This window comes from Cellulosimicrobium cellulans (assembly GCF_016907755.1).
Classification (GTDB): Bacteria; Actinomycetota; Actinomycetes; order Actinomycetales; family Cellulomonadaceae; genus Cellulosimicrobium; species Cellulosimicrobium cellulans_D.
The window spans coordinates 2467685-2697649 of record NZ_JAFBCN010000001.1 but is presented as its reverse complement, the minus strand read 5'-3'; the positions used below and the strand labels follow the sequence as shown (position 1 = coordinate 2697649).

The following is a 229965-nucleotide window of genomic DNA, read 5'->3' as shown; positions in this document are numbered from 1 at the left end:
GTTCGTGCCGAGTGCGACGGGCTCGCGGCTCCACGACGCGCGGGCGAGCTCGGCGCGCAGCACCTCGTCGACGTTCACCTTGACCACGACCTCGCGGTCGAAGTCGTCGCCCGCGTCGAGGTCGAGGTACTGGTGGGTGGGCCGCGCGAAGCAGTTGTGGCTCACGACCCCGGAGGCGACGAAGTCCCGCGTCCCGGTGGTGATGTCGACGAGCTCGGTCTCCTCCCCCGGCCCGTCGAGCGCCTCGAGCGAGTCGACGCGCAGCGCCTCGTCGCCCGTGACGTCCCGGCCGTCGAGCGCGACCCGCCCGTCCGCGAGCGCGGCCGCCCCCGGACCGACGAGGACGTCGCCCAGCGCCAGGTGGGCGCGGCGACCGGCCCCGCCGACGACGTGACGCCAGCCCCGTTCGGTGAGGAACCGGTGGTCACCGCTCGCGACGAGGCGCGTGCCGTCCGCGAGGGTCACGCGGTACGCGCGCTTGCGGGTGGTCCAGCGGTCGAGCACGCGCGTGCGCACGTAGCGCCGGTAGGCGCCGCGCGGTGCGGTCCCCACGATCTCGTCGCCGACGCGCAGCTCGCCGATCGGCCGTTGCGTGCCGTCGGCGAGCAGCACGGGCGTCGACGGCGCGAGGCAGTAGGAGCAGGCGTGGCTGCAGCCGCGGTACGGGTTGACCGTCCAGCGGAACGGCATCCGCGACATCGCCGGGACCTTCGACAGCGCGCTCTTGGCCGTCACCTCGTGGAACGTGATCCCGGCGAACTCGGGCGTGCGCACGCTGCGCACGAGGCCCGCCCGCTCCAGCCCCGGGAGAGCGCCGTCGTCCGCGCCGAGCGCCTGTCCGTCCCACCTCACCCGCACATTCGAACAGGTGTTCGATTCGCCGTCAAGCCCTGAGGGCAGCCGCCCGCACGACGTCTACTCCGCGTCCGCGACGGCCCACGCCTTGAGCAGGGACAGGTTGGCGAGGGGCACGTGGTGCCCGATCCGGGGGTGGTCCAGCGCGACCCCGACGACGCCGGCCGCGCCGAAGGAGGCGAGGTAGTCGATCGCGGCCGGCACCGGGACCCCGAGGAGCGGTACGGCGTCGCCCTCTGCGGCGAGCCCGAGGGCCAGCGCGGCCTCCTTCGCGCGGTCGGCGCCGCTGTAGAGGCAGATCATCGGCCCCTGGGCGGCGGCCACCGCGTACGGGCGGGGCCGGTCCCCGGGGCCGCGCGCGATGAAGAACCAGGTGTCGAGCCGGGTCGCCTGACGCCAGAGGGCGATCTGCGCCGTCGTGTCTCCGGCGGGCGCCGACCGGACGGCCTCGGCGAGGCGGTCGAGCTCCGCGACCGCCGCGGGGTCGTCGTCCATGGTCATGCCGCCACGCTCTCACGCCCCGACGGCGCGTCCCGCTGGCTGAGACGCTGGGATTGTCCGGGTCGCGCCGAGGGCCTAGGGTCGGGCCGAACGCCCCCGGGGAGCGCACGAGCGCTGAGAGTGCAGGCCGGACACCCGTCCCTCCTGCAGACCCGTGGAACCTGATCTGGTTCGTACCAGCGAAGGGAGCAGGGCCGACGTCACCGTCCCCTGCGCGCTCGTGCCCGTGCGCTCGCGCCCGGCCGTCCGCGCGGGCCGGCGGTGGCGCGCCGTCGTGCACCCCTCGCCCCGGGGGCCCGACGGAGGGAACCCGCATGGCCGAGCCCCGCACCACCCCGCAGCAGGCGACTCCGAGCGCCGCCGTACCCACCGACCGGCCGCCCACCGGGTCGGCCGGCGTGTCGCCCGGCGTGTCGGTCGGCGGGGCGCCCGGTCCCGCGGTCCGCCCGACCGGGCGTCTCGCGCCGCGTCGCGGGCTGACGCTGCACGAGACGGTGCTGATCGCCGTCCTCGGCGTGGTCTTCGGGTTCGTGTACTGGGCGTTCGTCCAGCTCTGGGCCCCGCTCCAGCTCGCGATGGGCCCCCTCGCGGACCTCGCCGCGAACGTCCTCGCGGGCGCGTGGATCGTCGTCGGCCCCCTGGCCACGTACATCGTGCGCAAGCCGGGGGTCGGCATCCTCGCCGAGACCCTCGCCGCGCTCGTCGAGGTCGTCTTCCTCGCCTCCCCCGCGGGGCCGCTGCTGCTCGTCGTGGGCCTGGTCCAGGGCGTCGGTGCCGAGCTGCCGTTCGCGCTCACGAGGTACCGCCGGTTCGGCTGGTGGGTGTTCGTCGCGTCCGGCGTGAGCGCCGCGCTCGTCACGTTCGCCTTCAACGCCGTGCGCTTCGGCTGGCTCGGGCAGGACTACGCGATCCTCCGGCTCGGGGTCCAGGTCGTGTCGTGCGTCGTGCTGTGCGGCCTCGCGGCCCGCCTCCTCGGCGACGCGCTCGCCCGCACGGGCGCCCTCGACGCGTTCGCCATCGGCGCGGCCCGCCGTGGCTGAGCACGCTGTCACCCGCACGCCCGACGCCGTCGCCCCCGACGCGGTCGCAGCCGACGGCCTGACCGTGCGCCTCGGGCACCACGGCGCCCGGGTGCTCGACGGCGTCGACGTCACCGTCCCCGCCGGGACGAGCCTGCTGGTCCTCGGCCCGTCCGGGTGCGGGAAGTCGACCCTCCTGCGCGCGCTCGTCGGCGTCGTCCCGCACACGCTCCCGGGTACCGTCGCGGGCCGGCTGCGGGTGACCGGGCTCGACCCGCGCGAGGTGCCGCCGCCCGCGCTCGCCGCGCGCGTGGGCCTCGTCCAGCAGCGGCCCGGTGACCAGCTCTGCCTGGCGCGCGTGGACGAGGAGCTGCGGTTCGCGCTCGAGAACCGCGGCGCCGACCCCCGCACCATGGACGCCCGCGCGACCGCGGCGCTCACCGCCGTCGGCGCCGCGCACCTGCACGACCGCCCGACCCACGCGCTGTCGGGCGGGGAGGCGCAGCGCGTCGCGGTCGCCGCGGCGCTCGTCGCCGACCCGGAGCTCGTCGTCCTCGACGAGCCCACCGCGCTGCTGGACCCCGCCTCCGCCCACGACGTCGGGGCGCTCGTCACCGGTCTCGCGCGCCACCCCGGGCCCGACGACGGTCACGACGTGGCGCCACGGCACCGCTCGGTCGTGCTCGTCGAGCACCGCCTGGACGACCTGGGCGCGCTGCCGGACACGGTCCTGGTGCTCGGCCGCGAGGGTCGGGTCGTCGCGCACGGCCCCACCGACCGCGTCCTGCGCGCTCACGCGCGCGACCTCGCCGACCTGGGGTGCTGGCTGCCGCTCGCGGTCCGGCTCGAACAAGCCGGCGCCCCGGGGCCGATCGGCTCCCCCGAGACCGACGACTGGCTGGTCGACCTCGCGCGGTCGTCGCCCGCGCGCCCGGGGACCTCGGACCGGCCCCCGGCCGCGACCCCGGGCGGCGCAGCGCGCCCGGTCGCGCTCCGGGCCCGTGACCTCGCCGTCCACCGCGGCGGACTCCGCGCGGGGCGGTCCCGGCACGTCGGCACGGCCGTCGTGCGCGGCGTGGACCTCGACGTCCGCGCGGGCGAGGTGCTCGCCGTCGTCGGGCCCAACGGGGGCGGCAAGTCGACGCTCCTGCGCGGCCTGGCCGGGCTCGAGCGCACCACGGGCGACGTCGCGACCGCGACCGGCGAGCCGGTCGCGATGGTGTTCCAGGACCCCGAGCACCAGTTCGTGGCCCGCACGGTGCGCGAGGAGGTCGCCTGGTCGGCCCGGCTCGCGCGGCTCGCCGACGTCGACGCGCGCGTCGACCGGACGCTCGCCGCGTTCGGGCTCGAACATCTCGCCGACGCGAACCCGTACCGGCTCTCGGGCGGCGAGCAGCGGCGCCTGTCCCTGGCGACCGCGACCGTCCTCGACCCGCCGGTCCTCCTCGCCGACGAGCCCACCTTCGGGCTGGACCGGGCCCAGACCGCGACGGCCGCCCGCGTGCTGCGGGAGCGCGCCGACGCGGGCGGTGCGGTGGTCGTCGTCTTGCACGACCTGTCGCTCGTCGCGGCCGCCGCCGACCGGGTGGCCGTGGTCGTGGACGGCGCGCTCGTCACGGTCGCGGAGCCGTCAGCCGTCCTCGCCGACGACGCGCTGTGCGCGCTCGCTGGCCTGCGCCGGCCCCCGCTGCTCGACTGGTGGGCACGCGTCGGCCGCGGTCGCGGCGTCGACCCGGGCGTGCTCGTCCGCGCGCTCGACACCGCGTGCGACGCCGGGTACGAGGTCGAGGCCCGCAACGCCCCGGGCACCGGGCTCGTGGGCGCACCGACGCCCGCAGCGGCCGTCCCCGCGGAGGCGACCCCGTGACCGCACCCCGCCTGACGGTCCTCGAACGGTGGAACCCCACGGTCAAGCTCGCGACGGTGCTCGTCCTGTCGACGGCCGCGCTGCTCGTCACCGACCCGGTGACCCCGGCGACCGGCTGGGTGCTCACCGTCGCCGCGCTGCTGGTGCTCGGCCGGGTGCCCGGCCGCACGCTCGCGCTCGCGCACGTCCCGTTCGTGGTGTTCGCGACGAGCCTGCTCGTCGTCAACGTCGTCACCCGGCCCGGCGGCGACGCCGTCCCGCTCGGTCCGCTCACCGTCGGCGCGGACGGGCTGACGATCGGCGCGGCGCTCGCGGTGCGCACGCTGTTCGTGGGCGCGCTGTCCCTCGCGCTCGTCCTCACGACCGACCCCGTGCGCCTGATGACGAGCCTGCACCAGCACGCGCGCCTGCCCGCGACCTGGACGTTCGCCGTGCTCGCCGCGCACCGGCTCCTCGTCGAGCTCCCCGACGCGTGGCACACGATCCGCTGCGCCCAGGCCGTGCGCGACCCTCGGCGCCACCCCGGCCGGCTCCCCCGGTCGCCACGGTCGCTCGGCGCGGCCGCCTTCGCGCTCCTCGTCGGCGCGGTGCGCCGGTCGGAGCGCCTGACGGTCGCGCTCGAGTCGCGCGGGCTGGGCTCCGGCCCCCGGACGACCTCGCGGCCCGTCCCGCTCCGCGTGCCCGACGTCGTCGCGGCGGGCGCCGTCCTGGCCGTCGCCGGCGCGGTGGTCGCGGCGGGCGTCCTCGGGGGGTGGGTGACCGGGATCGGCGCGCTCACCGCCTGAGGCGACACCGCCGTCGGCGTTCCCGGGCGAACCCGCCCGGCCGACCAACCGACCGGCCGAGGCTCACGTCGGCTCGACGACCGTTCCCTCGCCCGGGACCCCGAGCGCGACCCCGCGGACGCCCGCGTCGAGCCCGTGCTCGCGGTACGTGCGGAACGCGAGCGGCACGCCCCGCGCGACGTACGCGTCGGGGCCGTCCATGGCCTGCACGTGCACGTGCGGCTGCGTCGAGTTCCCCGAGTTCCCGCACCGGCCCACCACGTCACCTGGTGTCACCCGGTGCCCCGGGCGCACCTCGACCGACCCGCGCCGCAGGTGGGCCAGGACCACGAACGCGCCCGGGACGTCGAGGGCGAGCACCACGTGGTTCCCCGCGAGCGCCGCGCCGCCGGCACGTGCCCGGGACGCCTGCGTGAACGCGTACCCGAGCAGCGCGAACGGCGAGCGCCGGGCCTCGTGGTCGGGCTCGCCGTCGTGCGCCGCGACGACCGTGCCCGCGCCGGGCGCGAGGACGGGCAGGCCGAAGCCGAGGAACCGTTCGGGCGGCTCGGTGCCGAGCGCGGTGCGCCAGTCGCGCACGTCCGCGGTACGGCGGCCGCGGACCGCGACGAAGTCGATCGCGTAGGTCGTGGCGAACAGGTGCGTCCCGTGGCTCGGCACGCGCCGCGCCGGGCTGTTCTGCACGAGCCACGTGCCCGCGAACGGCAGGGCGAGCTCGACCGCGTCCACCACGTCGTCGCGCCTCCCCCCGCCCCCACGCCGTCGGGTCGGTCCCGTCAGTCGCCCGCCGGCACGACGCGCGGGTGCAGGTCCTCGGCAGGCGGCGCCCACGTCGCGGCGTCGGCGTCCACCTGCTCGCCCGAGCGGATGTCCTTCACCTGGTCGGGCGAGCGCGTCCCGTCCTCCTCGACGCGCCCCGGGAACCAGACGAACGGGATCCCGCGCCGGTCGGCGTAGCGGATCTGCTTGCCGAACTTGGCGGCGGCCGGCGCGACCTCGACCGGGACGCCCCGCGACCGCAGCGCGGTCGCGACCGCGTCGGACGCACCGCGCGTCTCCTCGCTCGTCACCGCGACGACGACGGCGCTCGGCACGGAGCGCGTCGCCCGGACCAGGCCCGCCGAGAGCAGGCGCGAGACGAGGCGGGACACGCCGATCGACAGGCCGACCCCGGGGTAGGTGTTCGCGCCGTCGGACGCGAGCGTGTCGTACCGGCCGCCCGAGCAGATCGATCCGAGCTGCTCGTGCCCGACGAGCACGGTCTCGTAGACCGAGCCCGTGTAGTAGTCGAGCCCGCGCGCGATCTTGAGGTCGGCGACGACGACGCCCGGGGCGCGCACGCTCGCCGCCTCGACGAGCGCGCCGAGCTCGCCGAGCCCGGTCTCGAGCAGGTCGCTCACCACGCCGTGCTCGGCCGCGAGCGCCCGCACGCGGTCGACGACGCCCGTGTCGCTCCCGCTGATCGCCGCGAGCGCGAGGCACGCCCCGGCCTGCTCGGGCGTGACCCCGGCCTCGGAGACCAGCAGCGCGGCCACCTTCTCGGGGCCGATCTTGTCGAGCTTGTCGATCTGGCGCAGGACCTCGTCCACGGCGTCGATCCCGAGACCGCGGTAGAAGCCCTCGGCGACCCGGCGGTTGTTGACCAGGACGCGGACCTCGGGCACGCCGATGTCGCGCAGCGCGCCGAGCGCCTCCGCCATGACGAGCGGCAGCTCGACCTCGTAGTGGTACGGCAGCTCGCCCGCGCCGACGACGTCGATGTCGGCCTGGGTGAACTCGCGGAAGCGCCCGTCCTGGGGGCGCTCGCCGCGCCACACCTTCTGGATCTGGTAGCGCTTGAACGGGAAGGCGAGGTGCCCGGCGTTCTCCAGCACGTAGCGCGCGAAGGGGACCGTGAGGTCGAAGTGCAGGCCGAGCTGCTTGTCGCCCTTGTCCCGGCGGGCGTCGTCGGCGTCCCCGGTCTCCTCCTGCAGGCGCCGCAGGACGTAGACCTCCTTGGACGTCTCGCCCTTGCGCAGGAGCTGGTCGAGCGGCTCGACCGCGCGCGTCTCGATCCCGCCGAACCCGTGCAGCTCGAACACCCGACGCAGGGTGTCGAGGACGTGCTGCTCGACGATCCGACCGTCGGGGAGCCATTCGGGGAAACCGGAGAGGGGTGTGGGCCTGGCCATGGGTCAGATCTTCCCAGACGTCGGCACTGCCGACCGCACCGTCCCGGCCGCCGGACGGGCGCGGCCGAGGGACTCAGCCCGCGAGGAAGGGGTTGGTCGCGAGCTCGCGCGCGACCGTGGTCGCGGGGCCGTGCCCCGGCAGCACGTCCCACGCCGGGTCGAGGCGCCCGACGACGTCCCGCAGCGTGCGGGCCATCGTCGTGCCGTCGCCGCCCGGCAGGTCCGTGCGGCCGACCGACCCGGCGAAGAGCACGTCGCCGCTCAGCACGACCCCCGTGCCCGGCTCCCCCACGAGGTAGAGGGTCGACCCCTCGGTGTGCCCCGGGGCACCGACCGCGCGCAGCGCGAGGTCGCCCCAGCGGAGCGCCAGCTCCTCGCCCGCGGCGACGTCGAGCGTCTCCACGCGGGTCGGCTCGCGGTAGTCCTCCGGCCGGGCCCCGGCGTCCGCGAGCGCCGCGCCGAGCGGGCCGGAGACGAGCGAGCGAGCGCGCTGGTCCCTGCCGAGCGGGGCGTGCTCGAGGCTGCCGAACGGGTCCGCGAGCCGGTAGGCGTCGGCCGCGTGGAGGACGACGGGCACGTCGAACCGGTCCGCGAGCGCCGCCGCGTCCCACGTGTGGTCCACGTGGCCGTGCGTCGCGAGCACGGCGCGCGGGACGAGCCCCACGGACTCGACCAGGGCGACGACCGCGTCCGCCACCCCCGCGCCGGCGTCGACCACGACGCAGTCGCCGCCCGGGGCGCTCAGCACCGTGCAGTTGGTCCCGAAGACGGGCGCGACGACGACGCGCACCGTCACGGCGGGCTCGCCGGAGCCGTCGCCGGACACTGTGTCGGACGGAGCGTCGGGCGGGGTGTCGGACGGAGCGTCGGACGGGGGCGTCGGCGGGAGGCCGCGGGGTCGGTCCACGCGGCCGAGGGTAGCCCGCGACGCCTCGTGAGGTCTCCGACGACAGGGGCGCGCCGGGGCGAGGGCCGGAGCGGTCGATATCGGACCGTGACCTGCGCGCGGCAAATCCACCCGCCACCAGGGCGCTCGGTGCCTAGACTGTCCCCTACCGACCGCGGCCGCACCGGGGTCGACCGTGCGCGCCACGACGGCGCCGGACGAAGGAGCTGGGGTGTCGACGAAGAGTCGCGAGCGCGAGCAGGCGCGCCGTCGTGAGGAGAAGTGGGACCAGCACGTGGCCCAGCTCCGCGCGAGGCGCCAGCGGACCTGGTCGATCGTCGGCGTCGTCGCGGCGCTCGTGGTGATCGGCGTCGCCGTGTGGTGGGCGCTGTCGGCCACCCAGGCACCGGGCACCGACCCCGGTGGCGACGGCGACGAGACCGCTCCGGCGGCGTCCGGCGAGCACACGCTGCCCCCCGCCTCTGCTGCGGAGGGCCGCGACTGGACCTCGACGCTCACCACGAGCGCGGGCGACATCACCCTCACGCTCGACGGCGCCGACGCTCCGCAGGCCGTCGCGAGCTTCGTGTCTCTCGCCGAGTCCGGGTACTTCGACGGCACGTCGTGCCACCGCCTCACCACGTCGGGCATCTTCGTGCTCCAGTGCGGCGACCCGACCGGCACGGGAACCGGCGGCCCGGGCTACTCGTTCGGCCCCATCGAGAACCCCCCGTCCGACGACGTGTACCCCGCGGGGACCGTCGCCATGGCGCGCCAGGGCGGGAACGCCGAGTCGATGGGCTCCCAGTTCTTCCTCGTGTACGAGGACTCGACCATCCCGTCCGACGCGGCGGGTGGTTACACGGTGTTCGGCACCATCACGTCCGGCCTGGACGTCGTCCAGGCAGTCGCTGACGCGGGGACGCAGGACGGATCCGGCGACGGGTCCCCCGCCACCCCGGTCACCATCGAAGGAGTTGAGACCCAGTGAGCGATCCCGCCAAGGACCAGGCGAGCGCACCGGCACCGGAGCCCGCGGAGGCGAGCGAGACCGGACGGGTCGACGCGACAGACGTGGAGCCGACGGACGCCCCCGCCGACGCGGCCGCCGAGGCCGCCGACGCGACCGAGACCCCGGCCCCTGCTGACGAGCAGCCCACGGACGAGCCCGCTGCCGCGCAGCAGCCCGACGACCCGGCCGAGCAGGCGACGGACGAGACCGCGGCGGACACCGCGACGAGCGCGGAGGAGACCGCTCCGGGCGTCGCCGAGCCTGTCACCGACGTCGCGCCGGCCGAGCCGACCGACGCACCGACCGCCGAGGCGCAGGGCCCCGAGACGCCCCCGACCGACGACCCGGCACCCGCGGCCGACGCCGCCGCCGAGACCGAGCCCGTCGTCGAAGAGGCCGCCGCCGAGACCGAGCCCGTCGTCGAGGAGGCCGCCGCCGAGACCGAGGCCGCGGCGGCGCCGAAGCCCGCCGCTCCGCGACCGGGCCCCCGCCCCAAGCCCTCCGCCGTGCCCCACCCGCCGCGCAAGCCCGCTCCGGCGGCAGCGGGCTCCCCGGCCGCTCCGGCGTCCGTACCCGAGGTGCCGGCGGTCCCGGCGCTCGCCGACGACTCGGCCGCGGCGAAGGCAGCGGCCGAGTTCGGCCGCGTCGACGAGGACGGCACCGTCTACGTCCGCGAGAGCGCCGGCGAGCGTTCCGTCGGTCAGTTCCCCGGCGTCGACACCGAGGAGGCGCTCGCGCTGTACGTGCGGCGGTACCTCGACCTCCAGGCGAAGGTCGCGCTCTTCGAGGCGCGCCTGACGAGCACCGACCTGTCGGTCAAGGAGATCGACCAGACGATCACGCGCCTCACCGAGGAGACCGCCGAGCCGTCCGCCGTCGGCGACCTCGACGGCTTGCGCGCGCAGGTCGAGGCGCTGCGCGGTGCCGCGGCCGAGCGCCGCGGCCAGCTCGAGGCGGAGCGCGCCACCGCCAAGGCGGCCGCTCTCGAGGCTCGGACCGAGATCATCGAGGCGGCCGAGAAGATCGCTGCGACCGACCCGAGCCGCATGCAGTGGCGGCCCGCCGGCGAGGAGCTGCGCGGCCTGCTCGACCGCTGGAAGGAGGCGCAGCGCTCCGGCCCGCGTATCGACCGGACGAGCGAGGAGGCGCTCTGGAAGCGGTTCAGCCACGCGCGGACCGCGTTCGACCGCGAGCGTCGGCACTACTTCGCCGAGCTCGAGCAGCGCAACGCCTCCGCCAAGACGGCCAAGGAGAAGCTCGTCGCCGAGGCCGAGGCGCTGTCGTCCAGCACGGACTGGGGTCCGACCGCCGGCGCGTACCGCGACCTCATGGCGCGGTGGAAGGCCGCCGGCCGGGCGAGCCGCAAGGACGACGACGCGCTGTGGGCCCGGTTCCGCGCCGCGCAGGACACGTTCTTCCAGGCCCGCGACGCGGCCAACTCGGCGACCGACGCCGAGTACGCGGCCAACCTCGAGGTCAAGGAGGCGCTGCTCGCGGAGGCGGAGAAGCTCGTCCCGGTGAAGAACCTCGGCGCGGCGAAGGCGGCGCTGCGCGACCTCCAGGAGCGTTGGGAGGAGGCCGGCCGCGTGCCGCGCGGCGACCTGCAGCGCGTCGAGGGTCGCCTGCGCGCGGTCGAGAACGCCGTCCGCGACGCCGAGCAGGCGCAGTGGACGCGGACCAACCCCGAGACGCGGGCGCGCGCCGAGGGCGCCGCGGCGCAGCTCGAGTCCGCGATCGAGGGCCTCGAGGCGGACCTCGCGGCGGCGCAGAGCCGCGGGGACGCGCGTGCGGTCAAGGACCTCGAGACCGCGCTGACCGCGCGCCGTGCCTGGCTCGAGCAGGTCGTGCGCGCGGCGGAGGACTCGCGCGGCTGACGTCGTCCGTCAGCATCTGCTGCACCCGGAGGGGCCGGCACTCGTCCACAGGCGAGCGCCGGCCCCTTCCGCGTGCCGGGGCCGATGGTGCACGGTGTGCGCATGCTGCCTGCCACCCGTACCGTCAGACCCGCCGGCGGTCCCGCCGCCGGACTCGCCGAGACCCTGGCACGTCTCCTCACGCCTCGCGCCGTGGACGTGGGGCTCCTGGTCGTACCGGCCGACGTCGGTGGGCACGCCGCCTTCCAGGACCTCGTGCGGTCCGGGTCGCTCCGCCGCCTCTGGGCCGACGTCGCCGCGCCCGCGCGCGTGCCGGACACGCCGACGCTCCGCGCGCTCGCGGTCCGCGACCTCGTCCCGCAGGGGACCGTCCTCGGCGGGAGCGCCGCGGCGTGGGTGCTGTGCGGCTCGCCCGCACCGCGCGTGCTCGACGTCGTGTACCCGCCCGGTCGGCACCGTCCCGCACCGCTCGCGGGGCGCGCGCCGCGCCAGTCGCACGTGCTGCGCGACGACCGGGCCCTCGTCGCCGGTGTGGAGGTGACGTCGGTCGTGCGGACCGCCCTGGACGTCGCGACGCGGTGCGACCCGGACGAGGCGCTCGCGACCCTCCGCCGGCTGCGCGACGTGTGCGGGCTCGAGCCCCGGGTCGCCGCCCGGTCGCTCGAGCTGCGGCACCGGTGGGCCGAGCGGTCGCGGGCGCGACGCACCCTTGCGCTCCTGCTCGCCGGGGAGGACGACCCGGTCTAGGTTGGTCGGCATGGCCGCAGCCACGACACCTCCCGTGGAGCTCGACGTCCGTGGCCGGACCGTGCGCGTCACGAGCCCGGACCGCGTCGTCTTCCCCGCGCGCGGGGTGACCAAGCTCGACGTCGTGCAGTACTTCCTCAGCGTCGGTGACGGGATCCTCGGCGCCCTGGTCGACCGTCCGACCACGCTCGAACGCTGGCCCAAGGGCGTGTTCGAGGGAGCCCGGATGAGCACCCGCACCGACAACACCGGCGACGCGTTCTACCAGAAGCGCATCCCCAAGGGCGCGCCCGACTACGTGCGCACCGCGCGCATCGCCTTCCCGAGCGGGCGGACCGCCGACGAGGTGTGCCCGACCGAGCTCGCCGTCGTCGCGTGGGCCGCGAACCTCGGGACCCTGACGTTCCACCCGTGGCCCGTGCGGGGCGAGGACGTCGAGGCCGTGGACCAGCTCCGCATCGACCTCGACCCCCAGCCCGGGACCGACTTCGACGACGCCGTGCGCGTCGCGCCGCACCTGCGCGAGGTGCTCGACGAGCTCGGCCTCCCCGGGTACCCGAAGACGTCGGGCGGGCGCGGCATCCACGTCTTCGTGCCGATCGCGCCCGAGTGGGACTTCGTCGCGGCACGCCGCGCGACGATCGCGATCGGCCGCGAGCTCGAGCGCCGCCTCCCCGAGCAGGTCACCACCAAGTGGTGGAAGGAGGAGCGCGGCGCCAAGATCTTCGTCGACTACAACCAGATGGCGCGCGACCGCACCATCGCCTCGGCGTACTCGATCCGATCCAACCAGCGCGCCACCGTCTCGGCGCCGCTGCGCTGGGAGGAGCTCGGCGACGTCCACCCGGACGACTTCGACGTGCTGACCGTGCCGGCCCGGTTCGCCGAGGTCGGCGACCTGTTCGCGCCGCTGCGCGCCGACCGGGACGACCCGGGGGCCTCGCTCGAGGCCGCGCTGGAGCTGTCCCGGCGCGACGAGGCGGAGCACGGGCTCGGCGACCTCCCCTATCCCCCGGAGTACCCCAAGATGCCGGGCGAGCCCAAGCGCGTGCAGCCGAGCAAGGACCGCGACCGGCCGCGCGAGTAGCCGTCGGCGCGGGCGCGCGAGCGGCTAGGCCACGCCGGGCGCACCCGGGAGGATGCCCGTCAGGTCGTAGCGCACCGGCTCCTCGAGCTGGGCGTACGTGCACGACGACGGGTCCCGGTCGTCGCGCCAGCGCCGGAACTGCGCCGTGTGCCGGAACCGCGTGCCCTCCATGTGGTCGTACGCCACCTCGAGCACGCGCTCGACGCGCAGCGGTGTGAAGGAGAGGTCCTTGCCGGAGCTCCACCGCGACACGGCGCCCGGCATCCGCTCGCCCGCGGGGTTCTCCCAGCCGGACCAGGGGTGCGCATCGGCTTCCGGCGTGCCCGGCTCGACGACCAGCGGGGCGAGCTCGGCCACGAGCGCGGCCCGGCGCGCCGCCGGGAAGGACGCGGCGACACCCACGAACTGGAGCTGGCCGCCGTCGTCGTACAGTCCGAGCAGGAGCGACCCGAGCAGCGGCTTCGCGGGCGTCGACGTCTTGTGCAGCCGGTACCCCGCGAGCACGACGTCCGCCTCGCGCCCGTGCTTGATCTTGAGCATCGCGCGCTTGTTAGGCTGGTAGGTCCCGTCGAGCGGCTTCGCGACGACGCCGTCGAGCCCCGCACCCTCGAAGGTGTCGAACCACTCGCGCGCGACCGCGACGTCACGGGTACGGGGGGTGGCGTGCACGGCGGGGCCGTCGAAGCCGAGCGAGTCCAGCACCTCGTGACGGCGTGCCAGCGGCTCGCCCGTGAGGTCGTCGTCACCGAGCGCGAGCACGTCGAACACGACGAGCGCGGCGGGCGTCTGCTCGGCGAGCAGGCGCACGCGCGAGGCCGCGGGGTGGATGCGCTGCTGCAGCACCTCGAACTCGAGGCGCCCGTCCCGGGCGACGACGATCTCGCCGTCGACGACGCAGCGGGGCGGCAGGGCCTCGCGCACCGCCTCGACGACCTCCGGGAAGTAGCGCTCCATCGGGCGCGCGTTCCGGCTGTCGAGGCGCACCTCGTCGCCGTCGCGGTACACGATCGCGCGGAACCCGTCCCACTTGGGCTCGTAGACGTACCCACCCTCCACGGCGTCGGGCTCGGGCACGTCGGGCACGGACTTCGCGAGCATGGGTAGCACGGGAGGCATGACGGGCAGGTCCATGTGCCGATGCTGCCACCGGCCGCAGCGTGCGGCACGACGACACGTCCGGGTCGCGCCAGGCACGGCTGCTCGCGCGGCGCGAGCACGACGGGTCAGGCGGGGAGCTGCGTCGCCTCGGCGGCCTTCGTCCCCGTGATGCGGTAGACGTCGAACACGCCGTCGACCTTGCGGACCGCGCTGAGCACCTGCGCGAGGTGTGCCGGCTCCGCCATCTCGAAGACGAAGCGGGACATCGCGACGCGGTCGTTCGACGTCGACACGGTCGCGGAGAGGATGTTCACGTGGTTGTCCGACAGGACGCGCGTGACGTCGGAGAGCAGGCGCGCCCGGTCGAGCGCCTCGACCTGGATCTGGACGAGGAACATCGCGTTGCTGCCCGTGGTCCACGAGACGTCCACGATGCGCTCGGGCTGGTTGCGCAGCCCGACGACGTTCGCGCAGTCCGCGCGGTGCACGCTGACGCCCTGGCCGCGCGTGATGAAGCCGATGATCTCGTCGCCGGGGACAGGGGTGCAGCACTTGGCGAGCTTGACCCAGATGTCGTCGACGCCCTTGACCATGACGCCGGGGTCGCCTGTGCGCACGCGGCGCGCGGTGTGCCCGGGGCGCGCGGTCTCCGCGACGTCCTCGACCGTGCCCTCCTCGCCACCCATCGCCTGGACGAGCTTGGAGACGACGTTGGCCGCCGACACCTGGCCCTCGCCGATCGCGGCATACAGCGCCGTGACGTCGGCGAAGCGGAGCTCGTTGGCGAGCGCGACGAGCGACTCGTGCGAGAGCAGGCGCTGGATCGGCAGGTTCTGCTTGCGCATCGCCTTGGCGATCGCGTCCTTGCCGTGCTCGACGGCCTCCTCGCGACGCTCCTTGGAGAACCACTGCCGGATCTTGTTGCGCGCGCGGGGGCTCTTGACGAACGCGAGCCAGTCACGGCTGGGCCCCGCGTTCTCGGACTTCGAGGTGAGGACGTCGACCGAGTCGCCGTTCTCGAGCGTCGAGTCGAGCGGCACGAGACGCCCGTTGACGCGCGCGCCCATGGTCCGGTGGCCGACCTCGGTGTGCACCGCGTAGGCGAAGTCCACCGGGGTGGACCCCGCGGGCAACGCCATGACGTCGCCCTTGGGGGTGAAGACGTAGACCTCGGCGCCGCCGATCTCGAAGCGCAGCGAGTCGAGGAACTCCGCGGGGTCCGCCGTCTCGCGCTGCCAGTCGACGAGCTGGCGCAGCCACCGCATGTCGTTCGCCGCGGTGTCGTCCTTCGCGGTCTTCCCGCCCGACTTGGCGGTCTCCTTGTACTTCCAGTGCGCCGCGACGCCGTACTCCGCGCGCCGGTGCATCTCGTGCGTGCGGATCTGGATCTCGACCGGCTTGCCGCCGGGGCCGATGACCGTCGTGTGCAACGACTGGTACATGTTGAACTTCGGCATCGCGATGTAGTCCTTGAACCGCCCGGGCACGGGGTTCCACCGCGCGTGCAGTGCGCCGAGCGCCGCGTAGCAGTCCCGGACGCTGTCCACGAGGACGCGCGCACCGACGAGGTCGTAGATCTCCGCGAAGTCGTGCCCGCGCACGATCATCTTCTGGTAGATCGAGTAGTAGTGCTTGGGCCGCCCGGTCACGGTCGCCTTGATCTTCGCGCTGCGCAGGTCCGCCGTGACCTGCTCGCGCACGACCGCGAGGTACTCCTCGCGTGCGGGTGCCCGCTCGGCCACGAGGTGCACGATCTCGTCGTAGACCTTGGGGTACAGAGCCTGGAACGAGAGGTCCTCGAGCTCCCACTTGATCGTGTTCATGCCGAGGCGGTGCGCGAGCGGCGCGTAGATCTCGAGCGTCTCGCGCGCCTTGCGGCCCGCCGACGAGGACGAGACGTACTTCCAGGTGCGCGCGTTGTGCAGGCGGTCGGCGAGCTTGATGACGAGCACACGGATGTCGCGCGCCATGGCGACGACCATCTTGCGCACCGTCTCGGCCTGCGCGGCGTCGCCGTACGTCACCTTGTCGAGCTTGGTCACGCCGTCGACGAGCATGGCGATCTCCTCGCCGTATTCCTCGGTGAGCTGCGCGAGAGAGTAGTCGGTGTCCTCCACCGTGTCGTGCAGGAGCGCGGCGGCGAGGGTCGAACCGTCGAAGCCGAGCTCGGCGAGGATCGTCGCGACGGCGACGGGGTGCGTGATGTACGGGTCGCCGCTCTTGCGCAGCTGCCCCCGGTGCGCGCGCTCCGCGGTCTCGTAGGCACGCTCGATGACCGTGAGGTCGGTGCGGGGGTGGTTGGTGCGGACGGCCTGGAGGACGGGCTCGAGCGCGGGGCTGCCCGCGTTGGGCCGGGCACCGAAGCGGACGAGGCGCGACCGCACCCCGCGCCCGCCCGAACCGCCCGCGCCGGGAGCGGGCTGCGCGCCCGCCTTCTCCGGGGCGCGCGACGTCCTGGTGTTCTCGCTCATGCGCGCCTCCTTCCGCAGGGCGGCGATCGCCGACACGGTGTCGACGACCAGCCGAGACGACCGGAGTGGCAATCCTACGACTCGACGTGGACCAGCGTGGTCACGTCGCGGCCCGCGAGCCGCTCCCGGCCACCCAGTCCCTCGAGCTCCAGGAGGAACGCGAGGCCGACGACGACGCCTCCCCCGCGCTCGACGAGCTCGGCGCCCGCGGCCGCCGTGCCCCCGGTCGCGAGCACGTCGTCCACCACCAGAACACGCGCACCGGGCGGCAGTGTTCCCGACCGGAGCTCGATCGTGGCGGTGCCGTACTCGAGGTCGTACGTCACGGCGTCGGTGGGCGGCGGCAGCTTGCCGGCCTTGCGCAGCGGCACGAAGCCGACGCCCAGGTGCGTCGCGAGCGGGGCGCCGATCAGGAAGCCCCGCGCCTCCATGCCCGCGACGAGATCGATGCCGCCCGCCGCGCGCGCCACGTCCCCGAGCGCCTCGATGACGTGACCGAAGGCCGCGCCGTCGGCGAGGAGACCCGTGATGTCGCGGAACGTGATGCCGGGCCCCGGGTAGTCGGGCACGGCACGCACGAGCTCGAGCACGCGGGAGGACCGCTGCGCGCCGAGACCGGCGAGGCCGACGGCCCGCAGGCCGTCCACCTCGCCGGTCGGCGTGTGGTGCGGGTCCGTCATCGGGGACGACGGCGACGCGGCTGCGCCTTGTTGCCGAGGTGCTCACCCGGCTGGAGCTGACGGTGGCCCGACACGCCCGCCGCCGCGAGCACGGCGTCGTCGTCCGACTCCTCGCCGGCGTCCGCGAGCCGCTCGGCGCGCAGCGCCTCCACCTTGCGCGTGTGCGCAGCGATCGCCGGCTCCCGCGTGCGGAGCCAGACCTCGAGCGGCGTCGCGAGGAAGATCGACGACGCGGTGCCGACGGCGATACCGACGAAGAGCGACAGCGAGATGTCCCGCAGCGTGCCGGCGCCGAGGGCGAAGGCACCGATGAAGAGGATGCCCGCGACCGGGAGCAGCGCGACCACTCCGGTGTTGATCGACCGGACGAGCGTCTGGTTCACACCGAGGTTGGCCCGCTCGGCGTACGTGCTGCGGGTCTGGTCGAGGATGCCCGCCGTGTTCTCGCGGACCTTGTCGAACACCACGACCTTGTCGTACAGCGAGTAGCCCAGGATCGTGAGGAACCCGATGATGGTCGACGGCGTGACCTCCCAGCCCACCGCGGCGTAGACGCCCGCGGAGATGAGCAGGTCGGCGAGCAGCGCGATGATCGCGGCGAGCGACATGCGCCAGGCGCGGAAGTAGATCGCCATGAAGACCGCGACGAGGCCGATGAACACGACGACGCCCCACAGCGCGCGCGACGACACGTCGGCGCCCCAGGTCGGGCCGACGAACGCGCTCGCCACCTCGTTCACGTCGACGCCGTAGGCGTCCGCCAGGGCCTGCCGCACCGCGTTGACCTGGTCCTCGTCGGCGAGCTCCGCGGTCTGGACCCGCAGCGCGCTCTCGCCGACGCTCGACACGCGGGGCTCGGCGTCGGGCGCGATCGAGTGCACGGCGTCGACGGCCGGCTCCTGCGACTTGTCCGTGATGCTCGTGACCGTGAACTCCGAGCCACCGCGGAAGTCGAGACCCAGGTTGAGCCCCTGGACGGCGATCACGATGACGGAGAGCAGGCTGAGGATGCCCACGACGATGAACCAGCGCTTGCGCTGCTGGACGATCGGGTAGGACTTGCGCCCCGTGTAGAGGTCGTTGCCCCACTGGGCAAAGCTACGGGCGGCCATCAGCGGTTCTCCTCGTTCTCACCGTCGATGGCGGACGGCGCGGCGTCAGCCGGCCCGTCCGTCCCACCGGGTGCCGGTTCCTGTGCGGCGGCGGCGCGACGCTCCGCCGCGCGGCGCTCGGCGATCGTCAGTCGTCGCCCGTCCTCGGCGTGCGCCGGCGTCCGCGGCGCGGAGCCGGCGAGGACGAGCTCGTCCTCGCCCTTCGCACCTGCGGGCTCCTGCTCGGCCACGGGGGCGTCGCGGCGGTCGGCGGGCTGCCCCGGCCCGACCACCTTGCCGGCACCCACGTAGCGCGGGCCGCGCGTCTGCAGCCGGTCCGGCGAGAGGCCGGACCACTTGTGCCCGTCGCGGAAGAACGGGACTCGGGCGACGAGCTCCATCACCGGGTGCGTGAACCAGAAGACCACGGCGACGTCGATGATCGTCGTGAGACCGAGCGTGACGGCGAAGCCCTGGACGCCACCCACCGCGAGGAAGTACAGCACGACGGCGGAGATGAGGTTGACGGCCTTCGCGGCGAGGATCGTCCGGCGGGCACGCGCCCAGCCCTTGGACACGGCCTGCTGGAGCGTGCGTCCGTCGCGCAGCTCGTCGCGGATGCGTTCGAAGTACACGATGAACGAGTCCGCGGTGAAGCCGATGGCGACGATGAGGCCCGCGACGCCCGCGAGGGAGAGGCGGTAGCCGATCCCCCACGACATGAGCGCGATGGTCAGGTAGGTGACCACGCCCGCCACGATGAGCGACGCGATGGTGAGGAACCCGAGCATCCGGTACTGGAAGAGCGAGTAGATGAACACGAGCAGCAGACCGATGACGCCGGCGATGAGCCCCTTCTGGAGCTGCTCGCTCCCCAGGGTCGCCGAGATCTGCTCCTGGCTCTGCACCTCGAACGTCAGGGGAAGCGCGCCGAAGTTGAGCTGGTTGGCGAGCGTCGCGGCGGAGTCGCGCGTGAAGCTCCCGGAGATCTCGGCCTTGCCGTCGGGGATGACGGCCTGCGAGACCGGCGCGGAGATGACGAGCCCGTCGAGCACCATGGCGAACTGGTTCTGGGGGGCCGGCAGCGAGGTGAGGCGCGTGGTGACGTCGCGGAACTCCTTGGTGCCCTCGGAGTCGAACTCGAGGTTGACGACCCACTCGTTCGTGACGACGCCGTTCTGCCCGACGCGCAGGCCGGAGTTCGCGTTCGAGATGTCGGTGCCCTCGATCTCGACCGGACCGAGGATGTACTTGGCCGAGCCGTCGTCCGCGCACGAGACGAACGCCGCGTCGGTCGGGCCGCTGTCGCCGCCGACCTGGTTCTCCGGCAGGGTGCAGTCCAGCGCGTCGAACTCCGCCTGCAGCTCCGGCGTGATCTGCGCCAGGTCGCTGGGGTTCTCCGGGCGGGTCGTCTCCGTGTCGGTGCCCGTCGTCGCGTCGTCGGCGGGAGCGTCGGTCGCCGCGTCGGCCGCAGGGTCCGTGGCCCCGTCGGCAGCGGGATCCGTCGCGTCGTCGGTCGCAGGGTCCGCGGACTCGGTCGCGGGGTCCGCGCTCTCCTCCGTCGCGGCCTCGTCACCCGTCGCGTCCTCGGCGGGCGTCGCGGTCGGCATGCCGACCGTGAGGACCGGCCGGAACCGCATCTGCGCCGACGCGCTGACGAGGTCGATCGTCTCCTGGGACGGCTGACCCGGGATCCCGACGACGATCTTGTCGCGGCCCTGGCTCGTGATCTCCGTCTCGGAGACGCCCTGCGCGTCGATGCGCTGGCGGATGACGTTGATCGCCTGGTTGATCGTCTCGGGCGTGACCGCGGACGCGTCCTCCGTCACGGGCTGCAGGACGATCTGCGTCCCGCCCTCGAGGTCGAGCGCGAGCGCAGGGGCGAAGGAGGCACCGCCCGGGTTGTCCGCCGACCGACCGTCCACCTTGGTCCCCGCGAAGAGCGCGCCGAAGAGGACGACGCTCAGGAGCAGGAACAGGACGATCGTCCGGACGGGCCGGGAACGGCGCGTGCTGGAGTTGGCCAACTGTCTGTCTCTTCTCGTGCGGTCGGCCCGGGGGCCGACCAGGTCAGGCGCCGGTCGCACGGGGCGACCGGCGCACGGTCACTTGCTCTCGGTGCCCTCGTCGCGACGGTCACGGTCCTTGTCCGTGGCCTCGCCGGTCAGGCCGGACAGGTCGTCGGGGACGACGAGGTCGTCGACGTCCTCCTTGGACGCGGGCGACGCGCTGCCGTAGAGCGCGGCGTCGTCGGTGGCCTCGTCGGACTCCGACTCCTCCTCCTCGGGCTCGACCGGCGGGTCGACGAGCTTCGAGATGGCCGCCCGCAGCCACCGGGACTGGTTGCCCGGAGTCGACTCGATCGTGATGATGTCGGCGTCCTCGTCGACGTCGACGATCGTGCCGAACATGCCCGAGCCCGTCATCACCTCCTGCCCGGGGGCGAGCGTCGCCCGGAAGTTCTGGGCCTCGCGCTGCTGCTTGCGGGTGCGGCTGGTCATGAGGAACATCGCACCCGCCGCGAGGGCGAGGATGAGGATGAAGCTGATATCCATGACGGAGTCTCGTGTCCTGTTCTGTGCGGGATCTGCGCGCAGTCTAGGCGTGCGCGCACGGTTCACCAACGAGCCGTCTCGCCGCGGAGTTCCGCCCGCTCGGGTCCCGACCATTCTAGGACCACGTTCGGCGCGCCTGTGACCGCCGTCACGGGGCCCTCGTCGTCGCTCGCGACGGGTCTCGGGCAGGACTGCCGTCAGGCGTCGAACAGGGTGCCGCCCTCGCGCGGCGGGGTGAGTCCGAGGTGCGCCCACGCGGCCGGGGTCGCGACGCGCCCGCGCGGGGTCCGCCCGATCAGTCCCTCGCGCACCAGGTACGGCTCGGCGACCGTCTCGACCGTCTCCGCCTCCTCGCCGACCGTCACGGCGAGCGTCGTCAGCCCGACCGGCCCGCCGTTGAACCGCGTGCAGAGCGCCGTGAGGACCGCCCGGTCGAGGCGGTCGAGGCCGATGGGGTCCACCTCGTAGACCTCGAGCGCCGCCCGCGCGGCCGCGAGGTCCATGCTCCCGTCGCCGCGGACCTGCGCCCAGTCGCGCACGCGCCGCAGCAGGCGGTTGGCGATGCGGGGCGTGCCGCGCGAGCGGCCGGCGATCTCGCGCGCGGCGTCCGGGTCGAGCGCCACGCCGAGCAGCCCGGCGGACCGGGAGAGCACACGCTCCAGCTCGTCGCTCGAGTAGAAGTCGAGGTGCCCGGTGAAGCCGAACCGGTCGCGCAGCGGCGCGGGCAGCAGCCCCGCGCGCGTCGTGGCGCCGACCGCCGTGAACGGCGGCAGCGAGAGCGGGATGGCGCTCGCGCCCGCGCCCTTGCCCACGACGACGTCGACCCGGAAGTCCTCCATCGCCATGTAGAGGAGCTCCTCCGCGGGCCGCGCGAGGCGGTGGATCTCGTCGATGAAGAGCACCTCGCCCTCCTCGAGCGAGGAGAGGACGGCCGCCAGGTCGCCCGCGTGCTGGATCGCCGGGCCGGACGTCACGCGCAGCGACGTGCCGAGCTCGGCCGCGATGATCATGGCCAGCGTCGTCTTGCCCAGCCCGGGCGGACCGGACAGGAGCACGTGGTCCGGCGAGCTCCCGCGGGCGAGCGCGGCCTGGAGCACGAGCGAGAGCTGGTCGCGCACGACGGCCTGCCCGACGAACTCCTCGAGCCGGCGCGGGCGCAGCGCCGCCTCGGCGGCGCGCTCGAGGTCGTCGGCCCCCGCCGCGACGATCCGCTCGGACGAGAACGTCCCGTCCCCGCCGAAGCCGTCCACGCCCACCTGGTCGAAGTTCGCCACGGTCAGCCCCTCGGTCCGCCGAGGACGCGCAGCGCGGCGCGCAGCGCGCCGGCCACGTCGGGCGCCTCGACGACGTCGACACCGGCCTGGGCGAGCACGGTGGAGACCGCGTCGTCGGCGGCCTTGAGGTTCCAGCCGAGGCCCACGAGCGCCTCGACCACCTGGTCGCGGCGGTCGTCGACCCGGCGCGTCCCGTTCGCGGCGGCGGTCGTCTCCGCCCCGGGGGCGTCGGCACCGGTGGGCGGCCCGAGCTTGTCGCCCAGCTCGAGCGCGATCCGCTGCGCACCCTTGTTCCCGATGCCGGGGACGCGGACGAGGGCGGCGATGTCGCCACCTCCCACGGCGCGGCGCAGGGCGTCGGGCGTGTGCACCGCGAGCATCGCCAGCGCGAGTCGGGGCCCGACGCCGCTCACGGTCTGGACGGTCTCGAAGACGGTCCGCTCGTCGTCGTCGGCGAACCCGTAGAGGGTGAAGGAGTCCTCGCGGACCACGAGGCTCGTCGCGAGCCGGGCGTCCTCGCCGACGCGCAGGCCCGCGAGCGTGGCCGGCGTGGCGTGCACCAGGTACCCCACTCCCCCGACCTCGAGCACGGTGCGGTCGAGCTGGACGCTCGCCACGACTCCGCTCAGCGACGCGATCACCCAGGCTCCTCTCCCGGTCGGCAGCGCCGACCTGGTCCGATGGTCTGCCGGCCCGACGACCTCGCGCGGCGCCGAGGAGTGCGTCGAACACCCGTACGACCGCGGTCACTCTAGCAAGGTGCGCCCACGCCCCGACCGACCGACACGGGAGGCGTCAGCAGCCGTCAGCGCGGCGCCCGCCGTCCCTTCGCCGCGTGCTCCGCCGCGGCCCAGGCGCGCTGCGCCGGCGTCAGCTCGTGCCGCTCGCCGCCCTGGAGCGCACCCGACGGCCGCCACAGGTGGCAGATCGCGAGCGCGAGCGCGTCGGCGGCGTCCGCGGGCCTCGGCGGCTCCGCGAGCCCCAGGATGCTCGCGACCATGCGCTGGACCTGCTCCTTGCCCGCGCGCCCGCTCCCCGTCACCGCGGCCTTGACCTCCGACGGCGTGTGCAGCGCCACGGGGACGCCCCGCTTCGCCGCCCCGACCATCGCGAGACCCGCGGCCTGGGCCGTGCCCATCACGGTCCCGACGTTGTGCTGGGCGAACACGCGCTCGACCGCGACGACGTCCGGCACGTGCTCGTCGAACCACGCGTCGAGCCGCTCCGCGATCCGCAGGAGCCGCAGGTCCACGCTGAGGTCCGGGTCCGTCCGGATCACGCCGACGGCCACGAGCTCGGCCCGCCGCCCGCGCGCGGAGTCCACCACCCCGACACCGCACCGGGTCAGCCCAGGATCCACTCCGAGAACGCGCACCCCTCGACCCTTTCACGTGAACGGCACGGACCGGCCGTGCCACGCGGGCTGGCGACGGACCAGCCAGCGGTGGGGCCGGGAGGTCGGTGCGCGGTCGTGGCGGGCCTGGCGGGAGCGGCGCGAGGCACGAGCGCCGCGGATGGTAGACCGCGCACCGACCTCCCGGCCGCACCGCGACCCGACCATCGGGACGCGAGCTGCGCTGGATCAGTCGTCGTTCTCGAGCTCCGCCATGACCTCGTCCGACGCGTCGAAGTTCGCGTAGACGTTCTGCACGTCGTCGCTGTCCTCGAGCGCGTCGATGAGACGCAGGATCTTGCGCGCGCCCTCGGCGTCGACCTCGACCTCCATGGACGGGTGCCAGATCGAGTCGGCGGAGTCGTACTCGATCCCCGCCTCCTGGATCGCGCTGCGCACGGCCACGAGGTCGCTCGCCTCGGACAGCACCTCGATGACCTCGCCGGAGTCGGTGACCTCCTCGGCGCCCGCCTCGAGCGCGGCGAGCATGACGTCGTCCTCGGTCACGCCGTCCGCCTTCGGCACGACGACGAGGCCCTTGCGCGAGAAGAGGTAGGACACGGAGCCCGGGTCGGCGAGGTTGCCGCCGTTGCGGCTGAACGCGAGGCGGACCTCGGAGGCCGCCCGGTTCTTGTTGTCGGTGAGGCACTCGACCAGGACGGCGATGCCGTTGGGGCCGTAGCCCTCGTACATGATCGTCTGGTAGTCGACGGCGTCGGCGCCCGTGCCGGACCCGCGCTTGACGGCGCGGTCGATGTTGTCGTTGGGGACCGACGACTTCTTCGCCTTCTGGATGGCGTCGAACAGCGTCGGGTTGCCCGCGGGGTCACCGCCGCCCGTGCGCGCCGCGACCTCGATGTTCTTGATGAGCTTCGCGAAGAGCTTGCCGCGCTTGGCGTCGATGGCCGCCTTCTTGTGCTTGGTCGTGGCCCACTTGGAATGCCCTGACATGCGTTCCTACCCCTTCGCGATTCTGACGAACAGCTCGTGCACGCGCGCGTCCCCGGAGATCTCCGGGTGGAACGAGGTGGCGAGCAGCGATCCCTGCTGGACTGCGACGATCCTACCGGCGGCGGCCGCCGGGATGCCGGGCGCCTCGTGGTCGGGGATCCGGGCGAGGACCTTCACGCCCGGACCGACCTCCTCTACCCACGGCGCGCGGATGAACACGGCATGCACCGCGCCCTGCTCCGCGCGCGCCGTGGCTCCCCCGTCGCGAGCGCCGTCCCGCGGGGCCAGGCCCTCGAACGCGAGGTCGGTCTCGAACGAGTCGACCTGCCGGCCGAAGGCGTTGCGCCGGACCGTCACGTCGAGACCGCCGATGGTCCGCTGGTCGGCCGTGCCACCGAGGATGCGGTCGGCGAGCAGGATCATGCCGGCGCACGAGCCGTAGACCGGCAGGCCCCCGGCGATGCGGGCGCGCAGCGGCTCCGCGAGCTCGAAGATGCGCAGGAGCTTGTCGATCGTCGTCGACTCGCCCCCGGGGAGCACCAGCCCGTCGACCGCGGCGAGCTCCTCAGGGCGCCGCACGCCGACCGTGCGGGCACCCGCGGTCTCGAGCGCGGCGCGGTGCTCGCGCACGTCGCCCTGCAGCGCCAGGACTCCGATCGTGATCGTCACGAACGGGAATGATACGTCCGTCGGCGCCCGCGCCCCGCCACGGGACGGTTGCTAGCCTCGCCGTCGTGACCCTTCCGCCCGGCCCCGGACCCACACCGCCGTCCCCCGCCCGGCCGCCGTCCGGATACCCCGGCCCCTCGGCCTCGTACCCCGGCCTCCCGCCCCGTCCGCCGCAAAGCACGCGCGGCGCGACGGTCCTGATCGTGGTCGGTGCGGTCCTGCTCGTGGTCGCGCTCGTCGCGGGGGTCCTCGGCGTCACGACCTTCCTGCGGGCGCTGCCCACGGGCGTGGTCGACGGCGCGGGCGCGCCCGGCTCGGCCGCCCTCGGCTCCGGCGACGTCCCGGGCGAGGCCGAGATCGAGCTGTCGGGCGGGCAGCCGTACAGCGTCTGGGCGGTCGTCCCGATCGGCGCCGACGGCTTCGACGTCGAAGACGTCACGGTGACGTGCCCCGACGGCGACCTCACGGTGCGGCACCCCTCCGTCTCGGGGAGCTCCGGCTTCGGCTCGCACGAGGCGACGACCGTCGCCGAGGTCACCCCGCCGTCGACCCAGACCTGCACGGTGGCCGTCGCGCAGGGCGACGCCTCGCCCGGGGCGACCTTCGTCGTCACCGAGGGCTGGCAGTTCGGCGAGTTCTTCGCGACGGTCGGCGGCACCGTCCTGCTGTGGTTCGTCGCCATCGGTGGGGCGCTGGTGGGCCTGGGGCTCCTCGTCGGCGGGATCGTGTGGCGGGTCGTCGCGCGGCGACGCTAGGCGCCGCGCGGCCCGCGCGGGTCGTCCCGCGCCCGGCTCAGTCCTCGCGCGCGATCCCGAGGTGGTGCGTCACGCCGTCCCACCCGCCCAGCAACGGTGCGACGAGGTCGGCCAGGCCTTCGGGGAACACCTCGATCTCGACGCCGCGCAGGTCGTCGAGCGACCACCAGCGCATCTCGTCCACGACATCGTGCTCGACGTCGGTCCACCCGTCGCGGCTCAGCTCGTCACCACCGGTCGCGCCGGCCACGCGCGCGAGGTAGAGCACCTCGTCCTGGCGGCAGTGCTGGCGGTAGAAGTCGAAGATCGCGCTGCGCGTGTAGACCGGGCCGACGAGCGCGCCCGGGTCGAGCCGGATCCCGGTCTCCTCGCGGACCTCGCGCAGCGCGGCGTCGCGGTCGCTCTCGCCGGGGTCGACGCCCCCGCCGATCGTGAACCACCACGAGCGTTCGGGCTGGTCGACGTCGTGCCCACGGGCCAGGAGGATCCGGTCGGCGTCGTCGAGCAGCAGGACGCGCGCGCCCCGGCGGAAGTAGAGCCCGTCGTCGCCGAGGACCCAGTCGGGACCCAGGGACGACGGCGCTCCGGCGGCCTCGGCCACGACGGCTCAGCCGTCCGTCGCCGGCACGACGACGGACGGCTGGGCGGGGTGGCGTTCCGTCACCAGCCGCGCTCGGCGAACTGGATCGACCGCGCCGGCTCGTCGACGTTGATGCCGACCATCGCCTCGCCCAGGCCGCGCGAGACCTTCGCGATCACGTCGGGGTCGTCGTGGAACGTCGTCGCCTTGACGATCGCGGCGGCGCGCTGCTCCGGGTTGCCGGACTTGAAGATGCCGGAGCCGACGAACACGCCCTCGGCACCCAGCTGCATCATCATCGCGGCGTCGGCCGGCGTCGCGATGCCGCCCGCGGTGAACATCACGACGGGCAGCTTGCCCGTGGCGGCGACCTCCTTGACGAGCTCGTACGGCGCCTGGAGCTCCTTGGCCGCGACGAACAGCTCGTCCTCCGCGAGCGAGGTGAGGCGGCGGATCTCGGCGCGGATGGTGCGCATGTGCGTCGTCGCGTTGGAGACGTCGCCCGTGCCGGCCTCACCCTTCGAGCGGATCATCGCCGCGCCCTCGGTGATGCGGCGCAGCGCCTCGCCGAGGTTCGTCGCACCGCACACGAACGGGACGGTGAACTGCCACTTGTCGATGTGGTTGGCGTAGTCGGCGGGCGTGAGCACCTCGGACTCGTCGACGTAGTCCACACCGAGCGACTGGAGGACCTGCGCCTCGACGAAGTGGCCGATGCGGGCCTTCGCCATGACCGGGATCGAGACGGCCTCGATGATGCCGTCGATCATGTCGGGGTCGGACATGCGCGAGACGCCGCCCTGCGCGCGGATGTCCGCGGGGACGCGCTCGAGGGCCATGACCGCGACCGCGCCGGCGTCCTCGGCGATCTTCGCCTGCTCGGGCGTGACGACGTCCATGATGACGCCGCCCTTGAGCATCTCGGCCATCCCGCGCTTGACCTTGGCGGTGCCGACGGCGCCGGCGCCCTCCGCGGTCGCGGCGCCCGGGGCGCTCTCGGCAGGGACGTTCTGGTCGGCCACGTTGGTCACCGGTACCTCACACCTTCAGGTCAGGGGAACGTCGCGCGCACGCGCACGGACGCCGTCGAACAGGCTCGACGGCACATGCTCCCACGCGCTCTCATCCTATCGCCGGGGCGTCCACCCGACGGGGCAACGAACCCACCCACGGGACGTTCCGGCGGGCCGGGGGCGGGGTCAGTCCGGCGTGCCCGCCGACGCGGCGGGGCGCACGAGGACGTCGGGCGCGGCGTCGTCGAGCTCGACGGTCGCCGGCATGGGCGCGTGCCCGGCCAGGTGGAACAGCCGCACCCACCACTTGCGCCGCACGCGCTGCGCCTGGGCGACGGCCTCGTTGTGGAACCGCCGCGCGAGCTGCGCGCGGTACCAGGCGGCGGAGAGCGAGCCGAGCAGCTCGTCGCCGGCGGGGCCCGACCGGAGCTCCGCGACCTCGTCGGCGTCCTCGAGGGCCGAGCGCAGCGTGGCCGTGAGGTCGCTCTCGGCGAGGGCGCGGGACTCGGCCATGCCCCCGAGGAGGCGCCGTGGCCGTGTCCCCTCGTCGGCCCCCCCGCCGCCCCCCAGGCCGGGCACCTGGTCGGCGAGCCGACGGGTGTCGTCGTCGTCGTCCAGGACGGCGTGCGCGGCCTCGGCGACGAGCATCGAGCTGGCCGGGTCGAGCTCGCCCGACGCCGCCAGGTCGACCGCGGCCGACGCGCGGCGCACGAGCTGGGCGTCGAGCGCCAGCCGCGAGGCCATCACCTTGCGGTGCAGCCGGTCGAGCCGCGAGGCGGCGACCCACAGGACCCACGCCACCAGCGCAGCGACCACGAGGACGAGGACGGTGATCTCGGACCAGGTCATGAGCGACCCCCCTCGTCGTCGCGTGCGCGGCCCAGGAGTCGACCGCCCCGGCGCGAGCGCGGGTCCTCGTGGACCGGGATGACGGCCTCGGACGCCGCGAGCACCGTCTCGTAGACGGCGAGGACCTGGGCGGTCACCGCGGACCAGTCGAAGCGCCGGACGAACTCGCTCGCGCGGGCCCGGTAGGCGTCGCGGCGCGACGGGTCGGCGAGCACGTCGAGCACCGCCGCGGCGAGCGCCTCCGGGTCGCCCACCGAGAACAGCGCGCCCGCGGCGCCGTCGTCGAGCACGCGCCGGAACGCGCCGAGGTCGCTCGCGACGACGCACGCGCCGGCGCTCATCGCCTCGACGAGCACGATGCCGAAGCTCTCGCCCCCGGTCTGCGGTGCGATGTACAGGTCGACGGACGCGAGCATGCTCGCCTTGTCCTCGTCGCTCACGCCGCCGAGGAACTCGACCGACGCGGCGTGCTCCCCCAGCGCCTCGATCGCGGCCTCGCGGCCGTCGTCGCCCCGGCCCGCGACGAGGAACCGTGCGCCGGGGACCTTCGCGAGGATCGCCGGGATCGCGGCGGCGAGCACGGGCAGGCCCTTGCGCGGCTCGTCCAGGCGGCCGAGGAAGCCGATGGTCGGCGCGTCCGGCGTGCCCTGCCACGCGGGGTTCGCGGGCGCTGACTCGAACGCGTCGACGTACACCCCGTTGGGGATGACGACCGCGTCCCCGCCGAGGTGGTCGACGAGCGTGCGGCGCGCGTCCTCCGAGACGGCGATGCGCGCGTCGATCTTCTCCAGGCTCTGCCGGACGAGCGGGTACGCGACCTGGAGCGCGCGCGAGCGCACGATCGAGGTGTGGAACGTCCCGACGATCGGGCCCTGGGCGATCCACAGCGCGACCATGCTCAGCGACGGGTTCACGGGCTCGTGGATGTGGAGCACGTCGAACCGGCCCGCCTCGAGCCAGCGCCGGACCCGGCTCGCGCTCCGGGGACCGAACGTCACGCGCGCGACCGACCCGTTGTACCGGACCGGGACCGCGCCCCCGGCGGGCGTCACGTACTCCGGGACCGGTGTGTCGTCGTCGGCGGGGGCGAGCACGGAGACCTCGTGCCCCTGGGCCATGAGCGCCTCGGCGAGGTCGCGGACGTGGAACTGGACCCCGCCCGGGGCCTCGAAGGAGTAGGGGCACACGATCCCCACGCGCAGGCTCATGCGACCCGCTCCGTGTCCTGCTCGCCCGCGGCAGCCCGGGTCTGGGCGTAGCGCGCGGGGTCGAGGTCGTCGACGAACACCTTCTGGAGCATGTGCCAGTCCTCGGGATGCTCGTGGATCGCGACGCTCAGGGCGTCGACCCAGCCCTGGGTGGCCGCGGCGACGCGCTCGGCGCGCGGGACGTCCTGCGCGACCTCGACCTGCGGGAAGAAGCGGATGACCAGGCCCCACGGCGAACGGGCGGCCCGTCGGCGCGCACCGTGCAGGCGCTCGTAGTAGATGCCCGCGGGGACCAGCGGGGCGCCGGTCGTGACGGCGAGCGCCGCAGGCCCGGCGGCGACGCGCGCCCGGTGACCGAACAGGTCGACCTCCACGCCGCGGTGGGTGAGGTCGCGGTCGGCGAGCAGCGGGATGATCCGTCCGGGCCTGCTCGCACCGCGCACGAGGTCCCGGAAGACGTCCCCGTCGCCGAGGGCGAGGATCTCGAGGCCGAGCGAGGTGCGGAACGCGAGGAACTCCTCGAACAGCTCGTCGGGCTTCAGCCGTTCCGCGACGGTGAGCACGGGCGCGATGTTCGGCGTCGCGTACGCACCAGCGAGGTCCCAGTTCCCCTGGTGCGACAGCGCCAGCACCGGGCTCCGGTCACCGTCGAGGTGCCGCCCGACGTTGTCGAGCCCGACGACCCGCACCCGGGCCCGGATCCGCTCGGGGCTCCACGCGGGCAGGGTGAACGCCTCGCGGTAGTAGCGCATGTACGAGCGCATCCCGGCTCGCGACAGGCGACGCAGGGCCCGCGGCGCGAGCTCCGGGCGGACGCGCGCGAGATTGCGCTCGAGCTGGCGCACTCCCCCGCCGCGCAGGAGCCAGGTCACGTCGGCGATCACGGTGAACAGCCCGCGCAGGACCGGTTCGGGGACCTTGCGCGCGTTGCGCCAGGCGAACGTGAACGCCTTGCCGGCGTCGAGGGCCATCAGCGACCGTCCTCCTTCTCCTCGGGGCGCGCGGCCGCCAGCGCGAGGGCCTGACGGCGCACGGTGGCGACGCGCTGCACGACCGTGACCGCGCTCGCGAGCGCGAGCAGCCCCAGGACGACGACGAGCACGACGGGCGGGACGCCCAGGCCGACGATCCCGGCCGCGACGAGCGCGGCGACGAGCCGGTCGGCGCGCTCCGCGATCCCGACCTGCGCGGTCATGCCGACGCTCTCGGCCCGGGCGCGCGCGTAGGGCACGACGGCGCCGAGCGCGAGGCACGCGAGCGCGACGCCGGTCCCCCAGGCGGCGAGGTCGGGGGTCAGGCGCGGGTCGTCCGCCCGGACGAACCACAGCGTGAGGCCGACGAACACGGCCGCGTCCGCGAGGCGGTCGAGCGTCGAGTCGAGGAACGCGCCCCACGGGCCGGACCGGCCCGCGCGGCGAGCCATGACGCCGTCGAGCACGTCGGCGAAGGCGCAGACCATGACGACCATGACCCCGGCGAACAGGTGTCCCGTCGGGAAGAGCCACAGGGCGCCGACGACGACACCCAGGGTCCCGGCGACCGTCACCGCGTCCGGGCTCACGCCGAGACGGAGCAGGACCGCGGCGAGCGGCGTGAACAGCCGGGTCGTGAGCGTGCGCAGGCGTCCGAACATCAGGCGCCCTCCCCGTCCACGGGCCGACCCGCGAGATCCGGCCAGGCGGCGGCCAGGCGCGCCCGCGTGTCGCCGAGGAGCTCGGGCACGGCCTTGGTCTGCGCGACGATCGGCAGGAAGTTGGCGTCGCCCGCCCAGCGCGGCACCACGTGCTGGTGCAGGTGCGCGGCGATGCCGGCGCCGGCGACGGCGCCCTGGTTCATGCCGAGGTTGAACCCGTCCGGCGCCGACACCGCGCGCACGACCCGCATCGCGGTCTGCGTGAGGTGCGCGACCTCGACCGTCTCGGCCTCGGTGAGGTCCGTGTAGTCGGACACGTGGCGGTACGGCACGACCATGAGGTGGCCCGGGTTGTACGGATAGAGGTTGAGCACGACGTACGCGGTCTCGCCGCGCGCGACGATCAGGCCTTCCTCGTCCGACCGGTCCGGGATGCGGCAGAAGGGGCACTGCCCACGCGAGTCGTCGGCGGGCTTGTCCTGCCCGCCGATGTACACCATGCGGTGCGGGGTCCAGAGCCGGTCCAGGCCGTCGTCGAACCGCGGGTGGTCGCCCGGCAGCTCGACGGTCGCCCTGGGGCCGGGGTCGGGGGCGCCGCCCGGCGCGGCCGCGTCGGCCGCGCCGGGCGACCCCGTGCGCTCGTCGCTCACGCGCCGTCAGACCTGGACGCGGTCGCGGACGGCGGTGACGATGCGCTCGACCGCCTCGGCGACGGGCACGCCGTTGTCCTGACGGCCGTCGCGGTAGCGGAACGACACCGCGCCGGCCTCGGCGTCCTCGCCGCCCGCGATGAGGACGAACGGCACCTTGCGCGTGCTCGCGTTGCGGATCTTCTTGCCGAAGCGGTCGTCGGAGTAGTCGACCTCCGCGCGGATCCCCTGGGACTTGAGCTGCGCGACGACGTCGGCCACGTAGTCGTTGAACGGCTCGGCGACCGGCACGGCGACGACCTGGACGGGTGCGAGCCATGCCGGGAACGCGCCCGCGTAGTGCTCGACGAGGATGCCGAAGAACCGCTCGATGGAGCCGAACAGCGCGCGGTGGATCATGACCGGGCGCTGGCGCGTGCCGTCGGACGCCGTGTACTCGAGCTCGAAGAGCTCCGGCTCGAAGAAGTCGAGCTGGATGGTCGAGAGCTGCCAGGTGCGGCCGATCGCGTCCTTCGCCTGCACCGAGATCTTCGGCCCGTAGAACGCGGCGCCGCCCGGGTCGGCGACGAGCTCGAGGCCCGACTCCGTCGCGACCTGGCGCAGGATCTCCGTCGCCTCCTCCCACGTGGCGTCGTCCCCGACCGACTTCTCGGGGTCACGCGTCGACAGCTCGAGGTAGAAGTCCTCGAGGCCGTAGTCGCGCAGGAGGTCGAGCACGAAGGTGAGCGTCGAGGACAGCTCGTCCTTCATCTGCTCGCGCGTGCAATAGATGTGCGCGTCGTCCTGCGTGAAACCGCGCGCACGGGTGAGCCCGTGCACGACGCCCGACTTCTCGTACCGGTACACCGTCCCGAACTCGAACAGCCGCAGCGGCAGCTCGCGGTAGGACCGCCCGCGCGAGTTGAACACGAGGTTGTGCATCGGGCAGTTCATCGGCTTGAGGTAGTAGTCCTGCCCCGCGCGCTTGACGTTGCCCTCGTCGTCGAGCTCCTCGTCGAGGTGCATGGGCGGGTACATCCCGTCCGCGTACCAGTCGAGGTGGCGCGACGTCTGGAAGAGGTTCGCCTTGGTGATGTGCGGCGTGCTGACGAACGAGTAGCCCGCCTCCACGTGCCGCTTGCGGGAGTACTCCTCCATCTCCATGCGGATCGTCGCGCCGTTGGGGTGGAACACCGGCAGGCCCGAGCCGATCTCCTCCGGGAAGGAGAACAGGTCGAGCTCGTTGCCGAGGCGGCGGTGGTCGCGGCGCTCGGCCTCCGCGAGCCGGTCGAGGTACGCCTTGAGCTCGTCCTTCGTCGGCCACGCCGTGCCGTAGATGCGCTGGAGCTGGGGGTTCTTCTCGCTGCCGCGCCAGTAGGCCGCGGCAGAGCGCATGAGCTGGTACCCGTTGCCGATCAGGCGCGTGCTCGGCAGGTGCGGGCCACGGCACAGGTCCTTCCAGACCACGGTCTCGCTCTCCCGGCCCGCGCCGCGCACGTTGTCGTAGATCGTCAGCTCGCCGCCGCCGACCTCGACGCTCGCGCCCTCGGTGTCGTCGGCCGCGCCGCCCTTGAGCCCGATGAGCTCGAGCTTGTACGGCTCGTGGGCGAGCTCGGCGCGCGCCTCGTCCTCCGTCACGACCCGGCGGCGGAAGGTCTGGCCCTCCCGGACGATCCGGGACATCGCCTTGTCGAGGGCCTTGAGGTCCTCGGGGGTGAAGGGGGTCTCGACGTCGAAGTCGTAGTAGAAGCCGTCCGTGATGGGCGGGCCGATGCCCAGCTTCGCGTCGGGGTTCACCTGCTGGACCGCCTGGGCCAGCACGTGCGCCGCCGAGTGCCGCAGCACCGCGAGCCCGTCGGGCGAGTCGATGGTCACGCCCTCCACCACGTCGCCGTCGGCGACCGGGGTGTCCAGGTCCTTGAGGACGCCGTTGACGCGGATCACGACGACGTCGCGACGAGCGGCGAACAGGTCCGTGCCCGTCGTGCCCGTCGTCACCGTGGTCTCCTCCGCGTCGAGGGTGATGGTGAGGGGTGACGAGACGACGTCAGACACGTCCGTGCTCCGATCTGCTGGCGGGAGGCGCGCGGCGCGCGCCCGGTCGAGGTCCTGCGGCCGGCGGGCCCTGCCCGACAGCACGAAGGGCGCCGTCGTGGACGGCGCCCCTCGATCGTACCGACCCTCAGGTCAGTCGTTGGCCTCCTTGGCCTTCTCGGCCAGGGTGTCGACGTGCTGGTCGACCGAGTCGGGCGCGACGGACTTGATCTTCTCCGCGACGTCGTCGATCCGGTCGTCGGTGAGGAACTCCTTCGCCTTGCCGAGGAGGTCGTCGAGTCCCCCCTGGCCCTTCGGTGTCTGCTCGCTCATGTCGGCTCCCTCGAGGGTTGTCGGTGCGCGCGTCCCGCGCGAGGCGCCGGGCCGTTCCCGCGCCCGTCCGGAACGCTACCTGCGCCCACGGTGCCCCGCGACGGGAGCCGCGCCGTCGGGCGCCCGCGCCGCGCCGTGCCGCCACGTGCCGCGGCCTGTCACAATCGTCGCCATGGACGACGACGTGGCACCCGGCGAGCGGACGGCGCGGGTCTTCCGCCGACGGCTCAACGAGCTCTTCGCACGCGGGCGCGGCGGGCGGCCCGTGACCAACCGCGAGGCCGCCCAGTGGATGACGGAGCGCGGGTACTCGATCAACGAGGCCTACCTCAGCGCGCTGCGCGGTGGGCACCGGTCCTCGCCCAGCCTGCGCGTCGTCGAGGGCATCGCCGCGTTCTTCCACGTGAGCACGGGCAGCCTCGTCGACCCCGAGGAGAACCCCGACGACCGCCTCCGGGCCGCCCTCGCCGACGAGGGCGTCGAACAGTTCGCGCTGCGCGCCCAGGGCCTCTCTCCCGAGAACGTCCGGGCGATCATCGAGATCGTCGACCGCGTGCGGCGCCTGGAGCAGCTTCCACCCGTGCCGGACGACGACCGTGGATGACCTCCTGCGCTCCGCGGGCCTGGACCGCGCCCGCAGCGTCGAGGAGGCGTGCCGACTCGTCGCGGCGGTGCGCGGGCGGCCCTTGGACGTCGTCGAGGGCGACCTCGGTCCCGGTGTGACGGGGCTGTGGCTGGCCTTCCCCGAGCGCGACCTCGTCCTCGTCGACGCCCGGCAGACCCTGCCGGGCCCGCACCGCGACCACGTCGTCGCGCACGAGCTCGTCCACGTCCTCGACGCGGCCGCCACGGCGGGCGCCCCGCGCGTCGGCGCGTGCCGCGACGGGTACGAGGACCCCGACGAGCTGCGCGTCGAGCGCCTCGCGAGCGAGCTCATGATCTCGATCGCGTCCCACGGGAGCTCGGCGACCCGGCTCACGTCCCTGGAGCTGTACCGGTGAGCCACGCGCTCGGCCTCCTCGCCGTGGCGCTCTTCGCCACCACGGCGGCGTGGACCGGCCTGCGCGCACGCACGCGCGCCGACGCCACCCTCCCCGTCGGCCTGGGCTTCGTCGCGGTCGCCTCCGCGCTGCGGCTCCCGGTGGTGGCCGACGCGCTCAAGGAGCACGCGCCCGCCGGGACGCACGAGGTCGCCAAGCACGTCGCGCTCGTCACCGGCTGCCTCTTCGTCGGCGTGTGGGCGTACAGCGCCACCACCGGGCGGGCACCGCGCACCCGGCACGTGGCGCTCGCGGCCACCGCCGTCGGGGCCGCCCTGGTCGCGCTCGCCGCAGCGAGCGGGCCCTGGACGACCCACGACCTCGACGCGCAGGTCCACGACCGCCCCCTCATGTGGGGCTACTGGGCGCTCTACTACGGGACGTTCCTGACGGCGACCGCGACCTTCGCCGTCTCCTGCCTGCGCACCCGCTCGCGACGGCCGCTCCGGCTGCGCTGGGGCATGGACGTGGCCGGGGCGGGCGCCGTCGTCGCCGTCGTGTGGGCCGTCGTGAGCTTCGTGGCGATGGTGCAGCACGAGCCGGGCAGCACCGAGCCGTACCTGGTCCTCGGCCTGCGGACGCGGTACCTCGTGCTCGCGGCGACGATCCTGCTCACCACCGGGATCGTGGGCCAGCTCGGGTCCTCCGCCGCGTTCGCGCGCGAGCGCCGCCGCGACCTGGGCCACCTCCACACGTTCCTCCGCGCCGTGGTGGGCGACGGCGGCCTGCGCGGGTCGAGCGCCGCGGTGGACGAGTACCACCGGACCATCGAGATCTTCGACGGGCTCACCACGCTCGCCCTCCACTCGCGCCGCGACGACGTGGACCACGTGCGGATCGCCGTGCCCGGGAGCCCGCGCGAGGTGATCCTCGCGTACCAGCTCCAGGTCGCCGCGATCCGCAAGACCCGGGGCGACGCACCGAGCGTCGACCCCGACGACTGGTCCGGCCTCCTCGCCGACGACGACGCGCTGCGCCGGCTGGGCCGCGCGCTGCGCGACCGGACGAACCGGGAGGGGACGACCCGCGTCCTCGCGGGCGTCTGAGACGGGCCGCCGTGGCTCGACGCCAAGCTCCCCCTGCGCGCTTGGCCCCGCGCCGAGCCTCGGCCGGCGGGGCTCAACCTACAGACAGACGACCTACGGCGCAACATGCCTCTCAGTTGAAATCTCAACGTTTCCGGCACCGCGCGCGCGTTCGACGACGACGCCCGGGAGCGGATCGGTGAGGTAACCCTGGATCGTCGGCCCGACCGCCCCGACCACGGTCTCCGCGGGGGACCCCGCGAGCGGCTCGACCCGGAGCACGTACCGCGCGACGACCAGCCCCGCGAGCTGGCTCGCCATGAGCGCCCCCCGCCACGCGGCCCGGTGCGGGTCCGGCTCGCACCGCGCCACCGTCGGCCGCACGACCCTGGCCAGCACGAACTCGCGCAGCATCCGCGCCGCCCGCTCGGAGCTCGTCGCCGAGCGCAGGAGCGCGAGCGCGACCCGGCCGCGCGGCGAGTCCCAGGCGCGCAGGAGCGTGCGGACGACGTGCTCGCCCAGGCGCGTCACGTCGTCGGGCGCGCCGTCGAGCAGGAGCTCCTGCGGGTCGAAGGGCACGTCGACCGCGGCCTGGAAGAGCCTCTCCTTCGTCCCGAACCAGTGGTGGACCATCGCGGCGTCGACGCCCGCCCGGGCGGCGATGCCGCGGACGGTCGCGCGGTCGTAGCCGTGCTCCGCGAAGGCGTCCCGCGCGGCGGACAGGATGTCGGACCGCGTGTCGGACCTGCCCGGGCGCCGCCCTCGCCGCCCGGTCACGCCGCTCTCGCCCGGGTGGCGGCCGCACGGTCCACGAGGACCATGGTCTCCTCGAGCGTCGCGGGGACGACGCCGCACGTCGCGACGACGCCCGCCGCGGCGAGCGCGTCCCGGACCCTCCCCGGCGACGTCCCTGCGACGCGCGACGCGCGTCCGTCGAGCATGACGGGCAGTCCCGCGGCGTCGAGCGCCGCGAACGCCGCCTGCCAGTCCCGGGACCGCACGACGACCGCCTCGCGGCCGCCGACGACGTCGGCGACCGTGCCCGACGCCACGGACCGCCCGCGCGACAGGACGTGCAGGCGGTCGCACTGCTCGGCCTCCTGCAGGTAGTGCGTCGTCACCAGGACGCCGACGCCCGCGTCGGCCTGCTCGTGGATCGCGTCCCAGGCGCGGGCACGCGCGAGCGGGTCGACGCCGGACGTCGGCTCGTCGAGGACGAGGAGCCGCGGCGCGTGCAGGAGGGCGCAGTGGAACGCGAGCTGACGCCGACGCCCCAGCCCGATCTCCGCGACGGGCCGACGGCGGACGGCCGCGAGCGCCGGCGGGAGCTCGGGCACGTCCCGCACCCCGTACACCGCCGCGACGAACTCCACGTTCTCCTCGACGCTCAGGTCGCCGGACAGCCCGAGGCCCTGCGGGACGTAGCCGACCGACCGGCGGCCCGCACGGTCCGGCGGCGCGCCGAGGACCTCGACCCGACCGCCGTCGAGCCGGTCGAGGCCGAGGACCATCCGCAGGAGCGTCGTCTTGCCCGCCCCGTTCGCGCCGAGCAGCCCCACCACCTCGCCGGGGCGCACGACGAGGGAGACGTGGTCGACGGCCAGGACGTCCCCGAACCGTCGCTCGGCGCCCTCGACCCGCACGAGGGTCGCGTCCGCCGCGACCGCGCCGACCTCCCGCCGGGCCGCGTGCGCGGTCACCGCACCCGCCGCGCCGCTCCCGGCACGGTCCGTCCCGCCGGTGCCACGACCGAGCGTGAGGGCGACGACGGCGTCCTCCAGGTCGGGGTCCACGGCGTCCCCGGACGGCGAGGGACCGCCGTCGGGCCACCACGTGTGGAAGGTCGGCCCGCGGCGCCACGTCCGCCCGTCCCCGCCCGCGGGCGGGACGGGCGCGACCGTGATCCGGCCGGGGGCGGCGGCGCGCACGTCGTCGGGCGCCCCGGCGGCGAGGACCGTGCCCGCGTCGAGGACGACGACGTCGGCGGCCCGCTCGGCCTCGTCGAGGTAGGTCGTGGTGACCAGGACCGCCGCGCCGGAGGCCGCCGACTCCGCGACGAGCCGCCACAGCTCGACGCGGCTCACGGGGTCGACGCCGGTGCTCGGCTCGTCGAGGAGCAGGACCTCCGGCTCGTGCAGCATCGCGAGGCACACGCCGAGCTTCTGCCGCATCCCCCCGGAGAGCTGCGACCCGAGCCGGTCGCGCGCGCCGGCGAGCCCCGCGCGCTCGAGCAGCTCGTCCGCGCGACGTTCCCGGCGCCCCGCCGGCATGCGGTACGCGTCGCCGACGAGCTCGACGTTCTCCGCGACGGTGAGCGCCGGCCACACCCCGCTGGACGACGGCTGGTAGCCGACCCGCTCGCGGGGCGGGGCGTCCACGACACCGCCGGCGACCGGTACCTGACCGAGCAGCGCGCGCACGAGCGTCGTCTTGCCCGCCCCGTCGCCGCCCACGACCGAGGTGACCTGCCCGCGCGGGAGGTCGAGATCCACGCCCGCGAGTGCCTGGACCACGTGCCCGTGCCCGGCGCCGAAGGAGACGTCCAGTCCGCGCACGCCCCAGGTCACCGGGCCGCTCCGCTCGTCGCGGGGGCCTCGGCCGCGGGGGCGGCCGCACGGCGTCGGCGGTGCTCCCGCGCGGGCGAGAGCTCCCGCGAGAGCCGCAGGACGGCCAGCCCGAACACGACCACCGCCATCACCGCGAGCACGACGAGCGGCAGCCACAGCGCGGACCACGACGCCCCGCGGACCATCACGCCCTGCGAGACCTCGGTGAACCACGTCAGGGGCAGGAGGTACCCGATCCAGCGCACCCCCGCCGCCATGGCGTCGAGCGGGAAGATCATGCCCGAGAGCAGCACCTGCGGGAGCATCGTCATGAGCGCGACCTGCACCGCCTGCCCGGTCGTCTGCGACACGGTCGAGATGAGCGCGCCGATGCCGAGCACCACGAAGAGGAAGAGCGCGGCGCCCACCACGAACGGGGCCACCGGTCCCGCGAACGGCACGTCGAAGATCCACATGCCGAGCAGCGTCACGGCGACCATGTCCAGGCAGGCGAGCAGGAAGTAGGGCGTGATCTTGCCGAGGATCACCGCGGCCGGGCCGAGCGGCATCACCGCGAGCTGCTCGAACGTCCCCGCCTCGCGCTCCTTGACGAGCCCGATCGACGTGATGATCGTCCCGATGAACGTGAGGATGAGGCCGATCAGCGCCGGCACCATCACCCACGAGGTGTCGAGGTCGGGGTTGAAGAGGATCTCCGAGTCGACGGCGTCCCCGAGGGACGCGACGAGCACCTTCGCCGACTGCGCGGCGAACAGGTTGGACCCGTCGATGTAGACCGTCGGCCGGTCCTCCCCCGGCGCCGGCGCGACGACCGCGACGTCGCTGCGGTCGTCGCGCAGCGCCGCGCGGGCGTCGGCGTCCGTGCCCGCGGGGTCGACGCTCACGACGTCGAGCGCGTCCGCGGCGGCAGGGTTCGCCTCGATCGCGTCGACCGCCTGCTCGGCTCCCGGCCCCACGGCCGTGACGGTCAGCGTCTCGACCGTGAAGTTCGCCGCGAACCCGAAGACGACGAGCAGGAGCAGCGGCATCCCGACGAGCATCGCGACGGTGCGCCGGTCCCGGCGCAGCTCGCGGAACTCCTTGACGACCATCGCGCGCACGATGCCTCCCCGGTTCTGGCCGCGCCACAACATCGCGGACGAATTCATCACCTGTTGAAAGAGACGCTAGGCCGCGCCGGCCGAGGGGTCAAGGGTGTGCGGAGCGAGGGGCGGGTCACGGTTCAGCCAAGGAACACCTGCGCACAGACGAGAACGCCGGCGCCCTCGGTGGCGTCCTCGACGCACGCGACGCCGACGGAGGTCAGCGTCGGGTCCAGGAGGTTCGCCCGGTGTCCGTGGGACCCCATCCACGCGTCGACGACCGCGGCCGGCTCTGCGGAGGCGCGGCTCAGATTCTCCGCCGCCGTGCCGCCCGGGGGACGGCACGCCGCCACGACGTCGTCGAGCGGCGCGTGCTCGAGCGGGAAGCCGACCAGCGCCGAGGCACGCGACAGCGCGGCCCCGGTCGCGCAGTCGCTCGACTCCAACCGAGGCACCCCCTCCTCGTCACGGACCGCCTGCGTCTCCGCCAGCAGCCGGGCGGCGTACTCCTCCGGTCCGAGCCGCTGCGTCGCCGACGGGTCGACCGGCCCGTGCGTGACGGCGCCACCGTCTCCGTCGCCCGGCGCGCACGCCACGAGGAGGAGGCTCCCGAGCGTCGCCGACAGCGCCACGAGCCCGCGCCTCCAGGAGCCGGGCCCGGAGCCGACCTGCGCCGCCGCGACGCCGTTCACCGCCGGCCGAGCGCGCGGTACGTCCACCCCGCCTCGCGCCACGCTCCCGCGTCGAGCGCGTGGCGACCGTCGACGACGCGCGGGGCCGCCACGAGGCCGTGCAGCTTGCCCGGGTCCAGCTCCCGGTACTCCTGCCACTCCGTGAGGACGAGCACGGCGTCCACGCCGTCGACCGCCTCCTCGACGGTCTCGGCGAAGCCCAGCGAGGGGGCCTTGGCGCGCGCGTTGGCCAGCGCACGGGGGTCGGTCACCACCACGCGCGCGCTCCGGTGGTGCAACCGCTCCGCCACGTCGAGCGCCGGCGAGTCGCGGACGTCGTCGCTGTCGGGCTTGAACGCCGCACCCAGGACCGCGACGCGCGCGCCGGCCAGCGGGCGTCCGTCGAGCACGCCGACCGTGAGGTCGACCATGCGCTCGCGCCGGCGCAGGTTGATCGAGTCGACCTCGCGCAGGAAGCTCACGGCGGGGTCGGCGTGCAGCTCCTCGGCCCGCGCCATGAACGCACGGATGTCCTTCGGCAGGCAGCCGCCGCCGAACCCGAGCCCGGCGTTGAGGAAGCGCCGCCCGATCCGCTCGTCGAGGCCGATCGCGTCGGCGAGGAGCGTCACGTCTCCCCCGGCGACCTCGCACAGCTCCGCCATCGCGTTGATGAAGGAGATCTTCGTGGCGAGGAAGGAGTTCGCCGCGACCTTGACGAGCTCGGCCGTCGCCCGGTCGACCACGAGCCGCGGCGTGCCGTCGCCGAGGGCCACGGCGTAGACGGCGTCGAGCGCCTCCACGGCACGCGCGCCCGCCGCGTCGTCGGGCACGCCGTAGACGAGCCGGTCGGGTCGCAGCGTGTCCTGGACGGCGAAGCCCTCGCGCAGGAACTCGGGGTTCCAGACGAGCGTCGCGGTGGGACGGACGGCGGCGAGCTCGTCCGCGAGCCGCGCAGCGGTCCCCACGGGGACGGTCGACTTGCCCACCACGACCGCGTCCGCGGCGAGGTGCGGCACGAGCGCCCGGAAGGCCGCGTCGACGGACGACAGGTCGGCGGCGTACGAGTCGGCGCGCTGGGGCGTCCCGACGCACACGAAGTGGACCTCGGCGTCGGCCGCCGCGGCGGGGTCGGTCGTGAAGGTGAGCCGTCCGGAGGCCCTCGCCTCCGCGAGGAGCCCGTCGAGCCCCGGCTCGTAGAACGGCGCCCGCCCGTCACGCAGCGAGCCCACCTTCCGAGCGTCGACGTCCACCCCGACCACGTCGTGCCCCAGCGTCGCCATGCACGCCGCATGCACCGCTCCCAGGTAGCCGCAGCCGATCACCGAGATCCTCATGCCGTTCCCCCCTGCTCGTCGCCGCCGGTCACCCGGCGGCACGTCCGCGGCGCCGCGTGCGACCGGCGACCCGGGCAGCGCCGCCGTCCTCACTGCCGCTCGCTCGGCAGCACCACCTCGTCGAAGGTTCCCGCGCGGACAGGACGGCCGACCGAGACCGCCGTCTCGTCCGCGGCATCCCCATCCCCTCGTGCGGTGTCCGGTGCCGCACCGCCCGCCGCATCGTCGGACGGGCCGGCCCCGCTCGGCCCGCCGTCGCCGACCCGCGCCCACCCGCCCGGGCCGGTCGGCGAGGTGGTGCCCTGCGGCGCCGGCCGACGTGCGTGCCGCCGCGCCCCGCCGGCCCGACCCCGGGTCCCGCGCCGCGTCGTGCCCGGGGACGGGCTGGGCTCGTCCGCGGTGTACTCCCGGTAGGCGTACTCGTACGCGCCCGCTCCGGGACCCCTCACGGGCACACGGTTCACGACGATCCCCAGCGGGGCGACGCCCACGGTGCCCAGTGCCGACAGGGCCGTCTCCAGCTGGTTCCGGTGGACGGTGCCGGCACCGACCACGACGATCGCGCCGCCGACCCCCTTGGCGAGGACCGCCGCGTCGGTCACCGGAAGGAGCGGCGGCGAGTCGATCACGATCACGTCGTACTCGGCGCGAAGCCGGTCCAGGAGCTGCGCCATCGGCGCCGCACCGAGCAGCTCGCTCGGGTTCGGCGGGATCTGCCCGGAGGCGATGACGTCGAGGTTCCCGTTTCCCCAGGGCTGCACGGCGTCCTCGACGCTCACCTTCCCGATGAGGATCGTCGTGAGGCCGACCGAGCCCTCGACCCCGAGGTAGCGGGCGATCGACGGCCGCCGGAGGTCGGCGTCGACGAGGACGACACGCTGGCCCGCGTCCGCGAGCGTGATCGCGAGGTTGATGCTGGTGGTGGTCTTGCCCTCGCCGGGGAGCGCCGACGTCATGAGGTACGTGCGCGCGGCAGGGCCGAGCTCGAGGAACTGCAGGTTGGTGCGCAGCCGACGGAAGGCCTCCGCCCGGACGGCCTGGGGCGACTCCTGGACGATGAGCGGGTGCTCCGGCGCGTCCTCGTCGTACCCGACGACGCCCAGCACCGGGGCGGTCGTGACGTCCTCGACGTCCGACGTGGACCGGACGCGCGTGTCCAGGAGCTCCCGCACGACGGCCACCGCGACACCGAGCGCGAGACCGACGACCAGCCCCAGCGCCAGGTTCAGCCGGACGTTCGGCGACGCGGCGGAGGCCGGGACCGACGCCGCGCGGACCGTGCTGATCTGCACCGGCGAGTCCCCGCCCCCCGCGGGGGTCTCGAGCTCCCCGACGACCGCCGCGAGCGACCGCGCCGTCGCGTTCGCGATCTCGGCCGCGAGCTGCGGCGACTCGTCGGTCGCGGTGACGTTGATGAGCGCGGTGTCGAGCGGCGAGTCGGCCCGGACCCGCTGCGCGAGCGACGCGGCGCCGTCCGCGAGCCCCAGCTCCTCGATCACGGGGTCCAGGACGCGCGGGCTCGTCACGAGCTCGATGTACGACTTGACCTGGCGCACGGTGAAGTTCGACCCCTGCAGCAGGTCCGTCGTCGAGTCGGAGCCCTGCACGGACACGTACACCTGCGACCGCGCGGAGTACGTCGGCGTCGTGAGGAGCGAGTACGCGCCCGCGAGCGCCAGCCCGAGCGCCCCCGCGACCACGACCGTGACCCATCTCTTGCGCAGCAGGACGAGGTAGTCCCTGAGCTCCATCGTCGTCCCCCTCACCGGGCCGCTCCCCCTGAGCGTCGACCCGCGACCGCCTCAATCTCGCACAGGGCACCGTGCGTCGCGAGCCTGGACGCTTCCGCCCCACCGGGGGTCACCCGCGGACCCGCCCGGCCTGCTCGCGGTACCACGCCACCGTGCGCTCGATCCCCTCGCGCAGACCGGTCCTCGCCTCCCAGCCGCTCGCGCGCAGCCTGGACACGTCGAGCAGCTTCTGGGGCGTGCCGTCCGGCCTCGACGTGTCCCAGCGTGTCGCGCCGTCGTAACCGACGACGTCGGCGACCGTCTCGGCGAGCTCGCGGACCGTGACGTCCTGCCCGGTACCCACGTTGACCTGGACGGGGCCGTCGTAGTGCTCGAGGAGGTGCAGGCACGCGTCGGCCATGTCGTCGCTGTGCAGGAGCTCGCGCCGTGGCGACCCGGTCCCCCAGTTCGTCACCTCCCGGGCGCCGGACCGCACGGCCTCGTCGTAGCGCCGGACCAGCGCGGGCAGCACGTGCGACCCGGTCGGCGAGAAGTTGTCGCCGGGCCCGTAGAGGTTCGTCGGCATGGCCGAGATCCACGGCAGCCCGTACTGGCGGCGGACCGCCTGGACGTGCAGGATCCCGGTGATCTTCGCGATGGCGTAGGCGTCGTTGGTCGGCTCGAGGGGCCCGGTCAGCAACGCGTCCTCGACGATGGGCTGCGGCGCGAGCCGCGGGTAGATGCACGACGAGCCCAGGAACAGCAGGCGCTCGACCTCGGACGTCCGGGCCGCGTCGAGGACGTTGACCTGGATGCGCACGTTCTCGCTGAGGAAGTCGACGGGGTACGCGGCGTTCGCCATGATCCCGCCGACCTTCGCCGCGGCGAGGACGACGTAGCGCGGGCGGTGCGCACGGAAGAAGTCGTGCACCGCGTCACGGTCGGTGAGGTCGAGCTCGGCGGAGGTCCGGCCGACGAGCCGGGAGAACCCCGCCCGTTCCAGACGGCGCCAGATCGCCGAGCCCACCAGGCCGCGGTGGCCGGCGACGTAGAAGACGGCGTCCCGGTCGAGCGGCGCCGGCCGGTGGCGGACGAGGTCGCGCTCGTCGGGCGACGTCACGCCGCGTCCCACGTCGCGAGCGCGACCCGGTCGATCCACGGCGACCCGGCGTGGCCCAGTGCCTCGACGTCCGCGTCGACCATGATGCGCGCGAGCTCGCGCCCGTCGACCGTCGGCTTCCACCCGAGGTCGGCGTGCGCCCGGCTGGGGTCGCCGATGAGCGCGTCGACCTCCGTCGGGCGCAGGTAGCGCTCGTCGAACCGCACGTGTCGCTCCCAGTCGAGCCCTGCGTGGGCGAACGCCTCCTGGAGGAAGTCGCGCACCGACAGCCCGATCCCCGTGGCGAGCACGTAGTCGTCCGGCTGCTCGGCCTGCAGCATGCGCCACATGCCCTCGACGTACTCGGCCGCGTACCCCCAGTCGCGGACCGCGTCGAGGTTGCCCAGGTACAGGTGCTCCTGACGACCGGCCCGGATGGCGGCCACGGCGCGCGTGATCTTGCGGGTCACGAACGTCTCGCCGCGGCGCGGGCTCTCGTGGTTGAAGAGGATCCCGTTGACCGCGAACATGTCGTAGGCCTCGCGGTAGTTCTTCGTGATCCAGTACGCGTAGAGCTTGGCCGCCGCGTAGGGCGAGCGCGGGTGGAACGGCGTCGTCTCGCTCTGCGGCGGTGGCGTGGCCCCGTAGAGCTCGGACGACGACGCCTGGTAGTAGCGCGTCTCGACGCCCGCAAGGCGCACCGCCTCGAGCAGGCGGATCGCTCCCGTCCCCGTCGTGTCCGCGGTGTGCTCGGGCTCGTCGAACGAGACGCGCACGTGGGACTGCGCCGCGAGGTTGTAGACCTCGTCCGGACGGATCTGGGCGATGAGCGTCACCAGGCGCGCGCCGTCGGACAGGTCCGCGTAGTGCAGGAAGAGCCGCGCGTCCTCCTCGTGCGGGTCCTGGTAGAGATGGTCGATCCGTGCCGTGTTGAACGTCGAGGCGCGGCGGATGAGCCCGTGCACCTCGTACCCCTTGCGGAGCAGGAGCTCCGCGAGGTATGAGCCGTCCTGCCCGGTGATCCCCGAGATCAGTGCCTTCTTCATGCTTCCCCCTGAGTCGTGCAGCGGCGCTGCGGTCGGTGGCTACGTGCGCACGACGTCCGGGGCGCGCGCCGCGCCGTCGGGCGCCGACGGCGCAGCACCCGCGGTCGCGGCCGTCCCTGCTGTCGTGGTGGTGCCTGCGGTGGTGGTCCTGGCCCGGGTCCCCCGTGGACCGCGGGCGTGCCGCTCGAGGACGGCCGCGAACGCGTCGACCGCGGCGTCCTCCGTGAGCCTCGCGTCGCGGTAGCGGCGACCCGCCGCTCCCAGACGGTCGCGTCGACCCGGGTCGGCGGCGAGCGCCCGCACGGCGTCGAGGAGCGCCTGCGGGTCCTGCGGGTCCACGCGGACGCCGCCCCCGGACGCGCGCAGCTCGGCCGTCGTCGTCGAACGCTCGGACGACGCCGCGAGCACGGGGCGGGCCGCGTCGAAGTAGGACGTGAGCTTGCTCGGCACGGACATCTCGGCGAGCCCCGCGAGCTCGTTGACGAGCAGCACGTCGGAGGCCCCGAGCGCGGCACGGAACTCCGCGTCGGGCAGGGAGTCGACGAACTGCAGGCAGCGCACCCCGCTCCCGGCCGCCTCGAGCACTGCTCGACGGCTCCCGTCGCCCAGGAGCACGAACCGCACCCGCGCGTCCTGAGCGTCGGCCAGGCGCGCCGCCTCGACGACGTTCTCGAGCCCCTGCTTCACCCCCTGGTTGCCCGCGTGCAGCACGACCGTCTCGTCGTCGCGCCACCCCTGGGCGGCGCGTACCGCCGCGCGGTCCGGGAGCGCCGCTTCGTGCGCGAGGTGCGTCCAGTTGCGCACGACGCGCAGCCCCGCGGGGTCGACGCCGAGGGACTCGCCCAGATGGCGCGCGAAGCGCTCGTGGATCGCCACCACGGCGTCGGCCCGGCGCGCGACGAAGCGCTCGACGGCGCTCACGACGTGGGCCGCGCGGCCCGAGGCCGCCCCGGTCTCCTCGACACCGAGCGAGTAGAGGTCCTGGGTCCAGAGCACGACGCCCGGCGCGCCGGGTCGCGCGGTCCCGCGTGCACGCCCGGCGCGGAGCCGGAGCATCGCGACGGCCGCCGCGAAGAGCGACGGCGAGACGAGCAGCACGACGTCGGCGTCGGGCCAGCGCGTCGTCGCGGACCGCACCCCGAAGCTCAGCTCGGCGAGGAGGCGGCGCACGGAGCTGGGCGACCGGGGCACGTAGTGGCGCAGACGAAGAACCTCGACGCCGTCGACCCGTTCACGCCGTGACCACCCGCGATAGCCCTCGCGGACGCGCCACTCCGGGTAGTGCGGATAGGTCGTGAGAACGCTCACCCGCGCGCCGCGCGCGGCCAGGGCGCGGCTCAGCGCCGTCGTGTAGGGCGCATTTCCGGTAGGTTCAGGGGCATAGTTGGCGCCGATCACCAGGACGCGCATTCCCGAGGTGCTCACGCACGTACGATAACGACGTTCGGGCCGATTCGCTGGGGGGGCAGATGACATCGCAGGAAATACGCCGAGAAATCCGCGTGGTCCCGCTCGCGGACGCACCGGGGGAAAAGGCTGCCTGGGGGCGCCCGAGCGCGCTCGTGTACCTGTGGGGTGCCGCCGAGCTGCTGTTCGTGTCGAACCCCTGGCAGGTCAGCTCGCGCCTGCGCGTCGCGGTGCTGCGCGCCTTCGGCGCCGACATCGGCGACGGGGTCGTCTTCCGACCGCGAACACGCGTCCGCTTCCCATGGAAACTTCATGTCGAGGCAAACTGCTGGGTAGGCGAAGGGGTGTGGATCCACAACCAGGACCACGTCTGGATCGGGCACGACGCCGTGCTCTCGCAGGACACGTTCCTCACCACGGGGAGCCACCGGCACCGCACCGACATGGGGCTCGTGACGGCCCCCGTGCACGTCGGCGCCGGGGCATGGGTCACCGCACGGTGCGTCGTCCTCGGCGGGACGCGGATCGGGCGCTCGGCGCTCGTCACACCCGGGTCGGTCGTCCGCGGCGACGTGCCCGACGGCCGCGTCTGGGACGGCCGGTCGCTCTCGGACCGGACGCGGTTCTGAGATGGCCGCCCGCCGTCTGCGCGTCCTGCACGTCGCCACGCTCCTCACGCCGGACGGCGCGTACGGGGGCCCCGTCCGCGTCGCGACGAACCAGGTCCGGGCGCTGCGCGCTCGGGGTCACGACGCGCTCCTCGTCGCGGCGGCGACGGGCTTCGACGAGCTCCCCACGATGTGGGACGGTGTGCCGGTCGTGACGTTTCCCGCCGTGCGAGCCGCTCCGGGTGCGGGGTTCGCAGGGCTCGCCGCACCGTCGATGGTGCGGTGGATCCGGACCCGCGGAGCTCGTGCCGACGTCGCCCACGTCCATCTCGCCCGCGACCTCGTCACCCTGCCGGCCGCGCTCGCCTGGGGTCGGTCGGGCAAGCCCTTCGTCACGCAGACGCACGGCATGCTCATGCCGTCCTCGCACCCGCTCGCGGCGCCCCTCGACGCGGTCCTCACGCGTCGCGTCGTGGCGCGCGCGTCGACGAGCTTCGCCCTCACCCCCGTCGAGGAGGCCGGCCTCCGCACGCTCTTCGGCCCGCGGGTCAACGTCCAGCGGCTCGTCAACGGCGTGCCGGCCGGCGGGACGAGCGGGCCGCCGTCGCACGAGCACCACCCCGAGGTGCTGTTCCTCGCCCGCCTGCACCCCCGCAAGCGGCCCCTCGCGTTCCTCGACGCCACCGCGCGTCTCGCGCCACGGTTCCCCGAGGCCCGGTTCCGGCTCGTCGGGCCGGACGAGGGCGAGGGCGCCGCGGTGCGCGACCGGATCGCGGCGCTCCCGGCGGGCGTCCGCGCGCGGGTCGCCTGGGAGGGCGCGCTACCGCCCGAACGGACGACGGACCGGCTCGCACGCGCGTCGCTCTACGTCCTTCCCTCCGTCGACGAGCCGTTCCCCATGAGCGCGCTCGAGGCGATGGCGTGCGGGGTGCCGGTCGTCGTGACGCGCACGTGCGGGCTCGCGGCAGCGGTCGAGCGCGCCGGGGCGGGCGTGGTCGTGGGCGAGGACGTCGACGACCTCGCTGCGGCGGTGGCACGGTTCCTCGGCGACCCCCGTCAGGTCCGGGACGCGGGCCGCCGCGCGCGAGAGCTCGTCCGGAGGGACTACTCGATGGACGCGGTCGCGGACGCGCTGGAACGCGCCTACGCGCGCTGAGCCGCGGCGCCCCGGGCGGCTCGGGCTGCACCGACGCCCGCCCCCGACGCGACCGCGGCGGCGACGAGCGCGGCCGGCACCCAGAGGTAGCGGTTGTACAGGCTCGGCGCCGTCGCGCTGAACGCGAGCGCCGTGACCCCCACCGCGTACACACGGGCCTGGAGCGCCGTGCGGGGCACGGATCGCACGGCGCGCACCGCCGCGACCACGAGGCATCCCAGCAGGCCCGCTGCGAACACGACCCCGCCCTGGTAGAGCGCCGCGACCGGCAGGCTGTGCACACCCAGCGTGTCGACGACGAGGGAGGACCGGGCGTCGAGGCCGGCCCCGCTGATCGGGTCCTCCAGGAAGCCCCGCCACCCGAGGACGATCGTGTCCCACCGGGACGCCGAGGTGTTCAGCGACGCGTCGCCGCCCGAGAGCCCGAGCACCTGCTGGACCCGTTCCGCCGGCCGCAGCGCACCCTGCGTCTCGCCGAGCACGCCGCCCGCGAACCAGAGCGCCGCCCCGGCGACGACGGCCGCGACGGCGACCCGCCCGACCGGGATGCCACGCAGGAGCAGAAGGGCGGCGCTGCCCAGGACGGCCGCCAGCATGCCGCTCACGCTGCCGCTGAGCACGAGCCCGACGATGCCCGAGAGGGCCACGCCCACGAGCACGAGCCGCTGGAGCCTGCCCAGCCCGCGGGTCAGCCCGGACAGGCCGATGACGACCGCGAGCGACGCGATGGCTCCGGTGTCGCTCACGTGGCCGGTGAACCCCGTGTAGCGGCCCGCGGTCGTGACGACCCCTCCGGGGATCGCGCCCGGGCCGACCACGAACTGCACGAGGGCCCCCAGCGAGCACAGGGCCGCGCCGACACCGAACGCGAGGAGCCCACGTCGCAGCCGTCGCTCGTCGTCGAGGAGGACCGCGAGCTGCCACGGGAGCGCCAGCGCGACGTAGAGCACGCGGACGAGGCTGACGAGGCTCTCGGTCGGCGCGGGCGAGCCCGCCGTCGCGAGACAGCCACCGACCACCAGCAGCACCGCGGCGGGCAGCGCCCAGGCGCCGTACGGGTGCCGCGTCCGCGGACGACCCACGGCCGCGAGGCACAGCGCAAGGCTCGTCAGGAGGACGACGTCTCCCGCCGTGATGCCGCCGCCCACCCGCAGCACCATGAGCGACACGAGGACGAGACCGCCGTACAGGAGCGCCCGCGCGAGCGCCAGCACGGGGTCGCGCGACCCGCCGCGCCCCTCGTGGACGGCTGCGACGCCGCGGGGAGGTCTCGCCGACCCGCCGGTGCGCCGGCGCGCTGGGCGACCGGCGACCCGTCCCGCTCGCGGGACGGCGCCTGCCGGCTCCTCGGTCACCGCAGGATGGTCATGCACTCGTCATCACCTGCTCATCTCTCTCCACCGCCGCCTGGGTCACCCGCCAGTCCGCCGACGACGCCGGCCCGGCGGGCCGCGACGGGGCGTCGGGTGCGCGACGGACCGCCCCGTCCCGACCTCGAGCCGCGCAGGTGCACGTGCCCGACGCCGGGGAGGAGACGCGTCCCCCGCGCCCACTCCGTCCCTGCGGAGAAAGTGCGCTGCGCAATGACCGGGTCCGCACCGCATTCCCGTGTCACGGGGCCGCCGCGCGATAGGTCCGCGCTGCCGCGGGAAGGAAGAAGACGACATAGCCGACCCCCCCGAGGACAAATCCCAGCGCGAGGCTCAGGAATGGCCCCCCGGCCAGATATCCGGCGACAAAACCGCACCAGGTCACCGCGACCATGCCGACCCGCGCGCGCGTCACGACGGACTGCGCCTTGAAGATCCTCATGACCACGAGGTGCGGTCCCGCGAGCCCCCCGCAGGCCGCGAAGCAACCGACCGCCGCGAGCGCGACGACGAGCTCCCCCCGCTCGATGCCGGACGGGTGGACCGCACCTGTCGCAGCGACGAGCACGAGCACCGCACCGAGCGTGGTCGCCCCGCCCGCGGACAGCAGGCCGAGGCGCCGCGCGCGCCGGACGAGCGCGTCGTCGTCGGGCCGGTCCGTCTCGCCGACCGCGTCCGAGAGCAGGTTCAGCGCGACGGCCGCGAAGAGCACGTTCACGGGACCGTAGAGCGTCTGGCTCAGCCGGAACGCGCCGACGCTCGCGCTCACGGAGAGCGCACCGAGCACGAGGAGCGGCACCGTCGTGGCGAGCTGGGCGACGAGGAACTCCCACGCCTGGGAGCGAGCACGCGTCCCGTACACCGAGTACCGCGAGAAGCGGGGCACGCGGCGTGCCGCCAGCGCGAGCGGGACCGCCGCGACCGCGTAGCCCGCGCACCACACCGCGTAGAAGGCCACGAGCGGGTGCGCCGTGCCGGCGACGAGGAGGACGGCGGGCACGAGCAGGAGACGGATCCCGTCCGAGAGAGCGACGGCCCCGTTGCGTCCCTGGCCGATGCAGCGGAACCGCAGCCAGTCCTGGACGACCGGCGCGACGCTGAGGACCCCCAGCAGCGTCGCCCCGCCCGCGCCGAGCACGGTCACGGCGAGGTCCGCGACCGCGACGAGGATGGCGACCGTCCCCGCGGCGACGGCGACATAGCGGACCGGGACCACGGCGTGAGGGTCGGTCCTGCGCTCGATGAGCGCCGGCTGGAAGAGCCCGCTCCGCACCAGGCCGGTCCCGACGTTCAGCACGAGGAGGGCCAGGCTGAAGCTCGCGAACTCGCCCGGCTCCATGTGCCAGGCACCCAGGAGCACGACGGCCGCCCCCGCCGCACTGGCCGCGGCCTGAGAGAGGACGAGCGGCCGGGTCAGCGCCGCCGCCGGGACCGCGAGGGACCGCCGCAGCACGTCAGGAGGCGTCATGCGTCGAGCCTCACGACCCGGCTCCCCGCGAGCAGCGCGCCCACCCGGGGCGCCAGCGGGGCACCCCGCCTCCAGTACACGACCCCGATGCCCGAGTTGAGGATGGTCCGGCGCCAGCGCCAGGGCATGACGAACCGCCCGAGGCGGGCCGCGGAGTCGGATCGGCGGTCCGTGACGCTGAACCGCAGGTGCGTGGCCACGGGGTCCAGCCCGGCTCGGGCCGCCTCGTGCCACTGCCGCTCGTCGATGACGAGAACGAAGTCGGCCGCGCGGTCGGAGTCCGCGACGGCCCGCCCCGGTACGGCCAGCACGGCCGTCGCCTCCGGTCGTCCGCGCGTCATCGCTCGATCCCCCATCGGCGGCGCCAGGAGTCGACGGCGTCCCGCGGGACGTCGATGCGGACCACCTCGCCCGAGCGCAGGTCCTCCTGGTAGCGCCGGGCCGCATGGCGCGAGGGCGCCCGCAGGCCGACCGACCGCGCGATCTCCCGCGCACGGTTGTCGATCGACAGCACGAGGGTGGGCACGCCCCGCTGCATCGCCCGGATGCCGCCGTGGAGCCGGAGCCCTACGTACGCCGTCCCCGGTGCGTCGAGCGCGGCGTCGAAGTCCTCGAGGCGCGGGCCGAGCATCGTGCCCGTGCCGGCCCGGATCCCGTCGACGTACTCGCGGTCGCCGGGGCCCTGCGGCCAGAAGAGCACCTCGTCGAAGCGCTCGGCGAGCGCCTGCACGAGCCTCCGGTCGGCCAGCGGGTCCTGGCTGTAGTCGGTGAACGTCACCACGACGCGCCGCTCGTCAGACGGGAGCGTCTGCTTCTCCACGCCCCACAGCGTCGGGCAGCTCGTGTGCACCGCGGGAACCCGCGCGCGCCGCAGCCTTGCGAGCGAGTACTCGTCGCGCACGGCCCACGGCACGTCACCGGCCAGCGACCGCAGCCACGCCGCCGAGACCGGGTCGATCCCCGCGCGCTGGTACTGCCACCAGCCGACACCGAGGAACGTCAGCCTCCCCCGGCACAGGTCGACGTCGTCGACGGGCCAGTGCCACGCGCGACGGAAACGCATGTGGTCGGAGAGCAGGTTCGTGCCGCACACGACCACCGACCGGGCGTCGCGCAGTGCTGCCCGATGGGTCGCGTCGAGCCGACCGTGCATCGGCACGAGCTCGACGTCGGTGCCACGGTCGCGCAGGGGCGCGACGAGCTCCGCATCGACGGCCTCCGAGATGATCCGGTCGCCGACGTTCGTCGACGCCGCTCCCGGGTCCACCACGACGATCATCGGACCGCTCCTTCCTCGATGCTGCTCAGCCAGCCGCGGTACTCCGCACCCACCCGCTCCCAGGTCGCGGAGCCCTCCGTCCACTCCCGGGCGCGACGGCCGAGATCGCGGTTCCCGTCGACCTCCTCGAGCGGCCCCAGCAGACCGGAGGGGCGGGCGAAATCGGCGACGACGGCCGCGCCCGCGGACCGCAACGGCTCCGCCGCGTGGATCGTCGACGAGACGGCGGTCGGGACCCCGGCCGCGAGCATCTCGAGCATCGTGATGCTGCACGACTCCCAGCGCGAGGGGTGCAGGTAGGCGCGGCAGCCCGTGACGAGCAGCCACTTCTCCTCCCCGCGCGCGTTGCCGCGCAGCTCGACGGTCCCGTCGAGTCCGAGCTCGTGGACCAGCCGGGCGGTCCGCTCGCGTCCACCCCGGAAGTCGGGTCCCGCGAGCACGAGGCGTGGGCGCGGCGCCGGGAGCTCGGCCCAGCGGCGCAGGAGGTTGTCGATCCCCTTGTGGTCGGGGTCGTACCGGCCCATCCAGAGGAAGTAGTCGCCCGTCCCGACCCAGCGAGGGACCTCCTCGGGCGCGGGTGCGCCGTTGGGCAGCACGAGCGCCGGCGCGGTCCGGCCGCGCGCGACGTCGTCCACGAGGCGTCGCTCGGACGGGTAGAACACGTGCAGCCAGTCGACACGGCGCACGACGGACGCCTCGGCGGCCCGCCGGGTGCCGGCCACGTCACGCAGGCGCGACGTGATGCCCGGCTCGTACACGCCGTGAGGCATGAGCACCACGACCGCGCCGCGTGACCGGGCGCTCCGCGCCGCGACGACGTTGCTCACGACCCAGCCCTCGTGCAGGTAGACGACGTCGCCCGGCCGCACGTCGCGGGCCAGGCCCGTCGGTACCCAGCTCGTGCGTCCCCGCCCGAGGTGCGAGACGGTGCGCACGCTCCCGCGCAGGTCCTCCGGCACCTCGCGCGGTGCCGGGACGCTCGCGCACAGCACCACCGCCTCGTACCCCGCGCGACGCGCCTGGCGCACCCAGTTCTCGACGGAGTCGGTCACGCCGGAAGGATGGGCCAGGAACCGCGCGTAGTAGTGGACGACCCTCATGCCGCCTCCTTCACGACCGCGTGCACCGACCGCACGATCCGCTCGGCAGCCGCCTCCGTCGACGGCACCTCGCCCGCGGTCCCCGCCGGACGGTCCGTCGCGGCGAGGCGCAGCCACGCGTCGGCGAGGTCGGACGGCGTCCCCGGCACGGTGAAGAGGTCGGACCCCTCGGTGAGGTACTCGATCTCCGGAGCGTGCCGGCCGGCGTCGCTGGTCAGGACGGGCAACCCGAGCGCGAGGGCGTCGACCGCGACGAGCCCGACCCGCCCCGGGTTGAGCAGCAGCCGCGACACGGCGGCGGCGCGCGCGGTCCCCCGCGCGTCGACCTGACCCAGCACCACGACGCGGCCGGTCTCGGAGGCCAGGTCCTCGAAGACCCGCCGGGCGGGTCCGTCGCCTGCGACGAGGAGCCAGGCGTCCGGGTCCCGACCGAGGACCTCGCGCGCGGTCCCGACGACGAGGTCCGGCAGCTTGTGCTCGTTGAGCGCCCCCAGCAGGAGCGCGGCGCGTCCGTCCCCCGGCAGCCCGACGGCGTCGCGGTAGGCGGCCAGGTCCCGATCGTCGAGGGCGGCCCGCTCGCGCCGCAGCGTCCGCGTGTCGGTGCTGTTGCCGAACGACGTGACGCGGTCCGCCGGGACGCGTGCCGTCTCGAGGACGTGGCGGCGTCCTGCCTCGGTGTACGTCAGGACGTGCCGCGCGCGGCGGTTCAGCCAGGCCTCCCAGCGCCCCGCGAGCGTCACCTCGTCGGCGGTGTAGGAGGCGCCGTGGCCCCACGTCACGTAGGGTCGCCCGCGCAGCGCGGCTGCCAGCGCGTCGAGGTTGCCCGCCTGCATCTCCGTGACGAGCACCGCGTCGCGCCACCCCGCGGGGACCGCGCGACGGACCAGGTGACGCCCGCCGGGACCCACGCGCACCACGCGTACCGGAACCTCCGTGGCCCAGGGCGCCTCGACCATGTCGCCTCGGCCCCGGCGTCGCCGCATCTGCTCGGGATCGCCCCCGTAGAAGACGTGCGCGTCGACACCGTGCTCGCCGAGCCCCTCCACGACCAGGCCGAGCAGTCGTTCCCGGTAGGCCGGGACGTAGGGCTGGGTGATCGCGACCCTCGGTCTAGTACGCACCGTCACGCCCCACCACCGCTCGCAGCGTCCGCAGGAGGATCAGGAGGTCCCCCGTCACGGTCCAGTTCTCGACGTAGTACAGGTCCAGCCGCACGCTCTCCTCGAGCGTGAGGTTGTTGCGGCCCGATACCTGCCACAGCCCGGTGAGCCCCGGCTTGACGAGCAGCCGCCGTCCGATCTCGTCGTCGTACTGGTCGACCTCGAGCGAGACCTGCGGACGGGGTCCGACGAGGCTCATCGAGCCGCCGAGCACGTTGAAGAGCTGCGGGAGCTCGTCGATCGAGTAGCGGCGGATGAACGCACCGACCCGGGTGACCCGGGGATCCTGCTTGGGCTTGTAGAACACACCCACGTTGCCCGCGCCGAGGACGTCCTCGAGCCGCGACTCCGCGTCGACGACCATCGACCGGAACTTGAGGACGGTGAACGGCTCGCCGCGCAGCCCGACGCGCTCCTGCGCGAACAGGACCGGACCGCGGCTCGTGAGCCGCACCGCGAGCGCCGTCGCGAGGAGCGGGACGGAGAAGAGCACGAGGAGTCCGAGCGCACCGAGCACGTCGAACGCGCGCTTGAGCACGTGCTGCGGGCCCGAGTACCCCGGCGCCTCGACGTGCAGGAGCGGCAGCCCCGCCACGGGCCGGGTCCGGATGCGTGGTCCCGCGACGTCGGTCAGCGCGGGCGCGAGGACGAGGTCCGCACCCCACGGCTCGAGGTCCCACGCGAGCCGCTTGACGGTCCGTGGCGTCACGAGGTCCGACCCGGTGACCATCACCGTGTCGGCCCGAAGCGGCTCGACGAGGCGCGCGGTGTCCCCCACCTCGCCGACCACCGGCACGCCCGCCACCGTCTCGTGCGGCTCGACGGCGCCCCCCGGGACGCACGCACCCACGACCTGGTAGCCGCTGTCCGCCGCCTCGCGCAGCCTCTCCACGAGGTGGGCGGCTCCGTCGCGACCGCCGACGACGAGCGTCCGCGACCGGCAACGGCCGCGCCGGCGCAGGCGGACCAGCCGCCGCCGCACCGCCCACCGCCCCACCAGGAGGAGGACGAGGCCGACGGGCAGCGCGATGGCGACGTACCCCCGCGCCAGGTCGTACCGGACGAGGTAGGCCGCGATCGCCACCACGCCGAACACCGCGACGGTGGTGTTCACGACGCGCCCGTACTCGGGCGCTCCGGAGCCCAGGCTCCGGCTGTCGCGCGAGAACGCCGCCCGCAGCGCGCACCACCAGACCACGAGCAGACCGACCGAGATGGCGACGTACTGGGCGTCCAGCACGGTCCCGTCGATCCCGTCGAACCGCACGAGGTACGCCGTCGTGATCGCGGCGCCCACCGCGAGCGCGTCGACGGCGGCGACGCGGCGCGCGAGCCGCGGCTTCCAGCCCGGGCGCCGGTAGGCGCCGAGGGCGATCCGGACGAGCTGTCCGGTGTCGAAGGACGGCGTGGTGACCTGCCGTCCCGTCCGTTCGAGGTCGACGGCGTCGACCTCGTGATCCTTCTCCAGCGTCATGGTGCCCCCTGCGACGTCCGTGGACGCAGCCCCGACGGGTCCGCCGACGCGCGACCGCCCCGAGGGGCCTGCCGGACGCCGCCGTCGCCGACGGTCTGCCGAGCTCTCCGCCGCGGGTCCGGACGTCGTCGTCACGGCGGCGGCCGGTCGCCGGGCGACCGGTGTGCCTGCGATGCACCCGTCGTCGAAGGACGGGTGCCCGGATCAGGCCTTGGTCCCCGCCGAGCGGCGACGGCTGCGCGCGACCAGCACGGCCGTCGCGCCACCCGCGACGAGCAGGACGGCGCCGCCGAGGAGCAGCACGTCGTCGGACCCGGTCTCGGCGAGCCCGCCCGAGGTCCCGTCGCCGGAACCGTCGGCCGAGTCGGCCCCCGAGCCCGTGCCGTCGGCTCCCTCGGAGGCGGGGACGGAGACGATCTGCTGGCTCGACAGCACGGTCCCGTTCGCGTCGGTCGCCACCAGGGAGAAGGTCCCGGGCTCGGAGAGCGTCACGGCGAACGACGCGAAGCCGTCGACCGTGTCCTTGGTCAACGCCTTCGTCCCGGCGATCGAGATGGCGCCGTCCGGGACGTCGGGCGACGAGATCGTCAGCGTGATCGTCGGGTTCCCGGCCGGTCCGCCTACCGTGACGGTGAACGTCTCGCCGACCGCGGGCGTCGTGGTGGAGACGCCGACCTCGTACTCGTCCGCCTCGTAGGCGGACGCGACGGCCGGTGCCGCGGCGAGCGCCGCGGCGAGGAGCAGCGTGGTCGCTGCGCGTCGAAGCTTCATGTCAAAGGCCCCCTGCCTTCGTCGTCGGACGCGGGGGCCTCCGGTCGACCGACGTCATCGACACCGGTCGTCGCACGTGCCCCCGCCGTGCTCCCTCAGGAGAACACACCCGTGCCGCACCCGACAGCCGGGATGGCCGTCGTCTCATTCCTGGCACCAGGAGTTTTCCTCACGGAAACAGTGCCGCGCTGGTTCCTGCCGCTGACGACCTCGTACTCGTACGTGGCCGACTCCCCCGGCGCGAGCGCGACCGACCGTGCTCCGACGACGAGCCCGTCGTGCACCTGGGCGAAGAGCCCGGGCTCGCCCTCGCCCGTGGACGCCCCGCGGATCCCCCCACCCTGCGGTGCGTAGACGAGCAGGTTGGTCCGGATCGTGCCGTCCCCTCCGGCCCCGAGGACGTACTCGGGCAGCCCTGCCGCCTCGGCGCGCGTGAGCGTGGAGGCGAGCGTCACGTGCAGCGTGAAGGCCTGCGAGCCGTCGGGGCGGCACGTCACGTCGCCGACCGCCACGGTGGAGTCGAGGTAGTAGCCGGTCTTGGACGCGGTCGTCGCGTTGAGGTAGACCCCGACGACGGGAGACGTCGGGCCGCCCGCCGGGTCGGCGCGCCGGCCCACGAGCTCGCCGGAGAGGACCGTGCCGGTCAGGAGGTCCTGCTCCGCGGCCCGGGTGGACCACACGAGCAGACGACCGTCCCGGGCCGACCGGGCGAGCGCGTCGACGAGTGCTCCGGCGTCCCCCGCCCCGGCCGTCAGCGAGCCAAGCACCTGGCGGGCGACCAGGGCCAGCACGGCGTCCTGCTCCGCCGGGTCCGCGTGGTCGACGTAGACGCCGTTGAGCAGGTAGGCGGCTGCGTCCTCCGTCGTGAGCCGGAGCGTCCCGCCGTCCGGCGTCCCGACCTCGACCGGCCCGACCCCGCCGAGCACCCCCGCGAGGGCCACCGGGTCGACGGCCACGACGCCGTCGACCTCCTCACCCGTCTGCCGAAGCCAGGCCTCGCGCGCCACGCGTGCGGCGCGCGGGAAGTCGGGGGTGGACGTGACGTTGACCATGTACCTGCCGAGGTCGTCGCCGAACAGCGCGGCCTCGGAGCCGCTCAGGTCGACCACGCTCTCCGGGAAGGCGCCGAGCGCGCTGCCCGGACGGACCTCGACGAGCTCGACGGCGCCCGAGTCCGCCCGGAGGTGGAGCACCGAACCGGCGATCCCGCCGGTCGCGCGCGGCTCGGCATTGTTCTGGACGAGCACGAGGTAGTCCCGCGCACCCTCGGCACCGAGCATCGGGGGGACGAGCTGGACCGCTCGTGCGGCGGTCGCCGTCTGGGAGGCGACGCTGCCGAGCTGCTCGCGCAGGTCGTCCACGGCGGCGGCCAACGGGTTCACGAGGGTCGTCGTGTCGATGCCCGCGACGGTCTCGTACGACGCCGCGACGGCGCGGTCGGCGGCGACGACGTCGTCGCGCGCAGCGCTGAGCGGCCCCAGGTCGACAGCCCCGGCCGTCGGAGCGAGGGCCGACGGGGACGCGACGGCGACGGCGTCGGCGAGGCGCGGTAGGGCGTCCTGAGCGACCCGGTCGACGGCTCCGGTCACCGCCCCGAGGGCTCGCGCGTCGTCACCGACGAACGGCAGGGCACGGGCGACCGTCCAGTGCGGGCCGTGCGTCACGGACGCCGCGACGCGTGCGGACCGTCGGACGTCGTCGATCGCCGCCCCGGCGTCCCGGCCGGTCCGCATCTGCTCCTGCAGAGCGGGCAGGGTCGAGGCCAGGTCCTCGAGCGCGGCACGCGCGCGCAGGACGTCCGTGACCAGCCAGGCGGACCACGCCAGCGCCACGACGAGGGCGATCCCGCCGGCCACGGCGACGCGCCTGCGCAGCCGCGGAGAGGGCGCTCGGCGGGACGGTCGCCGCGACACGGGACGACCTCGTTCCGGCTCCGGTCGCGCGGAGGGCGCGACCAGCGTCGCAGCCCCGGACCACCGTGGACCCCACCCGTCGTGCACCATGCCGCCCCCTGCGACTCGCCCCCGGTGCGACGGCTCCGGTGCGGGCCGCCGCTCGCGCTACATTACCCAGACCCACGGTCGCAAGGAGGTCTGAAGCGTGCTCTCCGTCCTCGTCGTCTGCACCGGGAACATCTGCCGCTCGCCCGCGGCACAGCTCGTGCTCGGTGCCGCGCTGGACGACTCCGTGGTCGTGACGAGCGCCGGGACGGGCGCCGTGGTCGGCGCACCTGTCGCGCCGAGCATGGCCCGTCTCCTGTCGGATCGTGGTCTCGACCCGTCGGGCTTCGTCGCCCGCGCGCTCACCGAGGACCTGGTGCGGACCGGGGACCTCGTCCTCCCGATGACGCGACGGCACCGGGCCGCGGTGCTCGAGCTCGCGCCGTCCGCGCTCCGGCGGTCCTTCCTCTTCACGGAGCTCGCGTCGATCGCGGAACGGCTGGGCCCCAGGACGCCCGGGACCGACGACGCCGCGCGGCTCGCCGACGTCGTCGTCGCAGCGCCCCGCGCGCGTGCGAGCCTCGACATGGAGCGCGACGCGCCGGACGTCGAGGACCCCTACGGGCGGTCGGACGACGTCTACCGCCGCGTGCTCGACCTCATCGGGGCCGACGCGCAGCGCCTCGTCACCGCCCTGCGAGGGTGACCGGTCCACCTCCCTGCCCCCTGCACAAGGAGGGGGACCGGCTGCCGTCAGGGTCGCTGGAGCACCGTGACGACCACCACCACGACCGCCCCCCACAGAGCGAGGCCTCCGCCGCACCCGATGGCGAGGCCCTCGGCACCCGTCGCGCCACGGCGACGGGCACGTCCCGCGAGGACGATCGCGGTCGCTGCACCGAGAACGACCACTACCCAGCCGACCGTCACCCAGAGCATGCGGGCAGCCTGCACGGCACCCCGGCGGCTCGCAGGCTGGACATCTGTCCAGAACTGGCCGCTTCGTCCGGTATCGACGCTATCTCCGGCATGTGCGAGCGATTTGTCGCGAACATTCACCCGCCCCCGCCGACGGCGTCGCTCAGATGGCGAGACGACCTCGGCGCCTCAGGCGTCGGTCGAGCGTCCCGGGCGCTGCGCCGAACCGTCCGCCGGACCCGGCCCCGGGTCCGCGGAGAGGGCCCGCACGGCGGGCCCGATCCGGTAGCGGCGGTCCATGCCCTGAACGAGCCACCGGTGCGCGACGAGGGTCTGCGCGATCCGGAACGCCCCCGGCCGGCTCACGCCGAGACACGACGCCAGCTCGGCCAGGCGCATCGCCCCCGACTCGGCGACCAGCTCGACGGTGCGCACCGCGCGTGACACGGACGCGAGGACGTACGACCCCCTGCTCGACATGCCGAGAACCCTAGGAGCCTTCCCTGCCGCTCGCACCGCACGCCCCCGGCCCTCACGCCAGGCCCGCCAGGCGGTACAGCACCAGGCTGCCCGCGACCGCGACGTTGAGGCTCGCACCCCAGCCCGCCATCGGGATCTCGACGCACTCGTCGACGCGCGCGAGGACATCGTCCGGCACGCCGTGCCGCTCGTGCCCGAGCAGCAGCACCGTCGGCTCCCGTGAGGGACCGAGCCGCGGCAGCGGTGTCGCACCCTCGGCGAGCTCGACGGCGACGAGCCGCTTCCCGGCGGCCCGCTCGGCGTCGAGCCACGCCTCCTTCGAGGGCGCGACCCAGTGGAGGCAGGGACGGCGCCCCTTGAGGGTGTCGCCGACGGCGAGCGCCCGCCGGTAGTGCGGGGTGCTCGGCACGGCGAGGCACGCCCCCACGGCGTCGCACGTGCGCAGGAGGGTGCCGAGGTTGGCGTCGTACGCGACCCACAAGGGGGCGACGACCAGATGTCCCCAGCAGCCGTGCCGGGACGACCGACGGGCGCGACGCAGCTCGCGCGGCTTCGACCTGGCCTCGCTCATCGGCGCGGCGCGGGGGCTCCCCAGGAGTTGTCGTTCATCGTGAGGCGCCTTTCAGCGGCGGCGCCGGGCCATCGTCGGACGACGACGGTGCGTCGTCGTGCGGAGCGCCAGGCTATCGCGTCGGCCTGTCCACCGGCCGTCACGACGCATGTCCTCGACACGACAAAGGCCCGGAACCATGCGGTTCCGGGCCTCGATCTCGGGTGGGCGATACTGGGTTCGAACCAGTGACCTCTTCGGTGTGAACGAAGCGCGCTACCACTGCGCCAATCGCCCGAGTGCGAGGTCGATACTAGCCTGAAACGGACCGGATCGAAAAACCGGCCCGGATCAGGGGTCGAGACGCTCGCGACGACGCCGCTCGAAGAGCTCGCGCGCGGCGAGCGACAGCTCGCCGGCCGCGACCTCGACACCGTCGATCCAGGTCACGGGCTGGACGTTGCGGACCGAGCCGGTCAGCAGCAGAGCGGCCTCCCCCGCGGTCACCTCGTCGAGCACCGCGAACGGCAGCTCTCCGGGCCGGGCCTCGCGCACGGGAAGCCCGTCCTCCGCGGCCCACTCGAGCAGCAGCTCGCGCGTGATCCCGGCGAGGCAGCCCGACGCCAGGAGCGGCGTGACGAGCTCGCCGCCACGCTCGACGAACACGTTCGCCCCCGTGCCCTCGCAGAGGTCGCCCGCGGTGTTGGCGAGGAGCGCCTCGTCGCCGCCCTGCGCGACGGCGTCGGCAAGGGCGACGACGTTCTCGGCGTAGGACGTCGTCTTGAGCCCGGCGACGGCGGACCGCTCGTTGCGCGTCCACGGCGAGCGCACGGCTCGGCCGGCGGGGCTGATGGTCGCGGGTCCCGCGGCGACGACGACCGTCTGCGCGCCGGGCGTGCGGCCGGACCCGAGGGGGCCGACGCCGGCGGTCACGGTGATGCGCAGACGCCCGACGTCGCCCGCCCCTGCCCGCGTCCGCGTGTCCGCCTCCGCGAGGACGGCCGCGACGCCGTCGAGCACGCGCTGCTCGTCCGGCGCGTCGAGCCCGAGGCCGGCGGCGGACCGCGCGAGCCGGCGCAGGTGCCGGGTGAGGGCGAACGCCTGCCCGTCGAACACGGCGCACGTCTCGAACACGCCGTCCCCGACCGTCAGGCCGTGGTCCACGGCGCTCAGCGCCTTTTCGCCCGGACGGACCAGGCGCCCGTCGGCCCAGATCACGAGGTTCTCGGACGGACGGTCGGACGTCGGCGTCGTGGCGGCAGCGGGGCTCATGGCTCCAGTGTGCCGGAGGCGAGGCCGACGAGGCGCCGCGCCTTGAGCTCGGTCTCCTCCCACTCGCGCGCCGGGTCGCTCCCCCAGGTGATCCCGGCCCCGGTGCCGAACCGGAGCACGCCGTCGGCCCACCAGAAGGTCCGGATCCCGACGGCGAGCACCGCCTCGCCGCCGTCGACCCAGCCGATCGCGCCGCAGTACGGGCCGCGCGGGACGGGCTCAAGCGCGTCGATGATCCGGAGCGCGGACGACTTCGGGGCGCCGGACACGGACGCGGGCGGGAACGTCGCGTCGAGCAGCGCCGGCCACAGGCCCGCGCTGTCGCGCAACTCGGGACGCAGACGGCCGGTGACCGTGCTCACGAGGTGCACGAGGCCGGGGTGCGGCTCGACGGCGAGCAGGTCCGTGACCTCGACGGTCCCCGGGTCGCACACGCGCTGGAGGTCGTTGCGCACGAGGTCGGTGATCATGACGTTCTCCGCGCGGTCCTTGGGGGTGAGCCCGTCCGGGGTGGGTGCGGTGCCCTTGATGGGGCCGGAGGTGACCGCCCCGTCCACGACGTGGAGATAGAGCTCGGGCGACGCGCTCACGACCCACACCGGATCGACGCCGGAGCCGGCCGGGACGTGCAGGACGCCCCCGTACGGCGCCGGGTTCCCCCGGGCCAGCCGACGGCCGAGGGCAAGGGCGTCCGGCTCGCCCCCGTCCGGGCCGACGAGCGGGGCGGACAGCACGCGACAGACGTTGACCTGGTAGACCTCGCCCTCGAGGACCTCGTCGCGCACGTGGGCGACCGCCGCCTCGTACGCGGCCCGGTCCATCGAGCTCGTCCAGCCCGACGGCGCGGGTCCGCGCCACGCGTCCCCGCCCGCGTCGCTCCGGGCGAGCTCCGCCGGGTCGATGCGCTCGGCGAACCGCCACGCGCGCGCCCGCCCGCCGCGAGCGGGTGCGTCGAAGTCGGCCACGACGAACCAAGGCCCGTCGTCGGCGAGCCGCTCCGGGTCGCGCCACAGGTCGACGACCTCCACCACACCGGTGGCGGCGCGGTCCGCGAGGTGAGCGAGCCCCGGCCTCGACGACGTTCTCCCAGGTCCTGGCACGGGACCACGCTACCGACCGCGTGCGGACCAGCCGGCAGGGGTCCGGGACGCGCACGACGCGCGCGGGACGGCGCCGGTTGGACTCCGGGCGCGAACGTGGACTAATGTCTGGGACGCGCCGGAACGCCGGAGGGCAGCGGGAAGCGATTCCTCGACACCTTCCAGGGTCCGGCCGCGCGGATGTGGCTCAGTTGGTAGAGCATCACCTTGCCAAGGTGAGGGTCGCGGGTTCGAATCCCGTCATCCGCTCGGAGGCCCACTCTCCGTCCGCTCTCGCGGCGGCGGAGGGCAGGTCGCGGTGGAGTGGCCGAGAGGCGAGGCAGCGGCCTGCAAAGCCGTATACGTGGGTTCGAATCCCATCTCCACCTCGCAACAGCACCACCCTTTTGGGGCGATTGGCGCAGCGGTAGCGCGCTTCCCTGACACGGAAGAGGTCACTGGTTCGATCCCAGTATCGCCCACGAGCACCTGCGAGAGGCCGCCCCGGCTACGTCCGGAGCGGCCTCTCGCGTGCCGACCATCACCCGGACCGGATGCACGGTTCAGGTCGGAAGTCGGCTAGTATGTGCTTCGCGCCGGAACACCGGAGGGCTCGCAAGAGCTCTCGCAGGACCGGCCGCGCGGATGTGGCTCAGTTGGTAGAGCATCACCTTGCCAAGGTGAGGGTCGCGGGTTCGAGTCCCGTCATCCGCTCGGAGGCCCACTCTCTGGCCTGCTCCTCCGGGAGCGTGAGAGAGGACGCGTCTCAAGGTGGAGTGGCCGAGAGGCGAGGCAGCGGCCTGCAAAGCCGTATACGTGGGTTCGAATCCCATCTCCACCTCGCAGCAGTGCAGCACCCCGGGCGATTGGCGCAGCGGTAGCGCGCTTCCCTGACACGGAAGAGGTCACTGGTTCGATCCCAGTATCGCCCACCAGCACGAAGGCCGTCCCGGTTCCCCGGGGCGGCCTTCGTCGTCCACTACCCTCGGCCCATGCCCGACCTGCGCCCCGCCCACGACGTGCTGCCGCTCGGCACCGCGCCGCGTCCCACGACCTCCACCGAGCTCCTCGCCCGGCTGCGGCCCGTCCTGCTCGACCTGCTCGGGCCGACCGTCGAGGGTGCCGACCGGGCCCGGCTCGACGCCGACCTCGACGGGCCCGACGTCGCCCGGCTGGACGTCGACCTGACGGGGGTGCGCGTGCGCATCGGCGGCTCGGGTCAGGGCTCGGTCCACGGCACGGAGCACGGCACGGCGGACGCGCCCGAGACCCGGGACGTCGAGGACGTGCGCTCGCGCGAGGACGCCGTGCTGCGTCGGCTCCGCGTCGACGCGCACCCGCTCCTGGTGGAGGACGTGCCGGTGGACGTCGTCGCCGAGGCCGAGGGCCTGCGGTTCCGCTGGGTCGAGGACACCGCCGGCGCGCTGGGGATCGAGCCTGTCGAGCCGGACGACGCCGCTCCTCTCAGCGGCCACGTCCGCGTCGCCGCGCCGCGCGACGCCGTCGTCGAGACCGCCCGGCGCCTCGTGGCGACGGAGCTCCAGAACCTCGGCCTCACGCTGGCGTCGCTCGACGTCGAGCTCGCGGCGGGCGGACCCCGCAGCGTCACGCTCCGCGGGTTCGCCCGGGTGCGCAAGGGGATCCTCTCCGCGAGCGTGCGCGCGACGGCGACCGCCGAGGTCGACGCGCGCATGGTGCTCACCGTCCGGGACCTCGAGCTGTCGAGCCGCAACCCCGTCGTCGCAGCCCTGCTCCTGGCCGCGCGCGGCGAGCTGGCCAAGGCCGAGGGGCACCAGGTCGACCTCGTCTCCGACCTGCCTCCGGGCGTGCGTCTCGCGGACGTGCGCGTCGAGGTCGGAGAGACGCTCGCCGTCACGGCACGCTTCGCCTGACGGGGCGGGGCGCCCTTGTGGCGACCCGCGTGCGCACGTAGCGTCGAGGACATGTGCCGGAACATCACGACCCTGCGCGGCCTCGAGCCCCCCGCCACCGACGAGGAGATCGAGGCGGCAGCGCGCCAGTTCGTCCGGAAGGTCACGGGGATCCAGCGCACGAGCGCCGCGACCCAGGAGCCGTTCGAGCGGGCGGTCGACGAGGTCACGGCCATCGTCGCGCGGCTGCTCGACGAGCTGCCGGAGCGCCGCAACCCACCGACGACCGTCCCCCCGCTCCGCCGTGAGGAGGTCCGGGCGCGCATCGCCGCGCGCGAGGCGGCGGAGCGTGAGCACGAGCGGGCGCACGCCCTGGGGATCGCCCACACCCACTGAGACGGGTCCCCGGGTCCGCAGCGCCGCCGGGTGGTGCGTGCGTCGCGTGCGCGCCGCCCCGGCGACGCCGTCTAGGCTCGGGACCCGTGAGTGCCGCACCCGCCCCGAACCCGTCGCCGGACGCCATGCGCCCCGAACCCGTCAGCGCGAGCATGCGCCGCGCGAAGGCGGACGCGCGCTCCGCGCACGTGACGATCGGACAGGTCCGTGAGGACGGGACAGGTCGCGTGACGATCGACTGCTCGTGCGGCATGTCGCTCACGAACGGGCCGGACTGGACCGTCGACGAGCACATCCGCCTCCACCGCGCGGAGGCGCGCTACCTCGCGCTGAGCGCGGTGGCCCCCGCGGGGATGCCGCGCCTCATCCCGGTCGACGCCGACCGGCTGCCGCGCGTCGACTGAGTCAGAGCTCGTCGGGGTCGTCCCAGGACGTGCCCGACGACGCGCCGTCGATCGGCCGGCGCTCGTTCTCCGACAGCGACTGCGGGGCCTTGGTCGCGTCCCCTCCGGTCAGCACGTCGCCCACGGCCTCGCCCTCCTCCTCGCGGCGCGGGGACAGGCGTGCGGAGGCGACGTCCGACTCGTTGAGGTCGTCGCGGTGGTCTGCGTGGGTGCTCATGGCACGGGTCTACCAGGTCCGACGCCGCGATGCACGACCGTCCGCCCAGAGTCGCCTGCGCCCTCGCGTCACTGGTCGTTCGGGGCTGGTGGTGGTGAGGCGACCGCGTCGCCGAGCCGGACGGTCGACGCCGCTTGGCACACTATTTACTCGATGGTGTTCGTCGTCACCCGGGTCCGAGAGCCGTCTGCGACGACAGCGACCCGGGGTGCGTGGAATCCTCAGGGGCATGCAGACCTGGCCCGGCCACCCCTACCCGCTGGGTGCCACCTACGACGGGACGGGGACGAACTTCGCCCTGTTCTCCGAGGTCGCGGAGCGCGTGGAGCTGTGCCTCCTCGGCGACGACGGCACCGAGACACGCGTCGACCTCGAGGAGGTCGACGCGCACGTCTGGCACGTCTACCTGCCCGGCAAGGGGCCCGGCACGCGCTACGGCTACCGCGTGCACGGCCCGTACGACCCGGGGAACGGCCACCGCTGCAACCCGGCCAAGCTGCTCCTGGACCCGTACGCGAAGGCGATCGAGGGCCGGGTGGACGGCGACGAGTCCCTCTTCTCCTACCGGTTCGGCGACGGCGGCGAGGTCGCCCCGTCGGACGACGTCGCCGCCGGCGAGGAGCCCGAGGACGCCCCGCCGCCCGCTCCCCCGCTCAACGACGACGACTCCGCGGGGCACACGATGGTCTCGGTCGTCATCAACCCGTACTTCGACTGGGGGCACGACCGCCCGCCGAACCGGGACTACCACGACAGCGTGATCTACGAGGCGCACGTCAAGGGCATGACGATGCTCCACCCCGACGTGCCCGACGAGCTGCGCGGCACCTACGCGGGCATGGCCCACCCGGCCGTGATCGAGCACCTCGTGACGCTGGGCGTCACCGCGGTGGAGCTCATGCCGGTGCACCAGTTCGTCAACGACCCCACGCTCGTCGAGAAGGGGCTGTCGAACTACTGGGGCTACAACACCGTCGGGTTCTTCGCGCCCCACAACGGGTACGCGGCGTACGGCACGCGCGGGCAGCAGGTCATGGAGTTCAAGACCATGGTCAAGGCCCTGCACGAGGCGGGCATCGAGGTCATCCTCGACGTCGTCTACAACCACACCGCGGAGGGCAACCACCTCGGCCCGACGCTCAGCTTCCGCGGTATCGACAACAAGGCGTACTACCGGCTCGTGGACGGCGACGAGGCCCACTACTTCGACACCACGGGCACGGGCAACTCGCTGCTCATGCGCTCGCCGCACGTGCTCCAGCTCATCATGGACTCGCTGCGCTACTGGGTGACCGAGATGCACGTGGACGGGTTCCGCTTCGACCTCGCGGCGACCCTGGCCCGGCAGTTCCACGAGGTCGACCGCCTCTCGGCGTTCTTCGACATCGTGCAGCAGGACCCGGTGATCTCCCAGGTCAAGCTCATCGCCGAGCCGTGGGACCTCGGCGACGGCGGCTACCAGGTCGGCGGGTTCCCGCCGCTGTGGACGGAGTGGAACGGGCAGTACCGGGACACCGTGCGCGACTTCTGGCGCGGCGAGCCCTCGACCCTGCCCGAGCTCGCGAGCCGGCTCACGGGCTCGTCCGACCTCTACGAGCACAGCGGTCGCAAGCCCATCGCGTCGATCAACTTCGTCACGGCGCACGACGGCTTCACGCTGAACGACCTCGTCTCCTACGACGAGAAGCACAACGAGGCCAACGGCGAGGGCAACAACGACGGCGAGAGCCACAACCGGTCGTGGAACTGCGGGGTCGAGGGGCCGACGGACGACCCGGACGTGCGGGCGCTGCGGGCGCGCCAGCGCCGCAACTTCCTCGCCACGCTGCTGCTCTCCCAGGGCGTGCCGATGCTCGCGCACGGCGACGAGATCGCGCGCACGCAGGGCGGCAACAACAACGGCTACTGCCAGGACAACGCGATCACGTGGATGGACTGGGGCGGCGAGGAGGGCCTCGACGACGAGCGGGCCGCGCTCCTCGACTTCGCCCGCCGCGTCGTGTGGCTGCGCCGCGACCACCCCGTGCTGCACCGGCGGCGCTTCTTCCTCGGCCGCGGCGGCGCCGGGACGGCCGACGACGAGCTGCCGGACATCGAGTGGCTCGACATCACGGGGTCGCGCATGGACCAGCAGGACTGGGACCACGCGTACGCGCGCACCGTCATGGTGTTCCTCAACGGCGACGCGATCCCCGAGCAGGACCGGCGCGGCGAGCCGATCGTCGACGACTCGTTCCTCCTGCTGCTCAACGCCCACTCCGACGCGCTCGAGTTCACCGTGCCGCCCGCGATGTACGGGGAGGGGTGGGACGTCGTGCTGGACACCGACGGCACGGTGGACGTCGGCGACGCCCTGCGCCCGGGCGACACGGTCTCCGTGACGGGCCGCAGCGTCATCGTCCTGACCCGCCCGCCGCTGCGATGACGCCCGCCACCCCCGACCTCGGCGCGACCGGCGCGGACGGCACGCCGCCCCGCGTCCCCGTCTCGACGTACCGGCTGCAGCTCGGCCCCGACCTCACGTTCGACGAGGCCGCGCACCAGGTGCCGTACCTGGCCTCCCTCGGCGTCACGCACGTCTACCTCTCCCCCGTGCTCCAGGCCGCGCCCGGCTCGACGCACGGCTACGACGTCGTCGACCACACGCGCGTCAGCGCCGAGCTCGGCGGGCGCGAGGGCCTGGAGCGGCTCGCCGCGAGCGCGCGGGCGGCGGGCCTGGGCCTGGTGCTCGACGTCGTGCCGAACCACATGGCGGTCCCGACACCCGCGTGGCACAACCACGCGCTGTGGTCGGTGCTCGAGGACGGTGCCGACTCGCCGTACGCCCGGTGGTTCGACGTCGACTGGTCGGCGGGCGAGGGCGCCGTGCTCATGCCGGTCCTCGGCGCGCGCCTGGGCGACGTGCTCGCGGCGGGCGAGATCGCGCTCGACGACGTCGAGGTCCCCGGGTCGCCGGGGCCGCGGCGCGTGCTGCGGTACTACGACCACGTCTTCCCCGTGCGGGCGGGCACGGAGGACCTGCCGCTCACCGAGCTGGTGGAGCGCCAGCACTACCGCCTCGCGTACTGGCGCGTGGGCGACGAGGAGCTCAACTACCGGCGGTTCTTCGACGTCGGGTCGCTCGTCGCCGTCCGGGTCGAGGACGAGGAGGTGTTCGACGCGACGCACGCGCTCGTCCTCGACCTCGTCGCCGACGGCACGGTCGACGGTCTGCGCATCGACCATCCGGACGGCCTCGCCGACCCCGCGCAGTACCTCCAGCGCCTCGCCGACCGCACCAACGGCGCGTGGGTCGTCGTGGAGAAGATCCTCGCGGGCGAGGAGCAGGTCCCCCCGGACTGGGCGACGGTCGGGACGACGGGCTACGACGTCGCATGGCGGCTCCAGCAGCTCTTCGTCGACCCGGGCGGCAGGTCGGGGCTGGACGCGGTGATGACGCGCCTCACGGGCGCCGTCCCGGGCGGGCTGGGCGCGCTCGTCGACGAGGCGAAGCGCGAGGTCGTGGCGGGGCCGCTGTACGCGGAGCTGCACCGCCTGACCGACCTCGCGGCCGCCGTCTGCCACGACGACCCCCGCCTGCGCGACCACACGTGGCGCGGCCTGCACCAGTGCCTGCGCGAGCTGCTGGTCGCGTTCGACCGCTACCGGGCGTACGTCGCGCCGGGCACCCCGCCGCGGCACGAGGCGGTGCGCGCGGTCGAGGACGCTGCCGCGCGCGCCCGCGCCCGGCTCGACCCCCAGCGCACGGAGACGCTCGACGTCGTGGTCGACCTCGTGCTGGGCCGGGAGGTCGGGAGCGCGGGCCGGCGCCGCGAGGCGCGCCGCGACGAGCTCGTGGTGCGGTTCCAGCAGGTCTGCGGGGCGGTGACCGCGAAGGGCGTGGAGGACACCGCGTTCTACCGGTGGACCGAGCTCGTGAGCCTGTGCGAGGTCGGGGGCGAGCCGGACCGCTTCAGCCTCGGCGTGCACGACTGGCACGCGTTCGCGCAGCGGTTCGCCGCGCTCACGCCGCACGCCCTCACGGCGGGGTCGACGCACGACACCAAGCGCGGCGAGGACACGCGCGCGGCGCTCGGGGTGCTGTCCGAGGACGCGGCAGGGTGGTCGCGGCTCGTCGACGAGGTCAGGGCGGCGACCGCCCCCTACCGCGGGGTGCTCGTGGACGGCCTCGCGGAGAACCTGCTGTGGCAGACCGTCGCGGGGACGTGGCTGCCCGACGCAGGCGCCGGGGCCGGCCCGGCCGACGGCGCGCCCGACGGCCCGTCCGGCGCCGCGATCGCGCCCGACCGGCTCGTCGGCTACCTGCGCAAGGCGCTGCGCGAGGCCAAGGTCGCGACGTCCTGGACGAGCCCCGACGAGGCCTACGAGGAGGCCGTCGCGGACCTCGCGCGCCGCGCGCTCGCCGACCCGGCCGTGATCGACGCCTTCGCCCGGTGGTCCCGGGAGCACCACGAGGAGCTGCGCGCGGCGAGCCTCGGGACCACGCTCGTCCGGCTCACGGCACCCGGCGTCGCGGACGTGTACCAGGGCGCGGAGTCCTACGCGCCGACCCTCGTGGACCCCGACAACCGCCGCCCCGTGGACGTCGAGGCGCTGACCGAGCGGCTCGCACGGCTCGACGGCGGCGCGCCCCCGCGCACGCTCGCGGACGAGAAGCTGCTCGTCACGACCCGCGCGCTGCGGCTGCGCCGCACCCTCGCCGACGCGTTCGTGGGCGAGGGCGCCGGCTACGCCCCCGTCGCGTCGTCGACGCCGTGCGCGCTGGCGTTCGCGCGCACGACGCCCGGCGCCCCGGGCGTCGGCGCGGGCTCTGACACAGGTACCCGGACCGGCGCGGACCCGGTCGCGCGCGTCGTGACGGTCGCGACCCGGCTCGCCGGGACGGTCGACCGGCTCGGCGGGTGGCGAGACCACGTCGTCGCGCTCCCCGAGGGGACGGGCAGGTGGGTCGACGTGCTCACGGGGCGCGCGCACCCGGCGGGCACCGTGCGGGTCGCGGACCTCCTCGCCGACCTGCCCGTCGCCCTCCTCGCCGACGCGGGCGCCGCGGCGGCCGCGAGCGCCGCCGCGGCCGGGGGTGCGGCATGACGGCGCCGGAGGCACCGCCCCCGGCCCCGCGCGTCCCGGCGCCGCGCGCGACCCCGCTCCTCGCGGTGCCCGGCCCGCGCCCGGTCGTGTGGGCTCCGACGGCGCGCGGCGTCGAGCTGCTCCTGCCCGAGCCCGGCTCCGGGACGTTCGAGGGCGCGGAGCGCCTCCCCCTGCGGCTCGTCGGCGCGCACGTGCCCGGCTGGTGGGGCTACGACCACGAGCTGCCGTGGGGCACGGACTACGGCTTCGCGGTCGACGGCGGCCCGGGGCGCCCGGACCCGCGCAGCCCCTGGCAGCCGTACGGCGTGCACGGGCCGAGCCGCACGTTCGACGCGGCGTTCGCGTGGACCGACGGCGCGTGGGAGGGCCGGGACGTGCGCGGCGAGGTCCTCTACGAGCTGCACGTCGGCACGTTCACGCCGCAGGGCACGCTCGACGCCGCGGTCGACCGGCTCGACCACCTCGTCGACCTCGGCGTCGGCGCGGTCGAGCTCCTGCCGGTCGCGGCGTTCGGCGGCGTGCGCGGCTGGGGCTACGACGGCGTGCACCTGTACGCGGTGCACGAGCCGTACGGGGGGCCTCGCGCGCTGCAGCGGTTCGTGGACGCCGCGCACGCGCGCGGGCTCGCCGTCGTGCTCGACGTCGTCTACAACCATCTCGGCCCGTCGGGGAACTACCTGCCGGAGTTCGGCCCGTACTTCACCGACGCGCACACGACGCCCTGGGGCTCGGCGGTGAACCTCGACCGGCCGGGCAGCCGCGAGGTGCGCGAGTGGGTGATCGACAACGCCGAGCGGTGGTTCGCCGAGTTCCACGTCGACGCGCTGCGCCTCGACGCCGTGCACGCGCTCGTCGACGACTCCCCGACCCACCTGCTGGCCGAGCTCGCCCGACGGGTCGAGCGCGTCGAGCAGGTGCTCGGCCGGCCGCTCACCCTGGTCGCCGAGTCGGACGAGAACGACCCGGCCACGGTCACGGGCGTCGAGCAGGGCGGGCGCGGCATGCGCGCCCAGTGGGCCGACGACGTCCACCACGCCGTGCACGCGCTCCTCACGGGAGAGCGGCAGGGCTACTACGTCGACTTCGGCTCGGTCGCGGTGCTGCGCAAGGCGCTCACGGGCGCGTTCGTGCACGACGGCACCTACTCCACGTTCCGCGGCCGCACGTGGGGCCACCCCGTCCCGGCAGGGACCGACGGGCACGCGTTCGTCGTGAGCGCGCAGAACCACGACCAGGTCGGCAACCGCGCGTCCGGGGACCGGACGTCGGCCACGCTCGACGGCGGCGGGCTCGCCACGGCCGCGGCGCTCGTCCTGGTCTCGCCCTTCACCCCGCTGCTCTTCATGGGCGAGGAGTGGGGCGCGTCCACGCCGTGGCAGTTCTTCACCGACCACGCCGAGCCCGAGCTCGCCGAGGCGGTCCGGCGCGGGCGGGCCGCAGAGTTCGCCGACCACGGGTGGGGCGACGGCGCGCCCGTGCCCGACCCGCAGGACCCGGCGACCCGCGACGCGAGCGTCCTCGACTGGTCCGAGCGCGACCGCGGCGAGCACGCGCGCCTGCTCGCCTGGTACCGGGCGCTGGTGGCGCTGCGGTCGCGCCCGGACGTCCGCTCGGGCGACCTCTCGGTCGTGCGGGTGCACGGGCCCGGAGGCGTGGACGACGACGCGTCCGGGGAGAGGACGCAGACGGACGGGGCCGCGCTCGACGGGCCGGCATTCGTCGTGGACCGGCGCACCGTCGCCGTCGCCGTGAACCTCGGGCACGAGGCCCGGCGGCTCCGGCTCGCGCTCGGCGGCACGCCGCGCGTCCTCGCCGCGTGGGACCCGGCGACGAGCGTGCACCGGCGCCACGTCGACCTGCCCGCGCGTTCGGTCGCCGTCCTGTCCTGGGTGTGACTACGCTCACGCCCATGTCGACGACGAAGAAGGCGAAGAAGAAGCACGGCAAGGGCTCCGGGTCCGGTTCCGGCTCTGCGCTCGACCCCGACTGGGAGGTCGCCCCGACGGAGTCGTTGCGCGTGCCCGCCGGCCTCGACCTCGCGGCGTTCGACCGCGGGTCCACACCGGGGTTCGCCGGCGACAAGGCGGCCGGCCAGGCGCTCGTCGCGCGGCACGCGGACGAGCTCTCCGAGCTCCAGGAGCGCCTGTTCGCCGAGGGCCGCTCGGGTGGGTCGCGCTCGGTCCTGCTCGTGCTGCAGGGCATGGACACCGCAGGCAAGGGCGGCATCGTGCGGCACGTCGTCGGGCTCGTCGACCCGCAGGGCGTCGCGCACCGGTCGTTCGGCGTCCCGACGCCCGAGGAGCGCGAGCACGACTACCTGTGGCGGATCCGCAAGGCTCTCCCGGAGCCCGGCTACATCGGCGTCTTCGACCGCTCGCACTACGAGGACGTCCTGGTAGCGCGCGTCGACGGCCTCGTGCCGCCCGAGGTCTGGGAGGCCCGGTACGACGAGATCAACCGTTTCGAGGACGAGGTCGTCGCGTCGGGCACGACGATCGTCAAGGTCGCGCTGCTCGTGTCCTACGAGGAGCAGCGGGCCCGGCTCATGGAACGCCTCGAGCGCCCGGACAAGTTCTGGAAGTACAACCCGAACGACGTCGACTCGCGCCAGAAGTGGCCCGCGTACCAGGAGGCCTACCAGGCCGTCCTCGACCGGACGAGCACCGAGGCCGCGCCGTGGCACGTCGTCCCGGCCGACCGCAAGTGGTTCGCACGCCTCGCGGTGAGCGAGCTCCTGCTCGACGCGCTGCGCCGCCTCGACCTCGGCTGGCCCCCGGCCGACTTCGACATCGAGGTCGAGAAGAACCGCCTCGCGGCGACGTGACCCGGGCCGCAGGCCCGCAGATCGCGTTCCGACGCCTCGCCCGGGCCGACCTCCCGCTGCTCGCCGCGTGGCTCGCGCGACCGCACGTCGCGCGGTGGTGGCACCACGAGACGACGTCCGCGGCGGTCGAGCGCGACTTCGGGCCGTCGGTGCGTGGCGAGGAGCCGGGCGAGGATCTCGTGGTGCTCCTCGACGGGACACCGGTCGGGCTCGTGCAACGCTCGTTCCTGCGCGACTACCCGCAGTACCGCGACGAGCTCGTCGCCGCAGGGGTCGAGGTGCCCGACGGCACGGTGACGCTCGACTACCTCCTCGGCGACCCGGCGCGCACCAGGCGCGGGCTGGGCACCCTGCTCGTGGCCGAGGCCGTCCGCCGGACGTGGGCCGAGCTCCCCGGCGCGACGACGATCGTGGTGCCCGTCCCGGTCGGCAACACGGCCTCCCGGCGGGTGCTCGAGAAGGCCGGTCTCCGGCGCGTCGCAGACGCCGACCTCGAGCCCGACAACCCGGCCGACCCACCGCTCCACGCGGTCTACCGGGCCGAGCGACCGGCGTCGTGAACGGCCCGGCGGGGACCTGGCCCGATGGGGATCAGGTGCCGGCGCGCACGACCGCGCGGCCGTCCTCGGCGAGCGCGCCGAGGCGCGAGAGCGCGCGGTAGTACTTCTTGCGGTACCCGCCGCGCAGCATCTCGTCCGTGAACAGGCTCCGCTCCCCCGTGTAGTCGCCCGACCCGGCGAGCAGCACGGGCACGTCGCGGTCGTAGAGGCGGTCGACGAGGACGACGAGCCGCAGGGCGGCGGACTGCTCGGTCACGGTGTGCACGCCGGTGAGCGCGACGACCTCGACGCCGTCGAGCAGCGCGCGGTAGCGGCTGGGGTGCACGTGCGAGAGGTGCGCCAGCAGGTCGTCGAACGCGTCGAGCGTCGTGCCGGGGCGGCCCACGGCCGCGGCCCGCACCGCGTCCTCGGGCAGCGGGGCCGAGTCGGTGACGACCGCACGGTGGCGGTAGTCCTCGCCGTCGACGCGCAGCACCTCGAACCGGGCCGCGAGCGCCTGGATCTCGCGCAGGAAGTCCTCGGCCGCGAAGCGGCCCTCGCCGAGCGCCTCGGGCAGCGTGTTCGACGTCGCCGCGAGCGCGACGCCGCGGTCGGCGAGCTCGCGCAGGAGCCGGGACATGAGCACGGTGTCGCCCGGGTCGTCGAGCTCGAACTCGTCGATGCACACGAGCTTCTTCGTCGCGAGCGCGTCCACCGTCGCCTGGAAGCCGAGCGCGCCCACCAGGTTCGTGTACTCGACGAACGTGCCGTAGGCGCTCGCGTCGAGGCCCACGGCGTGCGCGAGGGAGGTCAGGAGGTGGGTCTTGCCGACGCCGAAGCCGCCGTCCATGTACACCGCGGGCGCGGTCTGCTTCCGAGCGCCGAAGAGCCCCTTGCGCGCGGGCTTCACGACGGCGGCCGCGACCTCCTCGAGCCGCGCGACGGTGCGCGCCTGGCTCGGGTACGCCGCGTTCGCGCGGTAGGTCGAGAAGCGGGCGTCGGCGAAGTGCCGCGGCGGCAGGAGGTCGGCCAGCAGGCGCGCGGGCGGGACGGACGGACGGACGTCGGCCAGGGCGCGCGTGCGTCCGGGCACGTCGGGAGCAGCGTCGGGGGCCGACGCGCGGGCGGTGCCGGGGAGGGCTGCCGGGGCCGAGGAGCCGCCGGCGACGGGCGCAGTCACGAGGATCCAGCCTACGCCCGCGGCTAACCTGGCCGCTGTGACCTCCACCACGGCACCCCCGCCCGAGTCCGCCGGCGGGCGCACGGACCTGCCCCCGCTCGACGTCCTGCTCCCCGCCGCGGAGCACCTGCCGCCCGACCCGCGGGAGGAACGCCTCGCGGCCCTCTACGCGTACGGCCCGTCCGCCCGCGGAGCGCACGTCGTGCGCGCCAACATGGTCGCGAGCGTCGACGGCGCGGCGTGGGGCCCGGACCACCGCTCGGGGTCGATCAACGACGACGCGGACTGGCGCGTCTTCCGCGTCCTGCGCGCGCTGGCCGACGTCGTCCTGGTCGGTGCGGGGACCGGCCGCGCGGAGGGGTACACCGCGCTCGACCGGCCGCGCGGTCTACGACACCTGCACGACGCGCCGCTCGAGCTCGCGATCGTCACCCGGACCGGCCGCGTCCCCGAGGCGCTCGCCCGCGGCGACCGCCCGCCCCTCGTGCTCACCGGGCCCGCCGGGGCGGCCACGGCCCGGGGCGACGTGCCCGCCGACCGGGTGCTCGTCGTCGGGCAGGACGCCGCGGGCGCGCCGCCCCAGCCGGGTGCCGCCGTCGATCTCGCGGTCGATCTCACGAGGGGACTTGCCGCGCTCGCCGACCGCGGCCTGGCCCGCGTGCTCACCGAGGGCGGACCGACGCTCCTGGGCGACCTGCTCGCGGCGGACCTGGTCGACGAGCTGTGCGTCACCACGACGCCGACCGTCGTCGGGCAGGGGCCCGGCCGGATCGTGGCCGGGGCGGCGCCGTCGGGCACGACCGCGCTCCCGCCCCGGGGCGCGCGCCTCGCCCACCTGCTGCACAGCCCCGAGGACCGTCCCGGCTCCCCCGCCGGTACGACCGCCGCGCGCTGGCTCCTGCCGATAGGCTGACCCGCGTGACCGACACGATCCTCGTCCTGACCGAAGACACGCTGAACCCGGCCGACGTGCAGCACATCCTGTCGCTGCACGAGGACGAGCAGCTCGCCTACCGGGTGCTCGTGCCCGCGGACACCGAGCGCAACGTGATCTCCGGGATCATCGACCACCTCAGCGTGGGCGAGCTCAAGGAGGCGTGGGACGAGGTCCTCGGTCGCGAGCCCTCGCCCGTCCAGGCCACGGCGACGGCGGGCGAGCAGCTCGAGCGCAGCGTCGCCGAGCTGCGCGCGGCGGGCCGCGAGGCCGACGGCTCGGTCGTCGACGACGACCCGCTGCCCGCGCTGCGCAAGGCCGTCGCCGCGGACGGCGTGCGCGAGATCGTCGTGGTGACCTACCCGCACGCGGTCGAGGACACGTTCCACACGGACTGGGCCTCCCGCGCGCGCGAGGAGCTCCACGTCCCCGTGCTGCACCTCTACTCGGGCACGAGCGAGCTGGGCTGACCCGGCGTCGGACCTCTCTGCCGAGGCAGTGGCCCGGTCCGTCGAGGGGGAGGCCCGGTCAGTCCTCGCGGACGCGGTGCCCCGCGCGGCGGATGGTCGCGCGCGCGAGCTGGTCGGTCGAGTCGAGGTAGAGCGGGTCGGCGAGCAGGTCGTGGTCGACGGCGACGACCGACAGCTCCGTGCAGCCCAGCACGATCACCTGGGCACCGCGCTCGACGAGCCGGCCGGCGACGGCGCGGAACGTCTCGATGTCGACCGACCGGCCGGCCTTGACCTGCTCGTAGATGATCTGCGAGACGAGGGCCTGGTCCGCCTCGTCCGGGACGAGCGCGTCGACGCCGTGGTGCGCGAACGCGTCCTGGTAGACGCCCGACGTGGCGGTCCCCGCCGTCGCGAGCAGCCCCACGGCGCGCAGGTCCGCGACCCGTGAGCGGGCCGCGTCGACCGTCGTGTCGATGATGGACACGAACGGGACGCTGATCGCGTCGAGCACCTGCTGGGTGAAGTAGTGCGCGGTGTTGCACGGCATGACGAGGAAGTCCGCCCCGAAGCGCTCGAGCCGCTGCGCGTCGCGCGCGAGCACCGGGCCCGGGTCCGCGTCCGAGCGGCCGAGGATGAACGCCGTGCGGTCGGGGATCGTGGCGTGGTTGAGCACGACGGCGTCCACGTGGTCCTGGTCGCGCTCCGCCTCCGTGAGCTCGACGAGGAGCTGGAGGAAGTACGCCGTGGCGAGCGGTCCGACACCTCCGAGCACTCCGACGAGGGGCTGGGCGTGGTCCTGGTCCGGTCGCGACGTCACCCGTGGATCCTACGGCGGCCCACGTCCCGGACACCCCCTCGGCCGCCGCGCCGACCCCGCCATGCTGTGCCCATGGCTCCGATGCTCGCCGGACCGGCGGTCGACCCGCGCACCTTCGCCTCGCCGCAGCCCGTGCTCGACACCGGCGACGGCCTGCGGCTGCGCCCGTGGACCGGTGACGACGCCCCCGCGCTGCGCGAGGTGTACGACGACCCGGCGGTGCGGCGGTGGCACGTCCGGTCGCTCACGACCGACGCCGAGGCGCGCGACGTCGCGCTCGGGTGGGCGGCGCGCTGGGGCGAGGGGGCCGGGGCCTCGTGGGCCGTCGTCGACCCGGAGGGCGCGCTCCGCGGGCGCCTCGCGCTGCGCGAGGTGTCGCTGCAGGACGGGAGCGCCGAGGTCGCCTACTGGACGGTGCCCGCGGCCCGCGGCCAGGGGGTCGCGCCGTGCGCGCTGCGCACCGCGACGCGATGGGCCTTCGGCGCCGGCTTCCACCGGCTGTGGCTCGAGCACTCGGTCGACAACGCACCGTCGTGCCGCGCGGCCGCCTCGGCGGGCTTCGACGCGGAAGGGGTCCGGCGCTCGGCCGTGCTGCACGCCGACGGGTGGCACGACATGCACACCCACGCCCGGATCGCCCCGGGCCCGTCGCTAGGGTGGCGGCCATGACCGTGCGCCACGTCCTGTTCGACGCCGACGGCGTGCTCCAGCACATCCCCGACGGCTGGTACGCGGCGGTCGCGCGCTACCTGGGCGACCGGGCGCATGACTTCGTCCGCGACACGTGGAGCGAGGACCTGCCCATGCTCGTGGGCGACGGCGACTACCTCCCCGTGCTCGCCGCGGGTCTGGAGCGCTACGGCGTGGCGGAGCCGGCGGAGGACGTCTACCGCGCAATCTGGTTCGACGCGCTCGAGGTCGTGGACGCGTCGTTCGACCTCGTGCGCGGGCTGCGGGCGAGCGGCTACGGCGTGCACCTCGGCACCAACCAGGAGAGCCGGCGCGTGCCGTTCATGCGCCAGACCCTCGGCTACGACGCCGAGTTCGACACGAGCTGGTACTCGTGCGAGCTCGGGCTCGCCAAGCCCGACCCGCGGTTCTTCGTCGAGGCGGCCCGACGCATCGGTGCGGAACCGGGCGAGGTGCTGTTCGTCGACGACACCGCACGCAACGTCGAGGGCGCGCGCGCCGCGGGCATGGTCGGGGTGCACTGGGACGTCTCGCGGGGCCACGACGAGCTCGTGCGCGTGCTGGCCGGGCACGGCGTCGCCGTCCGGGCAGGTCACGGCACCGCGGCTGAGGGCGTCACGAGCGACGGCAGCCCGGGCCTGGCCGTACCCGGCCCGTAGGATGGCGGACGCCCGCCGACCACACAGAGAAACGGACGACCCTCCGCGATGACGTACGGCAACGCCGAGTTCCTCCCCATCGTCCTGGGGACCAACCTCAACACCTACAACATCGCGAGGTCGTTGCACGAGGCGTACGGCGTCCGCACGCTGGCCCTGGGCCGCTTCCCGCTGCGGGAGACGGCGGACTCCCGCATCGTCGACGTGCGCACCTACCGCGACTTCGACGACCCGGAGCGCATCGTCGCGGTCCTGCGCGAGCTGGCCGAGGAGTTCCCGGGCCGGAAGCGCCTGCTCATCGCGAACATCGAGTTCTACACGAACGTCGTGATCGCGCACCGCGCCGAGCTCGAGGACCTCTACGTCATCCCGCTCGTCGGCCAGGAGCTGGCCGCGCGCCTCATGAACAAGACGGACTTCTACCGCACCTGCGCGGAGCTGGGCGTGCCGCACCCGGAGACGGTGATCGCGACGGCGGCGGACGTCGACGCCCCGGGCTTCGGCGAGAACCTGCCGTTCCCGTACCCGCTCATCCTCAAGCCGTCGGACACGGACACGTACCCGCGCCTGCGGTTCGAGGGCAAGAAGAAGGTCTACCTCGTGCAGGACGCGGCCGAGCTGCGCGACGTCGCGCGCCGCGTCTACGCCGCGGGGTACACGGACGACCTCATCGTCCAGGAGTACCTCGCGGGCGACGAGTCGGTCATGCGCGTGGTCAACACGTACTCCGACCGGCACGGCCGTCTGCGGTTCCTCTCCGCGGCGCAGATCGTGCTCGGCGAGTACGACCCGAAGCTCGTCGGGAACTACAACGCCGTCGTGACGATGAAGGACGACAAGCTCACCGAGTCGGTCCGGCACCTGCTCGACAGCCTCGGTTACGTCGGCGCCGCGAACCTCGACGTCATGTACGACCGCCGCACGGGCACGAGCAAGATCCTCGAGGTCAACCTGCGCCAGGGCGCCGCGAGCTTCTACACGATGGCGGCGGGCGGCAACCTCGCGCGCTGCTACGTCGAGGACCTCGTGCACGGGCGCGAGCTGCCGGAGCAGGTCACGTCGGAGGCTCGGCTGTGGGTCAACGTGCCCTACCCCGTCGTGCGCGCCCTCGTGCCCGTGTCGCTGCGCCACCGCGTGAAGAAGGCGCGCAAGCACGGGGTGTGGCACACGCTGCGCTACGCGCCCGACAGGAGCCTGCGCCGCCGGGTCGACGTGTGGCGCGTCGACCTGCGCCACACGCTCGACTACGTGAAGTTCGCGCGCTCGCGCCCGTCGGCATGACCCTCCCGCCGACCAGGCGGTCTCGGCGCGTCCCGCGTCACTGACGCGCGGCGATCGCCTGTTCGGCCGGCGGGGATCGCCTGGTCGAGGGTCTCAGGCGCCCAGTGCCGACCGCACGGCCTCGACGATGCGGCGCGCCGTCGCGACTCCCACCGTGGTCGGCAGGTTGACGACGCGCGCCACGAGGTCCTCGGTCGTCGCGAGCGCGGGGTCGCCGGGCGTGTACCCGTAGACCGTCGGGTCGTCCGGGCCGGGGAACAGCGCGGGCCGGTACCACTTGCCGACGTAGAACCCGGCGGCCGTCAGCTCGCGCACGAGCCGGTCGGCGGTCGGCGCGTCGGGCGCGAAGAAGGGGAACCGGACCAGCGGCGCGCGCTCGCCGATGCCCGCCGGCACCTCGACGACGCCGGACAGCCCGCGCACGTACTCCGCGACGGTGTCCGCGCGGCGCGCCTCGACGTCGCCGCTCGACCGCAGCGCGTCGACCATCCGGCCGGTGACCCACGACGACGGCCGCAGCGGCGGGTGCGCGAGGCCGCCCCGGTTCTCGACGGGGGCGATCGCCGGCTCGTACGCGCCGACGGCGGTGAGCGCGCCACGCACCGTCCCCGCCGCGCCGCCCGGGAGCCGGTTGAGCACGCGCACCTGCGTCCGGAAGCTGCGCGCGGCGAGGTCGAGCCGGGCCCCGACGACCGGCAGCACGTCGAGCGCGGACACGATCGCGGCGCGCAGCGCCGGGTCGAGCGCCGGGTTCACCCAGACGGCTCCCCCGAATCGCGTGGGGAGCATCTTCTCGACGCCGAACGAGTGGAACGACACGTCCGCGACGGGCGACCCGTCCGCGTCGCGCGCGAGGCGCGTCACGCAGTGCGCGCTGTCCTCGACGAGCAGCGCGCCGACGGAGCGCGCGGCGGCGCGCAGCCGGAGCGCGGTCGCGTCGTCGACGATGCCGAACGTGTTCTGCAGCACGACGGCGCGCGTGTCCGGCCCGACCGCGAGCCGGTCGGGGTCGATCGCGACGGTCGCCGGGGAGACCTCGGCGTAGACGGGCCGCAGACCGGCCACGAGGACGGGGTCGACGGCCGTCGAGCACGTGAACACCTGGGTGACCACGTCGCCCGCACCGCGCGCCGCGGCGAGCGCCCGGAACACGACCTCCATCCCGTAGCGGGCCTTGAAGACGAGGAACCAGTCGGCCGGGTCGGTGCCCGTCCGGTCGGCGAGCATCCTCGTCGCGGTCGCGTCCTGCGGGTGGCGGCTCATCGTTCTCCGTGTCGTCCGGCGTCAGAGGGGGTCAGACAGGTCGAGCCGACGCAGCGGCCCGCCGGGCCTAGCCTGCCACGTCACCCGACGGGCCTGGTCCGCGCGTGCGGCGTCGGGCCCGACCCGGGAGGGGCGGACACGCGACGGCGGCCGCCGCGCCGGAGCGCGACGACCGCCGTCGGTGCGTGCGGTGGCGAGCCGTCAGGCGTCGGACTCGGTCCGGTCGCCCGACCACTCGGTGTGGAACGTGCCCGCCTTGTCGACGCGGCGGTAGGTGTGCGCGCCGAAGAAGTCGCGCTGCGCCTGGATGAGCGCGGCGGGCAGGCGCTCGGCCCGGACGCCGTCGTAGTAGGCGAGCGACGACGAGAACGCGGGCGTGGGGACGCCGTTCAGCGCGGCCTGCGACACGACCCGACGCCACGCGGCGAGGCCGTTGCCCACCGCGCCGGTGAAGTACTCGTCCGCGAGGAGCAGCGGGAGCTGCGCGTCGCGCTCGTACGCCTCGGTGATGCGGTTGAGGAAGCGCGCGCGGATGATGCAGCCGCCGCGCCAGATGCGGGCCATCGCGCCGCGGTCGATGTCCCAGCCGTACTCGGCGGAGGCCGCCGCGATCTGGTCGAAGCCCTGCGAGTACGCGACGACCTTCGACGCGTAGAGCGCGAGGCGCACGTCCTCGACGAACGCGTCGCGGTCCTGCACGTCCCACGCGGCGGCGTCGGCGGGCAGCGCCGCTCGGCCTGCCTCGCGCTGCGGGACCGAGCCGGACAGCGCGCGGGCGAACGTCGCCTCGGCGATGCCGGTGATCGGCACGCCGAGGTCGAGGCCGTTCTGCACCGTCCAGCGGCCGGTGCCCTTCTGCTCGGCCTGGTCGAGCACGACGTCGACGAACGCCTTGCCGGTCTCCGCGTCCACGTGCTGGAGCACGTCCGCGGTGATCTCGATGAGGAACGACTCGAGGTCGCCCGTGTTCCACTGCGCGAAGATCTCGCCGATCTCCTGCGCCGACGCGCCGAGCCCCTGCTTGAGCAGGTCGTAGGCCTCGGCGATGAGCTGCATGTCGGCGTACTCGATGCCGTTGTGCACCATCTTGACGAAGTGGCCGGCGCCGTCGGGGCCGACGTAGGTGCAGCACGGCACGCCGTCGACCTTCGCCGAGATGTCCTCGAGGATCGGGCCGAGGCTCTGGTAGGACTCGCGCGTGCCGCCGGGCATGATCGACGGGCCGTTGAGCGCGCCCTCCTCGCCGCCCGAGACGCCGGTGCCGACGAAGTGCAGGCCCTGCGCCGCGAGCGCCTTCTCCCGGCGGATCGTGTCCGGGAAGTGCGCGTTGCCGGCGTCGACGACGATGTCGCCCTCCTCCAGCAGCGGCACGAGCTCGTCGATGACGGCGTCGGTGGCCGCGCCCGCCTTGACCATGATGACGACCTTGCGCGGGCGCTCGAGCGACGCGACGAAGTCGGCCATCGACTCGGACGGGACGAAGTCGCCCTCGCTGCCCGCCTCGGCGATCAGGGACTCGGTCTTGGCGTACGAGCGGTTGTGCACCGCGACCGTGTAGCCGTGCCGGGCGAAGTTGCGGGCCAGGTTGCGACCCATGACGGCGAGTCCGGTCACACCGATCTGTGCGCGTGCTGACATCTGCTTCCCTGCTCCTCGAGGGTCGGTCCCGGCGCACGACGGCTGCGCGCGGGGAGGGCGCGGAACCGTTCCGGCCGGGCGCGGGCGCGCGGCCGGGTGCACCGGTGATGGATACGCGGCCAGCCTAGTCCTCGTGCGCCGCACCGCTCCCGAGGGGCCACGATCCGGTCACCCGCAGCGTTCTTGACGAAGTCGGGATCACGATTCGATGACAGCCGCGCGGCGTGCGTCCGGTTCGTCCGGTCGGCTCGTAGTGTGCCGAGGGTGATCACCGCTCACGGGACCGACGCTCCCCCGGAGTTCCGTGCCGTCCTCGACGCTCTCGGCGCGCGGCGGCTACGACCCGAGGTGACGTTGCGCGAGGTCCCCGCCCCCCGCCGGATCGCGCCCTGGTCGGTCGCGCTCACCGGCGAGGTCGAGGCGCCGCGCGCCGAGGACCCCGACCTCGCGTCGGGGCGGTTCATCGTGCTCCACGACCCCGAGGGTCAGGAGGCCTGGCAGGGCAGCTTCCGCGTCGTGACGATGGTGCGCGCGACGCTCGAGCCGGAGATGGCGTCCGAGGAGATGCTCGCCGAGGTCGCGTGGACCTGGCTCGAGGACGCGCTCCACGACACGGGAGCGGCCGTGCGCGCGGAGGGCGGCACCGTGACGCGCGTGCTGTCGCAGAGCTTCGGCGCGCTCGCCGGGAAGGACAACGACGTCGAGCTGGAGATGCGCGCGTCATGGACCCCGGTGCCCGCGGGGAACGACGGCGCCGCGGACCTCGGTGACCATCTCGCGGCGTGGGCGCAGCTGCTGTGCACGGCCGCCGGGCTGCCTCCCCTGCCCGACGGCGTCACGCCCCTCGGTGCTCGACCCCCCGCCCGACGCAATACCGTGAACCCATGAGCTCGACCGCAGCACCCGCACCCCCGCCGCTCGACCCGACCCCCGCGACCGGCACGCAGCAGACCGTCGTCACGCCGCTCACCGAGCCGTCCGACGGGCTCGGCCGCGTCGTCGACACCCCCGCGGCCTTCGCCCGCGTCGTCGACGCGTTCGCCGCTGCGAGCGGCCCGGTCGCCGCCGACGCGGAGCGCGCGTCGGGCTACCGCTACGGCCAGCGCACCTACCTCGTCCAGGTCCGCCGCGAGGGCGCCGGGACGGCGCTCGTCGACCCCGTCGCCGTTCCCGACCTGTCGCCGCTGCGCGAGGCGGTCGGGGACGCGGAGTGGGTGCTGCACGCGGCGTCCCAGGACCTGCCGGGCCTCGCGGAGCACGGCGTGGTCCCGGCGAGCGTGTTCGACACCGAGCTCGCGGCCCGCCTGCTCGGCATGGAGCGCGTCGGCCTCGCGGCCGTCGTCGCGGACGTGCTCGGCCTCGGCCTCGCGAAGGAGCACTCGGCGGTCGACTGGTCGACCCGCCCGCTCCCGGACGACTGGCTGCGGTACGCCGCGCTCGACGTCGAGGTGCTCGTCCCGCTGCGCCGCGCCCTCGGCGAGCGGCTCGAGGACGCGGGCAAGGCCGGCTGGGCGGCGGAGGAGTTCGAGGCGGTGCGGACCGCAGGTCCGCCGCCGCCGCGCCCCGAGCCGTGGCGGCGCACGTCCGGCACGCACACGCTGCGCGACCCGCGTCGGCTGGCGGTCGTGCGGAGCCTGTGGGAGGCCCGCGACGCGACCGCTCGCGCGCGCGACATCGCGCCGGGCCGGGTGCTGCCCGACCGCGCGATCGTCGCCGCGGCGGAGGCGCTGCCACGCACCGCAGGTCAGCTCGTCGACCTGCCGCCGTTCGCGGGCAAGGGCACGCGCCGCCGGGCGGCGTACTGGCAGCGCGCCATCGACACCGCGCTCGCGCTGCCCGCGAACGCCCTCCCCACGACGCGCGGACCGCGCACCGACGCCCCGCCGCCGCCGCGCGCGTGGGCCGACCGCGACCCGGGCGCCGCGGCCCGCCTGGAGGCGGCGCGCGCCGTCGTGCAGGGGATCTCGGAGCGGCTCGCGGTCCCCGTGGAGAACGTGCTCCAGCCCGACGCGCTGCGGCGCCTGTGCTGGACGCCGCCGGACCCGCTGGACGCGGCGGGGATCTCCGCGTTCCTGCACGGGCGGGGCGCCCGCGACTGGCAGGTGGCGCTCGTCGCGCAGCCCCTCGCGGAGGCGTTCGGGAGCATCGCCGGAGCGTAGCGAGCGGGTAGGGTCGTCCGCGTGCACGACGCGAACCTGACGATCCGGACAGTCACCGACCGCGCCTCCTGGGACGCCCGGGTGAACGAGCTCGGCGGCCACCCCCTCCAGCTCTGGGGCTGGGGCGAGGTCAAGGCCACGGGGGCGTGGACCCCGCACCGCGTGGAGGCGGTGGACGCCGACGGCCGCGTCCGCGGCCTGGCGCAGGTGCTCGTGCGGTCGCTCCCGGCCCAGTTCAAGGCGCTGTGCCACGTGCCGCGCGGGCCCGTGATCGCGCCGGCGGGAGACGGCTGGGGTGCCGGCCCGGGCGTGGGCGACGACGCGACGCGCGACGCCGTGACCCGGGCGGTCGTCGCGTGGTGCAAGACGACGGTCGGCGGCGTGGGCGTCACGATCGAGCCCGACTGGCCGGTCGGGACGCACCTCGCGCTGCCCGACGCCCGTCCCGCGGCGAACCCGATCCTCTACCCGGTCACGCTGATCCTCGACCTGACGAAGTCCGAGGACGAGCTGACGAAGGCCATGGGCAAGTCGACGCGGTACGACATCCGCAAGGCCGCGCGCACCGGGCTCGAGGTGCGCCGCGTGACGGACGAGGCCGAGGTGCGCCAGGTGCTCGACGTCTACCACGAGACGGCCGAGCGCGCGGGCTTCGCGCTGCACGACGACGAGTACTACCTCGCGATCCACCGCGAGCTCGGCGAGCACTCGGTGCTCGTCGCCGCGTTCTCCGAGGGCGCCCCGGTGTCGTTCGTGTGGTGCGTGTCGTCCGCGACGACGTCGTTCGAGCTCTACGGCGGGATCAACGACGCGGGGCGCAAGCTGCGCGCCAACGCCCCCGTGAAGTGGCACGCCATCACGCTCGCCCAGGAGTCGGGCCTCGTGCGCTACGACATGAACGGGCTGCTCAACGACGGGATCAGCGAGTTCAAGCGCAGCTTCGCGCAGCACGACGACGAGCTGGTGCACAGCGTCGACGTGCCGTTCTCGATGTGGTACTCGGCGTGGAACAAGGGCCTGCCGACCGCGAAGAAGGTCGTGCGCAAGCTCCGCGGGAGCCGCTGACGCGGGCTCCCGACCACCCCGGACCCCGGAGAGACCCGGTATCGCGCGATGCGATACCGGGTCTCTTCATGTCGTAGCATCGGTCTCGTGCTTTCCCGATACCCGCGGTAGCGTGTATCGCACGTACGACCCCCGAGCGGTGCCGCTCCCGGACACCGCCGTCCCGACCATCTGCATCGGATGGAGATGCCATGACCGTGGCCAACGAGGCCCCCTCTCCCACCTCGGCACCCACCCAGGCGGCCAGCCAGCGCTCGCGTCGGCGCCCCGTGCGCGACGTCGTGTTCGTCGAGGGCGTGCGCAGCCCGTTCGGCAAGGCGCGCCCCGACGGGATCTACGCCGAGACCCGCGCGGACGACCTCGCCGTGAAGACGATCCGCGAGCTGCTGCGCCGCCGTCCCGAGCTGCCCGCGGAGCGCATCGACGAGCTCGCGCTCGCCGCGACGACGCAGACCGGCGACCAGGGCCTCACCCTCGGCCGCAGCGTCGCCGTCCTCGCGGGGCTGCCCAAGTCGGTGCCCGGCTTCGCGATCGACCGCATGTGCGCGGGCGCGATGACGGCGGTCACGACGACCGCGGCGAACGTCGCCGTGGGCGCGCAGGACGTCGTGGTGGCGGGCGGAGTCGAGCACATGGGGCACCACCCCATGGGCGAGGGGTCGGACCCGAACCCGCGGTTCGTCGCCGAGCGCCTCGTCGACTCCTCCGCGCTCGTCATGGGCGCCACGGCCGAGAACCTGCACGACCGGTACCCGCACCTCACCAAGGAGCGCGCCGACGCCTACGCCGTCGCGAGCCAGGCCAAGTACGCCAAGGCCCTCGCGAACGGCGACATCTCCCCCGACCTCGTGCCGGTCGCGACCCGGTCGACCGAGCTCGGGTGGGGCCTGGCCACGGCCGACGAGCTGCCCCGACCTGGCACGACGGTCGACTCGATCCGCGACCTCAAGACCCCGTTCCGCCCCGGCGGCAAGGTCACCGCGGGCAACGCCTCGCCGCTCACCGACGGCGCGACGGCGTGCCTGCTCGCCGCGGGCGACGTCGCCGACGAGCTGGGCCTGCCGGCGCGCATGCGCCTCGTCGCGTACGCGTACGCGGGCGTCGACCCCGAGGTCATGGGCATCGGGCCGGTCCCCGCGACCGAGCGCGCGCTCGCGTCCGCGGGCCTCACGATCGACGACATCGGCCTGTTCGAGATCAACGAGGCGTTCGCGGTCCAGGTGCTCGCGTTCCTCGACCACTTCGGCATCGCGGACGACGACGAGCGCGTCAACCAGTACGGCGGCGCCATCGCCATGGGCCACCCGCTCGCGTCGTCGGGCGTGCGCCTCATGACGCAGCTCGCGCGCCAGTTCGAGCAGCACCCCGAGGTGCGCTACGGCCTGACGACCATGTGCGTCGGCCTCGGCATGGGCGGCACCGTGATCTGGGAGAACCCGCACCACGCCGACTACTCCGGCCACACCTTCGAGACCGCGGAGAACTGACGATGAGCGCACCGACCGACACCCAGACCCCGGCTGCATCCCAGGACGCCTCGAAGGACGCCGCGCGCGCCGAGCGCGTGACGCACTCGCGCGTGCGCGACGTCGCGCTCCCCGGCGGGACGGGCACGCTCGCCCTCGTCACGCTCGACAACGGGCTCGACCACACCAAGCCGACGACGCTCGGCCCCGAGGGCCTCGCGGAGCTGCACGCGGCCCTCGAGGCGCTGCGGCGCCGGGCCGCGGACGGCGAGATCGTCGCCGTCGCGATCACCGGCAAGCCGTACTTCCTCGCCGCGGGCGCGGACCTCACGCAGGCCGCGGCCGTCCAGGTGCGCGACGACGCGCTGGCCCTCGGGCGCGCCGGGCACGCCGCATACACGCTGCTGCAGGACATGGGCGTGCCGACGTTCGCGTTCGTCAACGGCGTCGCGCTCGGCGGCGGCCTCGAGGTCGCGCTCAACTGCACGTACCGGACCGTCGCGTCCGACGCCGGCGCGCTCGCGCTGCCCGAGGTCGGCCTGGGCCTGGTCCCCGGCTGGGGCGGCGCCTACCTCGTGCCGCGCCTGCTCGGCGTCGAGAAGGCGATGGACGTCATCCTCGCCCGCCCGGCCGCGAACAAGCCGTTCAAGGCGAAGGAGGCGTACGAGATCGGGCTCGTCGATGCGCTCTTCGAGGCGCCCGACTTCCTCGAGTCGTCGCTGCGCTGGGCCGAGGCCGTGCTGCGCGGCGAGATCGTGGTCGAGCGCCGCGAGCTCGACCCGCAGCCCGTGTGGGACGCCGTCGTCGCCGGGACGCGTCAGCGCCTCGACGCCGTGGTCGCGGGCTCGCGCCCCGCCCCGTACCGCGCGCTCGACCTGGTCGCCGCCGCGCGCACCGCGTCGCGCGAGGAGGCGTTCGCCGCCGAGGACGAGGCCCTGGCCGACCTCATCATGAGCGACGAGATGCGCGCGAGCGTCTACGCGTTCCAGCTCGTCTCGAAGGGCAAGCGGCCCCAGGGCGCGCCCGACGCGAAGCTCGCCCGCCCCGTCACCCGCGTCGGGATCGTCGGCGCCGGGCTCATGGCCGCGCAGATCGCGCTCCTGTTCGCGCAGCGCCTCCAGGTGCCGGTCGTCATGCGCGACCTCGACCAGGAGCGCGTCGACAAGGGCCTCGGCTACGTCCGTTCGACGGTCGAGAAGCTCGTCGGCTCGGGTCGCATGTCCGCGGACACCGGCGCGCGCATCGTCGGCTCCGTGCACGGCACGACCGAGCTCGGCGACTTCGCGGGCTGCGACGTCGTCATCGAGGCGGTCACGGAGATCCTGGGGCTCAAGAAGAAGGTCTTCGCCGAGCTCGAGGGCGTCCTCTCGCCCGAGGCCGTGCTGCTCACCAACACGTCCGCGCTGTCCATCACGGAGATGGCGGCCGACCTGCAGCACCCCGAGCGCGTCGTCGGGATGCACTTCTTCAACCCCGTCGCCCAGATGCCGCTCGTCGAGATCATCCAGGCGGCGAAGACCGACGACGCCGCCCTCGCGACGGCGTTCGCCATGACGAAGAAGCTCCGCAAGACGGCGGTGCTCGTCGCCGACCGGCCCGGGTTCGTCGTCAACCGCCTGCTCATCCTGCTCATGGGCAAGATCGTCGAGGCGGTCGAGAACGGCACGTCGGTCGAGGTCGCGGACCGCGCCGTCGCGCCGCTCGGCCTGCCGATGCCGCCGTTCGCGCTCTTCGACCTCGTCGGCCCGGCCGTCGGCCTGCACGTCCTCACGTCGCTGCGGGAGGACCTGGGCGACCGGTTCCCTGCGTCCCCCGGCCTGCAGCGCATCGTGGACGAGCAGATCCCCGTCGTCCTCGACGCGCCGAAGGGCCTGCCCAAGCCCGTCGACCCGGCGATCCAGTGGGTCTTCGGCACGGGTGTGGCGGGCGGCGACGGGGCGCTGGACGAGGCCGGCGTCCTCGACTCCGTGCTCACAGCGCTCACGCAGGAGATCGGGCTCATGCTCGACGAGGGCGTGGTCGCGAGCCCGTCGCAGATCGACCTGTGCATGATCCTCGGCGCCGGGTGGGGCTTCCACCTCGGCGGCATCACGCCGTACCTCGACCGCACGGGCTACAGCGAGAAGGTCCTGGGCCGCCGCTTCCTGCCCGACGGCGTCGCGAACGTCCCGGCGGCGTCGCGCGCCTGAGCGACCGGGGTCGGACGCCGGGCCGCGAGCGCCCTCCCGTGGTCGTACGACGACCGCGCGGAGGTTCCGCTCGCGGCCCGATCCGCTGGCGCCACGCGCTCCGTAGCGTCGTGGCCATGACGAACCGCACCCCCGCCCAGCCCGCCACCGACCTCCCCCTGACCACGACGCCGCGCGGCACGACCGAGCGCCGGATGCTCGGCGCCCTCACGCTCGCCGCCGGCGCTGCCCTCCTGCTCTCCGCGTGCGGCAGCATCGGCGAGGCGGTCGCGGAGAACCGGGCCGGCCACACCAAGACCTATGAGTTCGTGACGGGCGAGGCCGGCAAGACCGAGGGCGTCCTGCCCGACTGGGTGCCCGACTCCGCCACCGACGTGCGCGAGGTGGTCCGCACGACGGGCGACGAGCGGATCCTCACGATGACGGCCGACCTCGGCGCCCTGCCCGAGAGCTGCACGCCCGTCTCGGCGGAGCACCCGCTGGAGCCTCGACCCGAGCGCGGCGAGCTGACCGCGGCGGACTTCCGCACGACGGCGACGCTCAGGGCGTCGTGGTGGGAGGAGGGCACGGAGCAGGGCGCCACCGCGATGTGCGGGAAGTGGTGGGTCGGCGCGCAGGACGGCAGGCTCTACGGGTTCGCGCCCGAGCTCAAGGTCGTCGAGGTCGAGGCGCAGCCGGACCCGGCCTGAGTCAGTCCTCCCAGCCCATGCGCAGGACCTCGAAGGCGACCGCGTGGGTGACACCCATGCGCTCGCCCGTGGGCGCGCTCATGGACGCGAGGAACGCGGCCGGGTCGAAGTCCGCCCAGCCGAGGCCGTCGAGGTAGGCGGCGTGCGCGCGCAGGGACGCGACCCCCGCGTCGAACGTCGCGCTCACGTCGACGCCGTGCGCGCCGTCGGGCGAGGCCGCGACCCAGACCTGGCGCACGCCACCCCAGGGCTCGACCCCGTCCGTCTCGACCTGCTCGCGGAACACCCACCGGTTCCCCGCGTCGCGCACGGCGTCCACGACGGCCCGTCCCGTCGCGATGTGGTCCGCCTGGTTGAGCATCCCGCCCGGGAACGTCTCGCGGTAGTTCCCGGTGATGACGACGTCGGGCCGGTGGCGCCGGATCGCGCCCGCGATCGCCCGCCGCAGCGGCAGGCCGTACTCGAGCACGCCGTCGGGCAGCCCGAGGAACTCGACCTCCTCGACGCCGACGATCCGCCCGGACTCGACCTGCTCCGCCTCGCGCACGCGCCGCGCCTCGTCGGGATCCATGCCGTCGATGCCGGCCTCGCCGCTCGTGACCATGCAGTACACGACCCGCTTGCCCTGCCCCGTCCATCGCGCGACCGCAGCGGCGGCGCCGAACTCCATGTCGTCGGGATGGGCGACGACCGCGAGCGCCGTGGACCAGTCCTCGGGCAGCGGGGTGAGCGGGGGAAGGGCGTCCGTCGCGGTCATGACGCCACGCTATGCCGTGCCGCACCAGCAAGCGCGCCGACCGGGTGCACGACGCCGCGTCAGCGCTCGACCGGTTCGTCCTCCCCGACGGCGTCGACGGCGGGCGCATCCTCGACGGACGTGACCGCCGGGTCGACGAACAGCCGGGCACGCTCGGCGTCGACCACCGCGCGCGCGAGCGACGCCTCGGACACGTCGACCGCGCCCGCGACCTCCTCGGCGAGCGCGCTGCGGCGCGCGTACGCGTCGAACAGCCGCGCCTTCGTCCCGAGCAGGCGCACGAGGTGCTCGTCGACGCTGTCGACCGTGAGCAGACGGTGCACCTGGACGGTCTCGACCTGACCCATGCGGTGGGCGCGGGCGACGGCCTGCGCCTCGGTCGTGGGCTTGGTCTGGGGCTCGCACAGGATCACGACGGAGGCGGCCTGGAGGTTGAGGCCCACTCCCCCGACGTCGATCTGGCTCACGAGCACGCGCGGTGCTGCGGCCGCGGTGAAGTCGTCGACGATCGTCTGGCGCGTCCGGGCGGGCACCGAGCCGGTCAGCGGAGCGAGCGCGAGGTCGCCGAGCGCGCGCACGACGACGTCGACCACGTCCCGGAAGTACGAGAACACCACGACCTTGCGCCCGTTCTCCTCCGCCTCGCGCGCGAGCTCCACGAGCCGGCGCAGCTTCGCCGAGTCCTCCGGGTGCTCGACCGCGAACGCCGCCCGCCGCATCGCCATGAACGACCCCGCCGCGACCGCCTCGCGGTACGCCGCGCCGTCGACCGCCCCGAGCCGCTCCCACTCGTCGACCTGCACGAGCTCGGGCAGCTCCTCGAGCACGTCCTCGGCGTTGCGCCGCAGATAGGCGGGCGCCACGGCGTGCCGGAACGCGTCGGGGCCCGCCGCGCCGTGCGCGGCGTCGAGACTCCCGGCGAGCTCGGGCTGGAGGTAGCCGAGCAGGGTGCGGAACTCGGCGACCCGGTTCTCCATCGGCGTCCCGGTGAGGAGCAGCACGTGCGGCGACCTGTCCGCGAGCGCCGCGACGGCAACCGAGCGCTTCGCGAGCGGGTTCTTCACGTAGTGCGCCTCGTCCACGACGAGCACGGCGGGGCCGACGGACCCGGCCGTCGCGAAGGCGTCGGTCCCGGCGCGACGCAGGCCCGCGAACGTCACGACCGCGACGCCGCCGGTCGCGCGCCACGCCTCGGCGGCCCCGTCGCGCTCCTCGCCGTGCACGGCGTGGACCGGGAGGTCCGCGTGCGCGCGCAGCTCGCGCACCCAGTTCTCCAGGACGCTCGCGGGGCACACGACGAGCGCGTGCGTCGCGCCGCGCGCGAGGAGGTGCGCGATGACGGCGATCGCCTGCACGGTCTTGCCGAGCCCCATCTCGTCGCCCAGGACGACGCGCCGCTGCGCGAGCGCGAAGCGCGCCCCGAACGCCTGGTACCCGCGCAGCGAGACCCGCAGCAGCGACTCGTCGAGCGCCTGCGTCTGGACGCGGTCGACCAGCTCGGCGGGCAGGTGGCCCGCCGCCGCGGCGACGTCGCGCCCGGTGGGGGCGACGCCGTCGAGCAGCGCGTAGTACGCCGCGGACCGGCGCCGGAAGTCCGCCCAGGCGTCGTAGGGGCGCGCGGGCTCCGCGAGGAGCGCGGTGACGCGGCGGGCCTCCTCGACCAGCCCCGTCTCCCGGGCCTGCTCTGCGACCCCGGCGAGCGTCGCCACCGCCGCAAACGCCCGACGACGCCGCTCGCCCCACGCGAGCAGGCGGCGCGGCCCGCTCGCGGCGACCCGTGCGTCGTGGTGCACGCGCTCGTGCGCCGCGAGCGCGGCGCGCGCCTGGTCGCCGTACCGGGCGAGGGCGGCGTCGGCCTGGTCGAGCGTGTGCAGCGCCTGGACGAGCGCGGTCGCGACCGGGTCCGTCGGTGTGAGGTCGATCCGGAAGCGCAGGCTCTCGCGCACCGCGCGCGCGACCTGCTCGGCGGCGGCGAGCAGGTGCGTCGCGGTCTGCGGCCCGACGTCGGGGAGCTTCTCCAGGCCGTCGCGCCCGAGCCGCGCGACCTCCCCGACCGTCCGCACGCCCGCGTCCGCGAGCGCCCCGAGCCGCAACCGCTCGCGCGTCACGTCGCGCAGCGACGCGACGTCCACCGTGTCGAGCCGGGCGACGACCTTCTCCTCACGGCTGTCGCCGAACGCACCGCGCACCTGCTCGCGCGCGGCACCGGGTGCAGCCGCGAACGCCGCGAGCAGCCCAGCGAGGGCGTCCCCCTCCGCGACGACCGCCCGGGCCGAAGCGGCGTCGGGTCGCACCGGGCGCGGCTCGGTCACGTGTGCCAGAGGGCGAGACTCTCGGCGACGTGCGCGACGTCCTGCGTCGAGCCGTCGGCGATCGACATCGTCAGTTCGTACACGTCGACGTGAGGAGCGCGCAGCACGACGCCGTTCATGCCGTAGAACACGACGACGGCGACCAGGCCGAGCCGCTTGTTGCCGTCGACGAGCGCGTGGTTCTGGACGACGGAGAGCATCAGCGCGGCCGCCTTCAGGTCGAGCGACGGATACGCCTCCTCGCCGAACATCGAGGCGCGCGGACGGTGCACGACCGAGTCGAGCGCTCCCCAGTCGCGGACGACCGGCTCTGCCCGGAGCAGCGCGCGCGCCGCCGCGAGCAGGTCGCCGACCTCGAGGTACTCGACGTCTCGCGACGCGGTCACGTCAGGCGAGCTTGTCGAGCACGGGACCGTACTCGCGGATCGCATCGGCGATCAGCCGGTCACGCAGTGCGTCGCGTTCAGCGCCGTACCGCCGCACGGCGTCGCGAACGATCTCGTTCTGGGATCGTCCCTCGCGCTCCGCGGCCGCCTCGAGAACCCGCTTCTCGTCCTCGGTGAAACGCACGACCATCTGCTTGCCGCTCATCCCCGCACCTCCCGTCGTGGTATCACCACAGTATCGCTCCCGGCAGCCTAGGTCCCGCCGTGGCGGGCACCGAGATCCGCCTCGGGGGCAGTCCCGTCGAGACGTGAGAAGTGGCCCCAGGAACACGTCGGTCCGGGGCCACTTCTCACGTCTCGGCGCGCGGTCGCCCGTCAGTAGGTCGTCAGGCCGTGGGCGCGGAACTGGTCGCGCACGCGCTCCGTGAGCTCCGGCGACGGCGCGGGCGTGTCGTCGAGTTCGTAGGTGCGCCCGAGGGCGTCCCACTTGTCGCGACCCATCTGGTGGAAGGGCAGCACCTCGACGCGCGTCACCGTGCCGGGGCGGATCGCGTTGAGCGACGCCGCGTACGCGGCGACCTTCTCGACGTTGTCGGGGTCGTCGGTGAGGCCCGGGACGAGGACGAAGCGCACCCAGACCTCGGGCGCGTGGCCGGTGAGGCCGCGCTCGGCGATCCGCCTCCCGAACCGCAGCGTCGGCTCGAGGTCGCGGCTCGTGACCTTCCGGTAGGTCTCCGGGTCGCCGGACTTCACGTCGAGCAGCACGAGGTCCGTGTCGTCGAGCATCGCGTCGGTCGCGTTCGCGCCGAGGAAGCCCGAGGTGTCGAGCGCCGTGTGCACGTCCATCGCCTTGGCCCCGCGCAGCACGCGGGCGGCGAACGCGGGCTGCATGAGCACCTCGCCGCCGGAGAGGGTGAGCCCGCCGTGCGTGGCCCGGAAGACCGGCAGGTAGCGCTTGACCCGGCCCAGGAGCTCGTCCGCCGTGACGGGCCGACCGTCCTTCATGGCGAACGTGTCGGGGTTGTGGCAGTACAGGCACCGCAGCGGGCAGCCGTTGAGGAACACCGTGAGCCGGGTCCCCGGGCCGTCCACGGCGGTGACGAGCTCCCAGGAGTGGACCGAGCCGAGCTCGCCCGCGCGCATCGCCGCGAGCTTGTCGGCCCGGTCCACGTCCGCGACCGTCAGCCCGTCCAGGCCCGCGCCCGCCCGGCGGGCGTGGCCCACGGGCGTGCCCGACGCCGCGGGCTCGGCCGCGGAGGTCAGGGCGCCCGGGACGTCGAGACGCGTGGCGTCGTCGGGCAGGGTGCCCCCGGCGACGCCGCACCCGCGCGACGGGCGGACGGCGGGGCCGGGAAGGGTGACGGTCATGGCTGGCTCCTCAGGGCTCGTCAGGGCTCGTCAGAGCGCGCCGTGGAAGGTGCGCGAGAGCACGTCGAGCTGCTGCTCGCGCGTGAGGCGGACGAAGTTCACCGCGTAGCCGGACACGCGGATCGTCAGCTGCGGGTAGTTCTCCGGGTGGTCCATGGCGTCCAGGAGCGTCTCGCGGTTCAGCACGTTGACGTTCATGTGGTAGCCCTCGGACCCGATGTAGGCGTCCAGGAGGCCGGCGAGGTTGGTGACCTGCTCCTCCTTGGTGCGCCCGAGGCCGCTCGGCACGACCGTGTTGGTCAGCGAGATGCCGTCCTGCGCCTCGTCGTACGGCAGCTTGGCCACCGAGAGCGCCGAGGCGAGCATGCCGTGCGTGTCGCGCCCGTTCATCGGGTTGGCGCCCGGGGCGAACGGCTCTCCGGCGCGGCGGCCGTCGGGCGTGTTGCCCGTCGCCTTGCCGTACACGACGTTCGACGTGATCGTCAGGACCGACTGGGTGGGCACCGCGTCGCGGTAGGTCGGGTGCGTGCGCACCTTCGCCATGAACCGCTCGACGAGGTCGACGGCGATCGCGTCGGCCCGGTCGTCGTCGTTGCCGTACGTGGGGTATTCGCCCTCGGTCACGTAGTCGACGACGAGGCCGCGCTCGTCGCGGACGACGGAGACCTTCGCGTGCTTGATCGCCGACAGCGAGTCCGCCGCGACGGACAGGCCCGCGATGCCGCACGCCATGGTCCGCAGCACGTCCTTGTCGTGCAGCGCCATCTCGATGCGCTCGTACGCGTACTTGTCGTGCGACCAGTGGATGCAGTTGAGCGCCTCGACGTACGTCTCGGCCAGCCAGTCCATCGTCGCGTCGAACTTCGCCATGACGTCGTCGAAGTCGAGCACGTCGCCCTCGACGGGCGCCGCCACGGGCGAGACCTGCTTGCCGGAGATCTCGTCGCGCCCACCGTTGATCGCGTAGAGCAGGGTCTTGGCGAGGTTCACGCGCGCACCGAAGAACTGCATCTGCTTGCCGACCCGCATCGGGGACACGCAGCACGCGATCGCCGCGTCGTCACCCCAGGCCGCCCGGATGAGCTCGTCTGACTCGTACTGCACGGCCGACGTGTCGATCGACACCTGCGCGCAGTAGTCCTTGAACCCCTGCGGCAGCTCGGGGCTCCAGAAGACCGTCATGTTCGGCTCGGGGGCCGGGCCGAGGTTGTAGAGCGTCTGGAGGAACCGGAACGAGTTCTTCGTGACGAGCGGGCGCCCGTCCTCGCCCATGCCGCCGATCGTCTCGGTGACCCACGTCGGGTCGCCGGAGAACAGGGCGTCGTACTCGGGCGTGCGCAGGAACCGGACGATGCGCAGCTTGATGACGAAGTCGTCGATGATCTCCTGCGCCTCGGACTCCGTGATGCGGCCGGCCTCGAGGTCGCGGTCGAGGAACACGTCGAGGAACGTCGACGTGCGACCGAGCGACATCGCGGCGCCGTTCTGCTCCTTCACCGCGGCGAGGTAGGCGAAGTAGAGCCACTGCACGGCCTCGCGGGCGGTGGTCGCCGGGCCCGAGATGTCGTAGCCGTACTCGGCGGCCATCTCCTTGAGCTCGCCGAGCGCGCGGATCTGCTCGGCGTGCTCCTCGCGCTCGCGCACGACCTTCTCGCTGAAGGGCTGCGTGTCGAGGCCGAGCTTGTCGAGCTTCTTCGCGGCGATCAGCGCGTCGACCCCGTAGAGCGCGACGCGGCGGTAGTCGCCGATGATCCGGCCGCGGCCGTAGGCGTCGGGCAGGCCCGTGATGATGTGCGAGCTGCGGGCCGCGCGCACGTTCGGCGGGTAGACGTCGAACACGCCCTGGTTGTGGGTCTTGCGGTACTCCGTGAAGACCTTCTTCAGGGTCTCGTCGACCTCGTAGCCGTACGTCTGCAGCGCGCCCTCGACCATGCGCCAGCCGCCGTTCGGCATGATCGCGCGCTTCAGCGGGGCGTCGGTCTGCAGGCCGACGATCACCTCGTGCGCCTTGTCGATGTAGCCGGGCGCGTGCGCCGTGATCCCCGCGGGCGTGTGGGGGTCGACGTCGTAGATCCCCATCTCGCGCTCCTCCGGGAACATCGCGGACAGCGTGTCCCAGATCCCCGTCGTGCGCTCCGTGGGCCCGGCGAGGAACGACGCGTCGCCCGTGTACGGGCGGTAGTTGCGCTGGATGAAGTCGCGCACGTCGACCGTGTCGCGCCACGGGCCGTCGGTGAAGCCCTCCCACGCGGGGACGTGCGCGGTGTCGTGCTGCGGGTCGACGCTGCCCTCCACCGCACGGCCGCCGCTCGTCGTGCCGGGTGCCTCGGAAACGCTGGTCATCTGGACCTCCCTCGTGCCTGGTGCGCGGGTCCGCGCACCGGCCGGGCCCGCCGGTCTCCCCGGGGGCCTCGGGTGGAGGCCCTCGGTGGAGGTCCGACGGGCTCCTTCGCCACCTCCAGGCTAGGTTCGCTCGGGGTCGCGCGGAGGGGTTTCGGGCCGTCCGAGGACCTAGGTCCCGAGCCGGGCGGGACCCCGCAGGAACCGCGAGATCTCGCGGTTCGCGCACCCTACGACCCTTGTCACGACCATCGCTTGTGATGACCTTCACAAGCCTCCGAGGTCGATGGCGACCACGGCAGCGCGCGCCCGTGACGCACGACACGGACGCACGTCACACGCCCGCCCGACGTGTTCGTGGCTTCCGTGTGAGACTGCCCGGGTGAAGCGCACCGTAGGGGTCGAGGAAGAGTTCCTGCTCGTCGGCGACGACGGCCACCCGGTCGCCCGGGCCGCGGAGGCCCTGGAGGCGTCGGGCACCGACGAGAAGGGCGGCGGGACCGGCTCGCTCGAGTCGGAGTTCATGGAGGAGCAGCTCGAGACCGCGACCCACCCGCGGCGCGAGCTCGACGACCTCGCGACGGAGATCCGCGCGGGCCGGCGGCGCGCCCAGGAGGCCGCGGACCACGTCGGCGCCCGGGTCGCCGCGCTCTCCACCTCGCCCCTGCCCTTCGAGGGCACCACCGTCTCCCGCCTGCGCTACCTGGAGGCCCGCGCCGCGTTCGGGCTCACGGCGCGCGAGCAGCTCACGAGCGGGTGTCACGTGCACGTCGCCGTCGCGGACGACACCGAGGGGGTCGCCGTCCTCGACCGCATCGGGCCGTGGCTCTCCACGCTCCTCGCGCTGAGCACCAACTCCCCGTTCTGGCAGGGCCAGGACAGCGCGTACGCGAGCTTCCGGTCCCAGGTCTGGTCCCGCTGGCCGACGTCGGGGCCCACCCGGGCGTTCGGCTCGCCCGAGGCGTACCGCGACGCGGTCGACACCCTCGTCGCGACCGGCACGATCCTCGACGAGAACATGGTCTACTTCGACGCCCGGCTGTCGTCGCGCTACCCGACGGTCGAGATCCGCGTCGCCGACGTGTGCCTCGACCCCGACACGGCGACGCTCCTCGCCGCCCTCAGCCGCGGACTCGTCGAGACGGCGGCGCGCGAGGTCGCAGACGGCGTCGCACCCCCGGAGCTCCGCCCCGAGATCCTGCGGACCGCGTCGTGGCGCGCCGGGCGCTCGGGCCTCGAGGAGGACCTGGTCTCGCCGCTCACGTGGCGCCCGGCCCCGGCGCACGACGTCGTCGGGCTGCTCGTCGCGCACGTGCGGGACGCGCTCGTCGACGCGGGCGACCTCGACGCCGTGACGGAGCTGCTCGGACGCCTCTGGTCGGGCGGGAACGGTGCGCAGCGCCAGCGCGCGTGGCACGCGGCGTCCGGCGGGGACCTGCGCGCCGTCGTCGAGCAGGCCGTGGAGGTCACGCACTCCTGACGCCCCGGCCGCCGGCGCGCCGCTGACAGGACGCGTTGCGCGCTACGGCGCGGTGAGGGCCGTCTCGCGGGCGCGGGCGACGACGTCGTGCACGGTCGGTCCCAGGACGTCCGGCCGCGGACCGTCCGCCCACGCGCGCCCGTGGGAGACCCAGCCGGTGCGAGTGCCGGCGGCCCGGCCCGCGGCGACGTCGGCGTGCGCCGCGTCCCCGACCATCCAGACCTCGGCACGGTCCACGTCGGTCGCGCCGACGCGCTCCAGCGCGATCTCGAGGAGCCGCGGGTCCGGCTTGTCGACGCCCTCCTCGCCGGACACGACGACGGCGTCGACGTGCGCCCCGACCCCGCAGCGGGCGAGCTTGCCGCGCTGCTGCGCGGACGTCCCGTTCGTCACCACGACGACCACGTCGCCGTCGGCGCGCAGCGCGTCGAGCAGGTCGAGCACGCCGTCGTACGCGCGGACGTGGTCGAGGATGCCGGCGCGGAAGCGGTCGACCGCGGCGGGCAGGTCCTCGTCCCAGCCGAGGCGGTCGACGATGACGCGTGCCACCTCCGTCTTCACCGCGAACCCGCCCTGGTCGGCGGCGACGATCGCGGCGAGGTCGGAGGCGTCACGCCCGGCGCGCGCGACGGCGTCGGCCGCCCAGGCGGCGAACGCGTCGTCGCGGCCGACGAGCGTGTTGTCGAGGTCGAGGAGCCAGATCACGCCTGGACCCTAGCCCGGGCGACCCGCGCGGCGCCGAGGCGTCCGCGCCCGGGGCACCCGGGACGGTCAGCCGCGGGCGAGCTCCGCGAGCGCGTCCAGCACGTCGCGCGCGACGTCGGCCGACGTGAGCCGGTACGCCGAGGCCACCTGGTCCCGGGTCGCGTGGTCGAGGAACTGCGCGGGCAACCCGAGGGCGTGCACCGGCGTGCGGACGCCGCCCTCGAGCGAGCGCTGCGCGAGGAGCGCGCCCACGCCGCCGTCGGCGACGCCGTCCTCGACGCTCACGACGAGGTCGTGCTCGCCCGCGAGCTTGACGAGCGCGCTCGGCATCGGCAGGACCCACGTCGGGGACGCGACGGTCACGTCGACGCCGTGGGCCGTGAGCGACTCCGCCGCGTCGAGCGCGACGCGTGCCATGGACCCGGGGCCGACGAGCAGGACCCGGGCGCGCGGCGCCGCGCCCTGCGGGACGGTCGTCGGCGCCTCGCCCGGCACGGCGAGCAGGTCCACGCCGTCCACGGCGTCGACGGCGGGCAACGGGTCCCCGAGCGCCCCCTTGGGGTAGCGCACGACCGTCGGTGCGTCGTCGACGTCCACGGCCTCGCGCAGCGCCGTCCGCAGCGTCTCCTCGTCGCGCGGCGCGGCGAGCCGCAGGCCGGGCACGATGCGCAGCATCGCCATGTCCCACATGCCGTTGTGGCTCGCGCCGTCGTCGCCCGTGATGCCGGCGCGGTCGAGCACGAACGTCACGCCGGCCTTGTGCAGGGCGACGTCCATGAGGACCTGGTCGAACGCGCGGTTGAGGAACGTCGCGTAGACGGCGACGACGGGGTGCAGGCCCGCGAACGCCATGCCCGCGGCGGAGGTGGCCGCGTGCTGCTCGGCGATCCCGACGTCGAACGTGCGCTCGGGGAACGCCTGCGCGAACGGCTTGAGCCCTACGGGCTCGAGCATCGCCGCGGTGATCGCGACGACGTCGGACCGGCGCCGCCCGATCTGCACGATCTCGTCCGCGAAGACGCTCGTCCAGCCGAAGCGCGACGGCGCGACCGGCAGACCGGTCTCGGGGTGGATCTTCCCGACGGCGTGGAAGCGGTCGGCGACGTCCTGCTCTGCGGGCGTGTACCCGCGACCCTTCTCGGTGATCGTGTGCACGATCACGGGCGCGCCGTACGCCTTGGCCCGGCGCAGCGCGTGCTCCATGGCCTCGACGTCGTGCCCGTCGACCGGGCCGACGTACTTGATGCCGAGGTCCTCGAACATCCCCTGCGGGGCGACGACGTCCTTGAGGCCCTTCTTCAGGCCGTGCAGCCACTCGTAGGCGAAACGACCCGGCGCGCCGGACCGGTTGAGCGTGCGCTTGCCCCACTGCAGGAAGCTCTCGTAGCCGTGCGTGGTGCGCAGCGTCGACAGGTGGTGCGCGAGCCCGCCGATGGTCGGCGAGTAGGAGCGGCCGTTGTCGTTGACGACGACGACGAGGCGCCGGTCCTGGCTCTCGGCGATGTTGTTCAGCGCCTCCCAGGCCATGCCGCCCGTGAGGGCGCCGTCGCCGATGACCGCGACGACGTGCCGGTCGGTGAGGCCGCGCACGACGTTCGCCTTCGCGATGCCGTCGCCCCAGGAGAGCGCGGTCGACGCGTGCGAGTTCTCGACGACGTCGTGGTCGGACTCGGCGCGCGACGGGTAGCCGGACAGGCCGCCCTGCTTGCGCAGCGCCGAGAAGTCCTGGCGACCCGTGAGGAGCTTGTGCACGTAGGACTGGTGGCCCGTGTCGAACACGAACGTGTCGGTCGGCGACGAGAACACGCGGTGCATCGCGATCGTGAGCTCGACGACCCCGAGGTTCGGACCGAGGTGCCCGCCGGTGCGCGAGACCGAGTCGACGAGGAACGCACGGATCTCGCCGGCGAGCTCCCGCGCCTGCTCGAGGGTCAGCCGTTGCACGTCCTCGGGCGAGGTGATCGTGCCAAGCAGGCTCATGCAGATGCTCCGTTCCGTTCCCGTGCGACCAGCCCGACAACTCTAGGCCGTCCGGGCAGGTGACCTGCGCAGCGGTGCGCGGGGCGACGGGACCTTCACGTCATTGACGCACACTCCGGCGCCGGACGCACGGACCACCCGGGCGTGGAAGGTCACTTCCGCCCTGCGGACATCGGAGGGGCGCGACCTCGTAGGATGGGGGCATGCGCTTCCTGCCCGGACAGACCCCTGCGACCGACCTCACGTACGGCGACGTCTTCCTCGTGCCGTCGCGTTCCGAGGTCGCCTCGCGCTTCGACGTCGACCTCTCCTCCGCGGACGGGACGGGGACCACGATCCCCGTCGTCGTCGCGAACATGACCGCCGTCGCGGGCCGCCGCATGGCGGAGACGGTCTCGCGCCGCGGCGGCGTCGCGATCATCCCGCAGGACGTGCCGACCGACGTCGTCGCCGACGTGGTCGCCGACGTGAAGTCCAAGGACCCCGTCATCGAGACGCCCGTGGTCGTCGGCCCGCACGACACGGTCCACACGGCTCTCACCCTCATCGGCAAGCGCTCGCACGGCGCCGCGGTGGTCGTGGACGACGGGCGGCCCGTGGGCGTGGTCACGGAGGCCGACTGCGCCGACGTCGACCGCTTCACCCAGGTCCACCAGGTCATGACGACCGACCCCCTGGTGCTCGACGCGTCCGTCCTCGACGGCGGCCGCTCCGGGCTCGAGGCGGCCTACGACCAGCTCCACACCGCGCGCCTCAAGGTCGCGCCCGTGACGCGCGACGGGGCCCTCGTCGGCGTCCTCACGCGCAAGGGCGCGCTGCGCTCGTCCGTCTACGCGCCCGCGCTCGACGCAGCGGGCCGCCTGCGTGTCGGCGCCGCGGTCGGGATCAACGGCGACGTCGCCGCCAAGGCCAAGGAGCTCCTGGCGGCCGGCGTCGACGTGCTCGTCGTCGACACGGCGCACGGCCACCAGGCCAAGATGCTCCAGGCGCTCGACGCCGTCCGCTCGGTCGGCCCCGACGTCCCCGTGGTCGCGGGCAACGTCGTGACCGCAGACGGTGTGCGCGACCTCGTCGCCGCGGGCGCCGACATCGTCAAGGTGGGCGTCGGCCCGGGCGCGATGTGCACGACCCGCATGATGACGGCCGTCGGGCGACCGCAGTTCTCCGCCGTCCTCGAGTGCGCCGCCGCGGCGCGCGAGCTCGGCAAGCACGTCTGGGCCGACGGCGGCGTGCGCCACCCCCGCGACGTCGCCCTCGCGCTCGCCGCGGGCGCCTCCCAGGTGATGATCGGCTCGTGGTTCGCGGGCACGTACGAGTCGCCCGGCGACCTGCACGACGACGGCACCGGCCGGCTCTACAAGGAGAGCTTCGGCATGGCGTCGGCGCGGGCCGTGGCCGCGCGCACCGCGGGCGGCTCGCCGTTCGACCGCGCGCGCAAGGCGCTCTACGAGGAGGGCATCAGCTCGGGGCGTATGTTCCTCGACCCGCAGCGCCCGGGCGTCGAGGACCTCCTCGACCAGATCACGTCGGGGCTGCGCAGCTCCGCGACCTACGCGGGCGCGTCGAGCCTCGCGGAGTTCGCCGACCGCGCCGTCGTCGGGATCCAGTCCGCCGCGGGCTACGAGGAGGGCCGCCCGCTCCCGGTGAGCTGGTGACCACGGACCCGGCGGCCCAGCGCGGGCCCGCGCGCGAGCAGCTCGCCGCGCTCGCGCGTGACGGCGGCGCCTGGCCCGAGCCGTGGCGGCACGCGGTCGGCTCCCTGCGCGACGACGCCCGCGGGGCCGCCGTGCTCCTGCTGTTCGGCGCGCTCGACCGTGTCCCCGCCGCGCACGCGGCCGCCTCGGTGCCGCGCGACCTCGACGTGCTCCTCCTCGCGCGTGCCGCGACGCTCGGCCACCACCCCGGCCAGGTCGCCTTCCCCGGAGGGCGGCTCGAGCCCGAGGACGGTGGGCCGGTCGGTGCCGCGCTGCGCGAGGCCGAGGAGGAGACGGGGCTCGAGCCCGACGGCGTCGACGTGCTCGGCACGCTCGGCGAGCTGCCCGTGCCGGTGAGCAACCACCTCGTGACGCCGGTCCTCGCGTGGTGGTCGCGCCCGACGCCCGTCCGCGCGGTCGACGCCGCCGAGTCCGCGCACGTCTTCCGCGTCCCCGTCGCCGACCTCCTCGATCCCGCACGACGTCGCACGGTGACGGTCCGGCGCGACCGCCGGGTGCACAAGAGCCCCGGGTTCCTCGTCGAGGCGGACGGGCGCGAGCACCTCGTCTGGGGGTTCACCGGGGGCATCCTCGACGCGCTCTTCGACCGGCTCGGCTGGACGGAGCCGTGGGACCGGACCCGGACGCTCGACGCCCCGCTCTGAGCCGTCCGCGTGCGTCAGGTGGAGGAGTCCTGCCCCGGCGAACCGGAGAGACGCCGGCCGAACTCGGGGTCCTCCGTGAGGGTCGCGTACGAGCGGCGCACGATCTCCTCGAGCACGCCGAGGTCGACGGCGTCGAGGTCCTTGACGTGGACACAGCCCTTGCCGACCGTGTGCGGTCCGAGGTGCTCCAGCAGTGCGGCGTGGACGTCGACCCCGTCCATGACGTACACGGTCGTCGCCGCCTTGCGCGGTGAGAATCCCGCCGCCGCCATGTCGCCCTCGCGACCGCTCGCGTACCGGTAGTGGTAGGTGCCGAACCCGACGATCGACGGCCCCCACATCCGGGCCGGCTCGCCCGTCACCCGCTCCATGATCGCCACGAGCCGCTCGGCGTCCCGTCGCCGGACCGCGTCCCCCACGCTCGCGACGAACTCGTGGACGTCCGCTTCGGTCGCCCGGGTCTTGTTCTCCACCACGGGACCAGTGTGGCGCCAACAGGAGCCCATGGCGACCCCCACCGGCATCGCGACGTCCGACCACCGCGTCGTCGCGGCTGCCGCCGTCAGTGTTGTGGCGGCAGGATGAACACCGTCTCGTACGAGTGGACCACGCCGTTCACATCACCCACGCTCGTGATCGTGTACGGGCTGAGGTTCAGCGCGTCGCCCTCGAAGAGCGGCGTCAGGTACGCCTCGTTCTTCGGGTCGACCGAGTGCACGCTTCCTCGGCGAACGGCGTTCAGCGCCTCGTAGGCGTAGGGGCCGAGGCAGAGTCGCTCGACGATCGCATCCCGATGGTCGCCGGCCGCCACCACGTACGACGCGAGAGTGCCGTCGGCCGCATAGCTCACCGTCCCGTTCGCGCCCTCTCTCGGCCCGAGGTCGACCATGTTCTCGTACATGCCGACGTCGAGCGGCATGCCGTTGAGGACGTCCCCGCTCGTGGGTCCGCACTCCGGCGTCGTCGCAGGAGCGGGCGCTGCGCTCGGCGTCGTGGCGGGAGTGGGCGCGGCGCTGGGCGTCGACCCGACGCTCGGCTGCGTCGAGACAGGAGCTTCGGCAACATCATCCGGCGCCGGTGCCGGTGCCGTGCAGCCGGTGAGCGCGGCGCCGGTGAGCATGGCGACGAGCGCTGCAGCGGCCGCGCCTGTACGTCTCAGCATCGGCGCAGGCTATCGAGCATCCTGCCGATCATGCCAGCGCCCCGCCCGGCTGGAGCCGGGCGGGGCGCTGTACGTGAACTGGTGAACTAGACGAGCGAGCGCAGCACGTACTGCAGGATGCCGCCGTTGCGGTAGTAGTCCGCCTCGCCCGGGGTGTCGATGCGCACGACCGCGTCGAACTCGACGCTCGTGCCGTCGCCCTTCGTCGCGGTGACCTTGACCGTCGACGGCGTGGAGCCGTCGTTCAGCGCCGTGATCCCGGCGATGTCGAACGTCTCGGTGCCGTCGAGGCCGAGCGACCCGGCGTTCTCGCCCGCCGGGAACTGCAGCGGCAGGACCCCCATGCCGATGAGGTTCGAGCGGTGGATGCGCTCGAAGCTCTCCGTGATGACCGCCTTGACGCCCAGGAGCGCCGTGCCCTTGGCCGCCCAGTCGCGCGACGAGCCGGAGCCGTACTCCTTGCCGCCCAGGATGACGAGCGGCGTGCCCTGCGCGGCGTAGTCCTGCGCGGCGTCGTAGATCGTGTCCTGCGCGTCCTTCACGAAGTTGAAGGTGTAGCCACCCTCGACGTTCTCGAGGAGCTGGTTGCGCAGGCGGATGTTCGCGAACGTGCCGCGGATCATGACCTCGTGGTTCCCGCGGCGCGAGCCGTAGGAGTTGAAGTCGCGACGCGCGACGCCGTGCTCGGCGAGATACTTCCCGGCCGGCGAGTCCACCTTGATGGCGCCCGCGGGGCTGATGTGGTCGGTCGTGACCGAGTCGCCCAGCTTCGCCAGGACGCGCGCACCGGAGATGTCCGCGACCGGGGACGGCTCCATGCCCATGCCCTCGAAGTACGGGGGCTTGCGCACGTAGGTCGACTCGGCGTCCCACGCGAACGTGTCGCCCTCGGGCGTCTCGAGCGCACGCCACCGGTCGTCGCCGGTGAAGACGTCCGCGTAGTCCTTGGTGAACATGTCGCGGTCGATCGACGCGTCGATGGTCGCCTGGACCTCGTCCGGCGTGGGCCAGATGTCGCGCAGGAAGATCGGGTGGCCCGCCTCGTCACGACCCAGCGGGTCGTGGTCGAAGTCGAACTCCATGGTACCGGCGAGCGCGTAGGCGATGACCAGCGGCGGCGACGCGAGGTAGTTCATCTTCACGTCGGGGTTGATGCGGCCCTCGAAGTTGCGGTTGCCGGACAGGACCGACACCACGGCGAGGTCGTGCTCGTTGACCGCCTCGGAGATCTTCTCGTCGAGCGGGCCCGAGTTGCCGATGCACGTCGCGCAGCCGTAGCCCACGAGGTGGAAGCCGAGCTTCTCGAGGTACGGCCACAGGCCGGCCTTCTCGTAGTAGTTCGTCACGACCTGGGAGCCCGGGGCCATCGAGGTCTTGACCCACGGCTTGGCCTCGAGGCCCTTCTCGACCGCCTTCTTCGCGAGGAGCGCGGCGGCGAGCATGACCGACGGGTTGGACGTGTTGGTGCAGCTCGTGATCGACGCGATCGCGACGGCGCCGTGGAACAGCTCGAACGACGCGCCGTCCGTGTCCGTCACGCTCACGGTCTTGCGGCCGTTGGGCGTGATCGCGGGCGAGTCGGACGCCGGGAACGACTCCTTCTCCGCCTCGTCGACGAGGTCGCGGACCTCGGGCGCGTAGGTGGGCAGGTCGCGCTCGAACGCCGACTTCGCGTTCGACAGCTCGATGCGGTCCTGCGGGCGCTTCGGCCCGGCGATCGACGGGACGACCGTCGAGAGGTCGAGCTCGAGGTACTCGGAGAACACCGGCTCGACGTAGCTGTCGGAGGCGGGGTCGAGCCACAGGCCCTGCTCCTTGGCGTACGCCTCGACGAGCGCGAGCTGCTCGTCGCTGCGGCCCGTGAGGCGCAGGTAGTCGATCGTCACGCCGTCGATCGGGAAGATCGCGGCCGTCGAGCCGAACTCGGGGCTCATGTTGCCGATCGTGGCGCGGTTCGCGAGCGGCACCTGGGCCACGCCCGCGCCGTAGAACTCGACGAACTTCCCGACGACGCCGTGCTGGCGCAGCATCTGGGTGATGGTGAGCACGACGTCGGTCGCGGTGACGCCCGCGGGGATCGAGCCGTTGAGCTTGAAGCCGACGACGCGAGGGATGAGCATCGACACGGGCTGGCCGAGCATGGCCGCCTCGGCCTCGATGCCGCCGACGCCCCAGCCGAGCACGCCGAGGCCGTTGACCATCGTCGTGTGCGAGTCGGTACCGACGCACGTGTCGGGGTACGCGCGCAGGGTGCCACCCACCTCGCGCGTCATGATCGTGCGCGCCAGGAACTCGATGTTGACCTGGTGCACGATGCCGGTGCCCGGGGGGACGACCTTGAAGTCGTCGAACGCCGTCTGGCCCCAGCGCAGGAACTGGTAGCGCTCGTGGTTGCGCTGGTACTCGAACTCGACGTTGCGCTCGAACGCGTCCGAGCGGCCCGCGACGTCGATCTGCACGGAGTGGTCGATGACCATCTCGGCCGGCGCGAGCGGGTTGATGCGGGACGGGTCGCCGCCGAGCTCCGCGACGGCCTCGCGCATGGTCGCGAGGTCGACGACGCAGGGCACGCCCGTGAAGTCCTGCATGATCACGCGCGCGGGCGTGAACTGGATCTCGGTGTCGGGCTGCGCGTCCGGGTCCCAGGACGCGAGCGCGCGCACGTGGTCGGCCGTGATGTTGGCACCGTCCTCCGTGCGCAGGAGGTTCTCGGCAAGGATCTTCAGGCTGTACGGGAGGCGCTCGACACCCTCGACGGCGGACAGGCGGAAGATCTCGTACGAGTTCTCACCGACCTCCAGCGTTCCCTTCGACCCGAACGTGTCGACGCTGCTCACTCGTAGCTCCTTCGTGGCGAGACGGTGGCACGGATGCCATGGTTCAGGGGGCTTCGCCCAGCCTACGCCGGGCTGGCGCGCCGCTCAGGCCGGGTCCGGAGGACCGCCCTGGCGGTGGTCGGCGGCTCGTCCACGACCCGCTGCGACCTGCACCGCGACCAGCATACCCCATATATCTTGACGTCAAGATATATGGCCGTCCGGACCGTCAGAGGTCGCAGTCGCACAGCAGGTTGAGCTCGACGACCTGCTCCCCCTCGGCGGGGCGCGCCCACGCCTCCGCCTCGGCGCGCGACGCGAAGGTCCGCCCGGCGAGCCGTCCGTTCGGCAGCAGGACGCCGACGCCGACGACGTCACGCACGTCGTCGGCCACGGGGAACGCCTGGTCCGCCGCCGTCACCGTCCCGCTCGCCGCGGTCCCGTCCCTCGTGGTCCCGCTCGTCGTGCTGGTGCTCGTCACGTCCTCACCGTCCCGCTCGTCCGACCGTCTCCCCCATCGTCCTCCCGGCACGCGCCGGGGCGCACCCGGGTTCGCGCAAGGCCGAGCGCGCCCGCGGGCGTCAACGCGTGAGGACGGCGACCGCCTCGACGTGGTGCGTCATCGGGAAGAGGTCGAACGCCCGCAGGGACGACAGCCCGTAGCCGTGACCCGCGAGGTAGGAGACGTCGCGCGCGAGCGCCGCGGGGTCGCACGCGACGTACACGACCCGGGACGGCTGCCGGGAGGCGATCGCCTCGACCACGGCGCGGCCGGCACCGACGCGGGGCGGGTCGAGCACGACGACGTCCGCACCGGTCGGGTCGGCGGCGAGCACCTGCTCGACGGGGCCGTGGTGCAGTTCCACCCGGTCGAGCCCGTGCGCGTTGCGGCGCGCGTCGCGCACGGCCCGCTCGTCGCCCTCCACCGCGACCACCGAGCCGGCCGCCCCGACGGCCGCCGCCAGGGGCGTGGTGAACAGCCCGGCACCGGAGTAGAGGTCGAGCACGCGCGCGCCGTCGACATCCCCCACGCCGTCGAGCACCGCGCGCGCCAGCGTGGCCGGCGCCTCGCGGTGCACCTGCCAGAACCCGCCCGCCGCGACCCGGTACTCGTGCTGCCGGTCGCCGAGCACGACGCGCTCGGTCACGCTGCGGCGCGCGTTGGGGCGCTGGTCGGGCGAGCCCGACCGCCACGGCTCGCCGTCCACGAGGAGGACCGGCGCCGAGCCGACGGGCGCGACGAGCTCGATCCGCGTGCCCGGCCGCCAGGTGCGCGTGAAGACCTTCTCGCGCACCGCGAGGTCTGCGACGTCCTCGGTGGCGAGCGGCATGCCGTCCAGCGCGACGACGTCGTGCGACCGGAAGCGGTGCATGCCCGCACGGCCCGTGCCGTCGGCGACGAGGTCCACGCGCGTCCGGTAGCCGAGCCCGCCGCGCTCGGCGTCGCCCGGCAGACCCTCGACCTCTACCTGAAGGTCAAGGTCGTCGAGGTCGACCTTCCCGAGCCGGCTGAGCTGCTCGGCCAGCACGTCCCGCTTCCAGCGACGCTGCGCGGCGAGCGCGACGTGCGCGAGCTCGCCGCCGCCGACGCCCCCGGGACCGGCCTCCGGCCACACGGACGGGACCCGGTCGGGCGACGCCTCGCGGATCTCGACGGCGTCCGCACGCCAGAACTTCGCGGCGTCCCCGCCCTCCGTGACACGGGCGCGCACCCGCTCCCCGGGCAGGGTGTGCCGCACGAAGACGACGCGCCCGTCGTACCGTGCGACGCAGTGGCCGCCGTGCGCGACCGGGCCGACCTCGAGCTCGACCTCGACCTCAGGTCGAGGGTCGACGCGGGCGGACTGACGGGTCGGGCGTCCGCCCTGGCGGCGGGTCGTGCGGCGCCCACCACGTGCGGCGCGACGGTCCGCGAAGGGGTCGGACGGTCGGTCGGAGGGCACGGCGGGACCACGCGAGGAGGACGGCATCCCTCTAGTATCCCGGACACGGCCCGGCCCACCCGCCGTGGGCGTGAGAAGGGCCTGGTTCCGACCCGGAACCAGGCCCTTCTCACGCCACGAGGACTGCCGATCAGTACCCCGTGAAGCGCTGGCGGAACCCCTCGCCCTCGAGGCCGGTCTGCCCCTCGGTCGAGGAGAGCTGCCACGGCACCGACGCCACGACGACGCCCGGCGTGAAGAGCAGGCGGCCCTTGAGCCGCAGCGCGCTCTGGTTGTGCAGGAGCTGCTCCCACCAGTGGCCCACGACGTACTCGGGGATGTAGACGACCACGAGGTCGCGCGGGGACTCGCGGCGGACCGAGCGCACGTACGACAGCACCGGGCGCGTGATCTCACGGAAGGGCGAGTCCAGGACGCGGAGCGGGACAGGGAGGTCGAGCGCCTCCCACTGCCGCATGAGGTCCTCGACGTCCTCGGAGTCCACGCCGACCGTGACGGCCTCCAGGACGGACGGGCGCGACGCGCGCGCGTACGCGAGCGCCCGCATCGTCGGCCGGTGGATCTTGGACACGAGGACGATCGCGTGCACGCGGCTGGGCAGGGCGCGGGCCGCGGCGGCCTCGTCGCCGAGCGCGAGCTCGTCGCGCACCCTGTCGTAGTGCTTGCGGATCGACTTCATGAGCACGAAGACGAGCGCCATCGCGAGGATCGCGATCCAGGCGCCGTGCGTGAACTTCGTGATGAGGACGATGACGAGCACCGTCCCGGTCATCGCCAGGCCCACCGCGTTGACCACGCGCGAGCGCCGCATGCGCGACCGCTCGCGGGGCTGGTGCTCGGTGCGCAACGCCCGCGTCCAGTGCCGCACCATGCCGAGCTGGGACAGCGTGAACGACACGAACACGCCCACGATGTAGAGCTGGATGAGGCGCGTGACCTCCGCGTCGAACGCCCAGATGAGCACGATCGCGGCCACGGCGAGCGTGACGATGCCGTTGGAGAACGCGAGCCGGTCGCCGCGCGTGTGGAGCTGGCGCGGCAGGTAGCCGTCCTTCGCGAGGATCGAGCCGAGGACCGGGAACCCGTTGAACGCGGTGTTCGCGGCGAGCACGAGGATGAGCCCCGTCACCGCTGACACCACGTAGAAGAGCACGGGCGCCCCGCTGAACACGGTCTCGGCGAGCTGCCCGATCACCGGGTGCTGCACGTAGTCCACGGGCAGCGGTTGCCCGTTCAGCGAGAGCTGCGTGTGCGGGTCCTCGGCGTAGTGCACTCCGGTCGCGCGCGCGAGGAAGAGGATCGACATCATCATCACGGCCGAGATGCCGCCCAGCAGGGCGAGCGTCGTGGCGGCGTTGCGCGACTTGGGCTTGCGGAACGCCGGGACGCCGTTGCTGATGGCCTCGACACCGGTGAGGGCGGCGCAGCCGGACGCGAACGCCCGCGCCACGAGGAAGGCGCCCGCGATGCCCATGAGTCCCTGGTCGAACCCGCTCTGCGCCGTGAGCTCGAACTCCGCGCTCTCCGCCGGGCCGAGGTTGCCGGTCACGTACTGGAAGAACCCGACGACCGCCGTCGTGCCGATGGCGAGCATGAAGAGGTAGACCGGGATCGCGAAGAACGTCCCCGACTCCTTGACCCCGCGCAGGTTGACGAGGGTGAGGACGACGACGAGCCCGATGGCGAACGCGGCCTCGTGGTCGCGCAGCGCCGGGATCGCGCTGGCCGCGTACTGCGCCCCCGAGGAGATCGAGACCGCGACCGTGAGCACGTAGTCGACCATGAGCGCCGACGCGACGCCGACGCCCGCCGACGGACCCAGGTTGACCGTGGCGACCTCGTAGTCGCCGCCGCCCGACGGGTAGGCGCGCACGTTCTGGCGGTACGACGCGACGACCGTCAGCAGCACGACCACGACCGCGAGGCCCACCCACGGCGAGATCATCGTCGCGCTGAGGCCCGCGAGAGCGAGCGTCAGGAGGATCTCGTCCGGGGCGTACGCGACCGACGACAGGGCGTCGGACGCGAACACGGGCAGGGCCACACGCTTGGGGAGCAGCGTGTGCCCCAGGTGCTCGCTGCGGACAGGCCGCCCGAGCAGCAGCCGCTTCGCGGCATCAGCGATCTCCGACACGAGGCCTCATGCTATGCCCGACGGCGCCCGGTCGCGCTGGTGCGCGCCCGGCGGCCCCGCGAGCGGTAGCGTTCGGTGCGTGCACTTCGTCATCATGGGATGCGGCCGCGTCGGCGCGACGCTCGCCCAGTCGCTCGAGTCGAGCGGCCACTCGGTCGCCGTCGTCGACCAGAACCCCGACGCGTTCCGGCGCCTCCCGGCCGAGTTCACCGGCAAGAAGGTGACCGGGGTCGGCTTCGACCGCGACACGCTCGTGCAGGCCGGCATCGAGGAGGCCTACGCGTTCGCCGCGGTCTCCGACGGCGACAACTCGAACATCCTGTCCGCGCGCGTCGTGCGGGAGACGTTCGGCGTCGAGAAGGTCGTGGCGCGGATCTACGACCCCCAGCGCGCGGAGATCTACCAGCGCCTCGGCATCCCCACGGTCGCGACCGTGCGCTGGACCGCCGACCAGGTGCTGCGCCGCATGCTCCCGTTCGGCGCGACCGACGAGTACCGCGACCCGTCGGGCCGCGTGCGTCTCGCGCAGGTCGACTTCCACCCCGACTGGGTCGGGCGCACCGTCCGCGCCATCGAGGACGCCACGGGCGCACGCGTGGCGTTCGTCAGCCGCTTCGGCGACGGTGTCCTCGTCACCGACCGCACCGTCCTGCAGGAGAACGACGTGCTCCACGTGCTCATGGACGACGAGCAGGCCGCCGTCGTCGAACGCAAGCTCACCCACGCGCCGAAGGTCGAGGCCGAGTGATGCGCGTCGTCATCGCGGGAGCGGGCTCGGTCGGCCGCTCGATCGCCCGCGAGCTCCTCAGCCACGACCACGAGGTCATGCTCATCGACAAGCAGCCGGCAGCCATGCGGGTCGCCCAGGTCGCGGAGGCGGACTGGCTGCTCGCCGACGCGTGCGAGCTCTCGACGCTCGCCGAGGCCAAGGTCGACGAGTGCGACGTCATCGTGGCGGCGACGGGCGACGACAAGGTGAACCTCGTCGTGTCGCTGCTCGCCAAGACCGAGTTCGGGGTGCCGCGCACGGTCGCGCGCGTGAACAACCCGAAGAACGAGTGGATGTTCGACGAGTCGTGGGGCGTGGACGTCGCCGTCTCGACGCCGCGCATCATGACCGCGATGGTCGAGGAGGCCGTCGCCGTCGGCGACCTCGTCCGCATCTTCACGTTCCACCAGTCCGGCGCGGACATCCTCGAGGTCACCCTGCCGCCGACCTCCCCGCTCGTCGGCCACCGCGTCGGCGAGGTGAGCTGGCCCGCGGACACGGTCCTCGCGGCGATCGTCCGCGGCACGCGCCCGATCGCGCCCAGCCAGGACGACACGCTCGAGGCCGGGGACGAGCTCCTGCTCGTCACGGGCGACGAGTCGGACGAGGGTGCTCTCGCCCGGCTCCTCGCCGGGACGCCCGAGGCGGAGCCGACCGCGTCGGACGCGCCCGTCGAGGCGCCCGAGGCGGGCGACGGCGTCCTCTGACGGGGCTCGTCCCGGCGTCCGCCCGGACTACGCCGTCGGCTGCGGCGCTGCCGCGCCGTGCGGGCGGCGGACCAGGATCCACGTGAGCCACAGGACGAGCGCCCACAGCGGGATGCCCATGACGAGGCGTGCGGTGCCCAGCCAGCCGACGTCGCCGTCGAGGTAGAGCGGGACCTGGACCGCGAGCCGGGCGGCGAACAGCCCGATCCAGAGCCACGTCGCGGCGGTGTACCGGCGCATCAGCGTGCGGTCGGACCGCCAGGTGCGCGCCCAGCGGGCGAACGCGCCGGGCGCGGCGGCGTCCGCGTCGCCAGGCGTCGCGGCCGCCGCGGGCTGCTCGGCCGAGGCGTCCGCGGCGTCGACCGCGTCCGGGTACGGGTCCGCCGTCGTCCCGGCCGACCCCGACGCGGCACCCGCGCCGAAGCCGCTGCGGAAGCCCTCGACCACGAGTCCGACGAGCGGCCAGCGGGCCAGGACCGAGACGAGGAGAGCGACGAGGTACGCGGCGTTGGTCCACAGGCCCCACGCGAAGTAGTCCTGCGCCTCGCCCGACCGCCACGCCCAGATCACGCCGATGCCGACGCCCAGGAGACCGCCGAACGCCTGGGTCACCGGAGTGCGCTGGATCAGCCGCGCCGCGACCGCGACGAGCGCCGCCGCGACCGAGGTCACGAGGGCCCACTGCAGGTTCGTCGTGGCCACGTAGACGACGACGAAGACGAGGCCCGGGGCGACCGACTCGACGAGCCCGCGCACTCCCCCGATGGCGTCCGCCACGGAGAAGTCCTGCCCGGCGAGCGCGCGGACCCCGCGGGCGCGACCGTCCTCGGGCGCGGCGACGTCGTCGACGACGGTCTCCGCGACCTCCGCGTCGTGCGCGAGACCCTCCGGGGCGTGCCCGGGACGCCCGTCCACGGGGCCGCCGCTCGCGTCGCTGCTGCTCGTCATCTCGTGGCGTCCTCGGTGGCTCGGGGTCGGTCGGTCACGGTCCGGGCGCGTGGCCCGGGTCGGCCGCTGCACGTCCGCAGGATCGTACGGCACCGCCGCGTGTCGGCGGGAGCGAGGTCACTCCCCCGGCTTGGCGAGGAGCTCGTAGCGCGGGTTGAAGATCGTGCGGCGCCCGTCGACGTCGCACACCAGGCCCTCGACGAGGGCGCGGCGACCGGGCTCGATCCCCGCGATGCGACGACGCCCGAGCCACACGAGGTCCACGACGCCGGAGCCGTCGAACAGCTCGACCTCGACCGTCGGGACGCCCTCGCGCGGACGCAGCACGACCGACCGCAGGACGCCGGAGATCTTGGCCCGACGCCGGTTGGGCAGCTCGGACACGGCACGGCAGCCCTTCTGCCGCGCCGCCTCGGAGCGCTCCTCGTCGGCGGCGAGCTCCTCCTGGGAGGCGAGGGCCGTGCGCCAGGCGTCCCGCAGGGTGGGGGCCATGTCAGCGGATCTCCGTGATCTCCGGCCCACGCGTCAGCGGGTCGAACGAGGGCGTCTCGGGCGCGCCGGCAGGTGCCGGGGCCGTCGCGGCCGGGCCCTTGCCCGGCAGGTGCAGGGTCAGGAGGTCGCGCGGCGGGCGCGGGCTCTGGTCGCGCACGACGACGATGTTGGCGAACACGGACTCCAGCAGCCGGGCCTCGGCCGGGTCGACCGCCGCCTTGCCCGTGAGGACGCCGCGGAGGAACCAGCGCGGGCCGTCGACCCCCACGAAGCGCGCGGGGCGCACGCCCGGGCGCCCGTCCGGCGTCTGCGCGGGGATGCGGGCGAGCAGCTCGCGACCGAACGGGCCGGGGAGGTCGTCGACCGTGCCGCCCTGCTTGGTCACCGACGCGGCGATCTCGCCGCGGATCTCGTCCCAGATGCCGTCCGTGCGGGGCGCGGCGAACGCCTGCACCTGCAGCCCGGAGCCCGCGACCGCGCACGCGACGCCCGTGATGCGCTGGGTCTTCTTGTCGACCTCCATGCGCAGCTCCATGCCGGGCACGCCGGGCAGCCACACCGCGCCCAGGTCGAGGCGGGGCCCGCGCTCGGGCACCTGGGAGGAGTCGTACGGGCCGCGGGCCGGCTTCGCGTCGGTCGCCTCGGCGACGGGAGCGCCGTCGTCGACCTGCTCGGACGTCGTGCCCGACGGCGCCGACGGCTCGGGCGACTCGGTCGGCTCGGACGACCTGGAGCGACGGAACAGACCCACGGAGGAACTCCTTCACCTGCCCGGCCCTCGGCCGGGACTCCTGACGGGGCGCTCGCCCCGCACTGCTTCCACACTAGCCCGCGCAGCGACGGTCGTGGTGCGACGTTCGCTGCGCGCCGACGGGCGCGCGGCTTCCGCCGCGGCCGCCCGCCCGCGACCGGTCAGGTCGCCGCGGCCCACCCGCCGCTCGACCCGAAACCGCCCTCGCCACGGTGCGACCCGGGCAGCCGCTCGGCCTGCACGAAGCGCGCCCGCTCGACCTTCTGCACGACGAGCTGCGCGACCCGGTCGCCGCGCCGCAGGACGACGGCCTCGCGCGCGTCGGTGTTGAGCAGCGTCACCTTGATCTCGCCGCGATAGCCGGCGTCGACGGTGCCCGGCGCGTTGACGACCGTGAGGCCGTGCTTCGCGGCGAGGCCCGAGCGCGGGTGCACGAACGCCGCGTAGCCGTCGGGCAGCGCGATCGAGACGCCCGTCGGGACGACGACGCGCTCCCCCGGCGCCAGCTCGACGTCGACGGTCGTCACGAGGTCCGCGCCCGCGTCGCCCGGGTGGGCGTACGACGGCAGGGGGACGTCGTCGAGGAGGGTGATGAGGACGTCGACGTCCCCGGTCTCGGGCTGGTGGTGGTTCGGCACCCGGCAGAGCCTAGTGGGCGCGGGCGGGCCCTGCGAGCACGTCGGGCGACGCCCCGACTGCTGGGATGATGGACCCATGACGGACCCCGCCGACCGCAGCACGCCCTCCTCGACCCCGGGAGCCGCCGGGGCACCCGGTCCCGAGGGCCTGGCGCCGTACCGTGAGCGGCTCGTCCCGGGCGTCGGCGGCTGGGCCGCGGCCGTCGGGTTCGCGCTGGTCCTCGGGATCGCGCTGTGGCCCGCGAGCCACGCGATCGCGCTCGGCGTGGGCACGCTCGCCGCGGTGGCGGGCGTCGCCGGTCTCTGGTGGACCTCGCCGGTCGTCGCCGTGGCGGACGGCGAGCTCCGGGCCGGGCGGGCGCACATCCCCGTGTCCCTGCTCGGCCAGGTCACGACCCTCGACGCGGAGGCGATGCGCGTGCAGCTCGGCCCGCGCCTCGACGCCCGCGCCTACGTGTGCCTGCGCGCGTGGGCCCGCACCGGCGTGCACGTCACGCTCGACGACCCGCAGGACCCGACGCCGTACTGGCTCGTCTCCACGCGGCACCCGCAGCGTCTCGCGGACGCGCTCCGGGCCGCTGCGCGCGCCTCCTGACGGCGCCGCGCGTCTGTACCCCACGGGCCGCCGCGCAGGAGCACCGCACGGCAGCCCGCGAACGACGAAGGCCGCCGCCCCGGGGAGGGGTCGGCGGCCTTCGGGCGTCGTGCAGGTCAGGCGGCGCACTCCGAGCAGATCTGCTGCCCGTTCTTCTCGTACGCGAGCTGGCTGCGGTGGTGCACGAGGAAGCAGCTCGAGCACGTGAACTCGTCGGCCTGACGAGGCAGGACCCGGACGGAGAGCTCCTCGCCGGACAGGTCGGCACCGGGCAGCTCGAAACCTTCCGCCGCCTCGGTCTCGTCCTCGTCAACGACGCCCGAGCTCTTGTCGGAGCGACGTGCCTGGAGCTCCTGGAGCGAGTCCTCGCTGAGCTCCTCTTCACTCTTGCGGGGGGCGTCGTAGTCTGTTGCCATCTGTGGGGTCACTCTCCGGAGTATTCGTCGATCGCGACAGTGCCCGTCCGGGACCACCGGCGATGGCCGGTCGTGCCGGGCGGCACGGGTGCGGGGCGCGGGGGGCACCCCGTGACGTGTCGTGCCCCGAGGTCGTCGAGGCGTTGCACGCTGAACAATGCACGGCGCACCGGAATTGTTCCCGGCGGGCCACCGGATTCTGCACCATTTCCGGGAGGGATGCACCCTGTGGCACCCCGCCCGACCGGTGTCGTTCGTCACGGGCGAACACAGGGTCGCCCGGACCGCGGTCACGGGAACGCTCCCAGGCCGCCCGGGTGCGGTCAGGAGTCGGTGTCGGCGTCCGCGTCCTCGAGGATCCGGACGAGCCGCGCGACCGCCTCGGGCGGCCCCGCGACGGTCATCTCGCGGTCGGCGGCGCGCCCGCGCAGGCCCGTCACGCGCGCCCCCGCCTCGTGCGCGACGAGGGCGCCCGCGGCCATGTCCCACGGGTTGAGGCCGCGCTCGTAGTAGAGGTCGAGCTCGCCCGAGGCGACGAGGCACAGGTCGATCGCGGCGGAGCCGAGGCGGCGGATGTCCCGGACCTCGGGCAGCACGTCGACCAGCACGCGCGCCTGCGCGCGGCGCCGCTCCGCGTCGTACCCGAAGCCCGTGCCCACGAGGCACTGCCCCAGGTCGGTCTCGGCGTTCACCCGGACGGGGCGGCCGTCCACCGTCGCCCCGGCCCCGAGTCCCGCCGTCCAGGTGCGCCCGTCGACGACGGAGTGCACCGCGCCGGCGAGGACGGTCCACTCGAGCGGGTCCGGCGGGCCCACGACCGCGGCGACGGACACCGCGTACGACGCGATCCCGTACAGGTAGTTGACCGTGCCGTCGACGGGGTCGATCACCCAGGTGATGCCGGACGTGCCGGACGACGCGCCCTCCTCCTCGCCGAGGATCGCGTCGTCCGGGCGGGCCGCCGCGATGCCGCGTCGCAGGAGCGCCTCGGAGTCGGCGTCCATGCGCGTCACGACGTCCGTGGCCGTCGACTTGGTGGCGGCCACCTCGACGCGGTCGGGGCGACCGGAGCGGACGAGGTCGCCGGCCTCGCGGGCGAGGCGCTCGGCAAGGTCGCGCAGGTCGGCCACGGTCACGTCGTCGGGCTGTCGGGGGTCGTCGATGAAGAGGCGCACGGCTCACATCCTGCCCGACCCGCGGCGTGCGGTGCGACCCTCCCACGGACCGGGGGCGGACCAGCCGAGGCGGAGGGAGAGGAGGCGGAAGCCGAACACGAGCGCGAGGACCGCCGCCTGGGACAGCAGCCCGAGCGCGCCGGCCTCCGCGAGCCCGGCGGTGAGCGCGGCGCCCGCGAGCGCCGGGATCGCGTAGAGCTGCTTGTCCTGGAACAGGAGCGGCGCCTCGTTGGTCAGCAGGTCGCGCAGGATCCCGCCACCCACGCCCGTGATGACGCCCGCGAAGATCGCCGCGAGCGGGCCGACCCCGTAGTCGAGGCCCTTCATGGTCCCGGAGAGCACGAAGAGCGCGAGCGCGCCCGCGTCGAGGACGATGATGCTGCGCCGGAGCCGCTCGAGCCGCGGGTGCCAGAAGAAGGTCACGACGCCCGCGAGCACCGCGACCGCGACGAGGCGCCAGTCGGAGATCCCGACCGGGGGGATCGCGCCGATCAGGACGTCGCGCAGCAGACCGCCGCCGAGCCCCGCGACCCAGGCGAGCACCAGGACGCCCACGAGGTCGAACCGCTTGCGCACGGCGGCGAGCCCGCCCGAGAGCGCCGCGAAGAACACGCCGCCGAGCTCGAGGGCGTCGCCGGGCACGAGGTCGAGGATCACACCCGGCATCATCCCAGCCGACCGCCCTCGGGGCGCGGACGAGCGCGCGCCGAGTCCGCGGCACACCGCGCGTGCTGCGCGGCTCGCGGGTGGGACGATGGCACCCTCGAGGGAGCGGTGACGCGGGCGTCGCGGTCCGCCGGCCCGGGAGACCGGGCTCGTGGCGGCACCGGGCGGCCCGAGCGGCATCGGGCGACCGGGACGGCATCGGGAGCGGCACCGCGAGCGCCACCGGGCGCGGCGACACGGGAGGGTCCATGGACGAGCTGGAGCTGGTGAGACTGCACGAGGACGGGGAGCACCTCGTCCTGCGCGCGACGGGCGGCACGCAGTTCACGCTGCCGATCACCGAGGCGCTGCGCGCGGCCGTGCGCCGCGACCGCCCGCACCTGGAGCACCTGCGCGCAGAGGGCGAGCGCAACCTCGCGCCGCGCGAGATCCAGGCCCGGCTGCGCGCCGGCGAGTCGGTCGAGACGGTCGCCGAGGCCGCCGGCCTCGGCGTCGAGCACGTGCGGCGCTTCGCGGGCCCCGTGGTCGCGGAGCAGGAGTACGTCGTCGACCGGGTCCGCGCCTCCCGCCAGGGGCACGACGAGGACTCGCCGACCGTCGGGGAGCTCGTCGCGCAGCGCCTCGCCGCGCGCGACGTCGAGCCCGACGCCGTGGAGTGGAGCGCCGCACGTCAGCCCGGGGCGTCGTGGGTCGTGACGGCCGCGTTCGAGGTCGGGACGGGCAGCCGGACGGCCCGGTGGACCTACGACGCGGGGACGCGGGCGCTGCACGCGCTCGACGACGAGGCCCGCTGGCTCTCGGGGACGGACGCCCCGCGCGACCCGACGCCCGGGGCCGTCGCGGTGTTCGACGTCGACGCGACGGCGCGCGGCGGCCGCGGGCTCCGTGCCGCACCGCCGGCCGCTCCCCCGGCCGACGACGGGACCGCCGAGCTGCTCGACGACCTGAGCCAGCGCCGGGGCGTACGCCCGCGCAAGGCACCGGCCGTGCCCGTCGAGGTCGACGGGCAGGAGCCGTTCGAGGGGTTCGGGCCGCAGGTGGGGGTCCGGCACGACCAGGACGCGTCGCAGGACGACTCTCCGGACGACGCGGCCGCGCCCGCCGGGGCGACCGTCGTCCACCTCCCGACCATCCGTCCGCTCGACGCGGTGCGCCTCCCGGACCCGCCGCCCGACGACGCCCGCGGCGAGACGGGCCCGGACCCCGAGGACGGCCCGGGCGGCCGTCCGCCGCACGAGGACCGCTCGGGCGGCGCCGGTTCCACGGACGCGGACGAGCCGCCGCGCGCCGCGCGGCCCCAGGCCGCGCGCGAGCCCCGCAAGGGGAAGAACCGCTCGCGCGCGAAGGTCCCGAGCTGGGACGAGATCGTGTTCGGGGCACGCCCGGAGTAGGCGCGACGCGCCGGTTCAGCACGCCGGTTCAGCACGCCGGCTCAGCTCGCCGGCTCAGCTCGCCGGCTCAGGACTCGGGCTCGGTGCCCGGCTCAGCGTGGCAGGTCGAGCGGCAGACCGTCGGCCGCGGCCTGGCGGCGCGCGACGGCGGTGGTCATGCGGCGCATGTGGTGGCGACGGCACAGCACCTCGTACCCGACCTCGCCCGAGCCCGCGTCGACGTCCCCGACGACGACCTGGTCACCCTCGACGACCATGCTCCCGTCGACCGTACGGGCGTTGTGGGTCGCGCGCCGGCCGCACCAGCACAGCGACTCGACCTGCAGCACCTCGACCCGGTCGGCGAGCTCGATGAGCCGGGCCGAGCCGGGAAAGAGCCGGGTGCGGAAGTCGGCCGTGATGCCGAACGCGAAGACGTCGATCTCCGTCTCGTCGACGAGCCGCGCGAGCTGCTCCACCTGCGCCGGGGAGTAGAACTGCGCCTCGTCGCAGACCAGGTAGTCCACCGGGTCCTGCTCGGCCGTGACGAGCGACCAGAAGTCGGTGTCGTCGCGCACCTCGCGCGCGACGACCTCGAGCCCGAGCCGGGACGAGAGCCGGTCGGACCCGGCCCGGTCGTTGCGGGAGAAGATGAGCCCCCGGCGGCCGCGCGCGGCGTGGTTGTGGTCGAGCTGCAGGGCGAGGGTGGACTTGCCGCAGTCCATGGTCCCGGAGAAGAAGACGAGCTCGGCCATCGGGCGTTCCTTCGCGAGGTCGGTCGGTGCGGGGTCGTGGGCGGGTCGCGTCGCGGTGGGAACCGCTGGGAGTCGCGGGCGTGGTCAGGTCCCGGCGACGAGCAGCGGGACGCGCATCTCGCGCTCGGTGAGCGAGCCGTGCACGCCGACGAGCGCGAGCGACGCCGGCGTCTGGGTGCGTGAGTCGACCACGGTGGCGCGGCCGCGCAGCGCGACGATCACGTCGCCGGCCGCCGCGACCGCCTCCGGCCGCGGGTCGGGGCCGAGGAGACCACGGGCGAGCACGTCCTCGCGCTCGAGGACGAGCGCGTCGTCGCCCAGGACGTCGCGCCAGCGCGCCGCGACGGCGGTCGTCTCCCCCGGCTCGGTGTAGACGTGCACCGCGCGCGGCTCGCCGCCGACGAGCGAGACGCCCCGGGCGAGCTCCGGGTCGGTGGCGACGTCGCGGCGCAGGCCCGGGTCGACGTCGACCATCCCGTGGTCCGCGGTGACGAGCACGAGGGTGCCCCTCGGGACCGACCGGGCGAGCCGGGCGAGCTCGCGGTCGAGGGCCTCGAGCTCGTCGCCCCACTGCCACGAGGTGCTGCCGTGGTGGTGACCCGCCTTGTCCACCTCGCCCCAGTACAGGTAGACGAGGCCCGGCCGCTTGAGGGCGCGCACGGCGGCGTCGACGCGCGCCCCGAGGCCCTCGGCGGCGGCGTACGACCCACCGCGCAGGGCCGCGACGGTCATGCCGGACCCGGCGAACCGCGCCGGACCCGTCGAGGTCGCCGCGACGCCCGCTCCTGCGACCCGCTCGAGCACGGGGGTCTCGCGCTGGAGCTCCGCGGGGGGCGGTGCGCCGTCCCACGACACCATGTTGGCGAGCCCGCCCGTCGCGGGGTTGCGCTGCGTGTACCCGAGCATGCCCGTGCGCCCGGGGGCGGTGCCGGTACCGAACGCGCCGATCGCGGCGGCCGTCGTGCTGGGGAAGGTCGAGGTGAGCGCCCGCGCGTCGGGCAGGAGCGAGCGGAGGAACGGCGCGTGCCCAGCACGCTCCGCGAGGTTGACGTGCCCCAGGCCGTCGACGAGGACGACGCACACGCGCTCGGCACGCGGAAGGTCGAGGGCCGCGCGCGCCGCCTCGCTCCCGATCCCCGTGGCGGTCGTGAACCGGACGCCGAGCGCGCCCGCGGCCCCCGGGAGCACGGCGGCGAGGCCGCCGAGCCCGAGGTCGGGCGCGAGGAGTCCAGCCGGGAGCGCCGGGGTGGCAGGGGCCTCGTCCGTGCGTGCCTCGCTCACCGGGCGCTGTGCCTCGCGGTGGCGCGCGAGAGGGCGCGCGCGAAGTCGACCGCGGCGCGCACGGCGTCACGGCCCTCCGCCTCGGCGCTCACGCGGACGACGACGTCGTCCGGCGTGATCTGGCCCGTGAGCCCGTGGTCGGCGTCGCAGCTCGGGTCCGCGCACCCGGCGGGCTCGAGGTCGACGCGCGAGACCGCGCCCCAGCCGAGGGCGAGCGTCACCTCGAGCGGCGCGGTGCCCGCGCGGTGCTCGTGCGGCTCGGCCACGACGTGCGTGAGCGAGACCGACCGCACCTCGGCCAGCGGCACCGACTCGGTCGTGGCGGCGGCGGACGCGGACGGGTTCTCGCTGTCGGCCGGGTGGTCGTCGACGTGCGCCGTGACGAGCCGCGTGGGGGTCAGGACGAGCACCGTGAGGTGCCGGCGCACCTCGGACGCGTCGAACGTCGTCTCCGGGAGCACGAGGTGCGAGACGATCTCCTCCCCCGCGACCGCGAGGTCGAGGACGTCCGCGACGAGCTCCGGGTAGTAGCCGGCGCGGTGGAGCTGGGTCGTCAGGTCGGTCCAGGGGTTCGAGGTTGCTGAGGGCACCCGCGCATTCTCCCATCCGGCGAGCGGCCGCGGCCACCCGCCCTCGGCGCCTGTGGACGGACGAGGCGGACCTCAGCCGGGCAGGGCGCGACGCAGCGCGTCGGCGCGCTGGGCGTCCGCGAGCGTGACGCGCGCGCTGAGGACCGCGGCCTCGTGCTCGGACACGACGACGGGGTACAGCTCGAGGCTGCGCACCTCGGGCAGGTCGTCCGCGAGCACGGACACCCGCGCCAGGACGTCCTCCAGCGCGGCCGTGGCCACGACGTGGGTGCCCATGTACCCGAAGAGCCGCGGAGCCGCCCGCACCGACCGCACCATGGCCGCGACGTCCACGTCGGTCAGCGGCGGCACCCCGTACGCGACGTCGCCCAGGAGGTCGACCGCGTCGCCCGCGAGGCCGAACGACACGACAGGGCCGAAGAGTTGGTCCTCGGTCGAGCGCACCACGCACGCGACACCCGCGTCGGCCATGGCCTGCACCTCGAACGGCTGGTCGGCGGCGCCGGGCAGCACGGCCGCGAGCGCCTCGCGCATCTGCGCGACGTCGGAGCGGAGCTCCATCTCGTCCGCGATGTCGAGGCGGACGCCGCCGAGGTCCGCGCGGTGGCGCAGCCCGGCCGCCGTGCTCTTGAGCGCCACGGGCCAGCCGACCTCGCGCGCCGCCTCGACCGCCTCGTCGGCGGTGCGGACCCGGCGTGCGGGCCACAGGCGCACGCCGTAGCACGCGAGGAGGTCGGCGGTCGTCGCGGGGTCGAGGTCGACGGCGTCCCGGCCCGCGAGCGCGCCCTCGACGAGGGCGCGCGCGCGGCCCGCGTCGACGCCCGCGGGGCGCACGGGCGTCCCGTGGTCCGCCTCGCGCCAGCGGGCGTAGCGCACGACGGCGCCGAGCGCGGCGACCGCGTCCTCGGGCGTGGAGTAGGCCGGGACCCGCAGCAGGGCGTCGGACGCTCCGCCGTCGGGCGCCGGGGCCGAGAGCTCGTCGGTGAGGCCGTGGAGCCCCAGCATGCTCGCGACGGTCGTGCGCCCCGTCCGGGCCGCCGCGAGCGCCACGGCGTGGGAGACGTCCTCGCGGCGAGGGTGCACCACGGGGACCTGGACCACCACGACCACGTCGCACGCGTCGGGCGCGTAGAGCGCGTCGACCGTGGCGGCGAGCTCGGCCGGCGACGCGTCCTCGGGCAGGAAGTCCGACCGTGCGACGACGAGGCCCGCCGACGACGACGCCTCCGCGACGAGCGCGGCGAGCGACGCCGAGCTGGCGAGGATGCCGACGCGGCGCCCACCCGGGAGCGGCTGGTGCGCGAGGAGCTGGGCGATGTCGATCATGTGGTGCGTGTTCTCGGCCCGGATCACGCCCGACTGGCGCAGCATCTCCTCGAGCGTGCGGCGGGGTGCGCGCGTCGAGCGCACGGCGTGGCCGGGCGGCACGACCTGGCCCGAGCGCCCGGCCGTGACGACCACGACCGGCTTGACCGACGCGAGTCGCCGCGCGATGCGCGAGAACTTGCGCGGGTTGCCGATCGACTCGAGGTACAGGCAGACCACCTGCGTCGCGGCGTCGTCCTGCCAGTACTGCATGAGGTCGTTGCCCGACACGTCGGCCCTGTGCCCCGCGGACAGGAACGACGACACGCCCAGCCCGCGCCGCGCCGTCGTCGCGAGCAGCGTGACGGCCATCGGCGCCGACTGGCTGAACAGCCCCACGGCGCCGGGCAGCGGCAGGTCCTCGGCGAGCGTCGCCGCGAGCGCGGGCCGCTCGCGGGTCTCGCCCGTGCGCAGCAGGCCGTAGCTCGCGGGCCCGACGACGCGCAGCCCCGCCGTGTGCGCGACGCGCAGGAGCTCGCGCTGGAGCGCGAGCCCGTCCGGCCCGGTCTCGGCGAACCCGGCGGACAGCACGACGACGCCGCGCACCTCGAGGCGCGCGAGCTGGCGGACCGCCTCGATGGCGTCCGGCGGCGGCAGGGCGACGACCGCGAGGTCCACCGGGCCGGGGACGTCGGCGAGGGTGGCGTGCACGCGGGACGACGTCCCGCCGTCGGGCACGTCCGCGCCACCGCCCACGACGTGGACGGTGACGCCCTGGCTGCGCACGAGCGCGGCCAGGGCGCGGTGCGCGAGGACGCGGTCGAGGGGCACGTCGTCGGGGTCCCGGCCGTCGAGCGGCAGCCCCGGTCCGACGAGCACGACGCTCGTCGCACCGAGCAGCCCCTGCATGCTCCGCGCCTCCGCGCGGTGCTCGCGGTCGGCCATGACGGCCCGCGACCGCTCCGTGGGGTCGAGGTCGACGCTCACCTGGACGAACCCGTCGTCCATCTGCTGGCGCACGTCGTACCCGGCCTCGCGGAAGACGGCGAGCATCTTGCCGTTCTGCGGCAGCACCTCGGCGGTGAAGCGCCGCACGCCGCGCTCGCGCGCCGCCGCGGCGACGTGCTCGAGCAGCACGGACCCCAGCCCCCGGCCCTGCGCCGAGTCGGCGATGTTGAAGGCGACCTCCGCCTCGCCCGTGCCCGTGCGGTCGAAGCGCGCGACGCCGATGATGTCCTCGCCGGCGTCGTCGGCCGTCTCCTCGGCGGCCGGGTCCGCGTCGTCCCGCGGGCGGACCGCGACGAGCGCGACGCGGTCGACGTGGTCGACGCGCGTGAACCGCTCCAGGTCGCGCTCCGAGAGCCGCTCCATGGGGGCGAAGAAGCGCAGGTAGGTCGAGCGCTCGGACTGGCCCACGTGGAACCGCTGCAGCGCGTCCGCGTCCTCGGGACGGATGGGCCGCACGTGCGTCGTCGTCCCGTCGCGCAGGACGACGTCCGCCTCCCACTCCACCGGGTACCGGTCCGGGCCCCGCCCGGCTGCGCCGCCGTCGCTCACGCCCCCAGGCTATGCGGTCCCCAGCGCGGTGCGCCTGCGCCACCCCGGCCCGACCGGGGAGGACAATGGTCCCTCGACAGACATCGCGACGCGGCGTGTCGGACGGTTGGCGTACCCTCGCGTGCGGCGCGCAACCGCAGCACGCCACCACCGGCGCACGCCGGCACAGATCCCGCGCCCTCGCGGCGCACCGAACGGCAGGAGCCCGCAGGCACATGGCGCGCAAGTCCTCGACCCCCTCGCTCGACCCGGCCGAGGTGAACGAGAAGATCGTCGACGTCGACGTCCAGGCGGAGATGGAGACGTCGTTCCTCGAGTACGCCTACTCCGTCATCTACTCCCGCGCCCTGCCCGACGCGCGCGACGGCCTCAAGCCCGTGCAGCGCCGCATCCTCTACATGATGGCCGACATGGGGCTGCGCCCCGACCGCGCGCACGTGAAGTCGGCGCGCGTCGTCGGCGAGGTCATGGGCAAGCTGCACCCGCACGGCGACGCGGCGATCTACGACGCGCTCGTGCGCCTCTCGCAGGACTTCTCCTTGCGGCTCCCGCTCGTCGACGGGCACGGCAACTTCGGCACGCTCGACGACGGCCCCGCCGCCTCCCGGTACACCGAGGCGCGCCTCGCTCCCCCGTCTCTCGCGATGACGGCCGGGCTCGACGAGGACGTCGTCGACTTCGTCCCGAACTACGACAACAAGCTCCAGCAGCCCGAGGTGCTGCCGGCAGCGATCCCGAACCTGCTCGTCAACGGGGCGTCGGGCATCGCGGTCGGCATGGCGACCAACATGGCGCCGCACAACCTCGTCGAGGTCGTCGCCGCGGCGCGCCACCTCGTCGCGCACCCCGACGCCGACCTCGACGCGCTCATGCGGTTCGTCCCGGGACCCGACCTGCCGACGGGCGGCAAGATCGTCGGGCTCGACGGCGTGCGCGACGCCTACCGCACCGGCCGCGGCACCTTCCGCACGCGTGCCACCGCGCGCGTGGAGAACCTCACCCCGCGCCGCAAGGGCATCGTCATCACCGAGCTGCCCTACCTCGTCGGCCCGGAGAAGGTGATCGAGAAGATCGCCGAGGGCGTCAAGACCAAGAAGATCCAGGGCATCACGGCCGCGACCGACCTCACGGACCGCGAGCACGGGCTGCGGATCGTCGTCGAGGTGAAGACGGGCTTCAACCCCGAGGCGGTGCTGGAGCAGCTCTACAAGTTCACGCCGCTCGAGGACTCGTTCGGCATGAACAACGTCGCGCTCGTCGACGGCCAGCCGCGCACGCTCGGCCTGCGCGAGATGCTCACGGTCTGGGTGAACCACCGGATCGACGTGGTCCGCCGACGCTCGGCCTACCGGCTGCGCAAGCGGTCCGAGCGCCTGCACCTCGTGGACGGCCTCCTCGTCGCGATCGTCGACATCGACGAGGTGATCCAGGTGATCCGCTCGTCCGACGACACCGCGACGGCCCGCGGACGCCTCCAGACCGTGTTCGACCTGTCCGAGCCGCAGGCGGAGTACATCCTCGAGCTCCAGCTGCGCCGCCTCACCAAGTTCTCCCGCATCGAGCTCGAGAAGGAGCAGGAGACGCTGCGCCGCGAGATCGAGGAGCTGCAGGAGATCCTCGGCAGCGACGCGCGCCTGCGCGCTGTGGTCTCGGGAGAGATGGCGGACGTCGCCAAGACGTACGGGACGCCGCGCCGCACGATCCTCCTGGAGTCCGCCGGCGCCGCGCCGACCACGACCGCGGCCGTGCCGCTCGAGGTCGCGGACACGCCCTGCTGGGCGCTGTTCTCCGCCACCGGTCTGCTCGCGCGCACGAGCGACGAGACGGAGCCCGCGCGCAGCGGGCCGCGCGCCGCCCACGACGTGCTGCGCGCCGTCGTGCGCACGACGGCGCGCGGCGAGGTCGGCCTCGTCACGAGCCGTGGGCGCATGGTCCGCGTGTCCGTGCTCGACCTGCCCGCGCTGCCGCCCACCGACAACGCGCCGAGCCTGTCCGGCGGCGTGCCGCTCGGCGAGGTCGTCGCGCTCGAGCCCGGCGAGGAGGCCGTGACGATCGCGTCGCTCGACGCCGACGCTCCCCCGCTCGCCCTCGGCACCGCGCAGGGCGTCGTCAAGCGCGTCACCCCCGGCGACGTGCCGAACAACCGCGACGACTGGGAGGTCATCGGCCTCAAGGACGGTGACACCGTCGTCGGCGCGGCGCCTGCGACCGACGCGGACGAGGTCGTGTTCGTCAGCTCCGACGCGTCGCTCCTGCACTTCGACGCGTCTGCGGTGCGGCCGCAGGGGCGCGCGGCCGGCGGCATGGCCGGCATCCGGCTCGCCGACGGCCACCGCGTCGCGTTCTTCGGCGTCGTCCCGGCCGACGTGCGCGACCTCGGGGTCGTCGTCACCGTCGCCGGGTCGTCGGGCGCCCTCGCGGGCACCCAGACCGGGGCCGGCAAGGTCACGCCGTACGAGCTCTACCCCGGCAAGGGCCGCGGCACCGGCGGCGTCCGTGCCCAGCGGTTCCTCAAGGGCGAGGACGCGCTGATCCTCGCGTGGGTGGGGCAGGGCCCCGCCCGGGCCACGGGCTCCGGCGGCCAGGCCGTCGACCTGCCCGAGGTCGACCAGCGCCGCGACGGGTCGGGCACGCCGCTCGCCTCGCCGGTCACGGCCGTCGGCTGAGGCACGAGCCGATGCGCCCACCGCCGTCGGACCGCGCCTCCCTCCGGCACGGACTCTCGGCGGCGGTGGACGTCCACTACCCGCCCGACGGCGGGGCGAACGCCGCGGTCGTCGTCGCCGCGGACCCGACGTTCCGGAACGTGCTGGAGACACGGACCGTCTGGGTACCCACCGTCGCGCCGTACGTGCCCGGACGGTTCTTCGAGCGCGAGCTCCCGCCGCTGCTCGCCGTACTCTCGCAGGTCGCTGCTCTCGACCTGCTGATCGTCGACGGCTACGTGACGCTCGACGCGGACGGAACTCCGGGCCTGGGGGCACACGTGGCGCGGTCGGGTGCTGCTCCGACGGTGATCGGTGTCGCGAAGACGCCGTTCCGGTCCGCGGCGCACGCCGTCGAGATCCTGCGCGGCGCGAGTGCCCGTCCGCTCCACGTCACCGCGACGGGGATCGACCTGGGCTCCGCGGCACGACTGGTCACGGACCTCCCCGGCGGCGGGCGCATCCCTGACCCGCTGCGGCTCGTCGACCGGATCGCGCGCTCCGCCCCTGCTCGCGCCTGAGGCCTTGTCAACCCTGCCGGCACCAAAGCAGCCCTCCGCGCACGCGCGAAGCAGCACCACCGTTCAGTGGAGGCAGAGGCCCGGAGTCTGCTCACGACGGCACTTGCCCGCGACCCGGTGACCATGGTCGACCTGCTCGGGACGGACGAGGGCGCCGACCTCGAGTTCGAGCCGCAGCGCGTCGGCCTGACGTCGCGCGACGTCGACCTGTGAGGTATCTCCTCGACACCAGCGTCGTGTCGTCGCTGCGCGTTCGAGGACGCCATCCCACCGTCGAGCGTTGGGCGTCCTCGATCCCGGTCCGCGACCAGTACGTCGCTGCACTGACGATCGCCGAGATCGAGCGCGGGATCGTTGCCAAGGAACGGGGGACGCCGCCGCTCAGGGCATGATCCTGCGCCGATGGTTCGAGGAGAACGTCCTCCCCGCCTTCGCAGAGCGCGTCGCGCCTTTCGATCTCGCCGCGGCACGGGTCCTCGCCACCTTCGGCGTGCCGGAGCACGCCCCTCTCGACGAGGCCGTCATCGCCGCAACCGCGCGGTCCTGCGAAGCCGTGGTCGCCACACGCAACGTCAAGCACTTCGGTCCGCTCGAGGTCGAGACCGTCAACCCGTGGGATCCGACGACCTGGCGCTGAAGCATGCCTGACATCCGGGCCTCGGCGAGACGCCTCTCGGGACCCTCGTCACCGATCCCGAACCAGGTACTGCCAGAACCCTGTTGGAGCGGGACTCCCAAGAGGCTGCGAGCCCGGTGTCGAATGGTGAGCGCACCAGTTTCCCACCGGTAACGGAGAGCTCCTTGAAGGCCACCGTCATCTACGGCGCGGGCGACGTCCGCGTCGAGACCCGTCCCGACCCGACGATCGTCGAGCCCACCGACGCGATCGTGCGCACGGTGCGCGCGTGCGTCTGCGGGTCCGACTGCACCCCTACCGTTCCATGCCGCACACCGACCAGGGCGTCCCGATCGGGCACGAGCTCCTCGGCGTCGTCGAGGAGACCGGGTCGGCCGTCACGACCGTCCGCGCGGGCGATCTCGTGATCGCGCCGTTCGCGTGGTCGGACAACACGTGCCCCGTGTGCCGCGACGGCTTCCAGACCGCGTGCCCGCACGGCGGCTTCTACGGCAACCCCGGCGACGTGGGCGGCCAGCAGGCCGAGCTCGCGCGCATCCCGCTCGCGGACGGCAGCCTGGTCGCCGTGCCGGACGTCGACGAGACGAGCCCGCTCCTCCCCTCGCTGGTCACCCTCTCGGACGTGTACCTCACCGGCTACCACGCGGCGCACAGGGCACGCGTCTCCGCGCGGACGACCGTCACCGTGATCGGCGACGGCGCCGTCGGGCTGTCCGCCGTGCTCGCCGCACGGCAGATGGGCGCCGAGCGCATCATCCTCATGGGCCGCCACACGTCGCGGACCGACCTGGGGCGCGAGTGGGGCGCGACCGACGTCGTCGCCGAGCGCGGTGCGGAGGGGATCCAGCGGGTCCTCGACCTCACGGACGGCCTGGGCAGCCACGTCGTGCTGGAGGCCGTCGGGCACATGCCCGCCTACGAGCAGTCCTACGGCGTCGTGCGCGCGGGGGGCGTGATCAGCCGCGTCGGTGTCCCGCAGTACGAGGACGCACCGGTCGGCTTCGGCTCGCTGTTCGGCCGCAACATCACGCTCACCGGCGGGCCCGCGCCCGTCCGCGCGTACCTCGAGGACGCGATCCCGCAGGTGCTCCGCGGCGAGATCGACCCCGGCCGGGTGTTCGACAAGACCGTCGCGATCGACGACATCGCCGAGGGCTACGCCGCGATGGACCGCCGCGAGTCCCTCAAGACGCTCGTCGCGTTCTGATCGGACGACGTCGGGCGACCGGCCGTCGTCCCGACGTACCGTGAAAGACGTGGAGGCCATGGACAACCGTTCCGAGGTGCGCGAGTTCCTCATGAGCCGCCGGGCCCGGGTGACCCCCGAGCAGGCCGGCATCGAGACGTTCGGCGGCCGTCGCCGCGTCGCGGGGCTGCGCCGCGACGAGGTCGCCCGGCTCGCCGGCATGAGCGTGGACTACTACACGCGGCTCGAGCGCGGGAACCTGCGGGGCGTGTCCGACGTCGTGCTCGAGTCGGTGGCGCGTGCCCTGCTCCTCGACACGGCCGAGCGTGAGCACCTGCTCGACCTCGCGCGCACCGCGAACCCTGTCGGCGCCCGCCCGCAGCGCGGCCACGGCGACACCCCGGTGCGCCCCGAGCTGCAGTACCTGCTCGACGCGATCACGACGGCGCCCGCGTTCATCCAGAACAACCGCATGGACCTCGTCGCAGCCAACGCGCTCGGGTACGCGATGTACGCGCCGATGGTCGCGGGCTTGGCTTGCCCGGCGAACTTCTCGCGGCACATCTTCCTCGACCCCGCGTCGCACGACTTCTACCCCGACTGGGACCGCGCGGCGTGGACGAACGTCACGATCCTGCGCCGCGAGGCCGGCCGCAGCCCGCACGACCGGCGCCTCCAGGCCCTCGTGGGCGAGCTCTCGACGCGGAGCGAGCGGTTCCGCGAGCTATGGGCGTCCCACGACGTGCGCCGCCACTACGCCGGGCAGAAGACCTTCCGCCACCCCGTCGTCGGGGACCTCGAGCTGCACTACCAGACGCTCGAGCTCCACGGCGACCCCGGGCTCGGCATGACCGTGTACACCGCGACCCCCGGCTCCCCGACCGAGGAGTCGCTGCGCCTGCTCGCGTCCTGGGCGGCCGCGGAGGCTCCGGCCACCGCGCCGTCGCGCACCGACTGAGAGGAACACGTGGACCTGGACGACCTGCTGGCCGAGCTCGACGCCGGGCGGACGATCCCCGGCGGCTCGCCGCTGCACGCCGTCATGCACCGCACGAGCCAGGAGGCGCTGCGCGTCGCCGGCGAGCTCAACGGTGCGTACCGCTCGCCCGAGCGCGTCCGCGAGCTCCTCGCGGACCTGACGGGCAGGCCCGTGCACGAGTCCGTGACCCTCTTCCCGCCGTTCACGGCCGACTTCGGCAAGAACATCGCCCTCGGCCGAGACGTCTTCATCAACTCCGGCTGCCGGTTCCAGGACCAGGGCGGCATCACCGTCGGGGACGGCTGCCTCATCGGGCACAACGCCGTCCTCACGACGCTCAACCACGACCTCGACCCGGCCCGGCGCGCCGACATGCACCCCGCGCCCGTGGTCCTCGGCCGCAACGTGTGGCTCGGCGCGAACGTGACCGTCCTCCCCGGGGTGACGATCGGGGACGACGCCGTCGTCGGGGCCGGCTCCGTCGTCACCCGGGACGTCCCGGCACGCACCGTCGTCGTCGGCACGCCCGCGCGCGTCGTCCGCTCGCTCGACGCCTGAGGGTCGGGTCAGCGGGAACCAGCGAGCGTCACGTCGACGCCCACGCGGCGCCGCCCTTCTCCTCGACGGGCACCGCTGCGGCGCGCTCCCGCCGGAGCACGCCGAGGACGAGGAGCAGCTGCCCGACGACGTAGGTGAGCATCACCCAGAAGCCGTGCGCGGGCAGGGCGTACCACGGCGCGAACGCGTCGAGGGCGATGAGCGCGTCCGACACGAGGAAGACCGCCCCGCCGACGGCCGCCAGGCGGTCCACGCCCGTCGCCGTCACGGCCATCAGCACGAGGCACGCGCCGTACACGACGACCGGGACGAGCAGCGACCCGGCACCGGGCGCGCACGCGACGACGAGTGCGACGAAGGCGACCAGGTACGGCGCGAGCGCGAGCGGACGACGGAGCACCGACCCGGCGCGGAAGGGCCAGAACGCGAGCGTGTACGTCACCTGGGCGCAGAGGAAGAACCCGACCATGACGAGGAACGCCGTGTCCCCGTCGGCGAGGTCGGGCGCCGTGTCACCGAGCCACGAGAAGCCCAGCGCGACGAGCGTGAACCGGACCAGCCGCGAGCGCCGACCCGAGCCACCGCCGTCGCGTCGTCGGGTCGCGAGCCACAGGCAGACCGCGAGGAAGGGCATGAGGAACCACTGCGACGTGTCGGCGAGCGTCGAGGCGCCGGCGAGCTGCGCGGTGAGGTGGACGAGGGTGAGCAGGGCGAGCGCGCCCCACGCGGCGAGCATGGGTGTCGGGACTCCTTCGGTCGTGCTGCCGGCACCGTTGCCGGGACGAGCGATTGTAGGCCCGGGAGTCCTCACCGCCGGGCGACGTCGTCGGGAGCCCCTGCGACGACCGACTCCATCGCCGCCCGGCAGCGGGCGAGGAGCTCGGCGATGTCGGCGGGAGCGGCGCCCCGGGGATGCTCGGCCGGGAGGATCGTCAGCCGGATCGGTGGTCGGGGGCGCCACCACGGCCGTCGGCCGTAGGTGAAGACCATCGGCACGACGGGCACGGCCAGCCGGCAGGCGTAGACGAACGCACCGCGCCGGAACGGGCGCAGGGTCGTGTCGTACATGACCAGCGCGCCCTCGGGGAAGAAGTGCACGCCCTGGCCGGCGTCGAGGGTCCGGCGCAGCCGCGCCTCGAACGCGGAGAGCTCGCCCGGCCCGCGGGGCAGCGGGACGGCGAGCAGGTGGCTGACCAGGACGCCCGCCACGGGCAGGTGGAAGTTCGAGGGCTGGGAGACGACGGCGGCGCGCCGGCCGCGGAGCTGCCCGGCGACCCACGGTCCGTCCAGGTAGTGCACGTGGTTGGCGACCGTGACGACTCCGCTGCGCTCGGCGGCGAGGTGCTCGCGCCCCGTGACCCGGAGCCCGTGGACGACGTACCCGTACCACCGCACGACGGCCATCGCGACGTCGAAGAAGACCGAGTCGAAACGGCTCCAGAGCCGCGGCGCCGCGGACCCGTGACCGCGGCGGTCAGCACTCATGCGAGCGCCCCGGCGCCCGGTGCTCGGCGTCGTCCCGGTCGACCGGCGCGGAGTCGACCGAGCCGCCTCCCTCGACGACCGCCAGGCGCAGCATGTCCTCGACCTGCGGGACGCACACGTCGAGCGCGTGCTCCCGGCCGACCGCGGCGTAGGCCGGACCCATGCGGGTCCTCTCCTCGTCGTGCTCGACCCAGTAGTCGATCGCGCGCGCGAGGTCTGCGGCGTCCCCGGCGCGGAAGAGGCTGCGCTCGTCGAGCGCGAACTGCCCGGTCGCCGACGCGCGGGAGTCGGAGATCACCGGGACGAGGCCGGTCGCGACGGCCTCGAGGCAGCCGAGGGCCTCGATCTCCGCGTCGGCGGCGTGCACGTACAGGTCGCTCATGGCCAGCACGTCCCGGAGCCCGTCCTGGGCGAGGAAGCCGATCCTCGGCGGGTGCGGCAGCGACGCGCCCTGCTGGGCGTACCGCTCGGCGAGCGGACCGCGGCCGGCGAGCACGACCTGGATACGGTCGGCGTGCCGGGACCGCCCGACGGCGTCGAGGAGCACGTCCTGCCGCTTCTCACGGGACAGCCGCCCCGTCATGGTGATGACGAACCGGCCGGCCAGGTCGGCGCTCTTCGGCAGCGTGCGCGGGACGAACCCCGGGTCGACGCCGTTGGACACCACGTGCAGGGCCGCCCGGTAGCCGTGGTCGCGCAGCTCCCCGGCGATGAACCGGCTGGGACAGTGGACGTGCCCGAACCGGTCGTAGAACGGACGGAACATCGCGTAAACGAGGTCGTTCAGCGGCGCGACCCGCCCCAGGCCGAGGCTGTACGTGACGTTCTCCGGCTGCACGTGGAACGCGGCCGTGGAGGGGACGCCGAGCGCGTCCGCGAGCCGCTTGGCGCGGGAGCCCAGCCAGAACGGCGACATGACGTGCGCGACGTCGGCCCAGCCCAGGGCGTCGCGCAGCACGTCGTCGTCAGGCTTGGCGAGCACCCAGCCCTGGCCCGCGATCACCCTGTTGAAGCCCGGGACGCCGAGGGGTTCCAGCCGGTAGCGCACGACGCCGTCCGCGCGGTTCTCGGGGTCGGCGTCACCCGGGCGGGCCGCACCTCGGCAGCACGCGACGCGCACCTCGTGGCCGCGCTCGCGCAGGGCGACGGCGAAGCGCCGGGCCGAGATCGTGGTCCCGTTGGTGGGATCCTCGAACTGGTCGATGACGAGCAGGACGCGCACCAGCGGCTCCCTTGCGACGCGCGGCGCGTGGTCCGCGCCTGCTGACGGGATGCCGTCAGGCTAGGGGATCGCCGGTTCCCCGGGCGGGACCGTCGGGCGCGTGTCGTGCCGCCGTGCCCTGCTCTCCGGGGCGATGCACAGCGCGCAGACCCGTCGGTCAGAGCGAGGGTGCGGACGCTCCGGGCGCGTCGGCGACCAGGACGCGACCGTCGCGCACCTCGGCCGCGAAGACCGCCAGCGACCTGCGGTCCTTGCCCCCGGCGTCGAGCACCTCGCCGGTGTCGACGTCCCACACCTGCTTGAGCATGGGGGTGGTGACCGTGTCGACGTCGCGCTCCGCGCCGTCGTCGCCGGTGACGCGGTGCGTGCCGACGAGGCCGCGCGACATGACGTTGGCGCCCGAGTACGGGTCCCGCTGCTGGACGGCGCGCACGGTGCCGTCGGCGAGCCGGAAGACGGCGACCTGGGTGTCGCCCAGGAGCGCGCCGGCCCCGCGCTCAGGGTCGAGGTCGTCGAGCGCGCAGATGTCGACGAACGTGCTCATCGGGCGTCCTCCAGCTCGGCACGGGCCGCGACGAGCGCGACGTCGCGCGCGGCGCGCGGGTCGGGGTAGGCGACGGCGTCGCCCTCGTCCGCGGGACGGACCTGGCCGCGCTCGGGGACGAACGCGAGGTCGCCGTCGACCGCCTCGGGCGCGTTGACGAACGGCGTGAACTTGCGCAGCTTGGCCGGGTCGGCGAGCGTCGCGCCCCACTCGTCCTCGTACTCCCGCACGTGCTCGGCCATCGCGGCCTCGAGCTCGTCGGCGATGCCGAGCGAGTCCTCGACGACGACGCGCCGCAGCTCGTCCAGCCCGCCCGCGCGCTCCGCGGCCCACGGCGCCGTGCGCTGCAGGCGGTCGGCCTCCTGGACGTAGAGCATGAGGAACCGGTCGACGTAGCGGACCAGGGTCTCGTCGTCGAGGTCCTCGGCGAGGAGCTGGGCGTGCGCGGGCTGCGCGCCGCCGTTGCCGCCCACGTAGAGGTTCCAGCCCTTGTGCGTCGCGATGATGCCGACGTCCTTGCCGCGCGCCTCGGCGCACTCGCGCGCGCAGCCGGAGACGCCGAACTTGATCTTGTGCGGCGAGCGGAGCCCGCGGTAGCGCAGCTCGAGCCGGACCGCCATCGCCGACGAGTCCTGCACGCCGAACCGGCACCAGGTGCGTCCGACGCAGGTCTTCACCGTGCGCAGCGACTTGCCGTAGGCGTGCCCGGACTCGAAGCCGACGGCCGTCAGGCGCCGCCAGATCTCCGGGAGCTGGTCGAGCCGCGCGCCGAACATCGCCAGCCGCTGACCGCCGGTCACGCGGACGTAGAGCCCGAAGTCGTCGGCGACCCTCGCGAACTCCAGGAGCTGGTCCGCGCGCACCTCTCCCCCGGGCATCCGCGGGATCACCGAGTACGTGCCGTTCTTCTGCAGGTTCGCCATGACGTGGTCGTTGGTGTCCTGCAGCGCGGCGTGCTCGCCCTCCAGGACGTGCCCGCGGCGCAACGTCGAGAGGATCGACGCGACCGTCGGGCGGCAGACGGCGCACCCGCGCCCCGTCCCGTGCGCCGCGACGACCTCGGAGAACGTCCGCAGCCCCTCCTCGCGGACGAGCCGGTACAGCGCCGCCCTGGACATCGCGAAGTGCTCGCACAGCGCGTCCGAGACCGTGACGCCCGCCCGGGAGAGCTCGGCGTTCAGCAGCTTGGTGAGCGCGGGCACGCACGACCCGCACACCGTGCCGGCCGTCGTGCACTCCTTGACCTGCCCGATCGTCCGGCAGCCGTGCTCGGTCACCGCCGAGCGGACCGTGCCCGCGTCCACGTTGTTGCACGAGCACACGACGGCCTCGTCGGGCAGCTCGGTGTCGGCCAGGCCCTCGCCGTCGGGCGCGATGACGGCGGCGGGGTCCGCGCCGAGCGGGCGGCCGAGCAGGGGCCGCAGCGCGGAGTAGAGCTCGATGTCGCCGACGAACACGCCGCCCAGCAGCGTCGTCGCGTCGTCCGAGAGCACCAGCTTGCGGTACCGGCGGTGGATCGGGTCGACGAACGACACCTCCAGCGCGCCCGCGCTCACCGCGTTGACGTCCCCGAACGACGCCGCCTCGACGCCCACGCCCTTGAGCTTCGTGCCGTCGTCGGCGCGGCGGTGCACGCGCTCGCCGCCCAGGAAGCGGTCGACGACGACGTCCGCCATGTCGTTCCCCGGTGCGACCAGGCCCGCGCACACGCCGTCGACCGACGCGCACTCGCCGATCGCCCACACGCCCGGGTCGGAGGTCTGGCAGGCCTCGCCGACGACGACGCCGCCGCGCTCGCCGATGGCCAGGCCCGCCTCGCGGGCCACGCGGTCGCGCGGGCGGATACCCACCGAGAAGACGACGACGTCCGTCGGCAGGGCGGACCCGTCGGTGAGCTCGACCGAGCCCACGGACCCGTCGCCCGCGGGCAGGAACCGGTGCGCGCCCGCGCCCGTACGCACCGTGACACCGAGGTCCTCGATCAGCAGGCGCAGCATCTCGCCGCCGCCCTGGTCGAGCTGGACGCTCATGAGCCGGTCGGCGAACTCGACGACCGTGGCCTCGGCACCCAGCCGCTGGAGCGCCGCCGCGGCCTCGAGACCCAGCACGCCACCGCCGACGACGACGCCGCGCACCGCCCGGCCCAGCGCCCGCTCGCGCAGCCGGACCCACTCGGCCAGCCGCTTGACGTCGTCCAGCGTGCGGTAGGTGAACAGGCCAGGCAGATCCGTGCCCTCGGCGCGCGGCGTCCACGCCCACGAGCCCGTCGCGAGCACCGCGCGGTCGTAGTGGACCTGGCGGCCCGATCGCGTCGTCACGACGCTCGCCGTGCGGTCGAGCGACGCGACCGCGTCCCCCGTGACGATGGTGACGCGGGGGTCGTCCCACGGGCCGCGGTCGAGGGTGAGCGCCTGCGCGTCGCGCGCGTCGAACCATTCCGACAGGTGCACGCGGTCGTACGGCTCGTGCGGCTCGTCGCCGATCACCGTGAGCGACCAGCAGCCCTCGGGGTCACGCGAGCGCAGGCCCGCGACCAGGCGGTGGGCCGTCATGCCGGCGCCGACGACGACGATCCGGTCGCCGTCCAGGGGACCGCCGACGGCGGGAGCGACCGCGTCCGACGGGGAGTGAGAGAGGGAGGCCACGGGGAGCACTTTCGAGAGGCGGGGGCTGCGTCGAGGTCCCGGTCCGGGTGCGACCGGTGCCCTGCTCCCGACCCTAGGGGAGGTGGTCTGACCACATCAGCCGTCTGGGACCAAGGTCCCCAGTACCCCCATCGAAGGCCATCACGTGCGCGCCCCGGTGCGGTGAGGACAGCACGACGCCGCGCCCCCGGGGCGGGGACGCGGCGTCAGGTGGTGGGCGCGTCGGACGTCGGCCACGGTGGCCGGACGACCGTGCGCGACCCGGTGCGTCAGGCGTTCGCGAGCTCGCGGTCGTCGTCCGTCACGGGCCGCTGGTCCTCGTAGCGGCGCACGACGCGGCTCACGGTCGACCGCGACGCCGAGACCTTCTGGGCGATCTCGCCCTGCTTCATGCCCTGGCGGGCGAGCTCGACGATGCGGCGGTCGCGCTCCGCGGTCGGGTCCTCGCCGAGGGAGGAGTCGTCCGCCTCCGTCGCCGCGGCCTGCGCGCCGTTCGTGCTGCCGACGAGGTCGAAGACCTCGACGCGCCGGGTGTGACCCGTCACGGCCGGGGGCTCCACGACCGGCGCCGCGCCGTCGTCCTCCGGGACCGGCTGGTCCCAGGGGAGCGGACGCCCGAACAGCTCCTTCACCCGCGCCTCGAGGTCGGGGAGCGCCTCGAACGCCGTCTCGGGCACGTACGGCTTCTCGTCGTTCGCCTCGCGCGCAGGCTCGACATCCGGCTCCACCTCCGGCTCGGCGTCCCGCTCGACGGCGGGCGCCTCGGCCGGTGCGACAGCGGCCGAGCTCTTCTGGCTCGGCTCGACCGCCGGAAGGTCGCGGGCCTGCTCGACGGGCGTCGGGGTCTCCGGGCGGGCCTCGGCGTCGCGCGCGGACTCCAGCGCGAGGGTCTCCTGGCGGTGCGTCTCGACGAGCGTCGCGGCCGGCGCGGCGGTCCGGTCCACGACGACCGCCGTCGCCTCGGTCGGCCCGGCGGCCTCGGCCGACCCGCGCGCGGTGCCGCGCTTCACCGAGCTCGCCCCGATGAGGTCGAGCCGGTTGCCGTGGCGCTCCGCCGCCTCCAGGCGGTCGACCCAGACCAGCATGCGGCGCTCGAAGTCCTCGACCGTCAGCAGCTTCAGCGCGGCGTCGCGGGCGGCACGCTGCCGCTCGTGCGCGGCGCGGACCTTGCGCAGGTCCCCGGACGAGCCAGCGCTGTCGGCGCGCGCGTCGCGCCACTGCTCCAGGGCGGAGACGTAGCCGTGGACGCGCAGCTCACGACGACGCTCCTCGAGCGTGTGGCCCGTCACCATGTGCCGCTCCCCCACGAGGGCGAGGTGCCACATGAGCGCGGCCACCAGCGGCGGCACGAACCGGAACACCACCATGTACGGGGTGCTCGCCGTCGGGACGGCGATCTCGTGCAGCGCCGCGAACAGGCCCGACGTGCCCGAGAGCACCCACGTGAGCGCGAGCAGGACCCCGTACGGGCGACCCTCCAGCGCCGCGTTGCGCGCCATGAGCGCCACCGCGACGAGGCTGATCTCGAGGAAGCCCGCCAGCCCGTACGCCTCGAGCGGCGACATGTGCGCCACCTCGAGACCGAACAGGACCATGCCGCTGTACGCCAGCGCGGTGGCGATGGTCGCCGCGATGACCACGGCGACCATCGGGAGGTGCCGGCCGCGGTAACGCACCTGCCGCGGGGAACCGCCCGCGCCGGTCTGGTCCTGCTGTGTCACGTCATCCTCCGAAAAGTGGTGTGGGCGCACATATCCCAACACTCAGGACAGTCCTCGTCAACGCACCGGAAGGATCGCAATCGGATCGTGAGCAGCGGCGGCCCGGAGCGGCACGTCCGCGGGCCGCGGCCCGCGGGTCGAACGGCCGGAGACAGCACGACGCCGCGCCCCCGAGGGGACGCGGCGTCGTGGACGGACGAGAGGGATCGTCAGACGTTGAACCCCAGCGCGCGGAGCTGCTCCTTGCCGTCGGTCGTGATCTTCTCCGGGCCCCACGGCGGCATCCAGACCCAGTTGACGCGGAAGCCGTCGACGAGGCCCTCGAGGGCCTGCGCGGACTGGTCCTCGATGACGTCGGTCAGCGGGCACGCCGCGGACGTGAGCGTCATGTCGATGACGGCGTGGTTGTTCTGGTCGATCTGGATGCCGTAGACGAGGCCGAGGTCGACGACGTTGATGCCGAGCTCGGGGTCGATGACGTCGCGCATCGCCTCTTCGACGTCGGCGACGTTCGGCGGGCTGGGCGTGACGCCCTCGGCGGGCGCGCCGGTCTCGGTGGTCATCGGTTCTCCTCCGTCGTTCCCCGCGCGGCGAGCGCCGCGTCGGAAGCTGCTGCGGTTGATGCGTCGCCCAGCGTGCTCAGGGCGCCCGAGGTGACGAGCGAGTCGCGCAGCGCGGCCCAGCCGAGCAGGGCGCACTTGATACGCGCAGGGTAGCGCGAGACGCCCGTGAACACGGTGGCGTCGCCGAGCTCGTCCTCCGCGGCCTCGTCGAGGCCATTGCCGCGCGAGCCCATGAGCTCGCGGAACACCTCGCCGAGGTGCTCGGCCTCGGTCACGGGCCGGCCGGACACGAGGTCGGTGAGCACGGACAGGGACGCCTGCGAGATGCTGCAGCCCTGCCCCTCCCAGCTCACGCGGTCGATGGTGTCGCCGGCGAGCTCGACGCGCAGCGTCACCTCGTCGCCGCACGTGGGGTTCACCTGGTGCGACTGGCCGCTCGCCGCGCCGTCCGCCACCTCGACCAGGCCCCGGCCGTGCGGGGTCTTGGCGTGGTCGAGGATGACCTGCTGGTACATCTGCTCGATCGAGCTCATCGGGTCCTCTCTCAGTCCACCGAGAAGAACGCGCGCACCCCGGCCAATGCTTCCCGGAACGCGTCGACGTCCTCGCGCGTGGTGTACACCGACGCGGACGCGCGCGCGGTCGCGGCGATCCCGAACCGGCGGTGCAGGGGCTGGGCGCAGTGGTGACCGACGCGCACGGCGATGCCGGCGTCGTCGAGCACCTGGCCGACGTCGTGCGCGTGCACGCCGTCCACGACGAACGACACGACGGCGAGGCGGTCCACCGGCTCGCGCGGGCCGATGATCCGCACGCCGGGGATCTCCCCGATGCGCAGCAGCTCGGCGGCCAGCTCGTGCTCGTGCGCCGCGACGCCGTCCATGCCGAGCTCGTGCAGGTACTTCGCGGCCGCGCCGAACCCGACGACCTGCGCGACAGCCTGCGTGCCCGCCTCGAACCGCTGCGGCGGCGCCATGTACGACGACTCGGTCATCGTGACGACCTCGATCATCGACCCGCCGGTCGTCACGGGCGGCAGCGCCTCGAGCAGCTCGCGCCGCCCGTACAGCACCCCCACGCCCGTGGGGCCGAGCATCTTGTGCGCCGAGAACGCGGCGAAGTCGACGCCGAGCGCGGGCAGGTCGACCGGCAGGTGCGGCACGGACTGGCACGCGTCGAGCACGGTGAGCGCACCGACCTCACGCGCCCGGGCCACGATCGGGTCGACGGGCGTGATCGCGCCCGTCACGTTCGACACGTGGGCGAACGCGACGATCTTGGTCCGCTCCGTGATGACGGCCGCCGCGTCCTCGACGCGCACGCGGCCGTCGTCGTCCACGTCGAACCAGCGCAGGACGGCGCCCGTGCGGGCCGCGAGCTCCTGCCACGGGACGATGTTCGCGTGGTGCTCCGCCTCGGTGATGACGATCTCGTCGCCGGGATCGATCGCGAAGCGGCGGGCCGCCTCTCCCCCGCGCCCGAGCGTCGCGTTCGAGATCCCGTACGCGACGAGGTTGATCGCGGACGTCGCGCCGGACGTCCAGACGATCTCGCCGGGGCGCGCCCCGACGAACGCCGCGACGTCCGCGCGGGCGTCCTCGAACGCCTCGGTCGCCTCCTCGGCGAGCTGGTGCGCGCCGCGGTGCACGGCCGCGTTGCGCTCCTCGTAGAAGTCGACCTCGGTGTCGAGGACGACCTGCGGCTTCTGCGACGTCGCCGCGGAGTCGAGGTAGACGAGCGGACGACCACCGCGCACGGTGCGCTCGAGCAGCGGGAAGTCCGCCCGCACGGCGGCGAGCTCGACGTCGGTCAGGCGCGTCGGCGGACCGGCGTGCTGCCCTGCGTGCCCTGCGGGGTGCGCGGTGGTCGTCATGGTCGTCTCCTCGAACGTGGTGCGACCGCTCAGGCCGAGGCGGCCGAGGCGGACTCGACCGAGCCCGTGAGGTAGCGGTCGTAGCCCTCCTCCTCCAGGCGGTCGGCGAGCTCGGAGCCGCCCTCCTCGGCGACCTTGCCGTCGACGAAGACGTGGACGAAGTCCGGCTTGATGTAGCGCAGGATGCGCGTGTAGTGCGTGATGAGCAGGATGCCCGCGTCGGTGTCGCCGTGGACGCGGTTCACGCCCTCGGAGACGATGCGCAGCGCGTCGACGTCGAGGCCCGAGTCGGTCTCGTCGAGGACGGCGAACTTCGGCTTGAGGAGCTCCATCTGGAGGATCTCGTGGCGCTTCTTCTCGCCACCGGAGAAGCCCTCGTTGACCGAGCGCTCGGCGAAGGAGTCGTCCATGCGCAGGCGCTCCATGGCGCCCTTGACGTCCTTGACCCAGTGGCGCAGCGCGGGGGCCTCGCCGTCGATCGCGGTCTTGGCGGTGCGCAGGAAGTTCGACACGGACACGCCGGGGACCTCGACCGGGTACTGCATGGCGAGGAACAGGCCCGCGCGGGCGCGCTCGTCGACGCTCATCGCGAGGACGTCCTCGCCGTCGAGCGTCACGGTGCCGCTGGTGACCTGGTACTTGGGGTGGCCGGCGATCGAGTAGGCGAGCGTGGACTTGCCCGAGCCGTTCGGGCCCATGATGGCGTGGACCTCGCCGCTGGCGATCGTCAGGTCGACGCCGCGCAGGATCGGCTTCGGCCCTTCCTTGGTCTCGACGCTGACGTGCAGGTCGCGGATCTCGAGAGTGGACATGTGGTTCTTCTCCAAGAGGTTCTGGTGAGCCGTGGGGCGCGCGCGGTGCGCCGGTTCAGGATGTGGGTCAGGTGGGAGCGACGACGCGGTCGACGTCGACGAGCACCTGCTCGCCGTCGACCGTCACCGGATACACGGGCACGGGGCGCATCGCGGGCAGCGCGGTCGGCATGCCGGTCCGCACGTCGAACTGCGAGCCGTGCAGCCAGCACTCGACGAAGCAGCCCTCGACCTCGCCGTCCGACAGGGACACCGCCCCGTGGGAGCAGATGTCCGAGATCGCGTGCCAGTCGCCGTCGCCGTCACGGATGACCGCGACCTCGACGACGCGCCCGTCCTCGGCCGGGAGCTCGACGCGGAGCGCCTCCTCCGGGCCGAGGTCGGACGTCGTGCAGGCGGGCTGTGCGGTCACGCGGTCGCCTCGGCGAGCTCGGCGCTCCCGTCGATGATCGACATGGACTTGCTCAGCTCGCGCTCGATCGCCTCGAGCAGGCGCTCCTCGACCGACGCGACGCCGATCTCCTGGATGAGCTCCGCGAAGAAGCCACGAACGACGAGGCGGCGCGCCTCGGCCTCCGGGATGCCGCGGGCCTGCAGGTAGAAGAGCTGCTCGTCGTCGAACCGGCCGGTCGCGGACGCGTGCCCCGCGCCCTCGATCTCGCCCGTCTCGATCTCGAGGTTCGGCACCGAGTCCGCGCGCCCGCCGTCCGTGAGGACGAGGTTGCGGTTGAGCTCGTAGGTGTCGGTGCCCTCGGCCTCGGCGCGGATGAGCACGTCGCCCACCCACACCGCGTGCGCCCCCTCGCCCTGCAGCGCGCCCTTGTACGTGACGCGCGACTTGCAGCGCGGCACGGCGTGGTCGACGAACAGGCGGTGCTCCTGGTGCTGGTCCGCGTCCGCGAAGTAGAGGCCGACCATCTCGACGTCGCCGCCCTCGGCCGTGAACTCCGCGTCCGGGGTGACGCGCACGACGTCGCCGCCGAGCGTCACGACCACGTGCTTGAGCCGCGCGTCGCGCCCGATGCGGGCGCGGTGCGAGGAGGCGTGCACGGCGCCGTCGGCCCAGTCCTGGACCGACACGACCGTGAGGTGCGCGCCGTCCTCGACGACGATCTCGACCGTCTCGTTGAGCGTCGCGGTCCCGACGTGGTCGAGCACGACGACGGCCTCCGAGTGCCGCTCGGCACGCACGAGGACGTGGCTCGCGGTCGGCGTGGAGCCGTGGCCCTCGACGCGCACGGACGTGACGTCCGAGGCGACGGCCTCCTTCGGCACCGTGACGACCGTCGACTGCTCGAACGCGTTCCACGCCGTCACGGCGGTGCGGTCGCCCGGCTTGCCGGCGGTGCCGAGCCGTGCGTCGTCGCGGCCCACGATCGAGACCTCGACCTCGGGGGCCTCGACGACCGTGACGCGCACGTCGCCGCCGCCGCTCTGCCCGACGAGCTTCTCGTCGAACAGCGGTGCGAGGCGCGCGACGGGCGAGAAGCGCCACTCCTCCTCGCGCCCGTGGGGCACGGGGATGTCGGCGAGGTCGAACGACGTGAGCCGCTCGGCGCGCGAGCCCTGGGGCACGACGCCGTGGGAGTGCGCCCCGTCGGCCTGCGCGCGCGAGTGGTCGGTGGTCAGACCGGCCTCTTCGGGAATGGTGGTGGTGGTCATATCAGCCGACGGACCCTTCCATCTGCAGCTCGATGAGGCGGTTGAGCTCGAGCGCGTACTCCATGGGCAGCTCGCGCGCGATGGGCTCGACGAACCCGCGCACGATCATGGCCATCGCCTCGGTCTCCTCCATGCCTCGGGACATGAGGTAGAACAGCTGGTCCTCGCTCACCCGCGAGACCGTCGCCTCGTGCCCCATGGACACGTCGTCCTCGCGGACGTCGACGTACGGGTAGGTGTCGGACCGGGAGACCTGGTCGACGAGCAGCGCGTCGCACAGCACGGTCGAGGCCGAGTGCGAGGCGCCCTCGAGGACCTGGACCAGGCCGCGGTAGGACGTGCGGCCACCGCCGCGCGCGACCGACTTCGACACGATGGACGACGACGTGTGCGGCGCCGCGTGGACCATCTTGGCCCCGGCGTCCTGGTGCTGGCCCTCGCCCGCGAACGCGATCGAGAGCGTCTCGCCGCGCGCGTGCTCGCCGAGCAGGTAGATCGCCGGGTACTTCATGGTGACCTTGGAGCCGATGTTGCCGTCGACCCACTCCATCGTCGCGCCCTCGGCCGCGGTCGCCCGCTTGGTCACGAGGTTGTACACGTTGTTCGACCAGTTCTGGATGGTCGTGTACCGCACGCGGGCGTTCTTCTTGACGATGATCTCGACGACCGCGGAGTGCAGCGAGTCGGACGAGTAGATCGGCGCGGTGCAGCCCTCGACGTAGTGCACGTACGAGCCCTCGTCCGCGATGATCAGCGTCCGCTCGAACTGGCCCATGTTCTCCGTGTTGATGCGGAAGTAGGCCTGCAGCGGGATCTCGACGTGCACGCCCGGCGGGACGTAGACGAACGACCCGCCCGACCACACGGCCGAGTTGAGCGCCGCGAACTTGTTGTCGCCCGACGGGATGACGGTGCCGAAGTACTCCTGGAAGAGCTCCGGGTGCTCGCGCAGCGCGGTGTCCGTGTCGAGGAAGATCACGCCCTGGCGCTCGAGCTCCTCGTTGATCTGGTGGTAGACCACCTCGGACTCGTACTGGGCCGCGACGCCCGCGACGAGGCGCTGCTTCTCCGCCTCGGGGATGCCGAGCTTGTCGTACGTCTCCTTGATGTCCTCGGGCAGGTCGTCCCACGAGGCGGCCTGCTTCTCCGTGGAGCGCACGAAGTACTTGATGTTGTCGAAGTCGATGCCCGTGAGGTCGGAGCCCCAGTTCGGCATGGGCTTCTTGTCGAAGAGGCGCAGGGCCTTGAGACGCGTCTTGAGCATCCACTCGGGCTCGTCCTTCAGCGCCGAGATGTTGCGCACGACGTCCTCGGACAGGCCGCGCTGCGCGGCCTCCCCGGCGGCGTCGCTGTCGTGCCAGCCGTATCCGTAGGCGCCGATCGAGGCGATGATCTCGTCGTCGGTCTGCTTCTCACCGGTCGGCTGGGCCGTGCCGGTGGCGTCCTGGGTGGGAGCGCTCATGGTCGTCCTTCCACTGTCCGTCGTGTGCGGGCGGGGGCAGTCGGTACAAGGGTTCTTTGCGGGGGAGGTCGTGCGTGCCTCGGGGCGGCGGTGCGCCCCTCGGGTCAGGTCTTGCCCGACGTCGGGCGACCGCGCGCCCGGACGGGGACGTTGGTCGTGCACGCGTGCGCGCCCGTGGCGAGCGTCGAGAGTCGCTGCACGTGCGAGCCGAGCAGCTTGGCGAAGACCTGCGCCTCCGCCTCGCAGAGCTGCGGGAACTCCTCCGCGACGTGCTGCACGGGGCAGTGACCCTGGCAGAGCTGCACCGCGGAGGTGCCGGGGACGGGGCGCACGCTCGCCGCGTAGCCGTCGTCCGCGAGCGCCGCCGCGAGCTGGGCGGCCCGGCCCTCGACGTCGTCCGCGTCGAGCCGGCCCTCGTAGCGGTCGGCGAGCTCGGCGAGCCGGTCCTGGGCGAAGCGCTCGACGGCGTCCGGTCCCGCGACGTCGCGCAGGTACCGCAGCGCCTGGGTCGCGAGGTCGGCGTAGGTGCCGCTCAGCTCGCCCTGCCCGGCCGACGTCGTGACGTACCGCCGCGCGGGGCGGCCGCGCATCCCGGTGTGCTGCCCGGCGTCGTGCACGGCGACGAGGTCGTCCTCCTCGAGGAGGGCGAGGTGGCGGCGGACGGCGGCGGGCGTGAGCCCGAGCGTCGCGGCGAGGTCGGCGGCGCTCACGGGGCCCGCGCTCGCGACGAGCTCGAGCACGCGCTCGCGCGTGCGGCGGTCGACGTCGGCGGGGGGCACAGCGGTCGGCGCTGCGGCCTGCCCGACCGCGGGGGTGGCAGCGCGCAGCGCGTCCGGTCGGACGGATCCTGCGGCCATGCTCACCTCCCGTGGTGCGTCCCGTGGGCGCGCGTGCGCGTGGCGCGGCCTGACACGGGGTGACAGATCTGGAACCGATATAGACAACATGGTTGTTCCCTAATTGCCCGAACGCAAGCAAGGCGACCCTCAGACCGCCCCCTGGGGCACCGGGATGTGGCGTACGCGACACCCGAGCGCTCCGGGCCGGGCGCGGATCCTGAGCGGCGGACCCGCCCCCTAGACTCGCCGGGTGCCCGCCCCCGCCGTGCTCGTGCACGACCTCGTCAAGCGCTACGACGGTCGTGCCGTCGTCGACGGCGTGTCCCTCACCGCCGAGCGCGGCGCGATCACCGCGGTGCTCGGCCCCAACGGCGCCGGCAAGACCACGACGGTCGAGTGCTGCGAGGGCCTGCGCTCCCCCGACGCCGGGCGTGTCGAGGTCCTCGGCCTCGACCCGTTGACCGACGCGCGCGACCTGCGCCCGCGCGTCGGCGTCATGCTCCAGGACGGCGGGCTCCCGACGGGGGTGCGCGCCCTGGAGATGCTGCGGCACGTCGCGTCGATGTACGCGCGGCCGCGCGACGTCGGCGAGCTCACCGAGCGCCTGGGGCTGGAGAGCTTCGCGCGCACGACCGTCCGGCGGCTGTCCGGCGGGCAGCGGCAGCGCCTCGCGCTCGCCGCGGCGATCGTCGGGCGTCCGGAGGTCGTCTTCCTCGACGAGCCGAGCGCGGGCATGGACCCGCAGAGCCGGCACGCCGTGTGGGAGCTCGTCCGCGAGCTGCGCGCGGAGGGCGTGGGGATCGTCCTCACGACCCACCTCATGGACGAGGCGGAGGACCTGGCCGACCACGTCTACGTCGTCGACCACGGCAAGGTCATCGCCGCGGGCGCGACGCGCGACCTGCTCGAGTCCGGCGCCGACGGCGAGGCGGACCGCACCGTCCGCTTCGAGGCCACGCCCGGGCTCGGGCTCGACGGGCTGAGCGACGCGCTCGCCGGAGCAGGTCTGCCCGACGGCGCGGCCGCCCCCGCGGCGTGGAGCGTCGCCGAGCCCCAGCCCGGCTCGTACACCCTCACCGGCCCTGCCGACCCCGCGACGCTCGTGGCGCTGACGACGTGGCTCGCCGCGCGCGGCGTCCTCGCCTCGCGCGTCACGGTGGGTCGCCGCACGCTCGAGGACGTGTTCCTCGACCTGACGGGACGGCACCTGCGATGAGCACGACCCCGCGGACGACGTCCGAGACCCGGAACCCGAGCCAGACCCCGAGCACGGAGCTCGCCGCGCCCGCGTGGCGCCGCGTCGTGGCCCAGACGGCGTTCGAGACGCGCATGATCCTGCGCAACGGCGAGCAACTCCTCGTCACGATCATCCTGCCGGTCATGCTCCTGCTCGGGCTGGTGCTCACGTCGTTCGTCGACCTCGACACGGGCGGCGCGACGCGCGTCGACTTCGTGACGCCCGGCGTCCTCGCGCTCGCCGTGATGTCGACGGCGTTCACGTCGCAGGCCATCGCGACGGCATTCGACCGGCGCAACGGCGTCCTGCGCCTCATGTCGACCACTCCCCTGGGCCGCGGCGGCCTCCTCGCGGGGAAGGTGCTCGGCGTCCTCGCCGTCGAGGTCGTGCAGGTCGTGGTCATCACGGCCGTCGCGCTCGCGCTCGGCTGGCAGCCCGACCCGGCGGGGATCCCCGCGGCCCTCCTTGCGGTGCTGCTCGGGACAGCCGCCTTCACCTCGCTCGCGATGCTGCTCGCGGGCACCCTGCGCGCCGAGGGCGTGCTCGCCGTCGCGAACCTCGTCCTCGTGCTGCTCACCGTCGGCGGCGGCGTCCTCGTCCCGGCGGACCAGCTCCCCGGTCCCCTCGAGCACGTCGCGCTCCTGCTGCCGTCGGGCGCCCTCGGCGAAGCGATGCGCGGCGCGCTGCTCGACGGCTCCGTGCCGCCGTTCTCCGTCGTCGTGCTGCTCGGCTGGACCGCCGCGCTCGGCTGGGGCGCGGGCAAGCTCTTCCGCTGGACCTGAGCCCCGGGCGCATCTCACACCCGCAGGATTCCGGGGCCGCCCGCGCGCCCCGATACCGTGGGGTCCGTGAGCACCCCGCCCCCTGCGCTCGACCCCGCTCCCGCCGACAGCCCCGTAGGCGCCGCCACCGGTGACGGCACCACCCGGCCCGACCGGCTCGCTCGCTGGCGCCGCTGGACGCGACCGGTGCTCGTCGCGAACCTCGTGGCGCAGATCGGCATCATCGTCACCGGCGGTGCCGTGCGGCTCACGGGCTCGGGGCTCGGGTGCTCGACCTGGCCGCAGTGCGAGCCCGGGCAGTTCGCGGCGAAGTTCCACCCCGAGACGACGTACCACCAGTTCGTCGAGTACGGGAACCGCACGCTCACCGGGGTGCTGAGCGTCATCGCGATCGCGGCCCTCGTGCTCGTGTGGACCGACCGCTCGCGCGTCCTGTCCTACCGGCTCCTCGGCGCCGTCCCGCTGCTCGGCGTCGCCGCGCAGGCGGTCATCGGCGGCGTGATCGTCCTGCTGCACCTGCACCCGGGGTGGGTGTCGCTGCACTTCGTCGTCTCGGCCGCGCTCGTGTCCGTCTCGCTGCTCCTCCTGCACCGGTCCGGCGAGGGCGACGGGCCGCCCGTCCTGACGGTCGCGGCACGCTCGCGCGCGCTCGCCTGGACGCTGTACGGGCTGACGGCGCTCGTTGTCGTCCTCGGCGTCGTCGTCACCGGCGCCGGCCCGCACAGCGGCGACGAGGAGGTCGGCTACCGCTTCGCCGTCGACCCCGCGCTCATGAGCAAGCTCCACGCGTGGGCCGTGTGGGTCTTCGTCGCCGTCCTCGTCGCCTACCTCGTGAGCGTCCGTCGCGGGCCGCAGCAGGTGCGCCGTGCGGCCTGGATCCTGCTCGCGATCACGCTGGGGCAGGGACTGATCGGGTACGTCCAGTACTTCACCGGCCTGCCCGCGCTCCTCGTCGGGCTGCACATGCTCGGCTCGGCGCTCCTCGTCGCCGGCTCGACGCGCGTCGTCCTGACGACCCGCACCCGCGCCTGAGCGGGCGGTGGCCCGGGCCTGAACGACCCGGGCTACCGCTGCGTCAGCTCCGGTGAGCTCCAGTCAGCACCAGAGCGCCGCGACGCGCTCCGCGAGCGCCGTGCCCCGCTCGTACCCGGCCTCGGCCGCCGCCGGGCGCAACGACAGGTCCATCGCCTGCGGCCCGAAGAGGTGGTCCGCGTCGGGGCCCGGGACGATCACCTCGACCTCGCTCCCCCGTGCGCGCAGCTCGTCGACCTGCACGGCGAGCTGGAGACCCCAGTCCAGCGGCGCCCGTGTCCTGCCTCCGAAGGGTGACAGCACCAGCACGCGCCGGTGCCCGGCCGCGAGGTCGGCGTTCTCGTTGCGGCGGTATCCCCCGTCGATGTACTGCGCCTCCCCGACCCGGTAGGCGAACCCGCTCGCGCAGCTCGCCGCGACGGCGTCGACGAGGCCGACCCCGCTGCGCCGGTCGAAGACGGCGGACTCACCGGTCCGCGCGTCGACGGCGGTGAGGTGGACGGCTCTCAGGGGCCAGGACGGGTTCGGCAGGCGCGCGGCGACGGTGGCCCGCCACCGGGACTGCACCGCCTCGTCCGACGACGAGGGCAGGGCGAGCGCCGCCTCCCCGAGCCTGCGGCGCATGTCGGCCGCGTCCTGGGCACCGGCGACGACCGCGGCCGTCCGCGCCATCTGGTCCGCCGCCTGCCGTGTGCGGTCCCCGCCCGCGTGCGGGCCGCCCGGCCCCGCCTGCGGGCGCGTGGGCGCGACGAGGGCGGCCGCGTACAGCTCCGCGGGCGTCGCTCCGGCGAGCTGCGCCGCCGTCGTCGCCCCCGCCGACGTCCCGACGGTCAGGTCGGCCGTCGAGGACACGTCGAGCCCGGCGTCGGCCAGCCCGGCGACGACGCCGATCAGCCACGCGTTGCCGGTAGACCCGCCGCCCCCGAGCACGAGGGCGCGCTCGCCCGACGTCGGGACCGGATCGGATGCCCGGAGATCAGGTACCGGGAGACCTGCTGCTGAGGTGCCCGGTGCAGAAGAAGGTGTGGTGGTGCGCATGGGAGTCGCCTCTCGCGATGGTGCGGCGAGCGCTCCCGACGACGACTACCGCCGTCGCGCGATCGTGGGCAGCGAGGGAGCGCCCGGTACGGACACAGCGTTCACGGGACTCACCTCCTCGGCTCGATTCACGATCGGCCCCGACGCTAGCACGCCGGCCCGCCCCGGAACACGGCCTTTGCCTCCGTCGGGAGGACGGTCGGGTCTCGGGCCCACATGGCACGAACCGCACCTGCCGAAAGAGAGCCGTGGTCGCACGGGGTAGGGCCGGGGTAGGCCGTGGTGGGCCGGGGTAGGGCCGTGTCTGCAGATGGAGAGCCGTGGTCTACCGAGGAAGAGCCCAGGCCGTGCCCAACAGGTCGGTCGCCCCGACAGTCGGGCCCACCCGTGGGCCAGCACGGCACAGGCGGGCCGACACCGCGGGCGGTCGCCCGAGGTGAGCAGAGACCAGGGCGAGACGACGCCGGTCGGGGTGGGTGGTGGTGCCGCGTCGTGGCGGGCCTGGCGGGAGCCGCGAGGAACGAGCGGCGGATGGTAGACGCGGCACCACCACCCACCCCGACCACCCAACCCGACCACACGCCGTCGGGCAGGGTGACCACGCCTCTACCTCGACCAACCACGGCTCTACTTCGGCAGGTGCGAGCGTGACAGCGGCGTGACAGCGGGTGGTGCTCCGCTGACAGCGCGGTGCGAGCGCGCACATCCAGCCTGGGTGGTGAACCCACCGACCAGGAGGACACATGACCACCCCCGCGATCGAGGCCCACGGCCTCGTGAAGGTCTTCGGCGAGAACCGCGCCGTCGACGGCGTGGACCTCACCGTGCGCACCGGCACCGTCTACGGGGTCCTCGGACCCAACGGCGCCGGGAAGACCACGACCATCAGCATGCTCGCGACGCTCCTGCGCCCGGACGCGGGCGAGGCCCGCGTGTTCGGGCACGACGTCGTCGCGCACCCGCACAAGGTGCGCCAGCTCATCGGCGTGACGGGCCAGTACGCGTCGGTCGACGAGACGCTCAGCGCGACGGAGAACCTCGTGATCTTCGCGCGGCTCCTCGGGCTGTCGCGCACGCAGGCCCGGCGCAAGGCGGTCGAGCTGCTCGAGGCGTTCGGCCTCACGGACGCGGCGTCCCGCCCGCTGAAGAACTTCTCGGGCGGCATGCGCCGCCGTCTGGACCTCGCCGCGAGCCTCATCGCGCAGCCGCCGCTCATCTTCCTCGACGAGCCGACGACGGGCCTGGACCCGCGCACGCGCGCTCAGATGTGGGCGACGATCCGCGACCTCGTCGCGAGCGGCTCCACGGTGCTGCTCACGACGCAGTACCTGGACGAGGCGGACCAGCTCGCGGACCGGATCGCGGTGATCGACCGCGGGCGCGTGGTGGCCGAGGGCACGGCGGACGACCTCAAGGACGCCGTCGGCGACCAGTCTCTGCAGCTCGCTCTGGTCCACGCCGCGGACGTGACGCCCGCGCTCGAGATCGTCGAGCGCTCGCTGGGCCTCGCCGCGACGGTCTCTCCCGAGGCGCGTCGGCTCACGGTGCCGGTCCCCGGTCCGGACGTCGTGACGGACCTCCTCGTGCGGCTGCGCGAGGCCCGCATCGAGGTCGGCTCGCTGAGCATGGACAAGCCGAGCCTCGACGAGGTGTTCCTCACCCTGACGGGGCACGGCGCCGAGGCGTCCGACCCGACGTCCGGCGACGGCACGACGGACGGCGCCGGGGGCTCGCGCTCCACGGACGACACCCCGGGCGCGCGCGACGACCGCGCGGCCGCGACGCGAGAGGCGGCACTGCGATGAGCGCTGCGACGACCACCACGACCACGACTCCCCCCACGACTCCCGGCCCGACCGACGCGGCGCCCGCGGCCCGGCCCCGTATCCAGGCGGGCGCCGACCGCGCGGTGTCCGACCGCACGTCGCTGCGCGCGACGGCCGACCACACGCTGACCATGGCGTACCGCGGTCTGCTGAAGATCAAGCGCACGCCCGAGCAGCTCTTCGACGTGACGCTGCAGCCGATCCTCTTCACGCTGATGTTCACGTACATCTTCGGCGGGGCCATCGCGGGCGACGTGACGAGCTACCTGCCGATCATCATCCCGGGCATCCTCGTGCAGACCGTCATCACGACGTCGGTCGTCACCGGCACGCAGCTGCGCGAGGACATGGACAAGGGCGTGTTCGACCGCTTCCGGTCGCTGCCCATCGCGCGCATCGCGCCGTTGTCGGGCGCGCTCCTCGCGGACACGGTCCGCTACCTCATCGCGACCACGCTCACGTTCGCGATGGGCTACCTCATGGGCTACCGGCCCGACGGCGGCCTCGGTGCGGTCGCGCTCGCAGGGCTGCTCGTCATCGTGTGCTCGTGGGCCGTGAGCTGGATCTTCGCGTTCTTCGGCGTCGTCGCCCGGACCGCGTCGAGCGTGCAGGGCATCTCGATGATCGTGCTCTTCCCGCTGACGTTCCTGTCGAACGCGTTCGTCCAGCCGGACACGATGCCGGGCTGGCTCCAGGGCTTCGTCAACGTCAACCCGGTGTCGCACCTCGTCACCGCGGTCCGGGAGCTGGCGAACACCGGGACGCTCGGCTCCGACGCCGCGATCTCGCTCGTCGGTGCGGCGGTCATCGTCGCGGTCTTCGCGCCGCTCACCGTGCGTGCGTACATGCGCAAGGCCTGACCGGGCGACCCGCCGTGGCTCCCGGCGCCTCAGGGTCGCACGGCGGAGGACGCGTCCTCAGCACGGGGTCGGCACCTCTCGGTGCCGGCCCCGTCGCCGTCCGTCAGGCGTCGTGCGAGCCGTCCCGGCCGGCGTCGCCCTCGGCCTCGTCGAGGAGTGCGAACCCCCGGCGTGCGAGGTCACCCCGCTCCAGGTCGCGGACCTCGGTCCGTGCCCGCTCCGCGACCGCCGCACCGGCGACGGCGGTCACCTGCGCCCACGCGTTCTCGTGCCGGAGAGAGGGCTGGTCCTGCCGCGAGCCCATCCGTTCCGCGAGCGCGACGAGCAGGGCACCCCGTTCGACGACGGCGTCCGAGGCGCCGCCAGGGGTGCCGCCCGCGCCCAGCACCGACCCGACCCCGAGCGCGAGGAACGACGTCCCGACGACCGGGTAGTCCACGAAGTGCGGGCGTGCCCGGTGCATGCCGAGCACGAGCGACCGCAGCTCGTCGGCGACCGTCGGGGTCAGCGCCGAGCCGGCGGTCGCGAGGCGCACGAGCCACGACGAGACGAGGAGCACGTACCACGGCGACCAGCGTGCCTCGTCGTCGAACGAGGCGGCGGCCTCGCCGTAGAGCGCGAGGGCCGCGTCGTCGTCGCCGTGCATCGCGGCGACCTCCGCCCGACCCATCGCGACGACGGACCGCACGTCGGGCGGGACGTCGGCGGTGCCGAACCCCGCGCCGCCCACCGTGCCGTCGAACGCCGCGAGCATCCGCTCGGCGCGCTCCGTCTCGCCGAGCGTCACCGCGGCCGACATCTCCACCCAGTCGAGCTGCTGCAGCGTCGCCGTCGCGCCGAGCGCCCGGAGATGGTCGCGCGCGGCCTCGGCCCAGCGCCCGACGTCCGCGGCGTCGCCCGCCTCGCTCGCGCACGAGGCGAGGAACATCGCCGTCGTGGCGCGCGCCGCGACGTCGCCCCGGGCGACCGCCCGCTCGTGCGCGAGCGCGCCCCACGAGCGCGCCTCGGCGAGGCGTCCCTCGTTCTCCGCCATCTGGGCCGTCGTGAACTCGGCCAGCATCGCGACGAACGCGTCGTCGTCGGCCCGCAGGCTCGCGAGCGTGGACTCCATCTCCTCGGCGCTGCGCACCGTGAGGAGCCGGGCGAACGCCCGGGTGCGCGGCCCGACGTCGGGACGGCGCAGGATCCGGCGCAGGCGCCCCAGCGCCCGGGCGGCGAGCTCGGGGCGCGCGAACGCCCCGGCGCCCGCGACGGCGGCGAGCGCGAGGGCCGCGGGCTGGACGTCCTCGGGCGGGACCTCCCAGCCGACGACCGAGTCGAGCACGACCTCGACGAGCCCGGCGGCCTGGTCCTCGATGCCGAGCAGGAGCCAGGACCCCATGAGCGCCGCGAACACCCGCACGACGACGTCGGGTCGGCCGTCCTGGACCGCCTCGCGGAGCGCGAAGAGGAGGTTCTCCTGCTCGCGCCGCAGGTCGGTCGCGGCGGCGGTCTGGTCGCCGCCGGCGAGCGCGTCCGCGCAGCGCGCCGCGAGCGCGGCGGCCCAGCGCTGCACGGCCTCGCGCGCCGCAGCCGTGGCACCCGCGTCCTGGAGCCGCAGGGCGCCGAACTCCCGGACCGTCTCGAGCATCCGGTAGCGCACGACCCCGTCGTCCTCGACGACCCGCAGGAGCGACTGGGCGACGAGACCGTCGAGCGCGTCCAAGGTTCCCCACGCGGGCGCACCCAGCACCGCTCCCGGGAGCGCGTCACCCGCCACGGCCTGCGCCGCCTCGGCCGAGAAGCCGTCCGGGAACACCGCCGCACGGCACAGCAGGTCCTGCTCGGTCTCCCCCAGCAGGTTCCAGCTCCACTCGATCACGGCCTCGAGCGTGCGATGCCGGTCGGGGGCGAGCCGGTCGCCCGAGCGCAGGAGCGCGAAGCGCTCGTCGAGGTGCCGTTCGACGTCCTCGACGCTCATCGTGCGCACGCGCGCCGCGGCGAGCTCGATCGCGAGCGGGAGACCGTCCAGGCGCTCGCACAGCTGGGCCACGACGGCGGGCGGGAGGCTCGCACCGGGTCGGACCGCGCGGGCGCGCTCGACGAAGAGGCGCACGGCGGGGCCGGTGCCGCCGTCCGCCCCCAGCGCGTCGAGGGGATACACGTGCTCGGCCGCGAGGCGCAGGGGCGACCGGCTCGTCGTGAGGACGGCCAGGTGCGGTGCCGCGCCGAGCAGGTCCGCGGTCCAGGCCGCCGCGCCGTCGAGGACGTGCTCGCAGTTGTCCAGGACGAGCAGGACGTCTCGCCCCCGTACGCGGTCGAGCACCTGCTCGCGCAGCTCCGGCGCGGCCAGGCGGTCCGCGAGCCGGCCGGTGCGTCCGGGCGGGGAGATCCCCAGGCCGTCCGCGAGCGCCACGACGACGTCCTCGTCCGACCGCACGCCGGCGAGCTCGACGACGACCACGAGGTCGACCGTCCCGGTCGCGGCCGCACGCCGTGCGACCTCCTGCGCGAGGCGCGTCTTGCCGAGCCCGCCCGGACCGAGGACCGTGACGAGCCGGGTCCGGGCGAGCGCGTCGCGCACGCGGTCGACGTCGTCGTCGCGACCGACGAGCGCGTCGGGCGCCGCGCGCACGCCGCGCACCTGCGTCGCGCGCCCACCGGTGGCCCTGCCCGTCGCGGGACGCGTACCTGCCCCGGAGGCCGCGGCGAGCGCGTCCGCCTCGCCGTCGCGTGCGGGCGAGCGTGCCGGGTCGCCCGCGCCGGGCGGGCGGTCGAGCAGGTCGGCGGCGAGCCGCTGCAGGTCCGGGGCCGGGTCCGTGCCGAGCTCGCGGACGAGCGCGTGGCGGACGCGCGCATACGCGGCGAGCGCCTCGCGCTCCCGGCCCGACGCCGCGAGAGCCGTCATGAGGTCGCGCGCGGCGTCCTCGTCGGTCTCGTCGCGGTCGAGCGCCGCGGTCGCGAGCGCGACGACCGTCTCCCGGTCCCCGGCGGCGGCCGCGGCAGACCGCAGCGCGACCGTGAGGCCGTCGTGCAGCCGCGTCGCCTCCACGCGCAGCGCCTGCCCGACGGGTCCGGGCACGTCGGCGCCCGGGTCCTCGTCGTGCCACAGCGCGAGCGCGCCGCGCAGGTCGGCGACGTTCCCCGTGCCGTCCTGGCTGCCCGCACCGGACCCACGGTGCGCGCCCGACCGTGCGTCGGCGAGCGCACTGCGGGCGCGGTCGAGGTCGCTCGGCACGCCGAGGGCGTAGCCGCCCGCTCGCGAGAGGACGGTCCCGGACGCGGTGTCCCGCCGGAGCCGCGACACGAGGCTCTGGAGCGCGGCGCGCGGGTCCTGCGGCGCGTCGAGACCCCACAGGTCCTCGACGAGCGTCGCCACGCCCAGCGTCCGGCCGCCCGCGAGCGCGAGCGCGACGACGAGCGCGGCCGCCCGCGACCCGCGCGGGGCGACGGGCGTGCCGTCGGATCCGGGGACCCGCACCGGGCCGAGGACGCGGACGAGCGCGTCCCCCGGCGGGGTCGGGGCGTCGGGTGCGGGCACGTCGACAGACCCTAGTCCTCGGCACCGACGGCACGGTCGGCACCGCCGGCGGAAGCCTCGGCAGCGGGCGGAAACGTCAACGGCGTCCACCCGAGCGGGAGCAGGCCGGGGACCTGCGCCCGGGCCCGGTCCGCCGCGTCCGACCACCCCTGGGCCGCGGGGACGCCCGGGTCGCCCACGGCGCCCCGCACGACCCGGAGCCCGACGTCCTCGATCCGCGCGTCGGGCGCGCTGCCACGACGCACCCCCGCGCGCACGCTCCAGGGCCGGTCCGCCCAGCCGCCGCCCCGCAGGCTCCGGTACTCGCCGTAGCGCGCCGTGTCGGCGTAGTCCCAGCACCACTCCCAGACGTTGCCGAGCGTGTCGTGGAGACCGAACGCGTTAGGGAGCCGTGTGGCGACGGCCCGGGGACCGTCGACGCCGTCGTCCGCGGTCCACGCGACGTCGCCGACCGGACCGTAGCGCGGGCCGCTCGTCCCGCCGCGGCAGGCGTGCTCCCACTCGGCCTCGGTCGGGAGCCGGTACCCCGCGGACCGCACGTCCCACCGCACGTCCCGGCCCTCGACCCGGTACGCGGGGTCCAGGCCCGCCACCCGGGACGCCGCGTTGCACCACAGCACCGCCTCGAACCACGTCACGCCGTGCACGGGGACGTCGTCGTCGACGGCCGGGCGGCGCCCGGGACGCGGGTGGATCGGGTCGGCGGCGAGGACGGACCGGTGCTGACCGACGGTCACCGCGGTGCGCGCGACGTGGAACGGCTCCAGGACGACGGAGCGTGACTCCCGGGTGCGCGCGTCGACGACGTCGAGCCGGCCGGCCGGGACGGGGACGAGGTCGGGAAGAGGAACACCCACGCCCCAGGACGCTACCCGAACCGGTGCGCAGAGCCCGGGAGCGCCGGTGGCGTCAGCCGCCGCGGCGCTCCGGCCACGGCGCGTCGGCCGGGCGCAGCGACGCCCAGCCGCCCGCGCGGGAGGCGGCGGCGGCGAGGATCCCGACGACGGCCGAGGGGTTGTGCAGCTCCCCCGCCAGGACGCCGCGCAGCGCCTCGTCGAGCGGCACCCACCGCAGCTCCATGTCGAGCTCCTCGGCCTCGCGCTCGAACCGCTCGTCGTCCGGGACGGGCGACAGGTCCCGCGCGAGGAAGACGCGCAGCGCCTCGTTCGAGCCGCCCGGCGTCGTGAAGTAGTCGACGAGGACGTCCCAGCGCGCGGCCTGCAGGTCGGACTCCTCGGCGAGCTCGCGGGCCGCGGCGAGCCGCCCGTCCTCCCCGACGACGTCGAGCAGGCCCGCCGGCACCTCCCACAGCTCGCGCCGCACGGGGTGGCGGTACTGCCGCAGCAGGAGGACGCGCTCCTGCTCGTCGAGGGCGACGATCGCGACCGCCCCGGGGTGGTCGAGGTACTCGCGCGTCACGCGGCCCCCGTCGCCCAGGTCGACGACGTCGGAGCGCAGGTCGAACACGCGACCCGCGTGCACGACCGTCGTCTCCACGACCGGGCGCGGGGCGAGCGCGTCGACCACGGGCGCCTGGCCCGACGTCCCGACCGACACCGCTCCCTGCTCGGCGGCCACTCAGTCGGCCTGGTTCTCGAGCGCGGCGCCGATGAGGCCGGTGAACAGCGGGTGCGAGCGCGTCGGGCGCGACTTGAACTCCGGGTGCGCCTGCGTGCTCACGTAGTAGGGGTGCACGTCCGCGGGGAGCTCGACGAACTCGACGAGCGAGGAGTCGGGCGACGTCCCGCTGATCACGAGCCCCGCCTCCTCGAGCTGCTTGCGGTAGGAGTTGTTCACCTCGTAGCGGTGGCGGTGACGCTCCGAGACGCGCTCCGACCCGTACGTCTTGGCGACGACCGAGCCCGGTGCCAGCGCGGCCTCGTACGACCCGAGACGCATCGTGCCACCCAGGTCTCCGTCGCCGCCGACGATCGCGAGCTGCTCCTCCATCGTCGCGATGACGGGGTGGGACGTGCCCGGGTCGAACTCGGTCGACGACGCGTCGTCGATCCCGAGCACGTTGCGCGCGTACTCGATGACCATCGACTGCAGGCCGAGGCAGATCCCGAGCGTCGGGACCTTGTTCTCGCGCGCCCAGCGCAGCGCGCCGAGCTTGCCCTCGATGCCGCGCACGCCGAACCCGCCCGGCACGAGGACGGCGTCGACGCCGTGCAGCGCGTCGTCTGCGCCGGCCGGGGTCTGGCACTCGTCGGACGCGACCCAGCGGATCGTGACCTTCGCGTCGTTCGCGAACCCGCCCGCGCGCAGCGCCTCGGTGACCGACAGGTACGCGTCCGGGAGGTCGATGTACTTGCCGACAAGTGCGACCTCGACCCGGTGGGCGGGCTGGTGCACGCGCTCGAGGAGCTGGCTCCAGCCGTCCCAGTCGACGTCGTGGAACGGCAGGCCGAGGCGGCGCACCACGTAGGCGTCGAGGCCCTCGGAGTGCAGCACGCGCGGGATGTCGTAGATGCTCGGCGCGTCGACCGCGTTGACGACGGCCTCGTTGTCGACGTCGCACATGAGCGCGATCTTGCGCTTGACCGGCTCGGGGACCACGCGGTCGGCGCGCAGCACGATCGCGTCGGGCTGGATGCCGATCGAGCGCAGCGCGGCGACCGAGTGCTGCGTCGGCTTCGTCTTGAGCTCGCCCGACGGGCCGATGTACGGCACGAGCGACACGTGGAGGAAGAACACGTCGTCGCGGCCGAGCTCGTGGCGCACCTGGCGTGCGGCCTCGAGGAAGGGCTGCGACTCGATGTCGCCGACCGTGCCGCCGATCTCGGTGATGATGACGTCGACGTCCTCACCGGCCTGGGCGCGCATGCGCGACTTGATCTCGTCGGTGATGTGCGGGATGACCTGGACCGTGTCGCCGAGGTACTCGCCGCGCCGCTCACGAGCGATGACCTGGGAGTAGACCTGGCCGGTCGTGACGTTCGCGGTGGCCTCGAGGTCGACGTCGAGGAAGCGCTCGTAGTGGCCGATGTCGAGGTCCGTCTCGGCACCGTCCTCGGTGACGAACACCTCGCCGTGCTGGAACGGGTTCATCGTCCCGGGGTCGACGTTGAGGTACGGGTCGAGCTTCTGCATGGTGACGCGCAGGCCGCGCGAGCGGAGCAGACGACCGAGGCTGGATGCCGTGAGGCCCTTGCCGAGCGAGGAGGCGACGCCGCCGGTGACGAAGACGTGCGCGGTGCGGTGCTCGGTGCGTGCGCCCGAGGCGTTGAGGCGGGAGGAGGGCCGGTTCAGGAGGTCTGCCACGGAACTCCATCCTAACAGCGTGCCCGACGACGGCACGCGGACCGGTGAGTGCGACGCACCACGTCTAGGTGGTCGGCTCGTCCTCCGCGGGCGCCCCACCGGACCGGCCACGGCGCAGCACGCCGAGCAGCGCAGCGCGGTCCCCCGCGAGCGACACCCCGACGACGACCGCCCCCGCCGCGAGCGCGGCGAGGATCCCGACCCCGACGGCGGGCAGCCAGCCCGCGTCGTCGGGCAGCAGCGCGCCCGAGACCGCCGAGCCCGCCAGCGCGCCGAGGGCCACGCCCACGGCGACGACCAGGAGCGTCCGCGGGACGCCGTGCGTCGCCCCGGGACCCGCGTGGCGGCGCGTCGCGAGGAGCAGGCCGGCGCCCGCGACCGACATGCCGACCGCGGTCGCCAGGCCGAGCTGGAACAGCACCCCGGCCTGGTCGCGCACGCCCGTCACGGCGGGCAGGAGGTACGCGGTCGCCGCCACGACGAGCCACCCTGCGGCGGTCACGACGACCGCGACGCGCTGGCGGTCGATCGTGTACAACGCGCGCGACAGGTGCAGGATCAGCGAGAAGCCGACGATGCCGACCGCCATGCCGGCGACCGCGCCCCCGAGGCCCGCGACCGATCCCTTGGCGATGTGCGCGAACACCGCCTCGACGGCCGCGGACGCCGCGATCAGAGCCGCGGCGCCCAGGCCGGCCACGACGATCAGCGTCCGCGTGGTCGTCGCGAGGAGGCGCCGGTAGGCGTCGTGGCGCGCGTGGGCGACGTGCTCGGCGAGCCGGGGGAACGCGCTCGTCGCGAGCGGGAACGCCAGCACGGCGTAGGGCAGCAGGTACACCTGCTGCGCGAACCAGTAGGTGGGGAAGGTCTGCTCCGGCCCGTACCGGTACGCGGCGCCCATGATGGCCAGCACGGAGACCTGCTGCGCGACGAGCGCCCCGATCCCCGCGAACGCCAGGTTGCGCGCGCGGACGGCCTCGCCGCCCGGGAACCGCAGCGTGGGGCGCAGCCGCACGCCCAACCGGTGCACGGGGAGGACGAGCGGCAGCGCGAGGACCGCGACGCCCGCCGTCGTGCCCCAGCCCAGCCAGGCGATGGCGTCGCCCGACAGCGCGGCGACGTCCGCCTGGTCACCGTCCGCGAGCCGCGCGAACACGAGGAAGACCACGATGACGGCGAGGCTCGACAGCAGCGGCGAGAACGCCTGCCAGAAGAAGCGCTTGTGCGCCTGCAGGACGCTCCCGAGCACCACCGCGAGACCGTAGAGCGGGACCTGGAGCGCGAAGACGCGCACGAAGGTCGCGGTGACGTCGACGAGCTCAGGGTGCTCGCTCATGAGGAGCCCGGCGATCGGCTGCGCGAGGAGGGCGAGGAGGCCCCCGAGCGGGACCAGCACGACGAGCGTCCAGCCGAGCAGCGCGGACGCGATGCGCGAGACCTCGGTGCCCGACCGGCGGACGATCGGCCCCGCGAGGAGCGGCACGACCGCCCCCGCGAGCGCGCCCCCGGCCGCGACCTCGAAGAGGACGTTCGGCAGGAGGTTTGCCGCCGTGTACGCCGAACCGACGCCCTCGGTGCCGACCGCGGCGGACTGCACGAGCGACCGCGCGAAGCCGACGAGCCGGCTCGCGATCGTCACGAGCGTGATCATCGCGGCGGCGCCCGCCAGGGTGCCCGTGGCGGCGCGCAGCCGCCCCGCCCGCGCGCTCACGCCGGGCGCCGGCCCCACGCGTCCACGCGCCGCAGCACGTCGTTGCCCTCGATGACCTTCGAGAAGCTCACCTTCTCGCTCGCGAGGGTCAGACCCACCACGCCCACGAGCGCGAGCCAGCGCACCGACCGGGGCGCCGCGAACGCGACCTGCGAGCCGAGCGCCGCCCCGAGCGCGTTCGCGCCGCAGTCGCCGAGCATGTCGCGCTCGCCCAGGTCACCGAGTGCCGCGGCGAGGGCAGCCCCGAGGACCGCGCCCGTCGTCGGGGCCGCGGAGGTGCCGATATGCGGCAGAGAGACCACCCCGGCGGCCTTCAGCGCGCGGCCCGGGCGCAGGTCCAGGAGGTTGAGCAGGTTGGCCGTGCCGGCCATGAGCGCGCCGTTCACGCCGACGTCCACGAGGTGGCCGAACGCCCCGCCCGTGCGCCGCGTCCCGATCGCCGCCGCGACGAGCGAGACGCCGCTGATCCCGAGGACCTTCAGCGCGCCCGTCGTCACCCGGCCCTCGGCGAGCGCGCCGAGGTGGCCGCGCAGTCCCTTCGTCCGGGTCGACGTGTCCTCCGCGAGGTCGTCGACGAGGCCGAACGCGCCCGCGCTCGCCGTGGCGAGGGCGACCGCGCCGCGCGTGCGGGCGTCGCCGCCCGCCGCGAGCGTCCCGGCGACGAGGCCGGCGGCGACCGCCGGGCCCTCGAGCAGGCTGATCGGCTCACCACGGTGGTTGGTCCGCGTCCAGCGCTCCGCGCCCCCCGGCGGACGCGACCCGGCCGAGCGACGCACCGCCGCGGTCACGACGGCGGCGACCCCCGCCGCGGCGAGGGTGCGCAGCGCGCGCGCCACGTCAGCCCTCCCCCGCGCCGGCGGTGGTCTGCTCGACGTCGGCGGTGCCGCCGTCCTCCGCGGTGTCGCCCGCCGCGGCGCCCTGGGCGCCCGTGTCGGACGACGTCGTGCGCGTCACCGGCGGGAGCTCGACGGCCGGCGGGAGGACCGCCGTCGCGCTCTCCTCGAACCCGAACTGCCCGACCTGGTCCGCGATCCGCGCGGCGAGGGCGAGCGGGACGTTGATCCGGCCGGGCTCCCCCTCGATCCCGCTCACGGTCGAGAGCGTCGCGGCGAGGTCCTCGTTCGCGCGGATGGTCGAGACGACGTCGCCGCTCACCGCCGTCGGGCCGGCGACGAGCGCCGCCTCGGCGACCTCCTGCGCGGCGACGGCCACCTGGACCTCGATGTCGACGACGTACGTGTCCGGCGCCGGCGCCTCCTCGCCCTCCGCAGCCGGGGCGGCCTGCTCGGGTGCCGGTCCGCCCAGCAGCAGGACGACGTCGGCCGGCAGGGTCTGCTCGGACACCACGTCCACGAGCGCGAAGCGCTCCAGGAGCGCCTCGAGCTCGATGGCCTCCGGGCTGCGCTCCTCGGAGCTCGCGGGCGTGGACCCGGTGAGCGCGAGCGCGAGCGCACGGGCGAGCCGCTGCTCGGGGGTCGCGTCCTGCGGGACCTCGCCGAGCTTCTCCCCGAGGCCCTCGGCCACGGTCTGCCGCGCGCTCTCCTCGTCCTGGTCGGTCCACGAGTCCGTCAGGCGGACGTGCCCGACGACCGACGCCCCCGCCGACTCGAGCTGCTCGGCGATCGCGTCGTCCCGCTCGTTGTCGGCCCCGTCGAGGTCGACGACGGCGACGCGACGGTCCTGGAGCGACCCCGCCACGAGCTGCGGCCCCGCCGCCTCGATGTACCGCGAGTCGTTGCCGAGCGTCACGTTCGCCTCGTCGAGCTGGTCGCGCAGCTCGTTGCGCTCGGTGCGCAGCTGCTCCACCTGCCCGGTGAGCTGGTCGCCGATGGCGCCCTGGAGCGGCCCGGCGCCGAGGATGATCCCGACGGCCAGGGCCAGGAAGACCGAGATCAACGAGACGATGTGGTACCTGAAGTCGATCACTGTGCGGTGGTGTCCTTCGGTTCGTGCTGCTGCGTGCTGGCAAGGTCAGGGTGCGCGGGAGCGCGGGTCGGACGCGGTCGCGAGCGACCCGCGCGGGCCGACGACGACGGCCCGGTCGGGGTCAGCCGCCGCCCGCGAAGAGCGACCCGATCCACGACCAGAGGTCGTCGAACCGGGCGCCCACGATCCCGAAGAACGTCTGGCCCGCCGCCGTCGACCACAGCGCCGCGACGACGGCGAGGAGCCCCGCGATCGACAGGAGCCAGAGCTGGAGGTTGGAGATCCGGTGCCGGTACAGGCGCGAGACGCCCTTCGCGTCGACGAGCTTGCCGCCGACGCGCAGCCGGGTGAGGAACGTGCTCGCCATGCCTGCACGGCCCTTGTCGAGGAACTCGACGAGGGTCGCGTGCGTCCCGACCGCGACGATGACCTCGGCGCCCTTGTCGTCGGCCAGGAGCATCGCGATGTCCTCGCTCGTGCCCGTCGCCGGGAACACGACCGGCTCGACGCCGAGCTCCTGGACGCGCTCCAGACCCGGCGCCTTCCCGTCGCGGTACGCGTGCACCACGACCTCGGCGCCGCTGCTCAGCGCGCGGTCGGACACCGAGTCCATGTCGCCCACGATCATGTCCGGCTTCCAGCCGGCGTCGAGGATCGCGTCCGCGCCGCCGTCCACACCGATGAGGACGGGCCGGTACTCCGTGATGTAGGGGCGCAGCGTCGCGAGGTCCTCGCGGTAGTGGTAGCCGCGCACCACGATGAGCACCTGCCGCCCGTCGATGGGCGTGCGGATGTCGGGGACGCCGACGCCGTCGAGCAGCAGGTCCCGCTCGCGCCGCAGGTAGTTCATCGTGTTCTCGGCGAACGACTCGATCTCGACCGAGAGGTTGGCGCGCGCCTCCTCGAGGCTGCGCGCGACGGTCTCCTCGCTCTGGAGGACGCCCTCGGCCACGAGGTCGTCGCCGAGGTAGACCTTGCCGCCGTCGAGCCGCAGCTCGCGGCCGTCGGGGACGGCCATGATCGCCGGGCCCAGGTCGTCGACCAGCACGATCCCGGCCTCGACGAGGACGTCGGGCCCGAGGTTCGGGTAGCGGCCCGAGACCGACTTCGCGGCGTTGAGGACGGCGGACGGCTTGGCCGCGACGAGGGCGTCGGCTGCGACGCGGTCGATGTCGACGTGGTCGATCACCGCGATGTCCCCCGGCTGGAGCCGCTTGGTGAGCGCCTTGGTGCGCGGGTCGACCTTGGCCGGGCCGAGCGTGCCGGACCCGGCCTCCGGCAGGGAGGCTTTGCGCAGAGTGAGTCTCATCGTGCCCTATCGTCCCACGACCGACGACTCCAGAAGCTCCACCGCGTGACGGCGGGCCGCGTCCGAGTCCTCCTGGCCGGAGAGCATCCGCGCGAGCTCGCGGACGCGCTCGTCCCCCGTGACCTCGCGCACACCGGTGACCGTGACCGCGGTCGCCGCGTCGCCGTCGTCGGACCCGTCCCCCGGACCGGTGTCCGACGACTTCGTCACCACGAGCTGGACGTCGGCGAACGCCGCGACCTGCGCGAGGTGCGTCACGACGACCACCTGCGCGCGCGTGGCGAGCGACGCCAGCCGGCGCCCGACCTCGACCGCCGCCTTGCCCCCGACGCCCGCGTCGACCTCGTCGAAGACGAACGTCGGGAGCACCTGCCCGGTGCCGTCGACCGCCGCCGTCGCGAGCGCCACCTCGATCGCCAGCATGACGCGGGAGAGCTCGCCGCCCGACGCGCCCTTGCCGAGCGGGCGAGTCGGCGCCCCGGCGTGGGCGACGAGCGAGAACGTCACCACGTCGACACCCCACGGGCCGGGCTCCTCGGCCCGAGCGACGTCGACCACGAGGCTCGCACCGCCCATGGCCAGCCCGCGCAGCTCGTCGGTCACCGCGGTCGCGAGCTCTGCCGCGGCACGCTCGCGCGAGGCCGTGATCGCGGTCCCGAGGCGGTCCAGCTCCGCGTCGAGCTCGTCGCGGCGCGCGGTGGCGGCGTGGAGCCGCTCGCCGCCGTCGTCCAGGTCCAGGAGCCGCAGCCCGGCGTCGCTCGCCCAGGCCAGCACGTCGTCGACCGTCTCGCCGTAGCTGCGCGTCAGCGTGCCGAGCTCGGCGAGGCGCGCGTGCGCGCTCTCGAGCCCGGCGGGGTCGGCCGCGAGGTCCTCGACGTAGCCCGAGATCTCCGTCGCGACGTCGGCCAGCACGTAGCCCACCTCCGCGAGCCGCTCCCCGAGCCGGGCGAGCACCGGGTCCGTGCCCGCGACCGCCTCGAGCGCGCGCCGCGCCCGGTCGACGGACACGACCGCGTTCTCCTGCGGCTCCGCCGCCTCGTCACCGGCCACGGCGTCGTGCGCGAGCTGGGCTGCGACCCGCAGCTCCTCGACGTTCCCCAGCCGCGCCACCAGGGCCGTCAGCTCGACGTCCTCGCCGAGCTGCGGGGCGACCCGCTCGACCTCCGCGAGCCCGAGGCGCAGCAGCTCGGCCTCCCGGGCCCGCTCGCCCGCCCGCGTCTCGATGTCGTCGATCTCCGCCTGCAGCGCCGACCGCTCGGTCCACGCGTCGCGGTACTGCGCCAGCAGCTCGGCGTGCGGTGGACCGGCGAACGCGTCCAGCGCGACCCGCTGCCGGCTCGCGGTCCGCAGCCGGAGCTGGTCGGACTGGCCGTGGACCGTCACGAGGTCGTCGGCGATCTCCGCGAGCACGCCCTGCGGGACGCTGCGCCCGCCGAGGTGCGCGCGAGAGCGGCCCTCCGCCGCGACCGTGCGCAGGATGACGACCGTGCCGTCGTCGTCCACCTGGCCCCCCGCGTCGTCGACCCGCTGCGCGACCGCGGGACGGTCGGTGACGCGCACACGACCTTCGACCACCGCGCTCGCCGCGCCCGGGCGCACCGTCGCCGGGTCCGCCTTGCCCCCCATGAGCAGGCCGAGACCGGTGAGCACCATGGTCTTGCCCGCGCCCGTCTCGCCCGTGATCACGGTCAGGCCCGCCCCGACCGGGACGCGGGCCGACCGGATGACGCCGAGGTTCTCGATCGCGATCTCCTCGAGCACGCTCACTCCTCCTCGTCCGTGGCGTCCTGGTCCTCCGGCACCCTGCCTGCGTCCGCGGCCGCCGCGGCGGCGCGCTCCGCCGTCGTCCCTGCCGTCGCGGCGACGCTCGCCGCGCGCTCGCGCCACCCGACCACAGGGAGCGAGAACTTGGACACCAGCCGGTCCGTGAACGGTGCCGTGCTGAGGCGCGCGAGGCGCAGGGGCGTGTCGGAGCGCCGCACCTCGACCCGCGAGCCGTTGGGCAGGTCGATGCGCCGCCGGCCGTCGCACGTGAGCACGCCCGACGACGCCGAGTCCGGCAGCACGTCCACCGTGATCGTCGAGCGGGGGCCCACGACGAGCGGTCGCGCGAAGAGCGCGTGGGCCGCGAGCGGCACGACGAGCACCGCGTCGACGTCCGGCCACATCACCGGCCCCCCCGCGGAGAACGCGTGCGCGGTCGAGCCGGTCGCGGTCGCCGTCACGACGCCGTCGCACCCGAACGACGACAGCGGGCGGCCGTCGACGCCGAGCACGACCTCGATCATGCGCTCGCGCTGCGCCTTCTCGACCGTCGCCTCGTTGAGCGCCCAGCCCACGAGCGGCTCGGGCTCGCCCGGGAGGAAGGCGCGCACCTCGACGATCGTGCGCTCCTCGACCGTGTAGTCGTACGCCGCGAGCCGCCCCACGGCCGCGCGCAGGTCCTCGCGCTCGCTCTCGGCGAGGAACCCCACGTGCCCGAGGTTCACGCCGAGCAGCGGCACCCCCGTCCCGTGCGTGAGCTCGGCGGCACGCAGGATCGTGCCGTCGCCGCCGAGGACCATGACGACCTCGGACTCCGCGACGCCCTCGCGCGCCCGCGTGCGCGCCATGTGGTCGCCGAACCTCTCCGCGAGGTCGTCGTCGTGCAGCGTCACGGTGAACCCGGCGCGCTCGAGCTCGGTCACCGCCTCGTGCAGCGCGACGACCGCCTCGGGGCGGCCGCCGTGGGTCACGATCAGCACGCGTCGCGTCACGGTGCTCCTCCAGTCAGGGGTCGGTCGGGCGTCGTGGCGTCGGGCGTCGTCCTCGGCCCGTCCGACGCCGCCGGGGCGACGAGGACGACGGGCGGCGGGCCGCCGTCGGGCACGGGCTGCCACGCCACCGCCGCGGCGGCGGCGTCCTCCAGCGCGGAGTCGTCGAGCACGGCGCCGTCGGCGCGGCCGGGGTCGCCGGCCCGCAGCCACCAGAAGTACTCGCGGTTCCCGCTCGGCCCGGGCAGCGGGCTCGGCACGACGGCGAGCGGGCGCAGCCCGACGACCGCCGCGTGCCGGGCGACCGCGGCGACGACCTCGGCGTGGAGCGCCGGGTCGCGCACGACCCCGCCGCTCCCGAGGCGTTCCCTGCCGACCTCGAACTGCGGCTTGACGAGCAGGAGCAGGTCGGAGCCCGGGCCCACCACCCCCGCGACGGCGGGAAGCACCATCGCGAGCGAGATGAAGGACAGGTCGCCGACGACGAGGTCGGGCACGGCCCCGACGTGCTCGGGAGCCAGGTCGCGGACGTTGAGCCCCTCGTGCACCTGGACCCGCGGGTCGGCGCGCAGGGCCGGCACGAGCTGGTCGTGCCCGACGTCCACCGCGACGACCTCGCGCGCACCCCGGCGCAGCAGGACATCGGTGAACCCCCCGGTCGACGCCCCGAGGTCGAGGCACCGCGCGCCGTCGACGGCGGGCGGCCGCGGCGGCGCGCCGGCGCGGTCGAGCGCGTCCAGCGCGTCGAGCACCCCGGCGAGCTTGAACGCGGCACGCGAGGCGTAGCCGGGGTCCGCCGGGTCCGGCGTCACCGCGAGCAGGTCCTCCGGCCCGACGGCGGTCGAGGGCTTGGTCACGACCGTCCCGCCGCGCGTCACCCGGCCCGCGGCCACGAGCTCGGCGGCCTGCCGGCGCGACCTCGCGAGCCCGCGCCGGACGAGCTCGCCGTCGAGGCGGGCACTCGTGCGATCGGCCACGCTCAGTCCTCCGTGCGCGCGAGCTCGGCGACCAGCGCGTCGTGCACGGCCTCCAGCACCCCCACGTGGTCGGCGGTGGAGAGCCCCTCCAGCCCGTCGAGCCGTCCGAGCGCGGCGTCGAGCGGGTTGCCGAGCACGTGGGCGACCGGGGACGGCGCGTCGCCGTCCCGGTCGTTCGCCGAACGCTCCGGTCCTCCGCCGGGAGGCGGGCCGGGAACCGGACGCAGCGGGCGGTCCGTCATGTCCTGCCTCCTGTCTGGTGGGCTGCGCGCACGTCGCCCGGCCGCGGCCGGGCATCCCGGACCACGCTACCGGTTGCGTCCCACGGACGGGCACGACCGGCGGACCGCGCGACACGGCGCGTCGTGCCGCCCGACGGTCGGCCTCAGTGGGTCCCGACGGGCAGCTCGGGGACCGTCGCAGGGTCCACGGGGCGCCCCGCGTCGGCCGAGGCCCACGCCGCGGCGGCCGCCGCCCGGACGGTGTCCACCGTCGCGGTGCCCCGCACGTCCAGGCGCAGCGCGCCGTCGTCGACCTGGGCCGCGCTGTCTCCGCAGGACCACCAGCCAGCGTCCGTGCGCACGGGCACCGGGTGGGGCTCGAGGAGGCTGCGCAGGTCGGCGCCCACGTAGTGCGGGCGCAGGTGCGGCTCCGCGAGGATCGTGTCCCGCGCCGTACTCACGCCCGTGAGGACGTGCAGGCCGGGATAGCCGCCTGCGCGGGCGCCGGCGAGGTCGGTGTCGAGCCGGTCCCCGACGACGAGCGGCGCCTCGGCGCCCGCACGCTCGATCGCGAGCCGGTACATGGTGGGCGACGGCTTGCCGGCGCTGTCGGGCTCGACGCCCGTCGCGGCGCGCACCGCGCCGACCAGGGACCCGTTGCCCGGAGCGAAACCCCGCGCGGTCGGCAGCGACAGGTCGAGGTTGCTCGCGACGTGCCACGCGCCCCGCTGGACGGCGTAGGCGGCCTCGGCGAGCTGGGCCCACCCGAGCTCCGGCGCGAAGCCCTGCGCCACGGCGTCCGGCTCCTCGTCGGCGCTCTCCACGAGGACGAAGCCGGCGTCGTGGACGGCCGTCACGAGTCCCGGCCCGCCGACCACGAGGATCCGCGCTCCCGGCTCGAGGCGGGTCCGCAGCAGCGCGGCGGCCGCCTGCGCGGCGGTCATGACCTCGTCCGCCGAGGTGGGGATGTCGAGACCCGTGAGCTGCTCGGCCACCGACCCGGGCTCACGGGACGCGTTGTTCGTGACGAACACGAGGCGCATGCCGCGGGCGCGGGCCGTCGTCAGGCCCTCCGACGCGTGCTCGATCGGCTCGTGGCCGCGGTACGCGACACCGTCCAGGTCGACGAGCGCGAGGTCGTACCGGTCGGCCAGCGCGACGTCGCTCCCGAGCAGCCCGACGTTCACCGGTCGGCCTCGTCCGACGGTGCGGTGTCCCCCGTCGTGTCCTGCACCTCGTCCGTCCCGTCGCCCTGCGAGCCCCCGGCCACGGTCTCGTCGGACTGCTCGTCCGTCTCCTGGCCCTCGGCAGGCTCGCCGGCATCCGTGGGTCCGGACGCCTCGGGACGCTCCTCCTCGGACTGCTCGGACTCCTCGACGTCGTCCGTGAGGTCGTAGACCACGACGTCGTCGTCCTCGCCCAGAGCCGCGGCGAGCAGGTTCGAGTCGATTCCCGCGAGGATCTCCGCCGCCTCCTCGGTCCGGCCCGCGAGCTCGAGCACCGACGCGCGCGCCTGCAGGACGCGCGCCCCGAGCTCGCCGCGGGTCCCGATCGCGGGCACCTGCTCGAGCGCCGCGAGAGCCGCGTCGAGCTCGCCGAGGTCGACGCGGGCGCCGCTCACGACGATCGCAAGCTCCGTGCGGCCGACGTCGTCCAGGGTCGCGGCCTCCTCCGACGCCGCGAGAGCGAGCGCGCGCTCCGGGCGCCCGAGCCCCCGCTCGCAGTCGGCCATGATCGGGAGGTGCTCCGACGATCCGTTGAGGCGCCGCACGGTGCGCAGCTCACGGAGCGCCTCGGCGTACCGACCGGTCGCATAGGCCGTCAGACCGGCGGCCTCACGTGCCACGTCGACCCGGCCCGCACGACGCACGGCCGCCTGCGCGTGCTCGTAGGCGAGCTCCGGGTCGGAGTCGATGAGACGCCCGGCCATCACGAGATGACGCCCGACGACCTCGGCGGTCTCCTTGCTCAGGGTCCGCAGCCGGCCGCGCGCCGCGCGGTCGAGCTGAGAGATCTGCACCTCGTCGGGGATCGCCGGACCCGCCGGGTGGCGCGGCTCGGGACGGCGGTCGAAGCCCTCCCGGTCGCGGCCGGCCCCGGCGCGCGGTGCGTGCCCGCGGCGGTCACCGCCACGGCGGTCGTCGCGCGGACCCGAGCCGTCACGACGGCGGTCGGCCGAGTCCCGGTCGTACCGCCCGCGGCTTCCTTCGCCGGTGCGCGCGGGCCGCTGGTACCCGTCGCCGCGCGACCCCGACGTGCCACGCCCGTCGCGCGCGGATGTCCGGTCGTCACGGCGCCCGGCACGATCGCTGCTTCCCTGCCCGTACCCGCGGCCCGTGGAGCCCGAGCTCGCACCGCCCTGGTTCCACGGTCGCCGCTCGTCCTGGCGTCCGCCGTCACGACGGTCCCCCTCGCGACGGTCACGATCCTGCCGGTCACCGGAGCGCCGGTCACGATCCGGGCCCCCGTACCCGCGGTCGGGGCGGCTCCCCTCCGCGCGCCCTCGCGAGCCGTCGGGCCGTCCGCGATAGCCGCCGTCCTGGCGTCCCCGCGAGTCGCCCGAGCCGCGGCGGGCATCGTCTCCGCCACTCCGACGGCGGTCGCGGTCACCGGAGGTCGGGCCGTCGCCGGCTCGCCCCCGACCCGTTCCGCGAGCGTCACCGGAAGAACCTTGGCGCCCGTCACGGTCGCGTCGACCACCACGGTCGTCGCCCGACGACGGGCGGTCCGACTCGGGGTCGTGGGAGGTGTCGTTCACCGGGGTTGCCTCTCGTTCTGGAGTTTGCGCAGGCCATCTTCCCACGTCGGCTCCGACGTGACACGTGACGGAGCGACCTGAGGAGTCCTGCGGCGCGACGGTCGCTCGTGGCCGGCCTCGGACGAGAGCGACCGGTGCAACGGCCTGGAAATGCCGAAGGCCCACCCCGTGTGGGGTGGGCCTTCGGTGAAGGGTTGTCCGGCGGCGTCCTACTCTCCCACCCCGTCTCCAGGGCAGTACCATCGGCGCTGAAGGGCTTAGCTTCCGGGTTCGGTATGGGACCGGGCGTTTCCCCTTCGCTGTGACCGCCGTAACTCTGTGAACCTCCTCAACACTGGGCACCCCGGAAGGGGGTGTGGTGTTGGTGGTTCGGGAACCGCACAGTGGACGCGTAGCAAAGTGTGTTGGTGTTGAAGTTGTCGGCTGATTAGTACCGGTCAGCTGCACGGGTCTTTCGTCCCCGCTTCCACGTCCGGCCTATCGACCCAGTGTTCTGCTGGGTGCCTCTCACCCCGTAGGGTATGGAAACCTCATCTTGAAGCAGGCTTCCCGCTTAGATGCTTTCAGCGGTTATCCCTTCCGAACGTAGCCAACCAGCGGTGCTCCTGGCGGAACAACTGGCACACCAGAGGTTCGTCCGTCCCGGTCCTCTCGTACTAGGGACAGCCCTTCTCAAGTTTCCTGCGCGCGCAGCGGATAGGGACCGAACTGTCTCACGACGTTCTAAACCCAGCTCGCGTACCGCTTTAATGGGCGAACAGCCCAACCCTTGGGACCTACTCCAGCCCCAGGATGCGACGAGCCGACATCGAGGTGCCAAACCATGCCGTCGATATGGACTCTTGGGCAAGATCAGCCTGTTATCCCCGGGGTACCTTTTATCCGTTGAGCGACGGCGCTTCCACAAGCCACCGCCGGATCACTAGTTCCGACTTTCGTCCCTGCTCGACCTGTCAGTCTCACAGTCAAGCTCCCTTGTGCACTTGCACTCGACACCTGATTGCCAACCAGGCTGAGGGAACCTTTGAGCGCCTCCGTTACATTTTAGGAGGCAACCGCCCCAGTTAAACTACCCACCAGGCACTGTCCCTGGTCCGGATCACGGACCGAGGTTAGACATCCGAAGCGGCCAGAGTGGTATTTCAACGTTGACTCCACCCGCACTGGCGTACGGGCTTCACAGTCTCCCACCTATCCTACACAAGCCGCACCGAACATCAATACCAAGCTATAGTAAAGGTCCCGGGGTCTTTCCGTCCTGCTGCGCGTAACGAGCATCTTTACTCGTAGTGCAATTTCGCCGAGTTCGCGGTTGAGACAGCGGAGAAGTCGTTACGCCATTCGTGCAGGTCGGAACTTACCCGACAAGGAATTTCGCTACCTTAGGATGGTTATAGTTACCACCGCCGTTTACTGGGGCTTAAATTCTGAGCTTCACCCGAGGGTTGACCCGTCCTCTTAACCTTCCAGCACCGGGCAGGCGTCAGTCCGTATACATCGTCTTGCGACTTCGCACGGACCTGTGTTTTTAGTAAACAGTCGCTTCTCCCTGGTCTCTGCGGCCGTCCACGCTCCCACCGCGAGGGTGTTCACGCTTCGGGCCCCCCTTCTCCCGAAGTTACGGGGGCATTTTGCCGAGTTCCTTAACCACGATTCTCTCGATCGCCTTAGTATTCTCTACCTGACCACCTGAGTCGGTTTGGGGTACGGGCGGCTAGAACCTCGCGCCGAGGCTTTTCTTGGCAGCATAGGATCACCCAGTTCGCGCTTGTGCGCTCACCGTCAGCTCTCAGCCTGTATGCCTGGCGGATTTGCCTACCAGACGGCCTACAGCCTTGGACGTGGTCTACCATCGCCACGCCGGGCTACCTTCCTGCGTCACCCCTGTTAATACGCTTACCTACTACCGGTTTGGGTCCCGCGCGCCCCTGTCCGGTGGCCCCGAAGGGCCGGTGGACAGGTTTGGGCGGTCAGCATCACCGGGCTCGGTATGGGCGGTTCTTCGCCGGTAGGAGAATATCAACTCCTTGTCCATCGACTACGCCTGTCGGCCTCGCCTTAGGTCCCGACTTACCCAGGGCGGATTAACCTGGCCCTGGAACCCTTGGTCATTCGGCGGACGGGTTTCTCACCCGTCTTTCGCTACTCATGCCTGCATTCTCACTCGTGTGGGCTCCACCACTGGGTTCCCCCGCGGCTTCACTGCCCACACGACGCTCCCCTACCCACCTGCGCCTCTGGACCACGAAGGCCTGAGTTGAGCGCAGATGCCACGGCTTCGGCGGTGTACTTGAGCCCCGCTACATTGTCGGCGCGGAATCACTTGACCAGTGAGCTATTACGCACTCTTTCAAGGGTGGCTGCTTCTAAGCCAACCTCCTGGTTGTCTGTGCAACTCCACATCCTTTCCCACTTAGCACACGCTTAGGGGCCTTAGCCGGTGGTCTGGGCTGTTTCCCTCTCGACTACGGAGCTTATCCCCCGCAGTCTCACTGCCACGCTTCCACTTACCGGCATTCGGAGTTTGGCTGACGTCAGTAACCTTGTAGGGCCCATCGGCCATCCAGTAGCTCTACCTCCGGCAAGAAACACGTGACGCTGCACCTAAATGCATTTCGGGGAGAACCAGCTATCACGAAGTTTGATTGGCCTTTCACCCCTAACCACAGGTCATCCCCCAGGTTTTCAACCCTGGTGGGTTCGGTCCTCCACGCGGTCTTACCCGCGCTTCAACCTGCCCATGGCTAGATCACTTCGCTTCGGGTCTAGACCCAGCGACTATGGGCGCCCTATTCGGACTCGCTTTCGCTACGGCTTCCCCACACGGGTTAACCTCGCCACTGAGCACTAACTCGCAGGCTCATTCTTCAAAAGGCACGCTGTCACCCCAGCCAAGGAGGCTCCAACGGATTGTAGGCACACGGTTTCAGGTACTATTTCACTCCCCTCCCGGGGTACTTTTCACCTTTCCCTCACGGTACTGGTCCGCTATCGGTCACTAGGTAGTATTTAGGCTTAGCAAGTGGTCTTGCCAGATTCACACGAGATTTCTCGGGCCCCGTGCTACTTGGGATCCCCTTCGGGAGGCCGCACCATTTCGTCTACCGGACTCGCACCGTCTATGGTCCGCCTTTCAATGCGGTTCGACTATGACACGACTTTCTGACTCCCCGGCGGACTGTCAGATCCACCAGAAGGGTCCCACAACCCCGAACACGCAACGCCTGACAGCTTGAACACGCGCCCGGTTTGGCCTCATCCGCTTTCGCTCGCCACTACTCACGGAATATCTCTTCCTGTCGGTACTGAGATGTTTCACTTCCCGACGTTCCCTCCACACACCCTATATATTCAGGTGCGGGTCACACGACATGACTCGTGCGGGGTTCCCCCATTCGGAAACCCTCGGATCACAGCTCGTTTGCCAGCTCCCCGAGGCTTATCGCAGGCTACAACGTCCTTCTTCGGCTCCTAGTGCCAAGGCATCCACCCTGTGCCCTTAAAAACTTCAACAAAAACAACAAAACTGCAGAGAACCAAGAACCACACCCACGCAACCCCGAAAGGCGCAGCGAGTGTGTCTTGATCTTTACAAAGATGCTCGCGTCCACTGTGCAGTTCTCAAACAACCAACGACCCCGACCCCCACCCGACCCGCCTACCACCCTGGCCCCTCCACAGAGGAACAAGACTGGCGGTTCGTGGCCCGAGGACCGGCCCGTACCAGGCACCCCACCAACCGGTGGCCGGTGACCTGAGGACCCAACAGTGTGCTCGACAAGCCCCCCACCCCTCACCAGCGATGTTCCACCACCACCACACCCGACCCCGACCACCCCGAAGGGACGACCAGAGCCTGGCGGGCCGGCGGGTACTGACACCAGCGAAGACCAGGACGCTCTTTCGTCAATGTTCCACCCATGAGCAACCACCCACCACACGTACGGCGATGGCGTGGCACCTGAACCACCCACCCACCAGCGAAGCCGGCCAGGCGAGGGTTGGTAGCTCCTTAGAAAGGAGGTGATCCAGCCGCACCTTCCGGTACGGCTACCTTGTTACGACTTAGTCCCAATCGCCAGTCCCACCTTCGACCACTCCCCCCGCGAACGGTTGGGCCATGGGCTTCGGGTGTTACCGACTTTCGTGACTTGACGGGCGGTGTGTACAAGGCCCGGGAACGTATTCACCGCAGCGTTGCTGATCTGCGATTACTAGCGACTCCGACTTCATGGGGTCGAGTTGCAGACCCCAATCCGAACTGAGACCGGCTTTTTGGGATTCGCTCCACCTTACGGTATCGCAGCCCTTTGTACCGGCCATTGTAGCATGCGTGAAGCCCAAGACATAAGGGGCATGATGATTTGACGTCATCCCCACCTTCCTCCGAGTTGACCCCGGCAGTCTCCCATGAGTCCCCGGCATAACCCGCTGGCAACATGGGACGAGGGTTGCGCTCGTTGCGGGACTTAACCCAACATCTCACGACACGAGCTGACGACAACCATGCACCACCTGTGCACGAGTGTCCAAAGAGACCACCATCTCTGGTGGCTTCCCGTGCATGTCAAGCCTTGGTAAGGTTCTTCGCGTTGCATCGAATTAATCCGCATGCTCCGCCGCTTGTGCGGGCCCCCGTCAATTCCTTTGAGTTTTAGCCTTGCGGCCGTACTCCCCAGGCGGGGCACTTAATGCGTTTGCTGCGGCACGGAACTCGTGGAATGAGCCCCACACCTAGTGCCCAACGTTTACGGCATGGACTACCAGGGTATCTAATCCTGTTCGCTCCCCATGCTTTCGCTCCTCAGCGTCAGTTGCGGCCCAGAGACCTGCCTTCGCCATCGGTGTTCCTCCTGATATCTGCGCATTCCACCGCTACACCAGGAATTCCAGTCTCCCCTACCGCACTCTAGTCTGCCCGTACCCGATGCAAGCTCGAGGTTGAGCCTCGAGTTTTCACACCAGACGCGACAAACCGCCTACGAGCTCTTTACGCCCAATAATTCCGGACAACGCTTGCGCCCTACGTATTACCGCGGCTGCTGGCACGTAGTTAGCCGGCGCTTCTTCTGCAGGTACCGTCACTTGCGCTTCTTCCCTGCTGAAAGAGGTTTACAACCCGAAGGCCTTCATCCCTCACGCGGCGTCGCTGCATCAGGCTTGCGCCCATTGTGCAATATTCCCCACTGCTGCCTCCCGTAGGAGTCTGGGCCGTGTCTCAGTCCCAGTGTGGCCGGTCGCCCTCTCAGGCCGGCTACCCGTCGTCGCCTTGGTAGGCCATCACCCCACCAACAAGCTGATAGGCCGCGAGCCCATCCCTGACCGAAAAACTTTCCAACCACCCCCATGCGAAGGCGGCTCATATCCGGTATTAGCCCCGGTTTCCCGGAGTTATCCCGAAGTCAAGGGCAGGTTACTCACGTGTTACTCACCCGTTCGCCACTAATCCACCCAGCAAGCTGGGCTTCATCGTTCGACTTGCATGTGTTAAGCACGCCGCCAGCGTTCGTCCTGAGCCAGGATCAAACTCTCCGTAAATGAACAACGCCCACCACCAAGCACAGCCCGGTGATGAACAATCCATACGAAGCGAACCCCAACAGGGTTCACAAAACTGGCATCAACACGAAAGATGACATCATCTTCCGAAATCAACCAAAGGAATCCCAGACACAACCAACCACCCCACCCGACGGGCAGGAACGATCAGCCATGCCACAGGGACAAAAAATTGGCATTGACTAACAAGCACACTGTTGAGTTCTCAAACAACCGACACACACCAACTCAGCACCACCCGACCGGGCAGAACCTCGCTTGGGGCAACTTCTCTAATCTACCAGAGCCTCGGCGTCTTCTCCAACTCGGTGATCCGAGCGAAAGAAGCCGGTGAACCAGCAGCCTCGATCATGTCACGGCGCGCGAGGCGCCGTGTCCTTCTCGAGGGGGACCGCCCGGGGGACCAGCCACCGTCTCGTACGATCGAGAACCGGTGTCCGTTCCTCCCTGCCGGGCGAACGTCGAGAACACTACACGCGCTCCGTCCGGGTGCCAAATCCGTGCGCCCCGCCCTCCCGATGCCCGGTCGGCGGCATCGTTCGACCTCCCCGTTCGGCGCGAGATGAGCGGCCTCGCGACCCTCGCCCAGCGACGAGGCGTCGAAGGGGCCGGACCGCTCGACGCGGTCCGGCCCCCCCCTTCCTCGCAGCTGGGTGGCGGCTCAGCCGGTGGCGCCGTCCGCGACGGCGACTCCGAGCGTCTTCTTCCCCCGGCGCAGGAGGGCGAACTGCCCGTGCAGCAGGTCCCCCGCTGCGAGGACGGCGTCCTCGCTCGTCACCTTGACGTTGTTGACGTACGCCCCGCCCTCGGCCACCGCGCGACGAGCGGCAGCCTTCGACGCGACGAGGCCCGACGCCGCGAACAGGTCGACGACCGCGTCGCCCACCTGCGCCGTCGTGCGCGGGAGCTCGGCGACCGCCGCGCCCAGGGTTCCCGCGTCCAGGCCGGCGAGCTCGCCCCGGCCGAAGAGCGCCTGGCTCGCGGCGATCACGGACGCCGTCGCCTCCGCCCCGTGCACGAGGGTCGTGACGTCCGAGGCGAGCGCGCGCTGCGCCTCGCGCGCCCCGGGGCGCTCGCGCACCGCGGCCTCGAGCTCGGCGATCTCCTCCCGCGTGCGGAACGTGAAGATCTTCAGCCAGCCCACCACGTCCTCGTCCGCGGCGTTGAGCCAGTACTGGTAGAAGGCGTACGGGCTCATCATGTCGGGTGCGAGCCAGACCGCCCCGCCCTCCGTCTTGCCGAACTTGGTGCCGTCGGCCTTGGTGATGAGCGGCGTCGTGAGCACGTGCACGGCCGCGCCCTCGGTCTTGCGGATGAGCTCGACGCCCGACAGCAGGTTGCCCCACTGGTCGTTGCCCCCCGTCTGGAGGGACACGCCGTGCCGGCGGAACAGCTCGAGGAAGTCGATCCCCTGGAGGATCTGGTAGCTGAACTCGGTGAAGCTGATGCCCTCTTCGGAGCGCAGTCGGCGCGCGACCGTGTCCTTCGCGAGCATCGTGCCGAGCCGGTAGTGCTTGCCGACGTCTCGCAGGAAGTCGATCGCCGACAGCTCGGAGATCCAGTCGAGGTTGTTCACGAGCCGGGCGGGGTTGTCGCCCTCGAAGTCGAGGAACCGGGACACCTGCGACTTCAGGCGCTCGGTCCACTCCGCGACGGTCTCCTTGGTGTTGAGCACCCGCTCGCCCGACTGGCGCGGGTCACCGATCATGCCCGTCGCCCCGCCCACGAGCGCCACGGCGTGGTGGCCCGCGAGCTGGAGGTGACGCAGCACGACGAGCTGCACGAGGTGACCGTGGTGCAGGCTCGGCGCTGTCGGGTCGAAACCGCAGTAATACGTGATCGGGCCCTCGGCCAGCGCGGCGCGCAGCGCGGCCTCGTCGGTGGACTGCGCCACCAGGCCCCGCCATTGCAGCTCGTCGAGAACGTCGCTCACTTCTACTCCTTCGTCGAGTGCCCGATCCGGGCACGTGCTCCGCCGCCCGTGCGGGAGGCGGGTCCTAGTCTGCCGTGCCGCGCGGCCACCGTCGGCCACCGCCCACGGGACGGCCGGCGCGTCAGGCACACGGTCGCGGCCGCACACCACCGCCCGGCGGCGTGACTCATCGCGCCCGGGCGCTCACACGGCGGTAGGCCGAGACCGTCGGGTCTCCCGTGAGCCACGAGCGCCACGGGTACAGGTCTCCGTCTCCCCCGTCGCCCGAGACGCCGACGCGCGGGCCTGTCGCGATCGCCGGGCGCAGCGTCGTGGCGGTCCCACGGTGCAGCACGAGCTCGCCCTCGGGGTCCGTCAGCTCGGCACCGTACTGGCGCAGGTCGAGGTCGAGCGCGACCGCGAGGCGCGCGGGACCCCGCGCGATCTGGCGGTCGGAGTCGCACCTGCCGGCGGCGAACCGGCGCGACCGCGCGAGGTCGACGCCGTCGGTCACCTCGCCCGCGCGCAGCAGGACGGCGGACGCGCGGCCCAGCGGCCCGCAGACGACGTTGACGCAGTGGTGCAGGCCGAGGTGCCGGTACACGTACAGCCGCCCGGGCTCGCCGAACATCGCGCGGTTGCGCTCCGTCCGCCCGCGGAAGGCGTGCGACCCCGGGTCGCGCTCGCCGTCGTACGCCTCGACCTCGGTGATCCGCAGGGTGACGTCGCCGTCGTCGCCGCGTCGGGTGAGGAACGACCCGAGCAGGTCGCGGGCGACCTCCTGGACGTCGCGCGCGTACCAGCCCCGGGCAGGGACGTCCCACGGTCCGACGGTACGGGAGCCACCGCTCCCCGTCGTCTGCGTCACGGCGTCCGTCGACATCGCACCACCTTCCGTCGTGGGCAATCTACGCCTCGTCGCCCACACGAGGGCTCCGCCGCGGCGGGCGCGGGCCCACGTACCAGGCCAGCACGACGACCAGGGCGAGGCTCACCCAGGTGGCGGGAACCCAGCAGCCGGGCGCGACGCTCCGCAGCCGGTCCGGGACCGCGGCCCCGGACCAGGCGACGACCAGCGCGATCACCCACCAGCTCCCCGCGGTCGCCGCCAGGACCGTGCCGAGGAGCGCGAGCGGTGCCCCGCGCGAGCCCTGCCTCGATCTCGGCACGCCGACGGCGCGTCCGCCGTGCGCCGACGAGCGTCGCGATCGCGGGCGGCACCAGGACGCCCAGGGTGATCCACCAGACGTGGTCGGTCGGGACGTCCCACACCCACCAGGTTCCCCCGGCGTCGAACCGGCTCGGCAGCAGGAACAGGGTCGAGAGGGTCGTCGTGCGGGCGGTCGCGGCGAGGACGACGGCGGTCGCCGTGCCCACGACGGCGAACGCCGACACCCCGATCGCGAGACCGTCCGTCGTCCGGACGGCGCGGGCCCAGGCGGACCGGGCGGCCTCGACCTGCGCGTCCGACGCGTCCTCCCGGCCGGCGCTCATCGGCGCCCTGCGCGCACGACGGTCCCCCACCCGTCGAGCACGACGTCCGCGCGCTCGCGCGACGCGTTGCGCGCGTAGTGCGCGCGCTCGTCGGCCATCCAGGCGAGCCAGTGTCCGCGCTGGTCCTCGCCGTCCCGGTCGAGCCCGCGCCGCAGCCGCACGTCGTCCGGGGCCTCGACCCATACGCGCAGCGCCGCGACGTCGTCCGCCTCCCGCCGGCCCGCCCCGCACCCCTCGACGACCAGGTACGGCGCGGGGGCGACGTCGTGCCACTCGGCGAAGCGGTCGAGCGCCCAGTCGAACCGGCGGTACCGCCCCGCGCGACCCGCGGCGAGGGGCGCGAGCACCCACTCCGCCAGGCGGCCCCACGCCGGTTCGAGCCCCCGCCAGCCCTCGTACAGGTCGTCCATGTGGAGCACCTGCGCGGGCAGGGCCTCGCCGAGCTGGGCGGCGAGCGTCGTCTTGCCCGAGCCCGCCGGCCCGTCGACCACCACGAGCCGGGTGCCCGACGACGTCGCGCCGCCTCCTGCCGGCCCGTCGCCCGGGCGGGTCGACGGGCCGGTCGACGGGCCGAGGCGCGGGACGGCGTCGCGCACGCGACGCACGAGGTCCGCGAGGACGTCGTGCTCGACGCTCACGCGCCCACCCCCGACGCGGGCAACCGTCAGTCCTGGGCCCAGAAGCGGTACTCGGCCGAGCGCTCCTTCGCGGCCTCGAGCTGCTCGGCGACCCGGACGGGGGCCGTCCCGCCCACGGCGTCGCGCGACGCGAGCGAGCCCTCGACGCTCAGCACGTCGTGCACCCCGGGCGTGAGGTGCTCGGAGATGCCCGCGAGGTCGTCGTCGGACAGGTCCCAGAGCTCGATGCCCCGCTCCTCGCACGCGCGCACGCACGCGCCCGCGACCTCGTGCGCGACGCGGAACGGCACGCCCTCGCGCACGAGCCACTCGGCGACGTCCGTCGCGAGCGAGAAGCCCTGCGGCGCGAGCGAGGCCATGCGCTCGGTGTCGAACGTCAGCGTCGCGACCATGCCGGCGAACGCGGGCAGGAGCACCTCGAGCGTGTCGACCTGGTCGAACACGGGCTCCTTGTCCTCCTGCAGGTCGCGGTTGTACGCGAGCGGCAGGCCCTTGAGCGTCGCGAGCAGGCCCGACAGGTCGCCGATGAGGCGGCCCGCCTTGCCGCGCGCGAGCTCGGCGACGTCGGGGTTCTTCTTCTGCGGCATGATGCTCGACCCCGTGGAGTACGAGTCGTGCAGGCGCACGAAGCCGAACTCCTTGGTCGCCCAGAGGATGACCTCCTCCGCGAGGCGCGAGAGGTCGACGCCCAGCATCGCGGCGACGAACGCGAACTCCGCGACGACGTCGCGCGACGCCGTGCCGTCGATCGAGTTCTCGACCGGGCCGTCGAACCCGAGCTCGGCGGCGACGGCCGCCGGGTCGAGGCCCAGCGACGAGCCCGCGAGCGCCCCCGACCCGTACGGCGAGCGCGCGGCGCGCACGTCCCAGTCGATGAAGCGGTCGACGTCGCGCAGCAGCGGCCACGCGTGCGCGAGCAGGTGGTGGGCGAGCAGGACGGGCTGCGCGTGCTGGAGGTGCGTGCGGCCGGGCATCGCCGCACCCGGGTGCGCGGCGGCCTGCTCGATCAGCGCGTCGACGACGTCGAGCACCAGCCTCGCGATGGTGCGCGCCTCGTCGCGCAGGTACATGCGCGTGAGCGTCGCGATCTGGTCGTTGCGCGACCGGCCCGCGCGCAGCTTGCCGCCGAGCTCGGGACCAGCACGCTCGATGAGCCCGCGCTCGAGAGCGGTGTGCACGTCCTCGTCGTCGTCGGCCGCGACGAACGCGCCCGACGCGACGTCCTCGCGCAGGCGCTCGAGCGCCGCGAGCATGCCGTCGAGCTCGTCGTCGTCGAGGAGCCGGGCCGCGTGCAGGACCTTCGCGTGGGCCTTCGAGCCCGCGACGTCCTGACCCGCGAGGCGCCAGTCGAAGTGCGTCGACTTGCTCAGCGCGGCGAGCGCGTCGGCGGGCCCGCCGGCGAAGCGACCGCCCCACAGGCTCACGCGCCCTCCCCCGTCGGTGGCCTCCGCCACCGCGCCGTCCTCGACGGGCGTGGTGGTCTCCGGTCCCTGCTGGTCGTGCGTGCTCACAGTGCTCCTGCCCCGAGGTCCACACCGTTGCCGAACTTCTCGTCGCGCGCGGCGGCGAGCTTCGCGGTGAGACCGTAGATCTCGATGAATCCCTTGGCCTGCGACTGGTCGAACGAGTCGCCCTCGTCGTAGGTCGCCAGGTTGAAGTCGTACAGGCTCGCCTCCGAGCGGCGGCCCGTGACGGTCGCGCGACCGCCGTGCAGCACGAGGCGCACGTCGCCGGAGACGTACCGCTGGGTGTCGTCGATGAACACGTCGAGCGAGCGCTTGAGCGGGCTGAACCACATGCCGTCGTAGACGAGCTCGGTCCAGCGCTGCTCGACGCCGCGCTTGAAGCGGGCCTGCTCGCGCTCCAGGGTGACGTTCTCGAGCTCCTGGTGCGCGGCGATGAGCGCGATGGCGCCCGGGGCCTCGTAGACCTCGCGGGACTTGATGCCGACGAGGCGGTCCTCGACGATGTCGATGCGGCCGACGCCCTGCGCGCCCGCGCGGCGGTTCATCTCCTGGATCGCCTGGAGCGGCGTGACCGCGACGCCGTCGAGCGCGATCGGGATGCCCTGCTCGAACGTGACGACGACCTCGTCCGCGACGGGCGGGAACGTCGGGTCGTCGGTGTAGTTGTAGACGTCCTTGGTCGGGGCGTTCCAGATGTCCTCGAGGAAGCCGGTCTCGACCGCGCGGCCCCACACGTTCTGGTCGATCGAGAACGGGTTGTGCTTGGTCGTCGCGATGGGCAGGGAGTGCTTCTCCGCGTACTCGATGGCCTTCTCGCGCGTCAGCGCGAGGTCGCGCACGGGCGCGATCGTCTTGAGCTCGGGCGCGAGCGACGTCGTCGCGACCTCGAAGCGCACCTGGTCGTTGCCCTTGCCGGTGCAGCCGTGCGCGACCGTCGTCGCGCCGAACTGGCGCGCGGCACGCACGAGGTGCTTGACGATGACGGGGCGCGAGATCGCCGAGACGAGCGGGTAGCGGTCGAGGTAGAGCCCGTTCGCGCGCAGCGCGGGCATGCAGTACTCGGCCGCGAACTCGTCGCGCGCGTCGGCGACGTACGCCTCGACGGCGCCGCAGTCCAGGGCGCGCTGCCGGATGACCTCGAGGTCCTCCCCGCCCTGGCCGACGTCGACCGCGACGGCGACGACCTCGGCGCCCGTGGCCTCGGCGATCCAGCCGATGGCCACCGACGTGTCCAGGCCGCCCGAGTAGGCGAGCACGACGCGTTCAGTCATGACGGTCTCTTTCTGTGACGTGCGGGTGGGGTCTGTGGTCCAGTGTCGCAGGACGGCCCGGTCGCGCCGGTCGAGCGGAGGGCGGTCCGACGCCGGTCAGTCAGGCGTGCCCGGGAGGGTCCCGCCCAGGGGTCCGGACAGCTCGAGGAAGCGCCGCGCGAGGTCGGCGCCGCCGTCGGGGTCGCGCGCGATGACGAGGATCGTGTCGTCGCCCGCGATGCAGCCGAGCACGTGCGGCAGCACGGAGTGGTCGATCGCGGACGCGAGGTAGTTCGCCGCGCCGGGCGGGGTGCGCAGCACGACGAGGTTCGCCGACGCCTCGGCCGAGACGAGCATCTCCGAGCACAGGCGCGCGAGCCGGGCCGCGAGGTACTCGGGCGACTCCGCGGTCTGCACGCTGCGGTCCCCGCCCTCCCCCGGCACGGCGTACACGAGCGCGCCCGAGGCGCCGCGCACCTTCTCGGCGCGCAGCTCGATGAGGTCGCGCGACAGCGTCGCCTGCGTCACCGACAGCCCCTCCTGTTCGAGCTCGCGCGCGAGCTCGGCCTGCGAGTGGATCTCGGTGCGGCGCACGATCTCGGCGATGCGCGCGTGGCGCGCCGTCTTCGTGGTCGCCGTGCGGGCCTCGGTCACGACCGCTCCAGGAGGAACGTGAGCAGCGCCTTCTGCGCGTGCAGCCGGTTCTCCGCCTCGTCCCACACCGCCGAGCGGGGGCCGTCGATCACCTCGGCGGTGATCTCCTTGCCCCGGTAGGCGGGCAGGCAGTGCAGGACGATCGCGTCGTCCTTCGCGTGCGCGAGGAGCTCGTCGTTCACCTGGTAGGGAACGAACGGGAGCGCGCGCTGCTCCGCCTGGGCCTCGTCCCCCATCGACACCCACGTGTCGGTCGCGACGACGTCCGCCCCCGCGACGGCCTCGACCGGGTCGGACGTGACGAGGACCGACCCCCCGGTCTCGGCGGCGATCCGCTCCGCGTCGGCGACGAACACAGGGTGGGGCGGGTACCCGTCCGGCGTCCCGATCCGCACGTGCAGGCCCGCGGTCGCGCCACCGAGCAGGTAGGAGTGGGCCATGTTGTTGGCCCCGTCACCGACGTACGCGAGCGTCTGGCCCGCGAGCGCGCCCGTGCCGCCGCGGAGCTGGGCGATCGTCAGCAGGTCCGCGAGGATCTGGCACGGGTGGAAGTCGTCGGTCAGGGCGTTGACGACCGGCACGCGGCTGATCGCCGCCATCTCCTCGAGCCGGTCCTGGCCGAACGTGCGCCACACGATCGCGGACGCCTGCCGGTCGAGCACGCGCGTCACGTCCGCGACGGACTCGCGCACGCCGACCTGGGCGAGTCGGCCGTCCACGACGACCGGGAAGCCGCCGAGCTCGGCGATGCCCGTCGCGAAGGAGAGCTGCGTGCGCAGCGTCGGCTTGTCGAACAGCACGGCCACGCCCTGCGGGCCGGCGAGCGGCTGGCGGAACGTGCGGTCGTCGCGGAACGCGAGGCCGATCTCGAGGACCTGACGCTGCTCGGCGGGCGTCAGGTCGTCGTCGCGCAGGAAGTGCCGGGGGGCCATCAGGAGCTCCTCGTCGTGGGGGCGGTCGTGGAGGCGGGGCCCGCGGTGCCGGGTGCGGAGGGGCCGGTCGCCGCGGCGGCCGGGTCCTCGGGGACGGCGACCGCCGCGAAGAACGCGACGACGTCGCGTGCTTGGTCGGGCGTGAGGATCAGGGGCGGCGCGAGGCGGATCGCGTCGGGCGCGACGGCGTTCACGACGAACCCGGCGTCGAGAGCCGCGCGCGCGACGTCGGCCGCGACGGGCCGGGTGAGCTGGACGGCGAGCAGGAGACCACGACCGCGCACCCCGGCGACGAGCGGGTTGCCCGCCGCGGCGATCCCGTCGCGCAGGAGCGCGCCGACGGTCCGGACGTTCTCGAGCAGACCGTCGCGCTCGATGACGCCGAGCGTCGCGAGCGCCGCCGCGGCCGCGACGGGGTTGCCGCCGAACGTCGTGCCGTGCTGACCGCGCCCGAGCAGCGTCGCAGCCCGCTCGCCGTACGCGACCACCGCGCCGACGGGGAAGCCGCCGCCGAGGCCCTTGGCGAGCGTGACGACGTCGGGCACGACGCCGCCGCCCACCTCGGGCTGCTGGTAGGCGAACCACGAGCCGGTGCGCCCGACGCCGGTCTGCACCTCGTCGAGCACGAGCAGCGCGCCGTGGCGCGCCGTGAGCTCGCGCGCGGCGACGAGGTAGCCCGGCGAGAGCGAGCGCACGCCCGCCTCGCCCTGCACCGGCTCGACGACGAGCGCGGCGACCTCGCCGCGGGCCGCCACCGCCGCGGGCGAGAAGGCCTCCTCGAGCGCGGCGACGTCGTCGAACGCGACGAACTCGACGCCGCCCGGGAGCGGCTCGAACGGCTCGCGGTACGCGGCCTTCGACGTCAGCGCGAGCGCGCCCATCGTCCGCCCGTGGAAGCCGCCCTGGAGCGCGAGGACCCGCGTCCTGCCCGTCCGGCGCGTCATCTTGAACGCCGCCTCGTTCGCCTCGGTGCCCGAGTTCGTGAAGAACACGCGCGACCCCTCGGGAGCCTCCGCGAGCGCGAGCAGGCGCTCGGCGAGCGCGATCTGCGTCGGGGTGCCGAAGAAGTTCGAGACGTGCCCGAGCGTGCCGAGCTGGGCGGAGACCGCGGCCGTGAGCGTCGGGTGGGCGTGGCCGAGCGCGTTGACCGCGATGCCCGCGAGCAGGTCGAGGTAGCGCTTGCCGTCGGCGTCCCACACGTACGCGCCCTCGCCGCGCACGAGCACGCGCTGCGGCGGGCCGAACGTGTCCATGACGGCGTGCGCGTACCGGTCGGTCCACTGCGCGACGGAGCCGTCGGCCGGGGCCGTCACGGTGGTCGTCGGTGCGGGCGCGGGCGCGCCCGTCGGGTGGTCGAGGGCGTTCACGCGGCTCCTCCGGCGGTCGTGGCGGGCTCGGGCGCCGGCGCGCCCGCGGGGTCGGGGACGACCATCGTCCCGTTGCCCTGGGTGGTGAAGACCTCGAGCAGCGTCGAGTGCGGCACGCGGCCGTCGATGACCGTCGCCGCGGGGACGCCGCCCTCGACAGCGCGCAGGCACGCCTCCATCTTGGGGACCATGCCCGCGGACAGCGACGGCAGGAGCGCCGCGAGCTCGGAGCGCGTGATCTGCGCGACGAGCGAGTCCGTGTCTGGCCAGGACGTGTATAGACCCTCGACGTCGGTCAGGACGACGAGCTTCTTCGCGCCGAGCGCGACCGCGAGCGCCGCGGCCGCGGTGTCGGCGTTGACGTTGAGCACCTGGGTCGGGTCCTCGAGGTCGGGCGCGATCGTCGAGACGACGGGGATGCGGCCGGCGTCGAGCAGGTCCTGGACCGCGGACGGGTGCACCTCGACGACGTCGCCGACGAGCCCGACGTCGACCGGCTCGCCGTCCACGGTCGCGTGCCGGCGCTGGGCCCGGAGCAGGCCGCCGTCCTCGCCCGAGAGACCGACGGCGTACGGGCCGTGCGCGTTGATGAGGCCGACGAGCTCGCGCGACACCTGGCCCGTGAGGACCATGCGCACGACGTCCATCGCCTCGGGCGTCGTGACGCGCAGGCCGCCGCGGAACTCGGACTCGATGCCGAGGCGGTCGAGCATCGCGGAGATCTGCGGGCCCCCGCCGTGCACGACGACCGGGTGCAGCCCGACGCGGCGCAGGAACACCATGTCCTCGGCGAACGCGGCCTTGAGCGTGTCGTCGACCATGGCGTTGCCGCCGTACTTGACGACGACGAGCGCGCCGGCGAACTCCTCGAGCCACGGCAGGGCCTCGACGAGCACCTCGGCCTTCTGCTCGGGGCGCAGGTCGGTGCGCGTGTCGAACGCGGCGTCGTCCGGGTGGGGCGTGGGCGTGGTCGGGTCGCTCATGAGGAGTACGCGCTGTTCTCGTGGACGTAGTCGTGCGTGAGGTCGTTGGTCCAGACGGTCGCGCTCGCGGAGCCGGCGTGCAGGTCGATCTCGACGCGCACCTCGCGCTCGGCGGCGAGGTCGACGAGCTCGCGGGGCTCGCCCACTCCCCCGGCCCGGCACACCTGGACGTCGTTGACCGTCACGTCGAGCAGGAGCGCGTCGAACGGCGCGACCTCCTCGGGGACCGTCCCGACGGCCGACACGATGCGCCCCCAGTTCGGGTCGTTGCCGAAGATCGCGGCCTTGAACAGGTTGGACCGCGTGACGGCGCGCGCGACCGCGACGGCGGCGTCCTCGCTCGACGCGCCCACCACGGTGACGGCGACGTCGTGGCTCGCGCCCTCGGCGTCGGCCACGAGCTGGCGCGCGAGCGACGCGCTCGCCTCGGTCACGGCGTCCGTGAGCTCGTCGAGCGTCACCTCGACCCCGGACGCGCCGGAGGCCAGGAGGATCACGGTGTCGTTCGTCGACATGCAGCCGTCGGAGTCGACACGGTCGAACGTCGTGCGCGTGGCGGCGCGCAGCGCGGCGTCGGCCGACGCGGCGTCGACGACGGCGTCCGTCGTGAGCACGCACAGCATGGTCGCGAGGCCCGGTGCGAGCATGCCCGCACCCTTCGCCATGCCCCCGACGGACCACGTCGCCGCGCCGTCCGGCGCGGTGGCGTCGGCGACCTCGCGGACCACGGAGACGGTCTTGGGCACGGTGTCCGTCGTCATGATCGCCAGCGCGGCGTCACCGCCGCCGTCGATGCCCGCCGCCGGGTCCGCGAGCGCCGCCGCGGCGGCGTCGACGCCCGCGAGGAGCGTGTCCATGGGGAGCCGCACCCCGATGAGTCCCGTGGAGCACACCAGCACGTCGCCGGCGGACGTGGCGAGCACGTCGGCGACGTGCTCCGCCGTGCGGTGCGCGTCGGCGAAGCCCTCCGGCCCCGTGCACGCGTTGGCGCCGCCCGAGTTGAGCACGACAGCCGTCGCGCGCCCGTCGCTCACGGCCTGCCGCGTCCAGGCGACCGGCGCGGCGAACACGCGGTTCGTCGTGAGGACGGCCGCGGCGACGTCGAGCGGCCCGTCGTTGACGACGAGCGCGACGTCGTGGGCGCCCGTGGACTTGAGCCCGGCGGCGACGCCGGCGGCCCGGAAGCCCTGCGGGGTGGTGACGGTCACGGGGCGACCCCCTCGGTCGTGAGGCCCGCCGTCTGCGGCAGGCCGAGCGCGATGTTCATGGACTGCACCGCGGCGCCCGCGGTGCCCTTGACGAGGTTGTCGATCGCCGTGACGGCGACGACGCGGCCCGCCGCGTGGTCGACCGCGACCTGGACGAGCGCCGTGTTGGCGCCGAGCGTCATCGCCGTCGTCGGCCACTGCCCCGCGGGCAGCACCCGGACGAACGGCTCGCCGACGTACGCGTCCTCCCAGGCCCAGCGCACGCGCGCGTCGAGCTCGGCAGGGTCGAGGCGCGCGGCGTCGTCGGACAGGCGCGCCGTGACCGTGGCGAGGATCCCGCGCGACATCGGCACGAGGGTGGGCGTGAACGAGATGCTCACGGCCGGGGCCCCCGCGGCCAGCAGGTTCTGCGCGATCTCCGGGATGTGCCGGTGCGACCCGCCGACGGCGTACGGCTGGGCCGACCCGATCGCCTCGGAGGCGAGCAGGTGCGGCTTGAGCGACTTGCCCGCGCCCGAGTAGCCGTTGGCGAGCACCGCGACGAGGTCACGGCCCTCGACGAGCCCCGACGCGACACCCGGTTGGATGCCCAGCGTGACCGCCGTGACGTTGCACCCCGGCACCGCGACGCGGCGCACGCCGGCGAGCCGCTCGCGCTGCTTCGTCTCGCTCGCGCCTGCCCCGGCGTCGCTCGTGAGCAGCAGCTCCGGCAGCCCGTACGGCCAGGTGCCCGCGTGCTCGGAGCCGTAGAACGCCACCCAGTCCGCCGCGGACTCCAGCCGGTGGTCGGCGCCCAGGTCCAGCACGAGCACGTCGTCCGGGAGCTGCGCCGCGATCTCGCCCGACGCGCCGTGCGGCAGCGCGAGGACGACGACGTCGTGCCCCACGAGGTGCTCGACGCTCGTCGGCAGCAGCACGCGGTCGGCGAGGGATCGCAGGTGCGGCTGGTGCTCACCGAGGAGCGACCCCGCGTTGCTGTGCGCCGTGACGGCGCCGATCTCCACCTCCGGGTGCCCGGCGAGCAGGCGGAGCGTCTCCCCACCGGCGTAACCGGACGCACCCGCGACCGCGACTCTGATCGTCATATGCATCACTATACATAGTTATGCAACGCGCGGGCCTATGGCCCCACCCACGGTACGCGTGGTCGGGCTCCGCGGTGGGGTCGGGTCTCCTGCCCGCCGGGTCGGGTCCGCGGTGGGGTCGGACCGTGTGCTTGGACTGGCGCACCGTCACCCTGGTCTGTCGGGCGGGGGTTCGAGGAGTGCGCCTCTGACGTCCTGCGCACACGGTCCGACCCCACCGCTCGTCCTGGCCGTCACCGCACGACCCGCAGCCCCGGTCCGGCGGTCACGCCCGGTCCGGGCGTAGGGACCGTCCTACCGCCCGCGTGGCGGGTGATCCCCGGCCGAGATGCGAGAAGTGGACCCTCGGAACCTCGTCCTCGGGGCCATTTCTCGCGTCTCGTCACCAGGTGTACGGCTCGAACGAGGGCCGCGGACCCGACGAGCTCAGGACGTCGCCGCGCAGACGGCGCGGACGCTCGCGCCGAGGACGGAGGTGTCGCGACCCACGGTCCAGCGCGGGGCGCCGTCGGGGCCGCGGTGCTCGAGGTAGGTGATCGCGGTCGCGTCGCTGCCGGTGCCGACGGACTGCTGGGCGAGCGAGAGGATCTTGACCGGACGGCCGAGTCGGGTCAGCGCGTCGACGAGGGCGTCGACCACGCCGGCCCCCGTCCCGGAGATGCCGATGCGCTCGCCGTCGACCGTGCCCTGGAGGTCGAGGCGCTCGGTCCCGTCGCCGGCGCGGCGGCTCGTCCAGGAGACCGGCTCGACGACGCCGGGCCGGGCATAGGCCGCGTCGAACAGCGTGAGGAGCGCGTCGGGCGTCACCTCGGCGCCGGTGGCGTCGGCGTGCGCCTGGACGCGGCGCGCGAGGTCGACCTGGAGGCCGCGAGGCAGGTCGAGGCCGTGCACGGAGTGCAGCACGTACGCGACGCCGCCCTTGCCGGACTGGCTGTTCACGCGGACGAGGGCCTCGTACGACCGCCCGAGGTCGGCGGGGTCGACCGGCAGGTAGGGCACGCGCCACGGCGCCGCCGCCGGGTCGAGGCCCGACGCCGCGGCGTCGGCCCGGTGGCGTTCCATGCCCTTGCGGATCGCGTCCTGGTGCGTGCCGGAGTAGGCGGTGTGGACCAGCTCGCCCACATAGGGGTGGCGCGGGTGCACGTCGATCCGGTTGCACGCGACGACGACGTCGCGGATCCCGTCGAGGTCGGAGAAGTCGACCATCGGGTCGACGCCCTGCGCGTGCAGGTTGAGGCCGAGGGTCACGAGGTCGACGTTCCCGGTGCGCTCGCCGTTGCCGAAGAGGCAACCCTCGACGCGCTGCGCCCCGGCGAGGACGGCGAGCTCGGCGCACGCGACGCCGGTCCCGCGGTCGTTGTGCGGGTGCACGGAGAGGATCACGGATTCGCGCCGCGCGAGGTGGCGGTCCATGTACTCGATCTGGTCGGCGTAGACGTTGGGCGTCGCGACCTCGACCGTGGCGGGCAGGTTGAGGATCACGGGGCGTTCGGGCGTCGCGTCCCACAGCGTCGTCATGCGGTCGCACACGTCGAGCACGTAGTCGGGCTCGGTGAGGTTGAACACCTCGGGCGAGAACTCGAAGCGGACGCGCGGGTCGTCGCCGGCGTGGCGCAGCACGTCGGTCCCGGCGTCCGTGACGAGACGCGCGAGGTCCTCGCGGTCGCGGCCGAGGACGACGTCGCGCCAGACGGGCGCGGTCGCGGTGTACACGTGGACGACGACGGGGTTGCGCAGCCCACGCACGGCCTCGAACGTGCGCGCGATGAGGTCCGACCGCGCCGCCGTGAACACGACGACCGTGACGTGCTCGGGCGCGAGGTCGGTCTCGGCGAGCAGGCGCACGAAGTCGAAGTCGGTCTGCGACGCCGACGGGTAGCCCACCTCGATCTCGGTGTAGCCCATGGCGACGAGCAGCTCGAAGAAGCGGCGCTTGCGCGCTGGGTCCATCGGCTCCGCGAGCGCCTGGTTGCCGTCGCGCAGGTCGACCGGGACCCACAGCGGGGCCTGGGTGAGGCGGCGCGAGGGCCAGCGGCGGTCGGGGAGCTCCGGCACGTCGACCCGGGCGTGGACGTCGGCATACCGGAACGAGGGCATGCGCGAGGGGCGCTGGCGGTTCCAGGCGGGTGCGGACGTGGCCGCGCCTCCGTCGGCCGGGAGGCCGGTCGTGGGATCGGACGAGCTCTCGGTCGAGGCGTCGGGAGTGCATGCAGCGGTGGCGGGAGCGGTCATGGTCTGTCCTTCGGGTCGCGCCCCGCGAGGGCGGGACGGGGGGCGACCGGCGCGACGGTTCCCCACGGCGGGGAGCCGGTCCGGTCAGACCCCGCCGTGGCGCCGAAGGAGGAGCGCCGTCCAGGACATGCCGGGTACGCTAGCGCGCGACAAGTCCTCAGACAACCTGAGAGGTTTCCCATGACCGCGCTGCACCGCCGCCCCCTGGCGGACCAGGCGGCCGAGCTCCTGCTCGACCGCGTGCGCTCCGGCGTCTGGCCCCTCGACCACCGGCTGCCCGGCGAGCAGACGCTCGCGACCGAGCTCGGCGTCGGGCGCTCGACCGTCCGCGAGGCGATCCGCCAGCTCGCGGGGCGCGGCGTGCTCGACAGCCGGCAGGGGTCGGGCGTGTACGTCGTGTCGACCGACACCGCGGACGACTGGGACGAGGTGCTGCGCCGCGGGGAGATCGTCGACGTGCTGGAGGTGCGCGCCGCGCTCGAGGCGGAGGCCGCAGGCCTCGCCGCCACACGCCGCACCCCCGCCGACCTCCGGGCGATGACGACGGCGCTCGCGCGTCGCGGGCAGGTCCCGGCGACGTCGTCGGCCGCCGAGTACGTGGACGCGGACCTCGTCTTCCACCGGGCCGTCGTCGACGCCGCGCACAACGCGGTGCTCGGCGAGCTGTTCGCGACCTTCGTCCCGCGCCTGCGTCGCGCGATGGTCGCGATGGTCGACCTCGACCGCGCGGGCGAGGCGCACCGGCACGACCAGGACGCGCACGAGGCGATCCTCGACGCGGTGCGCGACCGTGACGCCGTCCGCGCGTCCGCGGCGGCGCGCGAGCACCTCGCCGCCGTCCACGCGAAGGTCGCCGGGCGCGACCCCGGCGCGACGGGCGGCGAGCGGTGAGCGCCGAGGTCCTGTCCCTGCGCGGCGTCGACCTGGTGCGGGAGGGGCGGGCGATCCTCGACGGCGTCGACCTCGTCGTCCGGGCGGGCGAGCACTGGGCGCTGCTCGGACCGAACGGGGCGGGCAAGAGCACGATCCTCGGGCTCTGCGGGGCGCGCCGCCACCCGACCCGGGGCACGGTCCACGTGCTCGGCGAGCGCCTGGGCCGCGTGGACATCCAGACGTTGCACCGCCGCATCGGCCACGTCGACCCGCGTCACGACCTGCGCTCGCCGCTGACCGTGCTCGAGGTGACCCTGACCGGCCTCACGGGGACCGTCGACTGGCGCCCGCGCTGGCAGCCGACCCCGGACGAGGTCGGCCTCGCTCGGGGCCTCGTCGCCGACCTCGGTCTTGCCCACCGCGCGCACGACCCCTGGCCGACGCTCTCCCAGGGCGAGCGCGGGCGAGCGCTCGTGGCACGCGCCCTCCTGCCCGATCCCGCCCTCCTGCTGCTCGACGAACCGTCCACCGGGCTCGACGTCGCCGCGCGCGAGCAGCTCCTCGAGACGCTCGACGCCGTGCGCGCGACCCGGCCGCGCGTCGCCTCGGTGCTGGTGACGCACCACCTCGAGGAGCTGCCGACCACGACGAGCCACGCGCTCCTGCTCGCGCACGGCCGCGTCGTCGTCGTCGGAGCCGCGGAGGACGTGCTCGTCACGGAGAACGTCACGCGCTGCTTCGACCACCCGGTGCACGTCGAGCGCCGGTTCGGGCGCTGGCACGCGACGGCCGGGCACACCCGCCCGCCCCGGCTGCTCGGCGACGATCCCGGCGGCGCCGCGGCGGTGCCGTCCACCGTCGTGGTCGGGGGGACCGGGGGCGCCGCCCGACCCTAGGCTGGGGCCATGCACGCGATCGTGGCCCGCGAGGCGGGCGGCCCCGACGTCCTGGAGTACACCGAGCTGCCCGACCCCTCGCCGGGTCCCGGGCAGCTCCTCGTCCGGTCCGCCGTGGCGGGCGTGAACTTCATCGACACGTACAAGCGCTCCGGCGTGTACGCGATGGAGTACCCGCACGTCGTGGGCAGCGAGGGGGCGGGCGTCGTCGCCGGGCTGGGCGGGGGCGTCGAAAGCTTCGCCGTCGGCGACCGCGTCGTGTGGACCGAGGCGCCGGGGTCGTACGCGGACCTCGTCGTCGTGGACGCGGCACAGGCGTTGCACGTCCCCGACGCCGTGTCGCTCGAGGACGCGACCGCCGTCGCGCTCCAGGGCCTCACCGCGCACTACCTGTGCACGTCGTCGTACCCGGTCCGCCCGGGCGACCGCGTGCTCGTGCACGCGGGCGCGGGCGGTGTCGGGCTGCTCCTGACCCAGATGCTCGTGGCGCGGGGCGCGCACGTCGTCTCGACGGTGTCGACGCCCGAGAAGGCGGAGCTGTCCCGCGGCGCGGGTGCCGAGCACGCGATCCAGTACACGGCGTTCGCGGACCTCACCGCCGAGCTGCCCGAGGTCGTGCGCGGGCTCACGGGCGGCGAGGGCGTCGCGGCGGTGTACGACTCGGTGGGCAAGGACACCTTCGACGCGTCGCTCGCGTCGCTGCGCCGCCGGGGCACGCTCGTGCTCTACGGCGGCTCCTCCGGCCAGGTCCCGCCGTTCGACCCGCAGCGGCTCAACGCGGGCGGGTCGCTCTTCCTCACGCGCCCCAAGCTCGCCGACCACACGGCGACGCGCGCCGAGCTCGTCGAGCGCGCGACGGAGGTGCTCGGTGCGGTCGCGGGCGGCACGCTGCACGTGCGCGTCGGTGCCACGTTCCCGCTCGCCGACGCCGCCGACGCCCACCGGGCTCTGGAGGGCCGCGCGACCACGGGCAAGGTCCTGCTCGTCCCCGACGCAGCGGCGCAGGCCACGGGCTCGGGCACCGCGTGAGCTGGGACTGGGTGCCCGCGCGGCCGGGCGAGGAGGACGGGTCCGACGGCGGCCCCTCCCCCGCCCTGCGCCGCGCCGTGACCGTCCTCGCCGTCCTGCTCACCGCGGCGTTCGCCGTGTACTGGGTGACCGTCGGGCTGCGCCAGCAGGCGGACGCGTGCGTCGCCGACCGTCCCGCGGGCGTCGCGGCGCAGGACGTCGTGACGACCTGGCGCTGGTGGCCGCCCGGCTACGAGTGCGGCTACGCGACGGCCGTGGAGGACGTGGCGCGCGCCTGACCCGACGCGCCGGAGGCCCTCACGCGGGCAGAGGATCAGCGCGGCAGGACGGGCGACGCGGCGTGCAGGTGGTCGACCGGGCCCCGGCCCGTCCCGACCCTCAGCGCGGCGCCCGACCGCAGGGCGCCCGTGAGCCACACCTTCGCGTCGCGCGCGGCCTCCTCCCAGCCCTCGCGCTGCGGGCGCAGGGCCGCGAGCGCCGCGGAGAGCGAGCAACCCGTGCCGTGGGTGTGCGGGGTGTCGACGCGTGGCGCGTCGAACGTGGTGACCGCGGGTGACGCGCCGGGGACCGCGGCCGGCGCGACGAGCGCGTCCGGCGACGTCTCCCCGGTGAGATGGCCGCCCTTGAGCAGCACGACGGCACCGCTCGTCGCCGCGTACGACGCGGCCTGGGCCAGCGCGTCGTCCCAGGTCGTCGCGACGTCGTGACCCGCGAGGACGGCCAGCTCGGGCAGGTTGGGGGTGACGACGTCGGCCCGGGCCGCGAGGTCGCGCACCGCCTGCTCCGCGCCCGCGTCGAGCAGCCGGTGGCCCGACGTGGCGACCATGACGGGGTCGAGGACGACCCAGGCCCGTGGGAGCCCGGCGTCGGTCCGCGCGGCCGCGAGCGCGTCGAGCCAGGCTCCGATCTCGCGGGCGTTGGCCTCGTCGGCCACCATGCCGATCTTCACGGCGTCGATCTCGACGTCGTCGGACACGGCGTCGAGCTGCTCGCGCAGGAACGCCGGGCCGGGGACGTGCACGGACCGCACGCCGTGCGTGTTCTGCGCGACGAGCGCCGTCGTGACGGCCATGCCATACGCGCCGTGCGCGGCGAAGGACTTGAGGTCCGCCTGGATGCCCGCGCCCCCGGTCGGGTCGGTCCCGGCGATCGACAGGACGCGCGGCCGCGAGGGCCTCGGGCCGGGGACGCCGTCCGCACCAGGCGTGCGGCCGGCCGCGGGCAGAGGGGTGCTGTCGTGCCGGGGTGCGGGGTCGTGCGGGGGCAGGGCGAGCGTCATCGCCGGACATCCCTTCGCTGGTACGAGCCAGAGCAGGTTCGACGGGTCTCATCTCAGCCCCGTGTCGGGGCACCCCGTGTCGCTCGCCATGCTACGTCCCGCGCTCCGGACGACCTCCCCCGGTCTCATGGGGACCGGCGGGCGCGACGCACCGCGTCAGGCCTGGTGGATCGCCTCCCCCGCGATCTCGAGGCCGATCTTCTTGCCGACGAGGAACCCGCCGGTCTCGAGCAGCACGTTCCAGACGAGGCCGAAGCTCTCGCGGTCGATCTCGGCCGCTGCGTGGAAACCGAAGATGTCACGACCGTAGGGGTCGCGGCGCGCGCCCCCGTACTGCATCGACAGCACGGTCCGGTGCGTGACGCCTCGGACGGTGAGCAGCCCCTCGACGAGGAACCGCCCGGCCTGCGCCGTCCGGGGCTGCACCCGCTCCGGCGCGAGCTCGGCACGCTCGGGCGAGCGGTTCCGCAGCCGCGCCCACGCGAGGATCTGGTCCTGCTGCTCGCCCTGCCACGTGACCGACGTGCTGCGGAACTCGATCGTCGGGTAGGCGTCGACGTCGAGGAAGTCGGGGCTGCGCAGGTGCGCGTCGCGCTCCTCGTGGTGCGTCGTGAGGCTCGCGGTCTCGATGGTCGCGGAAACGGCGGACGCGAGCGGGTCCTCGCCGACCAGGATCGTCGCGCGCGCCCGGGTGAACTCGCCCCGGACGGGCGACACCATCATGTGCATCCCGGTGAAACCGATGCGCTTGTGCGCCTCGTCCAGGGCGTAGGTCCCGGCCTCGGGAACGGTGAGGCCGTTCCACTGCCGGACAGGGCGTGCCGTCGTCATCCGTCGCTCCCAGGCGTCGTCGAGCCGCGACGTCGGTGTCCGCCCGGTACTTGGTCAGGTGTCCAGGACAGCATCCCCGATGAGTACGTGAAGTTTCAACCAGATGCCGGGTGATCTCCCCCCGCGCGCTGCCCGCGGCCCGTCGGAGGCGTCGCCCACGGACGCACGAGCGCCGCCCGACCGGAGAGGTCGGGCGGCGCTGGGTGCTGGGAGCCCGGCGGGTCCGCGACGCGACGGGTGGTCACGTCCGGCGCCGACGGGACGTCACCGGGCCGGGAGCTCTCCCGGCATCGGGTCGTCCGCACCCCAGCGCGTGACGCGCAGGCGCCGCGCGTCGGGGCCGGGCAGGGCGTGCCCACGGCCCAGGGCATCCTCGGCCGCGGCGCGCAACGACTCCGGGGAGTCGTGCGTCACGCGCACGAACGCGCCGGAGAACGCGTCGAGCTCGCCGCGCGCGATCGCGACGACCATCTCGACCGTGCGCTCCACCGGGGTCCACTCGGTGCGGCCCTCGTGCATGACCATCGACGCCGTCATGTCGGTCTGCACGACCCCCGGCGAGACCTCGAAGGTGCGCAGCCCGCGCGCGAACCCGGACCGGTGCAGGTTCGCGCCGAGCCGCAGGAGCGCCGTCTTGCTGGCGTTGTACGCGCTCGCACCGTCCATGTCGTGCGAGCCCGCGCCGCTGTTGAGGTCGACGACCCGGCCACCCCCGCGCGCGAGCATCCCCGGGACGACGGCGCGCGCGAGGAGGAACGGTCCGCGCACGTTGGTCTCGACGATCGCCCACCACTCGTCGGGGTCCGCCTCCCAGAGCGGTACCTCGGCGTCCACGCGACCCGCGTTGTTGACGAGCAGGTCGACGCTCCCGAGGGCGTCCTGCGCGTCCCCGACCGCCGCCGCGACCGCCGCGGCGTCCGTGACGTCCGCCGTGACCACGACCGCGCGCCCCGCACCGCTGTCGGTCAGGGCGCCGATCTCGTCCGCCACGCCCGCGAGCCGGTCGGCGTCGCGCGCGAGGAGCGCGACGTCGAGACCGGCCGCGGCGAGGCCGACCGCGATCGCGCGGCCGATGCCGCGCGACGCACCGGTGACGAGCGCCGTCCGGGCGGGCGCGACGGTGCCCGCCGCGCCCACCAGGCCCGTCTCGCCCGCGCTCACGCCCGCAGCTCCGCGCCCACGCGCTCGCGCGCAGCCGTCACGGCACCCTCGCGGACGCGCGCGACGTCGTCCGCCGTCAGCGTGCGGTCCGCGGCGCGCAGTCGCAGCGAGAACGCCAGCGACTTGCGCCCGGCGCCGACCTGCTCGCCGGTGAAGACGTCGAACAGCGCGACGTCCTCGACCAGGTCCCCGGCACCGTCGACGATCGCGTCGCGCAGCGCCTGCGCGGTCACGCCGGCGTCCACCACGAACGCGAGGTCCTCCTTGGCGGCCGGGAAGCCCGAGACGGGCGTCGCCTGCACGGGCTCGTCCGACGAGGCGGCGACGAGCGCGGACAGGTCGACCTCGAACGCCACCGTGCGCGCGGGCAGGCCGAGGTTCTCGAGCACCTTGGGGTGCAGCTCGCCCGCGTACCCGACCACGGTCCCGTCCGCGAGCTCCAGGCGCGCGCAGCGGCCCGGGTGGAACGGGGCGCGCGCCGTGTCGGCCACGACGGACACGTCGGCGCCCACGTGGAGGCCGGCACGTTCCACCACGAGGCGGGCCGCCGCGAGCGCGTCGGTCCAGTCCGCGGCACGGCCCGCTCCCCACCAGCCGGCGCGCACGCGGCGGCCGACGAGGACGCCCGCGACGTGACGCGGCTGCGCCGGGAGCGACGCGTCGATCGCGGCGAGCTCGTCGTCGGACGGCCGGACACCGCCCGGCAGCGCGGGCGCCGCGGGCGCTCCCGCCCGCGGGTGCGTCACGAGGCCCACCTCGAACAGCGCGACGTCGCCCAGCCCGCGCCCGACGTTGCGGCGCGCCGTCTCGAGCAGCGTGCTCAGGAGGTCCGTGCGCATCAGCGGCCGGTCGTCGGCGAGCGGGTTGAGCAGGCGCAGCGCCCGACGGCGCTCGTCGTCCGCGGGCAGGCGCAGCGCGTCCAGCTCCGCGTCCCCGACGAACGGGTAGCTCAGCGTCTCGACGAACCCGTCCTCCGCGAGCGCCCGGGCGACCGACCGGCGCACGCGCTGCTCGCGCGTGAGCCCGCGACCACCGGGAGCGGCGGGCAGCAGGGACGGGATCTCGTCGTAGCCGACGAGACGCGCGACCTCCTCCACGAGCTCGGCGGGCTCCGTGAGGTCGGGCCGCCACGACGGCGGCGTCACCACGAGCACACCCGTGGCGTCCACGTCGTCCGCCTCGACCGTGCACCCGATCGCGCCGAGCGTCCCGACGACCTGCTCCAGCGTGTAGGGCACCCCGACGAGGCGCGCGGCCTCGCCCACGGGGAGCCGGATCGCGGTGGGCGCGGCGACGCGGTCGAGGTCGCTCACGGCCGGGTCCGCGGTCCCGCCGCCGAGCTCGACGAGGAGGTCGACCACGCGCTGCGCCGCGACCGCGGGCAGCAGCGGGTCGACGCCGCGCTCGAACCGCTTCGCCGCCTCGCTCGACAGCTTGTGGCGGCGCGACGTGCGCGCGACCGTCACCGGGTCGAAGTGCGCGGCCTCGACGAGCACGGCCGTCGTCGTCGGGCCGACCTCCGAGGAGGCACCGCCCATGACGCCCGCGAGCCCGAGCACGCGCGACGCGCGCGCACCCTCGGGGCTGTCCGTGATGAGCAGGTCCTCGGGGTCGAGCGCCCGGTCCACGTCGTCGAGGGTCACCAGACGCTCGCCCGGCGCGGCGCGGCGCACGACGATCGGCGCCGCGACCTGCTCGAGGTCGTACGCGTGCAGCGGCTGGCCCAGGTCGAGCATGACGTAGTTCGTCACGTCGACCGCGAGCGAGATCGGCCGCATGCCCGACGCCGTGAGCCGGCGCTGCATCCACGCGGGGGTCTGCGCCGCGGGGTCGATCCCCCGCACGACGCGCGTGACGAACCGGTCGCACCCGACGACGCCGTGGACCGGCGCCGCGTCGTCCACCTCGACGGGGAAGCCGTCGGGCGTCGCGGCGGGCGGCGGGGTCGGCAGCGAGCCCGGCAGGCCGGGGTCGGTGAAGCGCGCGCCCGTCGAGTGCGAGAACTCGCGCGCGACGCCGCGGTAGGAGAACGCGTACCCGCGGTCGGGCGTCACGTTGATCTCGAGGACCTCGTCACCGAGCCCGAGCAGCGCGACGGCGTCCTGGCCCGGGGCCAGGTCCTCCACCGCGTACCCGAGCCGCGGCAGCACGATGATGCCGTCGTGGTCCTCGCCGAGCCCGAGCTCGCGCTGCGAGCAGATCATGCCGTCGGACACGTGCCCGTACGTCTTGCGGCTCGCGATGGCGAACGGCCCGGGCAGGACGGAGCCCGGCAGCGCGACGACGACGAGGTCGCCCGGCGCGAAGTTGTGCGCGCCGCACACGATGCCGCGCGCGCCGGCCGGCACGTCGGCGGGGTCGACGCCCTTGATCTCGGCGACGTTGTGCTCCGGGCCGACGTCGACCAGGCACCAGTTGATCGTCTTGCCGTTCTTCTGCGGCTCGGGCGTCATCTCCAGGACGCGCCCGACGACGAGGGGACCCGTCACGGCAGCACCGTGGATCGCCTCCTCCTCCAGGCCGACACGGACGAGGTCGGCGGCGAGCCGCTCGGCGGTGAGCCCCTCGGGCAGCTCGACGTGGTCGCCCAGCCAGTCGATGGCGACGTAGGGCATCAGATCTCCGTTCCGAACTGGGCGGAGAAGCGCACGTCGCCCTCCACCATGTCGTGCATGTCCGCGATCCCGTGGCGCAGCATGAGCGTGCGCTCGATGCCCATGCCGAACGCGAAGCCCGAGTACACGTCGGGGTCGACCCCGACGGACCGCAGCACGTTCGGGTTGACCATGCCGCAGCCGCCCCACTCGATCCAGCCGGGCCCGCCCTTCTTCTGCGGGAACCACAGGTCCATCTCGGCGCTCGGCTCGGTGAACGGGAAGTAGCTCGGGCGCAGGCGCGTGCGCGCCTCGGGGCCGAACATGGCGCGCGCGAACGCGTCGAGCGTCCCCAGCAGGTTCGCCATGGTCAGGCCCTCGTCGATCGCCAGACCCTCGACCTGGTGGAAGACGGGCGTGTGCGTGGCGTCGAGCGCGTCGGTGCGGAACGTCTTGCCCGGGCACGCGACGTACAGCGGCACGCCGCGCTCCAGGAGCGAACGCGCCTGCACGGGTGACGTGTGCGTGCGCAGCACGAGGTTCGACGGCGCCGCAGCACCCTCGGGGCCGCCCGTTCCGGCCACGTAGAACGTGTCCTGCATCTGCCGCGCCGGGTGGTCGACGCCGAAGTTCAGCGCGTCGAAGTTGAACCACTCGGCCTCGACCTCGGGCCCCTCGGCGATCTCCCAGCCGAGTCCGACGAAGAAGTCGGCCACGCGCTCCTGGAGCGTCTCCAGCGGGTGCCGCGCGCCCGAGGGCACGCGGTCGACCGGGAGCGTGACGTCCACGGCCTCCTCGACGAGCACGCGCTCGTCGCGCTCGGCCTCGAGCTCGGCCTGGCGCGCGGCCAGCGCCTGGTTCACGCGGCCGCGCAGCGGGCCGAGGAGCTTGCCCGCGGTCTTCTTGTCCGCCGGCGCGAGCGAGCCGATCTGGCGGTTCGCGAGCGCGAGCGCGCTGCGGTCGCCCGTGTGCTCGGTGCGCACGAGCTTCAGCGCGTCGAGGTCGCCGGCCCCGGCGATCGCGGCGAGGGCGGCGTCGAGCGCGCGCTGGAGCGCGTCGGCGTCGAGCGGGGAGAGAGCGGTCGGGGTGTCCGGGCCGCCGTCCCCCGTGACGGGGGTGACGACGTCGGCGTCAGGGCTGGACATGCGTGCCTTCCTGGCGAGGGCGGGACTGCGGGAGCGGGCGACGGCCCGGGCAGGTATCTGCTCAGGGGTCGTCCCGCGGGGCGCGGCGCACGGGGCGCGCGCGTGCGCGCGCTCGTGCGCGCGTCGCCGTCATTCTAGGGCGCCCGTCCGGCCCCGGTCCGTCCCGCCGCAGGCGGGAGGGGTGCACGCGTCAGTCGCGCGGGCCCGTGACGGGCCCGGGAAATCGACGACCACCGTGCTTGCTCATGACAGCCATGATGGCACAGGCGCTCGCGCACCGGTCGTGCGCTCAGACGTCGCCGGAGAGCGGCAGTGCCTCGAACGTGCGGTAGACGCGACGGCCGGACGCGTCCCCCGGCAGGTCGCCGGACGCGGACTCGACGAGGTGGAGCTCGCTCGCGGTCCAGTCGGGCCCCGCGTAGACGGAGAGCGCCGCGGCGGGCCCGGCGAGCGGGTCGCCTGCCGTGCGCGCGTCTGCGTGGCCCCCAGGGGCGCGACCCCCGGGGCGCGCACGACGGCGGGCCTGGCGGGCACCTGCGGCCGCGCGCGCCACGGTCAGGTGGGCACGCTGCCGCGGACGCCGGTCGACGCGGACGCCGGCGTCCCCGGCCGCCTCCGCGACGGCCGCGCTGAGGTCGCGGAGCGCGTCCGCGTCGGCGCCCCCGACGCCGACCCACAGCACCCGCCGGTCGAAGACGCCCGCACCGCGCAGCCGCAGGGACAGCGGCGCGGCCTCGCCCGCGACCGGGCCGAGCGCGGCCGCGAGGTCGGGGACCGACCCGTCCGGCACGTCCCCGAAGAACGAGACCGTGACGTGCCACAGCTCGGGCGGGGTCCACCGCACGAGCGGGGCGCCGTCCGGGCGACGCGACTCCTGGGCGCTCGCGCCCGACAGCGCGAGCGCGAGATGGTCGAGCGCCGCGGCGCTCGGGTAGAGCGCGGCGAACAGGCTCACGCGTGCTCGTCCGAGGCCGCCGGGCGCCGGGCGGGCCGGTGCGCCCGGCTCGAGGCGTAGAGGCACACCGTCGCAGCCGTCGCGAGGTTCAGGGACTCCGCCCGACCGCGGATCGGTACGCGCACGACGGCGTCGGCCAGCGCCCGGTCCTCCGCAGGCAGGCCCCAGGCCTCGTTCCCGAAGACCCAGGCCGTGGGCGCGGCGAGGTCGACGCGGCGTGTCGTGCCGGCGCCGGTCCCTGCGTCCGAGGTGCCCGCCACGTCGAGCAGGTCGTCCAGGTCCAGGTCCCCCGCGCCGTCGGCCGCCAGGACCGTGAGCCCGGCGCCCCGCAGCGCAGCCAGGGCGTCCGCCAGGCTCACGCCCGTCACCACGGGCACGTGGAACAGCGATCCGGCCGTCGACCGCACGACCTTGGGGTTGTGCACGTCCACGCTCTCGCCCGCGAGCACGACCGCGTCCGCGCCCGCCGCGTCGGCGGCCCGGATCACCGTCCCCGCGTTCCCGGGGTCGCGGACCGTCGCGAGCACCGCGACGAGGGCGGGCCGCTCCCTCCCGGGGGTCGCCAGCATGCTGACGACGTCCGAGAGCGTCCGCTCCTGCGTGCGGACGACGGCGAGCACGCCCTGCGCGTCGGCGCTCATCGCGGTCAGCACCTCGGCGGTCGCGACATGGACGTGCAACCCCGCCGCGCGGGCGTCCCCGACGATCTCCGGATACCGCTCGCCTGCCGTCGGCGTCACGTAGACGTCACGCACCCGGTCGGGCGCGAGCCGCACGGCCTCGCGCACGCCCTGGGGGCCCTCCACGAGGAGCTGTCCGTGCCGCGAACGCGCCGGACGCCCGGCCAGCGCACGGACCGCCTTGACCCGGTCGCTGCGAGGGTTCGTCAGCGTGAGGTCGAGCGGACCGGGCGCCGACCGGGCGTCCGGGGCCGACGTGCGGCCAGGTGAGGTGCCGGTCAGGCTGCGGCCTTCGGCGCGTTGACGTCCTCGGGGAGCGCGTCCTTCGCGACCTGGACCAGCGCGTTGAACGCGGCCACGTCGTTGACCGCGAGCTCGGCGAGCAGGCGACGGTCGACCTCGACACCCGCGGCCTTGAGGCCCTGGATGAGGCGGTTGTACGTCAGGCCCTGCGCGCGCGACGCCGCGTTGATGCGCTGGATCCACAGCTTGCGGAAGTCGCCCTTGCGCGCCTTGCGGTCACGGTAGGAGTAGACGAGGGAGTGGGTGACCTGCTCCTTCGCCTTGCGGTAGAGGCGCGAGCGCTGGCCGCGGTAGCCGCTGGCGCGCTCGAGGGTCGTACGGCGCTTCTTCTGGGCGTTGACCGCCCGCTTCACGCGTGCCACGTGATGCTCCTTGCAGTTCGGGGCTCAGGGGTGAGCCGGTCGGTGGCGGGTCCCGCCACCTGCCGGGTCACTTGCCGAGCAGCTTCTTGATGGTCTTGACGTCGGCGGGCGAGACCACCTGGTCCTGGGCGAGGCGGCGCTTGCGCTTGGTGGCCTTGTGCTCGAGCAGGTGTCGAGCGTTGGCCTGCTCGCGCATGACCTTGCCGGTACCCGTGATGCGGAAGCGCTTCTTGGCACCCGAGTGCGTCTTGTTCTTCGGCATGACTGCCGTCTCTCCTTGTGTCCGGTCAGCCGCCTCGCGGCGGCCGACGTGTTCGGGTCCTGGCCGGTGGGCCCGGACCCCGAGCAGGGTCGGTCTGTGCTGCCGGCCGTCAGCCGGCCTTGCCTCGCGGTGCCGGCTTGGGCGCCGGGCGCGGGGCGCTCGGCTTGGGCGCGGCAGGCTTGGGGGCCGCCGGCTTGGCGCCGGTGGCCGGCGCGGACGGAGCCGCCGGTGCCGGACGGGGCGCGGCGGGCTTCGAGTCCGCGGCCGGTCGGGCAGCAGCGGGACGCGGTGCCGTGGCCGGACGCGGCGCGGGTGCCGATCGCGGAGCAGCAGGAGCCTTCGGCGCGGCCGCCGCCCTGGGGGCGGGAGCGGCCTTCGGGGCGGGGGCGGCCTTCGGCGCGGGCGCCTCCTCCACCGGAGCCTCGACGGACTCGACGTCCTCGGCCGGAGCCGGAGCAGCCTCGACCGCAGGGGCCTCGGTGGTCTCGGAGACCTCGGGAACGTCGAGTTCCTCGACCTCGGTCTCGTCGCCGGTCCGCGCCGCGGCGCGCTGGGCGGACTTCGTCAGGCGGGGCTCGGCCTCCTGCGCCCGCTTGCGCTGCTCGCTCTTGGCGTCGGCCTTCTTCTTCACCGGGCCGAGCACCATGGTCATGTTGCGGCCGTCCTGCTTCGGCATGGACTCCACGAAGCCGAGCTCCGCGACGTCCTCCGCGAGGCGCTGGAGGAGACGCACGCCCATCTCCGGGCGGGACTGCTCGCGGCCACGGAACATGATCATGACCTTGACCTTGTCGCCGGCGGCGAGGAAGCGCTCGACGTGGCCCTTCTTGGTGCCGTAGTCGTGCGGGTCGATCTTCAGGCGGAAGCGGATCTCCTTGAGGACCGTGTTCGCCTGGTTGCGCCGCGCCTCACGCGCCTTCATGTCGGACTCGTACTTGAACTTGCCGAAGTCCATGAGCTTGGCGACGGGGGGCCGGGCGTCCGGGGCGACCTCGACGAGGTCGAGGTCCGCGTCCTGGGCAAGGCTCAGGGCAACCTCGGTGCGGACGACGCCGACCTGCTCCCCGCCGGGACCGATGAGTCGGACCTCGGGGACGCGGATCCGATCGTTGATGCGAGGCTCGCTGATGTGATGCTCCTAGGAAGTCGTCGGTAGACCGCCCGGGACGAAGAAGGCCTCCGTCCCTGAGCGCAGGGCGGAGGCCATCAGGTCGGGCCGTCGCACGGGGCGACGACCACGTCGGAGCGGCTCCCGAGGGAGCCGTCCCGGACCAGGACCCGGCCTCTGTCGCGACGTTCGTCGACGGTCGAGACCCGGGTGGGATGAGATCCACTTGCGCACTCGCGCACCACCCGTCGCCCGGAAGCGGACGAGGAGACGCGCACGAGTCGGTCAGCCATCAAGAATAGCAGACGCGAGCAGGGCCTCCGTCCCCGGCGGGAGCCAGAGTCCGGATCTCCTCCATCATTGGAACTCTTCCAGTTTACGTGGTTAGAGTGGTGCCATGACGACAGGAGCGACGCCCGCCGCGGGGACGACCCTCGAGGACGGGCCACGGCGCGCCCGCCACGAGGGCGAGCTGCGCGAGCACGGCCTGCGCGTCACCGCGGCCCGCCTCGCCGTGCTCGACGCGGTCGAGGTGCACCAGCACGCCGACGCCGACGACGTGCTGCGGGCGGCCCGCGCGTCGCTCGGCTCCGTCTCGGTCCAGGCGGTCTACGACGTCCTGCACACGCTCACCGACAAGGGCCTGGTCCGCCGGATCGAGCCCGCGGGCCACCCGGCGCGCTACGAGCGCCGCCTCGGCGACAACCACCACCACGTCGTGTGCCGGGGCTGCGGCGCCGTCGCCGACGTGGACTGCACGGTCGGCCACGCGCCCTGCCTGACCCCCAGCAGCACGTCGGGGTTCCAGATCGACACCGCCGAGGTGACGTTCTGGGGCCTCTGCCCCGACTGCGCGGACTGACCACCCCCGACCCGCTCTCGGGCCTCGCGCACCCGGAGAGCGCCCGTTTTCTCACGAAGATCCTGGTATGAGAACGCCACACGGGCCGCGACCGCGGCCCACGGAAGGAGACCCATGACCGCCCCCTTCACCACCACGAACGCCGGCGCGCCCGTCGCCTCGGACGCCCACGCCCAGACCGTCGGCGCCGACGGGCCGATCGTCCTGCACGACCACTACCTCGTCGAGAAGCTCGCCCAGTTCAACCGGGAGCGCGTGCCCGAGCGCGTCGTGCACGCCAAGGGTGGCGGGGCGTTCGGCACGTTCACCGTGACGAACGACGTGAGCGCCTTCACGCGCGCGGCCCTCTTCCAGCCCGGCACGACGACCGAGATGCTCGCGCGCTTCTCCTCCGTCGCCGGCGAGCAGGGCTCCCCCGACACGTGGCGCGACCCGCGCGGCTTCGCGCTGAAGTTCTACACGACCGAGGGCAACTACGACCTCGTCGGCAACAACACGCCCGTGTTCTTCCTGCGCGACGGCATCAAGTTCCCCGACTTCATCCGTTCGCAGAAGCGCCTGCCCGGCTCGAACCTGCGCGACAACGACATGCAGTGGGACTTCTGGAGCCTGTCCCCCGAGTCGGCGCACCAGGTGACCTGGCTCATGGGCGACCGCGGCCTGCCGTCGAGCTGGCGCCACATGGACGGGTTCGGCTCGCACACGTACCAGTGGATCAACGCGGCCGGCGAGCGGTTCTGGGTCAAGTACCACTTCAAGACCGCGCAGGGCATCGACAACCTCTCGGCCGACGAGGCGTCGCAGCTCGCCGGGTCGGACTCCGACCACCACATCCGCGACCTGTACGACCACATCGACGCGGGCGACTTCCCGCGCTGGACGCTCTCGGTCCAGGTCATGCCGTACGAGGACGCGAAGACCTACCGGTTCAACCCGTTCGACCTGACCAAGGTGTGGCCGCACGCGGACTACCCGCTGGTGGAGGTGGGCGTGATGGAGCTCAACCGCAACCCGGAGAACTACTTCGCCCAGATCGAGCAGGCGACGTTCGCACCGAGCAACTTCGTCCCCGGCATCGCGACGAGCCCGGACAAGATGCTGCTCGCGCGCATCTTCTCCTACGCCGACGCGCACCGGTACCGCGTGGGCACGAACCACGCCCAGCTCCCCGTGAACGCTCCCCACGCGGCGGCCGAGGGCGGGCACTCGTACGCGAAGGACGGCGCGATGCGCTACTCCTTCTCCTCCGCGACCACGCCCGTCTACGCGCCCAACAGCCAGGGCGGCGCGCACGCCGACCCGGCGCGCGCCGCCGAGTCGGCGGGATGGGAGGCCGACGGCGAGCTCACGCGCTCCGCCGCGACGCTGCACCCGGAGGACGACGACTTCGGGCAGGCGGGCACGCTCTACCGCGAGGTGTTCGACGACGCGGCGCGCGACCGCTTCCTCGCGACGATCACGGGGCACGTCGGCGCCGTCCGCAGCGACGACATCCGCGAGCGCGCGATCGCGTACTGGACGAACGTCGACGCGGCCCTCGGGGGCGCGCTGCGCGTCGCGCTCGCCGCCACCGGCGCGCCCGTCGAGGGCGGCCAGCCCGGCACCGCGGCGGAGCCGGTCCGCGCCTGACCCCGTCGTGGCCGCCCTGCGGGGCGGTCGCACCAACGCCGGCCGTCGCCCCTCGCCAGGGGGCGGCGGCCGACGTCGTCCCCAGGAGCGGCCGGCGCCGGCCGCGCTCCCGCGCCCGGGGGCCTCCTCCCCCGCCGTCGGATGGAAAGATGGTCGCCATGAGTACCGAGAACGCCGCCGTGCCCGACCCTGCCACCGACGCGGTGCGCGACATCGCCGACGTCGCCGCCGTGGAGGTCATCACGTCCGCGGCCGTCCACCTCATGAGCGCCGCGGCCGTCAAGTGCGGGCTCGCCGAGGACGCGCAGGAGCAGGGCCACCTCGACCTCGACGAGGCGCGCAAGCTCATCAACGCGCTCGCCGCGCTCGTCACGGCGAGCGCTCCCGACATCGGCAACCAGCACGCCCGCTCGCTCCGCGACGGGCTGCGCTCGCTCCAGCTCGCGTTCCGCGAGGCGTCGGTCTACCCCGACGCCCCGGGCGAGGGCCCGGGCGAGAAGTACACGGGCGCCGTGAGTTGAGCACTCCCCCGGTGCCGCCGCCGCACGGGACGTCCCACCTGCCGCCGCAGGGTCCGCCACCGTCGGCGGCCCGGCCGGAGAGCGTCCCGCGGGGAACGACGCCGCCCCCCGTCCCGGGCGCACCGTCGTCGGCCGGTGGGCTGCCTTCGTTCACCCCGGCCTCCGCGGCCCCCCGCGGCACGGCCCCCGGCACGTCGCCTGTCGTCGGCGCGGGCACGGTCCCGGCGGCCACCGTCCCCCGGGGAGTCGGCGCACCGGGACCGGACGGAGCGCCGCCCGCCGCCGGGGAGGCGTCGGCGCCGCCGCGCCGCCGCCGCGCCGTGGTGGCGATCGTGGTGCTGTCCCTCCTCCTCGCGGCCGCGCTCGGGGTGGGCGCCTACCTGTGGGTCACCACGACGCGGTGGCAGGAGTCGAGCGCGGACTGGGAGGGCGAGGCTCGCGGCCTCGGCGAGGACGTCGCCCGGCTCCAGACCGAGCTCGACGGTGCGAACGCGGAGCTCGAGTCCGCGCGCACTCAGCTCACCGCCGCGCAGGACCGCATCAGCGACCTCGCCAACGAGAAGGCGCAGCTCGGCGACGAGAACGAGGCGTCCCAGCAGTACCTCGACTACCAGAGCCGGGTCTCCGAGGCGGCGGGCAAGGTCGCCGCCGCGCTCGGTCAGTGCACGACGGCGCAGACCCAGCTCATCGGCTACCTCAACAACCGGGACGCGTACGACCCCGCGGACCTGGAGCGCTTCGCCGACCAGGTGGACCTGCTGTGCCAGGAGGCCACGGACGCGAACGCGCAGCTCCAGCAGGAGCTCGCGGGATGACGCGCCGCAGCACCGCGCCGGCCGCAGCGACCGTCGCCAGGGCCGCCGTCGGGCGCGTCGTCGGGCGCGTCGTCGGGTCGCTCGTCTCGGTCTTCCTGCTCGCCGGCTCGCTCGCGGCGTGCGGCGTGCTGCCCGAGCTCCCCGAGCCCGTGCCGGACACGGTCGTGCCGTCGCTCGTCGCCCCCGACGACCCCGCGGGGTCCGAGAACCTCTCGGCGGACGGCTTCGACGCCGTCCGCCGCATGGCCGTGCGCATCCGCAACGTGCGCTGCGACGGGCTCTCGACCGGCTCGGGGTTCGCCGTCGACTCCCGGACGCTCATCACCAACAAGCACGTGGTCGACTCGTCGCGCTCGCTGCAGCTCCTCACCTACGACGGCCGCGACATCGCCGCGCAGACCGCGAGCGTGGCCGGTCTCGCGGACCTCGCGATCGTCCGGACGTCGGAGGACCTCCCGTCGGCCCCGACCCTCGCGGCGGCCGACCCGGCGCCGGGCGACCCGGTGACGGTCGTGGGCTACCCCGAGGGCGGCCGGCTCACGGTGACCCAGGGCTCCGTGATCGGGACGACGACGGACCCCTTGCACGAGAACCTCGGGGAGGTGCTCGTCACGGACGCCCCGGTCGAGCCCGGGAGCTCCGGCTCCGCCGCGCTCAACGACGCCGGCGAGGTGATCGGCGTCGTCTACGCGAAGACGTCGACCGACAAGTCGCTGCTCGTCCCGGTGAGCACGCTCCAGACGATGCTCGGCGACGAGTCGGCGTTCACGGCCCTCCCGGAGTGCGACGCCTGACCACTCCTGCAGGGAGCCCGTCGGGACGGTGCGGCGGCCCGGCACGACCCGCCGCACCGCACCCCGCGCGCACCCGGGACCGCAGGTCTACCCTTCCTGCCATGAGCACACACGCGAGCTCGGACACGTCCCCGGTCGACCCGGCGCACATCACCCACGCAGCACGCGACACGCTCACCGTGCGTCGCGTCTTCGGAGAGTCCTACGAGCGCGACGGCACGCTCGTCATCCCCGTCGCCACCGTCTGGGGCGGCACCGGCTCGGGCTGGGGCTCCGGCGCGGGAGAGCTGTCCGGCAAGGGGGCTGCCGACTGGCGTCGCCGCATCGGGGCCGCGCCCGCGGAGAGCGAGGAGGCCGCGACACCGAGCACGGGCGCGTCGTCCGACCCCGGGTCCGGCAACGCCGGCGGCGAGGCGGGCGGCGAGGGCTCGGGAGGCGGGGGCGGCTTCGGGGTCCGTGTCGTCGCCAAGGGCGTCTACGTCGTCGACGACGCGGGCGTGCGCTGGCAGCCCGCGCTCGACCTCAACCGCGTGATCCTCGGCGGGCAGGCTCTCGGCGCCGTCGTCGCGTTCTCGGCCGCGCTCGCGTGGGGCCTGAGCCGCCTGCGTCGTCGCTGACCCGCGGGGGTCAGTCCGCCCGGCCGACCCGCAGCTCGAGGCCGTCCACGCGCTCGGACACGACGGCGTCGTTCGCGAGCGCGCCGTTGACCTGCCCGAGCACGGCGTCGAGGCCCGCCCGGTCCAGCCCGGCGTCGATGCGCAGCACGACGGCGACCTCCGCGCGCCGCCCCGGCTCCGCCCACGCCCGCGCGACGTGCGGGATGCCGGCGAGCGCAGCCTGGACCGCGGCCAGCACCTCGGGGTCCACCGCGTCGTCGACGACCGCCGGCGACCACTCCTTGCCCTGGGCGAGCGCCCACACGGCCGGGCGCGGCACGAGCGCGGTCACGGGGCCGCCCGGGTCGAGGACGAGCAGCGACCAGTCCTCGCTCACGGCGGACAGCGCCGCGCGGCGCGCGTCCACGGGGACGGGCCGCGCGCTCGCGCGCCACGCCGCCATCGCCGCGACGGAGGTGAACACCGGGAGCGCGCGGCGCCCGTCCGGCGCCTCGATCGCGACGACGCCGGCCGAGGCCTCCTTGTCGACGGTGTGCCCGTGCTCTCCCTCGCCCGCGCTCTCGAGCTCGGCCAGGATCGGGACGAGGACGCGCGTCTCGCCGAGCCGCGCGACGACCTCGGCCAGCGGGGCCGAGCCCGCGGCATAGGCGGCGAGCAGCGCGGACAGCGCCGGGTCGGCCGACCCGTCGTCGCCCGCGAAGCCGGAGGACGGCGGCAGCGCCTTCCCCGCGGGGTCCGGGCCCGTCGTCACGGCCGGCCCGCGACGTCGAGCGCCTGGGGCAGCGTGAACGCACCCGCGTAGAGGGCCTTGCCCACGATCGCGCCCTCGACGCCCGCGGGGACGAGCGCGCGCAGCGCCTCGAGGTCGGCGAGGCTGGAGATGCCGCCCGACGCGACGACCGGCGCCTCCGTGCGCGCCGCGACGTCGCGCAGGAGGTCGATGTTCGGCCCGCGCAGCGTGCCGTCCTTGGTCACGTCCGTGACGACGTAGCGCGCGCACCCGGCGGCCTCGAGGCGGTCGAGGACCTCCCACAGGTCGCCGCCCTCCTGGGTCCACCCGCGCGCGGCGAGCGTGGTGCCGCGCACGTCGAGGCCGACGGCGATCGCGTCACCGTGCTCCGCGATGACCTTCGCCGTCCACTCGGGGTTCTCGAGCGCCGCGGTGCCGAGGTTGACGCGGCGCGCGCCCGTGGCGAGCGCACGCTCGAGCGACGCGTCATCGCGGATCCCGCCGGAGAGCTCGACCTGGACGTCGAGGCGCGCGACGACGTCGGCGAGCAGCTCCGCGTTGGAGCCGCGGCCGAATGCGGCGTCGAGGTCCACGAGGTGGATCCACTCCGCACCGCCCGACTGCCAGTCGAGCGCGGCGGCGAGCGGGTCGCCGTACGAGGTCTCGGAGCCGGCCTCGCCCTGGACGAGGCGGACGGCCTGGCCGTCGGCGACGTCGACGGCGGGGAGCAGCACGAGGCGGTCGGTCACGGGGTTCTCCATCGGTGTCGGTGGCGCGTCGCTGTCGCGCCGGGTGGTGCGCGCGGGGCGATGTGCACCGGGCGCGCGGTCGGTCAGAGCGAGCGGACCCAGTTCTCGAGCAGGGTCGCGCCCGCGTCGCCGGACTTCTCGGGGTGGAACTGCGTGGCGGACAGCGGCCCGTTCTCCACGGCGGCGACGAACCGCCCCCCGTGGTCGGACCACGTGACGAGCGGGCGCCGGACCGGCGAGTCCGCAGGCAGGTCCTGTCCCGTCGTGAAGGACCGGGCGGCGTAGGAGTGGACGAAGTAGAAGCGCTCGTCCTCGACCCCGCGGAACAGCACGCTGCCCGTGGGCACGTCGACCGTGTCCCAGCCCATGTGGGGCACGACCTCGGCCTCGAGCCGGTCGACGAGACCGGCCCACTCCCCCAGCCCGTCGGTCAGGGTGCCGTGCTCGTCGCCCTGGTCGAACATGACCTGCATGCCCACGCAGATGCCCAGCACGGGCCGCCCGCCGGCGAGCCGCCGTCCGACGATCTCGTCGCCGCGGACGCCGCGCAGGCCCGCCATGACCGCGGCGAACGCGCCGACGCCGGGGACGACGAGCCCGTCGGCGTCCTGCGCCGCGCCCCGGTCCGCGGTGAGCTCGACGTCCGCGCCGACGCGCTCGAGCGCGCGCACGGCCGAACGGACGTTGCCGAACCCGTAGTCGAGCACGACGACGGACGGGCGCCGCCCGCCCGACGTCCCGCCGGGTCCTGCCTCGCTCATGCGCCGTCCTTCCGGGCCCGGCGCGCGGCGGACGTGAGCAGCCGCATCGCCTTCCAGCGCGAGATGGACGAGCTCGCGACGACCCCGTCCAGGTCGGCGAGCGCCGTCGTGCCGGTGAGCAGGTCCTCGAGCGCCTCGGGCGCGCCGCCGAGCACGAGGCCCGGGGCGAGCTGGTCGCCCGCCGCGCCGTCGGCCCAGCGCGTCATGCTGAGCTGCTCGCCGCTGCGCACGACGAGCACGAGCGGCACGCCCTTGACCAGGGTGGTCAGCGCGGCGGCGGCGCGCGCGGGCGCGTCGCCGGCCGTGTCACGCAGCACCGCGACGGCGCCCACGTCGGTCGGCACGACGTCGGCCTCGACCTGCGCGAGCGAGCACGCCGCGGCGAGCGGCTCGGCCCCGGCGATCTGCGTGATGAGCGCGACGAGGTCCGGCCGCGCGGGTCCCGTCAGGGACGAGAGGTCGTCCGGGATCTCGATGCCGTCCAGCGCGTCGTCGTCGTGCGTGCTCACAGGGCTCCCTTCGTGGACGGGACGCCCTCGACGCGCGGGTCCGGCGCGACCGCGGCGCGCAGCGCGCGCGCGAGCGCCTTGAACTGCGCCTCGACGATGTGGTGCGGGTCCCGGCCCGCGAGGACGCGCACGTGGATGCAGATCCCCGCGTGGTGCGCGATCGACTCCAGCACGTGCCGCGTGAGCGACCCCGTGAAGTGCCCGCCGATGAGGTGGTACTCCTGTCCCTCGGGCTCGCCCGAGTGCACCAGGTACGGGCGCCCGGACACGTCCACGACGGCGAGCGCGAGCGCCTCGTCGAGGGGCACGGTCGCGTCGCCGAAGCGGCCGATGCCGACCTTGTCGCCCAGCGCGACGCGCAGCGCCTCGCCGATCGTGATCGCCACGTCCTCGACGGTGTGGTGCGCGTCGATGTGCGTGTCGCCCGTCGCGACGACCTTGAGGTCGATGAGCGAGTGCTTGCCCAGCGCCGTGAGCATGTGGTCGTAGAACGGGACGGTCGTCGAGATCTCCGTCCGTCCCGTGCCGTCGAGGTCGAGCTCGACGAGCACGCTCGACTCGGACGTCGCGCGCTCGATGCGCGCGGTGCGCTTCACAGTCCTGCCACCTCCACGAGGGCCTGTCGGAAGGCCCGCATCTCCTCGCCGGTGCCGATCGACACCCGCAGCCAGCCGTCGGGACCAGTCTCCCGGATGAGCACGCCCCGCTCCAACAGGCCCGCCCAGACCGCGTGCCGGTCGTCGAACGTGCCGAACAGGACGAAGTTCGCGTCGGACTCCGCGACCGCGAGCGCGCGCCCGTCCGGGTGCCGGAGCGAGCGCAGCCACGCGACGGTCTCGTCACGGCGCTCGCGCAGCGCCGAGACCTGCGCGAGCAGCTCCGCCGAGTGCGAGAGGGCCGCGCGGGCGACCGCCTGGGTCACGGCCGACAGGTGGTACGGGAGCCGGACGACCCGGAGCGCGTCGACGAGCTCGCGCGACGCCGCGAGGTAGCCCACCCGGGCGCCCGCGAGCGCGAACGCCTTGGACATCGTGCGCGTCACGGCGAGGTTCGGGTACCGGTCGAGCAGCTCGAGCGCCGAGGGCGTGCCGGCACGGCGGAACTCCCCGTACGCCTCGTCCACGACGACGACCGCAGGTGCCTCGCGCCCGTCGGCGAGCGGGACGCGGACCGCGAGCGCCGCCTCGCACACCGCCTCGACGGTCGCGGCAGGCAGCGCCGTCCCGGTCGGGTTGTTGGGGCTCGCGACCAGGACGACCGAGGGCTGCTCGCGCGCGATCACGTCGCGCACGTGCTCCGGGTCGAGCGTGAAGTCCTCGGCCCGCCGTCCCACGACCCACGCCGTGTGGGTGTCGCGCGCGTACTCCGGGTACATCGAGTACGTGGGCGCGAACGACACCGCGGTGCGGCCCGGGCCGCCGAACGCCTGCAGCACGTGGAGCATGATCTCGTTCGACCCGTTGGCCGCCCAGAGCTGCTCGGCGCCCAGCACGACGCCGGACTCCGTGCCCAGGTACGCCGCGAGGTCGGCCCGCAGCCCGAGGAAGTCGCGGTCGGGGTAGCGGTTGAGGCCGGCGGCGGCGTCGCGCACGGCCTGGGCGATCGTCGCGACGACGGCCTCGCTCGGCGCGTGCGGGTTCTCGTTGACGTTGAGCAGGACCGGGACGTCGAGCTGGGGCGCGCCGTACGGCTCGACGCCGGCGAGCTCGGGGCGCAGCGGGAGCAGGGGCCGTCCCGCGACGGAGGGTGGGGTCACCCGGACAGTCTACGAACCGTGCGCGCACCGACGTCCGTGACGTCCGGCACGCGGGCAGCGGCGCCTCACGCCACCACCCGGACCGTGCGGGGCCGGCCGCCGCTCAGGCCGAGGTGACCTCGCCGCCGTCGACCGTCACGGGCACCTCGGGCAGGGGCGACGGCGCGGGGCCGCCCAGCACCGCGCCGGTCGCCAGGTCGTACCGAGACGCGTGGCACGGGCAGAGGAGCTCGCCGTCCCCGGGCGCGACCGTGCACCCCTGATGGGTGCAGATGGCGCTGAAGGCCGCGAACGTGCCCTCCTCGGGCTGCGTGACGAGCAGCGGGGCGCCGTCGACGGTGACCGCGAGCGCCCCGCCGACCGGGACGTCGTCGGCGCTCGCGAGCGCCTGTCCCGGCTCGACGACGGCCTCGCCGCCCCCGGAACCGCCGGCGCCGCTCGTGCCTCCGTCCGTCGTCCCCGACGGCTCGCCACCGCACGCGGCGAGCAGGGCGAGCGCGGCACCCGCTCCCGACCCGGCCAGGACGACGCGCCGCGTGGCTCCGAGCGGGCCGCGCGGGACGGGTTCGGACCGCAGGGTGTCCTCGGCGGGGACCGCGGGGTGCGGTGCGTCCATGTCCGGCCTCCTTGCGCGGTGCGTGGACGGACGAGCCCGTCGACCCGTCCTGGTCGCCCGGCGCGCGAGACGCCGCCGTCGGCGGTTCCATTGAAGCACCGGGGTGCAGGAGCCCGCGCCCCGACCGCGCGAGCGGAGGAGACGACGATGTCCAAGACCACGGGGCCGCCGACCCCGCCCCTCCGGGAAGGACGTGCGCTGGGCGCATGGGTCCTGCGTGGCCTGACCGCCGCCGGACTGCTGCTCTCCGCCGACGTCCACCTCGTGCTTTTCGTCGAGGGCTACCGCGACATCGACGTCGTCGGCCCGCTCTTCGCGCTCAACGCCGTCGCGGGGCTCGTCCTCGGCCTTCTCGTCCTCGTGTGGCGGCACTGGCTCCCGCTCCTCGGCGCGGTCGGCTTCGGGGCGCTGACCCTCGCCGCGTTCTACCTCTCGGCGACCGTGGGCTTCTTCGGCGTGAACGAGACCGTGGGCGGGACGCAGCAGGTGCTCGCCGCGGTGAGCGAGTGGGTCGTCGTGGTCGCCGGGACGCTCGCCCTCGTGGTGGAGAGGCGAAGGTCGCGAGCCGCAGGGTCGTGAGTCGTCCAGACCGCCCCCTCGCCGCGACGACGGGTGCCCGCACGCGTAGCGTCGAGGACGAGGCGGGACCGCCGGCACGGTCCGGCCGCCACTCTCCCCGAGGATCCGAGGTGATCGTCATGCCCACCATGCGTGCCGCCGTCGTCCACTCCTTCACGGACCCCCTCAGCGTCGACGAGGTCGAGGTCCCGTCGCCCGGGCCCCACGAGGCGCTCGTCCGGGTCGACTACACCGGCGTCTGCCACACGGACCTGCACGCCGCGCACGGCGACTGGCCGGTCAAGCCCGCTCCCCCGTTCGTGCCCGGCCACGAGGGGGTCGGGACCGTCGTCGCCGTCGGCGACCAGGTGACCCGCGTCCGGGTCGGCGACACGGTCGGGAACGCGTGGCTGTGGAGCGCGTGCGGCGAGTGCGAGTACTGCGAGACGGGCTGGGAGACCCTGTGCCCCAACCAGAAGAACGGCGGCTACTCGGTCGACGGCTCGTTCGGCCAGTACATGCTCGTCGACTCGCGCTACTGCCCGGTGGTGCCCGACGGTGTCGACCTCTCCGCCGTCGGCCCGATCCTGTGCGCCGGCGTCACCGTCTACAAGGGGCTCAAGGTCACGGACACCCAGCCCGGCGAGTGGGTGCTGATCTCCGGCATCGGCGGCCTCGGGCACATCGCGGTCCAGTACGCGGTCGCGATGGGCCGCCGGGTCGCCGCGGTGGACGTGGACGACGAGAAGCTCGCGCTCGCGCGCAAGCACGGCGCGGAGGTCACGGTCAACGCGGCCACGTCGCCCGACGCCGCGGCCGAGATCCAGGAGCAGACGGGCGGCGGCGTCCACGGCGCCCTCGTGACCGCCGTCAACGCGCACGCCTTCCCCCAGGCGGTCGGCGCGCTGCGCCGCGGGGGCACGGTCTCGCTCGTCGGCCTCCCGCCGGAGAAGTTCCCGCTCGACATCTTCACGACCGTGCTCTTCGGGCTGACCGTGCGCGGGTCGATCGTCGGGACGCGCAAGGACATGGCGGAGGCGCTCGACTTCTTCGCGCGCGGGAAGATCAGCCCGACGTACACGGTGCGACCGCTCGACGACATCAACGCGATCTTCTCCGAGATGGAGGAGGGCAGGATCGACGGTCGTGTCGTGATGGACATGCGCTCCTGAGCGTCCACGCGGTCCGTCACGGCGGCTCGCGAACCCGTGCCGGGTTCGCGAGCCGCAGCCTGTGCACGACGACCCGAGCGTCGGCGGGTGCGCCTACGATCGTGCGGGTGAGCCCCACCGACCCGTACGCCGACCTGCCCTTCGACCCGGCCGACGCACCGCCGCTCGACGAGCCCGCCGACCCGTACGGCGACCCGTGGGCGGGGGACGCGCCGTCGGGGCCCGCGCCGTCGGTGCCCGCGCCGGACGCGGCACCGGAGCCGCGCGAGGAGGCGGGCGACGGCGCCGTACCGACCCCCGTGCCCGACGGCGGGGAGGCGGCCAAGCGGGCCAAGCTCGCCATGCTGCGCGGCCTGCTCGACGGGCAGTCGCTGCGCGAGGACGCCGAGACGGCGCTGCGCGCGCTCGTGGGGCGCGACGACGCCGCGCTGCGCGAGGACCAGTGGCGCGCGATCGAGGCGCTCGTGGCGTTCCGGCGGCGTGCGCTCGTCGTGCAGCGCACCGGGTGGGGCAAGTCGGCCGTGTACTTCGTGGCCACGCGCCTGCTGCGCGACCGCGGCGCCGGGCCCACCGTCATCGTCTCCCCGCTCCTGGCGCTCATGCGCGACCAGATCTCGGCCGCGGCCCGGGCCGGCATCAAGGCCGTGACCATCAACTCCGCGAACGTCACCGAGTGGGACGACGTGCACCGGGCGATCGCGGCCGGCGAGGTCGACGTGCTGCTGTGCTCGCCGGAGCGGCTCAACAACCCCGGCTTCCGTGACGAGGTGCTCCCGCGGCTCGCGGCCGACGCCGGACTCGTCGTCATCGACGAGGCGCACTGCATCTCGGACTGGGGCCACGACTTCCGTCCCGACTACCGGCGCATCCGCACGCTCCTCGCCGACCTGCCGCCGGGCATCCCCGTGCTCGCGACGACCGCGACCGCGAACGCACGCGTGACCGCGGACGTCGCGGAGCAGCTCGGCGTCACCGCGGCGCACGCGTCCGGTGCTGTCCCCGGAGCCGGCGAGGCGGGCCACGAGGACGTGCTCGTCCTGCGCGGCGGGCTGGACCGCGAGTCCCTGCACCTCGCCGTCCTGCGCCTGCCCGACCAGCCGACGCGCGTGGCGTGGCTCGTCGAGGCGCTCCAGGACGTCGACGGGTCGGGCATCGTCTACTGCCTCACCGTCTCCGCCGCCGAGCAGGTCGCGAGCCAGCTCCGCGCGGCGGGGCTCGCCGTCGCCTCGTACACGGGTCAGACCGACCCGGCCGAGCGCGAGCGGCTGGAGGAGGACCTCAAGGAGAACCGGGTCAAGGCGCTCGTCGCCACCTCGGCGCTCGGGATGGGGTTCGACAAGCCCGACCTCGCGTTCGTCGTGCACCTCGGCGCGCCGAGCTCGCCCATCGCCTACTACCAGCAGGTCGGGCGCGCGGGCCGTGGCGTGGACTCCGCGGTCGTCGTGCTGCTGCCCGGCGAGGAGGACCGGCGCATCTGGGAGTGGTTCGCCTCGACCGCGTTCCCGCCGCAGGCCCAGGTCCGCACGACGCTCGACGCGCTGAGCACGGGCGGGACCCAGTCGGTCGCGCAGCTCGAGACGCAGGTCGACCTCAAGCGCTCGCGCCTCGAGGGCATGCTCAAGGTGCTCGACGTCGACGGCGCGGTCCGGCGCGTCAAGGGCGGTTGGGAGGCCACGGGGCGGCCGTGGTCGTACGACGCGGAGCGGTACGAGCGCGTCGACGCGACCCGCACCGCCGAGCAGCAGGCGATGCTCGACTACGAGGCGACGGACGGGTGCCGCATGGCGTTCCTGCGCGCCGCGCTCGACGACCCGGAGCTCGAGGACGGGTGGCGCTGCGGGCGCTGCGACACGTGCGGCGGCGTGACGCTGCCCGCGCTGCCCGACGCCGAGGCCGTCGCCGCCGCGCGCGCCGACATGGACCGGCCCGGGGTCGAGGTCGTCGCGCGCCGCCAGTGGCCGAGCGGCATGGACCGCCTGGGGCTCGACCTGCGCGGTCGTCTCGGCGCCGACGAGCTCGCGGAGACCGGGCGCGCCGTCGCGCGGCTCGACGGGCTCGGCTGGTCAGCCCCGCTGCGCGAGCTCTTCGCCCCCGCGACGCCCGACGGCGATACGCCCGTTGCGCTCCGGCGCGCGGCAGCACGGGTGCTCGACGAGTGGCCGGAGCTGTACGAGGCCGCCCCGCAGACCGAGCCCGCGACGGACGCCGGCGAGGACGGCGCCGCGAGCGCGCCGGAGCGTCGGCTCCTCGTCGACGGCGTCGTCGCGGTGCGTTCCGCGACCCGCCCGCGCCTCACCTTCCACCTCGCGAACGGGCTCGCGAGCTACCTCGGCAAGCCCCTCATCGGCGCCGTCGGTCCCGTCCCGGGGCGCGAGGAGCCGGGTCGGCACGACGTGAACTCCGCGACGCGCCTCGCGGGCGTCGCCGGCCGCCTTCAGCTCGAGCTCTCGGACGGCGCACGGGCCGGGTTGGCCGGGCGACGCGTGCTCCTCGTCGACGACTACACGGAGTCGGGGTGGACGCTCACGGTCGCGGCGCGCCTGCTGCGGCAGGCGGGCGCGGCAGCGGTGCACCCGTTCGTCCTCGGCGTGCGCTGAGGCGGCGAGAGCGCGTCACCACCGCAGGCGGAGCTCCGTGTAGGTCGTGTCGACGAAGCCCAGCGTGCGGTACAGCGACTCGCCGTCGGCCGTGGCGTGGAGGGAGACCGAGTCGGCGCCGCTCGCACGTGCCCAGTCGAGGGCCGCGTCGACGCACGCGCGCGCGAAGCCCTGCCCCCGCGCGCCGGGCACCGTGCAGACGTTCGACAGGTGCGCCGTCGTGCCGTGCGGGTTCCGCGCGGACGGCACCGACCGGTGCAGCTCGACGAGCGCGCACGCCTCGACCTGGCCCGGTCCGTCGACGACGAAGGCCACGACGTCGTCCGAGGCGAGCATCCGGGCGAACCACTCCCTGGCCCGGTGCTGCCAGACCCCGTCCTCGGCGTCCGCCTCCCCCATCGCACGCATCAGGTGGACGCGCAGGGCGACGAGGTCGTCGGCGTCGCGCGGGACCGCGCGCCGCACCGGCGCGCGGTCCTCGCGCTCGACCGTCACAGGAACCGCGCCCGCACCGCCTCGCCGTGCGCGGGGAGGTCCTCGTCGTTCGCGACGGCGACGATCCGGTCCGCCAGCTCCTCGAGGGCTTCGCGGTCGTACTCGATGACCTGGACCGCCTTGACGTAGCTGTGCACCCCGAGGCCGCTCGAGAAGTGCGCGCAGCCGCCGGTCGGGAGCACGTGGTTCGAGCCGGCCATGTAGTCGCCGAGCGAGACGGGCGACCACGGGCCGACGAAGATCGCGCCCGCGCTCGTGACGCGCTCGGCCACCGCTGCCGCGCCGTCGGCCTGGATCTCGAGATGCTCCGCGCCGTAGGCGTCGACCACCTGGAGACCGTGCTCGAGGTCGTCCACGAGCACGATCGCGGACTGCGGACCGGCGAGGGACTGCGCGACGCGCGCGGCGTGCTTCGTGGCCGTCACGAGGTCCGCGAGGCGGGCCTCGACCGCGGCGGCGAGCTCGACGGACGGCGTGACGAGGACGGCCGCCGCGAGCGGGTCGTGCTCGGCCTGGCTGATGAGGTCGGCCGCCACGTGCCCCGGGTCGGCGGTACCGTCCGCGAGGATCGCGATCTCCGTGGGCCCGGCCTCGGCGTCGATCCCGACGACGCCCCGGACGAGCCGCTTCGCGGCAGCGACGTAGACGTTCCCCGGTCCGGTCACGACGTCGACCGGCTCGCACAGCACGTCCCTGTCCTGCGGCTCGCTGCCCGCGGCGCCGTAGGCGAACATCGCGACCGCCTGCGCGCCGCCCACCGCGTAGACCTCGTCGACGCCGAGCAGCGCGCACGCCGCGAGGATCGTCGGGTGCGGGAGGCCGTCGTTCTCCTTCTGCGGCGGCGACGCGACCGCGAGGCTGCGGACGCCCGCCTCCTGCGCGGCGACGACGTTCATCACCACGGACGACGGGTAGACCGCGAGGCCGCCGGGCGCGTAGAGCCCGACGCGGCGCACGGGCACCCAGCGCTGGCGGACCTGCGCACCGGGCGCGATCTCGACCGTGAAGTCCTGCGGGCGCTGCGCGGCGTGCACGAGCCGCACCCGACGGATCGCCTCTTCCAGGCCCGCCCGGACGTCCGGGTCGAGACTCGCCAAGGCGTCGGCGAGGGCGTCCGCCGGGACGCGCAGGTGCTCGGGGCGCACGCCGTCGAACCGCTCGGCGTACTCCCGCAGGGCGTCCGCGCCACGTGCCCGGACCGCCTCGATGATCGGGGCGACCCGATGCGCCGCGTCCTCGACGCCGAGCTCTGCGCGCGGCAGGGTCTCGACGAGCTCGCGGGCGGACAGGGAACGTCCTCGAAGATCGATGCGGGTGATCATGGGTCGAGTCTAGGAGCCCGCGCGACCCCGCGACGAGGCGTTTCGCCCACCGGTCGCACCGCGCGGGTCGCGGCACGCCGCGTCGCGCCCACCCGGCGCGGGCGGGGAGAATGGGTGGCATGAACGCGCCTCACGACGCCCGCCCCGTCGAGATCTCGGACGACGTCATCCGCCTCGGGCAGTTCCTCAAGCTCGCCGGCCTCGCCGAGTCCGGGGCCGAGGCACGCGAGCTCGTCACGGAGGGCGAGGTACGCGTCAACGGCGAGGTCGACACGCGCCGCGGCCGCCAGCTGCACCGTGGCGACGTCGTCTCCGTGGACCACCCCCAGGGCTCCGAGAGCGTGACCGTCGCCTGAGCGACGGCGCCCGGCACGCGGACACACGCTCGGGAGCCCGGTCGGAGCGGGCAGGCTCTCGCCCATGACCGTCCGACACGTCCTCCTCGACGCCGACGGCGTGCTCCAGCACGTCCCGGGCGGCTGGTACGCCGCCATGGAGCCCTACGTCGGTAGCCAGGCCCGTGAGTTCCTGCACGACACCTGGCGCCGCGAGCTGCCGTACCTGACCGGGGAGGGCGGAGACTACCTCCCCTTCCTCGCCGACGCGCTGGCCTTGTACGGGGTCGACGAGCCCGCCGACGTCGTGTACCGCGACGTGTGGCACCGGATCGAGGTCGTGGACGAGTCCGTCGCCCTGGTCGAGGCCCTGCGCAGTGCCGGGTACGGCGTCCACCTGGGGACGAACCAGGAGCGTGAGCGTGGGGAGCACATGCGCGACGCGCTCGGGTACGACGCGCTCTTCGACGTGAGCTGCTACTCGTACGCGCTGGGGGTGGCCAAGCCGGACCTCGGGTTCTTCGTCGGGGCGGCACGACGGATCGGGGCCGCGCCGGCCGAGATCCTGTTCGTCGACGACACGCCCGCCAACGTCGAGGCGGCCCGAGCCGCCGGGATGCCGGCGATCCGGTGGTGCCTCGACGACGGCCACGCGGTGCTCCACGAGGCGCTGGCGAACCAGGGCGTCCGGCTCGACGCCTGAGCCGCGCAGGTCAGGCCATGTAGGTCGACGCCATGACCTTGTCCGGGGTGAGACGGAGGACGACGCGCTCGGGGTTGTGGTCGAGCGGGCGGTACCGGCGGGCGTAGCGCGCGACGGCGTCCGCGACCTCGTCCTCGTCCTCGACGACCTCGATCGTGCCCTCGAGAGTGATCCACCGGCCTCCCTCGACCTGGCACACCGCGGCTCTCGGCGCGTTGCCGTCCGCCCCCGGGAGGCGCGCGTTGCGGGCCTTGACCGAGGCGCGGTTCGTCGTGATACGCAGCACGCCCGCGTCCGCGTCCCACGTGAAGGCGACGGGGACGACGTGCGGTGTGCCGTCGGCGCGCAGCGTGGTGAGGGTCGCCAGGTGGCGTTCGGTGACGAAGACGAGCTGTTCCGGGTTGAGGCGCATCACGGCGTCGAGCCTACGGGTTCCGGCACCGGACGCCGCGGGCGCCCGTGCCCCGGACGCCCCGTCCACGCCTCACGCGTCAGGTACCAGGTGTCAGGCGTCAGGTGTCGAACCCGAAGGTCATGATCGGCGGCACGGCGCCGGCAAGGAGTGCCCGCAGGACGTGCAGCTCGTGCGGGACGACGGGGTCCGGCAGGTCGTCGAGGCCGAACCACCGCAGGTCGGCCGCCTTGTCCCGCTCCAGGAGAGCGGCCTCGCCGACCCACTCCGTGGCCGTGAAGAAGAAGTCGACACGTTGCTCGAGCGCCGGGCCGCCGGGCTCGCCGCGGTGCAGCACGGTGAGGGGCTGAAGAGCGGCGGGTCGGATCGCCACGCCGAGCTCCTCGCGTGCCTCGCGCACCGCCGCCGCCACGACCGACTCCCCGGGCTCGACGTGCCCGGCCGCCGCCGCGGCCCAGAACCCGTCCCGGTAGCCGGTGCCCTGCCGGAGCTGCAGCAGCACCTGGTCGCCGCGGCGCAGCAGCACGTACGCCGCGGGCACGACCCGGAACCGGTGCGACGCCGAGCCGTCGTCCCACGACGCCCGAGCGGCGCCGACGACGGCCTCCTCCGTCATCCGCGTCAGCCGACCAGGCAGGACGGCCCGAGCAGCGCCTTGAGGTCGCCGAACAGCGCCGGCGACTTCTCGACGCGCAGCCCGTCGCCGGCACGCACGACCGTGGTCTTCCCGGGCTCGAGCACCTGGACGTGGACCTCGGCCGAGCCGGGGTGCGTCGCGAGCACCTCGCGCAGACGCACGATGATCGGCTCCACGCAGCGCGTGTGGGACACCTTCACGGCGAGCGGCGACTCCGCCCCCACGGTGATGTCGGGCAGCGACACCTCCATGGCCTGGAGCTGCATCGTGTCGTCGCGACGGCGCACGCGCCCCCGCAGCACAACCACCTGGTCCTCGGCGAGGATCGTGGAGTAGGCGAGGTACGTCTCGCCGAAGAACATGACCTCCACGGCACCCTCGAGGTCCTCGATGGTCACCGCCGCCCACGGGTTGCCGTTCTTGCTCATCTTGCGCTGCAGCGACGTGACCAGGCCCGCGATCACCACCGTCGACCCGTCCGGCCGGCCCTCGTCGGCGAGCAGGTTCGCGATGCCGGTGTCCGCGGCCCGCGTGAGCACGTGCTCCAGGCCCGAGAGCGGGTGGTCGGACACGTAGAGACCGAGCATCTCGCGCTCGAACGCGAGCCGCTGCTTCTTGTCCCAGTCCGGGAGGTCGGGCACGTCGACCGAGAACGACATGCCGTCCTCGGCGTCCCCACCGAAGTCGGCGAACAGGTCGAACTGTCCCTCGGCCTCCTTGCGCTTGACGCTGATCACCGAGTCGACCGCCTGCTCGTGCACGACGAGCAGCGCGCGCCGCGGGTGACCGAGCGAGTCGAACGCGCCCGCCTTGATGAGCGACTCGATGGTGCGCTTGTTGCAGACGACGGCCGGCACCTTGTCGAGGAAGTCGGTGAACGACGTGAAGGCGCCCTTCTCCTCGCGCGTGCGGATGATCGCGTCGACGACGTTGGCGCCGACGTTGCGCACCCCCGTGAGCCCGAAGCGGATGTCGTTGCCCACGGCCGTGAACTTCGCCGCCGAGTCGTTCACGTCGGGCGGCAGCACCGTGATGTGCATGCGCCGGCACTCGTTGAGGTACAGGGCGAGCTTGTCCTTGTCGTCCCGCACGCTCTGCAGGAGCGCCGCCATGTACTCGGTCGGGTAGTTCGCCTTGAGGAACGCCGTCCAGTACGCGACGAGGCCGTAGCCCGCCGAGTGCGCCTTGTTGAACGCGTAGCCCGCGAACGGGACGAGCGTGTCCCACACGGCCTGGATCGCGCCGTCGGAGTACCCGCGCTCGCGGCAGCCCGCCTGGAAGGGCACGAACTCCTTGTCGAGGATCTCCTTCTTCTTCTTGCCCATCGCGCGCCGCAGCAGGTCGGCCTGGCCGAGCGAGTACCCGGCGAGGATCTGCGCGGCACGCTGCACCTGCTCCTGGTAGACGATGAGCCCGTAGGTCTCGTCCAGGATCTCCGCGAGCGGCTGCTCGAGCTCCGGGTGGATCGGCTCGATCTTCTGCAGGCCGTTCTTGCGCAGCGCGTAGTTCGTGTGCGAGTTCATGCCCATGGGGCCCGGGCGGTACAGCGCGATGACGGCCGAGAGGTCGTCGAACTTGTCCGGCTTCATCTGGCGCAGCAGCGCGCGCATCGGCCCGCCGTCGAGCTGGAACACACCCAGCGTGTCGCCGCGCGCGAGCAGGTCGTAGGACGCCCTGTCGTCGAGCGTCAGCGACTCGATCTCGATCGGGTCCTTGCCGTTCATCTCGATGTTCTCGAGCGCGTCGTCGAGGATCGTCAGGTTGCGCAGCCCGAGGAAGTCCATCTTGATGAGCCCGAGGCCCTCGGACGTCGGGTAGTCGAACTGGGTGATGACCGCCCCGTCCTGGGGGCGGCGCATGATCGGGATGATGTCGATGAGCGGGTCGCTCGACATGATGACGCCCGCGGCGTGCACGCCCCACTGACGCTTCAGGCCCTCGATGCCGCGCGCGAGCTCGACGACGCGCTGCGCCTCGGGGTCCGTGTCGTGGAGCTGGCGGAACTCCGCGGCCTCGGGATAGCGGTCGTGCTTCGGGTCGAAGATCCCGGACAGCGGGATGTCCTTGCCCATGACGGCCGGGGGCATCGCCTTGGTGAGCTTTTCCCCCATGGCGAAGGGGAAGCCCAGCAGGCGCGCCGAGTCCTTCAGGGCCTGCTTCGCCTTGATCGTGCCGTAGGTGACGATCTGGGCGACGCGGTCGTCGCCGTACTTCTCCGTGACGTACCGGATGACCTCCCCGCGCCGACGCTCGTCGAAGTCGACGTCGACGTCGGGCATCGACACGCGCTCGGGGTTGAGGAACCGCTCGAAGATCAGGCCGTGCTCGAGCGGGTCGAGCTCGGTGATGCCCATCAGGTAGGACGCCATCGATCCGGCGGCCGAGCCACGGCCCGGCCCGACGCGGATCCCCTGCTCCTTGGCCCAGTTGATGAAGTCGGCGACCACGAGGAAGTACCCCGGGAAGCCCATCTGGATGATGACCTCGGTCTCGTACTGCGCCTGCTTACGCGACGCGTCCGGGATCCCGGCCGGGTACCGCCGGTGCAGCCCGCGCTCGATCTCCTTGACGAACCAGCTCGTCTCGTCCTCGCCCTCCGGGACGGGGAAGCGCGGCATGTAGTTCGCCTTCGTGTCGAACGACACCTCGCACTGCTCGGCGATGAGCAGCGTGTTGTCGCACGCCTCGGGCAGCTCCGCGAACACGCGACGCATCTCCGCCGCCGACTTCACGTAGTAGCCGGTCCCGTCGAACTTGAACCGGTCCGGGTCGTCGAGCGTGGAGCCGGAGTTGATCGCGAGCAGCGCCTCCTGGCTCGACGCGTCGTCCTCGCGCACGTAGTGCAGGTCGTTCGTCGCGACGAGCCGCGCGCCGATCGTCTCCGCGAGGCGCAGCAGGTCCTGGGTGACCCGGGTCTCGATGTCGAGACCGTGGTCCATGAGCTCGACGTAGAAGTTCTCGCGCCCGAACACGTCCTGCAGCTCGCCTGCGGTCCGCACGGCCTCGTCCCACTGGCCGAGCCGCAGGCGGGTCTGGATCTCCCCCGACGGGCAGCCGCTCGTCGCGATCAGGCCCTTGCCGTAGGTCTGGAGCAGGTCCCGGTCCATGCGGGGCCACTTGCCCATCTGGCCGTCCAGCGACGCCAGCGACGACGCCCGGAACAGGTTGTGCAGGCCCTCGTTGTCCTTGGCGAGGAGCGTCATGTGCGTGTACGCGCCGCGCGCCGAGACGTCGTCGGACTCCTGCCCCTGCTGACCGAACCGTA

Annotated in this window: 209 protein-coding genes, 7 tRNA genes, 3 rRNA genes, 3 pseudogenes and 2 riboswitches (2 of these 224 only partly in view); of the genes and pseudogenes, 76 read left to right on the top strand and 146 right to left on the bottom strand. The window is 74.1% G+C overall.

Going from position 1 to position 229965, the window contains the following annotated elements:
- Together JOE63_RS11725 and JOE63_RS11720 are read right to left on the bottom strand one after the other, a co-directional pair.
- A protein-coding gene (locus JOE63_RS11725; protein WP_204541505.1) for an Rv2578c family radical SAM protein crosses the window boundary here: on the bottom strand, positions 1–852 show its 5' portion. It extends 813 nt beyond the left edge of the window; 852 of the gene's 1665 nt are visible here — the first part of the coding sequence; its start codon is at positions 850–852; its stop codon lies beyond the left edge, outside the window.
- 63 nt (positions 853–915) lie between these two features.
- Positions 916–1356, bottom strand: coding sequence for a hypothetical protein (locus JOE63_RS11720; RefSeq protein ID WP_087471996.1), 441 nt, complete (start codon positions 1354–1356; stop codon positions 916–918).
- 87 nt (positions 1357–1443) lie between these two features.
- Positions 1444–1563, top strand: a riboswitch (TPP riboswitch).
- Positions 1564–1670: 107 nt separating this feature from the next.
- On the opposite strand from JOE63_RS11720, the gene JOE63_RS11715 reads away from it, so the two are divergent.
- Genes JOE63_RS11715 through JOE63_RS11705 form a run of 3 tightly spaced genes read left to right on the top strand, consistent with a single transcriptional unit; the run spans position 1671 to position 5027 of the window.
- Positions 1671–2396, top strand: coding sequence for an ECF transporter S component (locus JOE63_RS11715; RefSeq protein WP_204541503.1), 726 nt, complete (start codon positions 1671–1673; stop codon positions 2394–2396).
- Positions 2389–4242 carry an ABC transporter ATP-binding protein gene (locus JOE63_RS11710; RefSeq protein WP_204541500.1) on the top strand — a complete coding sequence of 618 codons (1854 nt, stop codon included), beginning with the start codon at positions 2389–2391 and terminating at the stop codon, positions 4240–4242. Before JOE63_RS11715 ends, JOE63_RS11710 begins: the two co-directional genes overlap by 8 nt.
- A complete protein-coding gene (locus JOE63_RS11705; protein ID WP_204541497.1) occupies positions 4239–5027 on the top strand; it encodes an energy-coupling factor transporter transmembrane component T family protein in 789 nt (262 codons plus the stop codon). The genes JOE63_RS11710 and JOE63_RS11705 overlap by 4 nt, the downstream gene beginning before the upstream one ends.
- Before the next feature lie 63 nt (positions 5028–5090).
- On the opposite strand, the gene JOE63_RS11700 is transcribed toward JOE63_RS11705, so the two are convergent.
- From JOE63_RS11700 to JOE63_RS11690, 3 genes are all read right to left on the bottom strand, one after another.
- The gene (locus JOE63_RS11700; RefSeq protein WP_204541495.1) at positions 5091–5759 is read right to left on the bottom strand and encodes a M23 family metallopeptidase; all 669 of its coding nucleotides are present in this window, start codon (positions 5757–5759) and stop codon (positions 5091–5093) included.
- A 44-nt stretch (positions 5760–5803) separates the two neighbouring features.
- Entirely contained in the window at positions 5804–7198 is a 1395-nt protein-coding gene (gene hisS, locus JOE63_RS11695) for a histidine--tRNA ligase (RefSeq protein WP_087471991.1), read from the bottom strand.
- 73 nt (positions 7199–7271) lie between these two features.
- On the bottom strand, positions 7272–8105 hold the full coding sequence (locus JOE63_RS11690; protein ID WP_307840051.1) for an MBL fold metallo-hydrolase: 834 nt from the start codon (positions 8103–8105) through the stop codon (positions 7272–7274).
- A gap of 211 nt (positions 8106–8316) precedes the next feature.
- Here JOE63_RS11690 and JOE63_RS11685 point away from each other — a divergent pair, with 211 nt between their 5' ends.
- From JOE63_RS11685 to ligD, 4 genes are all read left to right on the top strand, one after another.
- Positions 8317–9075, top strand: a complete 759-nt coding sequence (locus JOE63_RS11685) for a peptidylprolyl isomerase (protein ID WP_087471990.1) — start codon at positions 8317–8319, stop codon at positions 9073–9075.
- On the top strand, positions 9072–10970 hold the full coding sequence (locus JOE63_RS11680; protein ID WP_244286144.1) for a DUF349 domain-containing protein: 1899 nt from the start codon (positions 9072–9074) through the stop codon (positions 10968–10970). The genes JOE63_RS11685 and JOE63_RS11680 overlap by 4 nt, the downstream gene beginning before the upstream one ends.
- A gap of 102 nt (positions 10971–11072) precedes the next feature.
- Positions 11073–11717, top strand: a complete 645-nt coding sequence (locus JOE63_RS11675; RefSeq protein ID WP_204541493.1) for a hypothetical protein — start codon at positions 11073–11075, stop codon at positions 11715–11717.
- Between the two features lie 10 nt (positions 11718–11727).
- Positions 11728–12804 (top strand): non-homologous end-joining DNA ligase, encoded by a 1077-nt coding sequence (gene ligD, locus JOE63_RS11670; protein WP_204541491.1) that lies wholly within the window; start codon positions 11728–11730, stop codon positions 12802–12804.
- A gap of 24 nt (positions 12805–12828) precedes the next feature.
- Here the strand turns inward: ligD and JOE63_RS11665 are convergent, their stop codons facing one another.
- The 11 genes from JOE63_RS11665 to pdxT form a co-directional block, all read right to left on the bottom strand.
- A complete protein-coding gene (locus tag JOE63_RS11665) occupies positions 12829–13935 on the bottom strand; it encodes an ATP-dependent DNA ligase (protein ID WP_204541489.1) in 1107 nt (368 codons plus the stop codon).
- Between the two features lie 92 nt (positions 13936–14027).
- Positions 14028–16373, bottom strand: a complete 2346-nt coding sequence (locus JOE63_RS11660; protein ID WP_087472942.1) for a RelA/SpoT family protein — start codon at positions 16371–16373, stop codon at positions 14028–14030.
- A 74-nt stretch (positions 16374–16447) separates the two neighbouring features.
- The gene (locus tag JOE63_RS11655) at positions 16448–17053 is read right to left on the bottom strand and encodes an adenine phosphoribosyltransferase (RefSeq protein WP_087471986.1); all 606 of its coding nucleotides are present in this window, start codon (positions 17051–17053) and stop codon (positions 16448–16450) included.
- On the bottom strand, positions 17050–18165 hold the full coding sequence (gene secF / locus JOE63_RS11650) for a protein translocase subunit SecF (RefSeq protein ID WP_087471985.1): 1116 nt from the start codon (positions 18163–18165) through the stop codon (positions 17050–17052). Before secF ends, JOE63_RS11655 begins: the two co-directional genes overlap by 4 nt.
- Positions 18165–20171, bottom strand: coding sequence for a protein translocase subunit SecD (gene secD / locus JOE63_RS11645; protein ID WP_087471984.1), 2007 nt, complete (start codon positions 20169–20171; stop codon positions 18165–18167). The genes secF and secD overlap by 1 nt, the downstream gene beginning before the upstream one ends.
- 78 nt (positions 20172–20249) lie before the next feature.
- The gene (yajC, locus tag JOE63_RS11640; protein ID WP_087471983.1) at positions 20250–20699 is read right to left on the bottom strand and encodes a preprotein translocase subunit YajC; all 450 of its coding nucleotides are present in this window, start codon (positions 20697–20699) and stop codon (positions 20250–20252) included.
- Between the two features lie 197 nt (positions 20700–20896).
- Positions 20897–21949 (bottom strand): Holliday junction branch migration DNA helicase RuvB, encoded by a 1053-nt coding sequence (gene ruvB / locus JOE63_RS11635; RefSeq protein ID WP_374059068.1) that lies wholly within the window; start codon positions 21947–21949, stop codon positions 20897–20899.
- A 26-nt stretch (positions 21950–21975) separates the two neighbouring features.
- On the bottom strand, positions 21976–22614 hold the full coding sequence (gene ruvA, locus JOE63_RS11630) for a Holliday junction branch migration protein RuvA (protein ID WP_204541487.1): 639 nt from the start codon (positions 22612–22614) through the stop codon (positions 21976–21978).
- 164 nt (positions 22615–22778) lie between these two features.
- Positions 22779–23348, bottom strand: a complete 570-nt coding sequence (ruvC, locus tag JOE63_RS11625) for a crossover junction endodeoxyribonuclease RuvC (protein ID WP_087471981.1) — start codon at positions 23346–23348, stop codon at positions 22779–22781.
- Positions 23349–23555: 207 nt separating this feature from the next.
- Complete coding sequence (locus tag JOE63_RS11620; protein WP_053370897.1) at positions 23556–24317, bottom strand: YebC/PmpR family DNA-binding transcriptional regulator; 762 nt, start codon at positions 24315–24317, stop codon at positions 23556–23558.
- Positions 24318–24323: 6 nt separating this feature from the next.
- Positions 24324–24986: a pyridoxal 5'-phosphate synthase glutaminase subunit PdxT gene (gene pdxT / locus JOE63_RS11615; RefSeq protein WP_204541485.1), complete on the bottom strand. Its 663-nt coding sequence runs from the start codon at positions 24984–24986 to the stop codon at positions 24324–24326.
- A gap of 203 nt (positions 24987–25189) precedes the next feature.
- Here pdxT and JOE63_RS11610 point away from each other — a divergent pair, with 203 nt between their 5' ends.
- Complete coding sequence (locus tag JOE63_RS11610) at positions 25190–25741, top strand: hypothetical protein (protein WP_204541483.1); 552 nt, start codon at positions 25190–25192, stop codon at positions 25739–25741.
- A gap of 37 nt (positions 25742–25778) precedes the next feature.
- On the opposite strand, the gene JOE63_RS11605 is transcribed toward JOE63_RS11610, so the two are convergent.
- The 9 genes from JOE63_RS11605 to JOE63_RS11565 all read right to left on the bottom strand — a co-directional run bounded on the left by JOE63_RS11605 (position 25779) and on the right by JOE63_RS11565 (position 34020).
- Positions 25779–26342: an NUDIX hydrolase gene (locus JOE63_RS11605; protein WP_204541481.1), complete on the bottom strand. Its 564-nt coding sequence runs from the start codon at positions 26340–26342 to the stop codon at positions 25779–25781.
- A gap of 59 nt (positions 26343–26401) precedes the next feature.
- On the bottom strand, positions 26402–27343 hold the full coding sequence (gene pdxS / locus JOE63_RS11600; protein WP_204543669.1) for a pyridoxal 5'-phosphate synthase lyase subunit PdxS: 942 nt from the start codon (positions 27341–27343) through the stop codon (positions 26402–26404).
- 177 nt (positions 27344–27520) lie between these two features.
- Positions 27521–28183 (bottom strand): hypothetical protein, encoded by a 663-nt coding sequence (locus JOE63_RS11595; protein WP_087471977.1) that lies wholly within the window; start codon positions 28181–28183, stop codon positions 27521–27523.
- Positions 28180–29385 (bottom strand): glycosyltransferase family 4 protein, encoded by a 1206-nt coding sequence (locus JOE63_RS11590; protein ID WP_204543667.1) that lies wholly within the window; start codon positions 29383–29385, stop codon positions 28180–28182. The genes JOE63_RS11595 and JOE63_RS11590 overlap by 4 nt, the downstream gene beginning before the upstream one ends.
- A gap of 2 nt (positions 29386–29387) precedes the next feature.
- Positions 29388–30362 carry a phosphatidylinositol mannoside acyltransferase gene (locus JOE63_RS11585; protein WP_204541479.1) on the bottom strand — a complete coding sequence of 325 codons (975 nt, stop codon included), beginning with the start codon at positions 30360–30362 and terminating at the stop codon, positions 29388–29390.
- The gene (gene pgsA, locus JOE63_RS11580) at positions 30362–31024 is read right to left on the bottom strand and encodes a phosphatidylinositol phosphate synthase (RefSeq protein ID WP_087471975.1); all 663 of its coding nucleotides are present in this window, start codon (positions 31022–31024) and stop codon (positions 30362–30364) included. The genes JOE63_RS11585 and pgsA overlap by 1 nt, the downstream gene beginning before the upstream one ends.
- Positions 31024–31674 carry an HIT family protein gene (locus tag JOE63_RS11575; RefSeq protein ID WP_374059028.1) on the bottom strand — a complete coding sequence of 217 codons (651 nt, stop codon included), beginning with the start codon at positions 31672–31674 and terminating at the stop codon, positions 31024–31026. The genes pgsA and JOE63_RS11575 overlap by 1 nt, the downstream gene beginning before the upstream one ends.
- 6 nt (positions 31675–31680) lie before the next feature.
- Positions 31681–33708: a threonine--tRNA ligase gene (thrS, locus tag JOE63_RS11570; protein ID WP_204541477.1), complete on the bottom strand. Its 2028-nt coding sequence runs from the start codon at positions 33706–33708 to the stop codon at positions 31681–31683.
- Positions 33709–33840: 132 nt separating this feature from the next.
- A complete protein-coding gene (locus tag JOE63_RS11565; RefSeq protein ID WP_087471974.1) occupies positions 33841–34020 on the bottom strand; it encodes a hypothetical protein in 180 nt (59 codons plus the stop codon).
- A gap of 172 nt (positions 34021–34192) precedes the next feature.
- Between JOE63_RS11565 and JOE63_RS11560 the strand changes: the two genes are divergently transcribed.
- Genes JOE63_RS11560 through JOE63_RS11550 form a run of 3 tightly spaced genes read left to right on the top strand, consistent with a single transcriptional unit; the run spans position 34193 to position 36106 of the window.
- Complete coding sequence (locus tag JOE63_RS11560) at positions 34193–34624, top strand: hypothetical protein (RefSeq protein WP_087471973.1); 432 nt, start codon at positions 34193–34195, stop codon at positions 34622–34624.
- The gene (locus JOE63_RS11555) at positions 34617–35021 is read left to right on the top strand and encodes a hypothetical protein (RefSeq protein WP_087471972.1); all 405 of its coding nucleotides are present in this window, start codon (positions 34617–34619) and stop codon (positions 35019–35021) included. Before JOE63_RS11560 ends, JOE63_RS11555 begins: the two co-directional genes overlap by 8 nt.
- Positions 35018–36106 carry a hypothetical protein gene (locus tag JOE63_RS11550; RefSeq protein WP_204541475.1) on the top strand — a complete coding sequence of 363 codons (1089 nt, stop codon included), beginning with the start codon at positions 35018–35020 and terminating at the stop codon, positions 36104–36106. The genes JOE63_RS11555 and JOE63_RS11550 overlap by 4 nt, the downstream gene beginning before the upstream one ends.
- Before the next feature lie 93 nt (positions 36107–36199).
- Here JOE63_RS11550 and JOE63_RS11545 read toward each other — a convergent pair whose 3' ends face one another.
- The 9 genes from JOE63_RS11545 to JOE63_RS11500 all read right to left on the bottom strand — a co-directional run bounded on the left by JOE63_RS11545 (position 36200) and on the right by JOE63_RS11500 (position 47039).
- Positions 36200–36862, bottom strand: a complete 663-nt coding sequence (locus JOE63_RS11545) for a TetR/AcrR family transcriptional regulator (RefSeq protein ID WP_204541473.1) — start codon at positions 36860–36862, stop codon at positions 36200–36202.
- Complete coding sequence (locus tag JOE63_RS21435; RefSeq protein ID WP_307840048.1) at positions 36859–38652, bottom strand: ATP-binding cassette domain-containing protein; 1794 nt, start codon at positions 38650–38652, stop codon at positions 36859–36861. The genes JOE63_RS11545 and JOE63_RS21435 overlap by 4 nt, the downstream gene beginning before the upstream one ends.
- On the bottom strand, positions 38649–39800 hold the full coding sequence (locus tag JOE63_RS11530) for an ABC transporter permease (protein WP_239576694.1): 1152 nt from the start codon (positions 39798–39800) through the stop codon (positions 38649–38651). The genes JOE63_RS21435 and JOE63_RS11530 overlap by 4 nt, the downstream gene beginning before the upstream one ends.
- Before the next feature lie 74 nt (positions 39801–39874).
- Positions 39875–40366 (bottom strand): CAP domain-containing protein, encoded by a 492-nt coding sequence (locus JOE63_RS11525; protein WP_157759628.1) that lies wholly within the window; start codon positions 40364–40366, stop codon positions 39875–39877.
- Between the two features lie 56 nt (positions 40367–40422).
- The gene (locus tag JOE63_RS11520; RefSeq protein ID WP_204541471.1) at positions 40423–41739 is read right to left on the bottom strand and encodes a UDP-glucose dehydrogenase family protein; all 1317 of its coding nucleotides are present in this window, start codon (positions 41737–41739) and stop codon (positions 40423–40425) included.
- A gap of 89 nt (positions 41740–41828) precedes the next feature.
- Complete coding sequence (locus tag JOE63_RS11515) at positions 41829–43490, bottom strand: polysaccharide biosynthesis tyrosine autokinase (protein WP_204541470.1); 1662 nt, start codon at positions 43488–43490, stop codon at positions 41829–41831.
- 109 nt (positions 43491–43599) lie between these two features.
- Complete coding sequence (locus JOE63_RS11510) at positions 43600–44589, bottom strand: GDP-L-fucose synthase family protein (protein ID WP_167551063.1); 990 nt, start codon at positions 44587–44589, stop codon at positions 43600–43602.
- Positions 44586–45614, bottom strand: a complete 1029-nt coding sequence (gmd, locus tag JOE63_RS11505) for a GDP-mannose 4,6-dehydratase (RefSeq protein WP_087471964.1) — start codon at positions 45612–45614, stop codon at positions 44586–44588. Before gmd ends, JOE63_RS11510 begins: the two co-directional genes overlap by 4 nt.
- Before the next feature lie 39 nt (positions 45615–45653).
- Positions 45654–47039 (bottom strand): glycosyltransferase, encoded by a 1386-nt coding sequence (locus JOE63_RS11500; protein WP_244286143.1) that lies wholly within the window; start codon positions 47037–47039, stop codon positions 45654–45656.
- A 77-nt stretch (positions 47040–47116) separates the two neighbouring features.
- On the opposite strand from JOE63_RS11500, the gene JOE63_RS11495 reads away from it, so the two are divergent.
- Positions 47117–47650 (top strand): acetyltransferase, encoded by a 534-nt coding sequence (locus JOE63_RS11495; protein ID WP_307840044.1) that lies wholly within the window; start codon positions 47117–47119, stop codon positions 47648–47650.
- 1 nt (position 47651) lies between these two features.
- Positions 47652–48785: a glycosyltransferase gene (locus JOE63_RS11490; protein WP_239576693.1), complete on the top strand. Its 1134-nt coding sequence runs from the start codon at positions 47652–47654 to the stop codon at positions 48783–48785.
- Here the strand turns inward: JOE63_RS11490 and JOE63_RS11485 are convergent.
- The 9 genes from JOE63_RS11485 to JOE63_RS11445 form a co-directional block, all read right to left on the bottom strand.
- A complete protein-coding gene (locus JOE63_RS11485; protein ID WP_087471961.1) occupies positions 48773–50140 on the bottom strand; it encodes a hypothetical protein in 1368 nt (455 codons plus the stop codon). The two genes, JOE63_RS11490 and JOE63_RS11485, sit on opposite strands and share 13 nt — an antisense overlap.
- Before the next feature lie 256 nt (positions 50141–50396).
- The gene (locus tag JOE63_RS11480; RefSeq protein WP_157759627.1) at positions 50397–51623 is read right to left on the bottom strand and encodes a hypothetical protein; all 1227 of its coding nucleotides are present in this window, start codon (positions 51621–51623) and stop codon (positions 50397–50399) included.
- The gene (locus JOE63_RS11475) at positions 51620–51964 is read right to left on the bottom strand and encodes a hypothetical protein (RefSeq protein ID WP_087471959.1); all 345 of its coding nucleotides are present in this window, start codon (positions 51962–51964) and stop codon (positions 51620–51622) included. The genes JOE63_RS11480 and JOE63_RS11475 overlap by 4 nt, the downstream gene beginning before the upstream one ends.
- On the bottom strand, positions 51961–52902 hold the full coding sequence (locus JOE63_RS11470; RefSeq protein ID WP_087471958.1) for a polysaccharide pyruvyl transferase family protein: 942 nt from the start codon (positions 52900–52902) through the stop codon (positions 51961–51963). The genes JOE63_RS11475 and JOE63_RS11470 overlap by 4 nt, the downstream gene beginning before the upstream one ends.
- A complete protein-coding gene (locus JOE63_RS11465; RefSeq protein ID WP_204541468.1) occupies positions 52899–54002 on the bottom strand; it encodes a glycosyltransferase family 4 protein in 1104 nt (367 codons plus the stop codon). Before JOE63_RS11465 ends, JOE63_RS11470 begins: the two co-directional genes overlap by 4 nt.
- Positions 53999–55123, bottom strand: coding sequence for a glycosyltransferase family 4 protein (locus JOE63_RS11460; protein WP_167551062.1), 1125 nt, complete (start codon positions 55121–55123; stop codon positions 53999–54001). Before JOE63_RS11460 ends, JOE63_RS11465 begins: the two co-directional genes overlap by 4 nt.
- The gene (locus JOE63_RS11455) at positions 55113–56636 is read right to left on the bottom strand and encodes a sugar transferase (RefSeq protein WP_204541465.1); all 1524 of its coding nucleotides are present in this window, start codon (positions 56634–56636) and stop codon (positions 55113–55115) included. Before JOE63_RS11455 ends, JOE63_RS11460 begins: the two co-directional genes overlap by 11 nt.
- A gap of 204 nt (positions 56637–56840) precedes the next feature.
- Positions 56841–57407 carry a hypothetical protein gene (locus JOE63_RS11450; RefSeq protein WP_087471954.1) on the bottom strand — a complete coding sequence of 189 codons (567 nt, stop codon included), beginning with the start codon at positions 57405–57407 and terminating at the stop codon, positions 56841–56843.
- A 95-nt stretch (positions 57408–57502) separates the two neighbouring features.
- The gene (locus tag JOE63_RS11445; RefSeq protein ID WP_204541462.1) at positions 57503–59263 is read right to left on the bottom strand and encodes a DUF4012 domain-containing protein; all 1761 of its coding nucleotides are present in this window, start codon (positions 59261–59263) and stop codon (positions 57503–57505) included.
- Positions 59264–59507: 244 nt separating this feature from the next.
- Between JOE63_RS11445 and JOE63_RS11440 the strand changes: the two genes are divergently transcribed.
- Positions 59508–60053, top strand: coding sequence for an arsenate reductase/protein-tyrosine-phosphatase family protein (locus tag JOE63_RS11440; RefSeq protein ID WP_087471952.1), 546 nt, complete (start codon positions 59508–59510; stop codon positions 60051–60053).
- Positions 60054–60100: 47 nt separating this feature from the next.
- Here JOE63_RS11440 and JOE63_RS11435 read toward each other — a convergent pair whose 3' ends face one another.
- From JOE63_RS11435 to JOE63_RS11410, 6 genes are all read right to left on the bottom strand, one after another.
- The gene (locus tag JOE63_RS11435) at positions 60101–60286 is read right to left on the bottom strand and encodes a hypothetical protein (RefSeq protein ID WP_204541458.1); all 186 of its coding nucleotides are present in this window, start codon (positions 60284–60286) and stop codon (positions 60101–60103) included.
- Positions 60287–60454: 168 nt separating this feature from the next.
- Positions 60455–60745: a helix-turn-helix domain-containing protein gene (locus JOE63_RS11430; protein ID WP_087471951.1), complete on the bottom strand. Its 291-nt coding sequence runs from the start codon at positions 60743–60745 to the stop codon at positions 60455–60457.
- A gap of 52 nt (positions 60746–60797) precedes the next feature.
- Positions 60798–61316, bottom strand: a complete 519-nt coding sequence (locus JOE63_RS11425; protein ID WP_204541455.1) for a TrmH family RNA methyltransferase — start codon at positions 61314–61316, stop codon at positions 60798–60800.
- Between the two features lie 204 nt (positions 61317–61520).
- A tRNA-Val gene (locus JOE63_RS11420) sits at positions 61521–61592 on the bottom strand.
- 54 nt (positions 61593–61646) lie between these two features.
- Positions 61647–62567, bottom strand: a complete 921-nt coding sequence (locus JOE63_RS11415) for an aminotransferase class IV (protein ID WP_204541452.1) — start codon at positions 62565–62567, stop codon at positions 61647–61649.
- Entirely contained in the window at positions 62564–63667 is a 1104-nt protein-coding gene (locus tag JOE63_RS11410) for a chorismate-binding protein (protein WP_087471939.1), read from the bottom strand. Before JOE63_RS11410 ends, JOE63_RS11415 begins: the two co-directional genes overlap by 4 nt.
- Before the next feature lie 176 nt (positions 63668–63843).
- On the opposite strand from JOE63_RS11410, the gene JOE63_RS11405 reads away from it, so the two are divergent.
- The 9 genes from JOE63_RS11405 (at position 63844) to JOE63_RS11365 (ending at position 66317) form a co-directional block, all read left to right on the top strand.
- Positions 63844–63916: transfer RNA gene (locus JOE63_RS11405), tRNA-Gly, on the top strand.
- A gap of 48 nt (positions 63917–63964) precedes the next feature.
- Positions 63965–64035 (top strand) — tRNA-Cys (locus JOE63_RS11400).
- A 21-nt stretch (positions 64036–64056) separates the two neighbouring features.
- Positions 64057–64128: transfer RNA gene (locus tag JOE63_RS11395), tRNA-Val, on the top strand.
- Between the two features lie 159 nt (positions 64129–64287).
- Positions 64288–64360, top strand: a tRNA-Gly gene (locus tag JOE63_RS11390).
- Between the two features lie 56 nt (positions 64361–64416).
- A tRNA-Cys gene (locus tag JOE63_RS11385) sits at positions 64417–64487 on the top strand.
- Positions 64488–64506: 19 nt separating this feature from the next.
- Positions 64507–64581, top strand: a tRNA-Val gene (locus tag JOE63_RS11380).
- A 57-nt stretch (positions 64582–64638) separates the two neighbouring features.
- Positions 64639–65538, top strand: coding sequence for a hypothetical protein (locus tag JOE63_RS11375; RefSeq protein WP_204541449.1), 900 nt, complete (start codon positions 64639–64641; stop codon positions 65536–65538).
- Between the two features lie 51 nt (positions 65539–65589).
- A complete protein-coding gene (locus JOE63_RS11370) occupies positions 65590–65913 on the top strand; it encodes a DUF2277 domain-containing protein (RefSeq protein WP_087471937.1) in 324 nt (107 codons plus the stop codon).
- A gap of 86 nt (positions 65914–65999) precedes the next feature.
- Positions 66000–66317, top strand: a complete 318-nt coding sequence (locus JOE63_RS11365; protein ID WP_307840041.1) for a hypothetical protein — start codon at positions 66000–66002, stop codon at positions 66315–66317.
- A 1-nt stretch (position 66318) separates the two neighbouring features.
- Here JOE63_RS11365 and JOE63_RS11360 read toward each other — a convergent pair whose 3' ends face one another.
- Positions 66319–66534, bottom strand: coding sequence for a hypothetical protein (locus JOE63_RS11360; protein WP_087471935.1), 216 nt, complete (start codon positions 66532–66534; stop codon positions 66319–66321).
- A 229-nt stretch (positions 66535–66763) separates the two neighbouring features.
- Between JOE63_RS11360 and glgX the strand changes: the two genes are divergently transcribed.
- Genes glgX through JOE63_RS11335 form a run of 5 tightly spaced genes read left to right on the top strand, consistent with a single transcriptional unit; the run spans position 66764 to position 75006 of the window.
- Positions 66764–68959, top strand: a complete 2196-nt coding sequence (gene glgX / locus JOE63_RS11355) for a glycogen debranching protein GlgX (RefSeq protein ID WP_204541446.1) — start codon at positions 66764–66766, stop codon at positions 68957–68959.
- Positions 68956–71622 carry a malto-oligosyltrehalose synthase gene (gene treY, locus JOE63_RS11350; protein ID WP_204541443.1) on the top strand — a complete coding sequence of 889 codons (2667 nt, stop codon included), beginning with the start codon at positions 68956–68958 and terminating at the stop codon, positions 71620–71622. Before glgX ends, treY begins: the two co-directional genes overlap by 4 nt.
- Positions 71619–73517, top strand: a complete 1899-nt coding sequence (gene treZ, locus JOE63_RS11345) for a malto-oligosyltrehalose trehalohydrolase (RefSeq protein WP_204541440.1) — start codon at positions 71619–71621, stop codon at positions 73515–73517. Before treY ends, treZ begins: the two co-directional genes overlap by 4 nt.
- Positions 73518–73531: 14 nt before the next feature.
- Positions 73532–74446, top strand: coding sequence for a PPK2 family polyphosphate kinase (locus JOE63_RS11340; RefSeq protein WP_204541437.1), 915 nt, complete (start codon positions 73532–73534; stop codon positions 74444–74446).
- Positions 74443–75006 (top strand): GNAT family N-acetyltransferase, encoded by a 564-nt coding sequence (locus tag JOE63_RS11335; protein ID WP_204541434.1) that lies wholly within the window; start codon positions 74443–74445, stop codon positions 75004–75006. The genes JOE63_RS11340 and JOE63_RS11335 overlap by 4 nt, the downstream gene beginning before the upstream one ends.
- A gap of 31 nt (positions 75007–75037) precedes the next feature.
- Here the strand turns inward: JOE63_RS11335 and zapE are convergent, their stop codons facing one another.
- On the bottom strand, positions 75038–76078 hold the full coding sequence (gene zapE, locus JOE63_RS11330; protein ID WP_087472935.1) for a cell division protein ZapE: 1041 nt from the start codon (positions 76076–76078) through the stop codon (positions 75038–75040).
- 124 nt (positions 76079–76202) lie between these two features.
- Between zapE and JOE63_RS11325 the strand changes: the two genes are divergently transcribed.
- On the top strand, positions 76203–77078 hold the full coding sequence (locus JOE63_RS11325; protein WP_307840039.1) for a dihydrofolate reductase family protein: 876 nt from the start codon (positions 76203–76205) through the stop codon (positions 77076–77078).
- Positions 77079–77083: 5 nt separating this feature from the next.
- Positions 77084–77569, top strand: coding sequence for a hypothetical protein (locus JOE63_RS11320; protein WP_087471929.1), 486 nt, complete (start codon positions 77084–77086; stop codon positions 77567–77569).
- Between the two features lie 58 nt (positions 77570–77627).
- Here JOE63_RS11320 and JOE63_RS11315 read toward each other — a convergent pair whose 3' ends face one another.
- The gene (locus JOE63_RS11315) at positions 77628–78368 is read right to left on the bottom strand and encodes an aspartate/glutamate racemase family protein (protein WP_204541431.1); all 741 of its coding nucleotides are present in this window, start codon (positions 78366–78368) and stop codon (positions 77628–77630) included.
- Positions 78369–78440: 72 nt separating this feature from the next.
- Between JOE63_RS11315 and JOE63_RS11310 the strand changes: the two genes are divergently transcribed.
- The 3 genes from JOE63_RS11310 to JOE63_RS11300 are packed head-to-tail and all read left to right on the top strand — an operon-like array spanning position 78441 to position 80998.
- Entirely contained in the window at positions 78441–79037 is a 597-nt protein-coding gene (locus JOE63_RS11310; protein ID WP_204541428.1) for a GNAT family N-acetyltransferase, read from the top strand.
- Complete coding sequence (locus tag JOE63_RS11305; RefSeq protein ID WP_204541424.1) at positions 79034–79717, top strand: HAD family hydrolase; 684 nt, start codon at positions 79034–79036, stop codon at positions 79715–79717. The genes JOE63_RS11310 and JOE63_RS11305 overlap by 4 nt, the downstream gene beginning before the upstream one ends.
- A gap of 48 nt (positions 79718–79765) precedes the next feature.
- Complete coding sequence (locus JOE63_RS11300; RefSeq protein WP_204541421.1) at positions 79766–80998, top strand: carboxylate--amine ligase; 1233 nt, start codon at positions 79766–79768, stop codon at positions 80996–80998.
- 93 nt (positions 80999–81091) lie between these two features.
- Here JOE63_RS11300 and JOE63_RS11295 read toward each other — a convergent pair whose 3' ends face one another.
- Both JOE63_RS11295 and gndA read right to left on the bottom strand, forming a co-directional pair.
- Positions 81092–82261 (bottom strand): DegT/DnrJ/EryC1/StrS family aminotransferase, encoded by a 1170-nt coding sequence (locus JOE63_RS11295; protein ID WP_204541418.1) that lies wholly within the window; start codon positions 82259–82261, stop codon positions 81092–81094.
- A gap of 201 nt (positions 82262–82462) precedes the next feature.
- The gene (gndA, locus tag JOE63_RS11290) at positions 82463–83899 is read right to left on the bottom strand and encodes an NADP-dependent phosphogluconate dehydrogenase (RefSeq protein WP_087471924.1); all 1437 of its coding nucleotides are present in this window, start codon (positions 83897–83899) and stop codon (positions 82463–82465) included.
- A gap of 264 nt (positions 83900–84163) precedes the next feature.
- Here gndA and JOE63_RS11285 point away from each other — a divergent pair, with 264 nt between their 5' ends.
- The 6 genes from JOE63_RS11285 (at position 84164) to JOE63_RS11260 (ending at position 91467) form a co-directional block, all read left to right on the top strand.
- Positions 84164–84787, top strand: coding sequence for a DUF3000 domain-containing protein (locus tag JOE63_RS11285; protein WP_244286139.1), 624 nt, complete (start codon positions 84164–84166; stop codon positions 84785–84787).
- Positions 84784–86058, top strand: a complete 1275-nt coding sequence (locus JOE63_RS11280; protein ID WP_087471923.1) for an HRDC domain-containing protein — start codon at positions 84784–84786, stop codon at positions 86056–86058. The genes JOE63_RS11285 and JOE63_RS11280 overlap by 4 nt, the downstream gene beginning before the upstream one ends.
- 21 nt (positions 86059–86079) lie before the next feature.
- Positions 86080–87123, top strand: coding sequence for a lipid II:glycine glycyltransferase FemX (locus JOE63_RS11275; RefSeq protein ID WP_244286138.1), 1044 nt, complete (start codon positions 86080–86082; stop codon positions 87121–87123).
- 191 nt (positions 87124–87314) lie between these two features.
- On the top strand, positions 87315–88610 hold the full coding sequence (locus JOE63_RS11270) for a thiolase family protein (protein WP_087471922.1): 1296 nt from the start codon (positions 87315–87317) through the stop codon (positions 88608–88610).
- Positions 88611–88612: 2 nt separating this feature from the next.
- A complete protein-coding gene (locus tag JOE63_RS11265; RefSeq protein WP_204541415.1) occupies positions 88613–90778 on the top strand; it encodes a 3-hydroxyacyl-CoA dehydrogenase NAD-binding domain-containing protein in 2166 nt (721 codons plus the stop codon).
- A 116-nt stretch (positions 90779–90894) separates the two neighbouring features.
- The gene (locus JOE63_RS11260; protein WP_204541412.1) at positions 90895–91467 is read left to right on the top strand and encodes a hypothetical protein; all 573 of its coding nucleotides are present in this window, start codon (positions 90895–90897) and stop codon (positions 91465–91467) included.
- Position 91468: 1 nt separating this feature from the next.
- Here the strand turns inward: JOE63_RS11260 and JOE63_RS11255 are convergent, their stop codons facing one another.
- From JOE63_RS11255 to pflB, 6 genes are all read right to left on the bottom strand, one after another.
- Complete coding sequence (locus tag JOE63_RS11255; protein ID WP_087471919.1) at positions 91469–92224, bottom strand: PIG-L deacetylase family protein; 756 nt, start codon at positions 92222–92224, stop codon at positions 91469–91471.
- Positions 92225–92283: 59 nt separating this feature from the next.
- Positions 92284–94536 (bottom strand): DEAD/DEAH box helicase, encoded by a 2253-nt coding sequence (locus tag JOE63_RS11250; RefSeq protein ID WP_204541409.1) that lies wholly within the window; start codon positions 94534–94536, stop codon positions 92284–92286.
- Complete coding sequence (locus tag JOE63_RS11245; protein ID WP_307840038.1) at positions 94533–94922, bottom strand: type II toxin-antitoxin system death-on-curing family toxin; 390 nt, start codon at positions 94920–94922, stop codon at positions 94533–94535. The genes JOE63_RS11250 and JOE63_RS11245 overlap by 4 nt, the downstream gene beginning before the upstream one ends.
- A 1-nt stretch (position 94923) precedes the next feature.
- The gene (locus tag JOE63_RS11240) at positions 94924–95127 is read right to left on the bottom strand and encodes a ribbon-helix-helix protein, CopG family (protein WP_087471916.1); all 204 of its coding nucleotides are present in this window, start codon (positions 95125–95127) and stop codon (positions 94924–94926) included.
- A 170-nt stretch (positions 95128–95297) separates the two neighbouring features.
- A complete protein-coding gene (pflA, locus tag JOE63_RS11235) occupies positions 95298–96290 on the bottom strand; it encodes a pyruvate formate-lyase-activating protein (RefSeq protein ID WP_204541403.1) in 993 nt (330 codons plus the stop codon).
- Between the two features lie 30 nt (positions 96291–96320).
- On the bottom strand, positions 96321–98633 hold the full coding sequence (gene pflB / locus JOE63_RS11230; RefSeq protein WP_087471914.1) for a formate C-acetyltransferase: 2313 nt from the start codon (positions 98631–98633) through the stop codon (positions 96321–96323).
- A 379-nt stretch (positions 98634–99012) separates the two neighbouring features.
- On the opposite strand from pflB, the gene JOE63_RS11225 reads away from it, so the two are divergent.
- Positions 99013–100110 (top strand): carboxylate-amine ligase, encoded by a 1098-nt coding sequence (locus JOE63_RS11225; protein ID WP_307840037.1) that lies wholly within the window; start codon positions 99013–99015, stop codon positions 100108–100110.
- A gap of 42 nt (positions 100111–100152) precedes the next feature.
- Here JOE63_RS11225 and JOE63_RS11220 read toward each other — a convergent pair whose 3' ends face one another.
- On the bottom strand, positions 100153–100815 hold the full coding sequence (locus tag JOE63_RS11220) for an HAD family hydrolase (RefSeq protein WP_087471912.1): 663 nt from the start codon (positions 100813–100815) through the stop codon (positions 100153–100155).
- Positions 100816–100881: 66 nt separating this feature from the next.
- On the bottom strand, positions 100882–102795 hold the full coding sequence (dxs, locus tag JOE63_RS11215) for a 1-deoxy-D-xylulose-5-phosphate synthase (protein ID WP_087471911.1): 1914 nt from the start codon (positions 102793–102795) through the stop codon (positions 100882–100884).
- A 203-nt stretch (positions 102796–102998) separates the two neighbouring features.
- Between dxs and JOE63_RS11210 the strand changes: the two genes are divergently transcribed.
- The gene (locus JOE63_RS11210) at positions 102999–104450 is read left to right on the top strand and encodes a GuaB1 family IMP dehydrogenase-related protein (RefSeq protein ID WP_204541397.1); all 1452 of its coding nucleotides are present in this window, start codon (positions 102999–103001) and stop codon (positions 104448–104450) included.
- Positions 104447–105154: an NUDIX hydrolase gene (locus tag JOE63_RS11205; RefSeq protein ID WP_204541394.1), complete on the top strand. Its 708-nt coding sequence runs from the start codon at positions 104447–104449 to the stop codon at positions 105152–105154. Before JOE63_RS11210 ends, JOE63_RS11205 begins: the two co-directional genes overlap by 4 nt.
- A gap of 14 nt (positions 105155–105168) precedes the next feature.
- Here the strand turns inward: JOE63_RS11205 and JOE63_RS11200 are convergent, their stop codons facing one another.
- The 6 genes from JOE63_RS11200 to JOE63_RS11175 form a co-directional block, all read right to left on the bottom strand.
- Positions 105169–105630: a DUF1801 domain-containing protein gene (locus tag JOE63_RS11200; RefSeq protein WP_307840036.1), complete on the bottom strand. Its 462-nt coding sequence runs from the start codon at positions 105628–105630 to the stop codon at positions 105169–105171.
- Positions 105631–105716: 86 nt separating this feature from the next.
- Positions 105717–106316: a hypothetical protein gene (locus JOE63_RS11195; protein WP_204541388.1), complete on the bottom strand. Its 600-nt coding sequence runs from the start codon at positions 106314–106316 to the stop codon at positions 105717–105719.
- Positions 106317–106402: 86 nt separating this feature from the next.
- Positions 106403–109153 (bottom strand): aconitate hydratase AcnA, encoded by a 2751-nt coding sequence (gene acnA / locus JOE63_RS11190; RefSeq protein ID WP_204541385.1) that lies wholly within the window; start codon positions 109151–109153, stop codon positions 106403–106405.
- Between the two features lie 208 nt (positions 109154–109361).
- Complete coding sequence (locus JOE63_RS11185) at positions 109362–109613, bottom strand: hypothetical protein (RefSeq protein WP_239576690.1); 252 nt, start codon at positions 109611–109613, stop codon at positions 109362–109364.
- Between the two features lie 100 nt (positions 109614–109713).
- Positions 109714–111075 (bottom strand): class I SAM-dependent RNA methyltransferase, encoded by a 1362-nt coding sequence (locus JOE63_RS11180; protein ID WP_307840035.1) that lies wholly within the window; start codon positions 111073–111075, stop codon positions 109714–109716.
- A gap of 130 nt (positions 111076–111205) precedes the next feature.
- Positions 111206–113209, bottom strand: a complete 2004-nt coding sequence (locus JOE63_RS11175; RefSeq protein WP_204541379.1) for an APC family permease — start codon at positions 113207–113209, stop codon at positions 111206–111208.
- Positions 113210–113303: 94 nt separating this feature from the next.
- Between JOE63_RS11175 and JOE63_RS11170 the strand changes: the two genes are divergently transcribed.
- On the top strand, positions 113304–113957 hold the full coding sequence (locus tag JOE63_RS11170; RefSeq protein WP_087472929.1) for a potassium channel family protein: 654 nt from the start codon (positions 113304–113306) through the stop codon (positions 113955–113957).
- Complete coding sequence (locus JOE63_RS11165) at positions 113957–114685, top strand: potassium channel family protein (RefSeq protein WP_087471904.1); 729 nt, start codon at positions 113957–113959, stop codon at positions 114683–114685. Before JOE63_RS11170 ends, JOE63_RS11165 begins: the two co-directional genes overlap by 1 nt.
- Before the next feature lie 27 nt (positions 114686–114712).
- Here the strand turns inward: JOE63_RS11165 and JOE63_RS11160 are convergent, their stop codons facing one another.
- From JOE63_RS11160 to dut, 4 genes are all read right to left on the bottom strand, one after another.
- On the bottom strand, positions 114713–115633 hold the full coding sequence (locus tag JOE63_RS11160; protein WP_087471903.1) for a DUF3159 domain-containing protein: 921 nt from the start codon (positions 115631–115633) through the stop codon (positions 114713–114715).
- Between the two features lie 117 nt (positions 115634–115750).
- Positions 115751–116125 (bottom strand): OB-fold nucleic acid binding domain-containing protein, encoded by a 375-nt coding sequence (locus JOE63_RS11155; RefSeq protein WP_087471902.1) that lies wholly within the window; start codon positions 116123–116125, stop codon positions 115751–115753.
- Between the two features lies 1 nt (position 116126).
- Complete coding sequence (locus JOE63_RS11150; RefSeq protein WP_087471901.1) at positions 116127–116876, bottom strand: DUF3710 domain-containing protein; 750 nt, start codon at positions 116874–116876, stop codon at positions 116127–116129.
- A gap of 161 nt (positions 116877–117037) precedes the next feature.
- Positions 117038–117514: a dUTP diphosphatase gene (dut, locus tag JOE63_RS11145; RefSeq protein WP_244286133.1), complete on the bottom strand. Its 477-nt coding sequence runs from the start codon at positions 117512–117514 to the stop codon at positions 117038–117040.
- A gap of 76 nt (positions 117515–117590) precedes the next feature.
- Between dut and JOE63_RS11140 the strand changes: the two genes are divergently transcribed.
- Positions 117591–118109, top strand: coding sequence for a DUF3093 domain-containing protein (locus JOE63_RS11140; RefSeq protein ID WP_204541376.1), 519 nt, complete (start codon positions 117591–117593; stop codon positions 118107–118109).
- A 116-nt stretch (positions 118110–118225) separates the two neighbouring features.
- On the opposite strand, the gene JOE63_RS11135 is transcribed toward JOE63_RS11140, so the two are convergent.
- The 3 genes from JOE63_RS11135 to JOE63_RS11125 all read right to left on the bottom strand — a co-directional run bounded on the left by JOE63_RS11135 (position 118226) and on the right by JOE63_RS11125 (position 120357).
- The gene (locus JOE63_RS11135; RefSeq protein ID WP_047234722.1) at positions 118226–118525 is read right to left on the bottom strand and encodes a DUF4193 domain-containing protein; all 300 of its coding nucleotides are present in this window, start codon (positions 118523–118525) and stop codon (positions 118226–118228) included.
- A 323-nt stretch (positions 118526–118848) separates the two neighbouring features.
- Entirely contained in the window at positions 118849–119700 is an 852-nt protein-coding gene (locus JOE63_RS11130; protein ID WP_307840034.1) for an inositol monophosphatase family protein, read from the bottom strand.
- Between the two features lie 3 nt (positions 119701–119703).
- On the bottom strand, positions 119704–120357 hold the full coding sequence (locus JOE63_RS11125) for a trimeric intracellular cation channel family protein (protein ID WP_255318895.1): 654 nt from the start codon (positions 120355–120357) through the stop codon (positions 119704–119706).
- A 257-nt stretch (positions 120358–120614) separates the two neighbouring features.
- Between JOE63_RS11125 and sepH the strand changes: the two genes are divergently transcribed.
- A complete protein-coding gene (gene sepH / locus JOE63_RS11120; RefSeq protein WP_204541373.1) occupies positions 120615–121757 on the top strand; it encodes a septation protein SepH in 1143 nt (380 codons plus the stop codon).
- A gap of 92 nt (positions 121758–121849) precedes the next feature.
- Here the strand turns inward: sepH and JOE63_RS11115 are convergent, their stop codons facing one another.
- The 4 genes from JOE63_RS11115 to JOE63_RS11100 form a co-directional block, all read right to left on the bottom strand.
- Entirely contained in the window at positions 121850–122491 is a 642-nt protein-coding gene (locus tag JOE63_RS11115; RefSeq protein WP_087471897.1) for a thymidine kinase, read from the bottom strand.
- Between the two features lie 84 nt (positions 122492–122575).
- Positions 122576–123772: an alkaline phosphatase family protein gene (locus JOE63_RS11110; protein ID WP_204541370.1), complete on the bottom strand. Its 1197-nt coding sequence runs from the start codon at positions 123770–123772 to the stop codon at positions 122576–122578.
- Positions 123769–124362 carry a DUF5998 family protein gene (locus JOE63_RS11105; RefSeq protein WP_087471895.1) on the bottom strand — a complete coding sequence of 198 codons (594 nt, stop codon included), beginning with the start codon at positions 124360–124362 and terminating at the stop codon, positions 123769–123771. The genes JOE63_RS11110 and JOE63_RS11105 overlap by 4 nt, the downstream gene beginning before the upstream one ends.
- Positions 124363–124434: 72 nt before the next feature.
- Positions 124435–127224: a bifunctional acetate--CoA ligase family protein/GNAT family N-acetyltransferase gene (locus JOE63_RS11100; RefSeq protein WP_204541367.1), complete on the bottom strand. Its 2790-nt coding sequence runs from the start codon at positions 127222–127224 to the stop codon at positions 124435–124437.
- A gap of 215 nt (positions 127225–127439) precedes the next feature.
- Between JOE63_RS11100 and JOE63_RS11095 the strand changes: the two genes are divergently transcribed.
- From JOE63_RS11095 to JOE63_RS11060, 10 genes and pseudogenes are all read left to right on the top strand, one after another.
- Positions 127440–129890 (top strand): DNA gyrase/topoisomerase IV subunit A, encoded by a 2451-nt coding sequence (locus JOE63_RS11095; protein ID WP_204541364.1) that lies wholly within the window; start codon positions 127440–127442, stop codon positions 129888–129890.
- An 11-nt stretch (positions 129891–129901) separates the two neighbouring features.
- The gene (locus JOE63_RS11090) at positions 129902–130450 is read left to right on the top strand and encodes an endonuclease V (protein ID WP_204541361.1); all 549 of its coding nucleotides are present in this window, start codon (positions 129902–129904) and stop codon (positions 130448–130450) included.
- A gap of 30 nt (positions 130451–130480) precedes the next feature.
- A pseudogene (locus JOE63_RS11085) lies at positions 130481–130663 on the top strand (FitA-like ribbon-helix-helix domain-containing protein); the annotation flags it as partial.
- Positions 130660–130842 (top strand): hypothetical protein, encoded by a 183-nt coding sequence (locus tag JOE63_RS11080; RefSeq protein WP_204541355.1) that lies wholly within the window; start codon positions 130660–130662, stop codon positions 130840–130842. The pseudogene JOE63_RS11085 and the gene JOE63_RS11080, both read left to right, overlap by 4 nt.
- Positions 130839–131087 carry a hypothetical protein gene (locus tag JOE63_RS11075; RefSeq protein WP_204541352.1) on the top strand — a complete coding sequence of 83 codons (249 nt, stop codon included), beginning with the start codon at positions 130839–130841 and terminating at the stop codon, positions 131085–131087. Before JOE63_RS11080 ends, JOE63_RS11075 begins: the two co-directional genes overlap by 4 nt.
- Positions 131088–131391: 304 nt before the next feature.
- Positions 131392–131598 (top strand): annotated as a pseudogene (locus JOE63_RS21800) (alcohol dehydrogenase catalytic domain-containing protein); the annotation flags it as partial.
- 105 nt (positions 131599–131703) lie between these two features.
- Positions 131704–131811: pseudogene (locus tag JOE63_RS21795) on the top strand (IMP dehydrogenase); the annotation flags it as partial.
- Between the two features lie 12 nt (positions 131812–131823).
- Positions 131824–132294 carry a zinc-binding dehydrogenase gene (locus JOE63_RS21790; RefSeq protein WP_374059067.1) on the top strand — a complete coding sequence of 157 codons (471 nt, stop codon included), beginning with the start codon at positions 131824–131826 and terminating at the stop codon, positions 132292–132294.
- A 58-nt stretch (positions 132295–132352) separates the two neighbouring features.
- Positions 132353–133231 (top strand): helix-turn-helix transcriptional regulator, encoded by an 879-nt coding sequence (locus JOE63_RS11065; protein ID WP_204543654.1) that lies wholly within the window; start codon positions 132353–132355, stop codon positions 133229–133231.
- A 9-nt stretch (positions 133232–133240) separates the two neighbouring features.
- Positions 133241–133810: a DapH/DapD/GlmU-related protein gene (locus JOE63_RS11060; protein ID WP_204541349.1), complete on the top strand. Its 570-nt coding sequence runs from the start codon at positions 133241–133243 to the stop codon at positions 133808–133810.
- 28 nt (positions 133811–133838) lie between these two features.
- Here JOE63_RS11060 and JOE63_RS11055 read toward each other — a convergent pair whose 3' ends face one another.
- The 14 genes from JOE63_RS11055 to JOE63_RS10990 form a co-directional block, all read right to left on the bottom strand.
- The gene (locus JOE63_RS11055; protein ID WP_204541346.1) at positions 133839–134546 is read right to left on the bottom strand and encodes a lysoplasmalogenase; all 708 of its coding nucleotides are present in this window, start codon (positions 134544–134546) and stop codon (positions 133839–133841) included.
- 71 nt (positions 134547–134617) lie between these two features.
- Complete coding sequence (locus JOE63_RS11050; RefSeq protein WP_204541343.1) at positions 134618–135295, bottom strand: lysophospholipid acyltransferase family protein; 678 nt, start codon at positions 135293–135295, stop codon at positions 134618–134620.
- On the bottom strand, positions 135285–136517 hold the full coding sequence (locus JOE63_RS11045; protein WP_204541340.1) for a glycosyltransferase: 1233 nt from the start codon (positions 136515–136517) through the stop codon (positions 135285–135287). Before JOE63_RS11045 ends, JOE63_RS11050 begins: the two co-directional genes overlap by 11 nt.
- A 157-nt stretch (positions 136518–136674) precedes the next feature.
- Complete coding sequence (locus JOE63_RS11040; protein ID WP_087471884.1) at positions 136675–137061, bottom strand: nitrite reductase (NAD(P)H) small subunit; 387 nt, start codon at positions 137059–137061, stop codon at positions 136675–136677.
- Positions 137058–139706, bottom strand: a complete 2649-nt coding sequence (gene nirB / locus JOE63_RS11035) for a nitrite reductase large subunit NirB (protein ID WP_204541337.1) — start codon at positions 139704–139706, stop codon at positions 137058–137060. The genes JOE63_RS11040 and nirB overlap by 4 nt, the downstream gene beginning before the upstream one ends.
- Before the next feature lie 269 nt (positions 139707–139975).
- Positions 139976–141427 carry a helix-turn-helix domain-containing protein gene (locus JOE63_RS21665; RefSeq protein ID WP_204541334.1) on the bottom strand — a complete coding sequence of 484 codons (1452 nt, stop codon included), beginning with the start codon at positions 141425–141427 and terminating at the stop codon, positions 139976–139978.
- 209 nt (positions 141428–141636) lie between these two features.
- Complete coding sequence (locus tag JOE63_RS11025) at positions 141637–141990, bottom strand: metal-sulfur cluster assembly factor (protein WP_047234322.1); 354 nt, start codon at positions 141988–141990, stop codon at positions 141637–141639.
- A complete protein-coding gene (gene sufU, locus JOE63_RS11020) occupies positions 141987–142523 on the bottom strand; it encodes a Fe-S cluster assembly sulfur transfer protein SufU (protein WP_204541331.1) in 537 nt (178 codons plus the stop codon). The genes JOE63_RS11025 and sufU overlap by 4 nt, the downstream gene beginning before the upstream one ends.
- Before the next feature lie 11 nt (positions 142524–142534).
- Complete coding sequence (locus JOE63_RS11015) at positions 142535–143863, bottom strand: cysteine desulfurase (RefSeq protein ID WP_204541328.1); 1329 nt, start codon at positions 143861–143863, stop codon at positions 142535–142537.
- Positions 143864–143892: 29 nt separating this feature from the next.
- Entirely contained in the window at positions 143893–144675 is a 783-nt protein-coding gene (gene sufC / locus JOE63_RS11010) for a Fe-S cluster assembly ATPase SufC (protein ID WP_204541325.1), read from the bottom strand.
- A 67-nt stretch (positions 144676–144742) separates the two neighbouring features.
- Positions 144743–145087, bottom strand: coding sequence for a non-heme iron oxygenase ferredoxin subunit (locus JOE63_RS11005; RefSeq protein WP_047234320.1), 345 nt, complete (start codon positions 145085–145087; stop codon positions 144743–144745).
- A complete protein-coding gene (sufD, locus tag JOE63_RS11000; RefSeq protein ID WP_087471878.1) occupies positions 145084–146337 on the bottom strand; it encodes a Fe-S cluster assembly protein SufD in 1254 nt (417 codons plus the stop codon). Before sufD ends, JOE63_RS11005 begins: the two co-directional genes overlap by 4 nt.
- A gap of 1 nt (position 146338) precedes the next feature.
- Positions 146339–147799, bottom strand: a complete 1461-nt coding sequence (gene sufB / locus JOE63_RS10995; protein WP_239576688.1) for a Fe-S cluster assembly protein SufB — start codon at positions 147797–147799, stop codon at positions 146339–146341.
- Positions 147800–147903: 104 nt separating this feature from the next.
- Positions 147904–148656, bottom strand: coding sequence for a helix-turn-helix transcriptional regulator (locus JOE63_RS10990; RefSeq protein WP_087471876.1), 753 nt, complete (start codon positions 148654–148656; stop codon positions 147904–147906).
- Positions 148657–148888: 232 nt separating this feature from the next.
- Between JOE63_RS10990 and JOE63_RS10985 the strand changes: the two genes are divergently transcribed.
- The 3 genes from JOE63_RS10985 to JOE63_RS10975 all read left to right on the top strand — a co-directional run bounded on the left by JOE63_RS10985 (position 148889) and on the right by JOE63_RS10975 (position 151689).
- Positions 148889–149854, top strand: a complete 966-nt coding sequence (locus tag JOE63_RS10985) for an ABC transporter ATP-binding protein (protein ID WP_087471875.1) — start codon at positions 148889–148891, stop codon at positions 149852–149854.
- Positions 149851–150657: an ABC transporter permease gene (locus JOE63_RS10980; RefSeq protein WP_087471874.1), complete on the top strand. Its 807-nt coding sequence runs from the start codon at positions 149851–149853 to the stop codon at positions 150655–150657. Before JOE63_RS10985 ends, JOE63_RS10980 begins: the two co-directional genes overlap by 4 nt.
- A 66-nt stretch (positions 150658–150723) precedes the next feature.
- On the top strand, positions 150724–151689 hold the full coding sequence (locus JOE63_RS10975; protein WP_307840033.1) for a COX15/CtaA family protein: 966 nt from the start codon (positions 150724–150726) through the stop codon (positions 151687–151689).
- Positions 151690–151752: 63 nt separating this feature from the next.
- Here JOE63_RS10975 and JOE63_RS10970 read toward each other — a convergent pair whose 3' ends face one another.
- Positions 151753–152727 carry a patatin-like phospholipase family protein gene (locus tag JOE63_RS10970; RefSeq protein ID WP_204541319.1) on the bottom strand — a complete coding sequence of 325 codons (975 nt, stop codon included), beginning with the start codon at positions 152725–152727 and terminating at the stop codon, positions 151753–151755.
- A gap of 743 nt (positions 152728–153470) precedes the next feature.
- Between JOE63_RS10970 and JOE63_RS10965 the strand changes: the two genes are divergently transcribed.
- Both JOE63_RS10965 and JOE63_RS10960 read left to right on the top strand, forming a co-directional pair.
- On the top strand, positions 153471–154532 hold the full coding sequence (locus JOE63_RS10965; RefSeq protein WP_204541316.1) for an ATP-binding cassette domain-containing protein: 1062 nt from the start codon (positions 153471–153473) through the stop codon (positions 154530–154532).
- Complete coding sequence (locus tag JOE63_RS10960) at positions 154529–155413, top strand: ABC transporter permease (RefSeq protein WP_204541313.1); 885 nt, start codon at positions 154529–154531, stop codon at positions 155411–155413. The genes JOE63_RS10965 and JOE63_RS10960 overlap by 4 nt, the downstream gene beginning before the upstream one ends.
- Before the next feature lie 103 nt (positions 155414–155516).
- On the opposite strand, the gene JOE63_RS10955 is transcribed toward JOE63_RS10960, so the two are convergent.
- From JOE63_RS10955 to JOE63_RS10810, 30 genes are all read right to left on the bottom strand, one after another.
- Positions 155517–158933, bottom strand: a complete 3417-nt coding sequence (locus JOE63_RS10955; RefSeq protein ID WP_204541310.1) for an AfsR/SARP family transcriptional regulator — start codon at positions 158931–158933, stop codon at positions 155517–155519.
- Between the two features lie 11 nt (positions 158934–158944).
- Positions 158945–159790, bottom strand: coding sequence for a formylglycine-generating enzyme family protein (locus JOE63_RS10950; protein WP_204541305.1), 846 nt, complete (start codon positions 159788–159790; stop codon positions 158945–158947).
- A gap of 52 nt (positions 159791–159842) precedes the next feature.
- On the bottom strand, positions 159843–160511 hold the full coding sequence (locus JOE63_RS10945) for an NUDIX domain-containing protein (protein WP_374059026.1): 669 nt from the start codon (positions 160509–160511) through the stop codon (positions 159843–159845).
- Positions 160512–162185, bottom strand: a complete 1674-nt coding sequence (locus JOE63_RS10940; RefSeq protein ID WP_239577753.1) for a CTP synthase — start codon at positions 162183–162185, stop codon at positions 160512–160514. It lies immediately after the preceding gene.
- A gap of 76 nt (positions 162186–162261) precedes the next feature.
- A complete protein-coding gene (gene murJ / locus JOE63_RS10935; protein WP_307840032.1) occupies positions 162262–163908 on the bottom strand; it encodes a murein biosynthesis integral membrane protein MurJ in 1647 nt (548 codons plus the stop codon).
- A complete protein-coding gene (locus JOE63_RS10930; protein WP_307840031.1) occupies positions 163905–164744 on the bottom strand; it encodes a hypothetical protein in 840 nt (279 codons plus the stop codon). The genes murJ and JOE63_RS10930 overlap by 4 nt, the downstream gene beginning before the upstream one ends.
- Position 164745: 1 nt before the next feature.
- The gene (locus tag JOE63_RS10925; RefSeq protein ID WP_204541302.1) at positions 164746–165834 is read right to left on the bottom strand and encodes a copper transporter; all 1089 of its coding nucleotides are present in this window, start codon (positions 165832–165834) and stop codon (positions 164746–164748) included.
- Between the two features lie 121 nt (positions 165835–165955).
- Positions 165956–167143, bottom strand: coding sequence for a putative cytokinetic ring protein SteA (gene steA / locus JOE63_RS10920; RefSeq protein WP_204541299.1), 1188 nt, complete (start codon positions 167141–167143; stop codon positions 165956–165958).
- Between the two features lie 6 nt (positions 167144–167149).
- Positions 167150–168904 (bottom strand): DNA repair protein RecN, encoded by a 1755-nt coding sequence (recN, locus tag JOE63_RS10915; RefSeq protein WP_204541295.1) that lies wholly within the window; start codon positions 168902–168904, stop codon positions 167150–167152.
- A 2-nt stretch (positions 168905–168906) separates the two neighbouring features.
- A complete protein-coding gene (locus JOE63_RS10910; protein ID WP_087471864.1) occupies positions 168907–169899 on the bottom strand; it encodes an NAD kinase in 993 nt (330 codons plus the stop codon).
- Positions 169896–170873 carry a TlyA family RNA methyltransferase gene (locus JOE63_RS10905; protein ID WP_087471863.1) on the bottom strand — a complete coding sequence of 326 codons (978 nt, stop codon included), beginning with the start codon at positions 170871–170873 and terminating at the stop codon, positions 169896–169898. Before JOE63_RS10905 ends, JOE63_RS10910 begins: the two co-directional genes overlap by 4 nt.
- Before the next feature lie 2 nt (positions 170874–170875).
- The gene (locus JOE63_RS10900; RefSeq protein WP_087471862.1) at positions 170876–171115 is read right to left on the bottom strand and encodes a hypothetical protein; all 240 of its coding nucleotides are present in this window, start codon (positions 171113–171115) and stop codon (positions 170876–170878) included.
- 143 nt (positions 171116–171258) lie between these two features.
- The gene (locus JOE63_RS10895; RefSeq protein WP_204541292.1) at positions 171259–172281 is read right to left on the bottom strand and encodes an HAD-IIA family hydrolase; all 1023 of its coding nucleotides are present in this window, start codon (positions 172279–172281) and stop codon (positions 171259–171261) included.
- Complete coding sequence (locus JOE63_RS10890) at positions 172278–173114, bottom strand: hypothetical protein (RefSeq protein ID WP_307840030.1); 837 nt, start codon at positions 173112–173114, stop codon at positions 172278–172280. Before JOE63_RS10890 ends, JOE63_RS10895 begins: the two co-directional genes overlap by 4 nt.
- A 934-nt stretch (positions 173115–174048) precedes the next feature.
- Positions 174049–174165, bottom strand: a 5S ribosomal RNA gene (rrf, locus tag JOE63_RS10885).
- A gap of 94 nt (positions 174166–174259) precedes the next feature.
- Positions 174260–177365, bottom strand: a 23S ribosomal RNA gene (locus JOE63_RS10880).
- Between the two features lie 503 nt (positions 177366–177868).
- Positions 177869–179390: ribosomal RNA gene (locus JOE63_RS10875) — 16S ribosomal RNA — on the bottom strand.
- Together the 16S, 23S and 5S rRNA genes form the textbook arrangement of a ribosomal RNA operon.
- 682 nt (positions 179391–180072) lie before the next feature.
- Positions 180073–181344, bottom strand: coding sequence for a tyrosine--tRNA ligase (gene tyrS / locus JOE63_RS10870; protein WP_087471859.1), 1272 nt, complete (start codon positions 181342–181344; stop codon positions 180073–180075).
- A 166-nt stretch (positions 181345–181510) separates the two neighbouring features.
- On the bottom strand, positions 181511–182206 hold the full coding sequence (locus tag JOE63_RS10865) for a DNA-3-methyladenine glycosylase (protein WP_204541289.1): 696 nt from the start codon (positions 182204–182206) through the stop codon (positions 181511–181513).
- A 25-nt stretch (positions 182207–182231) separates the two neighbouring features.
- Entirely contained in the window at positions 182232–182492 is a 261-nt protein-coding gene (locus JOE63_RS10860) for a hypothetical protein (protein WP_204541286.1), read from the bottom strand.
- 321 nt (positions 182493–182813) lie between these two features.
- The gene (locus JOE63_RS10855) at positions 182814–183455 is read right to left on the bottom strand and encodes a uridine kinase family protein (protein ID WP_204541282.1); all 642 of its coding nucleotides are present in this window, start codon (positions 183453–183455) and stop codon (positions 182814–182816) included.
- Between the two features lie 26 nt (positions 183456–183481).
- Positions 183482–184909, bottom strand: a complete 1428-nt coding sequence (gene argH, locus JOE63_RS10850; RefSeq protein WP_204543642.1) for an argininosuccinate lyase — start codon at positions 184907–184909, stop codon at positions 183482–183484.
- A 53-nt stretch (positions 184910–184962) separates the two neighbouring features.
- Positions 184963–186192, bottom strand: coding sequence for an argininosuccinate synthase (locus JOE63_RS10845; protein WP_087471855.1), 1230 nt, complete (start codon positions 186190–186192; stop codon positions 184963–184965).
- Between the two features lie 96 nt (positions 186193–186288).
- On the bottom strand, positions 186289–186825 hold the full coding sequence (locus tag JOE63_RS10840) for an arginine repressor (protein ID WP_087471854.1): 537 nt from the start codon (positions 186823–186825) through the stop codon (positions 186289–186291).
- On the bottom strand, positions 186822–187757 hold the full coding sequence (gene argF, locus JOE63_RS10835) for an ornithine carbamoyltransferase (RefSeq protein ID WP_087471853.1): 936 nt from the start codon (positions 187755–187757) through the stop codon (positions 186822–186824). Before argF ends, JOE63_RS10840 begins: the two co-directional genes overlap by 4 nt.
- Positions 187757–189070 carry an acetylornithine transaminase gene (locus tag JOE63_RS10830; protein ID WP_279627910.1) on the bottom strand — a complete coding sequence of 438 codons (1314 nt, stop codon included), beginning with the start codon at positions 189068–189070 and terminating at the stop codon, positions 187757–187759. Before JOE63_RS10830 ends, argF begins: the two co-directional genes overlap by 1 nt.
- A gap of 50 nt (positions 189071–189120) precedes the next feature.
- On the bottom strand, positions 189121–190107 hold the full coding sequence (gene argB, locus JOE63_RS10825) for an acetylglutamate kinase (RefSeq protein ID WP_087471852.1): 987 nt from the start codon (positions 190105–190107) through the stop codon (positions 189121–189123).
- Complete coding sequence (gene argJ / locus JOE63_RS10820; RefSeq protein ID WP_087471851.1) at positions 190104–191315, bottom strand: bifunctional glutamate N-acetyltransferase/amino-acid acetyltransferase ArgJ; 1212 nt, start codon at positions 191313–191315, stop codon at positions 190104–190106. Before argJ ends, argB begins: the two co-directional genes overlap by 4 nt.
- The gene (argC, locus tag JOE63_RS10815) at positions 191312–192406 is read right to left on the bottom strand and encodes an N-acetyl-gamma-glutamyl-phosphate reductase (protein WP_204541279.1); all 1095 of its coding nucleotides are present in this window, start codon (positions 192404–192406) and stop codon (positions 191312–191314) included. Before argC ends, argJ begins: the two co-directional genes overlap by 4 nt.
- 420 nt (positions 192407–192826) lie before the next feature.
- On the bottom strand, positions 192827–194632 hold the full coding sequence (locus JOE63_RS10810; RefSeq protein ID WP_374059025.1) for a 2-isopropylmalate synthase: 1806 nt from the start codon (positions 194630–194632) through the stop codon (positions 192827–192829).
- Between the two features lie 180 nt (positions 194633–194812).
- Between JOE63_RS10810 and JOE63_RS10805 the strand changes: the two genes are divergently transcribed.
- From JOE63_RS10805 to JOE63_RS10790, 4 genes are read left to right on the top strand one after another with little or no spacing between them, the layout of a single operon-like run.
- Positions 194813–195523, top strand: coding sequence for a FadR/GntR family transcriptional regulator (locus JOE63_RS10805; RefSeq protein ID WP_087471848.1), 711 nt, complete (start codon positions 194813–194815; stop codon positions 195521–195523).
- Positions 195520–196401, top strand: a complete 882-nt coding sequence (locus JOE63_RS10800) for an ABC transporter ATP-binding protein (RefSeq protein ID WP_204541273.1) — start codon at positions 195520–195522, stop codon at positions 196399–196401. Before JOE63_RS10805 ends, JOE63_RS10800 begins: the two co-directional genes overlap by 4 nt.
- A gap of 9 nt (positions 196402–196410) precedes the next feature.
- A complete protein-coding gene (locus JOE63_RS10795) occupies positions 196411–197430 on the top strand; it encodes a quinone oxidoreductase family protein (RefSeq protein ID WP_204541269.1) in 1020 nt (339 codons plus the stop codon).
- Complete coding sequence (locus tag JOE63_RS10790; protein WP_087471845.1) at positions 197427–197708, top strand: hypothetical protein; 282 nt, start codon at positions 197427–197429, stop codon at positions 197706–197708. The genes JOE63_RS10795 and JOE63_RS10790 overlap by 4 nt, the downstream gene beginning before the upstream one ends.
- A gap of 35 nt (positions 197709–197743) precedes the next feature.
- Here JOE63_RS10790 and thiD read toward each other — a convergent pair whose 3' ends face one another.
- The 10 genes from thiD to infC all read right to left on the bottom strand — a co-directional run bounded on the left by thiD (position 197744) and on the right by infC (position 208080).
- Complete coding sequence (thiD, locus tag JOE63_RS10785; RefSeq protein WP_087471844.1) at positions 197744–198709, bottom strand: bifunctional hydroxymethylpyrimidine kinase/phosphomethylpyrimidine kinase; 966 nt, start codon at positions 198707–198709, stop codon at positions 197744–197746.
- A riboswitch (TPP riboswitch) is annotated at positions 198702–198796 on the bottom strand. It overlaps the preceding gene by 8 nt.
- Before the next feature lie 69 nt (positions 198797–198865).
- A complete protein-coding gene (locus JOE63_RS10780; protein ID WP_087471843.1) occupies positions 198866–199540 on the bottom strand; it encodes a YceI family protein in 675 nt (224 codons plus the stop codon).
- Positions 199541–199804: 264 nt separating this feature from the next.
- Entirely contained in the window at positions 199805–200701 is an 897-nt protein-coding gene (locus JOE63_RS10775) for an SDR family oxidoreductase (RefSeq protein ID WP_244286128.1), read from the bottom strand.
- Positions 200698–203316, bottom strand: a complete 2619-nt coding sequence (pheT, locus tag JOE63_RS10770; RefSeq protein ID WP_204541266.1) for a phenylalanine--tRNA ligase subunit beta — start codon at positions 203314–203316, stop codon at positions 200698–200700. The genes JOE63_RS10775 and pheT overlap by 4 nt, the downstream gene beginning before the upstream one ends.
- Entirely contained in the window at positions 203316–204440 is a 1125-nt protein-coding gene (gene pheS / locus JOE63_RS10765; protein ID WP_087471841.1) for a phenylalanine--tRNA ligase subunit alpha, read from the bottom strand. Before pheS ends, pheT begins: the two co-directional genes overlap by 1 nt.
- 289 nt (positions 204441–204729) lie before the next feature.
- Positions 204730–205395, bottom strand: a complete 666-nt coding sequence (gene thpR / locus JOE63_RS10760) for an RNA 2',3'-cyclic phosphodiesterase (RefSeq protein WP_087471840.1) — start codon at positions 205393–205395, stop codon at positions 204730–204732.
- Complete coding sequence (locus tag JOE63_RS10755; protein ID WP_087472918.1) at positions 205392–206285, bottom strand: TrmH family RNA methyltransferase; 894 nt, start codon at positions 206283–206285, stop codon at positions 205392–205394. The genes thpR and JOE63_RS10755 overlap by 4 nt, the downstream gene beginning before the upstream one ends.
- 68 nt (positions 206286–206353) lie before the next feature.
- Positions 206354–206740 carry a 50S ribosomal protein L20 gene (rplT, locus tag JOE63_RS10750; protein ID WP_024840664.1) on the bottom strand — a complete coding sequence of 129 codons (387 nt, stop codon included), beginning with the start codon at positions 206738–206740 and terminating at the stop codon, positions 206354–206356.
- Between the two features lie 67 nt (positions 206741–206807).
- Positions 206808–207002, bottom strand: a complete 195-nt coding sequence (gene rpmI, locus JOE63_RS10745; RefSeq protein WP_047233980.1) for a 50S ribosomal protein L35 — start codon at positions 207000–207002, stop codon at positions 206808–206810.
- 109 nt (positions 207003–207111) lie between these two features.
- Complete coding sequence (gene infC, locus JOE63_RS21425; protein WP_279627909.1) at positions 207112–208080, bottom strand: translation initiation factor IF-3; 969 nt, start codon at positions 208078–208080, stop codon at positions 207112–207114.
- Positions 208081–208507: 427 nt separating this feature from the next.
- Here infC and JOE63_RS10735 point away from each other — a divergent pair, with 427 nt between their 5' ends.
- From JOE63_RS10735 to JOE63_RS10710, 6 genes are all read left to right on the top strand, one after another.
- Positions 208508–208972 (top strand): Fur family transcriptional regulator, encoded by a 465-nt coding sequence (locus JOE63_RS10735; RefSeq protein WP_087471838.1) that lies wholly within the window; start codon positions 208508–208510, stop codon positions 208970–208972.
- A gap of 114 nt (positions 208973–209086) precedes the next feature.
- Positions 209087–210601, top strand: coding sequence for a catalase (locus tag JOE63_RS10730; RefSeq protein ID WP_204541263.1), 1515 nt, complete (start codon positions 209087–209089; stop codon positions 210599–210601).
- Positions 210602–210750: 149 nt separating this feature from the next.
- Complete coding sequence (locus JOE63_RS10725; RefSeq protein WP_374059024.1) at positions 210751–211122, top strand: DUF1844 domain-containing protein; 372 nt, start codon at positions 210751–210753, stop codon at positions 211120–211122.
- Positions 211123–211454: 332 nt separating this feature from the next.
- Positions 211455–211937 (top strand): hypothetical protein, encoded by a 483-nt coding sequence (locus tag JOE63_RS10720; RefSeq protein WP_264031549.1) that lies wholly within the window; start codon positions 211455–211457, stop codon positions 211935–211937.
- The gene (locus JOE63_RS10715) at positions 211934–212731 is read left to right on the top strand and encodes a S1C family serine protease (RefSeq protein ID WP_087471836.1); all 798 of its coding nucleotides are present in this window, start codon (positions 211934–211936) and stop codon (positions 212729–212731) included. Before JOE63_RS10720 ends, JOE63_RS10715 begins: the two co-directional genes overlap by 4 nt.
- A 101-nt stretch (positions 212732–212832) precedes the next feature.
- Entirely contained in the window at positions 212833–213348 is a 516-nt protein-coding gene (locus tag JOE63_RS10710) for a hypothetical protein (protein ID WP_157759619.1), read from the top strand.
- 10 nt (positions 213349–213358) lie between these two features.
- Here JOE63_RS10710 and JOE63_RS10705 read toward each other — a convergent pair whose 3' ends face one another.
- The 7 genes from JOE63_RS10705 to JOE63_RS10675 all read right to left on the bottom strand — a co-directional run bounded on the left by JOE63_RS10705 (position 213359) and on the right by JOE63_RS10675 (position 218469).
- The gene (locus JOE63_RS10705) at positions 213359–214099 is read right to left on the bottom strand and encodes an SseB family protein (protein ID WP_087471835.1); all 741 of its coding nucleotides are present in this window, start codon (positions 214097–214099) and stop codon (positions 213359–213361) included.
- A complete protein-coding gene (gene priA, locus JOE63_RS10700; protein ID WP_087472915.1) occupies positions 214096–214827 on the bottom strand; it encodes a bifunctional 1-(5-phosphoribosyl)-5-((5-phosphoribosylamino)methylideneamino)imidazole-4-carboxamide isomerase/phosphoribosylanthranilate isomerase PriA in 732 nt (243 codons plus the stop codon). Before priA ends, JOE63_RS10705 begins: the two co-directional genes overlap by 4 nt.
- Before the next feature lie 83 nt (positions 214828–214910).
- On the bottom strand, positions 214911–215588 hold the full coding sequence (hisH, locus tag JOE63_RS10695) for an imidazole glycerol phosphate synthase subunit HisH (RefSeq protein ID WP_204541254.1): 678 nt from the start codon (positions 215586–215588) through the stop codon (positions 214911–214913).
- Complete coding sequence (locus JOE63_RS10690) at positions 215585–216097, bottom strand: hypothetical protein (protein ID WP_204541251.1); 513 nt, start codon at positions 216095–216097, stop codon at positions 215585–215587. Before JOE63_RS10690 ends, hisH begins: the two co-directional genes overlap by 4 nt.
- Complete coding sequence (gene hisB, locus JOE63_RS10685; RefSeq protein ID WP_021482124.1) at positions 216094–216693, bottom strand: imidazoleglycerol-phosphate dehydratase HisB; 600 nt, start codon at positions 216691–216693, stop codon at positions 216094–216096. Before hisB ends, JOE63_RS10690 begins: the two co-directional genes overlap by 4 nt.
- The gene (locus JOE63_RS10680) at positions 216690–217853 is read right to left on the bottom strand and encodes a histidinol-phosphate transaminase (protein ID WP_204541248.1); all 1164 of its coding nucleotides are present in this window, start codon (positions 217851–217853) and stop codon (positions 216690–216692) included. The genes hisB and JOE63_RS10680 overlap by 4 nt, the downstream gene beginning before the upstream one ends.
- Before the next feature lie 103 nt (positions 217854–217956).
- On the bottom strand, positions 217957–218469 hold the full coding sequence (locus JOE63_RS10675; RefSeq protein WP_087471831.1) for a Rieske (2Fe-2S) protein: 513 nt from the start codon (positions 218467–218469) through the stop codon (positions 217957–217959).
- Positions 218470–218616: 147 nt separating this feature from the next.
- Here JOE63_RS10675 and JOE63_RS10670 point away from each other — a divergent pair, with 147 nt between their 5' ends.
- The 3 genes from JOE63_RS10670 (at position 218617) to JOE63_RS10660 (ending at position 222796) form a co-directional block, all read left to right on the top strand.
- Positions 218617–219048, top strand: a complete 432-nt coding sequence (locus tag JOE63_RS10670; protein WP_204541245.1) for a hypothetical protein — start codon at positions 218617–218619, stop codon at positions 219046–219048.
- Between the two features lie 119 nt (positions 219049–219167).
- Complete coding sequence (gene adhP / locus JOE63_RS10665; protein WP_204541242.1) at positions 219168–220199, top strand: alcohol dehydrogenase AdhP; 1032 nt, start codon at positions 219168–219170, stop codon at positions 220197–220199.
- A 341-nt stretch (positions 220200–220540) separates the two neighbouring features.
- Complete coding sequence (locus JOE63_RS10660; RefSeq protein ID WP_204543636.1) at positions 220541–222796, top strand: RecQ family ATP-dependent DNA helicase; 2256 nt, start codon at positions 220541–220543, stop codon at positions 222794–222796.
- Between the two features lie 15 nt (positions 222797–222811).
- Here JOE63_RS10660 and JOE63_RS10655 read toward each other — a convergent pair whose 3' ends face one another.
- On the bottom strand, positions 222812–223291 hold the full coding sequence (locus tag JOE63_RS10655; RefSeq protein ID WP_204541239.1) for a GNAT family N-acetyltransferase: 480 nt from the start codon (positions 223289–223291) through the stop codon (positions 222812–222814).
- Complete coding sequence (gene hisD / locus JOE63_RS10650) at positions 223288–224613, bottom strand: histidinol dehydrogenase (RefSeq protein ID WP_204541235.1); 1326 nt, start codon at positions 224611–224613, stop codon at positions 223288–223290. The genes JOE63_RS10655 and hisD overlap by 4 nt, the downstream gene beginning before the upstream one ends.
- Before the next feature lie 119 nt (positions 224614–224732).
- Between hisD and JOE63_RS10645 the strand changes: the two genes are divergently transcribed.
- Together JOE63_RS10645 and JOE63_RS10640 are read left to right on the top strand one after the other, a co-directional pair.
- The gene (locus JOE63_RS10645) at positions 224733–224969 is read left to right on the top strand and encodes an RNA-binding S4 domain-containing protein (protein WP_374059022.1); all 237 of its coding nucleotides are present in this window, start codon (positions 224733–224735) and stop codon (positions 224967–224969) included.
- A gap of 64 nt (positions 224970–225033) precedes the next feature.
- Positions 225034–225651: an HAD family hydrolase gene (locus tag JOE63_RS10640; protein ID WP_204541229.1), complete on the top strand. Its 618-nt coding sequence runs from the start codon at positions 225034–225036 to the stop codon at positions 225649–225651.
- Between the two features lie 10 nt (positions 225652–225661).
- Here the strand turns inward: JOE63_RS10640 and JOE63_RS10635 are convergent, their stop codons facing one another.
- The 3 genes from JOE63_RS10635 to dnaE form a co-directional block, all read right to left on the bottom strand.
- Positions 225662–226066: a pyridoxamine 5'-phosphate oxidase family protein gene (locus JOE63_RS10635; protein WP_204541226.1), complete on the bottom strand. Its 405-nt coding sequence runs from the start codon at positions 226064–226066 to the stop codon at positions 225662–225664.
- A 97-nt stretch (positions 226067–226163) separates the two neighbouring features.
- Positions 226164–226679 carry an NUDIX hydrolase gene (locus tag JOE63_RS10630; RefSeq protein ID WP_204541223.1) on the bottom strand — a complete coding sequence of 172 codons (516 nt, stop codon included), beginning with the start codon at positions 226677–226679 and terminating at the stop codon, positions 226164–226166.
- A gap of 5 nt (positions 226680–226684) precedes the next feature.
- Positions 226685–229965 carry the 3' portion of a DNA polymerase III subunit alpha gene (gene dnaE, locus JOE63_RS10625; protein ID WP_204541220.1) on the bottom strand. It continues 256 nt past the right edge of the window, so the window shows 3281 of its 3537 coding nt (coding positions 257–3537); its start codon lies beyond the right edge, outside the window; its stop codon occupies positions 226685–226687.

Coding starts and splice junctions, on each gene's coding strand:
- gndA (WP_087471924.1), bottom strand. CDS start 83,899: ATGTCAGCACGCGCACAGATCGGTGTGACCGGACTCGCCGTCATGGGT.
- JOE63_RS11240 (WP_087471916.1), bottom strand. CDS start 95,127: ATGAGCGGCAAGCAGATGGTCGTGCGTTTCACCGAGGACGAGAAGCGG.
- JOE63_RS11435 (WP_204541458.1), bottom strand. CDS start 60,286: ATGCTCTGGGTGACGGTCGGCTGGGTAGTGGTCGTTCTCGGTGCAGCG.
- JOE63_RS11155 (WP_087471902.1), bottom strand. CDS start 116,125: ATGGCCCCCACCCTGCGGGACGCCTGGCGCACGGCCCTCGCCTCCCAG.
- JOE63_RS10865 (WP_204541289.1), bottom strand. CDS start 182,206: ATGTCGACGGACGCCGTGACGCAGACGACGGGGAGCGGTGGCTCCCGT.
- JOE63_RS11050 (WP_204541343.1), bottom strand. CDS start 135,295: ATGAGTGCTGACCGCCGCGGTCACGGGTCCGCGGCGCCGCGGCTCTGG.
- pflB (WP_087471914.1), bottom strand. CDS start 98,633: ATGACCAGCGTTTCCGAGGCACCCGGCACGACGAGCGGCGGCCGTGCG.
- JOE63_RS10715 (WP_087471836.1), top strand. CDS start 211,934: ATGACGCGCCGCAGCACCGCGCCGGCCGCAGCGACCGTCGCCAGGGCC.
- JOE63_RS10900 (WP_087471862.1), bottom strand. CDS start 171,115: ATGACGGACCGCCCGCTGCGTCCGGTTCCCGGCCCGCCTCCCGGCGGA.
- hisS (WP_087471991.1), bottom strand. CDS start 7,198: ATGGCCAGGCCCACACCCCTCTCCGGTTTCCCCGAATGGCTCCCCGAC.
- JOE63_RS11595 (WP_087471977.1), bottom strand. CDS start 28,183: ATGACCTGGTCCGAGATCACCGTCCTCGTCCTCGTGGTCGCTGCGCTG.
- steA (WP_204541299.1), bottom strand. CDS start 167,143: ATGAGACTCACTCTGCGCAAAGCCTCCCTGCCGGAGGCCGGGTCCGGC.
- thiD (WP_087471844.1), bottom strand. CDS start 198,709: ATGACGCTCGCCCTGCCCCCGCACGACCCCGCACCCCGGCACGACAGC.
- JOE63_RS11040 (WP_087471884.1), bottom strand. CDS start 137,061: ATGAGCACGTTCGTCGACATCTGCGCGCTCGACGACCTCGACCCTGAG.
- JOE63_RS11025 (WP_047234322.1), bottom strand. CDS start 141,990: ATGACCACCGAGACCGGCGCGCCCGCCGAGGGCGTCACGCCCAGCCCG.
- JOE63_RS11170 (WP_087472929.1), top strand. CDS start 113,304: ATGGGATGCGGCCGCGTCGGCGCGACGCTCGCCCAGTCGCTCGAGTCG.
- JOE63_RS11340 (WP_204541437.1), top strand. CDS start 73,532: ATGTCGACGACGAAGAAGGCGAAGAAGAAGCACGGCAAGGGCTCCGGG.
- JOE63_RS11195 (WP_204541388.1), bottom strand. CDS start 106,316: ATGCTGAGACGTACAGGCGCGGCCGCTGCAGCGCTCGTCGCCATGCTC.
- hisH (WP_204541254.1), bottom strand. CDS start 215,588: ATGAGCGAGGCAGGACCCGGCGGGACGTCGGGCGGGCGGCGCCCGTCC.
- JOE63_RS11430 (WP_087471951.1), bottom strand. CDS start 60,745: ATGTCGAGCAGGGGGTCGTACGTCCTCGCGTCCGTGTCACGCGCGGTG.
- JOE63_RS11675 (WP_204541493.1), top strand. CDS start 11,073: ATGCTGCCTGCCACCCGTACCGTCAGACCCGCCGGCGGTCCCGCCGCC.
- JOE63_RS10630 (WP_204541223.1), bottom strand. CDS start 226,679: ATGACGGAGGAGGCCGTCGTCGGCGCCGCTCGGGCGTCGTGGGACGAC.
- JOE63_RS11055 (WP_204541346.1), bottom strand. CDS start 134,546: ATGCTCGCCGCGTGGGGCGCGCTCGCCCTGCTCACCCTCGTCCACCTC.
- JOE63_RS11270 (WP_087471922.1), top strand. CDS start 87,315: ATGACCGTGGCCAACGAGGCCCCCTCTCCCACCTCGGCACCCACCCAG.
- JOE63_RS11530 (WP_239576694.1), bottom strand. CDS start 39,800: ATGAATTCGTCCGCGATGTTGTGGCGCGGCCAGAACCGGGGAGGCATC.
- JOE63_RS11210 (WP_204541397.1), top strand. CDS start 102,999: ATGCGCTTCCTGCCCGGACAGACCCCTGCGACCGACCTCACGTACGGC.
- JOE63_RS11425 (WP_204541455.1), bottom strand. CDS start 61,316: ATGAGCGAGGCCAGGTCGAAGCCGCGCGAGCTGCGTCGCGCCCGTCGG.
- JOE63_RS11370 (WP_087471937.1), top strand. CDS start 65,590: ATGTGCCGGAACATCACGACCCTGCGCGGCCTCGAGCCCCCCGCCACC.
- JOE63_RS11360 (WP_087471935.1), bottom strand. CDS start 66,534: ATGAGCACCCACGCAGACCACCGCGACGACCTCAACGAGTCGGACGTC.
- glgX (WP_204541446.1), top strand. CDS start 66,764: ATGCAGACCTGGCCCGGCCACCCCTACCCGCTGGGTGCCACCTACGAC.
- JOE63_RS11065 (WP_204543654.1), top strand. CDS start 132,353: ATGGACAACCGTTCCGAGGTGCGCGAGTTCCTCATGAGCCGCCGGGCC.
- secF (WP_087471985.1), bottom strand. CDS start 18,165: ATGGCCGCCCGTAGCTTTGCCCAGTGGGGCAACGACCTCTACACGGGG.
- JOE63_RS11375 (WP_204541449.1), top strand. CDS start 64,639: ATGCCCGACCTGCGCCCCGCCCACGACGTGCTGCCGCTCGGCACCGCG.
- JOE63_RS11560 (WP_087471973.1), top strand. CDS start 34,193: ATGGACGACGACGTGGCACCCGGCGAGCGGACGGCGCGGGTCTTCCGC.
- JOE63_RS10805 (WP_087471848.1), top strand. CDS start 194,813: ATGACCGCGCTGCACCGCCGCCCCCTGGCGGACCAGGCGGCCGAGCTC.
- sufC (WP_204541325.1), bottom strand. CDS start 144,675: ATGTCCACTCTCGAGATCCGCGACCTGCACGTCAGCGTCGAGACCAAG.
- sufB (WP_239576688.1), bottom strand. CDS start 147,799: ATGAGCGCTCCCACCCAGGACGCCACCGGCACGGCCCAGCCGACCGGT.
- JOE63_RS11265 (WP_204541415.1), top strand. CDS start 88,613: ATGAGCGCACCGACCGACACCCAGACCCCGGCTGCATCCCAGGACGCC.
- JOE63_RS11655 (WP_087471986.1), bottom strand. CDS start 17,053: ATGACGGACCCGCACCACACGCCGACCGGCGAGGTGGACGGCCTGCGG.
- treZ (WP_204541440.1), top strand. CDS start 71,619: ATGACGGCGCCGGAGGCACCGCCCCCGGCCCCGCGCGTCCCGGCGCCG.
- sufU (WP_204541331.1), bottom strand. CDS start 142,523: ATGAGCTCGATCGAGCAGATGTACCAGCAGGTCATCCTCGACCACGCC.
- argF (WP_087471853.1), bottom strand. CDS start 187,757: ATGGCCCCCCGGCACTTCCTGCGCGACGACGACCTGACGCCCGCCGAG.
- JOE63_RS10640 (WP_204541229.1), top strand. CDS start 225,034: ATGACCGTCCGACACGTCCTCCTCGACGCCGACGGCGTGCTCCAGCAC.
- adhP (WP_204541242.1), top strand. CDS start 219,168: ATGCCCACCATGCGTGCCGCCGTCGTCCACTCCTTCACGGACCCCCTC.
- JOE63_RS10780 (WP_087471843.1), bottom strand. CDS start 199,540: ATGACGACGGCACGCCCTGTCCGGCAGTGGAACGGCCTCACCGTTCCC.
- JOE63_RS11295 (WP_204541418.1), bottom strand. CDS start 82,261: ATGAGCCGCCACCCGCAGGACGCGACCGCGACGAGGATGCTCGCCGAC.
- JOE63_RS10660 (WP_204543636.1), top strand. CDS start 220,541: ATGCTGCGCGGCCTGCTCGACGGGCAGTCGCTGCGCGAGGACGCCGAG.
- gmd (WP_087471964.1), bottom strand. CDS start 45,614: ATGAAGAAGGCACTGATCTCGGGGATCACCGGGCAGGACGGCTCATAC.
- JOE63_RS11260 (WP_204541412.1), top strand. CDS start 90,895: ATGACGAACCGCACCCCCGCCCAGCCCGCCACCGACCTCCCCCTGACC.
- hisD (WP_204541235.1), bottom strand. CDS start 224,613: ATGATCACCCGCATCGATCTTCGAGGACGTTCCCTGTCCGCCCGCGAG.
- JOE63_RS11660 (WP_087472942.1), bottom strand. CDS start 16,373: ATGAGCGAGAACACCAGGACGTCGCGCGCCCCGGAGAAGGCGGGCGCG.
- JOE63_RS10670 (WP_204541245.1), top strand. CDS start 218,617: ATGTCCAAGACCACGGGGCCGCCGACCCCGCCCCTCCGGGAAGGACGT.
- JOE63_RS11140 (WP_204541376.1), top strand. CDS start 117,591: ATGACGGACCCCGCCGACCGCAGCACGCCCTCCTCGACCCCGGGAGCC.
- pflA (WP_204541403.1), bottom strand. CDS start 96,290: ATGACCGTCACCCTTCCCGGCCCCGCCGTCCGCCCGTCGCGCGGGTGC.
- JOE63_RS10960 (WP_204541313.1), top strand. CDS start 154,529: ATGAGCGCTGCGACGACCACCACGACCACGACTCCCCCCACGACTCCC.
- yajC (WP_087471983.1), bottom strand. CDS start 20,699: ATGGATATCAGCTTCATCCTCATCCTCGCCCTCGCGGCGGGTGCGATG.
- JOE63_RS10990 (WP_087471876.1), bottom strand. CDS start 148,656: ATGGCCGCAGGATCCGTCCGACCGGACGCGCTGCGCGCTGCCACCCCC.
- argC (WP_204541279.1), bottom strand. CDS start 192,406: ATGCATATGACGATCAGAGTCGCGGTCGCGGGTGCGTCCGGTTACGCC.
- JOE63_RS21790 (WP_374059067.1), top strand. CDS start 131,824: ATGGGCGCCGAGCGCATCATCCTCATGGGCCGCCACACGTCGCGGACC.
- JOE63_RS10980 (WP_087471874.1), top strand. CDS start 149,851: ATGAGCACGACCCCGCGGACGACGTCCGAGACCCGGAACCCGAGCCAG.
- JOE63_RS11565 (WP_087471974.1), bottom strand. CDS start 34,020: ATGAGCGAGCAGACACCGAAGGGCCAGGGGGGACTCGACGACCTCCTC.
- JOE63_RS10735 (WP_087471838.1), top strand. CDS start 208,508: ATGACGACAGGAGCGACGCCCGCCGCGGGGACGACCCTCGAGGACGGG.
- sufD (WP_087471878.1), bottom strand. CDS start 146,337: ATGACCACCACCACCATTCCCGAAGAGGCCGGTCTGACCACCGACCAC.
- JOE63_RS10730 (WP_204541263.1), top strand. CDS start 209,087: ATGACCGCCCCCTTCACCACCACGAACGCCGGCGCGCCCGTCGCCTCG.
- JOE63_RS10725 (WP_374059024.1), top strand. CDS start 210,751: ATGGTCGCCATGAGTACCGAGAACGCCGCCGTGCCCGACCCTGCCACC.
- JOE63_RS11480 (WP_157759627.1), bottom strand. CDS start 51,623: ATGACGCCTCCTGACGTGCTGCGGCGGTCCCTCGCGGTCCCGGCGGCG.
- argB (WP_087471852.1), bottom strand. CDS start 190,107: ATGAGCGACCCGACCACGCCCACGCCCCACCCGGACGACGCCGCGTTC.
- JOE63_RS11255 (WP_087471919.1), bottom strand. CDS start 92,224: ATGACCGCGACGGACGCCCTTCCCCCGCTCACCCCGCTGCCCGAGGAC.
- JOE63_RS11280 (WP_087471923.1), top strand. CDS start 84,784: ATGAGCTCGACCGCAGCACCCGCACCCCCGCCGCTCGACCCGACCCCC.
- JOE63_RS11075 (WP_204541352.1), top strand. CDS start 130,839: ATGATCCTGCGCCGATGGTTCGAGGAGAACGTCCTCCCCGCCTTCGCA.
- JOE63_RS11665 (WP_204541489.1), bottom strand. CDS start 13,935: ATGGACCTGCCCGTCATGCCTCCCGTGCTACCCATGCTCGCGAAGTCC.
- JOE63_RS11115 (WP_087471897.1), bottom strand. CDS start 122,491: ATGGCCGAGCTCGTCTTCTTCTCCGGGACCATGGACTGCGGCAAGTCC.
- JOE63_RS11090 (WP_204541361.1), top strand. CDS start 129,902: ATGCGCCCACCGCCGTCGGACCGCGCCTCCCTCCGGCACGGACTCTCG.
- sepH (WP_204541373.1), top strand. CDS start 120,615: ATGGACGAGCTGGAGCTGGTGAGACTGCACGAGGACGGGGAGCACCTC.
- dxs (WP_087471911.1), bottom strand. CDS start 102,795: ATGAGCCTGCTTGGCACGATCACCTCGCCCGAGGACGTGCAACGGCTG.
- JOE63_RS11475 (WP_087471959.1), bottom strand. CDS start 51,964: ATGACGCGCGGACGACCGGAGGCGACGGCCGTGCTGGCCGTACCGGGG.
- JOE63_RS10845 (WP_087471855.1), bottom strand. CDS start 186,192: ATGACTGAACGCGTCGTGCTCGCCTACTCGGGCGGCCTGGACACGTCG.
- JOE63_RS11160 (WP_087471903.1), bottom strand. CDS start 115,633: ATGACGAGCAGCAGCGACGCGAGCGGCGGCCCCGTGGACGGGCGTCCC.
- JOE63_RS10675 (WP_087471831.1), bottom strand. CDS start 218,469: ATGGACGCACCGCACCCCGCGGTCCCCGCCGAGGACACCCTGCGGTCC.
- JOE63_RS11490 (WP_239576693.1), top strand. CDS start 47,652: ATGGCCGCCCGCCGTCTGCGCGTCCTGCACGTCGCCACGCTCCTCACG.
- JOE63_RS10795 (WP_204541269.1), top strand. CDS start 196,411: ATGCACGCGATCGTGGCCCGCGAGGCGGGCGGCCCCGACGTCCTGGAG.
- JOE63_RS11585 (WP_204541479.1), bottom strand. CDS start 30,362: ATGGCCCTCGACGCCGGCAAGGCGTTCACGTTCGCCTGGCGCAACGCG.
- JOE63_RS11165 (WP_087471904.1), top strand. CDS start 113,957: ATGCGCGTCGTCATCGCGGGAGCGGGCTCGGTCGGCCGCTCGATCGCC.
- JOE63_RS11455 (WP_204541465.1), bottom strand. CDS start 56,636: ATGACGCTGGAGAAGGATCACGAGGTCGACGCCGTCGACCTCGAACGG.
- treY (WP_204541443.1), top strand. CDS start 68,956: ATGACGCCCGCCACCCCCGACCTCGGCGCGACCGGCGCGGACGGCACG.
- JOE63_RS10645 (WP_374059022.1), top strand. CDS start 224,733: ATGAACGCGCCTCACGACGCCCGCCCCGTCGAGATCTCGGACGACGTC.
- JOE63_RS11470 (WP_087471958.1), bottom strand. CDS start 52,902: ATGATCGTCGTGGTGGACCCGGGAGCGGCGTCGACGAACGTCGGCGAC.
- JOE63_RS11415 (WP_204541452.1), bottom strand. CDS start 62,567: ATGAGCCCCGCTGCCGCCACGACGCCGACGTCCGACCGTCCGTCCGAG.
- JOE63_RS11305 (WP_204541424.1), top strand. CDS start 79,034: ATGACCGTGCGCCACGTCCTGTTCGACGCCGACGGCGTGCTCCAGCAC.
- JOE63_RS11310 (WP_204541428.1), top strand. CDS start 78,441: ATGGCTCCGATGCTCGCCGGACCGGCGGTCGACCCGCGCACCTTCGCC.
- pgsA (WP_087471975.1), bottom strand. CDS start 31,024: ATGTTCGGACGCCTGCGCACGCTCACGACCCGGCTGTTCACGCCGCTC.
- JOE63_RS11715 (WP_204541503.1), top strand. CDS start 1,671: ATGGCCGAGCCCCGCACCACCCCGCAGCAGGCGACTCCGAGCGCCGCC.
- JOE63_RS11095 (WP_204541364.1), top strand. CDS start 127,440: ATGGCGCGCAAGTCCTCGACCCCCTCGCTCGACCCGGCCGAGGTGAAC.
- JOE63_RS10810 (WP_374059025.1), bottom strand. CDS start 194,632: ATGACCGCTCCCGCCACCGCTGCATGCACTCCCGACGCCTCGACCGAG.
- JOE63_RS11720 (WP_087471996.1), bottom strand. CDS start 1,356: ATGACCATGGACGACGACCCCGCGGCGGTCGCGGAGCTCGACCGCCTC.
- pheT (WP_204541266.1), bottom strand. CDS start 203,316: ATGCCCTACGTCGCCATCGACTGGCTGGGCGACCACGTCGAGCTGCCC.
- JOE63_RS11135 (WP_047234722.1), bottom strand. CDS start 118,525: ATGGCAACAGACTACGACGCCCCCCGCAAGAGTGAAGAGGAGCTCAGC.
- pheS (WP_087471841.1), bottom strand. CDS start 204,440: ATGTCCAGCCCTGACGCCGACGTCGTCACCCCCGTCACGGGGGACGGC.
- JOE63_RS11450 (WP_087471954.1), bottom strand. CDS start 57,407: ATGAAGCTTCGACGCGCAGCGACCACGCTGCTCCTCGCCGCGGCGCTC.
- JOE63_RS10710 (WP_157759619.1), top strand. CDS start 212,833: ATGAGCACACACGCGAGCTCGGACACGTCCCCGGTCGACCCGGCGCAC.
- JOE63_RS11300 (WP_204541421.1), top strand. CDS start 79,766: ATGACGTACGGCAACGCCGAGTTCCTCCCCATCGTCCTGGGGACCAAC.
- JOE63_RS11620 (WP_053370897.1), bottom strand. CDS start 24,317: ATGTCAGGGCATTCCAAGTGGGCCACGACCAAGCACAAGAAGGCGGCC.
- JOE63_RS10965 (WP_204541316.1), top strand. CDS start 153,471: ATGACCACCCCCGCGATCGAGGCCCACGGCCTCGTGAAGGTCTTCGGC.
- JOE63_RS11465 (WP_204541468.1), bottom strand. CDS start 54,002: ATGAGGGTCGTCCACTACTACGCGCGGTTCCTGGCCCATCCTTCCGGC.
- rpmI (WP_047233980.1), bottom strand. CDS start 207,002: ATGCCGAAGAACAAGACGCACTCGGGTGCCAAGAAGCGCTTCCGCATC.
- JOE63_RS11015 (WP_204541328.1), bottom strand. CDS start 143,863: ATGACGACCACCGCGCACCCCGCAGGGCACGCAGGGCAGCACGCCGGT.
- JOE63_RS11520 (WP_204541471.1), bottom strand. CDS start 41,739: ATGAGGATCTCGGTGATCGGCTGCGGCTACCTGGGAGCGGTGCATGCG.
- ligD (WP_204541491.1), top strand. CDS start 11,728: ATGGCCGCAGCCACGACACCTCCCGTGGAGCTCGACGTCCGTGGCCGG.
- JOE63_RS11515 (WP_204541470.1), bottom strand. CDS start 43,490: ATGGAGCTCAGGGACTACCTCGTCCTGCTGCGCAAGAGATGGGTCACG.
- JOE63_RS10970 (WP_204541319.1), bottom strand. CDS start 152,727: ATGCGCACCACCACACCTTCTTCTGCACCGGGCACCTCAGCAGCAGGT.